This is a genomic window from Buchananella sp. 14KM1171 (genome assembly GCF_041380365.1).
In the GTDB taxonomy this organism is placed as follows: domain Bacteria; phylum Actinomycetota; class Actinomycetes; order Actinomycetales; family Actinomycetaceae; genus Buchananella; species Buchananella felis.
The window spans coordinates 576714-807399 of sequence record NZ_CP159981.1 but is presented as its reverse complement, the minus strand read 5'-3'; the positions used below and the strand labels follow the sequence as shown (position 1 = coordinate 807399).

Annotated in this window: 158 protein-coding genes, 3 rRNA genes, 1 other RNA gene and 1 riboswitch (2 of these 163 only partly in view); of the genes, 106 read left to right on the top strand and 56 right to left on the bottom strand. The window is 68.0% G+C overall.

What is annotated here, in order from left to right:
• The 4 genes from ABYF38_RS03140 to ABYF38_RS03125 all read left to right on the top strand — a co-directional run.
• Nucleotides 1-664, top strand: partial view of a class II fumarate hydratase gene (locus ABYF38_RS03140; RefSeq protein ID WP_371152684.1) — the final stretch only. The gene continues 725 nt to the left of window position 1, outside the view; the window shows 664 of its 1389 coding nt (coding positions 726-1389); its start codon lies beyond the left edge, outside the window; the stop codon is at nucleotides 662-664.
• A gap of 361 nt (nucleotides 665-1025) precedes the next feature.
• Nucleotides 1026-3083 (top strand): phosphate acetyltransferase, encoded by a 2058-nt coding sequence (pta, locus tag ABYF38_RS03135; RefSeq protein ID WP_371152683.1) that lies wholly within the window; start codon nucleotides 1026-1028, stop codon nucleotides 3081-3083.
• A gap of 57 nt (nucleotides 3084-3140) precedes the next feature.
• Nucleotides 3141-4325, top strand: coding sequence for an acetate/propionate family kinase (locus tag ABYF38_RS03130; protein ID WP_371152682.1), 1185 nt, complete (start codon nucleotides 3141-3143; stop codon nucleotides 4323-4325).
• 566 nt (nucleotides 4326-4891) lie between these two features.
• Nucleotides 4892-6586 (top strand): Cys-Gln thioester bond-forming surface protein, encoded by a 1695-nt coding sequence (locus ABYF38_RS03125; protein WP_371152680.1) that lies wholly within the window; start codon nucleotides 4892-4894, stop codon nucleotides 6584-6586.
• A 330-nt stretch (nucleotides 6587-6916) separates the two neighbouring features.
• Here ABYF38_RS03125 and ABYF38_RS03120 read toward each other — a convergent pair whose 3' ends face one another.
• Both ABYF38_RS03120 and ABYF38_RS03115 read right to left on the bottom strand, forming a co-directional pair.
• Nucleotides 6917-8653 carry an ABC transporter ATP-binding protein gene (locus ABYF38_RS03120; RefSeq protein ID WP_371152679.1) on the bottom strand — a complete coding sequence of 579 codons (1737 nt, stop codon included), beginning with the start codon at nucleotides 8651-8653 and terminating at the stop codon, nucleotides 6917-6919.
• Nucleotides 8650-10881 carry an ABC transporter transmembrane domain-containing protein gene (locus ABYF38_RS03115; RefSeq protein ID WP_371152677.1) on the bottom strand — a complete coding sequence of 744 codons (2232 nt, stop codon included), beginning with the start codon at nucleotides 10879-10881 and terminating at the stop codon, nucleotides 8650-8652. The genes ABYF38_RS03120 and ABYF38_RS03115 overlap by 4 nt, the downstream gene beginning before the upstream one ends.
• Before the next feature lie 550 nt (nucleotides 10882-11431).
• Here ABYF38_RS03115 and guaA point away from each other — a divergent pair.
• The 4 genes from guaA (at nucleotide 11432) to ABYF38_RS03095 (ending at nucleotide 15285) form a co-directional block, all read left to right on the top strand.
• Complete coding sequence (gene guaA / locus ABYF38_RS03110) at nucleotides 11432-13021, top strand: glutamine-hydrolyzing GMP synthase (RefSeq protein ID WP_371152676.1); 1590 nt, start codon at nucleotides 11432-11434, stop codon at nucleotides 13019-13021.
• A 165-nt stretch (nucleotides 13022-13186) separates the two neighbouring features.
• Complete coding sequence (locus tag ABYF38_RS03105) at nucleotides 13187-13486, top strand: WXG100 family type VII secretion target (protein ID WP_371152675.1); 300 nt, start codon at nucleotides 13187-13189, stop codon at nucleotides 13484-13486.
• Nucleotides 13487-13575: 89 nt separating this feature from the next.
• A complete protein-coding gene (locus ABYF38_RS03100; RefSeq protein WP_371152674.1) occupies nucleotides 13576-13932 on the top strand; it encodes a hypothetical protein in 357 nt (118 codons plus the stop codon).
• A 798-nt stretch (nucleotides 13933-14730) separates the two neighbouring features.
• On the top strand, nucleotides 14731-15285 hold the full coding sequence (locus ABYF38_RS03095; protein WP_371152673.1) for a hypothetical protein: 555 nt from the start codon (nucleotides 14731-14733) through the stop codon (nucleotides 15283-15285).
• 3 nt (nucleotides 15286-15288) lie between these two features.
• Here the strand turns inward: ABYF38_RS03095 and ABYF38_RS03090 are convergent, their stop codons facing one another.
• From ABYF38_RS03090 to ABYF38_RS03080, 3 genes are read right to left on the bottom strand one after another with little or no spacing between them, the layout of a single operon-like run.
• Entirely contained in the window at nucleotides 15289-16506 is a 1218-nt protein-coding gene (locus tag ABYF38_RS03090) for an ABC transporter permease (protein ID WP_371152672.1), read from the bottom strand.
• Nucleotides 16493-17638 carry an ABC transporter permease gene (locus tag ABYF38_RS03085; protein WP_371152670.1) on the bottom strand — a complete coding sequence of 382 codons (1146 nt, stop codon included), beginning with the start codon at nucleotides 17636-17638 and terminating at the stop codon, nucleotides 16493-16495. The genes ABYF38_RS03090 and ABYF38_RS03085 overlap by 14 nt, the downstream gene beginning before the upstream one ends.
• A gap of 2 nt (nucleotides 17639-17640) precedes the next feature.
• Nucleotides 17641-18603, bottom strand: coding sequence for an ABC transporter ATP-binding protein (locus ABYF38_RS03080; RefSeq protein WP_371152669.1), 963 nt, complete (start codon nucleotides 18601-18603; stop codon nucleotides 17641-17643).
• A gap of 168 nt (nucleotides 18604-18771) precedes the next feature.
• Between ABYF38_RS03080 and ABYF38_RS03075 the strand changes: the two genes are divergently transcribed.
• The 3 genes from ABYF38_RS03075 (at nucleotide 18772) to ABYF38_RS03065 (ending at nucleotide 21433) form a co-directional block, all read left to right on the top strand.
• Complete coding sequence (locus ABYF38_RS03075; protein ID WP_371152668.1) at nucleotides 18772-20070, top strand: sensor histidine kinase; 1299 nt, start codon at nucleotides 18772-18774, stop codon at nucleotides 20068-20070.
• Nucleotides 20061-20771: a response regulator gene (locus ABYF38_RS03070; RefSeq protein ID WP_371152667.1), complete on the top strand. Its 711-nt coding sequence runs from the start codon at nucleotides 20061-20063 to the stop codon at nucleotides 20769-20771. Before ABYF38_RS03075 ends, ABYF38_RS03070 begins: the two co-directional genes overlap by 10 nt.
• 113 nt (nucleotides 20772-20884) lie before the next feature.
• Nucleotides 20885-21433, top strand: coding sequence for an NAD(P)H-dependent oxidoreductase (locus ABYF38_RS03065; protein WP_371152666.1), 549 nt, complete (start codon nucleotides 20885-20887; stop codon nucleotides 21431-21433).
• Between the two features lie 144 nt (nucleotides 21434-21577).
• Here ABYF38_RS03065 and ABYF38_RS03060 read toward each other — a convergent pair whose 3' ends face one another.
• Both ABYF38_RS03060 and ABYF38_RS03055 read right to left on the bottom strand, forming a co-directional pair.
• Nucleotides 21578-21970, bottom strand: coding sequence for a type II toxin-antitoxin system VapC family toxin (locus ABYF38_RS03060; protein ID WP_371152665.1), 393 nt, complete (start codon nucleotides 21968-21970; stop codon nucleotides 21578-21580).
• Nucleotides 21967-22296 carry a type II toxin-antitoxin system Phd/YefM family antitoxin gene (locus ABYF38_RS03055; RefSeq protein ID WP_371152664.1) on the bottom strand — a complete coding sequence of 110 codons (330 nt, stop codon included), beginning with the start codon at nucleotides 22294-22296 and terminating at the stop codon, nucleotides 21967-21969. Before ABYF38_RS03055 ends, ABYF38_RS03060 begins: the two co-directional genes overlap by 4 nt.
• A gap of 216 nt (nucleotides 22297-22512) precedes the next feature.
• Here ABYF38_RS03055 and ABYF38_RS03050 point away from each other — a divergent pair, with 216 nt between their 5' ends.
• Nucleotides 22513-23493, top strand: a complete 981-nt coding sequence (locus ABYF38_RS03050; RefSeq protein ID WP_371152663.1) for a ketopantoate reductase family protein — start codon at nucleotides 22513-22515, stop codon at nucleotides 23491-23493.
• A 238-nt stretch (nucleotides 23494-23731) separates the two neighbouring features.
• Here the strand turns inward: ABYF38_RS03050 and ABYF38_RS03045 are convergent, their stop codons facing one another.
• Complete coding sequence (locus ABYF38_RS03045; RefSeq protein ID WP_371152662.1) at nucleotides 23732-24268, bottom strand: hypothetical protein; 537 nt, start codon at nucleotides 24266-24268, stop codon at nucleotides 23732-23734.
• Nucleotides 24262-25110, bottom strand: a complete 849-nt coding sequence (locus ABYF38_RS03040) for a glycohydrolase toxin TNT-related protein (protein ID WP_371152661.1) — start codon at nucleotides 25108-25110, stop codon at nucleotides 24262-24264. Before ABYF38_RS03040 ends, ABYF38_RS03045 begins: the two co-directional genes overlap by 7 nt.
• Nucleotides 25111-25373: 263 nt before the next feature.
• On the opposite strand from ABYF38_RS03040, the gene ABYF38_RS03035 reads away from it, so the two are divergent.
• From ABYF38_RS03035 to ABYF38_RS03025, 3 genes are all read left to right on the top strand, one after another.
• Nucleotides 25374-28211, top strand: a complete 2838-nt coding sequence (locus ABYF38_RS03035) for an ATP-dependent helicase (RefSeq protein WP_371152660.1) — start codon at nucleotides 25374-25376, stop codon at nucleotides 28209-28211.
• A gap of 186 nt (nucleotides 28212-28397) precedes the next feature.
• Nucleotides 28398-29027 carry a hypothetical protein gene (locus ABYF38_RS03030; protein ID WP_371152659.1) on the top strand — a complete coding sequence of 210 codons (630 nt, stop codon included), beginning with the start codon at nucleotides 28398-28400 and terminating at the stop codon, nucleotides 29025-29027.
• Nucleotides 29028-29032: 5 nt separating this feature from the next.
• Nucleotides 29033-29659 carry a hypothetical protein gene (locus tag ABYF38_RS03025; RefSeq protein ID WP_371152658.1) on the top strand — a complete coding sequence of 209 codons (627 nt, stop codon included), beginning with the start codon at nucleotides 29033-29035 and terminating at the stop codon, nucleotides 29657-29659.
• A 69-nt stretch (nucleotides 29660-29728) separates the two neighbouring features.
• Here the strand turns inward: ABYF38_RS03025 and ABYF38_RS03020 are convergent, their stop codons facing one another.
• From ABYF38_RS03020 to ABYF38_RS02985, 8 genes are all read right to left on the bottom strand, one after another.
• Nucleotides 29729-31150, bottom strand: coding sequence for a L,D-transpeptidase family protein (locus tag ABYF38_RS03020; protein ID WP_371152657.1), 1422 nt, complete (start codon nucleotides 31148-31150; stop codon nucleotides 29729-29731).
• A 116-nt stretch (nucleotides 31151-31266) separates the two neighbouring features.
• Nucleotides 31267-33030 (bottom strand): ABC transporter ATP-binding protein, encoded by a 1764-nt coding sequence (locus tag ABYF38_RS03015; RefSeq protein ID WP_371152656.1) that lies wholly within the window; start codon nucleotides 33028-33030, stop codon nucleotides 31267-31269.
• Nucleotides 33027-35012, bottom strand: a complete 1986-nt coding sequence (locus ABYF38_RS03010; protein ID WP_371152655.1) for an ABC transporter ATP-binding protein — start codon at nucleotides 35010-35012, stop codon at nucleotides 33027-33029. Before ABYF38_RS03010 ends, ABYF38_RS03015 begins: the two co-directional genes overlap by 4 nt.
• Before the next feature lie 7 nt (nucleotides 35013-35019).
• A complete protein-coding gene (locus ABYF38_RS03005) occupies nucleotides 35020-35883 on the bottom strand; it encodes an energy-coupling factor transporter transmembrane component T (RefSeq protein WP_371152654.1) in 864 nt (287 codons plus the stop codon).
• Nucleotides 35880-37766 (bottom strand): ABC transporter ATP-binding protein, encoded by a 1887-nt coding sequence (locus ABYF38_RS03000; protein WP_371152653.1) that lies wholly within the window; start codon nucleotides 37764-37766, stop codon nucleotides 35880-35882. The genes ABYF38_RS03005 and ABYF38_RS03000 overlap by 4 nt, the downstream gene beginning before the upstream one ends.
• Nucleotides 37763-38383 (bottom strand): ECF transporter S component, encoded by a 621-nt coding sequence (locus tag ABYF38_RS02995; RefSeq protein WP_371152652.1) that lies wholly within the window; start codon nucleotides 38381-38383, stop codon nucleotides 37763-37765. The genes ABYF38_RS03000 and ABYF38_RS02995 overlap by 4 nt, the downstream gene beginning before the upstream one ends.
• A 382-nt stretch (nucleotides 38384-38765) precedes the next feature.
• Nucleotides 38766-39245: a GNAT family N-acetyltransferase gene (locus tag ABYF38_RS02990; RefSeq protein ID WP_371152651.1), complete on the bottom strand. Its 480-nt coding sequence runs from the start codon at nucleotides 39243-39245 to the stop codon at nucleotides 38766-38768.
• Between the two features lie 163 nt (nucleotides 39246-39408).
• Nucleotides 39409-41808, bottom strand: a complete 2400-nt coding sequence (locus tag ABYF38_RS02985) for a 6-phosphofructokinase (RefSeq protein ID WP_371152650.1) — start codon at nucleotides 41806-41808, stop codon at nucleotides 39409-39411.
• Nucleotides 41809-42125: 317 nt separating this feature from the next.
• On the opposite strand from ABYF38_RS02985, the gene sucC reads away from it, so the two are divergent.
• The 9 genes from sucC (at nucleotide 42126) to ABYF38_RS02940 (ending at nucleotide 61817) form a co-directional block, all read left to right on the top strand.
• Complete coding sequence (sucC, locus tag ABYF38_RS02980) at nucleotides 42126-43286, top strand: ADP-forming succinate--CoA ligase subunit beta (protein ID WP_371152649.1); 1161 nt, start codon at nucleotides 42126-42128, stop codon at nucleotides 43284-43286.
• Nucleotides 43287-43297: 11 nt separating this feature from the next.
• Nucleotides 43298-44218 (top strand): succinate--CoA ligase subunit alpha, encoded by a 921-nt coding sequence (sucD, locus tag ABYF38_RS02975; RefSeq protein WP_371152647.1) that lies wholly within the window; start codon nucleotides 43298-43300, stop codon nucleotides 44216-44218.
• A gap of 132 nt (nucleotides 44219-44350) precedes the next feature.
• The gene (locus ABYF38_RS02970) at nucleotides 44351-46720 is read left to right on the top strand and encodes a DUF6350 family protein (RefSeq protein WP_371152646.1); all 2370 of its coding nucleotides are present in this window, start codon (nucleotides 44351-44353) and stop codon (nucleotides 46718-46720) included.
• The gene (gene purN, locus ABYF38_RS02965) at nucleotides 46717-47355 is read left to right on the top strand and encodes a phosphoribosylglycinamide formyltransferase (RefSeq protein WP_371152645.1); all 639 of its coding nucleotides are present in this window, start codon (nucleotides 46717-46719) and stop codon (nucleotides 47353-47355) included. The genes ABYF38_RS02970 and purN overlap by 4 nt, the downstream gene beginning before the upstream one ends.
• 241 nt (nucleotides 47356-47596) lie before the next feature.
• Nucleotides 47597-49306 carry a bifunctional phosphoribosylaminoimidazolecarboxamide formyltransferase/IMP cyclohydrolase gene (purH, locus tag ABYF38_RS02960; RefSeq protein ID WP_371152644.1) on the top strand — a complete coding sequence of 570 codons (1710 nt, stop codon included), beginning with the start codon at nucleotides 47597-47599 and terminating at the stop codon, nucleotides 49304-49306.
• A 1-nt stretch (nucleotide 49307) separates the two neighbouring features.
• Nucleotides 49308-49604, top strand: coding sequence for a DUF3017 domain-containing protein (locus ABYF38_RS02955; RefSeq protein WP_371152643.1), 297 nt, complete (start codon nucleotides 49308-49310; stop codon nucleotides 49602-49604).
• Nucleotides 49605-49709: 105 nt separating this feature from the next.
• Nucleotides 49710-50702 (top strand): malate dehydrogenase, encoded by a 993-nt coding sequence (locus ABYF38_RS02950; RefSeq protein WP_371152642.1) that lies wholly within the window; start codon nucleotides 49710-49712, stop codon nucleotides 50700-50702.
• A 306-nt stretch (nucleotides 50703-51008) separates the two neighbouring features.
• A complete protein-coding gene (locus ABYF38_RS02945) occupies nucleotides 51009-55337 on the top strand; it encodes a family 20 glycosylhydrolase (RefSeq protein ID WP_371152641.1) in 4329 nt (1442 codons plus the stop codon).
• 243 nt (nucleotides 55338-55580) lie between these two features.
• The gene (locus ABYF38_RS02940; protein WP_371152640.1) at nucleotides 55581-61817 is read left to right on the top strand and encodes a beta-galactosidase; all 6237 of its coding nucleotides are present in this window, start codon (nucleotides 55581-55583) and stop codon (nucleotides 61815-61817) included.
• Nucleotides 61818-61958: 141 nt separating this feature from the next.
• Here ABYF38_RS02940 and ABYF38_RS02935 read toward each other — a convergent pair whose 3' ends face one another.
• The gene (locus ABYF38_RS02935; protein ID WP_371152639.1) at nucleotides 61959-62435 is read right to left on the bottom strand and encodes a GNAT family N-acetyltransferase; all 477 of its coding nucleotides are present in this window, start codon (nucleotides 62433-62435) and stop codon (nucleotides 61959-61961) included.
• A 67-nt stretch (nucleotides 62436-62502) separates the two neighbouring features.
• Here ABYF38_RS02935 and purU point away from each other — a divergent pair, with 67 nt between their 5' ends.
• Nucleotides 62503-63354: a formyltetrahydrofolate deformylase gene (purU, locus tag ABYF38_RS02930; RefSeq protein ID WP_371152638.1), complete on the top strand. Its 852-nt coding sequence runs from the start codon at nucleotides 62503-62505 to the stop codon at nucleotides 63352-63354.
• 240 nt (nucleotides 63355-63594) lie between these two features.
• Here the strand turns inward: purU and ABYF38_RS02925 are convergent, their stop codons facing one another.
• From ABYF38_RS02925 to ABYF38_RS02915, 3 genes are all read right to left on the bottom strand, one after another.
• A complete protein-coding gene (locus ABYF38_RS02925; protein ID WP_371152984.1) occupies nucleotides 63595-64443 on the bottom strand; it encodes a carbohydrate ABC transporter permease in 849 nt (282 codons plus the stop codon).
• Between the two features lie 53 nt (nucleotides 64444-64496).
• Nucleotides 64497-65462 carry a carbohydrate ABC transporter permease gene (locus tag ABYF38_RS02920; RefSeq protein WP_371152637.1) on the bottom strand — a complete coding sequence of 322 codons (966 nt, stop codon included), beginning with the start codon at nucleotides 65460-65462 and terminating at the stop codon, nucleotides 64497-64499.
• 109 nt (nucleotides 65463-65571) lie between these two features.
• Nucleotides 65572-66882 (bottom strand): ABC transporter substrate-binding protein, encoded by a 1311-nt coding sequence (locus ABYF38_RS02915; protein ID WP_371152636.1) that lies wholly within the window; start codon nucleotides 66880-66882, stop codon nucleotides 65572-65574.
• A gap of 223 nt (nucleotides 66883-67105) precedes the next feature.
• Nucleotides 67106-67191: riboswitch (ZMP/ZTP riboswitch) on the top strand.
• Between the two features lie 46 nt (nucleotides 67192-67237).
• Here ABYF38_RS02915 and glyA point away from each other — a divergent pair.
• The 3 genes from glyA to ABYF38_RS02900 all read left to right on the top strand — a co-directional run bounded on the left by glyA (nucleotide 67238) and on the right by ABYF38_RS02900 (nucleotide 70321).
• Entirely contained in the window at nucleotides 67238-68524 is a 1287-nt protein-coding gene (gene glyA / locus ABYF38_RS02910) for a serine hydroxymethyltransferase (RefSeq protein WP_371152634.1), read from the top strand.
• Nucleotides 68524-69438 (top strand): bifunctional methylenetetrahydrofolate dehydrogenase/methenyltetrahydrofolate cyclohydrolase, encoded by a 915-nt coding sequence (locus tag ABYF38_RS02905; protein WP_371152633.1) that lies wholly within the window; start codon nucleotides 68524-68526, stop codon nucleotides 69436-69438. The genes glyA and ABYF38_RS02905 overlap by 1 nt, the downstream gene beginning before the upstream one ends.
• Nucleotides 69439-69511: 73 nt before the next feature.
• Nucleotides 69512-70321, top strand: a complete 810-nt coding sequence (locus ABYF38_RS02900) for an exodeoxyribonuclease III (protein ID WP_371152632.1) — start codon at nucleotides 69512-69514, stop codon at nucleotides 70319-70321.
• A gap of 668 nt (nucleotides 70322-70989) precedes the next feature.
• Here the strand turns inward: ABYF38_RS02900 and ABYF38_RS02895 are convergent.
• The 5 genes from ABYF38_RS02895 to ABYF38_RS02875 all read right to left on the bottom strand — a co-directional run bounded on the left by ABYF38_RS02895 (nucleotide 70990) and on the right by ABYF38_RS02875 (nucleotide 76587).
• Nucleotides 70990-72315: an ABC transporter permease gene (locus ABYF38_RS02895; RefSeq protein ID WP_371152631.1), complete on the bottom strand. Its 1326-nt coding sequence runs from the start codon at nucleotides 72313-72315 to the stop codon at nucleotides 70990-70992.
• Nucleotides 72312-73370 carry an ABC transporter ATP-binding protein gene (locus tag ABYF38_RS02890; protein ID WP_371152630.1) on the bottom strand — a complete coding sequence of 353 codons (1059 nt, stop codon included), beginning with the start codon at nucleotides 73368-73370 and terminating at the stop codon, nucleotides 72312-72314. Before ABYF38_RS02890 ends, ABYF38_RS02895 begins: the two co-directional genes overlap by 4 nt.
• A 1-nt stretch (nucleotide 73371) precedes the next feature.
• The gene (locus ABYF38_RS02885; RefSeq protein ID WP_371152629.1) at nucleotides 73372-74688 is read right to left on the bottom strand and encodes a hypothetical protein; all 1317 of its coding nucleotides are present in this window, start codon (nucleotides 74686-74688) and stop codon (nucleotides 73372-73374) included.
• A 56-nt stretch (nucleotides 74689-74744) separates the two neighbouring features.
• Nucleotides 74745-75764: a YihY/virulence factor BrkB family protein gene (locus tag ABYF38_RS02880; protein ID WP_371152628.1), complete on the bottom strand. Its 1020-nt coding sequence runs from the start codon at nucleotides 75762-75764 to the stop codon at nucleotides 74745-74747.
• Between the two features lie 136 nt (nucleotides 75765-75900).
• Nucleotides 75901-76587, bottom strand: coding sequence for a 2'-5' RNA ligase family protein (locus ABYF38_RS02875; protein ID WP_371152626.1), 687 nt, complete (start codon nucleotides 76585-76587; stop codon nucleotides 75901-75903).
• A gap of 193 nt (nucleotides 76588-76780) precedes the next feature.
• Here ABYF38_RS02875 and galT point away from each other — a divergent pair, with 193 nt between their 5' ends.
• From galT to deoC, 11 genes are all read left to right on the top strand, one after another.
• Nucleotides 76781-77971, top strand: coding sequence for a galactose-1-phosphate uridylyltransferase (gene galT, locus ABYF38_RS02870; protein WP_371152625.1), 1191 nt, complete (start codon nucleotides 76781-76783; stop codon nucleotides 77969-77971).
• The gene (gene galK / locus ABYF38_RS02865) at nucleotides 77971-79200 is read left to right on the top strand and encodes a galactokinase (RefSeq protein ID WP_371152624.1); all 1230 of its coding nucleotides are present in this window, start codon (nucleotides 77971-77973) and stop codon (nucleotides 79198-79200) included. The genes galT and galK overlap by 1 nt, the downstream gene beginning before the upstream one ends.
• A gap of 9 nt (nucleotides 79201-79209) precedes the next feature.
• The gene (locus ABYF38_RS02860) at nucleotides 79210-80478 is read left to right on the top strand and encodes a mannose-1-phosphate guanylyltransferase (protein WP_371152623.1); all 1269 of its coding nucleotides are present in this window, start codon (nucleotides 79210-79212) and stop codon (nucleotides 80476-80478) included.
• A gap of 179 nt (nucleotides 80479-80657) precedes the next feature.
• On the top strand, nucleotides 80658-81788 hold the full coding sequence (locus ABYF38_RS02855; RefSeq protein ID WP_371152622.1) for a BMP family lipoprotein: 1131 nt from the start codon (nucleotides 80658-80660) through the stop codon (nucleotides 81786-81788).
• Between the two features lie 164 nt (nucleotides 81789-81952).
• Nucleotides 81953-83521 (top strand): ABC transporter ATP-binding protein, encoded by a 1569-nt coding sequence (locus ABYF38_RS02850; RefSeq protein WP_371152621.1) that lies wholly within the window; start codon nucleotides 81953-81955, stop codon nucleotides 83519-83521.
• Entirely contained in the window at nucleotides 83518-84885 is a 1368-nt protein-coding gene (locus ABYF38_RS02845; protein WP_371152620.1) for an ABC transporter permease, read from the top strand. Before ABYF38_RS02850 ends, ABYF38_RS02845 begins: the two co-directional genes overlap by 4 nt.
• Entirely contained in the window at nucleotides 84882-86165 is a 1284-nt protein-coding gene (locus tag ABYF38_RS02840; RefSeq protein WP_371152619.1) for an ABC transporter permease, read from the top strand. The genes ABYF38_RS02845 and ABYF38_RS02840 overlap by 4 nt, the downstream gene beginning before the upstream one ends.
• The gene (locus tag ABYF38_RS02835) at nucleotides 86162-86656 is read left to right on the top strand and encodes a cytidine deaminase (protein WP_371152618.1); all 495 of its coding nucleotides are present in this window, start codon (nucleotides 86162-86164) and stop codon (nucleotides 86654-86656) included. Before ABYF38_RS02840 ends, ABYF38_RS02835 begins: the two co-directional genes overlap by 4 nt.
• Nucleotides 86649-88058, top strand: a complete 1410-nt coding sequence (locus ABYF38_RS02830; protein WP_371152617.1) for a thymidine phosphorylase — start codon at nucleotides 86649-86651, stop codon at nucleotides 88056-88058. The genes ABYF38_RS02835 and ABYF38_RS02830 overlap by 8 nt, the downstream gene beginning before the upstream one ends.
• Nucleotides 88055-88615, top strand: coding sequence for a hypothetical protein (locus ABYF38_RS02825; protein WP_371152616.1), 561 nt, complete (start codon nucleotides 88055-88057; stop codon nucleotides 88613-88615). Before ABYF38_RS02830 ends, ABYF38_RS02825 begins: the two co-directional genes overlap by 4 nt.
• A gap of 103 nt (nucleotides 88616-88718) precedes the next feature.
• The gene (deoC, locus tag ABYF38_RS02820) at nucleotides 88719-89375 is read left to right on the top strand and encodes a deoxyribose-phosphate aldolase (protein ID WP_371152615.1); all 657 of its coding nucleotides are present in this window, start codon (nucleotides 88719-88721) and stop codon (nucleotides 89373-89375) included.
• 131 nt (nucleotides 89376-89506) lie between these two features.
• On the opposite strand, the gene ABYF38_RS02815 is transcribed toward deoC, so the two are convergent.
• On the bottom strand, nucleotides 89507-91270 hold the full coding sequence (locus ABYF38_RS02815) for a phospho-sugar mutase (RefSeq protein ID WP_371152614.1): 1764 nt from the start codon (nucleotides 91268-91270) through the stop codon (nucleotides 89507-89509).
• A 148-nt stretch (nucleotides 91271-91418) separates the two neighbouring features.
• Between ABYF38_RS02815 and ABYF38_RS02810 the strand changes: the two genes are divergently transcribed.
• Nucleotides 91419-92960 carry an NAD(P)H-quinone dehydrogenase gene (locus tag ABYF38_RS02810; RefSeq protein WP_371152613.1) on the top strand — a complete coding sequence of 514 codons (1542 nt, stop codon included), beginning with the start codon at nucleotides 91419-91421 and terminating at the stop codon, nucleotides 92958-92960.
• A gap of 138 nt (nucleotides 92961-93098) precedes the next feature.
• Here ABYF38_RS02810 and ABYF38_RS02805 read toward each other — a convergent pair whose 3' ends face one another.
• The 3 genes from ABYF38_RS02805 to ABYF38_RS02795 all read right to left on the bottom strand — a co-directional run bounded on the left by ABYF38_RS02805 (nucleotide 93099) and on the right by ABYF38_RS02795 (nucleotide 96090).
• Nucleotides 93099-93632: an Imm61 family immunity protein gene (locus ABYF38_RS02805; RefSeq protein WP_371152612.1), complete on the bottom strand. Its 534-nt coding sequence runs from the start codon at nucleotides 93630-93632 to the stop codon at nucleotides 93099-93101.
• Entirely contained in the window at nucleotides 93626-95086 is a 1461-nt protein-coding gene (locus ABYF38_RS02800; RefSeq protein WP_371152611.1) for a glycohydrolase toxin TNT-related protein, read from the bottom strand. Before ABYF38_RS02800 ends, ABYF38_RS02805 begins: the two co-directional genes overlap by 7 nt.
• A 242-nt stretch (nucleotides 95087-95328) precedes the next feature.
• Nucleotides 95329-96090, bottom strand: coding sequence for a TIGR00730 family Rossman fold protein (locus tag ABYF38_RS02795; protein WP_371152610.1), 762 nt, complete (start codon nucleotides 96088-96090; stop codon nucleotides 95329-95331).
• A 135-nt stretch (nucleotides 96091-96225) separates the two neighbouring features.
• On the opposite strand from ABYF38_RS02795, the gene ABYF38_RS02790 reads away from it, so the two are divergent.
• The gene (locus ABYF38_RS02790) at nucleotides 96226-96390 is read left to right on the top strand and encodes a DUF3117 domain-containing protein (RefSeq protein ID WP_371152609.1); all 165 of its coding nucleotides are present in this window, start codon (nucleotides 96226-96228) and stop codon (nucleotides 96388-96390) included.
• 64 nt (nucleotides 96391-96454) lie between these two features.
• On the opposite strand, the gene ABYF38_RS02785 is transcribed toward ABYF38_RS02790, so the two are convergent.
• Nucleotides 96455-97081 (bottom strand): O-methyltransferase, encoded by a 627-nt coding sequence (locus ABYF38_RS02785; protein WP_371152608.1) that lies wholly within the window; start codon nucleotides 97079-97081, stop codon nucleotides 96455-96457.
• A gap of 17 nt (nucleotides 97082-97098) precedes the next feature.
• Complete coding sequence (locus ABYF38_RS02780) at nucleotides 97099-98232, bottom strand: Mrp/NBP35 family ATP-binding protein (protein WP_371152607.1); 1134 nt, start codon at nucleotides 98230-98232, stop codon at nucleotides 97099-97101.
• A 754-nt stretch (nucleotides 98233-98986) separates the two neighbouring features.
• On the opposite strand from ABYF38_RS02780, the gene ABYF38_RS02775 reads away from it, so the two are divergent.
• The 3 genes from ABYF38_RS02775 to ABYF38_RS02765 are packed head-to-tail and all read left to right on the top strand — an operon-like array spanning nucleotide 98987 to nucleotide 102965.
• Complete coding sequence (locus tag ABYF38_RS02775; protein ID WP_371152606.1) at nucleotides 98987-99793, top strand: hypothetical protein; 807 nt, start codon at nucleotides 98987-98989, stop codon at nucleotides 99791-99793.
• Nucleotides 99793-101052 (top strand): peptidoglycan-binding domain-containing protein, encoded by a 1260-nt coding sequence (locus ABYF38_RS02770; RefSeq protein ID WP_371152605.1) that lies wholly within the window; start codon nucleotides 99793-99795, stop codon nucleotides 101050-101052. Before ABYF38_RS02775 ends, ABYF38_RS02770 begins: the two co-directional genes overlap by 1 nt.
• Nucleotides 101049-102965, top strand: coding sequence for an ATP-binding cassette domain-containing protein (locus ABYF38_RS02765; protein ID WP_371152604.1), 1917 nt, complete (start codon nucleotides 101049-101051; stop codon nucleotides 102963-102965). The genes ABYF38_RS02770 and ABYF38_RS02765 overlap by 4 nt, the downstream gene beginning before the upstream one ends.
• Nucleotides 102966-103034: 69 nt before the next feature.
• On the opposite strand, the gene ABYF38_RS02760 is transcribed toward ABYF38_RS02765, so the two are convergent.
• From ABYF38_RS02760 to ABYF38_RS02750, 3 genes are all read right to left on the bottom strand, one after another.
• Nucleotides 103035-103772 (bottom strand): hypothetical protein, encoded by a 738-nt coding sequence (locus tag ABYF38_RS02760; protein ID WP_371152603.1) that lies wholly within the window; start codon nucleotides 103770-103772, stop codon nucleotides 103035-103037.
• A gap of 744 nt (nucleotides 103773-104516) precedes the next feature.
• Nucleotides 104517-105140 carry a DUF1003 domain-containing protein gene (locus ABYF38_RS02755; RefSeq protein ID WP_371152602.1) on the bottom strand — a complete coding sequence of 208 codons (624 nt, stop codon included), beginning with the start codon at nucleotides 105138-105140 and terminating at the stop codon, nucleotides 104517-104519.
• Nucleotides 105133-106419: a magnesium transporter MgtE N-terminal domain-containing protein gene (locus tag ABYF38_RS02750; protein WP_371152983.1), complete on the bottom strand. Its 1287-nt coding sequence runs from the start codon at nucleotides 106417-106419 to the stop codon at nucleotides 105133-105135. Before ABYF38_RS02750 ends, ABYF38_RS02755 begins: the two co-directional genes overlap by 8 nt.
• Before the next feature lie 75 nt (nucleotides 106420-106494).
• Between ABYF38_RS02750 and ABYF38_RS02745 the strand changes: the two genes are divergently transcribed.
• Nucleotides 106495-107310 (top strand): general stress protein, encoded by an 816-nt coding sequence (locus ABYF38_RS02745; protein WP_371152600.1) that lies wholly within the window; start codon nucleotides 106495-106497, stop codon nucleotides 107308-107310.
• Nucleotides 107311-107365: 55 nt separating this feature from the next.
• Here the strand turns inward: ABYF38_RS02745 and ABYF38_RS02740 are convergent, their stop codons facing one another.
• Nucleotides 107366-108919 carry an aminopeptidase P family protein gene (locus tag ABYF38_RS02740; protein ID WP_371152598.1) on the bottom strand — a complete coding sequence of 518 codons (1554 nt, stop codon included), beginning with the start codon at nucleotides 108917-108919 and terminating at the stop codon, nucleotides 107366-107368.
• A 150-nt stretch (nucleotides 108920-109069) separates the two neighbouring features.
• Between ABYF38_RS02740 and ABYF38_RS02735 the strand changes: the two genes are divergently transcribed.
• Together ABYF38_RS02735 and ABYF38_RS02730 are read left to right on the top strand one after the other, a co-directional pair.
• A complete protein-coding gene (locus ABYF38_RS02735; RefSeq protein WP_371152597.1) occupies nucleotides 109070-109927 on the top strand; it encodes a PHP domain-containing protein in 858 nt (285 codons plus the stop codon).
• Complete coding sequence (locus ABYF38_RS02730) at nucleotides 109909-110568, top strand: MarC family protein (RefSeq protein ID WP_371152596.1); 660 nt, start codon at nucleotides 109909-109911, stop codon at nucleotides 110566-110568. The genes ABYF38_RS02735 and ABYF38_RS02730 overlap by 19 nt, the downstream gene beginning before the upstream one ends.
• A gap of 29 nt (nucleotides 110569-110597) precedes the next feature.
• Here ABYF38_RS02730 and ABYF38_RS02725 read toward each other — a convergent pair whose 3' ends face one another.
• The 3 genes from ABYF38_RS02725 to ABYF38_RS02715 all read right to left on the bottom strand — a co-directional run bounded on the left by ABYF38_RS02725 (nucleotide 110598) and on the right by ABYF38_RS02715 (nucleotide 114980).
• The gene (locus ABYF38_RS02725) at nucleotides 110598-112874 is read right to left on the bottom strand and encodes an ATP-binding protein (protein ID WP_371152594.1); all 2277 of its coding nucleotides are present in this window, start codon (nucleotides 112872-112874) and stop codon (nucleotides 110598-110600) included.
• A 47-nt stretch (nucleotides 112875-112921) separates the two neighbouring features.
• Nucleotides 112922-114535 (bottom strand): DEAD/DEAH box helicase, encoded by a 1614-nt coding sequence (locus ABYF38_RS02720; RefSeq protein WP_371152592.1) that lies wholly within the window; start codon nucleotides 114533-114535, stop codon nucleotides 112922-112924.
• A 220-nt stretch (nucleotides 114536-114755) separates the two neighbouring features.
• On the bottom strand, nucleotides 114756-114980 hold the full coding sequence (locus ABYF38_RS02715) for a DUF3107 domain-containing protein (protein ID WP_371152591.1): 225 nt from the start codon (nucleotides 114978-114980) through the stop codon (nucleotides 114756-114758).
• Between the two features lie 85 nt (nucleotides 114981-115065).
• On the opposite strand from ABYF38_RS02715, the gene ABYF38_RS02710 reads away from it, so the two are divergent.
• Together ABYF38_RS02710 and ABYF38_RS02705 are read left to right on the top strand one after the other, a co-directional pair.
• On the top strand, nucleotides 115066-118536 hold the full coding sequence (locus ABYF38_RS02710) for a UrvD/REP family ATP-dependent DNA helicase (RefSeq protein ID WP_371152590.1): 3471 nt from the start codon (nucleotides 115066-115068) through the stop codon (nucleotides 118534-118536).
• Nucleotides 118533-122198 (top strand): ATP-dependent helicase, encoded by a 3666-nt coding sequence (locus ABYF38_RS02705; protein ID WP_371152589.1) that lies wholly within the window; start codon nucleotides 118533-118535, stop codon nucleotides 122196-122198. The genes ABYF38_RS02710 and ABYF38_RS02705 overlap by 4 nt, the downstream gene beginning before the upstream one ends.
• 97 nt (nucleotides 122199-122295) lie before the next feature.
• On the opposite strand, the gene ABYF38_RS02700 is transcribed toward ABYF38_RS02705, so the two are convergent.
• Nucleotides 122296-123462: a phosphotransferase gene (locus tag ABYF38_RS02700; RefSeq protein ID WP_371152588.1), complete on the bottom strand. Its 1167-nt coding sequence runs from the start codon at nucleotides 123460-123462 to the stop codon at nucleotides 122296-122298.
• 219 nt (nucleotides 123463-123681) lie between these two features.
• Between ABYF38_RS02700 and ABYF38_RS02695 the strand changes: the two genes are divergently transcribed.
• The 8 genes from ABYF38_RS02695 to ABYF38_RS02660 all read left to right on the top strand — a co-directional run bounded on the left by ABYF38_RS02695 (nucleotide 123682) and on the right by ABYF38_RS02660 (nucleotide 137564).
• The gene (locus ABYF38_RS02695; RefSeq protein WP_371152587.1) at nucleotides 123682-125001 is read left to right on the top strand and encodes a CpaF family protein; all 1320 of its coding nucleotides are present in this window, start codon (nucleotides 123682-123684) and stop codon (nucleotides 124999-125001) included.
• Nucleotides 125001-125852: a type II secretion system F family protein gene (locus ABYF38_RS02690; RefSeq protein WP_371152982.1), complete on the top strand. Its 852-nt coding sequence runs from the start codon at nucleotides 125001-125003 to the stop codon at nucleotides 125850-125852. The genes ABYF38_RS02695 and ABYF38_RS02690 overlap by 1 nt, the downstream gene beginning before the upstream one ends.
• Before the next feature lie 11 nt (nucleotides 125853-125863).
• The gene (locus ABYF38_RS02685) at nucleotides 125864-126787 is read left to right on the top strand and encodes a type II secretion system F family protein (protein ID WP_371152586.1); all 924 of its coding nucleotides are present in this window, start codon (nucleotides 125864-125866) and stop codon (nucleotides 126785-126787) included.
• Nucleotides 126788-126829: 42 nt separating this feature from the next.
• Nucleotides 126830-127015: a hypothetical protein gene (locus tag ABYF38_RS02680; RefSeq protein WP_371152585.1), complete on the top strand. Its 186-nt coding sequence runs from the start codon at nucleotides 126830-126832 to the stop codon at nucleotides 127013-127015.
• Entirely contained in the window at nucleotides 127012-127437 is a 426-nt protein-coding gene (locus tag ABYF38_RS02675; protein ID WP_371152583.1) for a TadE/TadG family type IV pilus assembly protein, read from the top strand. The genes ABYF38_RS02680 and ABYF38_RS02675 overlap by 4 nt, the downstream gene beginning before the upstream one ends.
• Nucleotides 127430-127942 carry a hypothetical protein gene (locus ABYF38_RS02670; protein WP_371152582.1) on the top strand — a complete coding sequence of 171 codons (513 nt, stop codon included), beginning with the start codon at nucleotides 127430-127432 and terminating at the stop codon, nucleotides 127940-127942. The genes ABYF38_RS02675 and ABYF38_RS02670 overlap by 8 nt, the downstream gene beginning before the upstream one ends.
• Nucleotides 127939-128442, top strand: coding sequence for a hypothetical protein (locus ABYF38_RS02665; protein WP_371152581.1), 504 nt, complete (start codon nucleotides 127939-127941; stop codon nucleotides 128440-128442). The genes ABYF38_RS02670 and ABYF38_RS02665 overlap by 4 nt, the downstream gene beginning before the upstream one ends.
• 98 nt (nucleotides 128443-128540) lie before the next feature.
• Nucleotides 128541-137564, top strand: a complete 9024-nt coding sequence (locus ABYF38_RS02660; protein ID WP_371152580.1) for a putative Ig domain-containing protein — start codon at nucleotides 128541-128543, stop codon at nucleotides 137562-137564.
• A gap of 106 nt (nucleotides 137565-137670) precedes the next feature.
• On the opposite strand, the gene ABYF38_RS02655 is transcribed toward ABYF38_RS02660, so the two are convergent.
• The gene (locus tag ABYF38_RS02655; protein ID WP_371152579.1) at nucleotides 137671-138000 is read right to left on the bottom strand and encodes a CBU_0592 family membrane protein; all 330 of its coding nucleotides are present in this window, start codon (nucleotides 137998-138000) and stop codon (nucleotides 137671-137673) included.
• A gap of 72 nt (nucleotides 138001-138072) precedes the next feature.
• Here ABYF38_RS02655 and ABYF38_RS02650 point away from each other — a divergent pair, with 72 nt between their 5' ends.
• From ABYF38_RS02650 to ABYF38_RS02535, 24 genes are all read left to right on the top strand, one after another.
• On the top strand, nucleotides 138073-138996 hold the full coding sequence (locus tag ABYF38_RS02650; RefSeq protein WP_371152578.1) for a LysR family transcriptional regulator: 924 nt from the start codon (nucleotides 138073-138075) through the stop codon (nucleotides 138994-138996).
• A 226-nt stretch (nucleotides 138997-139222) separates the two neighbouring features.
• Nucleotides 139223-140458, top strand: coding sequence for a multidrug effflux MFS transporter (locus ABYF38_RS02645; RefSeq protein ID WP_371152577.1), 1236 nt, complete (start codon nucleotides 139223-139225; stop codon nucleotides 140456-140458).
• A 10-nt stretch (nucleotides 140459-140468) separates the two neighbouring features.
• Nucleotides 140469-141584: a peptide chain release factor 2 gene (gene prfB, locus ABYF38_RS02640; protein WP_371152576.1), complete on the top strand. Its 1116-nt coding sequence runs from the start codon at nucleotides 140469-140471 to the stop codon at nucleotides 141582-141584.
• Between the two features lie 98 nt (nucleotides 141585-141682).
• Complete coding sequence (gene ftsE / locus ABYF38_RS02635; RefSeq protein WP_371152575.1) at nucleotides 141683-142372, top strand: cell division ATP-binding protein FtsE; 690 nt, start codon at nucleotides 141683-141685, stop codon at nucleotides 142370-142372.
• A gap of 11 nt (nucleotides 142373-142383) precedes the next feature.
• Nucleotides 142384-143298: a permease-like cell division protein FtsX gene (ftsX, locus tag ABYF38_RS02630; protein ID WP_371152574.1), complete on the top strand. Its 915-nt coding sequence runs from the start codon at nucleotides 142384-142386 to the stop codon at nucleotides 143296-143298.
• Between the two features lie 3 nt (nucleotides 143299-143301).
• Nucleotides 143302-144645, top strand: coding sequence for a peptidoglycan DD-metalloendopeptidase family protein (locus ABYF38_RS02625; RefSeq protein WP_371152573.1), 1344 nt, complete (start codon nucleotides 143302-143304; stop codon nucleotides 144643-144645).
• 135 nt (nucleotides 144646-144780) lie between these two features.
• The gene (gene smpB / locus ABYF38_RS02620) at nucleotides 144781-145317 is read left to right on the top strand and encodes an SsrA-binding protein SmpB (protein WP_371152572.1); all 537 of its coding nucleotides are present in this window, start codon (nucleotides 144781-144783) and stop codon (nucleotides 145315-145317) included.
• Nucleotides 145318-145506: 189 nt separating this feature from the next.
• Nucleotides 145507-145876, top strand: a transfer-messenger RNA (tmRNA) gene (ssrA, locus tag ABYF38_RS02615).
• Between the two features lie 926 nt (nucleotides 145877-146802).
• The gene (locus ABYF38_RS02610) at nucleotides 146803-147102 is read left to right on the top strand and encodes a helix-turn-helix domain-containing protein (RefSeq protein ID WP_371152570.1); all 300 of its coding nucleotides are present in this window, start codon (nucleotides 146803-146805) and stop codon (nucleotides 147100-147102) included.
• The gene (locus ABYF38_RS02605; protein WP_371152569.1) at nucleotides 147062-148312 is read left to right on the top strand and encodes a type II toxin-antitoxin system HipA family toxin; all 1251 of its coding nucleotides are present in this window, start codon (nucleotides 147062-147064) and stop codon (nucleotides 148310-148312) included. The genes ABYF38_RS02610 and ABYF38_RS02605 overlap by 41 nt, the downstream gene beginning before the upstream one ends.
• Nucleotides 148313-148887: 575 nt before the next feature.
• Nucleotides 148888-149145, top strand: coding sequence for a hypothetical protein (locus ABYF38_RS02600; protein WP_371152568.1), 258 nt, complete (start codon nucleotides 148888-148890; stop codon nucleotides 149143-149145).
• A 161-nt stretch (nucleotides 149146-149306) separates the two neighbouring features.
• Nucleotides 149307-150584 (top strand): ATP-binding protein, encoded by a 1278-nt coding sequence (locus ABYF38_RS02595; protein ID WP_371152567.1) that lies wholly within the window; start codon nucleotides 149307-149309, stop codon nucleotides 150582-150584.
• Between the two features lie 312 nt (nucleotides 150585-150896).
• Nucleotides 150897-151313, top strand: a complete 417-nt coding sequence (locus ABYF38_RS02590; protein WP_371152565.1) for an SRPBCC family protein — start codon at nucleotides 150897-150899, stop codon at nucleotides 151311-151313.
• A gap of 521 nt (nucleotides 151314-151834) precedes the next feature.
• Nucleotides 151835-152158, top strand: a complete 324-nt coding sequence (locus ABYF38_RS02585; protein ID WP_371152564.1) for a TfoX/Sxy family protein — start codon at nucleotides 151835-151837, stop codon at nucleotides 152156-152158.
• A 253-nt stretch (nucleotides 152159-152411) separates the two neighbouring features.
• Nucleotides 152412-153044, top strand: a complete 633-nt coding sequence (locus ABYF38_RS02580) for a GyrI-like domain-containing protein (RefSeq protein ID WP_371152563.1) — start codon at nucleotides 152412-152414, stop codon at nucleotides 153042-153044.
• A 148-nt stretch (nucleotides 153045-153192) separates the two neighbouring features.
• The gene (locus ABYF38_RS02575; RefSeq protein ID WP_371152562.1) at nucleotides 153193-153495 is read left to right on the top strand and encodes a hypothetical protein; all 303 of its coding nucleotides are present in this window, start codon (nucleotides 153193-153195) and stop codon (nucleotides 153493-153495) included.
• A gap of 103 nt (nucleotides 153496-153598) precedes the next feature.
• On the top strand, nucleotides 153599-154186 hold the full coding sequence (locus tag ABYF38_RS02570; RefSeq protein ID WP_371152561.1) for a GNAT family N-acetyltransferase: 588 nt from the start codon (nucleotides 153599-153601) through the stop codon (nucleotides 154184-154186).
• 336 nt (nucleotides 154187-154522) lie between these two features.
• Nucleotides 154523-155254, top strand: coding sequence for an NADPH-dependent FMN reductase (locus tag ABYF38_RS02565; protein ID WP_371152560.1), 732 nt, complete (start codon nucleotides 154523-154525; stop codon nucleotides 155252-155254).
• Between the two features lie 250 nt (nucleotides 155255-155504).
• Nucleotides 155505-155786, top strand: a complete 282-nt coding sequence (locus tag ABYF38_RS02560; RefSeq protein ID WP_371152559.1) for an HU family DNA-binding protein — start codon at nucleotides 155505-155507, stop codon at nucleotides 155784-155786.
• Nucleotides 155787-156209: 423 nt separating this feature from the next.
• Nucleotides 156210-156953 carry an ABC transporter ATP-binding protein gene (locus ABYF38_RS02555; RefSeq protein ID WP_371152981.1) on the top strand — a complete coding sequence of 248 codons (744 nt, stop codon included), beginning with the start codon at nucleotides 156210-156212 and terminating at the stop codon, nucleotides 156951-156953.
• The gene (locus ABYF38_RS02550; protein ID WP_371152558.1) at nucleotides 156929-158674 is read left to right on the top strand and encodes a hypothetical protein; all 1746 of its coding nucleotides are present in this window, start codon (nucleotides 156929-156931) and stop codon (nucleotides 158672-158674) included. The genes ABYF38_RS02555 and ABYF38_RS02550 overlap by 25 nt, the downstream gene beginning before the upstream one ends.
• A 117-nt stretch (nucleotides 158675-158791) precedes the next feature.
• Nucleotides 158792-159568: a glucosamine-6-phosphate deaminase gene (gene nagB / locus ABYF38_RS02545; protein ID WP_371152557.1), complete on the top strand. Its 777-nt coding sequence runs from the start codon at nucleotides 158792-158794 to the stop codon at nucleotides 159566-159568.
• 165 nt (nucleotides 159569-159733) lie between these two features.
• Nucleotides 159734-160048, top strand: coding sequence for a DUF3039 domain-containing protein (locus ABYF38_RS02540; protein ID WP_371152556.1), 315 nt, complete (start codon nucleotides 159734-159736; stop codon nucleotides 160046-160048).
• A 269-nt stretch (nucleotides 160049-160317) separates the two neighbouring features.
• A complete protein-coding gene (locus ABYF38_RS02535; protein WP_371152980.1) occupies nucleotides 160318-162084 on the top strand; it encodes a DEAD/DEAH box helicase in 1767 nt (588 codons plus the stop codon).
• 94 nt (nucleotides 162085-162178) lie between these two features.
• Here the strand turns inward: ABYF38_RS02535 and ABYF38_RS02530 are convergent, their stop codons facing one another.
• The gene (locus ABYF38_RS02530; protein WP_371152555.1) at nucleotides 162179-162397 is read right to left on the bottom strand and encodes a helix-turn-helix domain-containing protein; all 219 of its coding nucleotides are present in this window, start codon (nucleotides 162395-162397) and stop codon (nucleotides 162179-162181) included.
• A 113-nt stretch (nucleotides 162398-162510) separates the two neighbouring features.
• Here ABYF38_RS02530 and ABYF38_RS02525 point away from each other — a divergent pair, with 113 nt between their 5' ends.
• Both ABYF38_RS02525 and ABYF38_RS02520 read left to right on the top strand, forming a co-directional pair.
• Complete coding sequence (locus ABYF38_RS02525; RefSeq protein ID WP_371152554.1) at nucleotides 162511-163149, top strand: hypothetical protein; 639 nt, start codon at nucleotides 162511-162513, stop codon at nucleotides 163147-163149.
• A gap of 5 nt (nucleotides 163150-163154) precedes the next feature.
• Nucleotides 163155-164732 carry an AAA family ATPase gene (locus tag ABYF38_RS02520; protein WP_371152553.1) on the top strand — a complete coding sequence of 526 codons (1578 nt, stop codon included), beginning with the start codon at nucleotides 163155-163157 and terminating at the stop codon, nucleotides 164730-164732.
• Here the strand turns inward: ABYF38_RS02520 and ABYF38_RS02515 are convergent.
• The 4 genes from ABYF38_RS02515 to ABYF38_RS02500 form a co-directional block, all read right to left on the bottom strand.
• Nucleotides 164711-165322, bottom strand: coding sequence for a dihydrofolate reductase (locus ABYF38_RS02515; protein ID WP_371152552.1), 612 nt, complete (start codon nucleotides 165320-165322; stop codon nucleotides 164711-164713). The two genes, ABYF38_RS02520 and ABYF38_RS02515, sit on opposite strands and share 22 nt — an antisense overlap.
• On the bottom strand, nucleotides 165319-166131 hold the full coding sequence (locus ABYF38_RS02510; protein ID WP_371152551.1) for a thymidylate synthase: 813 nt from the start codon (nucleotides 166129-166131) through the stop codon (nucleotides 165319-165321). Before ABYF38_RS02510 ends, ABYF38_RS02515 begins: the two co-directional genes overlap by 4 nt.
• Nucleotides 166128-166547 carry an OsmC family protein gene (locus ABYF38_RS02505; RefSeq protein WP_371152550.1) on the bottom strand — a complete coding sequence of 140 codons (420 nt, stop codon included), beginning with the start codon at nucleotides 166545-166547 and terminating at the stop codon, nucleotides 166128-166130. Before ABYF38_RS02505 ends, ABYF38_RS02510 begins: the two co-directional genes overlap by 4 nt.
• 61 nt (nucleotides 166548-166608) lie before the next feature.
• Nucleotides 166609-167163, bottom strand: a complete 555-nt coding sequence (locus tag ABYF38_RS02500) for a DUF2505 domain-containing protein (RefSeq protein ID WP_371152548.1) — start codon at nucleotides 167161-167163, stop codon at nucleotides 166609-166611.
• Between the two features lie 42 nt (nucleotides 167164-167205).
• Here ABYF38_RS02500 and ABYF38_RS02495 point away from each other — a divergent pair, with 42 nt between their 5' ends.
• Entirely contained in the window at nucleotides 167206-168687 is a 1482-nt protein-coding gene (locus tag ABYF38_RS02495) for a sensor histidine kinase (protein ID WP_371152547.1), read from the top strand.
• A gap of 1174 nt (nucleotides 168688-169861) precedes the next feature.
• Here the strand turns inward: ABYF38_RS02495 and ABYF38_RS02490 are convergent.
• Nucleotides 169862-170110 carry a WhiB family transcriptional regulator gene (locus tag ABYF38_RS02490; RefSeq protein ID WP_371152546.1) on the bottom strand — a complete coding sequence of 83 codons (249 nt, stop codon included), beginning with the start codon at nucleotides 170108-170110 and terminating at the stop codon, nucleotides 169862-169864.
• A 165-nt stretch (nucleotides 170111-170275) separates the two neighbouring features.
• Here ABYF38_RS02490 and ABYF38_RS02485 point away from each other — a divergent pair, with 165 nt between their 5' ends.
• Nucleotides 170276-170653 (top strand): hypothetical protein, encoded by a 378-nt coding sequence (locus tag ABYF38_RS02485; RefSeq protein ID WP_371152545.1) that lies wholly within the window; start codon nucleotides 170276-170278, stop codon nucleotides 170651-170653.
• On the opposite strand, the gene ABYF38_RS02480 is transcribed toward ABYF38_RS02485, so the two are convergent.
• From ABYF38_RS02480 to ABYF38_RS02460, 5 genes are all read right to left on the bottom strand, one after another.
• Nucleotides 170594-174559 (bottom strand): FtsK/SpoIIIE domain-containing protein, encoded by a 3966-nt coding sequence (locus ABYF38_RS02480; protein ID WP_371152544.1) that lies wholly within the window; start codon nucleotides 174557-174559, stop codon nucleotides 170594-170596. The genes ABYF38_RS02485 and ABYF38_RS02480 overlap by 60 nt on opposite strands.
• A 106-nt stretch (nucleotides 174560-174665) precedes the next feature.
• Nucleotides 174666-177719, bottom strand: coding sequence for an FtsX-like permease family protein (locus ABYF38_RS02475; RefSeq protein WP_371152543.1), 3054 nt, complete (start codon nucleotides 177717-177719; stop codon nucleotides 174666-174668).
• Nucleotides 177719-178450: an ABC transporter ATP-binding protein gene (locus ABYF38_RS02470; protein WP_371152542.1), complete on the bottom strand. Its 732-nt coding sequence runs from the start codon at nucleotides 178448-178450 to the stop codon at nucleotides 177719-177721. The genes ABYF38_RS02475 and ABYF38_RS02470 overlap by 1 nt, the downstream gene beginning before the upstream one ends.
• An 80-nt stretch (nucleotides 178451-178530) precedes the next feature.
• Entirely contained in the window at nucleotides 178531-179193 is a 663-nt protein-coding gene (locus ABYF38_RS02465) for a response regulator (protein ID WP_371152541.1), read from the bottom strand.
• Nucleotides 179194-179195: 2 nt separating this feature from the next.
• The gene (locus ABYF38_RS02460) at nucleotides 179196-180629 is read right to left on the bottom strand and encodes a sensor histidine kinase (RefSeq protein ID WP_371152540.1); all 1434 of its coding nucleotides are present in this window, start codon (nucleotides 180627-180629) and stop codon (nucleotides 179196-179198) included.
• A gap of 286 nt (nucleotides 180630-180915) precedes the next feature.
• Here ABYF38_RS02460 and ligA point away from each other — a divergent pair, with 286 nt between their 5' ends.
• From ligA to ABYF38_RS02445, 3 genes are all read left to right on the top strand, one after another.
• Nucleotides 180916-183330, top strand: coding sequence for an NAD-dependent DNA ligase LigA (gene ligA / locus ABYF38_RS02455; protein WP_371152539.1), 2415 nt, complete (start codon nucleotides 180916-180918; stop codon nucleotides 183328-183330).
• 300 nt (nucleotides 183331-183630) lie between these two features.
• Nucleotides 183631-184317: a hypothetical protein gene (locus tag ABYF38_RS02450; RefSeq protein WP_371152538.1), complete on the top strand. Its 687-nt coding sequence runs from the start codon at nucleotides 183631-183633 to the stop codon at nucleotides 184315-184317.
• A gap of 290 nt (nucleotides 184318-184607) precedes the next feature.
• Complete coding sequence (locus ABYF38_RS02445) at nucleotides 184608-185354, top strand: hypothetical protein (protein ID WP_371152537.1); 747 nt, start codon at nucleotides 184608-184610, stop codon at nucleotides 185352-185354.
• A gap of 489 nt (nucleotides 185355-185843) precedes the next feature.
• Here the strand turns inward: ABYF38_RS02445 and ABYF38_RS02440 are convergent, their stop codons facing one another.
• Complete coding sequence (locus ABYF38_RS02440; RefSeq protein ID WP_371152536.1) at nucleotides 185844-187130, bottom strand: phospholipase D-like domain-containing protein; 1287 nt, start codon at nucleotides 187128-187130, stop codon at nucleotides 185844-185846.
• A gap of 45 nt (nucleotides 187131-187175) precedes the next feature.
• On the opposite strand from ABYF38_RS02440, the gene gatC reads away from it, so the two are divergent.
• The 10 genes from gatC (at nucleotide 187176) to ABYF38_RS02390 (ending at nucleotide 207368) form a co-directional block, all read left to right on the top strand.
• Entirely contained in the window at nucleotides 187176-187475 is a 300-nt protein-coding gene (gatC, locus tag ABYF38_RS02435; RefSeq protein ID WP_371152535.1) for an Asp-tRNA(Asn)/Glu-tRNA(Gln) amidotransferase subunit GatC, read from the top strand.
• Between the two features lie 38 nt (nucleotides 187476-187513).
• A complete protein-coding gene (gene gatA / locus ABYF38_RS02430) occupies nucleotides 187514-188974 on the top strand; it encodes an Asp-tRNA(Asn)/Glu-tRNA(Gln) amidotransferase subunit GatA (protein WP_371152979.1) in 1461 nt (486 codons plus the stop codon).
• Between the two features lies 1 nt (nucleotide 188975).
• Entirely contained in the window at nucleotides 188976-190472 is a 1497-nt protein-coding gene (gene gatB, locus ABYF38_RS02425) for an Asp-tRNA(Asn)/Glu-tRNA(Gln) amidotransferase subunit GatB (RefSeq protein ID WP_371152534.1), read from the top strand.
• A 210-nt stretch (nucleotides 190473-190682) separates the two neighbouring features.
• Nucleotides 190683-192068, top strand: coding sequence for an NAD-dependent malic enzyme (locus ABYF38_RS02420; RefSeq protein WP_371152533.1), 1386 nt, complete (start codon nucleotides 190683-190685; stop codon nucleotides 192066-192068).
• A gap of 472 nt (nucleotides 192069-192540) precedes the next feature.
• Nucleotides 192541-194082, top strand: a 16S ribosomal RNA gene (locus tag ABYF38_RS02415).
• Between the two features lie 425 nt (nucleotides 194083-194507).
• Nucleotides 194508-197618, top strand: a 23S ribosomal RNA gene (locus tag ABYF38_RS02410).
• A gap of 91 nt (nucleotides 197619-197709) precedes the next feature.
• Nucleotides 197710-197826: ribosomal RNA gene (gene rrf / locus ABYF38_RS02405) — 5S ribosomal RNA — on the top strand.
• The 16S, 23S and 5S rRNA genes sit together here, the layout of an rRNA operon.
• A gap of 1248 nt (nucleotides 197827-199074) precedes the next feature.
• Nucleotides 199075-200775, top strand: a complete 1701-nt coding sequence (ilvD, locus tag ABYF38_RS02400; RefSeq protein WP_371152531.1) for a dihydroxy-acid dehydratase — start codon at nucleotides 199075-199077, stop codon at nucleotides 200773-200775.
• A 231-nt stretch (nucleotides 200776-201006) separates the two neighbouring features.
• Nucleotides 201007-202599 carry an aspartate:alanine exchanger family transporter gene (locus ABYF38_RS02395; protein WP_371152530.1) on the top strand — a complete coding sequence of 531 codons (1593 nt, stop codon included), beginning with the start codon at nucleotides 201007-201009 and terminating at the stop codon, nucleotides 202597-202599.
• A 581-nt stretch (nucleotides 202600-203180) separates the two neighbouring features.
• Nucleotides 203181-207368, top strand: coding sequence for a DUF5979 domain-containing protein (locus ABYF38_RS02390; protein ID WP_371152529.1), 4188 nt, complete (start codon nucleotides 203181-203183; stop codon nucleotides 207366-207368).
• Nucleotides 207369-207380: 12 nt separating this feature from the next.
• Here ABYF38_RS02390 and ABYF38_RS02385 read toward each other — a convergent pair whose 3' ends face one another.
• Nucleotides 207381-208982, bottom strand: coding sequence for an IS1634 family transposase (locus ABYF38_RS02385; protein ID WP_420492504.1), 1602 nt, complete (start codon nucleotides 208980-208982; stop codon nucleotides 207381-207383).
• Here ABYF38_RS02385 and ABYF38_RS02380 point away from each other — a divergent pair.
• The 7 genes from ABYF38_RS02380 to ABYF38_RS02350 all read left to right on the top strand — a co-directional run bounded on the left by ABYF38_RS02380 (nucleotide 208969) and on the right by ABYF38_RS02350 (nucleotide 225390).
• Complete coding sequence (locus ABYF38_RS02380) at nucleotides 208969-217770, top strand: DUF5979 domain-containing protein (protein WP_371152528.1); 8802 nt, start codon at nucleotides 208969-208971, stop codon at nucleotides 217768-217770. The two genes, ABYF38_RS02385 and ABYF38_RS02380, sit on opposite strands and share 14 nt — an antisense overlap.
• An 810-nt stretch (nucleotides 217771-218580) precedes the next feature.
• Nucleotides 218581-220410 (top strand): acetolactate synthase large subunit, encoded by a 1830-nt coding sequence (locus ABYF38_RS02375; protein WP_371152527.1) that lies wholly within the window; start codon nucleotides 218581-218583, stop codon nucleotides 220408-220410.
• Nucleotides 220407-220928, top strand: a complete 522-nt coding sequence (ilvN, locus tag ABYF38_RS02370) for an acetolactate synthase small subunit (RefSeq protein ID WP_371152526.1) — start codon at nucleotides 220407-220409, stop codon at nucleotides 220926-220928. The genes ABYF38_RS02375 and ilvN overlap by 4 nt, the downstream gene beginning before the upstream one ends.
• Before the next feature lies 1 nt (nucleotide 220929).
• The gene (gene ilvC / locus ABYF38_RS02365; protein WP_371152978.1) at nucleotides 220930-221952 is read left to right on the top strand and encodes a ketol-acid reductoisomerase; all 1023 of its coding nucleotides are present in this window, start codon (nucleotides 220930-220932) and stop codon (nucleotides 221950-221952) included.
• Nucleotides 221953-222132: 180 nt separating this feature from the next.
• Nucleotides 222133-223152, top strand: a complete 1020-nt coding sequence (locus tag ABYF38_RS02360; RefSeq protein ID WP_371152525.1) for a 3-isopropylmalate dehydrogenase — start codon at nucleotides 222133-222135, stop codon at nucleotides 223150-223152.
• 46 nt (nucleotides 223153-223198) lie between these two features.
• The gene (locus ABYF38_RS02355) at nucleotides 223199-224338 is read left to right on the top strand and encodes a branched-chain amino acid aminotransferase (protein WP_371152524.1); all 1140 of its coding nucleotides are present in this window, start codon (nucleotides 223199-223201) and stop codon (nucleotides 224336-224338) included.
• Nucleotides 224338-225390 carry a hypothetical protein gene (locus ABYF38_RS02350; protein WP_371152523.1) on the top strand — a complete coding sequence of 351 codons (1053 nt, stop codon included), beginning with the start codon at nucleotides 224338-224340 and terminating at the stop codon, nucleotides 225388-225390. Before ABYF38_RS02355 ends, ABYF38_RS02350 begins: the two co-directional genes overlap by 1 nt.
• A gap of 112 nt (nucleotides 225391-225502) precedes the next feature.
• Here the strand turns inward: ABYF38_RS02350 and ABYF38_RS02345 are convergent, their stop codons facing one another.
• The gene (locus ABYF38_RS02345; RefSeq protein WP_371152522.1) at nucleotides 225503-228286 is read right to left on the bottom strand and encodes a DEAD/DEAH box helicase; all 2784 of its coding nucleotides are present in this window, start codon (nucleotides 228284-228286) and stop codon (nucleotides 225503-225505) included.
• Between the two features lie 128 nt (nucleotides 228287-228414).
• Between ABYF38_RS02345 and ABYF38_RS02340 the strand changes: the two genes are divergently transcribed.
• Nucleotides 228415-229869, top strand: a complete 1455-nt coding sequence (locus ABYF38_RS02340; RefSeq protein WP_371152521.1) for an alanine/glycine:cation symporter family protein — start codon at nucleotides 228415-228417, stop codon at nucleotides 229867-229869.
• 93 nt (nucleotides 229870-229962) lie between these two features.
• On the opposite strand, the gene ABYF38_RS02335 is transcribed toward ABYF38_RS02340, so the two are convergent.
• A protein-coding gene (locus ABYF38_RS02335) for a heparan-alpha-glucosaminide N-acetyltransferase domain-containing protein (RefSeq protein ID WP_371152520.1) crosses the window boundary here: on the bottom strand, nucleotides 229963-230686 show its 3' portion. The gene runs 893 nt beyond the window's last position; the window shows 724 of its 1617 coding nt (coding positions 894-1617); the start codon falls outside the window, past its right edge; the stop codon is at nucleotides 229963-229965.

Below are 230686 nucleotides of genomic sequence, written 5' to 3'. Positions count from 1 at the left end.
GTTGATTGCCGAGCACACTGGGCTGCCGCTGCGTGAGGCCGACAACCACTTCGAGGCCCAGGCCGCCCAGGACTCCCTGGTGGAGTTCTCCGGCGCCATGCGCACCGTGGCCGTCTCCCTGGTGAAGATCGCCAACGATCTGCGCTGGATGGGCTCCGGCCCGCGCACCGGCCTGGGCGAGGTCAACCTGCCCGACCTGCAGCCGGGCTCCTCGATCATGCCGGGCAAGGTCAACCCGGTACTGCCGGAGGCCACCGTCATGGTCGCCGCCCAGGTGATCGGCAACGACGCCGCGATCGCTTTCGCTGGCGCGCAGGGCAACTTTGACCTGCTGGTCATGCTGCCCGTCATGGCCCAGAACCTGCTGCAGTCCGCCACGATCCTGGGCAATGTCTCTCGCGTGCTCGCCGAGCGCTGCGTGGACGGCATCACCGCCAACGAGGAGCGCTGCCTGCGCCTGGCGCAGTCCTCCCCGTCCATCGTCACCCCGCTCAACCGCCTGATCGGTTACGAGGCCGCCGCCAAGATCGCCAAGCATTCCGTCAAGGCGGACCTGACGGTGCGCGAGGCCGTGATCGACCTGGGCTTCGTGGAGCGCGGCGAGGTCACCCTGGAGCAGCTGGACGCCGCCCTGGACGTGCGCTCCATGACCGGCGACTACTGAGCCCCGCCCTTAACGGAACAGGGCCCCCGCCCGCGCGTCCCCAACGCGCTCCGGTAGGGGCCCTGCCTTGCGCCCGGTCAGGGCCGCGCGGGCGGGGTGGGCGCGCCCGCGCGGCGGCGGGCGGAACGTCGTCCAACGTCGGTGGGGGCGGTGGGCGGAACGTCGTCCAACCAGGCGGCGACCAAGGGGCGGTCACAAAAACCTCAGCAGAAAGCAAAGAAGCGGTGGGAGCGGGTTTGCTGTCCGTGAATCGCGCCACCGAAGTGCGCCCGGAGCGGAGCCAGGGTCCCAAACGCCGGGCGCGGGTGGGACAATCGCCCGGTAGGCAAAGACGCCCGGTAGGCGAAGAAAGGACTTAGTAGTGGCCAGGAGTATCTACATCACCTCACCAGAGGGCAGCACCGGCAAGTCGACCGTGGCGCTAGGACTGGTGACACTCCTGGCCCGCGAGGTCGCCAAGGTGGGCATCTTCCGGCCCGTCGTGAAGTCCATCGAGGCCGACGAAACCACCGACCTGCTCATCCGCCAGACCGGCGGCACCCTCGAATACGACCAGTGCGTCGGCGTCACCTACGACGAGCTACGCGCCGACCCCGAGGGCGCGCTGGCCCGCATCATCGACCGCTTCCGCGACCTGGAGCGCCAGTGCGACGTCGTGGTCGTGGACGGCTCCGACTACACCGACGTCCCCGGCGGCGACGAGCACTCCTTCAACGCGCGCGTCGCAGCCAACCTGGGCGCCCCCGTGGTGCTGGTCCTCACTGCCCACGAGCGCACCGCCGAGCAGGTGGCCGCCTCCGCCGAACTCTCCATCGCCGAGATCGCCCAGGAGCACGCCTTCACCGCCGCCATCATCGTCAACCGCACCGCCGAGGGACAGGCGGACGACGTTCGCGCCGCCCTGGCCGGACTGGGGACCTTCGTGGTCACCCTGCCAGACCTGCCGCTGCTGAGCGCCCCCACGATGCACGACGTCCTGACCGCCCTGGACGGAGAGCTGATCTACGGCGACGAGGAGCTGCTTTCCCGCGAGGCCACCTCCGTGCTGATCTGTGGCATGACCACCGAGAACGTGCTGCGCCACCTCCAGGACGGTCAGGTAGCGGTGTTGGCTGGCGACCGCTCCTCCCTAGTGCCGGCGCTGTTCATGGCCCACCAGGCAGACAACTTCCCCTCCCTGGCCGGCCTGGTTCTCAACGGCGGCATGCTGCCGGAGGAGCAGATGTCCAAGCTGATTCGTGGCTTTGGTTCCAATCTGCCCGTGATCGCCACCGCCCGGGACACCTACCAGACCGCAGACAAGCTCATGCGCCTGCACGGCCCGATCTCTCGCGGCTCGCAGCGCAAGATCGACCTTGCGGTGGCTACGGTGGAAGAAAACATCTCCCTGGACAAGATCGTTGCCGCCCTGGACATTCCTCACCGCGAGGTCATCACCCCGCTCATGTTCCAGGCCCGCCTAGTGGACCAGGCCCGCGCCGACCGTAAGCGCATCGTGCTGCCGGAACCGGACGACGACCGCGTTTTGCGCGCCGCCTCCGCCCTACTGGCCCGCAAGGTTGCCGACCTGATCCTGCTGGGAGACGAAGCCACCGTGCGCGCCCGCGCCGCCGAACTGGGCCTAGACATCAGCTCCGCCACCGTGGTCTCCCCGCAGGACGAGGCCTACCTGGGGCGCTACGCCGAGGAGTTTGCCCGCCTGCGCGCCAAGAAGGGGGTCACCCTGGAGCAGGCCCGGGAGAAGGTGCAGGACGTCAGCTACTTCGGCACCATGATGGTGCACATGGGCGATGCCGACGGCATGGTGAGCGGTGCGGCCCACACCACCGCTCACACCATCGTTCCGTCCTTCCAGATCATCAAGACCCGACCGGGCACCTCCATCGTGTCCTCCGTGTTCCTGATGCTCATGGAGGACCGCGTGCTGGTTTACGGTGACTGCGCCGTCAACCCAGAGCCCACCCCGGAGCAGCTGGCCGACATCGCCATCTCCTCGGCGCAGACTGCCGCCCTGTTCGGGGTGGAGCCGCGCGTGGCGATGCTGTCATACTCCACCGGCACCTCCGGCTCCGGCGCCGACGTGGACAAGGTCCGCGAGGCCACACGGATCGTGCGCGAGCGCGCCCCCGAGCTGAGCGTGGAGGGCCCGATCCAATACGACGCCGCCGTGGACTCCGCAGTGGCCAAGGTGAAGCTGCCGGACTCTGAGGTGGCCGGCCGCGCCACCGTGTTCATCTTCCCCGACCTCAACACCGGCAACATCGGTTACAAGGCCGTCCAGCGGTCCTCCGGCGCCGTGGCCGTGGGCCCGGTGCTGCAGGGCCTGAACAAGCCCGTCAACGACCTATCGCGCGGTGCACTGGTGGAAGACATCATCAACACCGTCGTGATCACCGCCGTTCAGGCGCAGCGCAACTAGTAAATCCAGGCGGCGCGGGCAGCGTCGTACCCCAACCGCAATTCGCAAAGGAAAGCAATGACCGAGCGCACCGTACTGGTGATTAACACCGGCTCCTCCTCCATCAAGTACCAGCTGGTAGACCCGGATGCCGGGGTGGCGCTGGCCTCCGGCCTGGTGGAGCGCATTGGCGAGTCCATCAGCCGGATCATCCACAAGCACGGAGAGGACACCATCGAGATCGAGGAGCGCGTGCCGGACCACGGCGTGGGCTTGTCTGAGGTCCTGCGGCTGTTCTCCACCGAGGGGCCGAACCTGCAGGAGGCCGGCATCGTGGCTGTGGGCCACCGCGTGGTGCAGGGTGGCAAGCACTTCTCCGGTCCGGCGCTGGTGACCGATGAGGTGGTGGCCAAGATCGAGGAGCTGATCCCGCTGGGGCCGCTGCACAACCCCGGCCACCTGAAGGGCATCGAGGTGGCGCGCTCTTTGATGGCCGACGTTCCGCACGTCGCCGTCTTTGACACGGCCTTCTTCCAGTCCCTGCCGGACGCTTCTGCCCGTTACGCCCTCAACAAGGAGGTGGCGGAGAAGTACGAGATTCGCCGCTACGGCGCCCACGGCACCTCCCACCAGTTCGTCTCCAGCGCCGTGTCTGAGCTGCTGGGCCGTGATGACCTGAAGCAGGTTGTGCTGCACATGGGCAACGGCGCCTCCGCCTCCGCCGTGGTGGCGGGCCACGCCGTGGACACCTCGATGGGTTTGACCCCGCTGGAGGGCCTAGTGATGGGTGGGCGCACCGGCGACATCGACCCGGCCGCCGTGTTCCACCTCTACCGCGTGGCGGGCATGAGCATCGACGAGATCGACCACCTGTTCAACCGCTCCTCTGGCATGAAGGGCATGACTGGGGAGAACGACATGCGTCAGGTGTGGCGCATGGTTGATGAAGGCGATGCCAATGCCCGCAGTGCCATGGACGTCTACATCCACCGCCTGCTGAAGTACATCGGCGGCTACACCGCCGTAATGGGAGGCCTGGACGCGCTTAGCTTTACAGCTGGTTTCGGTGAGAATGACGCTCGCATCCGCGCCGAGGTCTGCGAGCGCTTGGCCTTCATGGGTATCGAGATCGACGAGGCCGCCAACCAGGACCACGGCAGGGGGGCTCGCGTCATCTCCACGCCGTCCTCCAAGGTGACCGTGCTGGCGGTGCCCACCAACGAGGAGCTGGCCATCGCTCGCCAGGCCTTGACGCTGCTGTAACGCGGCGCGACTCAAGCCTCGGGGGCTGCTCTGTGGAGCGGCCCCCGAGGCCTTCTCTATTGGTGGCGGGCGCTGGTGGGGGCTGCGCGGCGGTGGTCCGCTGGGGGCTGTGGGCTGCAATCGGAGGCTTTGGGGTTCGGCTTAACGTCGCGTTGTTGTAGCTCGACGTTTTGCTCCTCGACTCGACGTTTTGGTCTTCGACTCGACGTTCCGGGCCCGGTTAACGTCGAAATTGGGCCCCCTTCGTCGAGTTGAAGCTGCTTTCGTCGAGATTGGATTAGCGGGGCCGGGCCCCGTAGAGCTGCGTTCAGGCAGCACGGAGGAGCACCGGCCCCGCATGGCGGCATGGCGGGCGAGCCCGGGCACCAAGCCGCCGCCTCGCGGTTGTTCCGGACCTACTCATTGGAAAGACGCGGGAAAGTCGACCACCCATGTCGATGCAGACCTGTATCGAGTGGGGGCGGCAAATCGTGTGGAAAACAGTTTTCCCCAGGTTTAGTTGGGTGTGTTTGCGGGCGTCTTGACAAAGTAAAAGAGTTGGGGGTGGCTCACAGAAAGGTTGCGTAATGCTGTCCTCCCCAAACGTGCTAACGCCAGAACAAACCTCACGCTTTAGCGGCCCCGCCCCGGGGCGTCACGGCGACCAGCGTCCCAAGCCGCCGTGGTTCAAGCGGGCCGGCGCGAAGTGGGGAGGAAGCCTCACCGCCGTGTTGGCGGCCCTCCTGCTGGTCCTGGCATACCTTCCGGGTTCCTCTGGTTCCGCCAACGCGGCGCAAAACTACACCGTCACCAACGGGATCGAGGGAGTGAAGATCAACTTCCCCAACAATGGCCTGGTGCAGGCCGGTCTCATTAGCCTGGCCGGCCCCGACGGCGAGGTCCTCAAGGCGTACTGCGTGGACGTCACCGCCTGGCTCGGCACCACCTACGAGGTGGCCATTGACGGCAGCCAGGTGATGAACCAGTACGGTCCGCAGGTCCGCACGATCCTGGAGCGTTCCTACCCCCACCTGAGCCCGAGCCAGGTGGCCGGCCTGTACGGCGTGGCACTGCCTGCGGCGAGCCCGGAGCAGCTGGCCGCCCTGACCGCCACCGCTACCCAGGTGGCCATCTGGAACTTCGCCCACGGCTTCCGTTACGGGGGAGTGGACTCCTCGCTGCCCGCGGATCAGGAGCAGTACGTCAGCACCCTCTCCGCGTTGCTGATCGACGACGCGCTGAACAACCCCACGACGCCGCCGGCCAGCGCCCGCGTGTACGGGCCGCAGACTGCGGAGCCCATCCGGGTCGGTGACTACTGGGTGGTCGGCCCGTTCCACGTGGCCCAGTCCGAGGGCGCGCAGGAGGCGGATGCGGCCGCTGCCCTCCTGGCGGACGACACCAACGGCGTCCACGTCACCGCATCGGGCCTGGCAATCTTCTCCACCCAGCCCGGCCAGGACGAGGTAATCACCCCCGAGACGGAGTCCCCCGTTCTCGGCGACCTGCAAGGCCCGGACGTGCCCGGTTCGATCATCCCCGCCGGTGGGTCCGAGCCGAACCACCTGCCCAAGATCGACGCGGCTGTGAACTACCGTGCCCCGTTCTACGTGGCCGTTGCCCCCGGTGTGGCCGGACGGCCCGCGTCCGTGAACGTCGGCGTGAATGCCGCGCCGTTCTCCGTGGATGCCTCCATCGGCACCGTGCTGGTGCAGGCGGGCCACCAGAGCCTGGTCGTGGCCGACTTCGCCCCGCAGACCGGCCAGCCCTCGCTGCTGAACATCAACTGGGCTGGCCCGGGGGAGACCCCGCCGCCTTTCTGCGAGGAGCCGACCCCGACCCCGACTCCCACGCCCACTCCGACTCCGACGCCGACTCCGACGCCGACTCCGACGCCGACTCCGACGCCGACTCCGACGCCGACTCCGACGCCGACTCCCACGCCGACCCCGACGCCGACTCCCACGCCGACCCCGACGCCGACCCCGACCCCGACGCCAACTCTGACTCCGACTCCCACGCCGACGCCGCCTGGACCGAACGTGCAGCCGAGCCCGACTCCGACGCCTACGCCGACTCCCACGCCGACTCCCACGCCGACCCCGACTCCCACGCCGACCCCGTCTACTAGCGTGCCGCCGTCGGTGCCCCCGACCGTTCCGCCGCCGCCGGCTCCGCCGGCGCTGGCCAAGACCGGTGGTGCGGTGTCTCAGACGCTGCTGGCCGCTGGCCTGGTAGCCACCGCTGGTGCCTGGCTGGTTATCCGCCGCCGCTCCGCCTAACGCGCGGACCTAAGAACTTCACTGGCTGCCCCGCACCGGGTGCACGAGGATAAGGGAAGGGTGCATTTGGTGCAGAAGCCAGCGGAACACCGCGTTCACGCGGTGGCCGCAGCGGAAGTGGGCAGCCAGTGGAGACCTGGGGAGCTTTTCTCTCCCGTTTAGCTCCCCAGGTCTGGGAAGGAAAAACGGCGGCGCCGCAGGCGCCGCCGCCTAGGCCCCGGTCCGCACCCCGAAAGGGTGCAGACCGGGGCCGACTGGTGTCTCGGGAACCTACCGCCCAGGGCCTATGGGACCCCACGACGGCCCTGGGCGGCGACCAGCCCGATTGCGTTACTCGTGCTGCCAGGACGCCCACAGGGAGGCGTACTCGCCCCCTGCGGCCACGAGCTCGTCGTGGGAGCCCAGCTCCGCGATCCGCCCGTCGATCACCACCGCCACGCGATCGGCGTCGTGCGCCGTGTGCAGGCGGTGGGCGATCGCCACCACGGTCCGGCCCGTCAGGACCGCGTTCAGGGACGCCTCCAGCGAGCGGGCCGCGCGCGGGTCGAGCAGGCTGGTGGCCTCGTCCAGGATCAGCGTGTGCGGGTCCAGCAGCAACAAGCGGGCCAGGGCGATCTCCTGCGCCTTGGCGGGGTCCAGCTCCTTGGCGCCGGAGCCCACCTTGGTGAACATGCCGTCCTCCAGGGCGCTGACCCACTCCCAGGAACCGACCACGCGCAGGGCGCGCTCGATCTCCTCATCGGTCGCGTCGGCCTTCGCCAGACGCAGGTTGTCTGCGATCGTGCCCACGAAAACGTGGTGCTCCTGGGTGACCAGGGCGACGTTCTTGCGCAGCTCGGCCTCGGTGAGGTCGGTGAGCTCCACCCCACCGACCCGCACGGAACCGGTGGTGGGGCCGTGGATGCCGGCCAGCATGCGGCCCAGCGTGGACTTCCCGGAGCCGGAGGGCCCCACCACCGCCAGACGCTCGCCGGGGCGCAGGTCGAGGCTGACCCCGTGCAGCACCGGGCGGCCCGGCACGTACTCGTAGGTGACGTCCCTGATACTCAGCTCAGAGCCGGTGGGCTTCTGGCCGGTCGGGGTGCGGTCGGCGGGCACGTCCTCCACGCCGTAGATGCGGGAGAGGGATGCGGTGGAGGTCTGAATCTCGTCGATCCAGAACGACAGCTCCCCGAGGGGGCTGCGCAGCTGGTTGGCGTACATCGCCACGGTGGTGATCGCACCGATGGTGGTCACGCCCTGATCCAGCAGGAACGCCCCCCACAGCACCACGGCCGCGACCGGGACGTAGAGCCAAAAGCTGACGGAGGTGATGATCCCGATGCGCAGGTAGGAGGTGTAGACCTCCAGGCGCCACATCTCGGTGATGGAGCGGTCGGTCAGGTCGCGGCGCACCCCGGCGATGCCAAGGGCGTCGATGGTGTCGGCGTGCTCCACGCTTTCGGTAACCACCCCGGCCATGCGGGAGTAGGCGGCCGACGTGGCACGGTAGGCCACCACGGCGCGGCGCAGATACCAGCGCATCACTACCCAAATGGCGGGCAGTCCCACCAGCATCGCCAGGGAGAGCAGCGGGCTGATCAGGATGGTGGCGGCGAAGGTGAAGATCACGGTCACGGCGATCACCAGCACGCGCGGCAGTCCGAAGCGCACCACCCACTGGATTCGTCCTACGTCGTTGGTGGCGCGGCCAAGCAGGTCGCCCGTGCCGGCCTTCTCCACCTCAGACAACGGCAGGTGCGCCACGGCGTGGAGCAGGCGTTCGCGGACGGTAGCGAAGACGCTTTCGCCCATGATCATGGCCATCCGGCTGGCGAAGAATGCCAGCAGTGCCTGCAGGGTGACGGCGCCGGCCGCTGCGAGGGCGGCGCTGTCCACGAACGCGCCATCGCCGCCGGCACTTACGTGGTCCACCAGCCTGCCGAGCAGGAACGGGGTGGCCAGGCCCGCCAGCGCCACCGAGATCTGTAGCGCGGTGACCAGGGTCAGGCTGCCCCGGTACTGGGTAAGGAGCGCGGAGACGTTCTTGCGCACACGCTTGCTGCTTGCAACGGGTAGCTGGCTCATCGCTCTTCTCCCTTCTTCAGTCCGGCCTGGTCAGGTGTGGCGCTGCCCTCCGGGGCGTCGCCCGCGCTTCTGGAGACCACGTCGCGGTAGGCCAGGCCGTCGGCCTCCCCGCGCCGGGCCGCAGCTAGCAGTTCGCGGTGGGTGGATACCACCGGAGTGGCCGACGTTCCCGCCGGCGCCCGCTCCACCCCGGCCTGCGAAACCTCGGCCGGCTCAGAGTCGGCTTGTCCGTTCTCCGCGGCGGCGGCCAGCGCGGTGGCGGGCAGGAAGATCACCTGCTCGGCCTGCTCCAGCACCAGGGGAGAGGCGGAGATCACCACGGTGGTGCGCCCGGCACGCTCGGAGCGCAGGGCGGCGGCGATGCGCATCTCGGTGTGCGCGTCCACGGCGGAAGTGGGCTCCACCAGGATCAGCACCGGGGCGTTGGTGGCCAGGGTGCGGGCCAGGGCTACGCGCTGGCGTTGACCACCGGAAAGGGAGCGTCCCTTCTCGGTGATCGTGCCGCCCAGGCCGCGCGGCAGGGAGGAGCGCACGTCGTGCGCGTCGGCGGCGGCCAGGGCGTCGTCCAACGCCGCGTCCACCGGCAGGTGCTCGGGCTGGACGCGGTCGCGCGAGACCTCGCCGCTGTGCTCGGCCTCCCGCTCCACCTCCACCAACTCCGCAGTCTGGTAGGGGGCGACGTCGGCGAAGCTGGCGTCCAGGTTGGAGCGCAGCGAGCCGGCAAAGAGCTGCGCGGTGGCGTGCGAGTGCACGATCGCCGCACGCACTGCCGGCAGCGAAAGCTCACGCAGGTCGGTGCCGTTCAGCGTCACCGGCCCCTGGGAGTCATCCAGGCGGGCCAGGCGCGCGGCCAGCGCGGCGCTCGCGGACGGATCGGGGCTCACCACCACGGTCAGCTTGCCGGGCTGGATGCGCACCCCGGTGCGGTGATCCACCAGCTCGCCGCCGATGCCCGCCAAGTGGTGTGTCACCGCGCCCATCCCATTGGGGTTGGCCGTTCCCGCTGCGTGAGGTCCCGCAGCCGGCGCAGGCGCAGGTTCGCCCGTCCCGGCAGCGTGTGCCGTGCCGGTGGATCCATCGCGCACGGCGTCGTCGCCCGGGCCAGCCAAGGGGGCGGCTGACTGCGCGGGCGCGGCGGGCGGAACGTCGTCCATCTGGGCGCCCAGCGCGGCGGTCGGGGCAACGGACATCGCGCTGCGCTCCGCCAGGTTGCCCGCCAGCGGCTCGACCGCCATGATCGCGGCCACGCGCTTAGCGGCCACCCAGCCGCGCGTGGCGGACCGGACGAACTGAGAGGTCTGCTGCAGCGGGAAGGCAAGGTAGACCGTGAAGCCAACGAACGTGATCAGCTGCCCCACCGTCAGCTGCCCTGCCACCGCCAAGTGGGCGGCCCGCCAGATCACCAGCGCCGTGAACAGGCCCGGCAGCAGCGTCTGCAACGAAACCAGCAGGGAGAACGGGGCGGCCACCTTCACGCCAGCCTGGCGCACCTTCTGCGACTGGGCGCGGTAGCCGGCAGAGAACATCTCCTCGCCGCCAATACCGCGCAGGATCCGCAAACCAGCCACCGTGTCAGTGGCCAGCGTGGTCAGGTCACCGTCGGCCTTGCGCTGCAACTCCTGGCGGCTCTGCAGCGGCTTGGAGAGCAGCGCCAACACCGCCATCTGCGTGGGCAGCCCAATCGCCACCAGCAGAGCCAGCTGCGGCGAATCGCGGAACATCAACACCGTCACCAGCACGGCCACCGCGTTGACACCGATCAGGTTCGGGATGGCGCTGACGAAATCGGCCAGCCGGTTGACGTCGGAGGAGACCGTGGTGGTGACCTCGCCAGCCGTCTGCTCGCGGGCCGTGGCCGGGCCCACGTTGGCCACGTGGTGACCCACCGAACGGGAGGCGAGCAGCGAGGTGCGGATCCAGGTAATCACCCAGAAGAACTCCTCCAGGCCACCACCAAACACCGCTGCGGCGAAGATCAACACCAGCAGGCCGCCCACCCACGCGAACGTGGGGCCGGCAAAACCGTAGGCCGCCGCCGCGTCAATCGACTTACCCAACGCCACCGAGGTCAACGCCGAGGCCGAATGCGAAAGCAGCGCGAAGAACAAGATGGCCAGGATGGTCGGCCAGCTCTGCCGGATCGCGTGCCACACCACCCCGCGCGGCGTGGATGGCCACCGCTGAGCCGGTCCGGTGGGCGGCTGGTAGCGCTTCTCGATCCACCTCAAACCGGGGTTGAACCCCAGCGATGGAGCGGCCGGACCGACACGGGCGGCCCGCTCGGACCGGGCGGCGCGGGCCGCCCCGGCAGCAGCCGCAAGCGGTTCCGCCGGCGGGCGGGGGCCGGCCGAACCTGGCGACCCGGCCGGACTGGGTGGCGCGGCGGGACTAGGAGGCGCTGCGGCTGCAGCGTCGTCCACTAGGGAATCCCGCTCAGCGGGAAGGGATGAGTCAGTCAATTCAAATGTCGATTCTGTGTGAAAGCTGAACCGGGGGACCAAACGGCGCTCACAGAAAACCCCGACCAAAAGCGGGAAAAGTGAAGAAACAACTGCGAGCGCCGGGGCGTAACACACCCGGCGAAAAGGTCGGAAAATGACTGGGCCCTAGGGCCGCATCTCAGTTATCTCGCAGCATCATGGGCGCTAGCCTACACCCGGACTCTGCTTCACCGCCCACCGAGATCGGGCCCCGAGTCCCCAAGAAACGCGGAAAGCACCGCCAATCGGGGGCTACGTCACGGCCGGGGCCAGGGCGCGCGCCGCTAGACTGAGCCGCGTGACCAATCCTGTTTCCCCCGCTCCCGGTGCCGAGCGACCCGTTCTAGTTGTCGACTTCGGCGCCCAGTACGCCCAGCTCATCGCGCGCCGCGTGCGCGAGGCGAGCGTCTACTCAGAGATCGTCCCCCACACCATGCCCGTGGCGGACATGCTGGCCAAGGATCCGGCCGCGATCATCCTGTCCGGCGGGCCGTCATCCGTGTACGAGGACGGGGCTCCGTCCATCGACGCCGCAGTTTTCGAGGCCGCCGTTCCAGTACTAGGCATCTGCTACGGCTTCCAGACCATGGCGCACGCCCTCGGTGGCACCGTCGGGCGCACCGGTACGCGCGAGTACGGCCACACCGACGCCGAGGTCTCCGAGGGATCCTGCCTGTTCTCCGGCACCCCCGCCGAGCAGGTTGTGTGGATGAGCCACGGCGACGCCGTCCAGGCCGCCCCGGCGGGCTTCACCGTCACCGCCTCCACCAGCCAGACCCCGGTGGCCGCGTTCGAAAACCGCGAGCGGCGCCTGTTCGGCCTCCAGTGGCACCCCGAGGTGGGCCACTCCAAGTTCGGCCAGGACGCCCTGAAGAACTTCCTCTACGAGGGCGCTGGCCTGGAGCCGCAGTGGACCCCCGGCAACATCATCGAGGAACAGGTGGCCGCCATCCGGGCCCAGGTGGGCGACGCCCAGGTGATCTGCGCCCTCTCCGGTGGCGTGGACTCCTCCGTGGCCGCCGCGCTGGTGCACGAGGCAGTGGGCGACCAGCTCACCTGCTTCTTCATCGACCACGGCCTGCTGCGCGCCGGCGAGCGCGAGCAGGTGGAAGGCGACTACGCCCGCTCCATGGGCATCAAGGTGGTCACCGTCGACGAGTCCGAGCGCTTCCTCACCGCGCTGGCGGGCGTGAAGGACCCCGAGACCAAGCGCAAGATCATCGGCCGCGAGTTCATCCGCTCCTTCGAGGCAGCCCAGCGCCGCCTGATCGAGGAGATCGGCGCCGAGGGCGGCGAGGTGAAGTTCCTGGTGCAGGGCACCCTCTACCCGGACGTGGTGGAGTCCGGCGGCGGTGAGGGCGCCGCGAACATCAAGAGCCACCACAACGTGGGCGGCCTGCCGGAGGACATGACCTTCGAGCTGGTCGAGCCGCTGCGCACCCTGTTCAAGGACGAGGTGCGCGCCGTGGGCCGCGAACTAGGCCTGCCCGACTACCTGGTCAACCGTCAGCCCTTCCCCGGCCCCGGCCTGGGCATCCGCATCGTCGGCGAGGTGACGCGGGAGAACCTGGCCACGCTGCGCGCCGCCGACCTGATTGTGCGCGAGGAGCTCACTGCCGCCGGCCTGGACCTGGAGATCTGGCAGTGCCCCGTGGTGCTGCTGGCCGACGTTCGCTCCGTCGGCGTGCAGGGAGACGGCCGCACCTACGGCCACCCGATCGTGCTGCGCCCCGTCTCCAGCGAGGATGCCATGACCGCCGACTGGACGCGCCTGCCCTACGACGTGCTGGCCCGCATCTCCAACCGGATCACCAACTCCGTTGCCGAGGTCAACCGGGTGGTGCTCGACTGCACCTCCAAGCCGCCGGGGACCATCGAGTGGGAGTGACCCGCAGCTAGGCGGGGAGAGGAGTGGGTGAGCGTCCCGACGGGCGCTCACCCACTCGTTTGTCCGGGGTTGGTGTGTGGAACTGGTTGTGGGTTGGGGCTGGTGTGGTTAGGGTTTTTGCGTTGGTGAGCGTGGGTGCTCTAGTACACGGAAGGGTGCAAGGTAATGGCTAACGCGTACGGCTACACGCCAGAAGAGATGCGTCGCATCGGCAGCCAGCTGGTCTCCATCAAGGCAGAGATCGACGGCAAGGTGCAAGAAGCCCTGGCCGCTGTTAACGGCCTGATCGGTTCTGGTTTCACCACCCAGGCAGCTTCTGGCGCCTACTCCGAGCAGTTCGAAAAGCTCTCTACCGGTTTGAGGCAGGTCAACGAGAGCATGGAGCCCTTGGGTAACTTCCTGACCCAGTACGCCAACGCGGTGGTGGACATGGACACCCAGATGAGCTCTTCCCTGCGGGGCTGACCCCGTTATGGCTCTAGCGGCCCCGGTGGGTGCGCGCGTGTTATTCGTGCCCACCGGGGCCGGCCTAGTACGAGGCAACAAGAAGGGGGATGGTTTTGCAGTCCATCAGGGTTGATGTTGGCGCACTAGGCACGATCGGGGCCTCGGCCAAGACGATCGCTTCGGAGTTTGAAAGCGCCAACACGAACTCCAACACCATTGCCGCCGCGGTGGGGCACGGGGCTTTGAGTGAGACGGTGCGGGGTTTTGCCCATGACTGGGACGACAAGCGCCAAAAGTTCATCGACGCCCTCAAAGCCTTCTCCGACGCCTCCCTGGCCGTGGCCCATGGGTGGATCAAGTTCGACCAAGACGGCGCCAACACCCTAAACGGCCAAACCCCCACCGGTGGCGGTGGTGGGGCTGGTGCCACTGGCGGTACGCGCCAAACAGCCACAATCGCCTAAAACCCTCACCGGCCTGGCGTCGTGAGCGGCCAGATGTAACAGGCCCAGTCACGGGCCCGCGCCGGTGGCGCCCTGCTCGGGGTACTCGTTCTTCAATTGGTCCGAGGCGCGCACGGGTCCGCTCTGGCGCCCTGGTCGGGCGTCCGGCCTGGTTTGTGTTAGACCGATCGCACCGGTGGGCAGGGTGGGAACTGTCCCTCCCGGGCGCTTGGGGTGGTGTTGCGCAAACGGTTGAGGGGTTAGTCGACCTGTTGAGCTTTTACCGCAGCTCTTGCGGGTTTGGTGCACCGATTGAGGGGTTACCCCCTCGGGTAGCCCATCGAGAGGTTCACTAAGCCCACGACCGGTAGGCCAACCCTACGAGAGGTGCATTAAGCCCTCGATCGCTCGCGCACGCCAGCACATCCGGCAAGCACCGGCGCCCATCCCAGTCCCCCAAGCTCGCAAATGCTGCAACGGGGTACATACGACCGACCGGTGCCACGCCCCCGATCGGTCACACGTACCCCGAACTCACTCTTGTACGCTCGGGGGCAACCCGTCGCCCTCGCGGCAGCTCGGCCCCCCTCGGCACCACCATCCCTAAGCGCCACCACGTGGGCCAGACCGAACGGTGAACCGCGCACCACCGCCCGTCCCCCAAGCTCGCAAATGCTGCAACGGGGTACATACGACCGACCGGTGCCACGCCCCCGATCGGTCACACGTACCCCGAACTCACTCTTGTACGCTCGGGGGCAACCCGTCGCCCTCGCGGCAGCTCGGCCCCCCTCGGCACCACCATCCCGAAGTGCCACCATGTGGGCCAGGCCGAACGGTGAACCGCGCGCCACCGCCCCGGACGCCACCGCCCCGGACGGCACCGGGACCCAGGCAGCTGCCGGCGGCGGCAGAAATGGAGAGGCCATGAAGGTTATCGAGTTCGGCAGGTCCAACGACGGCGAGTGGCTCAGCTACGTCTTCCAGACCACGTGGCCGTACGGCTGGGAGTTTGTGCTGGAGGCCTGCCAGGTGCTGATTGACCGGGACTTGGTGCGGGCCGACCGTCTTTTCTACGGTCGAATGGATGAGCGCGGCCCCGACCACTCGGCAGAGCTGGAGGCCGTCAACGGGCAGATTCGCGCGACGGGCGCCGCGCAGGAGTCTGCCTTCCTCATCCTGGGCGGGTACAGCCGGCTCATGCAGTGCCCCCTCAGCCTCCAGTTCAACAACCAGACCGACGTGCTGATGCTGACCACTTACGTGGAGGAGATCCCAGAGGAGGTGCGGGAAAGACCGGATGCCTTCACCACCTACGTGTCTTCTATCGAGCTGAACGCCTACATCTCCATGACCCGCAAGGGGTTGATCTAGGGCTCACAGCTCGACGCGGGCGCGCGAGCGTCCCACCGCCAACCCCACGGAAGCGATGGCGACCGCGAAGAGCATGGCGATGCCGACGTACCCGTACAGGGGGGCCAGGGCTGAGGCGGTGGCGGTGGTTGAGTTGGTCGCTTCTGTCACCGCCAGGGTGGCCCAGTAGGTGGGGGTGAAGTGAGCCAGCACCACGACGCTTTGGGGCAGCATCTCCATGGCTAGCCAGGCGCCGGAGGTGAAGGAGAGGATCAGGCCGAACAGGTTTCCAAACAGGTTGGCGCCGTTTTCGCTGGCCCCGGCCTGCCCCACCAGGTAGCCGACGGCCACGCCCACCATCGTGGTGGCGAACATGCTCGCCGCGATCACCCCTACTTGTGGGAGGGCTTGGGCGCTCAAGCTGCGGCCGAACACCGCTAGCCCGAGCCCGAGCAGCCACAGCCACGCCACCAGTCCGATGAGGAAGCAGGCGCCCAGTAGTCCGGCCCCGCGTGAGAGGGAGGTGCTGGGGGAGGCCAGCAGCCGCGACCGCATGGCCGCCCGGTTCATGGTGAGCATTATGGTTGCCGCCATCACGACGGTGAAGGTGAACAGCGGGTAGGTGGAGAACCGCGCGTAGGTCTCAAAGGTGAGTGGGATGGAGTCGGTGCGGCCGGGCAGGAGCGTGGTGCTCGCCTGGGCGGCGCTGCTTTGGGCAGCCAGTTCCATCGCCTGTTCGGGCCCGCTTGCCACCGTGGCCAGGTAGCCGCGCGTCTGATTCAGGAAGGTCTCCACCCTGGCGCGGCTCAGGCCCGCCGCTGCGGAGTACGGGGCCTGGTAAATCTCTAGCGGGGTGGCCGACGTCGCCTGCGCGGCCGCCTCGGTGAGGGAGGCGCCCTTTTGCGGCACCGAGGCAAGGAAGTCTGCCCCGAATCCGTGCGGTACCACGATCAGGAGGTCTAGGCGGTCCTTGGCCATGGCGTCTTGCCATTCCTGGCGGGAGTCGGCCAGTGTCACCGGGGTGGCCACGGTGGCTACGAACCGGGCCAGGCCATGGGAGAGCTGGGAGGAGTCGCGGTCCACCACCGCGACGCGGGCCCCGACCTGCTTGAGCTGGTCGGAGTCGTGGCCGGCCAGCGGCGCGGCGGTGAGGACGCCCATCAGGCTGAGCAGGAACAGGTAGGCCAGCACGTAGCCCCAGCGGCGCTGTGCCACCAGCAGCGCGGTCCTAAATGTTGACATGGCTCATCCTCCGCATCCGAATCACGGCCACAGTCATGAAAACCGTGGTCATTGCCGCCAGCGCTGCACACCCGTACGCGAACGGGGCTAGGGAGTCGTAGTAGAGCAGCGAGTAGAAGGTGTGGCTGGACTGCCACAGCGGGTTGAGTTGGGCCAGCCACGGCAGGTTGACCTCCACCCAGTCGGCCAGGCGCATGGAGCCGTCTCCGTACAGGCCGGTGAACAGCGAGAGTAGGGAGACCAGGCCGGAGACCATCCCGGACTCGAGCTTGCGCACCGTGCCCAGCGCGGCCCCGGCGCCGCACGCCATCAGCGAGGTCAGGGAGATGGCAACCACCGCCAGGAGCGGGTGGGCCCCGAAGTTAACCCCCACTACGCCCACCATGTAGGCGTAGGTGATGAGCTGGCTGGCCAGGATCACCAGCCAGGAGGCCCCTAGCACGCCTGCGGCCACCCGCCAGCGCGGAACCCCGGCCAGGGTGCGGCGGGCGCCCAACGGACCGGCCGTCGCGCTCGCGGCCCGCACCGCGATCATCGACAGGCTGGTGCCCATGCCCGCGCTCATGGCGAGCAGGGCGAAGTAGTAGCGCGCCATGGGGCTGGCCTCGGTCTGGGTGAGCTGGGCGGCCTTGGTCAGTGCCGCTCGCGCCTGGAGCACACCGAGGTCCTGGGGCGTGCCACCGTGGGAGAGCACTAGCTGCGTCTGTTGCGCGCCCTGCGCGTAGGAGTCCAGCACGGAGCGCAGCGCCAGCGAAGTGCTGTGCGCGTTTCCCGCCCTGGACAGCAGCAGGCGCGGGGAGCCCTGCTCGACCACCAGGTAGCCCAGCACCTGCCCGGATTCGGCGGCCTGGCGTGCCTGCTCCGGGGTGTCAAAGCGTGTCACCTGCGCAAAGTGGAAGCTGGAGGACGGAGCGGCCAGCCCTGAGACCACGGCGTCCAGGCCGGGGGCGGCCGCGTAGGCAGCGTCGTCCACCACGCCAATCGGCATGGGCTCCAGCGCGTCCTTGGACTCCAGCTTGCCGAACATCAGCATGAACATGGTGGAAAGCACCAGGGGGAAAACCAGCGACCACGCCATCACGCCACGGTCGCGCAGCAGGTGGCGCAGCTGGTGGGAGAACACGGCGCCCATGATCACGCCTCGTCCCTCAGGGCCCGCCCGGTGATTTCCAGGAAGACCTCGTTCAGGCTGGGCGGGGCGGAGGTGACCCGGCCGTAGCCAACGCCGGCGGCGTCCAGGGCGTGCAGTACGTCGGCCAGGTTGCGTGCGCCCTGCGCGCATTCCACCATCAGCTCGGAGCCGGTCAGCTCCGCGCCGCGCACCCGCTCCAGGCGGCGCACGGCCTCCACGGCGGCCTCGGTGGGGTTAAGCAGCTCCAACGCGATCCGCTCGCCGGTGCCGATCAGGGCCTTCAGTTCGCTGGCGGTCCCGGTGGACACCTGCCGGCCGCGGTCCATGATGACGATGCGGCTGCACAGCTCCTCGACCTCCTCCATGTAGTGGGAGGTGTAGATGATCGTGGCGCCGTCCCGGTTGAGTTCCTTGATGCCCGCCAGGATCGAGTTGCGGCTTTGCGGGTCTACAGCGACGGTGGGTTCGTCCAGGATGATCAGGTTCGGGTTGTGGGCGATCCCGCAGGCGATGTTCAGGCGGCGGCGCAGGCCCCCGGAGAGCTTGCGCGGCCGGTAGCGGGTGAACTTCTCCAGCCCCACGAACTCGATGGCTCGCTCCACCAGCTCGCGGCGGCGGGCGCGGGCGGGGACGTACAGGGAGCAGAAGGCGTCCACGTTCTCCCACACGCTCAGCTCCTCGAATACCGCGATGTCCTGCGGGACCACGCCGATGCGGCTCTTGAGGTGGTAGGCGGTGGCCGTCATTTCCTCGCCGAACACCCGGATGCTGCCCTGATGGTAGGTGAGCAGCTGCAGGATGCAGTTCAGTGTGGTGGTCTTGCCTGAGCCGTTCGGGCCGAGCAGGCCAAGTACCTCGCCTTGGGCGATGGTCAGGTTTAGCCCGTCCACTGCCACCAGGTCCCCGTAGCGCTTGACCAGGCCCGTCACTTCAACGGCTGGTGGGGTAGCTGTTTGGCTTTCCACGGTGGTTCCTTTCCTGCCTGGATCACGAGATCACATTGCAATGCTGCCGCCGCCCGGCGGAGGGCGGAAGTGTGCGCTGTCAGCATTTGCCCCGCCCCGGCATGACTTTTGTCAGGGCCCGCGTGCTCGAAGCCCGCCCCTGGCCGCGATGGCGAATAATCGGAGACCGTGAGGGTTTTGGCGGACAAGGCTGCGGCGCTGATGGCGGGCGTGGCGTTGATTCTGCTGTCGACGCCCGGCGGGAACGGCCCCGCCCGCACGATCTGGCTGCTCGCCGCCGTGGCGCTGAGCGGGATGGCCCACTCTCTTCCCGCCCGCGCCGCCGCCTGGGCCCCCGGCGCGCTGCTGCTGGCGGCCGTCTTCACCCCGAGCGCCCTGCCCTCCCTCCCGCTGGTGGGGTACGACGTTGCCCGGGCCGCCTTGCTGCCTCCCGCCGCCGTCTCGGGGCGGGTGGCGGACTTCGCCCAGGCCGCCCCCTGGCTGCGCCGCGCCGCCCTGCTGGGGCCGGTGGCGGTGCTGGCCAAGTGGTTCCTGGCGGGCATGTGCGCGCCCGGAGCGGCTTCCTGGCCGGCCTGGCTGGCCGCCGTGGCGGCTGCCTGGGCGCTCGCGGTCAGTCTTGCCTGGCGCACGGCGGAGGCCGAGCGGGCGGCGGCGCAGGCCTACCAGGTGCGCGACTTGCTGCACGCCAAACTGCTTTCGCTGCGCCAAACCAACGCCCGCCTGCAGGAGGCCCAGGAGTTTGAGACCCGGGCCGGCGTGCTGGCCGAGCGCACCCGCATAGCCCGGGACATGCACGACGGGGTGGGGCACAGCCTGACCGGCCTGCTGTTTCGGGTGAAGGCCCTGGAGGTGATCCACCGGGAGCAGCCCGAGCTGGTGGGGCAGTTGGCGGAGCTAGGCGGTGGGCTGGATCAGGCTTTGAGCGCGATGCGGGCCAGCGTGCACGCGCTGGCCGACGACGCCGAGGACCTGCCCACCTCCCTGAACCTGTTGGCCAGCAGGTGCGGGATCGCCCACGTGAGCGTGGACTGCGGCGTGGAAAAGGGCATGCCGGCGCGCGTTTCGCGTTGCTTCGTGGCCGTCACCCGCGAGGCGTTGACCAACGCGCTGCGTCACGGGCGGGCCACCAGCGCGGTGGTGCGGGTGAGCGAACTCCCCGGGTTTTGGCGCCTGCAAGTCAGCAACGACGGCACGCTGCCGGGGGCGGGAACGCTGGCTGCCCTCACCGGCGCACTGGGGCAACCGGGCCGGCGCGCACTGGCCGCCAGCGGCGGCGCGGCCGGCGCGAACGACGTTGGCCTCGCGGCAGAGAGGGCGGCGGCGTTCGAGTTGGCGGAACTGAACGCCGGCATGGGGCTGCGCAGCATGCGCGACCGCGTGGAGTCCCTGGGCGGAAACCTGCGCATCGAGGTTGGTCGGCGTTTTAGCGTGGTGGCGATGATCCCGAAGGAGGAAGCGTGCGAGTAGCGATCGCCGACGACGACGCCCTGGTGGCCCAGTCCCTGGCCACCATCCTGGGGGCGGAGACGGACATCGAGGTGGTGGGGGTGGCCGGCAGCGGGCCGCAGGCCGTGGCCCTCTACCAGAGCCAATCCCCAGACGTTTTGCTGCTTGACATCCGCATGCCCGGCGGGGACGGCCTGAGCGCCGCAGAGCAGATCCTGGCCGGGTGTGAATCGGCCCGAATCGTCTTCCTGACCACCTTCAGCGACGACGAGTACATAGTGCGCGCCCTGCGCATGGGGGCGCGCGGCTACCTCATCAAGCAGGACATCGCCCAGATCGCCCCCGCGCTGCGCAGCGTCATGGCGGGCATGAGCGTGCTGGAGGGGCGGGTACTAGAGCGCACGGCGATCCTGGGGGCGGGCGGCGGGGCGTCGTCCACTTGGGGTGGCGAAGAGAGCCAAGACGGCGGCCGGGCGGGCCAGGGACCGGCGGGACGGGACGGGCCGGCGGGGGAGAAGGGCCGCCCGGAGGAATTCGCCGCCCTCACCGAGCGCGAATTCGAGGTGGTGGAGGCGGTCAGCGCCGGGTGGGACAACACGCAGATCGCGGCCCACCTGTTCCTCAGCGAGGGGACGGTGCGCAACCACATCAGCACGATCCTGGCCAAACTGGGGCTGCGCAACCGCACCCAGATCGCCGTCCAGTACTACCGGGCGCGCTGACCGGGCGATCAGAGCGGCGGCGCCACAGGCGGCCTGCGGCGGCCCTGCGAGTGCGGCGACCCGGGGGCAGGCGTAAAGTCGACACGTTTCGTGCCCGCTCGAAGGAGAAGCCCATGCGCACCCTGGTACTGCTGTTCCACCCCGACCTGGCCGCCTCGAAGGCCAACGCCCGCCTGGCCGCCGCGGCGCAGAGCGTGGAGGGAGTCACGGTTCGTGACATCTACGCCCTCTACCCGGACGGCAAGTTCGACGTGGAGGCCGAGCAGGCCGAGCTGGCGCAGGCCGACCGCGTGGTGTGGCAGTTCCCGATCCACTGGTACTCCGCCCCCGGGCGCTTCCAGGAGTGGCTGGACACCGTCTTCGCCTTCGGCTGGTCCCACGGCCCGGGCGGCAAGGCCCTGGCGGGCAAGGAGCTGATGGTCGCCGTCACCACCGGCATGGCCGCCCGCATGTACGACCCCGAGGGCGCCGCCGCCTACCCGATCACCGACCTGCTGCGCCCCTTCCAGGCCACCGCCATCAAGGTGGGCATGCGCTACCTGGCGCCCTTCACGGTGCACGGGATGGCCAAGGGGGACGACGCTGCCCTCGAGGCCGCCGCCGCTGACTACGCCGCCGCGCTGACCGACGCCGAGCGCCCCGAGCTGGACCGCGTGGGCTGAAACCCGCACAAACGCGCATGGCTGCCGCCTCCTCTTGGGGAAAGGAGGCAGCCATGCGCCTACTTGTCTACGGCGCCTACCTGATTAGCCGATGGGGCGGAGTCAAAGGAGCACGGGCGTCGGCGCGACAGAGAGGTTTAGCGCCTAGTGGGCGGCGGGTGCGATCACATTGAGCCCAACAGTGCGGGCTGCCTGAGTGAGGCGGTGGTCGTAAGTGAGCATGGCATCTGCGTTGAGACGGACGGCTGCTTCCAGGTGTAGGGCATCTAAGGTGCGCAGATACGGCATGGGAAGCAGTCCGGCGCTGCGGTAGACGGCTCGGTCCAGGGCGGCGAGCGAAATCCCCTCCAATAGGGCGGTGACATCAGCCTGGTTTAGGCCCTCTCTGACGGCTAGTCTGCGCAGCTCAGTTTCTAGTAAGTCGCAGGAGACCAGTGTTGCTTCGGTCTGGTCTAGCCACCGCAACAGCTCTTCGCTCTCCGGCTGTTCAATCAGCAGGGCGCCAAGAGCGGAGGTGTCCACGTAGATGATGCTCAAAGCCTGTCCTCGCGGAGGGAATCGAGTAGTTCGGCCAGCTCGCCGGGTGTCCGCTTGCGTGTGATGCCTAACTCCGCCCAGCCCGCCTTCCGGCTGGCTGGGCGCGTGATGGTAAGTGCGGCTTCCGGGGCGTCCAGCGGGACAAGTCGCCCAACGGGAATGCCCTTGTTGGTCAGCACAAAGGACTCTCCCGCGCTGACCGCGCGCAGAACCTGCCCGGATTCATTGCGTAGCTCCCGCTGGGAGAGCCGCCGTATTGGAGGCGCGGCGAAATTGCCGGCTGCAAGTGTAGCCGTGGTCGAAACAGTGGGAACGGCGCTAGTCACACCACCAGCGTAGCACCAGTGCTACGCGCTGTGTTGGGTGGGCGAGGCTGCCTTCACAGTCGCCGCGTGAACCACTGCGGCGCTGGGGTGGGCTCTGCCCGCCGCGCTGGCCGACGCCACGCTGACCGACGCCGAGCGCCCCGAGCTGGACCGCGTGGGCTGAAACCCGCACAAACGCGCACAGATCGCGCCTACGCTTAGGGAAAGGAGGCAGCCATGCGCGTACTTGTCTACGGCGCCGGCGTTATCGGCGCGCTACTGGCTCACGAATTGAAGCGCTGCGGTCAGGACGTCACCGTCCTGGCCCGAGGGGCTTGGCGGGAGACGCTGGCCGAGCGCGGCATGATCATCCACCACCACCTCCAGGTCCACATCACCGGGGATCGGCTGCGGATGATCGGGGAGCTGGACCCGCAGGACCGTTACGACCTGATCTTCGTGGCCGTCCAGGGGCAGCAGCGGCCAGACGTGCTGCCCGCGCTGGCCGCCAACGTCAGCGAGCGGGTGGTGCTGGTGGGAAACGACCTGCAGGCGGCTAAGACGCAGGAGACCCTGCTGGCCGGGGACCCGCGCAAGCAGGTGGCCTTCGCCTTCCAGCCCACGGGCGGCTACCGCGACGGCGAGCGCGTGATCGCCATGCACGCCGGCATCGCCCTATACGTTGGGGCCCTGCGCGGGCGCCTGGACCAGGACTTCCTGCAGGCCATCAAGACCGCCCTGACCGGGCACCGCTGCCGCGTCATTCCCACCCCGAACATGGAGGCGTGGCTGCAGGCGCACGCCGCGATCGTGCTGCCGGCCGCCTACCTGTGCTACGTGTTGGACTACGACCTGCGCCGCTCCACCAGCCGGCAGCGCGCCCAGGTGGTCGCCGCCATCCGCGAGGCGTTGGACGCGTTGGCGGCGTTGGGAGTGCCAGTGCCACCGGGCACGGCCGCCTGGTTGCGCGGGCTGGTTCGGCTGCGCCTAGTGCGCACGGCCGCCTGGCTGGTGGCCAAGACCTCCATCGGGGAACTGGCCGCCGCCGACCACTGCCGCACCGCGAGTGCGGAGATGGTGCACCTGGACGCCCAGTTCGACCGGATCCTGGCCGGCTACAACGGCACCATGCCGGCCTGGCGGGACCTGCGTGCCGTGGCGCTGCCGATCATGGAACAGGCGACCAAGCAGAAGGCGGCGATGGCGCCGGAAAGCTGATCGAAGTCAGGCGGGCGTCGGAGAAGAGGGGCTTTAGGCGAATGCGTTGAGCGCGACCAGCTGCCGCCCCAGGAGCTGCCACGCCTCATGGAACCTTGAAGCGTCGCGCCGCCGCCCTGTCGCAGCGCGCAGAGAGCGAAAGACGCCCTTCAATAGCCTTCAAGGCTCGTAATTCCGAGTTGTGCAGCGTGCGGGGCAGGCGCGGTTCCATGATGACGTGTTTGGACTCCGCCGTCTCTCATTGCTGAGGGCGCTTGTAGATGAAGTGCGAGAACAGTGGCGCGCCACCTGGATCCATGTACGAGGCGAAGAGTTCCTCAACAGGAACAGTGACTATGTGAGATAATCTAGTTGCCTTTAGGGGAGTGTCCATGAATTCGAATATCCGCATCGGATATGCCGCGCCGGTGCTTAAGTTGCGAATTGTCGAGTAGTGCTGTGTCAGCATGTAAGATTGAAACCCTGGCTTTACAGTGCGTGCCATGCGATAATAATCAAGCCTGGGTATACCATTGGCCGACCTGTGTGCGTCACATAATGCTGCAACTATGTTTCGTTCCGCGAGCATCAAGTCGGTTGTATAGAATTTGAACGAGGCCGCTTCATCGCGCTCGTAGGTTCCGTGCCAGTATTCGCCATCCTGCCATTTCACCACGTGGGTCACGCTCGCCGGAGTCCAGATCTCGTAATGGTCGTCGTAATCGCGAATAGTGCCGCATAGCTGCGTGCCTGTTGTGATTTCTATAAACTTGTCCGAGAGTGAATAATTTACCACTGGATCGCCCCCATCTCTAATAGTTCTGACATGGAAATCTCTTCGTGGTTAAGAATAAACTGTGCTTGTATTGCGCCTCCGTGGTGTCCAAGATTTGGTGCGACTTGAGATATCTTAACTTCGAGGCCTGGGATTTCGTTTGGCAATGTGAGCTGGTTGTATTCAAGGTCTTTGCTTCCTTCGCGAAGTGCGCGAGACTCGAAGCTGTAGACCTTGCCGTCTTTGACGGGTGAAAACCATAGCCCGGTGTCATCGCCGACCCTGTCGATGACGTCGCCATATTCCTTCACGTAATCAGACATGGACAATGTTCTCTCGGTGCCTTCGATTGCGGCCGGGCCGTAGATCTCTTTACCGTTGGGGGCGTGGATACTTGCCCATTCTTCCGGGCTTTTTATCTTCCTGCCCCAGCGTCTGCCATATGGAGCCTTGGAAGTAAGTAGGTCTCGGCCCTTGGCTCCTGGTTGGAGTGTCTTGCCCTTGACGTAGAGGTTCTTCCTGTTGGCGGCGATGCGTAAGCGCTGCCCACACTTCAGCAACGCGTCGCGCGCACCGGGTGGGATGGTGCTTTCGGCAAAGGATAAGAACGCGCCCTTCAGTCCACCAGCAGCGTTGAGTGCCCCACCAAAGTTCTTCAGGGCCTTGAGTGAGGAGACTGCGCCGCGTAGTCCGCCTAGGCCGATGCAGCCTAGGGCGGCGAAGCCCACGGACCATAGGGCTTCGCCCCAAGTCTTTTCGCCGCCGATGGCTAGGCCGATGTTCGCTACGGCTTCTACGATGCCCGCGATTGCGGCGATGACTGCTAGTGCTGGTCCTAGTACGGGGATCCAGCACAGGGCCATGGCCAGGATTCCAACGAACTGGGCGCTTGCCTGAGCTAGGTCTGCGATCCAGCCCAGGATTATGGCTCCTTGCCTTCCTATCAGCCATCCGCGCGCTCTGGGGCGCCACGCTTAAGGGGGTGAACCCCAAATAGCGTGCTGGAGGCCGTAACCGCTGACCTGCTCGTCGGCCCTGCCAGGATGCGGAAAGATGCAGCTCCAGGCCCACACGGGCTCGCAGCGATGATTGGGAGCGCTCCGGCGGGGCGCTAGCCTTCTTGCCTATGGGTACTTTCGCTGAGCCGCACGGCAACGACACCTCGGGTGCCTTCGCCCTGCCCGCGCTGCCGCTATTCGCCGAGGACTGGGACGACGCCCCACCCGCCGCCCCCGTGGGCGACCCGCTGGGAGCGGCGGCCGCCCTCACGCCGCTTGCGGCGACGCTGGATGACGACGACTGGCCCGAGGTGGCCGGCGTGCCCGGGCGGGAGCTCCGGGCGGCGGGATTCGGCGTGGCGGCGGGCGGAACGTCGGCCAACAACGGCGTGGACCTGACCGTCGGCCTGAACCCGCCGCAGCGGGAGGCGGTGCTGCACGGAGGCAGCCCGCTGCTCATCATCGCCGGCGCGGGCTCGGGCAAGACCCGGGTACTCACCCACCGCATCGCCCACCTCATCGCCTCGGGGCGGGCGCGCGCCAGCGAGATCCTGGCCATCACCTTCACCAACAAGGCCGCTGCGGAAATGCGGGAACGCACCGCCGCCCTGGTGGGGCCCTCCGCGCGGCACATGTGGGTATTCACCTTCCACTCCGCCTGCGTGCGCATCCTGCGGCGCGAGTACAAGGCCGCCGGGCTGAAGTCCACGTTCTCCATCTACGACGCCCAGGACTCCCAGCGGCTGGTGGGGCAGATCGTCAAGCAGCTGGGCCTGGACCCCAAGCGCTTTGCCCCCAAGGCCTTCGCGCGGCGGATCAGCGACCTGAAAAACGAGCTGATCGGCCCGGAGGAGTTCGCCCAAACGGCGGCGGCCAACAACCCCTTCGAAGAGCACCTGGCGCGCGTCTACGCCGCCTACGCCACCCGCCTGCGGGAGGCCCAGGCGCTGGACTTCGACGACATCATCATGCGTACCGTCCGCCTCTTCCAGCAGCACCCCGCTATCGCGGAGAACTACCGCAGGCGCTTTCGGCACGTGCTGGTGGACGAGTACCAGGACACCAACCACGCCCAATACGTCCTCATCCGTGAGCTGGTGGGTGGCCAGGAGGCGGACGCGGGGGACGGGGCCCTGCCGCCCAGCGAACTGACCGTGGTGGGCGACTCCGACCAGTCCATCTATGCCTTCCGGGGCGCCACCATCCGCAACATCGAGGAGTTCGAGCAGGACTACTCGAGCGCCCGCACGATCCTGCTGGAGCAGAACTACCGCTCCACCAACAACATCCTGGGGGCCGCCAACGCGGTGATCGCCCGCAATACCGGCCGCCGCCCGAAGAAGCTGTGGACCGACAGCGGGGCGGGGGCGAAGATCGTCTACTACGCGGCCGACAGCGACTACGACGAGGCCCGCTTCGTGATCGACGAGATCGACGCGCTGCGCGCCTCCGACGGGATCGGCTACGGGGACGTGGCCGTCTTCTACCGCACCAACGCCCAGTCGCGGGCCCTGGAGGACGTGCTGGTGCGCTCCGGCATCCCCTACCGGGTGGTGGGCGGCACTCGCTTCTACGAGCGCCGCGAGATCAAGGACGCCGTGGCCTACCTGCGCGTGCTGGTCAACCCGGACGACTCGGTGAACCTGCGGCGCATCCTGAACGTGCCGCGCCGCGGGCTCGGGGACAAGGCAGAGTCCGCGCTGGTGGTGCACGCCGAGGCCCACGGGGTGAGCTTTGGGCAGGCCCTTGCCCACGCCGTCGGGCGGGCGGAGGTCAGCGCGGTGCTGGCCGGGGGCGGCGAGGTGCTGGCTGACCAGCCGAGCAGCGGGGTGCTGGCTGACCAGCCGAGCAGCGGGGTGCTGGCCGACCAGCCGGGCAGCGGGGTGAGCGTCGGCCGGGAGGCGCCGTACGTGGAGAGCCTGGCCACGCGTGCCCGCACCCAGCTGGCGGCCTTCGACGCCCTGCTGGAGGAGCTGCGGGAACTGGCGCGCGGGGCAGCAGTGGCGGACGTGGTGGACGCCGTGCTGGACAAGACCGGCTACCTGGCCGAGCTGCGCGAGTCCAAGGACCCGCAGGACCTCTCCCGCGTGGATAACCTGGCCGAACTCCACGCCGTGGCGCGCTCGTACGACGAGAGCGAGCCAGACGGCTCCCTGTTCGACTTCCTGGAACGCATCTCCCTGGTGGCGGACTCCGACCAGCTGCCCGACGAGGGCGACGGCGAGGTCACCTTGATGACCGTCCACACCGCCAAGGGCCTGGAGTTCCCGGTGGTCTTCGTTACCGGAATGGAGGACGGCACCTTCCCCCACCAGCGGTCCCTGAGCGCGGAGGCCGACCTGGCCGAGGAACGCCGCCTGGCCTACGTGGCCCTCACCCGCGCCCGCCAGCGCCTCTACCTGACGCGCGCGGCGGTGCGCAACGCCTTCGGTGGCTCTAGCGCCCTGCCCGCCTCCCGCTTCTTGGACGACGTGCCCGCCGACCTGCTCGACGTGCGGCGGGAGGCCGCAGCGGTGGAAACCTACCGCTCCAGCTACGACTCGTGGGGCAGTGGCTCCGGCTACGGCTCTGGCTACGGCGGCGGGCGCGGCGGTTACGGCGCTGGCGGCGGGTATGGCTCTGGCGGTGGTAGGCGCTCTGGTGGGTATTCGCGACGCGGCAGCTACGACGACGACTTCGGCACCCCGATCGGCGGCGGGCACGCCCGCAGCGGCGGCCCCGTGGGCCCGCTCGGAGTGGGCGTGGCCGCAGCGAAGGCCGCCGGGGCGACGGACGACACCGGCGAGATCGTGGACGCCGAGGGCGCGCCGCTGCGCGTGGGCGACCGCGTCTCCCACGACTCCTTCGGGATGGGCACGATCCTGTCCATCGAAGGCACCGGGCGCAGTGCCATCGCCAAGGTGGACTTCGGGGCGGGCTCCATCAAGCGCCTGCTCCTGCGCCTGAAGGTACTCACCAAGCTCTAAGCCCGCCCCGGTGCGGGGGAGGGCGGCATCGGTGAGGAGACCGGTGTGAGGCCGACGTTGGCCACAATTCGGTCTCAAATTGTGAGGTGGCAACGCCTGCTGTGGTCGGGTGGGGCCCTGTCGGTTAGGTTGAGAGTGAGCGCTTTCCCTCCAAAGCGCCGAATGGCAATTGGAAGGACGACGATCATGAAGACCAAGCGATCAATCGCGTGGATAGTCGGCAGCGCGCTAGCGGCCCTCACCCTAGCTGGCTGCTCCGGCACCACCCAGCCCGGTGCCACCGGCAGCGCCCCGCCCGTCACCGGGCCCCGCCCAGTGGCCAGCCAGAGCGTGCCGGCAGCACAGCCCTTCGAGACCCCGTTCAAGACCCCCACCACGGCCGAGTCCCCGGCCCCGAGCGTGGTGGATGTGAACGGGGAACCGGTGGAGTACTACACCGGCCTGCAGGTGGGGCAGTTCTACGGCCCCCACGCGGAGACCTCATGGACCAAACCCCCGCTCACGCCGCCCACCGAGATCCTCTACGACGAGAGCGTGATGCAGTGGGACTATCTGGAAGTGGTCAGCGAACACGAGCTGCGCGTCCACGGCTTGAGCGGCACCAGGGGCTGCTACGGCAACCGGCTGGCCGTGGAGGAGGGCGACGGAGTGCTGCGCCTGGCTCTCGTTGATGGCTACCTGAGAGACGAGCCCACCCACGCGTGCACTGCCGAGGGCGTCGGCGTGGTGATGTCGGTAAAGACCGAACAGGACCTCACCAAGATCGTGGTGGTGGAGGCCGCTGCAGACGACGTATTCCTGCGAAAAGGGGTGTGAGACAAATGAAGAAGACCAAGAAGTGGGTGGGCGCGGGCTGCGCCTACCTCGTAGCCCTGGGGCTGGCGGCCTGCACCTCGCAGCCGGGGCAGGAACCCGAGGCGGAGAGCTCCCCGCCCACGATCGGGCAGCGCCCGGTGGCGAGCCAGAGCGTGCCGGCAGCACACCCCTTCGAGACCCCGTTCAAGACCCCCACCACGGCGGAGTCCCCGGCCCCGAGCGTGGTGGATGTGAACGGGGAGCCCGTGGAGTACTACACCGGCCTGCAGGTGGGGCAGTTCTACGGCCCCCACAGCGATGAGGCGTGGCGCGACTCCCCGCTCACGCCGCCCACGGAGGTGCTCTACAACGAGAGCGTGCGCCAGTGGTACGCCCTGGAGGTGGTGGGAGAACACGAGCTGCGCGTCCACGGCGTGAGCGGCACCAGGGGCTGCTACGGCAACCGGCTGGCCGTGGAGGAGGGCGACGGGGTGCTGCGCCTGGCTCTCATCGAGGGCCACCTGAGAGACGAGCCCACCCAGGCGTGCACGGACGAGGCCGTGGGCGTGGTGATGTCCGTCCGCACCGAGCAGAACCTCACCAAGCTTGTGGTCGTGGAGGCCGCGCCGGCTGAGGTCAACCTGCGGCCGTAGGCGCTGCAAAACAAGCGTTGGGGGCGCCAGGCATTCTGCCTGGCGCCCCCAACCTCGCTTTGGTAATGCTCAGTAGTGCGAGACCACCGGGGTGCCCAGCTCGGTCCACGAGTGCACCCACTGCGCCTCCGGCACAGGCAGGTTCACGCAACCGTGCGAGCCGCCCACGGAGCCGCGCCCGAACTCATCCACCCACGGCGCGCCGTGGATCGCGTAGGAACCGTGGAAGTAGACCACCCACGGCACGTCCTTGGCGCAGTAGGGCCAGTCCGGGGTGCAGCCCATGTCCTGCTTGTTGTACTTCAAGTAGACGTGGTAGGTACCGGTGACCGTCTCGTTACCGGGCGCGCCGTGGTTGATGGCGATCGGGCCGTGCGCCACGGACTGCCCCTCGTAGGCGGTCAGCGTGTTGCGGGTCAGGTCCACGTCCACCCACTTCTCGCCCGCGGCGGCGGGGTAGGCGTAGTTCTCGTAGCCGGCCAGGGCCGGGCGGGTCTCGGTGGGAGGAGCCACCTCGTCGTAGTCGAAGTCGCCCTCGTAGTCGCGCCCGGCGGTCAGGGCCGCAGTGAGCTCCTTGGCGACGGCCTCAGCGTTGTTGACCGCGAAGCCCTTCTTGCCCGGCTTGGCCTCCACCAGGACGCGGCCGGAGCCGTCCACGTTGCTGATCCCCGGGGTGGGCTCAACGTTGGTGGTCTTGGCCAGCTCGTTCACCCACGCGCCCACCTTGGCAGGGTCCAGCGTGGGTGCGCTCTGCTGGCCGGCAGCGTCCTTGAAGGAGACCCACTTGACCTTGTCCTCCAGGGAGGGACTGAAGTCGTCGATGCCGTCAGTGATGGAGACCTTCAGCGCCACCATGTCGTTGGCCGCCTGCGCGGCAGCCTCCGCGTTAGCCGTGGTAAAGCTCGGCTCCACCTGGGAAACGGGCAGATCAACGGACTGCTTGGACAGCGTGTTGATGGCCGAATCGACGGTGGCCGCCAGGGCGGTCAGGTCCACCTGGGTGCCCACCTCGCCCGGCACGGCCACGAACGACGTGCCCTCCAGCTTCACCTCGGCATCCTTCACCACGGGCCCGGCCGCGCGGGCCAGGTTCGCCGAATACGCATCCAGCACCCCCTGGTCCCGGGTGGCGCGCGGAACAACGTTGTTGCTGGAGAACAGGGCGGTGAAACGGTCGATCACCGAGTCAGACGGCGCCAGCGCGGCGTCCGCAGTGGCGCGTGCGTCCACGCTCACGCCCAGGTCGGCCAGGCTGGCCACGGACGCCTGCCCGTTGACCACGCTCGTCACCTCGGTCTGACCGGCCATGCGCTCCACCAACGCCACGATCTCGCCGCGTCCCATGCCCGCGACAGGCTGACCTGCCACGGTGGTGTTGGGAAGCGCCCGATCGGCGTAGTAGAGGGCGTAGCCGGTGGCGGCGCCCGTTGCCAGGAGAGCCAGGCCCGCCGCGGAGCCAATGACCCACTTCAACTTCGTGTTCTTGCTCATCGCTCCCCAATGCTAGTGAGCGCCCCAGGCTATTTCCCGTTCTGTGATCTATTCGCGGCGTGTGAGGCTGCGTACGTTTCAAGCCATTCCCGCCTTTACTGGGCGGCGCTCCGGGACTAGCTCTCGCCGCCCGGCACGCCGCCGCCGTGGGGGAGACGCCACCTGGACACCGCGCTCTGGTCGTCCCAGAACTGCCGGTAGGTGCCGCCCGCCGCGTAGAGCTCGTCGTGCGTCCCCACCGCCTCCACCGTCCCGTCGGCGATCACCGCGATCCGATCCGCGCTGCGGATCGTGGACAGGCGGTGGGCGATCACAAGCACCGTCCGGCCCCGCGAGAGGTCCTCCAGCGCCGCCGTCACGGCGGCCTCGTTCACGCCGTCCAGCGCGCTCGTCACCTCGTCCAGCAGCAGGATCGGCGCGTCCTTCAGGAAGGCGCGGGCCAGGGCCACCCGCTGGCGCTCACCACCGGAGAGGGACTTACCTCCCTCACCCACGCGGGTCTGCCAGCCCTGCGGTAGCCGCTCCACCACCTCGGTCAGGCCGGCGCGCTCGGCGGCCCGGTGCACGTCCTCGAGGCTGGCGTCGTGGCGGCCGATGCGCACGTTCTCCTCGATCGTCGTGTCGAACAGGTAGACGTCCTGGAACACCATCGAGGTAAGCTCCATCAGCTGGTCGGTGGGAACGTCGCGCACGTCCACCCCGTCCACCAGCACGCTGCCCGCCTCCACATCCCAGAAGCGGGCCACCAGGCGGGCCAGCGTGGACTTGCCGGACCCGGAGGGTCCCACCACGGCCGTGACCGTGCCCGCAGGCAGGCTCAGGTTCACGTCCCGCAACACCGGCTTGCCCGCCTGGTAACCGAAGGTCACGTCGCGTACTTCCACCTGCACAGAGCGCGGCGCCACCTGCCAGGCCGGAGACTGCGCCTCCGGCAGCGTCGGCGCATCCGTGATGGAACAGATGTGGTCCAACGCCACCTGGTCCTCGTTGATGGGGTCGATGAACAGGGCCAGCATGCCCACCGGCTCCACGAAACGGGCAGCCATCAGCGAAAGAGCCACGAACACCTCCGGCTCCAGCTGGCCCCCGAGCAGCAGGTGGATGGCAACGCCCAGGGCGAGCAGCAACGCCCCCTGCACCCCGGCGTGGAACAGTGAACCGGGCGGAATCTTGGCGTCCCCGGCCCGGTCGGTGGCCACGTGATCGGCGGCCAGGGAATCCTCCAGGTGTCCCCACCCCTCCTGGCACTGGCCGGTGGCCCGTAGCACCGGCTGCAGCTGGGAGAACTCGATCAGGCGAGAGGACAAGGTGTGCATCGCCTTCTCCTTGGCCTCGTGCTCCGCCCGCGTGGCTCGCGCCAGCCAGCGCAAGGAAATCCACGCCACCGGCAGTGCCAACGCCATCGCCGCCCCGATCCGCCAGTCGAAGAACACCGTGGCACCCAGGATTGCCACCGCGCTCGCGGTCATGGAAGTCACCTGCGGCAACACCATGGAGGGCAGGTGGGAGAGCTGGCTCAGGCTCGTGGTGGTGGCGGTAGTGACGCGGCCCGCCGTGCTGGCGTCGAACCAGCCCAGCGGCAGGACGCGGATGCGCTCGCCCACCTTGCGCACCAGGGTGCCGCACACGTCGTAAGAGGACACGGCGAACGCCCGGATGAACGCCCACGAACTGAAGCCCAGCGAGATCAGGGCGCAGGCCACGATCACGCCCAGCCACCACCACGCGGGCGCGGAGAAGTCCCCGCGCAGCACGTGCCGCAGGAACGGCACCAGGAAGGCCAGGCTGATCCCCTGGAAGAAGCCCGCCACCGCGTGCGCCCACAGCATCAACCGGAAACCGGCCGGGTCTTCCAGAAGGGAAAGAAGTCGCTTAATCACTGCTGTGCCTCCCACATCTGCTGGTAGGTGCCGCCCGCGCTCGCGAGCTCGGCGTGGGTGCCCTGCTCAACCAGGCGCCCGCCGTCCAACACCAGGATCTGATCGACGTCCCGGATGGTGGATAGCCGGTGGGCGATCACCACCACGGTGCGGCCCTGGGCCAGCCGGGCCAGGGCCTCCTGGATCAGGCGCTCCGAGTGCGGGTCGGCCTGAGCGGTGGCCTCGTCCAAGAGGATCACGGGGGAATCGGCCAGGAAGATCCGCGCCAGGGCGATGCGCTGGCGCTCCCCGCCCGAAAGATGACCGCCCTCGTCCCCGAGCACCGTGTTGTATCCATCTGCCAGCTCGCAGATGCGGTCGTGGATCAGGGCCATGCGGGCCGCCTGCTCGATCTCCGCCCGGCTCGCACCGGGCCGGGCCAGGGCGATGTTCGCCTCCACGGTGTCGTGCAGGATCCCGCCCTCCTGCAGCACCACCCCCATGGTGGAAAGCAGGTCGGTGGTGGCGGCGTCGCGCACGTCCACGCCACCCACCTTCACCGCCCCGTCGCTCACGTCCCAGAAGCGGGCAAGGAGGCGCACCAGCGTCGACTTGCCGGACCCGGACGGGCCCACCACGGCGGTCACGCTCCCGGCGGGCAGGTGGGCGGTAACGTCGTCCAGCGCAAGCACGCCATCGGCCTCGTAGCGGAAGCAGACGTGCTCGAAGTCCAGGGCCACGCCGTCGCGGGTGCGCGCGATGGCCTGGGGGGAGGTGGGCTCGGGCAGCTGGGGCAGCTGGAGCAGGGCGTGGATGCGCTCGGCGGAGTCGCGGCCCTGCCACAGCATGTGGGCCACCATCACCATGTTGTTCAACCCGGTGGTCAGGCTGATTCCCACGAGCGCGAAGGGCAGGATGGTGACGGGTTCGATCAGCCCGCCGCGGGCCAGGAAGAAGCCGGCCACGGCGACGGGCAGCAGGAGGGCGGCGGGGGCCAGGAACGCGGAGAAGACGGCGGTGGCGGTGCCCAGGCTCTTCATGTACTCGTAGGCGAGCCCGGTGTAGCGGTCTACGGCGGCCTCGAAGCGCGAGTATTCGGCCTGGGTGCGGCCGAAGGCCTTGACGGTGGCGATGCCGTCGCTGAGTTCCACGGTGGCGGCCGTCAGGTTCTTCTCCGCGTCCATGTACTCCTCCGCCAGGGTGGAGCGGCTGGCCCGGCTGAGCAGGAAGTAGCCCAGTACGACCAGCGCCTCCCAGATCAGCAGGATGACGGCGAACAGCCAGGAGCGGGTGAACAGGAAGGCGAGCCCCAGCAGCGGGGTGCCGATGCCCAGGCCCAGGTCGGGGCCGAAGTGGGCGATGATCGTGTGGATGCGGGTGACGTCCTCGGTGACGAGGGTGCGCATCCGCCCGGAGGATTCCTCGTTGTGCCACCCGAGGGGCAGGCGGGCCAGGTGGCGCAGGATGCGCGAGCGCAGCTGGTGCCGGTAGGCGCTTTCTACCCTGTGCACGAAGCCGGTGGCGCCGCCGTGGAGCAGGTGGGACAGGATGAAGCCGGCTGCGGTGAGCGCCAGGGCAGTCCACGCCACGGTGGGGGTGGCGGTACCGGCCACGGCCCGCTCCGCCAGGTAGGTCAGCGCCACGACGGGCACCAGCCCGAACGCTGCGGCGAGGAAGCCGAGCGCCATGGACAGGCCCATCTGCTTGCGCACTGGCTCCAGCAGATCCTGGAGGGCGCCCTTCGGTTTGCCGTCCGGCTTCCCGTCGCCGTGGCCGGCTGCCTGGTCGCCTTGGTCGCCGTGGCCGGCTGCCTGGTCGCCTTGGTCGCCGTGGCCGGCTGCCTGCTCACCTGTTTTGTACGACGCTCCGCCGGCCGCCCCGCCGGGCGCGGTGGGCTGCGCAAGCTCCGCCGCCCCGCCAGCCGGCGTGGGCCTTTCTACCTGCGTCACCTCCGCGTCCGCCGCCGCGCCGGGCGCCGTGGGCACTGTTGGTTCGGTTGCCATGGGTCTCCTATCGGGAGAGCTCGGGGAATAGGGTGAAGCCGTGGTTCCAGGCCAGGCGGATGGCCACCGCCCCGGCCGCCCAGAGCAGGACGACCAGCAGCGTGTCCCGGATTCGCCAGACCGGGGTGTAGAACTCGGTGCGCCTGGGATGGGCCCCGAAGGAGCGGGCGTCCATGGACATGGAGACCCGCTCGGCGTGGCGGACGGCCGCCGCCACGAGCGCCGGGGCGGAGCCGAACCAGCGGGCCAGGGGTCCAAGCACGGGCACGTCCAGCTTGGAGCCGCGCAGCAGGTGGGCCTGCCTGATCGCGCGGTGCTGGCTGCGCAGCACCTTGACGAAGCTGAGGGCCGCCAGGGCGGCGCCGGCGATGCGCAGCGGCACGCGCAGGTGGTTGACGCTGGCGATGACGATCTGGCTGGGGGCGGCCAGCAGGCCGGTGGTGATGACCAGGTAGATCACTGCGGCTAGGCGCAGCCCCAGTTGGGCGCCCGTGTGGAGTTGCCCCTCGGTCAGGTGCAGGAAGCCGAGGTCCACCGGGGTGGTTTTGCCGGCCGTGGGGTCCACGGCGACGGCCAGGCCCAGGGTGAGCACGGCGCAGGCCGCTGCGACGATCGGCACGATCACCGCCGCCCGCTTGGGCTGCACGGCGAGCGCGGCCAGTGCGGCCAACGCGGCGATGACGGCCGGGATGCGCAGGTTCAGGCTGGAGGCTGACACCACGGTCAGTGGCATGATCGCCACGAACGGCGAGAGCGGGTTGAAGTCGAGGCGACCGGCCAGTGCGGGCGGCCGTTCGGGTGGCGGCGGGAGCTGCAGCGGCAGCGTTGGGGCCGCCGCAGTCCGGTTCGGAAGCGTCACCTGCGCGTTCACTTGCATCCCTCCCGCGCCGGCACGCGTCCCTGTTCGGGCTCGGCCGCTTGCGCCCGCGCGCGCTCGTGCGCGGGGGAGCCCGCCCGCGCCGGCACGTCGCGCCAGGTCAGCCAGGCGCTATCGCCGCCGTGCTCGCCCCCAAGCAGCCCGCCAGCTCGCAGCGCGGCCCCCACCCGGGTCAGCTCCGTCGCAGGCAGCCCGGCGGACGCCAGCGTGGCGGTGTCGGTGAGGACCTGGCGGGTTTGACCGGTTGCGGCCACCCGCCCGTCGCGCAGTAGCAGGACGCGGTCTGAGTGTTGGGCCACCAGTTCCAGGTCGTGGCTGGCCAGCACCACGGCGGTGCCCTGGTTCGCCAGCGTGCGCATGTGCGCCATGAGGCGTTCGGCGTTGCGGGCGTCCTGCCCGAAGGTGGGCTCGTCCAGGTAGAGCACCTTGCGGGGCAGGGCCAGCGCGGCCGCGACCGACAGCCTGCGCTTCTCCCCGCCGGAGAGCGTGAACGGGTGGACTTCCGCGAGCTCGACCAGCCCGAACTCCGCCATGAGCGCTGCCACGCGCTCCTCGATCTCCGCCTCCGGGCGGCGGGCCAGGCGCAGGCTGTGGGCGAGCTCGGCGCGCACCGTGTGGCGCACGAACTGGTGCTCCGGGTTCTGGGTGACCAGGGTGGCCAGGGGGTGGACGCGCGGGCGGCGGATCGGCCTGCCCTCGAACGCGAAGGACTCCGCCTGGAAGCGCTGCAGTCCCACCAGCGCGCGCAGCAGCGTGGACTTGCCGGAGCCGTTGACCCCGAGCACCGCCAGGATTTCGCCGGGGTAGGCGGCAAAGTCCACGTCTGCCAGCACGGCCGCGCCGCCCAACGTGACCGACAGGCCGCGCGCCTCCACCGTCGCCACCCCCGGCGTGGACGACGTTGCGCCCACCTTCGGCTCGACGCCGCCAGCCGCTGGTGCGGCCAGTTGTGGGGTGGACGACGTTGCGCGGGCCGTCACCTTCGCCCCTGCCTGCAGCGGGGCGGCCCCGCCCGTACTGCCCTCCTCGAGGGGCGGCTGCTGGGCGGAGGGTGGGGCGGCGACGTCGGCCAATGTGAGCGGCAGGGGGGTAATGCCAAGGCGCAGGCCGACGCGGGTGGCGGTGGGCAGGCGAATCCCGGCCTCCTCCAGCAGGGCGGCGTGGGCGCCAAAGACCTGGGCCGGGGTGCCGGTGGCCAGCACCTGTCCGTTCTTGGCCAGGGCGATCACCTGGTCCACGGCTCCGATCAGGTGGTCCAGGTTGTGCTCCACGATCAGGATCGCGGTACCCGCCTCCTTCAGGGCCGGCAGGTGGGCGTAGAACTGCTGGGCGGCGGCGGGGTCAAGGTTCGCGGTGGGCTCGTCCAGCACCAGCAGCTGGGGCCGCTGCGCCAGGGCGGCGGCAAGCAAGACCCGCTGACGCTGCCCGCCGGAGAGCAGCCACGGGTCCGTGGTGGCCAGGTGGGTCAGGTCCAGGGCGTCGAGCGCCGCCTTGGCCCGTTCGACGATCTCCTCACGCGGTAGCCGCACGTTTTGCAGGGCGTAGCAGACCTCGCCCCACACGCTGTCGGTGACGATCTGGGTATCCGGGTCCTGCATCACCATGGCGGTGCGGGCCGCCAGCTCCGAGAGCGGGGCGTCAGCCACCTCGGCGCCGGCCACCAGCACGGAGCCCCGGTAGTCGGAGGGAACCGAGTGGGGAACCAGGCCGTTGAGCGTCAACGTGAGGGTGGACTTGCCGCAGCCGCTGGGGCCCACCAGGAGCGTGGTGCGTCCCGGCTGCAACTCCAGGCTCTGGGGGTGGCGCGGCACCCACTCCTTGCGGGCGTGATAGCGCACCTGCAGGCTGGCCGCCTCCACCAGGGCAGGGGAGCTCACTTGGCGATCCCGACCCCGGTCCGGGCCAGCGCCCGCCTAAGGCCAAAGCAGGCGGCCAAGCCGATGTAGGTGGAGGTCATCGCGGCCGCGACGGCGGCAGTGGCCTGGAGCGGGGTCATTGCCACGCCCATGGCGGTGGTGTAGGCCGTGGAGTTCAGGCCGCCGAAGATGGTGGCGCCGATGGCGTAGACCCACCAGTTCCACTTGCGGTAGAGGAGAACGAGGAAGGGGAACTCGACGAAGGCCGCGCCGACCAGGTTGCCCGGCAGGGCGCCAAAGCCGAGCGGGGTGGCAAAGGAAGAGATGATGCCCATGATCAGGCCGCCCACCATGAACGCGCCCGGCTTGCGCACGATCACCCCGGGCAGGGCGTAGGCGATGAACCAGGCGCCCATGAGGGAGCACAGCACGATGACGTTCTTGGGGCTGGTGGCTGCCGAGTGTCCCACCAGGGACAGGGGCACCACCAGCAGCGAGCCCACCACGCCGAGTGCGGCGACCGTCATCAGGTTGCGGGTGCCAAGCACGGAGTCTCGCAGGCCGCCCTGCTTCGAGGTGCGCACCACGGGCTCGTGCGCCGCGTCCTGGACGGTCTTTGCTGATGTTTCCGTGCTCATGGTCCCTCCACCCATCAATGACATAGGTCAGGCTTGCCTAACGAAGGGATACCTTAGTGATAGATGGCATTGAGGGGAAGCGCGGCCAGGTTCGCGGGCGCGCGGGTCTGCGGCGCTGCGGGTCTGCGGCGCCGAGGGTCGTAGGTTCGTAGGTTTGGGCACCGCAGGTCTGCGGGTCAGGGAGGCCGGGGCTAGGCTTTGGGTTACTGCGCGAATCGTCGAGGGCTTGGTGCACCAGTTGAGGGCTTGGTGCACCAGTTGAGGGCTTGGTGCACCTCCCGAGGGGTTACCCGACCGGGTAACCCCTCAATCGGTCGTATAACCCCTCAATCGGTCGGGTAAGCCCTCAATCGGTCGCGTATCCCCTCAATCGGTCGCGAGGTCAGAGGGGGAGCGAGTAGGTGCCCTCCGCAGGAGCATCGGGGACTGGCTTGAACCCAAAGGCGGTGTACAGGAGAACGGAGGGATTGCCGTCCTCCACAGAGAGGCTGATTTCCCGTATCCCCCGCGAGCGTGCCTCGTCGATAAGGGCCTGCAGCATCTGCCTGCCGATGCCCTTGCGGCGGTAGCCGGTCCACACCGTGATGCCGAGCTCGGGAATGCCGTCCGCCACGTAGCCATACCCGGGGTCGGAGGAGTCCAGGAAGAGCAGCCAGGCAACTCCAACGCAGTTGCCGCCCTGCTCCGCAACGACGCCAAAGTCGCCCCGTTCCGGCGCCAGCTGGACGTAGTGGGAGAGCCCGGGGTAGCCATCGAGATCGGCGAAGGTGAATCGTTCGCCGGGCCAGTTGATGTTGAAAACACACGCGGTGCGCAGGAGTTCGCGGTCCGCGGTGGTGAGGGGGCGCAGCGTCACGGCCATGGAGGCAACGATATAGCGGTCCAGGGCGGGGCAGGGGGCGGTGGGGCGACGTCGTCGCCCGCCGGGTGCAAGACGTTGCGGTCCTAAGCGGGCCGGGGCGGCGAGATCGCTCTCGCCGCCCCGTTCACCCGGTCCGTGAAACCCGCAGTTTCACGTCCTGCAGCTAATCCTGGTCGTTGACCGTGCGTTCGGCGTCCGCGCGCAGCACCTCCACCCGGGCCACTGAAGCGTCGGAGAGCCGGTCGCTCACCACCGCAGAGACGGTGCGCAGGTTCATCCACCACTGCTCCTTGGGGCGGCGCATGTCCAGGTCCACCACCCGGTCCATCTCCTCGATCTCCGCCGTGGACATCTTGGAGCCCACTAGGCCCACGTAGCGGACCTCCCCGCGCCCGGAGCGCAGCTGCTCCACCACGTCCTTGAGGGCGTAGTAGCTCAGGCGCGTGGCCAGCAGGCGGTCGAAGGGGGTGGGGTTGCCGCCCTGCTGGATGTGGCCCAGCACGTTCTGGCGCACGTCGTAGAGCCCCTTGCCTTCCTCAGCGAACAGGCGGGCCAGGAAGTCGGTGGTGTACAGCTCGCTGGCCTGCTCGTTGCGGATGGCCAGGAACAGGCGCCTGCCCTCCTTGAAGGAGGTGATCATCGCGTCGGTGTCCCGCTTCAGGTCCGCCAGCGTGATGCCCTCCTCTTGCAGGTAGACCTTCTCGGCGCCCGTGGCCAGGCCGGACATGTAGGCCAGGTAGCCGCAGCGCCTACCCATGGTCTCCACCACGAAGCAGCGCTTGGAGGCGGAGGCGGACTGGCGGATCATGTCCAGGGCCTCCACGGCCTTGTTCAGGGCCGTGTCGGCGCCGATGCACAGCTCGGAACCGGGCAGGTTGTTGTCGATGGAGGCCGGCACCACCACGATCGGCAGCCTGAAGGCCGGGTAGCGGGACTGCTCCTTAGAGATCAGGCGCGCGCTCAGGTAGGCGTTGAAACCGCCGATCAGGACGATCGCGTCGATCTGGTGCTGCTCGATGGCGCGTCCCAGGGAGTAGAGGTGCTCCTCGGGCGGCACGGGCCGGCGGGTGCCCAGCTCGGCACCGCCGTCGCCCACCCAGGCGTCCACCTCGCCCCAGCCGAGCTCGGAGATGCGCCCGTCGATCAGGCCCTTGAAGGAGCCGCGCACGCCCAGCATCTTCATGCCCCGGTGCAGGCCCAAGCGGGTGACGGCGCGGGCCGCGGAGTTCATGCCGGGGGCCAGGCCGCCCACGTGCAGGATCGCCACGCGCGGGGCGCGCTCTGTGCCGTCGGGGCCGGTGACGGTGACCGGGTCGGCGGGCCAGGCGTGGTCGGCGAACACGGCGGCATCCTGCGGCGTGCCCGGCGGGGTGGCCAGGGCGCTGAAGATCTTGACCATCTCGCCGAAGGAGCGGCCGCGGGCCGCGATCGCCTGGTCGTAGCGGCCCTCGTCCACCATGCCCTTGACGGCCCGGGTGGCGCCCACCGTGGCGGTCAACGGCAACAGGGCGATTCGGTTGCGGCGCACGCCCAGCACCTGGGTGGCGTGGCCGTCGCTGTCCTGGATCACCTCCTGCGCGGCGGCGTAGCCGAGCAGGGTGGACATCCAGCGGTCGTAGGCGGAGGGGGCACCACCGCGCTGCACGTGGCCCAGGATGGTGATGCGCGCGGACTCGCCCATGCGCTCCTTGATGGCCGTCTGGACCTGTTGGGAGGTGATCGGGTTGCCGCTGCGGTCCTTGGCGCCCTCGGCCACGATGATGAGGGAGTCGCGCCGCCCCTGGGCGCGGCCGTTGCGCAGCAGCTCCACCATGTGGTCCTCCCACCCGTCTGCGGGCGGGTTTTCGGGAATGAGCACGTAGTCGCAGCCGCCGGCCACGGCCGCCATCAGGGCCAGGTAGCCGCAGTGGCGGCCCATCACCTCGATGATGAAGGTGCGCTGGTGGGAGGCGGCGGTGGCGGAGATGTCGTCGATGGCGTCCACGATGCGGTGCAGCGCGGAGTCGGCGCCGATGGTCATGTCGGTGCCCACCATGTCGTTGTCGATGGAGCCCACCAGGCCGGCGATGGTCAGCTCGGGGTGGGCGTCGCGCACCTCGGGGGTGATCTCCCCGGCCTCCACCAGCTCCTCCAGCAGGGAGGGCCAGGCGCGGCGGAACTCCTCGGTGCCGGTGAGGGAGCCGTCGCCACCGATCACGACCAGGCGGTCGATGCCGTGCTCCAGGAAGTTCTTGGCCGCCGCCCGCATGCCCCAGCGCTCGCGGAAGTCGGCGCAGCGGGCGGTGCCGATGATGGTGCCGCCCTTGTGGAGGATGGAGCCGACGGATTCCCATTCGAGCTTCTGGATGCCGTCGCCGCCATCCACGGCTCCCTGCCAGCCTTCCCTGACCGCGTAGGGCTGGGCGCCCATGCGCAGCGCTGTGCGCACCACGGCGCGTACGGCGGCGTTCATGCCTTGGGCGTCGCCGCCGGAGGTGAGGATGCCGATGCGGGGCTGGGCGGGACTTGCCTCCCCGCCTGCGGGGGCGGCGTTCGGGGTGATGGGGGTGGATTCAGTGGTCATGGCGCACCTTTCCTTTCCTGCTGGCCCCATTTTGCCTGGCTTGTGCGACGGGCGTCACCTTGTTCGGGTGGCCCGGTGGGGGCAATTCACGGCCAGCGCAACGGGCGGCCCGCCTGCGGGGTGCTTTTTGGGGCCGACGTCCCGCCCGCGCCCCTTTGGGGTCTCGGCCGCCACGCGGGGCGGTGAAGCGTTGGGGGAGGCGGGCGGCAACGTCGTCCACGGGGCGAAGCTTTTGGGGCAAAAATGTTGCCCGCTAGGACTTGTGTCCCGGTAGCATGGTGGTCGCGCTCACAGGCGCACCGTGAGAAAGGCTCAGCGTGGATCTTTTCGAATACCAAGCCCGTGAACTGTTCGCCAAGCACCAGGTCCCGGTCCTGCCGGCGGTGGTGGTCACCGAACCGGAGCAGGCGCTAGAGGCGGTGGCGTCGCTGCCGCAGGGGCTGCTAGTGGTCAAGGCCCAGGTCAAGACGGGCGGACGCGGCAAGGCCGGCGGCGTGAAGCTGGCCCACAGCCCGCAGGAGGCGCTGGAGCACACCCGCGCCATCCACGGCATGGACATCAAGGGGCACAAGGTGCACCGCGTCATGATCGCGGCGGCGGCTGACATCGCGGAGGAGTACTACTTCTCCCTGCTGCTGGACCGCTCCAACCGCCAGTACCTGGCCATGTGTTCGCGTGAGGGCGGCATGGAGATCGAGACGCTGGCGGCGCAGCGCCCGGAGGCGCTGGCCAAGCTGGGGATCGACCCACTGGAGGGTTTCACCGAGCAGAAGGCGGCGGAGCTGCTGGCGGCTGCGGGCTTCAGCGGCGAGGAGGCGGAGGCGATCGTGCCGGTGCTGCTGCGGCTGGGGGAGGTGTTCGAGGCGGAGGACGCCACCCTGGTGGAGGTCAACCCGCTGGTGAAGACCCCGAGCGGGGAGATCATCGCCCTGGACGGCAAGGTGACGTTGGACGACAACGCCGCCTTCCGCCACCCCGAGCACGCCGAGCTGGTGGTCAAGGAGGACGCCGACCCGCTGGAGCTGCGCGCCAAGGAGGCCGGGCTCAACTACGTGCGCCTGGAGGGCGAGGTGGGGATCATCGGCAACGGCGCCGGCCTGGTCATGTCCACCTTGGACGTGGTGGCCTACGCCGGGCAGGAGCACGGGGTGCGCCCGGCGAACTTCCTGGACATCGGGGGCGGCGCGTCGGCTGAGGTGATGGCGGCGGGCCTGGAGATCATCCTGGGCGACCCGCAGGTGCGCAGCGTGTTTGTCAACGTCTTCGGTGGCATCACGGCCTGCGACGCGGTGGCGCAGGGCATCGTGCGCGCGCTGGAGCTGCTGGGGGAGGCGGCCACCAAGCCGCTGGTGGTGCGCCTGGACGGGAACAACGTGGAGGCCGGTCGGGCGATCCTGGCGCAGGCCAACCACCCGCTGGTGTCGGTAGTAGAGACGATGGACGGGGCCGCCGCGCTGGCCGCCGCCAAGGCTAAGTAAGGGGCAGCGCGATGGCGATTTTCCTGGACAAGAACTCCCGCGTGATCGTGCAGGGCATGACCGGCAGCGAGGGCCAGAAGCACACCCGCCGCATGCTCAGCGCCGGCACGGCCGTGGTGGCGGGCGTCAACCCGCGCAAGGCGGGCACTAGCGTGACTTTCGAGGTCGCCCCCCTGGGTTTTGGGGCGCACGACGTTACCGCCGGCGCCGTCGAGGTGCCGGTCTACGGCACGGTGGCCGCCGCGAAGGAGGCGACCGGAGCCAACGTGTCTGTGGTCTTCGTGCCGCCGGCCTTCGCCAAGGCGGCGGTGCTGGAGGCCGTGGAGGCGGGGGTGGAACTGATCGTGGTGATCACCGAGGGCATCCCGGTGCGCGACTCCACCGAGTTCGTGGCCGCCGCGCGGGCGGCCGGGGTGCGCCTGATCGGGCCGAACTGCCCGGGCATCATCAGCCCCGGCCAGTCCAACGTGGGCATCACCCCGCCCGACATCACCGGGCCGGGGCGGCTGGGCCTGGTGTCCAAGTCCGGCACCCTGACCTACCAGCTCATGCACGAGCTGCGCGACATCGGCTTCACCACCTGCATCGGCATCGGCGGCGACCCGGTGGTGGGCACCACGCACATCGACGCGCTGGCGGCGTTCCAGGCGGACCCGGACACGGACGCGATCGTGATGATCGGTGAGATCGGTGGCGACGCGGAGGAGCGGGCCGCGGCCTACATCGCCGAGCACGTCACCAAGCCCGTGGTGGCCTACGTTGCGGGCTTCACCGCCCCGGAGGGCAAGACGATGGGGCACGCGGGGGCGATCGTGACCGGCTCGTCCGGCACTGCGGAGGCCAAGAAGGTGGCCCTGGAGGCCGTGGGCGTGCAGGTGGGGCGCACCCCCTCCCAGACCGCCCTGCTGGCCCGCCAGGCGCTCGGGCTGTAGTGGCGGGCGGGTCCTCGCGGGGGCCGAACGCGGGTGGGGCGGCTGATTTCAGCCACCCCACCCGCTACCTTTGTGCCCGCTCCTCGGCGTGGAGGGGACGGGCGGGCCGGGTCATGCGGCACCATGGATAACGTGCCTGACTCTCAGCGTTCTTCAGACCCCGCAGTTCCCGCCGGTACCGACCGGGACCAGGCGGCCCACCCGAAGCGGGAACTCAGCGCCGACGAGATGGAGACCCCCGTCCTGGGCGCCCTGCCCGTGGAGGCGCTAGAGGCCATGGGGGCCTGCGGCGAGCCGTCCCTGGGCGCGCAGCCCCTAGAGAAGGACGGCCCGAGCAGCGGCGAGCGGGACGGGGCCGAAGCGGGCGACGCCGCGCCGGGAGCGAACGAGCGCGGGGAGGACGAAGGCGGTCAGGCCGAACGCGGTCGGGCCGAAGGTGTGCAGGGCCAGCAGATCGAAGCTGAGGAAGGCGCCGGTCGGGACGGGACCGGGCGGGAAGCCGCCGGCACCGCCGACGAGCCTGCCCGGTCGGGCGCAGCGCGAGCGCCCCAGGCGGGGCAGCCGGACGCGGCGGCCGACGAGGGCGCGGCGGTCGGCGAGGGCGCTGCAGCTGCGCAGGACACCGCCTCCGCCGAGGCGCCGGAGCTTCCCGAGCGAGCCGAGCTGCCCGAGGCGACCGAGGAGTTCGGCAGCGCCGGGGTGGGAGAGCAGGATGCCGCGCCGGTAGTAGAGGAGACGTCCACCCAGGAACCCGAGGCGAGTCAGGACGCCACCGCCCCCGACGAAGGCGGGGGCGAGCCCGCCGCCGAGGCCGGCGCGGACGCAGAGCGCGGCGGGGCCGCGCCGCTGCACGCGGTGGCCGGCAAGAAGAAGGCGCGCAAGGCGGCGTCGGACAGGAAAAAGACCGAGCGCGTCTACCTGCCGGCCTCGATCAGCCGATCCATCCTGGCCGGCATAGAGGCCGCAGTGCTGCCGTGGGCGCTGGTGGTGGCGATCGCCATCGGCATCTTCGCCAGCCAGCGTGAGCGAAGCGCCTTCGCGGCCCTGAACTGGACCGACGCGCTGGACGAGGGCACACGCTGGTGGGCCGCCGGATTCGGCGCCACCGTGCACGGGCTGACCCTGCCGGTCCCGCTGGGCCTGACCGCGCTGTTCGCGGCGATCGCCTACCTGGCGATCAGGCGGGCGCACGTGGCAACGCTGCCCACGCTGGGCGCGGCGGTGGCGGCGAACATCGGGTCCGTCGCCACCCTGACGGCCCTGGCGGCGGGCATGGCCGCGCGCCTGCAGGCGATCCGGGGCGCCGTGGCGGTGGCCGCCCTGGTGGCCCTGCTCTGCCTGCTGCGAGACAGCGAGCTGCGAAACAACCTGCGCCAGCGCGGCGCCAAGCGCCGGCAGGCGCGGCCCGCTGCGCGCGCCGGCGGCCGGGACGGCGCCGCCCGCCTCCGCCAGGTGGGGGCCAGCCTGCTGCGGCAACTGGCCCACCTGCTGACCGGCGCGAGCGCGGTGCTGGCGGCCCTCTGGGCGGCGGGAACCCTGGTGATGGTGGTGAGCGCGGCGGTGCGTTGGCGTTCCATCTGGGCCATGGGAGCCGAGGTGCAGCTGGGCGCGGTCGGCTGGCTGGCCGTGGGCGCGGTGTTCCTGTTCTGGCTGCCCACCCTCGGCCTGTGGGGCGTGGCCTGGCTGTTCGGCTCCGGTTTCCGCCTGGACCAGACCTCCCTGTACTCACTGGAGGGATTCATCCCCTCGGTGCAGCCCGCCATGCCCTTCCTCTCGGGCGTGCCGGTGGTGAGCCCGGGCTGGGCGCTGCTGCTCGCCCCCGGCGCGCTGCTCGCGGCGCTGGGCTGGTGGATGGCGCGGCGCAAGCCCATTACCTGGCGCAGCGGCGGCTGGGCGCTGGTGCTGCAACTGCTGCACGGTGCAGCCATCGCGGCGGTGGCCACCGTCGGTGTTAGCCTCCTGTTTGTCCTGGCCCGGGGCGCCCTCGGGACGGCCCCGGTCTTCGCATCCGCCGGTCCCGTCCCGGCCGGGCAGGCTGCCGGCATCTCCGTTTTCCTGCTGCTCGCGTTCGTGCCTGCCTACGCCGTCTCCCACCCGCAGGTTTGGCCGCTGGTGCGGCTGGCCCTGGTGGGCTCGGCCCGGGAGGCGGCCAACGTCGGGGCCAAGGCCATGGGGCACGCCCGCTCGGTCGGCAAGGTGACGGCCACCGTGGCCATGCAGGCGGCGCGGGACCTGTCGCGTTCCGACAAGACGGGCGCCGGGGCCGGCATGCCTGCGGCCGACAAGGCCGGGGCCGCCCCCGCTCCCGGGGCCGACAAGGCCGGGGCCGCCCCCGCCCCCGGGCGTCCGGGTAGCCCCACCGCGCCGGCGGGGACCGGGCGGGCCGGCGCACCGGGTAAGGTCAGTGCCGCTCGCGCACCCCTCCGCTCGCCCGGCCGGGCCTCCGGCCCGGTCCGCCCCAAGAACCCCGGTCGCCCCCGTCCTAGCCAGGAGAAGGAATGACGAACAACCTGCGCCCCACCGGCGGACCGCTGCGCATCGCCCTGCTGGCCTCCGGCGGCGGCTCCAACGCGCGCGACCTGATCGCCGCCGCAGCCACCGACCCGAACATGGAGGTGGTGGGCCTGGCCACGGATCGAGCCGGAGTGGGCGCCCTGGAGATCGCCGCGACCGCCGGCGTGCCCACCGCCGTGGTGCGGCTGGGGGACTACCCGCAGCGCGCCGACTGGGACGCCGCCCTCACCGAGGCGGTGGCCGAATGGGAGCCGGACCTGGTGGTGAGCGTCGGCTTCCTCAAGCTGCTGGGGCGGGCATTCCTGGCCCGCTTCGGCGGGGCCACCCTCAACACGCACAACTCGCTCCTGCCGGCCTTCCCCGGGGTGAGCGGGCCGGCCGACGCCCTTGCCTACGGCGTGAAGCTGGCCGGCGCCACCCTGTTCGTGGTGGACGAGGGCGTGGACACCGGCCGGATCCTGGCCCAGGTGGCCGTGCCGGTGCTGCCCGGAGACGACGTCGACCGCCTCACCGAACGGATCAAGGTGGCCGAGCGCGCCCAGCTGGTGCGCTGCGTGGCGGCCATCGCGGCCAGCGGGAGCCTGGACGAGTCCACCTGGCCCGCCGCGCACGAGCGGCACTAGCCGGGCGCGGGGCGGCGGCGTCGCCCAACCGGTCGGCCACGCAACGGCCGCCTGAGCCGGGCGCGGGGCGGCAGCGTCGTCCACCCGGCCGGGCCAATCCGCGCGGTGCCGTAACAGGGTGCGGCTAGTAGACTGGCGGCGGCTACAACTGGCGCAGGTAGGGCACTACCGGGGAGTGGCCAAGAGACTGCCGCAAGGGCGTCGCCCGCCTGGGCGCCCGGCTCTACACGCAAGGAGAGTCATGGAAGTTACTGCCCCCACCCGCCAACTGGACGTGCTGCCGCTGCGCCGCGCCCTCATCTCCGTCTACGACAAGACCGGCCTGGTAGAGCTGGGCCAGGCGCTGGCCGCCGCCGGGGTGGAGATCGTCTCCACCGGCTCCACCGCCGCCACGCTGGCCGGCGCCGGCGTTCCCGTCACGCCCGTGGAGCAGGTCACCGGCTTCCCCGAGTGCCTGGAGGGCCGCGTCAAGACCCTGCACCCGGCCGTCCACGCCGGCATCCTGGCCGACCGCCGCAAGGACGACCACGTCACCCAGCTCGCCGACCTCGGCATCGCGGCCTTCGACCTGGTGGTGGTAAACCTCTACCCCTTCACCCAGACCGTGGCCAGCGGCGCCGGCTACGACGCCTGCGTGGAGCAGATCGACATCGGCGGGCCCACCATGGTGCGCGCCGCCGCCAAGAACCACCCGTCCGTGGCGATCGTGGTGGACCCGGCCCGCTACGAGGAGGTGGCCGCTGCCGCCGCCGGCGAGGGCTTCACCTTCCTGCAGCGACGCGAGCTGGCCCTGGAGGCCTTCACCCACACCGCTACTTACGACGCCGCCGTCTCCGCCTACCTGGCCCAGCAGCTGGAGGAGGAGCTAGGCGAGGGCGTGGACGACGCTGCCGAGGCGGCCGGCGAGCTGGAGGAGCTGGTTCGCGTCATCACCGAGGACGGGGGAGAGGCCCGCGCTCTGCGCTACGGCGAGAACCCGCACCAGGCCGCGTGGGTGATCGTCGACGAGGACGGCACCGCAGGGGTCGGCGTGGCCGGTGCCAAGCAGCTCCAGGGCAAGGAGATGAGCTTCAACAACTACACCGACACCGACGCCGCGGTGCGGGCCGCCTACGACCACGAGCGCCCCTGCGTGGCGATCATCAAGCACGCCAACCCGTGCGGCCTGGCCGTGGGGGAGACCATCGAGGAGGCCTACGTCAAGGCCCACGCCTGCGACCCGGTCTCCGCGTTCGGCGGCGTTATCGCCACCAACCGGGTGGTCACCGCCCAGATGGCGCAGCAGGTGGTGGGCGTGTTCACCGAGGTGATCGCCGCCCCCGGCTTCGAGCCCGCCGCCCTGGAGGTGCTGTCCGCCAAGAAGAACCTGCGCCTGCTCGAGGTGGGCAACCCGGTGCGCGGCGGCGTGGAGGTCAAGCCGATCTCCGGTGGCCTGCTAGCCCAGGCCGTGGACGTGATCGACGCCGAGGGCGACGCGCCCGCCAACTGGACCCTGGCCGCAGGCGAGGCCGCCGACGCGGCCACGCTGGCGGACCTGGAGTTCGCGTGGCGCTCCGTGCGCGCGGTGCGCTCCAACGCGATCCTGCTGGCCAAGGACGGTGCCACCGTCGGGATCGGCATGGGCCAGGTCAACCGCGTGGACTCCTGCCGCCTGGCGGTGGAGCGCGCCAACACCCTGGGGGCCCGCACCACCGGGGACGCCGCCGCGGAGGCCGGCGTGGGGGGCGCGCGCGGCCAGGCCGACGCGGCCGCCCCGGAGCGGGCGCGCGGCGCCGTGGCCGCCTCCGACGCCTTCTTCCCCTTCGCCGACGGCCTGCAGATCCTCATCGACGCCGGCGTCACCGCCGTGGTGCAGCCCGGCGGCTCCGTGCGCGACGAGGAAGTGATCGACGCGGCCCGCGCCGCCGGCATCACGCTCTACCTGACCGGCACCCGCCACTTCGCGCACTGACATGGCAGGCCGCGGCGCGCACGAACGCAAGCCACCGGCGCTGGCGGGCCCCCTGGCCCTCGGCCTGGTGGTGGGCGTGGCGTGCGTGGCCGCGGCCGCCCTGCTCTCCGGCGCCCTGGCGGCGCTGCGGCTGCTGGCCGTGATCCTGGTCGGGGTGGCTGTGGCCCGCCTGGCCCCCGGCCACTCGCCGTGGCTCTCGGCGCGCCAGCGCCCCTGGCTGGACGCCATCGTGCTGTTCGGGGCCGCCCTGTCCATCTGGGTGCTCTCCAGCCTGAGCGCCTCCACCGGCGTCCTGTAAAGAAAAGCCGGGGCAATTGGTCCCTGATCTGGCCGGGCAAAGGCTTTAGGCTATGTTGTGGCCCGGCAGTGGAGCCGGGAAAACCTCATCGAAGGAGTTGCCAACATGGCAGAGGCTCGCAAGCCCGTTAACGTCACCGTCACTGGCGCAGCTGGCCAGATCGGTTACGCGCTGCTGTTCCGCATCGCCTCCGGCGCGCTGCTGGGCCCGGACACCCCGGTTCGCCTGCGCCTGCTGGAGATCACCCCCGCGCTGAAGGCCGCCGAGGGCACCGCCATGGAGCTCTTCGACGCCGCCTTCCCGCTGCTGGACGGCATCGACATCACCGACGACGCCAACGTGGCCTTCGACGGCGCCAACATCGGCCTGCTGGTGGGCGCCCGCCCCCGCACCAAGGGCATGGAGCGCGGCGACCTGCTCGAGGCCAACGGTGGCATCTTCGGCCCGCAGGGCAAGGCCATCAACGACCACGCCGCCGACGACATCCGCGTGCTGGTGGTCGGCAACCCGGCCAACACCAACGCCCTCATCGCGGCCTCCCACGCCCCCGACGTGCCGGCCTCCCGCTTCACCGCGATGACCCGCCTGGACCACAACCGCGCGCTGTCCCAGCTGGCCGCCAAGACCGGCGCCTCCGTCGCGGACATCGACAAGGTCACCATCTGGGGTAACCACTCCGCCACCCAGTACCCGGACATCACCAAGACCACCATCAAGGGTGAGCTGGTCTCCGACCTGCTGGCCGACCGCGCCTGGGTGGAGGACGACTTCATCCCGACCGTCGCCAAGCGCGGCGCCGCCATCATCGAGGCCCGTGGCGCCTCCTCCGCCGCCTCCGCCGCCTCCGCCGCCATCGACCACGTGCACGACTGGGTGCTGGGCAACACCGGCTCCTGGACCTCCGCCGCGATCGTCTCCGACGGCTCCTACGGCGTGCCCGAGGGCCTGGTCTCCTCCTTCCCCGTCGTCTCCAAGAACGGCGAGTGGGAGATCGTCCAGGGCCTGGAGATCGACGAGTTCTCCCGCGCCCGCATCGACGCCTCCGTGGCCGAGCTGGCCGAGGAGCGCGAGGCCGTTCGGGCTCTCGGCCTGATCTGAGGCTGAATAACCAACCCACGGGTGGGGTGCGGGCCAAAAGGCCCGCACCCCACCCGTATTTGTCTGTGAAATAGGCCACGCCGCAATTCGTTTCCTGATGCACTAGGCGGGAGAAACGTCGTCCATTTCCGGGCCGGGAGTAGACCGATAGACGGGGCAGTGCGACAATACTCGACAGTGTTTCGCCAACGCCGGCGTCACTCACGACTGGAGAATTGGTAAGCAATGACGCATACAAGCCGACGGTCGCGGATAGCAGCCCTCGCGGCTCTTTCGCTCGCCTTAACAGGAATCACAAGCGCTTTTGTGGGGGGCACCGCCCTGGCCGCGGAAGCGAAGAACCTAGCCCTCCCCGCCAACGGGGGCACGATCACGGCATCTGGAACCGAGGTCAGTGACGGTCGCTGGACCGTTGCCATGGGCGCCGATGGAGACAAGACCACCCGCTGGTCCTCCAACGCCGCCGACAATGCCTGGATCCAGGCTCAGCTGGCCAACCCGACGCGCGTTGACCACGTCAACATCTACTGGGAGCGCGCCTGCTCTCCCACCTTCCGCATCGACGTCTCCAACGACGGGACGGCCTGGACCCACGCCACCGACACGCTGCAGGCAGACTGCCCGACCACGACGGTTGCGAACGACACGCCCCAGAAGATCACCTTCAAGACGGACGTCGCCAGCCAGACGTGGAAGTACGTGCGCATGCAGGGTATGGGCCGCGTGCCCTTCGGAGGAATCAAGTACGGCATGAGCCTGTTTGAGTTCGAGGTGTGGGACGGCCCCGAGCCCGCCCCCGTGGTGCCGGGCATCGACAAGCCCGCCCTCATCCCGCTGCCCGTGAACGTCGCGTGGGGCGAGGGCGAAGGATTCGCCCTTTCCCACGACACCAAGATCGTCGCCCAGGGCGAGAAGGCCCGTGAGGTCGCCGACCTGCTGGCCGCCGAGCTGCGCGCCTCCACCGGCGCCGACCTCGAGGTGGCGGACTCCGCCACCGGCACCGGCCACATCACCCTGAAGGTGGCGGCCGACGCCAACACCGGCGGGCTGACCGGCGACGAGGCCTACGGCCTGACCGTCGCCAAGGCCGGCGTGACCATCGAGGCCCGCAACCGCCACGGCCTGTGGAACGGCACCCGTACCCTCAAGCAGCTCTTCCCGGCCGCGGTCTACTCCCGCACCCTGGTCTACACCGACTGGGTTGCCCCGGCCGTGACCATCACCGACGCCCCGCGCTTCGCCTACCGCTCCGCGATGCTGGACCCGGCGCGCTCCTTCGTGACCCCCGCTGAGGTCAAGAAGGTCATCGACTCCATGGCCGACGTGAAGATGAGCTACCTGCACCTGCACCTGGCCGACGACCAGGGCTGGCGCATCGAGATCACCAACGAGGGCCGCGTCGAGGGCGACACCATCGACTACACCCTGCTGACCAAGGTCTCCGGCCGCACCGCCATGGCCGGCCACCGCTTCGACAACGGCAGCATCATCAACTACCAGGACGAGATCGGCCGCACCGGCTTCTACACCCAGGCCGAGTACCGCGACCTGGTCAAGTACGCCAAGGACCGCGGCATCACCATCGTTCCCGAGATCGACGCCCCCGGTCACATGCAGGCCGCCCTGCACGCCATCCCGCAGCTGAACACCGAGGGCTCGTCCTTCAACGGTGGCGGGACCGTGACCGACGCCCAGCACAGCACCGGGGACGTCGGTAACTCCTACCTGGACCCGAACAGCGAGCACACCTGGCGCTTCCTCACCCACGTCTTCACGCAGCTCGCCGCCATGACCGACGGGCCGATCATGCACATGGGCGGTGACGAGCCGCACAAGATGGCCCAGCGTTTCGGTCACCCCGTCTACGCCGCCACGGTTCTGCGCATCGTCAACATCGTCAAGTCCACCGGCAAGAAGGCCATGGGTTGGAACGAGATCGCCGAGGCCGACCTGGGTGACGGCGACGTCGTGCAGTACTGGTACGGCTCCACCACCCACACCACCAAGGCCGTGCAGGCCGGTGCCAAGGTGGTCGTCTCCAAGTCCAACGCCGCCTACCTGGACATGAAGTACACCCCGGAGACCCCGATCGGCCTGACCTGGTCCGGCACCGGTGACTTCGACAAGTACTACAACTGGGACCCGGCCGTGACCGTCCCGGGCGTGGGCGAGGCCGGTGTTATCGGCGTGGAGGGCCCGATGTGGTCCGAGACCTTCCGCGGCGGCCGCAACGTCGAGTTCATGCTCATGCCGCGCGCTACCTCCCACGCCGAGATCGGCTGGACCCCGCAGGCCAAGCGTGACCTGCCCGGCTTCCGCGCCCGCATGGCCGCGCACATGCAGCGCCTGACCTACGGCGACCAGAACTACTACGACGGCCCCAAGGCCGCGTGGCAGTACTCCGCCGCCGGTGTGCCGACCGTCGCCAAGCCCGGCGAGGGCCGCACCCTCACCGTCGGTGTGGTTGCCGCCCCCGGCACCGTGCTGGACAACAACGGCATCCGCAAGGCCAACTCCTCTGACCCCGGCGGCGCCACCGTCGCCGCCGTGAACGGCAAGCTGACCTACACGATCAACTTCGGCGACAACACCCCGGAGGTGGCCGCCACGGTCACCACCAAGATGCCGCGTAACGTCACCTTTGGTTCCGGCCTCTACGAGCTGTCCGCCGAGCACACCTACGCCACTGCGGGCACCTACCTGGTCACCATCAAGGGCTCCGACGGCTCCACCGTCCAGTCCGCCGTGAAGGTTGCCGCAGACGTGCAGGTCCCGGTCGTCAAGGCCCCGATCGTGCGCTGTGGTGCCGAAGTGGTGATGGAGCTCGACGCTACCGAGGTCAAGCCGGACGCTTGGCCGCGCGTTACCGCCAGTGGCTTCATGAGCGATTCCCTGGTCACCGTCAAGATCGGCGACAAGGTCATCGGCAAGCTGATGACCAACGAGGATGGCGACCTGAGCCGCACCTTCCCGATCGAGCTGAACACCTACGGCGGTAACCACACCATCACCCTGGAGCAGGTGGACTCCACCGGCGCCAAGTGCACCGCGAGCGCCCCGCTGAAGGTCATCTCCGACCGCCTCCCGCTGGAGAACCCGATCGACCTGACCAAGCTGCCTGCGTCCGCGATCACCGCTGACTCTGAGGAGAACAGCGCCTCCGAGGTCGCCCTGGCCCGCTACGCCGTTGACGGCAACGCCGCCACCTTCTGGCACTCCCGCTGGAGCGGCGGCAACGTCCCCGGCCACCCGCACTGGATCGCCCTGGACCTGGGCAAGACCTACGACCTGACCGGTGTGTCGCTGCGCGCTCGCGCGGGCAACGCCAACGGCCGGATCAAGGACTTCAAGTTCCAGGTGTCCACCAACGGGCGTGACTGGGTTGACCACGTCTCCCTGCAGGGCCCGAACAACGCTGGCGAGAACATCTTCCAGTGTGTCTCCACGGCGCAGAACTGCACCACGTTCCCGAAGGTTGCCGCCCGCTACGTGCGCGTCCTGGCCACCAACTCCTGGAACAACGACCAGTTCACCACCCTCGGCGAGCTGCGCCTGGGCGGTGTGGAGAAGGCGACCGAGCCGACCGCGACCCCGGCTCCGTCTGCGACCCCGGCGCCGACTAACCCGGCTCCGTCCTCGACTCCGGCGCCGTCCTCGACCCCGGCTCCGTCCTCGACCCCGGCGCCGTCTGCGACCCCGGCTCCGTCCTCGACCCCGGCGCCGTCTACTCCGAGCGTTCCCGGCAACGTCGAGCGCATCGCCGGCGCCGACCGCGTCTCGACCGCGCTGGAGATGTACAAGGCCGGCGAGTTCGAGTCCACCGACGTGGTGCTGGCCTCCGCCCTCGGCTTCGCCGACGGCCTGGCCGCCACCCCGCTGGCGGACGCCCTGAACGCCCCGGTCCTGCTGACCAACCCGGGCAAGCTGGACCCGGCGGTTCTCGCCGAGCTCAAGGCCAACGGTGTCAAGCGCGTCGTGGTCGTCGGTGGCGTCAACTCGGTCAAGCCCTCCGTGGTCGCCGAGCTGAAGGCCGCTGGCATCGACACCCTGCGCCTGGCCGGTTCCTCCCGCTTCGACACCGCTGCGGCCGTCACCGGCCACATCAGCGAGCTGAAGGGCGGCCTGGACAAGCTGTTCCTGGTGGACGGCAACGAGTTCGCCGACGCCCTGGCGGTGGGTGCGGTCGCGTTCCGCAACGGTGGTGCCCTGCTGCTCACCGACGGTGCCACCCTGCCCAAGGCCACGGTGACCTACCTGAGCAACTCCTCCGCTGAGGTCGTTGCCGTCGGTGGCAAGGCCGCTACCGCGGTCAAGCGTTCCACCGTGGTGGGCCCGGTGTTCCAGCAGGTCATCGGCGGAGACCGTTACGAGACCGCCACCAAGGTGGCGCAGATGTTCGGTGCGAACGCCAAGCTCATCGGTGTGGCTTCCGGAGCCGTCTACGCCGACTCCCTGGCTGCCGGCGCCTACGTCGCGCAGAAGGACGGCGTGCTGGTGCTGACCCTGCGCAGCGCCCTGCCGAAGTCCACCTCCGCCTACATCGGCTCGGTGGACGGAGCCAAGGTTGTGATCGCTGGCGGTACCGCCTCGGTCACCCAGTCCGTGCAGCGCGCACTGGAGGCCCTGGTGAAGTGATGCCTTGAGGCATATCACCAAGAACTCCCTTGGTGTGAGCGGGTGTGATCCGGCTATCATTAGTCGAGTCACACCCGCTCACTTTTGTCTGGGCGGAATCGTGTAATCGCAGCGCGCAGTGAAGCGGGCAAAGAGAGGGTTGCAATGAAGCGATCTGTAACAGGGCACAGTGTGCCACCAGCCAGGTTGTCCTGGCGGAAGACATTTGCGGCAGTGGCAGCATCATCGCTGTTGGTGTCTGGCATGGCCTCGGTTGCGCAGGCCGCCGTGCCGATGCCGGCGGCGGAGGTGCCGGAAACCGCAGATTCCCAGGCTGGGGACAAGATCACGTTCCCGGGCAACGACGGCAAGAGCCACCGGGTCACGTGGGACAAGCAGTCCTTCTACGTGGACGGCGAGCGCCTGCACGTCTGGTCCGGCGAACTCCACCACTGGCGTCTGCCGTCGCCGGAGCACTGGCGTGACGTGTTCCAGAAGCTGCGTGCTTCCGGATTCAACGCCGTCTCGCTGTACTTCTTCCACGGCCTGCACCAGTCCGAGGAGAACGGCCCCTACGACTTCACCGGTATCAAGGACATCGACAAGCTCCTCACCATCGCGGAGGAGGAGGGCCTGTACGTCATCGTGCGTCCTGGCCCGTACGTCAACGCCGAGATCTCCATGGGTGGTCTGCCGGCCTACATGTCCAACTACACGCAGTCCTCGCTGCGTTCGGTGGAGAACCTGGACAAGGCCAAGGAATGGCTGGGCGAGTTCAACAAGATCGCCAAGCGCCACCAGATCACCGACGGTGGAGGCTCGATCATCCTCTACCAGGCGGAGAACGAGCTGTACTCCGACGTTGCCTGGCGCGGTAACTTCCTGCGCGAGCTGACCCGCTTCATCAAGTCCGACGGCATCACTGTCCCGGTGTTCCACAACGACTGGGGCATGGGTGGCCGGTTCGCCGACGTCGCCAACTACGGCACGGACTTCTACGCCTTCGACTGGTACCCCGCTGGCTTCAACTGTGGTAACCCGCGCGGTGGCTTCGCGGATCGGGAGAACGACTTCCGCCGCATGGCCCCCAACAGTCCGATGTTCATCACCGAGGCCCAGGGTGGTGCCTTCACCCCGTGGGGCGCGGCCTTCAACACCGACCAGTGTGCCGTCTACACCGACGGGGGCTTCACCCGCGAGTACGGTGTGGTCAACCTCGGTAACGGCGTGACCGCGTTCAACTACTACATGATCATCGGTGGCACCAACTGGGGCTGGACCGGCTCGCCGTCCTCCGGCTTCACCTCCTACGACTACGGCGCCGCCCTGAACGAGGACCGCATCATCACCCCGAAGCTGGGCGTCCAGAAAGAGCTGGGCTACTGGCAGAACGCCGTGCCGCAGTACGCCTCCATGGACCCGGTCACGGCCCCGCGCGTGGCAGTTGAGAGCGGCCGGTCCGTCAAGGCCTACGAGCGCGTCGCGACCGACAAGAGCTCGTCCGCCACCGGTGAGGGCACCCACCTGCTGGCCTTCCGCCACGCACAGGCCAACACCGAGCAGACCACCAGCTTCACCACCAAGCTGCACCTGTCCGCCGGCCAGGCGCAGGACACCGGCACCGTGATCCCGGCCAACGACTCTAGGGTCGCTTACACCGGCACCGTCACCGATGCCGCCGGCGGGGTCAAGGTGCTCTCCTCGAACGGCGCCACCGCGACCCTGCAGTTCACCGGTTCCGGCATCGAGGTCACGGCCAACCCGGCGGTCGGCGGCGGCTCCGCCACCGTCACCATCGACAGCGTGGCCGCAGGCAACCTCAACACGAACGTCCCGACGCTGCAGAACGCCGAGCCGGTGACGGTGAGGAAGTCCTTCGGCGCCTCCGGGACCCACACCGTGGTGGTGCGCTCCACCGGCACGGCCCCGGTCAACCTGGCCTCCTTCCGCGTGTTCGGCGCCGACGCCCCCGCCCCGACGCAGACGGTCAAGGAGACCATCAACGACAACAGTAACCGCATCACCTACTCGAACAACTGGGAGCACGCGAACAACCTGACCTGGACTCAGGGCGACATCGACAAGGACGAGCACTTCTCCAAGACCGTCGGCGCCTACTACGAGTTCACCTTCACCGGAACGGGTATCGAGATCATCGCGCCGTTCTCCGTGAACCACGGTTACGCCGACGTGTTCATTGACGAGGTCAAGGTGGGCCGCACGGAAGAGGAGGTCACCACCGAGGCCTCGGCCCAGCAGGTGGTCTTCTCCAAGAAGGACCTGGAGAACAAGGAGCACAAGCTCAAGGTTGTGGTGACCGGTGAGCGCTTCGCCGGTTCGTCTGACCACTACGTCTCCGTGGACGCCCTGCGCGTCTACGAGGGCGAGCCGTCCGCGCCGGCGCCGACTCCCGCTGACGCGATCGCGTGGGACCGCATCCCGCAGAAGGCCGGCACCTTCCTCACCCTGAACGGACGCGACGCCGTGCTCGTGACCGCTGACTTGAAGCTGGGCGAGCACAAGCTCTACTACTCCACCTCCCAGCTGTTCGTGAACCAGGACATGGGCGACCAGCAGCTGCTGGTGCTGGTGGGCAAGGACGGGCAGGCCGGTGAGGTGGTGCTCGCATACGACGCCGAGCCGACCGTGTCCGGCACCGTGGACAAGGACTGGAACGCCACCCGCAAGGAGCTGCGCCTGAATTTCAACCACGGCACCGCGCCGCAGGAGTTCAAGGTGACCGCCGCCAACGGCAAGCCGCTGGTCATCCGCGTCATTGACCGCGAGACCGCCGCCGACGCCTGGCTGCTGCACGGTGTCTCCGGCACCACCAACAAGCCGATCTACCTGGAGGGTGCCTACCTAGCCCGCTCGGTGAAGTTCGACGGCGCGAACGCCGCCATCTGGGGTTCGGCGGACAAGGCCCAGGACATGCACGTGGTGCTTCCCCAGGGCGTTACCGCAGCGACCTGGAACGGCGAGCCGCTGCAGGTGGCGAACGGAGTGGCCACCGGCCGCGCCGCCGCCCCGGTGGAGTTCACCGCCCCCACGCTGCAGTGGGTGAAGGCTGAGGAGACCCCGGAGGCCGCTGCGGACTTCGACGACGCCTCCTGGCGCGCGGTGGACAAGACGACCACCGTCAACCGCTGGCAGACCCCCGGCGCCAACTCCCGCAAGGTGATGAGCTCCAACGCCTACCACCAGTTCGAGGGTGACGTCTGGTACCGGGGTAAGTACACCCCCAACAACGCCACCGGCACGATCACGGTGAACGCCAACGGCTCCACCGGCCAGCCCGGCCACGGCCGCGCCCCGGCCTTCGCCCTGGTGTGGGTCAACGGCCAGTACGCCGGTTCGGTGAACGCCGACGGCCGCGACCGCCAGGTGCGCATCCCGGACGGTGCGGTCACCGCCGGCGAGGAGGCCACCATCTCCATCCTGGTCCACAACATGGGCCAGAACCTGGACTGGTCTGACGACGGCCTGTCCCGCCAGAGCCGTGGTCTTGCCGACGTCGCCGTCTCCAACGGCACCTCCTCTGCGGTGACCTGGAAGATCCAGGGCGCCCAGCACACCGTCCCGGTTGACGTGGCCCGCGGCCTGTACAACGTTGGTGGTCTGTACGGTGAGCGCGCCGGTTGGTACCTGCCCGGTTACCCGACCAGCGACTGGAAGCCCGCCGCAACGATGAACGCGAGCAAGCCGGGTGTTGCCTGGTACCGCTCCAGCTTCGACCTCGACGTTCCGGCCGGCCAGGACGTTGCCTTCCGCCTCGAGGTGCAGTCGCGCCGCTTCCAGGGCATGAACCGCAACGACAAGTCCCAGGTGCTCCTGTTCGTCAACGGCTGGAACACGGGCGTCTACGTGGGCGACATCGGCCCGCAGACCTCGTTCACGATTCCGTCCGGTTTCTTGAACATGAAGGGCAAGAACGAGATCGCTGTGGCCGTCACCGCCAAGGAGACCGGCCACGGCCCGGACAACGTGGTGCTGCGCGCCGTCGGTAACACCACCGGTGCTATCGCGTTCACCCAGAACGACGCCCCGGCCGTGGGTGCGTTCGCCGTCACCGCCACCCCGTCCAAGACCGACCCGAAGCGCCAGGAGGCTGTGCGCCTGACCGTCGGTAAGACGATCCCGCAGCTGGCTGCCGGCACGGTTGCCGCCATCCGCGTGGACTGGGGCGACGGCATGGTGGAGACCATCACCGGTGACAGCTACCGTCACGTCTACACCACGGCGGGCGCGAAGGCGATCCGCGTGGATCTGGTCGACAACGTCAGCGGTCAGGTGCTGGCCACCGCCAACACGACAGTGACCGTCTCCAACGAGATCTCTGACACCCCGGCCCTGCAGGAGGTGCGCGCGCTCGCCCCGACCAAGACCGACCTGTGTGGTACCGACTCCGACTCGATCACCATCCCGGAGGTCACCGGTGTGGAGTACCGCATCGACGGCACCAAGGTCACCGGCACGGTTGCCACCAACGGCTTCAACAAGACCGTTACCGCCGTGGCGACCGCCGGTTACGAGCTGATCGGCACCGCGTCTTGGGAGTTCACCTTCCCGCTGACCAACTGCGTGGCGGTGACCCCCGAGCCGGTCGAGCCGATCGACCTGTGCGGTCACGGCGCCGATGGTTACCTGCTGCCCGAGGTCGCCGGCCTGACCTACAAGGTGGCCGGCAGCGCGGTGGAGCCGGGCTACTACCCGGCCAACGGCCCTGTCACGGTGACCCTGGAGGCCAAGCACGGCTTCAAGCTTTCCGCCGGTGCCCAGACTTCGCTGGCGCTGAACTTCACCGACGCCGCGTGCCCGGCCACCAAGCAGGCCCTGGCGCAGTCCGGCATGACCGCCACCGCTGACTCCCAGCAGCCGCAGACCGGCCGCGAGGGTCCGGTCCGCTTCCTGCTGGACGGCGACCCGGCCACCTTCTGGCACACGCCGTGGGGCGCTGGCACCACCGAGCACCCGCACTGGGTGAAGATCAAGGTGTCCGACGCTCCCGTCAGCCTGGCCGAGTTCACTTGGCAGCAGCGTCCCAACGGCAACAACGGTGCCGTGAAGGACTACGCGGTGTTCGTTTCCACCACCGGTGACGCGGACGACGACTTCTCCTTCGTGAAGGCCGGTCAGCTCGCCCCGGGCACTGCGGTGCAGACCGTGGACATGGGTGGCGCGCAGGCCAAGTACGTCATGATCGTGGCGTTCAACGCCTGGACCGGTCCGTGGACCACGGGTGCCGAGTTCACCGCGAAGAAGTACGAGGGCGCGGTTCCCCCGCCGCCGACGCAGCAGCCGTCTCAGTCGAGTACTCCGACGCAACAGCCGTCTCAGTCCAGTACTCCGACGCAACAGCCGTCTCAGTCCAGTACTCCGACGCAGCAGCCGTCTCAGTCCAGTACTCCGACGCAGCAGCCGTCTCAGTCGAGTACTCCGACGCAGCAGCCGTCTCAGTCCAGTACTCCGACGCAGCAGCCGTCTCAGTCCAGTACTCCGACGCAGCAGCCGTCTCAGTCCAGTACTCCGACGCAGCAGCCGTCTCAGTCGAGCACTCCGACGCAGCAGCCGTCCGAGACGCCCAGCCAGCCGTCCGGTAAGCCGACCGTGACGCGCCTGGGCGGCATGGACCGATATCAGACGGCGGTCGAGGTGCTCAAGGCCAGCGGCGACAAGGCCGAGACCGTGGTCCTCGTCTCCGGCGAGGTCTACGCCGACGCCCTGGCCGCCGGTTCGCTGGCGGGCGCCCTGGAGGCCCCGCTGCTGCTGACCGGCAAGGCCAGCCTGCCCAAGGCCGTCAAGGACGGCCTGGTTCAGGCCGGCACCCGCAACGCCTACGTGCTGGGTGGCGAGGCTTCTGTCTCCCGCCGCGTGGTTAGCCAGCTGGAGGCAGAGGGCATTCGCGTGACGCGCATCGCCGGTGCTGACCGCTTCGAGACGGCCCGCAACGTGGCCCGTACCGCCCAGACCGAACTGATGGTGCGCGGCCACGCCGTCACCTCCGTCCTGGTCGCGGACGGCACGGACTTCGCCGACGGCCTGGCCGCCGGTGCGGCCGCCGCCTCGACGCACAACCTGCTGCTTCTCTCCAACGGCAAGGCACTGCCGAAGTCCTCGGCAGACTTCCTGCGGATCGAGGCGGCCACGCTCAAGGTCTACGGTGTTGGCGGCAAGGCCTCCAACTCCCTCGCCAACGCGGGCGTGCGCGCGGTCCCGGTGGTGGGCGCCAACCGCGCCGACACGGCGGCCAAGCTGGCCTCGGCGGTCAACCCGAAGGCTGAGCACGTGCTGCTGGTCAACGGCACCAGCCCGTGGGATGCCCTCACGGCCGGCGGTCTGGCGGGCAACCGCAATGCGGTGCTGCTCCTGACCAATGCCACCGAGCTGCCCAAGGAGACCGCGGAGACCCTGAAGAACAAGAACGTCTCCGTCACCATCCTGGGCCTGGAGCGCTCGGTGAGCGCCCGGGTGCACAACCAGGTGCGTCTGCTGCTGAAGTAACAGCTGCAGCGTTCCGACCCGAAGGGGCGGGGCAAGGCCGCAAGGTCTTGCCCCGCCCCTGCCCGTGTGCGCGGGCGCAAAAGAGCGGCTGGGCGGCCCCCGCCAACGCGAAGGCCGCCCAGCCGCTACAGCGAAACGCCGTCAGTCAGTCTTCTCGGAGCCCGCCTCCAGGTGGGGCTGGATGCGGGCGATGAACGCGCGGGCCAGGCTGCCCAGGCTGCCCCGGTCGCTGACCAGCTCGCCGGCGGCCACGGCGCCGCTGCCGGTCTCGATGGCAACCTCGGAGACGCCGGAGGAGACGTGGGGGACAATCGAGAGCAGCAGCTGCTGCCCGATGCCCTCGCCGCGCCGGTCCGGCGCGACGGCGAAGCGAGACAGGGTGGCGCGCGCGCCGTCGACCTCCACCTTGATGGTGCCAATGAGTCGGCCGGCGTCGCGGGCGCCGATCACCACCACGCCGGGGCGGGTGAAGTCCGCCTGGACGTCGGCCAGGCTCTCCATGAGCTCGGGGATGTAGGGGTCCCCGGTGTGCTGGGCTTGGGAGACGTAGGCTGCCCGGCGGAGGGTGAGCACCTCGCCGGCGTCGCTGACGGTGAGGGGAGCTGTCTGCATGTCCATGGGGAATATCTTTCCAGATGGCGGGGCACGGTGTCCTTGCCTGCCCGGGCGAGGATAGGCTTTTGCCATGACCGTTTCCCACCCCACCCTTGTTCTCACGCTCTCTTGCCCCGATGGCCCCGGCATCGTTCACGCCGTCACGGGCCTGATCGCCGGCTACGGCGGCAACATCGTGCAGTCGCAGCAGTTCGGCGACCCGGACACGGGCCGTTTCTTCATGCGCGTGGAGATCGAGAACACCTCCCGGGAGGCCATTGACGCCGGCATGCTGGGCCTGGTGGAGCGCTTCGGCATGGACTACAAGCTGGTGGCCCAGGGCCAGCCGGTTCGTACGATCCTCATGGTGTCCAAGGAGGGGCACTGCCTGACCGACCTGTTGTTCCGGCACCGCTCGCAGGGCCTGGACATCGACCCGGTGGCGGTGATCGGCAACCACACCGACCTGGCCCCGATCGCCGAGTTCTACGGCGTGCCCTTCCACCACATCCCGGTGAGCAAGGAGACGAAGGCCGCCGCCGAGGACCAGCTGCTTGCCCTGGTGAAGGAACTGGACGCGCAGCTGGTGGTGCTGGCCCGCTACATGCAGGTGCTGTCCGACCGCGTCTGCGAGGAGCTGGCCGGCAACGTCATCAACATCCACCACTCCTTCCTGCCGTCCTTCAAGGGCGCCCGCCCCTACGCGCAGGCCCACGACCGGGGCGTGAAGATCATCGGCGCCACCGCCCACTACGTCACCGCCGACCTCGACGAGGGCCCGATCATCGAGCAGGACGTCGCCCGCGTGACCCACGCCGACTCTGTGGCCGAGCTCGTTTCCATCGGCCAGGACGTCGAGCGCCGGGTGCTGGCCCAGGCCGTGAAGTGGCACTGCGAGTCCCGCGTGCTGCTCAACGGCAACCGCACCGTGGTCTTCGCCTAGCCGCCCGTTTGTCAGCCGCCCCGCCGGGTTTTACGCCCGGTGGGGCGGCCTTTTCGTGGCCGACGTCGGCCGCCCGCCGCCCCCGCGACCTCGCCGCGTACCTGACGCCCGCACGCCCCGCGCCGCCCAGCCGTGCCGCGCTCTTTCGTCCGCCACCGGGGCGCGGGCAAACGAAGCGGCCGACGTCCCTCGCAGCGAGCAGGAGGAACGTCGGCCGCTCAAAGACCGGCGGGGGAGGGGCTAGCCCTTCACCGAACCGGACATCAGACCACCCACGAAGTACTTGCCCAACAGGATGTAGACAATCAACGTCGGCAGAGAGGTGATGACCGCGCCAGCCATGGACGCACCGTAGTCCGCCAGGATGGAGGCGCGCGCCAAGTTGTTCAACGCCAGGGTGACCGGGCCGTTGCTGGACGAGCTGAAGAACAACGCGAAGAGGAAGTCGTTCCACGCGCTCGTGAACTGCCAGATCAGCACCACCACGAAGGACGGGATGGAGATCGGCAGCACCACACTGAAGTAGGTGCGCAGCATGCCGGCGCCGTCCACGCGAGCCGCCTCAATCAGCTCGGTCGGAACCGACTCGTAGTAGTTGCGGAAGATCAGCGTGGTGATCGGAATACCGTAAACCACGTGCAGCACGATCAGGGTGGGAATGCCCTGAATGGCGGACGGGTCGGGCAGGTTGGCCGCCAGGTCCAGAATCATCTGGAGCAGCGGGATCATCACGGCCTGGTACGGGATGAACATGCCGAACAGGATCAGCGTGAACACCACGTTCGCACCCGGGAAACGCCACTTGGAGAGCACGAAACCGTTCATCGAGCCCAGCATCGCCGAGATCAGCGAGGACGGGATCACCAGCATGAACGTGCGCAACAGCGGCTCGGCCAGGGAGTCCCAGGCCTTGGACCAGTTGCCGAACTCCCACGACTGCGGCAGGAACCACGTGCGGGACGGGTCGGCGTCACCAAGCCCCTTGAAGGACGTGATGATCAGGACATAGACCGGGATGAGGACCACGGCCAGGGAGAAGATGAGCAGGGCGTAGCGGATCGACTTAGAAACCACGGACTCCTGGTCCATGCTCTTCTTCTTCGCGATCTTGGCGAGCTTGGCCTGCTTGGTGGTCGCGGCGCTCATCGGTTCTCCTTGCTGCTCTTAGCGTCGTGGATCAGGTAGGGCACCACCAGGATCGCCACGATCGCCAGCAGGATCACACCCACGGCGGCGGCGTTGGCCCGGTCACCTGCGGTCAGGAAGTTGTACATGTCGATCGCAGGAACCTTGGTGGAGTAGTTGCGCTGGTCCGTGATGGACATGATCAAGTCGAAGGACTTCAGCGACATGTGCCCGATGATCACGACCGCAGACAGGGCCACGGGCGCCAGCTGCGGGAAGATGATGCGGCGGTAGAGCTGCCACTCCGAGGCGCCGTCCACGCGGGCGGCCTCACGCAGCTCGTCCGGGATGCCACGGAAACCGGCCAGGAACAAGGCCATCACGTAACCCGCCAGCTGCCAGATGGCGGGAATGGCGATGGCCAAAATGCCCCAGGTCAGGTTCCGGGTCCACCCGTTCTCCAGGAAGCCCAACCCGACCATTTGGAACAGACGGTTCAGGCCCGTGGCCTTCTCACCCGTGGCGGTGTTGAGCAGCCAGCGCCACACCACACCGGAGGCCACGAAGGAAACGGCCATCGGGAACAGGAAGATGGAACGGAAAATGGACTCACCGCGCAGCGGCTTGTCCAGCAGCCATGCCCACAGGAAGCCGAGCACCAGGGTGCCGACCAGGAACACGACGGTGAAAAGCATCAGGTTGATCAGCGAGTGCTGGAAGTCGTCGTCCTTGAACAGGGCAACGAAGTTGTCCAGGCCAACCGTCTTCCACGGCTTGACACCGTTCGCCTGAGCAACCGTGTGCTTGTCGGTCATGGAGGTGAAGATGTTGGTGCCGATCATGCCGTACACGAACACGCCCACCAGGAACAGGGAGGGGGAGATCAGGAGCAGGCCCGGTCCCCACTGGCGAATGTGAGTCCAAGTGAGCTTGGACTTCTTCACCTGTCGCGTCGCAGTCTTGGACGCATTTTCCTTACTCATTGGAAGAACCTTCCGTAAGCGGCGCTGGGGCGATCAAACGATCGCCCCAGCGCAGTCTCGAGATAGCAAGGGGCCGGGGGGCGGAGGTAACCGCCCCCCGGGATCCACATTACTTCTTCAGGCCCTTGGTGGCCTCGACAAGCTCGGCCTGGAAACCGGCAACGTCGGTGGCGCCCTCGGTGAACTTCTTCATCGCGTCGGAGATCGCGGAGGAGACGGTCACGGAGGCGGCGGCGCCGTGAGCCACGGAGGAGACGATGGTGTCGCTACCGAAGGACTTCATGGCGTTCTGCTGGTACTCGGAGAACATCGCGATCTGGTCAGCAGACAGGTCGGAGCGAGCCGGGATGGAGCCCTTGACGGTGTTGAACGCGACCTGGCCCTCGGGCGAGGAGATGGTCTTCATCCAAGCCTTGGCGCCAGCAACGTTCTTGGCGTCCACCGGCAGGGTGAAGGAGTCAGCCAGGAAGTCGAAGATGCCGTCGGTGCCCGGAACCGGGAAGTAGATGTAGTCGGTGCCGGCCTTCTTGCCAGCCTCGTCGTAGGCGGACAGGGCCCAGTCACCCATCACGTTGTAGGCGGCGGTGCCGTCGATGACGGGCTGCAGGGCCGGCTGCCAGTCCTCGTTGTGGAGGGAGGCGTCGGACAGGGACATGATCTTCTCGAAGTGCTGCAGAGCCTTGGTCACGTCAGCGGAGGCCCAGTCGGTGGTGCCGTCCCACAGGCCGTTGTAGCCCTCAACGCCCAGGTCGGCGATCAGGATGGTCTCCAGCAGGTGCAGCTGGGTCCAGGCCATACCAACCGTGATCGGGGTCTTGCCGGCGGCCTTGATCTTCTCCATGTCGGCGATCCAGGCGTCCAGGTCAGCCGGAGCCTTGGCCGGGTCCAGGCCAGCGGCGGTCAGCACGGCCGGGTTGGCCCACACAACGTTGGCGCGGTGCACGTTGGAGGGGATGGAGTAGATCTTGCCGTCAACGGTCAGGCGGTCCAGCAGGGTGGCCGGGAAGGCCTCGCGCAGACCGAACTCGTCGTACAGGTTGGAGACGTCGGCGATCTGGCCGGCCTCGATGTAGTCGTTCAGCTCGGCACCGGCGTGGGCCTGGAAGGTGTCGGGAGCGTTGTGCGCAGCGAGGTCAGCGGCGAGCTTCTGCTTGGCCTGAGAGCCACCACCACCGGCAACAGCGGCGTTCTTGAACTCGATGTCCGGGAACTGGGTGTTGAGCACACCGACCAGGGCGTCCAGGCCGAGCTTCTCGGAACCGGCCTCCCACCAGGTCATGACGTTGACCTCGGTCGCGGCGGTCTCGTCAACCTTGGCCACGTCCTCCTTGGGAGCAGCGTCCTTGGAACCGCCACCGGAGCAGGCGGCGAGGGTCATGCTGACGGCAGCAATGGTGGCAACTGCAGCGAGCTTGCGCATTGTTGAGTCTCCTTGAAACGTCGTTGTTTCTCCCGGTGATACCCCGAGAGGGAGTTACCGGTTGCCCGGTAGAACGTGCTTTAGTGTGCCCTACTTCTCCTTGGAGTCAATGGCGGTTGTCGTTTTCTGAGCTGAGTGTGGCCAAATCGTGATCTGAGCCTCTCTCGTTTGACGCCCGTGCACGCCGGTCCGGGCGCGGTTTGGGGCGGTTTCTGCGATAGGCTGGCGGCGTCGTGACTGGCGAAGGTGGGTTACCACCGGGGAGCGACACCTGAAGTAGCGTTTCGGTCGCCCGCCTGGGCCGCTGCGCGTTCAGTAGCCGCCCTTTTGGGCGCCGCCCGCAGGAGGATTCTCAGTGAGCAACAACGAACTCAACGCCCCCCTAGCAGAGCTTGACCCGGACATCGCCGCAGTCTTGACGGGCGAGCTGTCCCGTCAGCGCGGCACGCTGGAGATGATCGCCAGTGAGAACTTTGTTCCCCGCGCGGTGCTGGAGTGCCAGGGCAGCGTGCTGACCAACAAGTACGCGGAGGGCTACCCGGGCCGCCGCTACTACGGCGGCTGCGAGGAGGTGGACCGCGCCGAGTCGCTGGCGATCGAGCGCGCCAAGTCCCTGTTCGGCGCCGAGTACGCCAACGTCCAACCCCACTCCGGTGCCCAGGCGAACGCGGCCGTGCTGCACGCCCTGATCCGCCCGGGTGACCCGATTCTGGGCCTGTCCCTGGCCCACGGCGGCCACCTCACCCACGGCATGAAGATCAACTTCTCCGGCCGTTTGTACGACGTTCACGCCTACGGGGTGGAAGAGGACACGCACCTGATCGACATGGACAAGGTGCGCGAGCAGGCCCTGGCGGTGCGCCCCAAGGTGATCATCGCCGGCTGGTCCGCCTACCCGCGCCACCTGGACTTCGAGGCCTTCCGCTCCATCGCCGACGAGGTGGGCGCCTACCTGTGGACCGACATGGCCCACTTCGCGGGCCTGGTGGCCGCCGGCCTGCACCCCAACCCGGTGCCGCTGTCTGACGTCACCTCCTCTACGGTCCACAAGACCATAGGCGGCCCGCGCTCCGGCCTGATCCTGTCCCGCGACGCGGAGAAGTTCGGCAAGATGTTGGACTCTGCGGTGTTCCCGGGCCAGCAGGGCGGCCCGCTCATGCACGCCGTGGCGGCGAAGGCGGTCGCCTTCAAGATCGCTGCCGGCGAGGGCTTCAAGGACCGCCAGCGCCGCACCCTGGAGGGCGCCCAGCTGATCGCCCAGCGCCTGGTGGCCGACGACGTCAAGGCGGCCGGCATCACGGTCCTGACCGGTGGCACCGACGTGCACCTGGTGCTGGTTGACCTGCGCAACTCCGTGCTGGACGGCCAGCAGGCCGAGGACCTGCTGCACTCCGTGGGCATCACCGTCAACCGCAACGCGGTGCCGTTCGACCCGCGCCCGCCGCGCGTCACCTCCGGCCTGCGCATCGGTGCCCCGGCCCTGGCCACCCGCGGCTTCGGCGCCGCCGAGTTCACCGAGGTGGCTGACATCATCGCCACCGCCCTGGTGGCCGGCGCCTCCGGTGGCGACGTCGACGTGGCCGGTCTGCGCAAGCGCGTGGACGCCCTCACCGAGGCCTTCCCGCTGTACCCGGGGCTGTGATGGTGGCTCAGCTTCCCCACGAGTACTTCCCGGCCGGCGCCCTGCGGCTGGACGGCAAGGCCCTGGCGGGCATCGTCAAGGCGGAACTGGCCCAGCGCGTGGCGGTGCTGCGCGAGCGCGGCATCCAGCCTGGTCTGGGCACGGTCCTGGTGGGCCAGGACCCGGGCTCGGTGGCCTACGTGGCGGGCAAGCACCGCGACTGCGCGGAGGTGGGCATCGCCTCGATTCGCGAGGACCTGCCGGCGGACGCCACCCAGGCGGACGTTGAGGCGGCGATCGACCGCCTCAACGCCGACCCGGCCTGCACCGGCTACATCGTTCAGCTGCCGCTGCCCAAGGGCATCGACACGAACGCCGTGCTGGAGCGGATCGACCCGGCCAAGGACGCCGACGGCCTGCACCCGACCAACCTGGGGCGCCTGGTTTTGCGTGTGAACGAGCCGGTCACCTCCCCGCTGCCGTGCACCCCGCGCGCGGTGCTGGAGATCCTGGACCGCTACGACATCTCGCTGCGTGGCAAGGACGTGGTGGTGATCGGGCGCGGCACGACGGTGGGTCGCTCGATCGGCCTGCTGCTCACCCGCCGCGACTGCAACGCCACCCCGGTGCTCACCCACACGGGTACCGCCGACCTGGCGGCGCACGTGCGCGGCGCTGACGTGATCGTGGCTGCCGCCGGAGTGGCGGGCATCGTCACCCCGGAGATGGTCAAGCCCGGCGCGGTGGTGCTGGACGTGGGTGTCTCCCGCGTGGAGGACCCGGTCACGGGCAAGGCCAAGCTGAGCGGTGACGTGGCCCCCGGCGTGGACGCCGTGGCCAGCGCGCTCTCGCCCAACCCGGGCGGGGTGGGGCCCATGACCCGGGCGATGCTCCTGGCGAACGTGGTGGATGCCGCCGAGCGCGCCGCCAACTGATTGAACGCGGCCGGGGGCGGGGTGGTTTACCCCGCCCCCGGCACCCATTTTTGGAAGAACGGAAAGTAGACGGATGAAGATCACCACGGTGAACGTTAACGGGGTGCGCGCCGCGTACCGTCGCGGCATGGAGCAGTGGCTGGCCGCTTCCGCCCCGGACGTCCTGTTGCTGCAGGAGGTGCGCGCCCCGCAGGGCACGGCCGCTCAGCACCTGGGGGAGGGCTGGCATGTGGCGGAGTCCGTCTGCCAGATCAAGGGCCGCGCCGGCGTGGCCGTGGCAAGCCGGGTAGTGCCCCTGGCGGTGCGCGACGGCGCCTACCCCGACGAGCTTCCCGTTGACACCGGCCGCTGGCTGGAGGTGGATTTGCCGCTCCCCGGGCGCGACGTTCCGCTCACCGTTGTCAGCGCCTACCTGCACTCCGGGGAGGCCGGGACGGAGAAGATGGACGCGAAGTACCACCACCTGGATCGGGTCACCGAGCGGCTGGCCCAGCTGGTCGCCGACGTCGAGGCCGGTCGGCGCGAACTGCTGGTGGCCGGCGACTTCAACGTGGCCATGACCCCGCTGGACATCAAGAACTGGAAGCCCAACCACAACAAGACTGCGGGCGTGTTGGACCAGGAGATCGCCTACCTGGAGCGCTGGCTGTCCACCGGGCTGGTGGACGCGGTGCGTCAGCTGCACGGGCCCGAGCAAGGCCCCTATACCTGGTGGTCCTGGCGCGGGCGGGCCTTCGACAACAACGCCGGGTGGCGCATCGACTACCACTTCGTCAGCCCGGGCCTAGCGCAGGCCGCCACGGACTACGCGGTGGAGCGCGCGCAGACCAACGCCGAGCGCTTTTCTGACCACGCCCCCATGTCCGTCACCTACGCGCTCTAGCGGCCCGGGCGGCGGGTCTCCCATCTCGACGTTTGTGGCTTCATCTCGACGTTTGGGGGTGAATCTAGACGTTTTCCTGGTCTGGAACGTCGAGTTGGGGTCGCGAACGTCTAGTTGAGGGCGCGAACGTCGAGTTGAGGTGTCGAACGTCTAGTTGGGGTTTGGTGGGTGGGGGTGGTTGCGTGGGCATGGTGTCTTGAATTTCGACGTTTGTGGCTTCATCTCGACGTTTGGGGGTGAATCTAGACGTTTTCCCGGTCTGGAACGTCGAGTTGGGGTGCCGAACGTCGAGTTGGGGTGCCGAACGTCGAGTTGAGGTGTCGAACGTCTAGTTGGGGTTTGGTGGGTGGGGGTGGTTGCGTGGGCATGGTGTCTCGAATCTCGACGTTTGGGGGTGAATCTAGACGTTTTCCCGGTCTGGAACGTCGAGTTGGGGTGCCGAACGTCTAGTTGAGGGCGCGAACGTCGAGTTGAGGTGTCGAACGTCGAGTTGAGGTGTCGAACGTCTAGTTGGGGTGCCGAACGTCGAGTTGGGGACGCGAACGTCTAGTTGGGATAGCCCAAGTGCCCGCCCCTACCGCGCGGAGTTGTCTAGCTGCGGTCGGGCATGAAAGTGGCCGACGCTCCTCCCGGCCAGGAGGAACGTCGGCCACCACTATTGCCGACCGCTAGTAGCGGATCGCGTCAATCGGCTTGACCCGCACCGCGATCAGCGCCGGAATGATGCCCGCCAGAGCACCAATCGCGGTCGCACTGAGCAAGCCCACCATGGCGGCGTCCAGCGGGAAGGGCGGGACGTCCTGCACGTAGACCTCGAACCGGTCATAGGGAATGTGCGGGGCGGCGAGCACCGCCATCGTCACCCCCACCAGGCCCGCCACGAACGTGGCCACCACCGACTCCAGGAAGATCGCGATGAACACGCGAGTGCTAGTGGCACCCAAAGAGCGGCGGATTCCGATCTCGTGGATGCGGGCCCGCACGGTGACCACCGAGATGTTGATCAGCGACAGACCGCCGAGCACCAGGATCACCACGCCGATCGCGCCGACCACCTTGGTCAGGCCCTCCTTGGTGTTGAAGACACCGGAGGAGTCCATCGCGTAGGCCTGGGTCGAATCCTTGCCGAACTTGCCGTTCAGCGTCGCCTTGATCTGCGCCTGCGCCTGCGGCACCGTGGACGGGTCCACCCACACCTCGAAGCCGTACTGGCCGCCAGGCTCCTTGTTCGGCATGGCCTCATAAGACTGGCGCAGCATGAAAAGGCCCGGCATCTCGAAGTCGCGCTGCGGCAGGATACCCACCACCACCGCGCGCACGCGGTTGGTCTTGCCGAGGGACAGGGTGACCGGGCCGTCCTTCTTCAACGCCCCCAGCGCCTCGGCCAGACCGTGCGTGATCACCACGCGCGGAGCGAGCTTTTGGACGTCCGAAGCGTCGAACCAGCGGCCCTGATCCGTGACCAACCGGTGCATCTCAGCGTAGGGCTGGTCCACCACCTTCAGCTCCACCGGGAGCAGCCCGTCCTCGATCAGGACGTGGGAGTAGTTCTGCATCACTGCAGAGGCGTAGCGGATGTCGTAGCGCTTGACCAGCGCGTCCCACTCGGTCAGCAACTTCTGCGTGAACTTGCTGGCCTGCTCGCCATCGCCATCGCCATCGTCTCGCTGCCCGGGCATCGGCTCCATGAAGACGCCACCACCACCGTAGCCGTAGAAGAAACCGTCCGGTTCCAGGGCGGGATCGAACTCCGCCCCCGGGTCAGTCTGAGCGGAGGGGTCCTTCTCGGTGACGCTGATGTTGATGGTGCCCGGGCGGCCGGAGTAGTACTCCAGCTCCTCCACCTGGGCCTGTACCACCACGCGCCCGAAGGCGATGACGCTGGCCATCACGGCCACCGCCACGGCCACGTTCATCAGCGAGATGAACACGCGCACCTTGGAGAGGCGAACCTGGGTCCAGGCCTCATTCAGAGAACCAATCAGGGAGATCATCGCGCCTCCTCCTCGGTGCGTGCCGCAGCGCGGCGGTCGGCGGCGTAGGGGCTGGCGACGGGGGACGCCGCAGTGGCAACCGGGTCTGTCGTGGCGACAGTGGTAACAGTGGCAACCGGGTCTGCCGGGGAAACCGCACCGGCCGTGGCGGCCGTGTCGGCCGCCGGGGCAACCGCGCCGACCGTGTCGGCCGCATCGGCCGTGGCCCGGGCGTCGGTCGGGCCGCTCGCTGCAGCTGCTGCGTTGGCCGCAGCGTTGGTCGCGGCGGTCACCTCCGGCGCGGCCGAAGCGGGCCGGGCCCCGACGGAGGCCATCGGCACCTGGGAGAGCGAGGCCGCCACGGCGGCGCGCGCCTCTGAGTGCCCGTCGCTGATCTCCAGCGGGGTGAGTACGCCGTCGCCCAGACGGAAGGCCCGCCTGGCGCGGGCGGCGATGGCCGGGTCGTGGGTGATGACGATCAGCGCGGCGCCGCACTCGCGCGCCTCGCGCTCCAGGGTCTCCATGACGTGCTGGCCGGTCTCCACGTCCAGGGCGCCGGTGGGCTCGTCGGCCAGCAGCACCCGGGGGCGGCGCACCAGCGCGCGCGCCAGGGCGACGCGCTGCTGCTCGCCACCGGAGAGCTGGTCTAGCCGGGAGTCCAGGCGCTCGCCCAGCCCCATGTGCACCAGCAGGTCGCGGGCGCGGGACTCGCGGGTGAAGTAGCTGGCGTCGTTGGCGTAGAGCAGCGGGGCCGCCACGTTCTCCACCACGCCCAGTCCGGGCAGGAGGTTGAAGGACTGGAAGACGAAGCCGAAGTGCTTGCCGCGCGTGCGGGCCCGCTTGCCGTCTCCCCAGTTGCTGGTGTCCTGCCCGTCGAAGCGGTAGACGCCTGCGGTGGGCTTGTCCAGCAGCCCCAGGAGGTTGAGCAGCGTGGACTTTCCGGTGCCGGAGCGGCCCACGATGGCGATGTGATCACCCGCCTCGACCTGCAGGTTGATGTCCGTGAGGATGTCCAGGCGCTCACCCGTGGGGATGGTGAATGAGCGCGCCATGCCCTCGATTTCTAGCAGGGCCATGTCAGTTGCCGCCCACCGGCTTCTCTTCGGACGAGCCGGTCAGCTCCTTGGTGAGCCCGATCTCGTCCTTGATGACCTTGCCGTCCTTGTCGAACTCGGTCACCTTCCCGTCCGGGCTGGTGATGGTGGAGCTGCCGTCCTTGCGGAAGATGACGGTGTTGCCGTCGGGGTCGGTGAACTTCTCGGAGCCGTCCTCCAGGATCTCGATGTCTGGCTCGATGGCGCCCTGGTCCTTGCCGCCATCGCCCTCGCCGCCCTCAGGGGCGTCCTGCTGCTCCATCTGCTCCATGAACGGGTCGTGGATGTACTTGCTGGGGTCCAGCTCCTCCTCGGTGCCGGGCACGAATTCCAGCACCTCGTCGCCTGCGGCGAGGCCGGACTTGATCTCCACCAGGAAGCCGTCGGTCAGGCCCAGCTCCACCTCGGTGGGCTTGGCGCGCCCGTCGGGACCCATCTTCCACACGGTGCCGCGCTGGTAGTCGCCCTTGACGGCGGTGGTGGGGATGGTGATGACGCCGTCGGCGTCGCCGGTGTGGATAGCGACCTTGGCGCTCAGGCCGGGGTAGAGCGTGATGTCGCCCGGCACGGGGCAGGTGAGCTTGGCGCTGGAGGAGGTGGTGCCGCCCGCGCCGCCGGGGGCCTCCTGGCCGGGCTGCTGCTGGCCGCCCCCGGCGGGGGCGCTCTGCTCGGAGTTGACCAGCTTGATGTTGTGGCACTCGAAGGGGCCGGGGCCGGGGGTGACGGTGACTGTGGCGGAGTCCGGCACGGCGGTCAGGGAGTAACGCTGGGCCGGGCTGAGCGCAGCCTCGATGGAGAGAGTGCCGGGGGAGATGGAGGCGACCGCCGTGCCCACCGCCACTTCCTGGTTCTGCAGCACGCTGTACTTCACCTTGCCGTTGGCGTTGGCGTAGATGGTGCGGTAGACGGTGTAGGTGGTCGTGGTGGGAGCGCCGGGCACCTGCTGCCCGTTCTCGTCCGTGGTCGGGGTGCCCTCTTCGGTCTCGGTCACCTCAGCGGTGAGCGTGATGATGGGGGCGCCGGTCTCCACCAGCGAGCCCTCGGGGGCCTCAAACTTGGCCACGGTGCCGGTCACTGTGGACTTCACCTCCGCGGCGGGGTCTGAGACCACGGAGCCGTTGACCGTGAACTCGTTGGAGATGGAGCCCAGCGTGGCCACGACGGTGGAGGGCTTGAAGTCAACCCACGGCTTGGCGGCCGTCTCAGCGGCGGGGGTGGAGAAGAATGCGATCTTCACTAGCGCGCCCGCGATGACTATCCACACGACGAGCTTGGCGATCGGCAAGATTAGGCGTTTCATTTGAACCTCCCGGTTAGACCACCGGCCAGTCTAGAAGCGCCCGCCTAAGCAACCAATCACACCTCGGGCTTAGTTTCGCCTTCCTTGTTCGTCCGTTGGGATGAGCCGGTGGACATCCACGCGCAGGCGAACAGGTAGACGAGCGCGGCGAAGTTGATCCACAGCAGCATGGTTGCCAGCGCCTTGAAGGAGACCAGGAGCGGGTTGTTGGAGGAGGTGCGCAGGAACGTCGTGCCCGCTAGGCGCAGCGCGGTCAGGCCCACCACTCCGAAGGCGAGGCCGCCAAGTAGGGGGCGGCGGGGCACCTTGATGTCGGCCACCAGGCGTACCAGCACCCACAGGAGCAGGGCGTCGACGGCGGCGGCCACGAGGAGGGTGACCAGCTGGATCATGAGGCCCGCCACCGGGCCGTGCCAGTGCAGGAAGTCCAAGATCTTCTCGCTGAAGACCACGGCGAGGGTGGAGCCGACGGCGGTGAGTAGGGTGCCCACGCCCAGCGAGACGTAGCCCAGCAGGTCCCGCAGGCGCGCCACCAGCATGTTGCTGGGCGGCTGGTCTAGCTGGAACATGGCCCAGGTGGCGGTGCGCAGCGCGCTCATCACACCGAGGGCGGCCACCAGCAGCAGGGCGGCGGCGACCACGGAGGTGAGGTTCCAGCCCGTGTCCAGGATGAGCGAGGAGGGGGAGAGCAGCCCCTTCTTGCCGCCCTCGTCTAGTAGGCCGGGCAGGCTCTGGTTGATGGCGGCGATGGTGGAGGCGCGCAGGCGCTCGTCGCTGCCCAGGCTGGCCATGAAGAAGGTCCACCCCAGGGTGAGGGCCGCACCGAGCGAGAAGAGTGCGGTGTAGGTGATGCCGCCGCTGAGTAGGGTGGCGTGCCCGCCGTTGAAACGATCCAGTGCGCGGCCCAGGTGGGTGGACTGGTACCACTCGAGTAGGGCCGTGGCGCGCTCGGCCCAGGTGGGTTGCCTCAGCGCCGCGCGAAACCGCCCCCACAGCGTCTTGTCTGCTGGCACGGGACGGCGGGACTTGCGCCCGGCGGCCTGGGCAGAGGCGGGGGTTTCGTTGCGAATCGTCATGGCCCCCAAGCTACGGGAATCGCTCGGGGCGGGCAGGGCGGGCCCCCCATTCTGGGTCACGAATCACGCGGGAGCAGAGGGGAAATGGGCCGCGCCTCGCGCCTGGCCGGCCGCAGCGGGGTGGCCGACGTCGCTCCTAGCCGTGCAAGGAAAAGACCGCCATTTGTTGCGCCGAGGGCAGGAGGGCCGGCCGCCCGGTGCCTGCTGCCCCGCCCGCCGCTTGGTCGGGGTGGGTGGCCGACGTTCCGCCCGCCGCCCGCCCTGTGTGCGCGCCCGGCCTGTCCGGCCGGGGGGCCGACGTTCCGCCCGCCTGCCCGTCGACCGCGGCCCGCCCCTTCTTTAGCCGGTAGAGCCCAAACTCGCGGGCCTCGAAGTGGACCGCCGCGCTCGCGGCCCGGGCCAGGAAGCGTTCGAGCTGGTCGGGTTCGTGGGCCATCGCCAGGGTCACGTGCGGCACGAACGGGAAGCGGGAGGGCACGTCCAGCAGGCCGGTGCGCAGCGCGGCCTCCAGGGAGGTGAGGCGGGCGGCGGCAGCGTCGTCCACCCGCAGGTAGGCGACCGGGGAGACGGGCAGGAAGGTGGCCGCCCCGCTCAGGAACACGGGGAAGGGGGCGGTGGCGGCGGCGACGTCGGCCAGGTGGCGGCGCAGCAGGGGCAGGGCGTTCTCAGGCAGCGCAAATGGGCCAACCAGGGTGATGTGCGGGGAGAACGCCTGCCGCTGGGCGGGGCAGCGCAGCGGGTCAACCAGCGCGGCGGCCGGTGCGGGCAGCTCGATCGCCACCCCGAAGATCCCCTCGCCTTCGGCAGGAGTGGGTAGCCACATGATTCCCACTCCTTTACGCGTCGGCGGTGACGGTTTGGCGGGAGCGTAACACGCGCGCGGGCGGGCGCAGGTGGGGCCAAAGGGCCTGTGGATCGGCGGGCGGGTGGCGCGGCGCAAAGGGGGCGAGCCGGGTTCAGTTTTGGGCCCCAAGCTGAGCTAAATTTGTCCGGTAACCAGCGAAGGGAACTGTTCAATGACGACGGCTGCTGTGAGGCGTACCGCTACCAAGCTCGCGGATGGACGCGACTTCTTCTACTTTGACGACAACCCGGAGTACGTGAGCGGCGCCAAGACCCGCCGTCTCGACGACCCGCGCCCCCTGGGGGACCGATTCGTTGACGCCACCGGCGCCCCCGTGGCCGCCCCGCAGATGCGCCGCGACCCGCTCACGGGCGACTGGATCCCGATGGCCACCCACCGCATGAACCGCACCTTCCTGCCGCCGGCGGACGCCAACCCGCTGGCCCCGGCCCGTCCCGGCGCCTCCTACAGCGACGGCGAGATCCCGGACACCGACTACGACGTGGTGGTGTTCGAGAACCGTTTCCCGTCCCTCATGGCCACCCCCACCACGCCGCTGGGCAGCGAGCCGGAGCCCATCGAGGGCGAGGAGCTGTTCCTGGCCGCCCCGGCCGCCGGGCGCTGCGAGGTCATCTGCTTCTCCCCGACCCTGGAGCAGAACCTGGCGGGCGTGGGCGTTCAGCGCATGCGCACGGTGATCGAGGCGTGGGCCGACCGCACCCGCGAGCTTTCCGCCCTGCCGGGCATCAAGCAGGTGTTCTGCTTCGAGAACCACGGCGCCGACATCGGCGTGACCCTGCACCACCCGCACGGCCAGATCTACGCCTACCCCTACATCACCCCCAAGACCCGCTCCATGCTGGACCAGGCGGTGCCTTACCGCGAGCGCACCGGCCGCAACCTGCACGCCGACGTGCTGGAGGCCGAGTTGCGCAGTGGCCGGCGCATCATCGCGCAGAGTGAGCACTGGGTGCTGTACGTGCCGGTGGCTTCCCGCTGGCCGCTGGAGATGCACCTGGCCCCCAAGCGCACGGTGGCGGACCTGGCGCAGCTGACGGACGACGAGAAGGCCGACCTGGCCCCGCTGTACCTGAAGATGCTGCAGGCCGGTAACCGCTTCTTTGTGGACCCCGACGGTTCGCCGATCGAGGTCAACTACATCGCCGGCTGGCACCAGGCACCGGTGGGCGAGGGCCGCGAGGACCTGCGCCTGCACCTGCAGTACTTCTCCTTCCTGCGCTCGCCGGGCAAGCTGAAGTACCTGGCCGGCTCCGAGAGCTCCATGTGGGCGTGGGTGAGCGACACGGCCCCGGAGAAGATCGCAGACCGTCTGCGTGAGGTTTACAAGGATGAGGTGGAGTGATGAGTGAGCTGACCTGGCTGAAGGCGTTGAGCGACGCCGAGGGGGCGGAGGCTGCCTCTGCCCTGTTCACCGAGACGTTCGGTGGGCAGCCGGCGGGCGTGTGGGCCGCGCCGGGCCGCGTGAACGTGATCGGCGAGCACGTGGACTACAACGGCGGCATCTGCCTGCCGATCGCGCTGCCGCACCGGGCTTTCGTGGCCGTGGCGCCGCGCGAGGACCGCGTGGTGCGGCTGATCTCGCCGCAGGACGAGGGCGTGTTCGTGGAGCACGACCTGGACGCCGTGGGCCCCGTGGGTAGCGAGGGCGAGGTAAAGGGCTGGACCGCCTACCTGGTGGGCGTGGCCTGGGCGCTGGAGCAGGCCGGTTTTGGCCCGCTGCCGGGCTTCGACGTTGCCCTGACCTCGTGCGTGCCGCTGGGGGCGGGCCTGTCCTCCTCTGCGGCGCTGGAGTGCGCGATGGCGGTGGCGCTGGACGACCTGGCCGGCCTGGGGCTGGCGGGCAGCGACGAGGGCCGCGCCAAGCTGGTGGAGGTCTGCCGGGCGGCGGAGAACAAGGTGGCCGGCGCCAACACCGGCGGCCTGGATCAGTCCGCCTCCCTGCGCTGCACCGCCGGGCATGCCCTGGAGCTGGACGCGCGGGACAACACGGTGGCGCAGGTGCCCTTCGACCTGGCCGCAGACGGGCTGGCGCTGCTGGTGATCGACACGCGCGCCCCGCACCAGTTGGTGGACGGCCAGTACGCGCAGCGCCGCGCCACCTGCGAGGAGGCGGCCCGGAAGCTGGGCGTGGAGCTGCTGGTGGACGTGCGTGAGGTGCAGGACGCGATGGCGGCCCTGGAGGACGAGGTTTCCCGCAAGCGGGTGCGCCACGTGGTCACGGAGATCGGTCGGACCCGCGAGTTCATTGACACCCTGGCCAAGGGGGCGCTGGAGGGTGAGCGCCTGGCCTTGGTCGGCGACCTGATGAACCGCTCCCACGACTCGCTGCGGGACGACTACGAGGTGACCTGCCCGGAGCTGGACCTGGCGGTGGACACGGCGCGCGCCCACGGCGCCTTCGGTGCCCGCATGACCGGCGGCGGCTTTGGTGGCTCCTGCATCGCCCTGGTGGAGGCCGGCCGCGTGGAGGAGGTGGCTGCGGCGGTGCGCCAGGCGGCCCTGGACGCGGGACTGGCCGAGCCGGCCTTCATCCTGTCCGTGCCGAGTGCTCCGGCCGAGCGGGTGCGGTAAGGGGTTGCCATGACGCAGCGCGCTGAACTGGCGTTTCACGCGATCATCCCGGCCGGGGGCGCGGGCACGCGCCTGTGGCCGCTGTCCAGGCGCAGCCACCCGAAGTTCCTGCTGGACCTGACCGGGGCGGGGCGCACGATGCTGCAGCAGACGGTGGACCGCCTGGAGGCGCTGAGTACCTCGATCACGGTGGTGACGGGGCAGGTGCACCAGGACGCGGTGCGCGCCCAGCTGGGGCAGGGCGTGGAGGTGGTGGCCGAGCCCTCGCCGCGCGACTCGATGGCGGCGATCGGACTGGCCGCCGCGATCGTGCAGCAGCGCCACGGTGCCGTGGTGGTGGGCTCGTTCGCGGCCGACCACGTGATCGCGGATGTGCCGGCCTTCCAGGCGGCGGTGCGCGAGGCCTGCGTGGGCGCGGCGGCCGGGCAGATCGTCACGATCGGCCTGACCCCGGCATTCGCGTCCACCGGTTTCGGCTACATCAAGGTGGGGCAGCGCGCGCACCTGGAGGGGGCGCCGCACCTGTGCGCGGTGTCCTCGTTCACGGAGAAGCCGGGCCAGGAGCTGGCCCAGCGGTACGTGGATAGCGGCGAGTACTGCTGGAACGCAGGCATGTTCGCGGCCCGCACCGACGTGCTGCTGGGGGCGCTGGGGCGCGAGCTGCCGGAGCTGGCGGCCGGGCTGGAGCGCATCGCGGCGGCGTGGGATACCCCGCAGCGTCAGGAGGCGCTGGAGCAGAACTGGCCGCTGCTGACCAAGATCGCCATCGACCACGCCATCGCCGAGCCGTGCGCGGCGCGCGGGGAGGTGGCGTGCGTGCCGGCCGAGTTCGGTTGGTCCGATCTGGGCGGCTACGCCGCGTTGGCCGACGTTCTGCCCGCCACCCTGTGGGGGACGCCGGTGAGCGCAGGGGCCGAGGAGACCGAGGCGGGTACCGAGGGTGCCGAAGGCGCGGGTGCCGGTGCTGCGGGCGCAGGCGCGGGCGGTGCCGGTGCTGCGGGCGCAGGCGCGGGCGCAGGCGGCGCCGGTGACGAGCTGGCCGCGCTGCGGGAACTGGGCCTGAGCCCGGCCCACGTGCTGGGCGGGGCGCAGGTGCTGGCCGTGGACTCCCCGGGCAGCATGGTCACGGGCGAGGAGGGCCTGGTGGCGATCCTGGGGGTGCCGGGGGCCGTGGTGGTCCGCACGCCCGGGGCGCTGCTGGTCACCACCAGGGAGCGCGAGCAGGACGTCAAGCGCGTGGTCGCGGCGGTGGCTGCGCTCAGCGCGCAGCAGCTCTGATCCAGCGCGAGGGGGTGTGGGCGCCGGCGATGGCCGGCGCCCACACCCATGCCCGGCTTGGTCACGAACTGGTTGCTGTTGGCCGTGAGGGTCCCGGCGCGCTGACCCCCGGCGCTAGGATCGGGGGCAGACCGGACGTCTTTGGACGCGCTTTTCGCGTCACAACCGAGAGGAAGAATGTGAAGAACTCCGTGAAGTTCGGCGCTATTGCCGCCGTTGCTGCCCTGACCCTGGCCGGCTGTGGAGCCGCCCCGGAGAAGGCCGACTCCGACGCCTCCAAGGCCCCCGAGGCCGTGGCGAGCGAGTCCACCGAGGCCGAGAGCACCACCGCCGTTGACCCGGCCGACTTCAAGGCCTGCATGGTCTCCGACGAGGGCGGTTTTGACGACCAGTCCTTCAACCAGACCGCTCACGCCGGCCTCGAGCGCGCCGGCAAGGAGCTGGGCATCCAGACCAACGAGGTCGAGTCCGCCTCTGAGGCCGACTTCAACACCAACGTCGAGTCCCTGATCCACGACGACTGCGACTACATCATCGGTGTGGGCTTCAAGCTGGCCGAGACCCTGTCCGCCGCTGCCGCCAGCCACCCGGACGTGAAGTTCGCGCTGGTGGACTCCACCTTCGCCGAGGGCACCACCAACGGCAAGGCGCTGGTGTTCAACACCGCTGAGGCCGCCTTCCTGGCCGGCTACGCCGCCGCTGGTTCCACCAAGACCGGCACCGTTGCCACCTTCGGTGGTATGCCGATCCCGTCCGTGCAGATCTTCATGGACGGCTTTGTGCAGGGCGTTGACCGCTACAACACCGACCACGGCACGGCCGTGAAGGTGCTGGGCTGGGACTACGCCGCCCAGACCGGTTCCTTTGTCGGTAACTTCAGCGACGCCCCGGCCGGCAAGACCCTGACCGAGGGCTTCATCGCCCAGGGCGCTGACATCATCATGCCGGTGGCCGGCCCGGTTGGTGCGGGCACCATCACCGCCGCCAAGGAGGCCGCCGCCAAGGGTGTGAAGGTCATCTGGGTTGACACCGACGGCGTGGTCTCCGTGCCGGACTCCTCCTCCGTCGTGTTCACCTCCGTGGTCAAGGCCATGGACGTGGCCGTGTTCGACGGCATCAAGGAGGCCGTGGAGGGCAAGTTCACCGCCGACCCGTACGTGGGCACCCTGGCCAACCAGGGCGTTGACCTGGCGCCGTTCCACGACTTCGACGCCCAGGTCTCTGCCGACCTGAAGGCCGAGCTGGAGTCCCTGCGCACCGACATCGCTTCCGGCAACCTGGTCGTCGAGACCAAGAACGCTCCGAAGTGATCTAGGTAGATCCCGGGGTGGGGCAGCGGAGCAATCCGCTGCCCCACCCTTTTTCTTCCCCTCACCGAGTTGGCGCAAGAGGGCGCGAGGGGAGAAGCTATAGCGATAAGCTCTTGTGACCGTTGGGCAGGTCACGCCCACGCCCCTAGATCAAAGGAGACCAAGTGGAGCTGGAACTGAAGGGGATCACGAAGGTGTTCGGTTCCCTCGTGGCCAACGACTCCATTGACCTGATTGTGCGGGGAGGCCAGATTCACGCCCTGCTGGGTGAGAACGGAGCCGGGAAGTCCACGCTCATGAACGTGCTGTACGGGCTCTACCAGCCCGACGGCGGCGAGATCAGGATCGACGGCAAGCCGGTGCATTTTTCCGGCCCGGGTGACGCCGTGGCCGCAGGGATCGGCATGGTGCACCAGCACTTCATGCTGGTGCCGGTGTTCACGGTGGCGGAGTCCGTGGCCCTGGGGTACGAGCCCACGAAGCCCGGCGGCGTGCTGGACCTGCCGGCGGCGCGCGCCAAGGTGCGGGAGATCAGCGAACGCTTCGGTTTCGACATCGACCCGGACGCGCTGATCGAGGACCTGCCGGTGGGTGCCCAGCAGCGGGTGGAGATCATCAAGGCCCTGTCCCGGGACGCCTCCGTGCTGATCCTGGACGAGCCGACCGCCGTGCTCACGCCCCAGGAGACCGATGAGCTGATGGCGATCATGCGCCAGCTGCGAGACGCGGGCACCGCGATCGTGTTCATCACCCACAAGCTGCGCGAGGTGCGCGCGGTGGCGGACGAGATCACGGTGATCCGGCGCGGTGCCGTGGTGGGTACGGCCACCCCGACCTCCACGGAGAAGGAGCTGGCCTCCTTGATGGTGGGCCGCGCGGTGAACATGGTGGTGGAGAAGGAACCGGCCCAGGAGGGCCAGGTTGCCCTGCGCATCGAGGACCTGACGATCCTGAACCAGTCCGGCTCGCCGGCCGTGGAGCACGTGGACCTGGAGGTGCGCGCCGGGGAGATCCTGGGCATCGCGGGCGTGCAGGGCAACGGCCAGACCGAGCTGGCCCAGTGCCTGCTGGGCCTGGAGCGCCCGGCCGCCGGCAGGATCGAGCTGGGCGGGAAGAACCTGGCGGCGCTCAAGATTAAGGAGCGGCTGCAGCACGGGGTGGGCTACGTGCCGGAGGACCGCTCCACGGATGGTGCGGTGGCGGAGTTCTCCATCGCGGAGAACCTGATCCTGGACGTGTATGACACGAAGGCGTTCGCCTCCGCCGGCTCGATCTCCCCGACTAAGGTGCGTGCGAACGCGCAGAAGCTGGTCAAGGAGTTCGACGTGCGCTTGAGCGACGTGGACGACCCGATCCGCACCCTGTCCGGCGGTAACGCCCAGAAGGTGGTGCTGGCGCGCGAGCTGTCCCGCCCACTGCAGCTGCTGGTGATCTCCCAGCCCACGCGCGGCCTGGACGTGGGCTCGATCGAGTTCGTGCACAAGCGGATCGTGGCGGAGCGGGACACCGGGACCGCGGTGCTGCTGGTGTCCACCGAATTGGATGAGATCTACGCCCTGGCCGACCGGATCGCGGTGATGTATCGCGGCCGCGTGGTGGGCGTGGTGGGTCCGGACACGCCGCGTGACGTGCTGGGCCTGATGATGGCCGGCGCCTCCCTGGAGGAGGCCCGCGCAGCCGCAGCCGAGGCGGGCGAGGCCGGCGGCCGTTCTAGCGAGGAGGTAAGCGCGTGAGCGAGAAGCACGTGGACGACGCTGCGGTGGGACGAGCACCAGACGCGGCCGAGCGCGGCGAGGCCGTTGAAGAGAGAAAGCCGCAGGCCGGGGCGGCCAGCGGGGCGCAGCCGGCGGCGGGAGCGCAGGCTGCGGCGCAGCCGGATGCGCCGGCGGCCGGGCGCGGCAACGTGGCCAAGCAGGTGGACACCCAGGTGGGGGTGCTGCGCCAGATCATGTCCTCAACCACCCTGGTGACGGTGCTGGCGGTCCTGACCGCCTTCCTGGTCTCCGGCGTGCTGATCGCGGCGGTGGATAAGGACGTGCAGACCACGGCCGGCTACCTCCTGGCCCGCCCCTCAGACTTCTTCGCGGCGGTGTGGGATTCGCTCTCCAGCGCGTACTCGGCGCTGGCACGCGGCGCGCTCTTTGACTGGAACAAGGCGACCTTTGCGCAGGGCATCCGCCCGCTGACGGAGTCCCTGACCAACGCGGTGCCGCTGATCCTGGCCGGCCTGGGCCTGGCGGTGGGCTTCCGCTCCGGCCTGTTCAACATCGGCGCGCAGGGCCAGCTGATCCTGGGTGCCATCTTCGCCACCTGGGTGGCGCTGCACGTGCAGCTGCCCTACGGCCTGCACCTGCTGCTGGCCGCCGCCGCCGCGGTGGTGGGCGGCGCCCTGTGGGCCGCGATCGCGGGCGTGCTGAAGGCGCGCACCGGGGCCAACGAGGTGATCGTGACGATCATGCTCAACTCGATCGCGGGCTTCCTGGTGCTCTACCTGCTGAAGTTTGAGACGTTCATCGGGGCGGGTAACACCAACCCGAAGTCGCTGCCGGTGCCGGCCACGGCGCAGTACCCGCTGCTGGCGGGGTCCAGCTACCGCATCCACGTGGGCTTCCTGGTGGCCATCGTGGCAGCGATCTTCGTCTGGTGGCTGCTGGAGCGCTCCACGTGGGGCTTTGAGTTCCGCGCCACCGGTCTGAACCCGCACGCCGCCCGCACGGCGGGCATCTCGGTGGAGCGCGTCACGGTGCTGGCGATGCTGGTCTCCGGCGGCCTGGCCGGCCTGGCGGGCACCGCCCCGGTGTTGGCGACCGAGAAGGTGCTCACCAACGGCGTGGCCGGCAGCTTCGGTTTCGACGCGATCACGGTGGCGCTGCTGGGCCGCTCCCGCCCCCTGGGCACGGTGCTGGCGGGCCTGCTGTTCGGCGCGCTGCGCGCCGGCGGCGTGCTGATGCAGACCTCCACGCGCATCCCCATCGACATCGTGCTGGTGGTGCAGTCCGTGATCGTGCTGCTGATCGCCGCCCCGCCGTTGGTGCGGGCGATCTTTAGGCTGCCGGCCCCGGTGGCTTCCCGTCGTCGCAAGGAGGTGGCCGCGTGAGCCAGGTAAGCAAGGCAAAGGCGACCGGCGCGGAGACGGCGGCGCTGGAGGTGCTGCGCCCCGCGCAGTGGCGCAACCCCATTCTTTACGGCGTGCTGGCCCTGGTGGTCGGCTACCTGTGCCTGGGGGTGAGCGGGCAGACCAGCTTCAACCTGGCAGAGCCCACGGACTTCCTGAAGCTGCCCGTTTTGCGGGTGCCGGCCTTCGCCACGATGTTGACCCTGTTCGTGGTGGCGGCGGCGGGCGCCGCGGCGGCGTTCTACTTCGAGTCCAAGCGCCTGCGCACCCCGCTGCTGGTCCCCGTGCTGGTGGGGCTGGCCTTCGTGTTGGGCTTCCTGACCTGGGTGGGGGCGGGCAAGAGCGCGCTCATCCCGATGGTGGGTGTGCTGGCGGGCTCGCTGTCCCTGGCCGTCCCGCTCATCTTCGGTTCCATGAGCGGCATCCTGTGCGAGCGCTCCGGCACGATCAACATTGCGATTGAGGGCCAGCTGCTTACGGGCGCGTTCCTGGCGGCCGTGGTCTCCTCCGCCTCCAAGACCCCGTGGGCCGGCCTGCTGGCGGCCCCGCTGGGTGGCCTGCTGCTGGCCCTGCTGCTGGCGCTGTTCGCGATCAAGTACCGGGTGGACCAGATCATCGTGGGCGTGGTGCTCAACGTGCTGGCCGCCGGCCTGACGGGATTCCTGTTCTCCACGGTGCTCTCTGCGGACCGCGCGTTCTGGAACAGCCCGCAGCCGCTGCAGCGCGTGGCGATCCCGGTGCTGCACAAGATCCCGGTGATCGGACCGGTCCTGTTCAACCAGACTGTGCTGGTCTACATCATGTTCGTGATCATCGCGGCGCTGCAGTTCATGCTGTTCCGCTCCCGCTGGGGCCTGCGCATGCGGGCCTGCGGCGAGCACCCGAAGGCGGCGGACACGGTGGGCATCAAGGTCAACCGGACGCGTTTCAACAACGTGCTGCTGGGTGGCGCCCTGGCGGGCCTGGGCGGCGCTTTCTTCACGATCGGCTCCGGTCTGGCCTTCACCAAGGACATTTCCGCAGGCAACGGCTTCATCGCCCTGGCCGCGATGATCCTGGGCAAGTGGAACCCGCGCGGCGCCGTGGCGGCCGCGCTGCTGTTCGGCTTCTCCAAGTCCGTGGCCTACATGCTCTCCACGATCGGCGCCGGGGTGCCCAGCGAGATCCTGCTGATGGTGCCCTACGTGATCACGATCCTGGCGGTGGCCGGCTTCGTCGGCAAGGTGCGCGCACCGGCGGCGGAGGGCGTGGCCTACCCGTGATCGACTTCGACACCCTGCTGGAGCACGCCCGCGCCGCGATGGCCACGGCCTACGCCCCCTACTCCCGGTTCAAGGTGGGAGCGGCGGCGCTGGTGGACGACGGCCGGATCGTGACCGGCTGCAACGTGGAAAACGCGGCGCTGGGCGTGACCCTGTGCGCCGAGTGCGGGATGGTCAGCGAGCTGATCCGGGGCGGCGGGGGCAAGCTGGTGCGCTTTGCCTGCGTGGGCCCGGACGGTCAGCCGGTCACGCCGTGCGGGCGCTGCCGCCAGCTGCTGTTCGAGCACGCCGCCCCCGGCCTGGAGCTGCTCACCCCGCGCGGGGTGGAGCGGATGGAGGACGTGCTGCCTGGCGCGTTTGGGCCGGCCCAGCTGGAGGCCGAGTCGCTTCGCCTGGCGCAGCTGGAGGAGCGCGTGCGCGGCCTAGAGGAACGCGCGGCGGCCGGCCAGCGGGACGAATCGGTAGGGCAGGAGGAAGAAGGAAATGACTGAAGCATTTGACGCGGTGGACGTGATCGCCCGCAAGCGCGACGGGGGACGGCTCAGCGACGCACAGATCGCGTGGGTGATCGACGCCTACACGCGCGGGGTGGTGGCCGACGAGCAGATGGCCGCCCTGGCGATGGCGATCTACCTGCGCGGCATGGAGAAGGAGGAGATCGCGCGCTGGACGCAGGCGATGATCGACTCCGGTGAGCGCATGGACTTCTCCGGCCTGGGCAAGCCCACGGCGGACAAGCACTCCACCGGCGGCGTGGGGGACAAGATCACGCTGCCGCTGGCGCCGCTGGTGGCCGTCTTCGGGGTGGCGGTGCCGCAGCTGAGCGGGCGCGGCCTGGGCCACACCGGTGGCACCCTGGACAAGCTGGAGTCGATCCCCGGCTGGCGTGCCGCCCTCAGCAACGAGGAAATCTTTGACCTCCTGGGCCAGGACGGCCCGGGGGCCGTGATCTGCGCCGCCGGCAGCGGCCTGGCGCCGGCCGACCGCAAGCTCTACGCGCTGCGAGACATCACCGGCACGGTCAGCTGCATCCCGCTGATCGCCTCCTCCATCATGTCCAAGAAGATCGCGGAGGGCACCGGCTCCCTGGTGTTGGACGTCAAGGTGGGCAGCGGCGCCTTCATGAAGGAACTGGACAAGGCCCGCGAGCTGGCGCGCGTCATGGTGGAGCTGGGCAACGGCGCGGGCGTGAAGACCACGGCCCTGCTCACCGACATGTCCACCCCCCTGGGCTACACGGTCGGCAACGCGCTGGAGGTGCGCGAGTCCGTGGAGGTGCTGGCCGGTGGCGGCCCGGCCGACGTGGTGGAGCTGACCGTGGCCCTGGCCCGCGAGATGTGCGACGCTGCCGGCCTGCCCGACGCCGACGTGGAGGCCGCCCTAAAGGACGGCCGGGCCATGGACAAGTGGCGCCAGATGATCGCCGCCCAGGGCGGCGACGTGGACGCCCCCCTGCCGGTGGCCAAGCACCAAGAGGTGGTCTACGCCCCCGCCAGCGGAGTGCTCACCCAGCTCGACGCGCTGGCCGTGGGCGTGTCCGCGTGGCGCCTGGGCGCCGGGCGGGCCCGCAAGGAGGACGCCGTCCAGGCCGGGGCGGGCATCGAGCTGCACGCCAAGCAAGGCCAGTACGTCCAGGCCGGGCAGCCGCTGCTCACCCTGCACACCGACACCCCCGAGCGCTTGGAGCGCGCCCTGGCCGCCCTGGAGGGCGGCTGGCGCGTGGAGGAGACCGCCCCCACATGCGGCGCCGGGGCGGCTGCGGCAGCCGGCGCGGCCGGTGCGGCCGGGGTCGAAGCGGGCGTGGTTGGGCACGCAGCCGCCACGGCAGGCGGCCGCGCCGCCGAGACCACTGGCGGACACGCCTCGGTGATCCTGGAGAAGATCACCGCGTGAAGCTGCTTCGCTCCGGGCTGATGCGGCAGGTGGATCAAACCACCTGCGGCTCCGCCGTCCTCGTGGCGCTGCGCGCCGCCGGGGAGGGCAGGCTGGACCAGGCCCTGGCCCAGCCCAACGAGCTAGAACAGCTCGGCATGCACGCCGCCACCAGCTATCGCGGACTCGGGCCCCTCACCTGGCCCCAGCGCTTCGGGACACCCCCGTGGGCCGCGGCGCGCGAAGCGCGCTTCCCCGGGGCGCGCTACGTGGTGCGGTGGTTGACGCCGGTGGTGAGCGCGCCCCGGGCGGCCAGCGTGCTGGCCGCGGCCCACCACGCCACCCAGCTGGGTTTCCCGGTGCCGCTGTACTGCGGGGGAGCCCCGGGGTTGAGCGTTGAGGGGCTGCCGCGTCACGTGGTGTTGGCGCTCCCGGGTGGGGGCGGGCAGTGGCGTATCTACGACCCGGCGGTGGGGAGCGTGTTCGAGTTGGGGGAGCGGGAGCTGTTGACCAGCCCGGGTGAGAGCCTGGGGGGTTGGAGCCACCTGTGGGCGGCGCTGCTGCCGGTCCCGGTGTAGATGGCGCCGCTCCCGGTGCCGGTGGGGCCAGGTGGTTGGCCTGTCCGGTGGAGAGCGGCAGAGGTAGGAAAGTCATCCCCTGTGGGGGAGGTAAAGGAGAAAGATGAACCGCGCAGAGGTTGCTGAGCTGATCGACCACACCCTGCTCAAGCCGGAGGCGAGCGTCCAGGCGGTGGACGCCCTGGTGGCGGAGGCCCGCGAGCTGGGCTGCTACTCGGTGTGCGTGAGCCCGAACAAGCTGCCCTTGGACCGGCAGGCGTTGGGGGCGGTGAAGGTGGCGACGGTGTGTGGCTTCCCGTCGGGCGCCCACGACTCGCGGGTGAAGGCGCTGGAGGCGCAGCTTGCGTGCGAGGCGGGCGTGGACGAGGTGGACATGGTTATTGACGTCTCGCGCGCCGTGGCGGGCGACTACGACTACGTGCGCCAGGACATCGCGGCGGTGCGGGCGGCGTGCCCGGCACCGGTGGTGTTGAAGGTGATCATCGAGTCTGCGGCCCTGAGCGATGAGGCGATTGTGGAGTGCTGCAAGGCGGCGGAGGCTGCCGGCGCGGACTTCGTGAAGACTTCCACGGGCTTCCACCCGGCCGGCGGAGCGTCGGTGCACGCGGTGGAGCTGATGGCCGCCACGGTGGGGGGCCGCCTGGGGGTGAAGGCTTCCGGTGGTATCCGCACGGCCGAGGCGGCGCAGGCGATGATCGCTGCGGGCGCCACCCGGCTGGGGTTGAGCGCGTCTGCGGCGATCCTGGCGGAGCTGGACTGACCCGGACGCTGGGCGCGGGCGGCCACTGACCGGGCCGCCCGCGCACCTGAGGGGCGGCAGGTGAACCTGCCGCCCCTCAGTCAACCGGCGCCTAGAGTCCCAGCCGGGTGCCAAGGACGCCCGGCGCCGAGTCAGATGCCCAGCACCGCGCGCATCTCTTCCTTCAACCGCGCCAGGCGGGCCGCCGCGGCCTCCTTGGCCGGGGCCAGGGAGTCCTGGCCGTCCACGTCCTGGATCACCTCCAGGTAGCACTTCAGCTTGGGCTCGGTGCCGGAGGGGCGCACGATCACGCGGTCGTCGGCTGCGGTGAGTAGCACCATGCCGTTGGTGGGCGGCAGGTCGAAGCGCGCCCACCCGTCGGCCAGGTCAACCACCTCGACCACGGGGGAGCCGGCCAGCTGGGCCGGCGGGTTGGCGCGCAGGTTGGCCATGCCGGTGCGGATCAGGGCCAGGTCATCGACGCGGATGGAGAGGGGAGCGGTGGCGTGCAGGCCGTGGCGCAGCGCCAGTCCGTCTAGCAGCGCGCGCAGGTCGCTGCCGGCGGCCTTCTGGGAGGCGGCGAGCGCGGCCAGGCTGACGCAGGCGGACACGCCGTCCTTGTCGCGCACCTGGGCGGGGTCCACGCAGTAGCCCAGCGCCTCCTCGTAGCCAAAAGCCAGCCCGGGCACGCGGGAGATCCACTTGAAACCGGTCAGGGTGGTGGCGTGGCCCAGCCCGTGGGACGCGGCGATCTTGCCCAGCAGGCGGGAGCTGACCACGGAGCAGGCCAGCACGCTGCGCTCGGGCGCGGCGCCCACCTCGCCACCGGCGGCCGTGGCCTTGGCGACGTCGCCGGCCCCCAGGGACCGGGCGGCGCTGACCAGGCGGGCGGTCTGCTCACCCAACAGGCAACCTACCTCGTCGCCGGTGAGCTGCTCCCAGCCGCCGCCGGGCAGCGGCACGGCAGCGCTGCAGCGGTCCGCGTCCGGGTCGTTGGCCAGGATCAGGTCTGCCCCCACGCGCTCGGCCAGTGCGAACGCCAGGTCCAGGGCGCCCGGCTCCTCCGGGTTCGGGAAGGCGACGGTCGGGAAGTCGGGGTCCGGCTGGGCCTGCTCGGCCACCTCGTGCACGTCCGTGAAACCGGCCGCCGCCAGGGCCTGGCGGGCGGTCCACGAGCCCACCCCGTGCATGGAGGTCAGCACGATCCTCAGGTTGCCGGCCTGAGAGGGGCCCACCTTGGTGGTGGGAAGTGCGGCCACGCGGCTCAGGTAGCGCGCCACTACAGCGTCGTCCACCTCCTGCCAACCGGACTGCGCACGCGGCACGTCCACCGCAGCGGGGGCGGCCTCGATCTGCGCCGCGATCAGGGCGTCGTAGGGGGGCACGATCTGGGCGCCCTGCCCGGCGTCGGTGACGGCGCGCCCACCCAGGTAGACCTTGTAGCCGTTGTCCTGAGGCGGGTTGTGGGAGGCGGTGACCATCACGCCGGCGTCCGCGTCCAGGGCGGCGGTGGCGAACGCCAACACGGGGGTGGGCAGTACGCGCGGCATCAGCCAGGCCCGCCCGCCGGCCGCAGTGACCACCGCGGCGGTGTCGCGGGCGAAATCGCTGGAGCCGTGGCGGGCGTCGTACCCGATCACCACCACGGGCTCCTCACCCACCGCCTCGCGCAGGTAGGCCATCAGACCGGCGGCGGCGCGAATGACCACGGCCCGGTTCATGCGGTTGGGCCCGCCCCCGATCGCCCCGCGCAGGCCGGCCGTGCCGAACTGCAAGGTGCCGTCGAAGCGGCTGGCCAGGTCGGAAAGCGCGGCGGCGTCCCCGCCCTCTGCGGCGCTCAACAGTTCGGTGAGCTCCGCCTGCGTGGCGGGATCGACGTCCGCAGCGATCCAGTCCTTAACAACCTGAAAGTCCATCACTACCCCTCTTTTTGAAGCTCTGGCGATTCTAGGGCCGACGCGCCGCGTGGCGGGCAGGATCGGGCGCGCCCCGCTCCACCCTCTAGGGTGCCCTCTTTCGTTCAAACGCGCATCGCCGAGCGCGCCCTGGCGGCACAATGCGTGCATGAGCAACGTCGCCCCCGCCCCGGATTCTCCCCGCCCCTCCTCCACCCGACGTGGCTCGCGCGTCGTGATCGTGGGCGGTGGGCCCGGCGGCTACGAGGCCGCTTTGACCGCCGCCCGCCTGGGGGCCAGCGTCACCCTGATCGAGGAACGCGGCCTGGGAGGCGCGGCAGTCTTGACCGACGTGGTTCCCTCCAAGACCCTCATCGCCACCGCCGAGTGGCTCACCATCGCAGAACGCGCCGCCCACCTGGGCCTGCGGTTTGCGCACGCCGCTACTCCCGCCGCGCCCGGGATGGACGACGTTGCCGCGCGCGCCGCCGCGCCCAACGAGGCCGGCAAAGCGCAGGCCGGGTCGGCCCAACCGGTGGCGAATGTGGACCTGCGCGCGCTGAATGAGCGGGTGCGGGCGCTGGCGCTGGAGCAGTCTGCGGACATCGAGGCTACGCTGCAGCGAGCCGGGGTGCGGGTGCTGCACGGGCGCGGCGCGCTGCTGCCAGCGACGGGGGAGGGCGGGCTGCGCACGGTGCGCGCCACCCTGCCCGACGGCGGCTACCTGGACTGCGAGGCCGAGTTCGTGCTGCTGGCCGTGGGGGCCAGGCCCCGCGAGCTGCCCGCCGGGCGGCCCGACGGCAAGCGCATCCTGACCTGGGCGCAGCTCTACAACCTGGAGGAGATGCCCGAGCACCTGGTGGTGATCGGTTCCGGCGTGACCGGCGTGGAACTGGCCAGCGCCTACCAACTACTGGGGGCCCGCGTGACGCTGGTGAGCTCCCGGCCCGGCGTGCTGCCGGGGCAGGAACCGGAGGCCGCCGCGCTGATCGAGCAGGAGCTGCGCGAGCGCGGGATGCAGGTGGTCACCTCCGCCCGGGCGGTGGCGGTGGAACTGACCGAGGACGGGGAGGGCGTGGCCGTGCGGCTCGAGGATGGGCGGGTGCTGCCCGGCTCCCACTGCCTGGTGGCCGTGGGAGCCGTACCCAACACCTCCCGGCTGGGCCTGGAGAACGCCGGGGTGGAGCTGAGCCCGTCCGGGCACATCCAGGTGGATCGGGTATCGCGCACCACCGCCTTTCGCGTCTACGCCGCCGGGGACTGCACCGGGGTGCTGCCCTTGGCGTCGGTGGCGGCCATGCAGGGGCGCATCGCCATGTGGCACGCGCTGGGTGACGCGGTCGCCCCGCTGGACACCGGGGACGTTGCCGCCACCGTGTTCACCGCCCCGGAGATCGCCACCGTGGGCGTGCAGCCCCAGCAGGTCCACGAACAGGGGCTGGACTGCTTCATCTCCCGGCTGCCGCTGCCGCGCAATCCGCGTGCCAAGATGCTCGGCATCCAGACCGGCTTCCTGAAGCTGGTCATCTCTCGCCGCGATGGCCTGGTTGTGGGCGGGGTGATCGTGGGGCCGCGCGCCAGCGAACTGATCCTGCCCGTGGCACTCGCGGTAAAGCAGCACCTGACGGCCGCCGACTTGGCGGGCATGATCAACGTCTACCCGTCCCTGTCCGGCTCGATAGTGGAGGCCGCCCGCGTGGTGGAGGACTGATTTGGCAGTTGGGGCCCTGCCGGATTACCTGACCCATCGTGTATTAGAAATGCTGTGTTGCCAGTAAGTGTTCGCGTAGCTGGGATGAGATCTTCTCGCCTGTAATGAGCCGGTGGTCGTGCGCTTGAAATTGTGCGCTTAATAGTAGTGTGAGTCGCGGGCCAGGAATTCGTTGAAGAGCGGGCGGCCGTAGCGGTCCAGATAAGAGCTTATGACGTCTTCTATGGATTCGTTGACAATGTATGAGAAGGCGTTCAAATCGCCGAGGCTGACGGATGTTCTAATCTTGGCGGGAACGATTTCGCCATCTGGTGATATGAGCGACGAGTAATCGGCGTCGATTTGGCGGTAGTCGTATCCAGTTTTCCTGTTTCGTCTCATGTTGATTGAGTCGAATGGGGAGAGGTTGTGCCTAAATCTATGCCGTGCCCCTATGAGTGAAACTAGGTACTTTTCTGCTAGGTCCAGATTAGGTGTGAATAGTGTGTAGTCGGGGTCGCTACTTCTTTCAATCGTGCCGACCTGGTACTCGCCTTCATGCAATGTTATGCGCGTGGAGACGCCGAACCTGTGGGAAATTCCGTATCCGCTCTCATATTCCACAATGGTGGTGTCTGGAGTGAGTGATTGCAAAAAACGGAGGAAGGTGTTAGTCAGTGCGAATGTCACCATACTGTGCTCCTTGATTTGTCTAGGAGTTCTGCGAAGGATACCTCTCTTCCTTTCGAGATGAACTGAATCTGTAGGGCGCCGCCAGGTTGGCCGAAGCCTGGTGTGGCGACTGAAACTTCGATAGTCCAATCCTTGGGGGCCTCTACGAGGCGTATCTGATTGTATTCGTATTCCAGATGGTAGCGCGGTACGGCGCGCGCCTCAAAGCTAAATACTCTTCCCTTCTCTACTGGGGAAAACCATTTGCCGGTACCTCCTCCGATCCGGTCGATCGTGTCTCCGTAGCGTCTGATGTACTCGTCTACGTTGAATGAGCGCTTGCTGCCTTCTATGAAGCATGGGTTTGGCCAGGCAACATCGTTCAAGTCGGGGCCCGTTCTATAGAGTAGTTCCCACTCTTGCGAGTTCTTGATCCGTCTGCCGAACCGGCGTCCGTAGGGGGATTTTGATGCTAGGAGGTCTCGGCCCTTGGTTCCTGGTTGGAGGGTCTTGCCTTTGACGTAGAGGTTCTTCCTGTTGGCGGCGATGCGTAAGCGCTGCCCGAACTTCAGCAATGCGTCGCGCGCACCGGGTGGGATGGTGCTTTTGGCGAAGGTTAAGAACGCGCCCTTCAGTCCACCAGCAGTTTTGAGTGCCCCACCAAAGTTCTTCAGGGCCTTGAGTGAGGAGACTGCGCCGCGTAGTCCGCCTAGACCGATGCAGCCTAGGGCGGCGAAGCCCACGGAGAGGAGGGCTTCGCCCCAGCTCTTCTCACCGCCGATGGCTAGGCCGATGTTCGCTACGGCTTCTACGATGCCCGCGATTGCGGCGATGACTGCTAGTGCTGGGCCTAGTACGGGGATCCAGCACAGGGCCATGGCCAGGATCCCAGCGAACTGGGCGATTGCCTGAGCTAGGTCTGCGATCCAGCCCAGGATCTTGGCGCCGTAGTCCTCCCACCGGCCATCATTGAGCCCATCGGTGGTGGTTGCCCGCTGGATGGCGTCAATAGCTGTCTGGGCGGCTTGGTCACGCTCCTGGACGGCGTTTTGGGCCACCTGGACTTGGTTATCAATCCGCTCCTGTGCGGCCGCCGCCTCCTGTCCAGCACTATTAGCTAGCCGCGTGTAACGCACCTGCTGGTCATGCCCATAGCCGCTGTCGTCGTCGGTATTCGCGTAGTCGTCGGCCAGGTCTTGGTAGTAGTGCTGGTTGTCGCGGGCCTCATCGCGTTCCCACGTGGCCTGCCTGGCCGCATACAAAGCATTCAGCGTGTCGGTCTGTACCCGGTCCAGCGCCGCCGAATACGTCTCCAGTGCGTCCCCGGCCGCGCGATAACGCCCCTCTGCTCTACCAATCCCGTCCACCAGGGTGTCACGCTGCTCCAGCAGCGCCGTGACACTCTCAGCCCGCGAACTCGCCCCCGCCTCCAGCGCCCGCAGGCTGTCGGCGCAACGCTTGATCGCATCAGCCACACCCCGATACCGGGTAGCGCCATCACGCACCACCACCGGATCCCCCGAAGTCGGATCACCACCCAACCCCAGAGCACTCCAATCAGAGGGACGTGTACCCAACGAGAACCTCCAGTGGCTGACGTGCAGCCTCCCCGGTCGGCATATTCCGTCTAGAGGCCTTCGGCGAATCTATCGCAATGTGCGGGTGGGGGCCATGTGCACTGGTCACGCTGGGGATTGTGAGTGCCTGAGAGACCCCGCTAGGCGTTCGCGTCCCCGTTTGCCAGGTCGTGCACGCGGGAGACCACGAAGTCCACCGCCTCCTCGGGGGTGTCCACCAGTCGGATCAGGTCCAGGTCTGAGGCGGAGATGGTGCCGCGCCCCACCATCGTCTCCCGGATCCAGTCCAGCAGGCCGCCCCAGTAGCTGGAGTCGATCAACGCCAGGGGGAAGGAGCGCACCTTGTGGGTCTGCACCAGGGTGAGCGCCTCGAAGAGCTCGTCCAGGGTGCCAAACCCGCCCGGCAGGCACACGAAGCCCTGGGCGTATTTCACGAACATGGTCTTGCGGGCAAAGAAGTAGCGGAAGTTGATGCCCAGGTTGACGTAGTCGTTCAGACCCTGCTCGAAGGGAAGTTCGATTCCCAGGCCCACGGAGGTGCCACCGGCCTGGGCGGCGCCCTTGTTGCCGGCCTCCATGACGCCCGGCCCGCCGCCGGTAATCACCGCAAAGCCGCGCTCCACCAGCAGGGCGGCGGTTCGCTCGCCCATCTGATACTCGGGCGTGCCCGGGCCGGTGCGGGCCGAACCGAAGATGGAGATCGCCGGGCCCAGCTCCGCCAGCGCCCCGAAGCCTTCCACGAACTCGGCCTGGATCCGCATCACCCGCCACGGGTCCTTGTGGAGCCAATCGGTGTCGTCCGCAGAGGCAAGGAGGCGAGCATCCGTGGTCTCACTGGGAATGTGCGGGCCGCGCAGCAGCGTTGGGCCCTTGTGGTAGGTGGTCTTCTTGGACAACATCATGGTGCTACCTCCCTGTTCGGGGCCATCCTACGGGCGTTATCCGCAACGGGCCGCTGGTAAGCGGCGCTTTGGGGAATCACCAACTAGAATGGCTACAGCGTTTATTCAGCGCCGTAGCAAACGCAAGGAGAACCCATGGCAGCGATGAAGCCGCGCACCGGTGATGGTCCGCTTGAGGTAACCAAGGAAGGACGCAGCATCGTCATGCGTGTTCCGCTGGAAGGCGGAGGCCGCCTGGTGGTAGAGCTCTCCGCTGACGAGGCCAAGGAGCTGGCCACCTGCCTGCAGGGCGTCAACTGAGCTTCACCAAGAGACTGGGAGGGGCGGCCGCCGGCCGCCCCTCCCAGTCTTTTCGCCCGTGCAGCTAGCGCCGCACGGCCGCCAACAGGCCGTCGCCCACCGGCAGCAGGGTGGTCAGGAAGTCCTGGTCGTCCCGCAGGTGGCGCCCCAGCTCGCGGGCGGCCACGGTGGTCGCGTCGCGGCGCGCCGGGTCGGCCACCGCATCCCCGGCAAGGGCGTGCACAAAACACACCAGGCCGCCGGGGCGCAGCAGGCGCCTGGCGTGCTCCAGGTGCTCGGCGTGGTCACCCACGGAGGCGTCGATCACCACCGCGTCGTAGGCACGCGAGGCCATGCGCGGCAGCACGTCCAGCGGCTGCCCGCAGATCAGGCGCAGTCGCGTGGCCGGGTAGCCGGCGGTGGCCAGGACCTTCTTGGCGGCCTTGTGGAACTCCGCCTCCGGGTCGATGGAGGTGAGCACACCGTCGGCGGGCATGCCCGCCAGCAGCCACAGGGAACCCACGCCCGTGCCGGTGCCGATTTCTAGCACCGCCTTGGCGCCCCCGGCAGCCACCAGCAGGCGCAGGGCCGCGCCGGTGCCGGGGGAGATGGTCGGGGCGCCCAGCTCGTGGGCGCTCACGCGGCCCGCAGCGATCGCCTCGTCCTCCGTGACGAATTCTTCCGTGTAGGTCCACGACTGGGACTTATCCACTTTCGGCTGCCTTTCTACTAACGCAGCGGGGTAACGCCAAGCGGGCGGCCGGACAGTCCCCGCGCCCGCTTGCCCAGCGTTGCGGCCACGTCTCGCAGGGCGGCGGCGGCAGCGTCGTCGGCGTCCTGACCGGCCAGGGGGTCACCCAGGTCACCGGAGCGGCGCAAATCAACGGACAAAGGAATCTGCGCCAGCAGCGGCACTTCGTAGCCAAGCTGCTCGCTCAGGTGCTCGGAGACGGCCTGGCCGCCGCCGGCCCCGAAGATCTCCAGGCGCGTGCCGTCCTCCTGCTCCAGGTAGCTCATGTTCTCCACCACGCCCACCACGCGCTGGCGGGTCTGGGCGGCGATGGAGCCGGCGCGCTCGGCCACCTCGGCGGCCGCGAGCTGCGGGGTGGTCACCACCAGGATCTCCGCGTTGGGCAGGTACTGGGCGATAGAGATGGCCACGTCGCCGGTCCCCGGGGGCAGGTCCAGCAGCAGCACGTCCAGGTCACCCCAGTGCACGTCGCCCAGGAACTGCCCGATCGCGCGGTGCAGCATGGGGCCGCGCCACACCACCGGCTGGCCGTCCGGCACGAACATACCGATCGAGATGACCTTCACGTCCTTCGCCACCGGCGGGATGATCGCGGTGTCAACCTTGGTGGGCGGGTGGCCCACGCCCAGCATGCGCGGGATGGAAAACCCGTAGATGTCAGCGTCCACCACGCCCACCTTCAATCCCTGCTTGGCCATCGCGGCCGCCAGGTTGGAGGTGACGGTGGACTTGCCCACCCCGCCCTTGCCGGAGGTGACCGCGTAGATGCGCGTCAGGTTGCCCGGCTTGGTGAACGGGATCTCCGGCTCTGGTGCTCCGCCGGTCAGTTTGGAGCGCAGTTCGCTTTTCTGTTCGTCGTTCATGACGCCCATGCGCACGTCGACGGCCTCGATGCCCTCCACCGCGCCGACCGCAGCGGCGACGTCCTTGCTGATCTTGTCCCGCAACGGGCAGCCGGCGGTGGTCAGCAGGATGTGGACAGTCGCGATGCCCGCGCCGTCCACCTCCACGTTGTCCACCATGCCCAGTTCCGTGATTGGCCTGCGGATCTCGGGGTCGATGACCGTGGCCAGGGCGGCGTGGATTGCCTCCAGGAGGGCGTTTTCACTCATGGACAGCGATTTTACCCGGGCGGGTGGCCGACGTCGCCGCCAGCCGCCCGGCGCAAATCCCGCCCGCGCGAGCAGTGGCGCCACTGGGGCGGGGTGCGCGCGAGCAGTGGTGCCATCGGGGGCGCGCGAGCAGTGGCCCTGCCGGGGCGGGTTGTGAGGGAATAGCGCGCCGGACTCCAGCGACGTGCGTCGGTGCCGGACTCCAGTGACGCGCGCAGGTGCCGGGCTCAGGTGCGCGCACAGGACCCACGATGGGCTAAACCGGTCGACCTAGACCTTGTGCATTCGACCTAGACCTTAGAGCACTACGCATGGTCTAGGTCGAATGCACAAGGTCTAGGCCGTTCAAAACTGAAACACTGCGGGGCGCGGGCGCGCCGGTGGGGGCGGGTGGTTGCCTGGGCGGGGTTTAGTGGCTAAGCTGGCGCTAATGCAGCTAATGCGTTAGCAAAGGGCCGGCGGTTCACGCCCCTCCAAGTTGCCAGTTTCTGGTCCTTTCACGCCTGAGTAGTTTTGGTGGTGAAACGTGACTAAACGGCACGTGCGTTTTGTTTACGGTGCAGTCGGGGCCTGCCTGGCCCTGGCGGCCTGCGCTCCGATTGGTGGGCAGGATGAGTCCGGGCAGGCGCCGCCCGCACCGGTAGTGACACCGACGTCTGCACCATCAGTCATAGTCGCTTCGGCTCAGGCGGCTGAGGCTAACAGTGGTGGTACTGGTGCTGGTGGAGGAAGCGGGGGTGCTGTCGCAGGGGATGTGCAAAAGGACATCTCCACCCGGGCGCTGCCGTTAGACCGCTGGCTCTACCCGAGTAACCACGCAATGTCCCTGGAGATCTGGGAACGCATGGTGGTCAAGTGCATGTGGAGTAACGGAATCACAGAGCGAAAAGTGAATCGTGATTCCTCTGCGCCTTTCCCAGAAGATGCACCTACAGGCAAGCTGGCCGATCGGCTCTTCAACGTGAGAATCGCCCAGAAGTACGGTTATCGCCCCGCCCCCAATCCACAGAATCCCTGGACCGAGGAACAGCAGCGGGCAGGGGATGGCTTTGCAGGCAATTCCTCACTTCGGGATGAGTGGAAAAAGTGCATGGAACCAGCTAGCGAAGAATTTCTAGCCCGATATGGGGAATCACAGCTTGATGTCTCAAACCGGCTTTCCGGGATAGCTGACCTAAACCGTGTCGGGGTGAATCGGGACAGTATGCAGGCTGTGGCTGCGGCGCAGCGCTGGCGTGAGTGCATGGCGCCGCTGGGTATTCCTGATCTGCCCGAGCAGCCATTCGATAAAACTAGATACCACATTCCGGAAACGCTTCAGCAGCGCTTTGATTGGTATGCCGGTGGCCAGCCTGGTGCGGAGGAGATCGAGTACGCGGTGCACGATGCGCAGTGCCGTGTATCTTCTGGCTGGGACCAAACCCTTTATGAGGACGAGTGGGCCCAGCAGGAAGCGTTTGTCAACGCCCACCGCGCTGAACTGGACGCGGCAGCTCAGCAATCAGAACAGGATGCCATTAAGCTGCGTGCCTTGTTGGCAGAGGTGCAGGCAGAGAAGTAGTGAGGAGCAGTTTGAAGCGCTGGGTTTTGCCCCTGGGGGCGGTAGCGGTGGCGGTGTTGCTGGTGGTGGCCACGTGGATGCTGGCTACCCGCTTTCAATCGCCTGCGCAACGAGAGGCCAACGCGCAGGCCCCACTGGCCCAACCAGTCGTGGTGCCGGTCGCCAAGGGGGACTTGAAGGAACAGCTCACTGCACGCGCGGAGGTCACGGGAGCGGCCCAAAAGAAGCTCACCATCCCCATTCCCGCTGGCGCGGCTGTCATTACCGCTCAGGGAACGGGCGCTGGCCAGCAACTTCAAGCCGGTTCCGTTGTCACCTGGGTAAACGACCGTCCACTCATCGCGCTTCCGGGGGCTTTCCCGTTCTACCGCGACATGGCGGAGGGGGATGAGGGTGAGGACGTCCGCCAGCTGCAGCGCGCCTTGCAGGCCTTGGGCTACGACATCAGCGCGGAGGGAGAGTTTGGCCCCTACACCGCTGCCTGCGTGAAGGACATGTACCAGCAGCGCGGATCTGCCGCCGTGACCCGACCGGTGGCAGAGGCTCCCGCGCCCGCCCCTCAACCGGGCGTGGGAAATCCACCGTCAGGAGGGGAGAAGGCCAGTACCCATCCCGAGGGCGGGCAGGGGGAAACCACAGCTCCCCAAGTGGCTGCCCCGCCTGCGCCTGCGAGCACGAAGACGGAAGTGGTGGTGCGTGCCAGCGAACTGTTGGTGCTGCCGGAGCTACCACTCCAGGTCAGCGAGGCAATCGCCACCGGAACAACCTTGACTGCGGAGAACGCCTTCTTCATCGTCGGTGGTAGCGACGTTCATCTCAAGGTACAAATGCCTGCCGGCCAGGCCGCTCGCTTGAAAGTGGGAATGACGGGAAGCGCCGCAGTTGGCGAGCAGCAGCTGGCGGTGAAGATTGCTTCGATAAAGGAACAGGAGGCGGACGAGCAGTCCGCCGAGCAGGGGCCACCCGGTTCCAGCAACACCGTAGTGGAACTCGCCCCGCTCTCCGGGGCCGTGCCGGCAGAGTGGGCGCAGGGAGACCCGCCTCTGGTCACCATCGACTTCTTCGAGCCGCTTAAAGGCGCCCTGCTGGTGCCGCAACGCGCCATCGCGGTAGACGTGGCCGGGGGAACCTGGGTGCTCAAGCAGGTCCAGGGCGCCTTTGAGCAGACTGCCATTAGGGAGATCAGGTGCGTGGCGGGCCTGTGCGCGGTCGAGGGCGGCATCGCCCCCGGTGACAAGGTGCGGGTGGACTTCGAGTGACCCACCTAGAACTGCGCGGAGTCGGCCGCACATTTGCGGGCGAAGCCCCCGTGGTTGCGCTTGCCGATGTGGATTTGGTGATCGAGCAGGGTGACTACGTGGCCATAGAGGGCCCCTCGGGCTCCGGCAAGTCCACCCTACTCAACCAGATCGCTTTGCTGGACGTGCCCACGCAAGGCACCTATTTGGTGGACGACGTTGCCACCACAACCCTGCCTGATCACGTGCGCGCCCGGTTGCGCAGCCGGAACTTCGGCTTCATCTTCCAGTCTTTTCACCTGTTGCCCGGGCGAAGCGTACTGGCCAATGTTGCCCTTGGGAGCCTGTATCGCGGTATAGGCGCCAAGGAGCGGGAGTCGGCAGCGTTAGAGGCACTGGAGTTCGTTGGGCTATCCCACAAGAGCGCTCAGCGCGTAGACACCCTCTCCGGTGGTGAGCGTCAGCGCGTGGCGATCGCGCGCGCCATCGTTTCCGGGGCACCCGTGCTGGTTGCTGACGAGCCCACCGGAAACCTGGACCGCAAGAGCGGCCAGGTGGTGATCGAGACACTGGAGAGGCTAAACGCCACCGGGACCACGCTGATCGTGGTCACCCATGACCCGGCTTTGGCCGCCCGCGCCAAGCGGAGGGTACACGTCCTCGACGGACACGTCTCCGAGCAGCCCGCGTCTGCGCACGCGCTTGCGCCCGGTTCACCGCCAGTTGGTGAGGCAGCACAGACCGCCCCCGCGAGCGGGAAAGACTCGCAGGTTCGTCTGCTAGACGCGCTCATGGACGCCTGGCAGGGGTTGTGGTCCAAGGCCTCACGCACGTGGGGGTTGGTGGCGGCCGTGGCAATGGGAGTTGCGCTGGCCATCACCACAAACGGGCTCGCCCTGAGCGCCCGCTACCAGGTCTCGGATATATTCGACGCTGCCCAGAACAAGCGTGTGTCGATGCAGGCGGGACCATTCGACTACGAAGGCGCTCACTTTGACTGGGCGGGATCTGTGGATTCTTTGCACCGGCTGCGGGAACTGGCTGGAGTCACCTCCGCCATGACGTGGGTGGCGCGGGGAGGAGTAAGCGCCTCCACGCGGCCCGGTGTTCCTTCTCAGGCTGAACCCCCGTTGGTGGGTGTCACGGATGGGTCGCTGCCTGGTGACATCGTGACGGTGAGGGGTTTGAAACCGGGGCAGCAGCTTGGCCCCGGCGAGGTGGTGGTGGGTGCCAACCTGGCCAAGAGCATCCAGATGGGCCCGCTCCAGGCCTCGCCCGCACTCTGGGTAGACGGGACAGCCTGGCGAGTCGTGGGTGTCCTAGAGGACGCGGGATTGAACGTGCAGTTGCTTGAATCGGTGCTGATGCTGGAGTCTGAAGCTGCGACCATCGAAAAAGCCGATTCCGCTAACGCGGAGTTGCGGGTGCAGCCCGGCTCTGCCGCCTCGGTGGGCAGACAGGCTCCCGCAGCGTGGATTCCCACCGCCAAGAACGGCATAGCGGTGATGGTTCCCCCCGATCCGCGTAGCCTGCGCGGGGAGATCGAATCGAACCTCTCGGTAATGCTCTGGACCCTGACCGGGGTTGCGCTGCTAGCCGCAGTGCTTTCCCTTACCAACGCGATGACCAATGCCGTCTTCCAACGGATCGGGGAGTTCGGGTTACGCCGGGCTATCGGTGCGCGCCGCAGTCACATCCGTGCCCTGGTCATGGCCGAGTCCGTAGTGATCGGTGTGCTGGGCGGGGCAATCGGAGCCTACGTCTCCATCGTGGCGATCCTGGGAGTAACAATTGCACGCGGCTGGCAGCCGGTGCTGGACCCCAACTCGGTTGGTTTGGGTGTGCTGGGCGGGATCGTGGTGGGCTTCCTGGGGGGATTGCTGGCCACCTTCCGAGCATCGCGTATCCAGCCATCGGATGCCCTGCGGGCTTGACGTCCTCGATGCGCCCGCCTGCGCGGGCATCACGAGCCAGGCGACACCCAAACCACGTCCGGGGAGCGGCTACTTTTCCGCCTGGACCTCTGCCAGTAAGACGCGCAGCTTAATGGCATCCTGTTCCGATTGTTGAGCTGCCGCGTCCAGCTCGGCGCGGTGGGCGTTGACAAACGCTTCCTGCTTAGCCCACTCGTCCTCATAAAGGGTCTGGTCCCAGCCAGAAGAGACACGGCACTGCGCATCGTGCACCGCAAACTCAATCTCCTCCGCACCAGGCTGACCACCCGGATACCAATCAAAGCGCTGCTGAAGCGTCTCCGGAATGTGGTATCTAGTTTTAGCGAATGGCTGCTCGGGCAGATCAGGAATGCCCAGCGGCGCCATGCACTCACGCCACCGCTGCGCCGCAGCCACAGCCTCAGGACTATTCTCATCCGGCCCCATCCGATTCAGCTCTCCCCAGGCGGGAAAGTTATTTGAGGTATCGAATGGAGGCCCGCCAAATCGCTTTTCGAACTCCTGGTTGGCAGTTGGCATGCACTGATCCCACGCTTTGCGAACCTCCGGCTGGCCCACCAGGCCATCCCCGGCCCGGAGCTGCTCCTCCGTCCACGGATTTTGCGGGTCAGGGGCAGGACGATAACCATACTTCCTAGCAATGGATTCATTAAAAAGGCGATCTGCATAGATTCCACCAGGAGTATCCTCAGCGAAAGGAGCAGACGAGTTCCAGCGCGCAACATATGAAACGCCCCGAGCGTTAATGCACTTGGTCAGCATGCGCTCCCAGATTTCAGCGGCCATCACCTCATTGTGAGGGTACCGCCAGCGGTCTAACGGCAACGCCCAGGTAGAGATGTCCTTTTGCACATCCCCTGCGGCAGCACCCCCGCTTCCTCCACCAGCACCAGTACCACCACTGCTAGCCTCAGCCGCTTCACCCGAAGCGACCATGACTGATGGCGCAGACGTCGGTGTCACTACCGGCGCGGGCGGCGCCTGCCCGGACTCCTCCTTAGCACCAATCGGAGCGCAGGCCGCCAGGGCCAGGCAGGCCCCGACTGCACCGTAAACAAAACGCACCTGCCGTTTAGTCACGTTTCACCACCAAAACTACTCAGGCGTGAAAGGACCAGAAACTGGCAACTTGGAGGGGCGAAAACCGCCGGCCCTTTGCTAACGCATTAGCTGCATTAGCGCCAGCTTAGCCACTAAACCCCGCCCAGGCGACAACCCGCCCCCTCCGGCGCGTCCGCGCCGGTGCGGGCACAGGACCCACGATGGGCTGAACCGGTCGACCTAGACCTTATGCACTCGACCTAGACCTTAGAGCGCTACGCATGGTCTAGGTCGAGTGCATAAGGTCTAGGCCGTTCAAAACTGAAACACTGCGGGGTGCGGACGCGCCGGTTACCGACTCCAACGCCGCGCCCCCGCTCCGCTCAGGCGTGCGCGCCACCCGTCTCCGCTCAGGCGTGCACACCCGGCCCCGCTCCGCTCAGGCGTGCGCGCCACCCGTCTCCGCTCAGGCGTGCGCAGGTGCCTGGCTCAGGCGTTCACGCCTCCCGACGCCGCACCGCCCGCCGCCTCGGACTCTCCCGCTTGCCCTGCCGGCTCACCCTGCCCGGTCGGCTGGGCTAGACGGGCGCGCTCGGCCTCCAGGGCGGCCTCCGCCTTCTCCCGGGCCCGCTCCTCGGCGCGTGTTTCGATGATGTCCTCCAGCAGGTCGCGCAGCTCGCCGCGTACAAAGTCGCGGGTAGCCACGTCCTGCATGGCCATGCGCAGGGAGGCAATCTCCCGGGTCAGGTACTCGGTATCCGCCTGAGTGCGCTCGGCGCGCTGGCGGTCCTGCTCCGCGATCACGCGGTCGCGGTTGTCCTGGCGGTACTGGGCCAACAGGATCAGGGGAGCGGAGTAGGAGGCCTGCATGGACAGCATCAGCGTCAGGGCGGTGAAGCCCAGGTCCGCGCTGTCAAACCGCAGGTGCTGGGGCGCCCACGTGTTCCACGCCATCCAGGACAAGCAAAACACCGTCAGGTAGATCAGGAACTTCGGGGTACCGCTGAACTTGGCGATCGCCTCAGCACCGCGCCCGATCCCCTCGCTCTCCAGATCGATTCGGGGCAGGCGCAGCTTGCGGCGCGGCTTGGGGGTATCGAGTCGCTCAGCCATTCTCAGCCTGCCTCGTCATCGCCTCGTCGGTCTGCTCCTCGTCGGCCTCGCGCCAGTCGTCGGGCAGCAGGTGGTCCAAAACGTCGTCCACGGAGACCGCGCCAAGCAGGCGCTGGTCCCCGTCCACCACCGGCAGCGCGGTGAGGTTGTAGGTGGCCATCAGACGCGTCACGGTGCCGATGGCAACGTCGGGCGCCACCGCGTCGATGTCCGTATCCAGAATCGAGCCGAGCGCCAAGTGTGGTGCCTCGCGCAGCGCGCGCTGCAGGTGCACCACGCCCAGGAAACGGCCGGTGGGCGTCTCCAGCGGTGGGCGCACCACCATCACCATCGCCGCCAACGCCGGCGGGATGTCCTGGCGCCGCACGGAGGCCAGCATGTGTGCCACCGTGGACTCCGGCGGCAGGATCACCGGCTCGGTGGTCATCAAACCACCGGCCGTGTGCTCGCCGTACTCCAGCAGGCGGCGCACGTCCTCCGCCTCGGCCGGCTCCATCAGCTCCAGCAGCTCCTCGGCCATCTGGTCGGGCAGCTCGCCCACCAGGTCGGCGGCGTCGTCGGGCTGCATCACGTCCAGCACGTCGGCGGCGCGGGAGGCCTTCAGGTGGGTCAGGATGGCCACGCCCTCCTCGTCGCCCAGCTCCTCCAGGACGTCGGCCAGTCGCTCGTCGCTCAGCTGCGTGGCCACCTCCAAGCGGCGGGCCTCGGGCAGTTCGCGCAGCTCGTCGGCCAGGTCGGCCGCCTTCATGCCCTCGAATTGGCTCAGCAGCGCGGCGGCGGACTGCGGATGGGCAGACTGCGTGGTCAGCCCAGTCACTGCGGTCACCGGAACGGTCAGCGTCTCGCCGCGCCGAAAGCCCAGGGTGGAGGTGGAGGTGCGCTGCACGTAGAGCGTGGTGACCTCCCAGTCGCGGCCGCGCACCTTCTCTATCGCCAAGTCCTGGATCTCCGCGGTGCCGGAGCCGTCCTTCAGCGTCACCGTGCGGTCCATCAGCTGCCCCATCGCCAGGACCTCGATGGAGCGCTGGGAGAAGCGGCGCATGTTGAGCAGCCCGGTGGTCACCACGGCGCCCGGCTGGATCGCCGTGATGCGCGTGAAGGGCAGGAAAACGCGGCGCTTGCCGGTCACCTCGATGACCATGCCGACCGCGCGCAGCGTGGTGGCGCGTTGCAGCAGCACCAGGTCGTGAACACGCCCCACGGGATCGCCAATAGGGTCGAATACCGTGGTGCCGATGAGACGGGCAATGAAAACCCGCCCGCTGACCTTGGAAGCCATATCAATGCGCACGCCCATAGCCTAAAGGGCGCGCTGCGGATCGCGCTGCATGCGCAGGTAATGCACGATGGAGACATGGCACGCATGAACAACCCGTACCTGCCCACCCTGCCCAGCGGCACCGTGGTGGCCTCATACAAGAAGTACGAGGACGCCCAGGCCGCCGTGGACCTGCTGGCCGACTCCGGCTTCCCGGTGCAGACCACCGCGATCGTGGGCAGCGACCTCAGCATGGTCGAGCGCATCACCGGGCGCCTCACCCTGGGGCGCGTGGCGTTGTCCTCCGCCCTGAACGGGATCTGGTTGGGCGTGTTCATGGGGGCGTTTTACGGCATCTTCAACCCGGGCACGGCGCTGTCCACGATCATGCCGGTGGGCGTGATGATGGGTCTGCTGTTCGGCCTGCTCACGGGCGTGATTCCCTACCTGCTTTCCGGCGGCAAGCGTGACTTCACCTCAGCCAAGCAGGTGGTGGCCGCCCGCTACGACGTGCTGGCCTCCGAGCAGGTTGCCCGTGCCCGCGAGTTGCTGGCCCGCACACGCGGTTTCATGGCGCCAGCCGGCGGTTTGCTGGCGATGCCCGCGCAGTCGCCCGCCGCCTTTGGTGGGGATGCCGTGGTGTCCGACGCTGCCGTGGCGGCCCCCGCGCCCAGCGCGCCCAGCGAGCCGCTTGCCCCCACCCCGTTCGGGTCGCGGCCCGACGAGCAGCCGCGCTTTGGGGTGCGCGTTGACCCGGCCACGGGGCAGCCGATCGTGCCGGGTGCTAAGCCGGCGGCCGAGCAGGCGGCGGGCGGGGCCGCGCAGGTTACCGCGCAGCCCCAGCCCGACCAACCGGCCCAGCCCCCGGCGCCTCGCGGGGAGGAATTCGATCCCTTCCTGCCCCGCAAGTAGGCAGGAGCCAGGGGCGCTAGGAGCTAGGCGCCTGCGGCTCGCTAGGCGGAGGGCGCTAGGCGCCCGCGCCCGCCAGGCGCTGCACCCAGGCCTCCACGTCCTCCACCGTGCGCGGAATGTCCGCGCTCAGCCGCACCGGCTGGCCCGGGCCGTCCATGAAGATGTCGTCCTCGATGCGCACCGCGATGCCGCGCAGCTCCTCCGGCACCGCCAGGTCGTCGGCGCGGAAGTACAAGCCCGGCTCGATCGTGAAGCACATGCCCGGGGCCAGCTCCGCCTCCAGGTACATCTCCCGGCGCGCCAGCGCGCAGTCGTGCACGTCGATCCCCAGGTGGTGAGAGGTGCCGTGCGCCATCCAGCGGCGGTGCTGCTGGCCCTCCGGGGAGAGGGACTCCTCCGGGGTGCAGGGCAGCAGGCCCCACTCGTACAGACGGGCCGCCAGCACCTCCATCGCGGCGGCGTGCAGGTCCTTGAACTTAGCCCCGGGCTGCTTGGCCCGCTCAAAGGAGGCGTCGGCGGCGTCCAGCACCGCCTGGTAGATGCGGCGCTGCGGCTCGCTGAACTTGCCGTTGACCGGGATCGTGCGGGTCACGTCCGCCGTGTAGAGGGAATCCACCTCCACGCCGGCGTCGATCAGCACCAGGTCGCCCTGCCTGACCTGGCCGTCGTTGGAGATCCAGTGCAACGTGTTGGCGTGGTTACCGGCCGCCGCGATCGTGTCGTAGCCGCAGCCGTTGCCGTCCTCGCGGGCGCGGGCCCCAAAGGCCCCCTCGATCACGCGCTCTCCGCGCGGGTGGGCGATCGCGCGCGGCAGCTGACGCAGCACGTCGTCAAAACCACGGGCGGTGGCGTCCACCGCCAACTGCATCTGCTCGCGCTCCCAGGAGTCCTTGATCAGGCGCAGCTCGGACAGCTCGCGCGCCAGGCGCGCGTCCAGCTCCGCGCTCTGGGCACCGATCTCGATGCCGCCTGCCTGGCGGGCGGTGTTCACCAGCGCGTTGATCGCCTCGTCGGTCTCCGCCACCACGGCCAACTGCACCGCCCCGGCGTCCTTAGCCAGCGCGTCCGGCAGCGTGTTGATGTGCGCGCACTCGATCCCCGTCAGGGTGGCCACCTCCTCCAGGGACGGGCGCACCCCCACCCACAGCTCGCCGTAACGGGAGTCCGCGTAGAACTCCTCGCTGGAGCGCGAGGCGCGCGGGTGGAAGTAGAGCTTGGCGGTGTGCGTGGCCGCCCCGCCGTCGGCCTGCCCAGCGGGAGCATCGGCGGCAACGTCGGCCACCGGGTCCAGCACCAAGACGGCGTCCGGCATGAAGTCCTGGCCGGTGCCCGTCAGGTGGGAGAAAGCGGAATGCGGGCGGAAGCGGTAATCGCAGTCGTTGTTACGCACCTTCAGCGGGCCGGCCGGAATCACCAGGCGCACCCCCGGCAGGAGGCGGCCGATCGCCTCGCGGCGCGCGGCCGCAAAGGGGGCGGACTCGTTGGCGGCGCTCGGGCCGGCCGGGCGCGGCCCCCACTGCGAACCAATGAAGTCACGGAACGCCTGGTTGGACGGGCGCTGCGAACGAGCGTCGCCCGGCTTTTCTTCGATACGAGACTCTTCACTCATGCCCCCTATGGTCCCACGTCCCGCCCGCGCGGGGCGCCAGCGGCGGGGCCCAACCGCCAACGCGGATGCCCGCCGCGCCCGCTCCTGTGCGAGTACCCGCCGCTCCGCCGCGCCCGCTCCGGCACGAGCGGGCGCCGCTAGGCTGGGAAGGTGAGAATCGACCCCCACGCCCACACCAACCGCTCCGACGGGACGGACACCCCCGCCGGGCTGATGCGCGCCGCGGCCGCAGCGGGCCTGGACGTGGTGGGGATCGCGGACCACGACACCACCGCCGGGTGGGAGGAGGCCGCCGCCCACGTGGACGCCACCGGGGTGGCCCTGCTGCGCGGCACGGAGGTCTCATGCACCTTCGACGGCATCCCCGTCCACCTGCTCGCCTACCTGCAAGACCCCGCTGACCCGGCGCTCACCGAGGTATTCGCCGCCACCCGCGACTCGCGCCACCTGCGCGCCCGCAAGATGGTGGACCTCATCGCCCCCGACTACCCCCTCACCTGGCAGCAGGTCCAGGCGCAGGTGGGCCCAGGCGCCTCCGTGGGCCGCCCCCACATCGCCGACGCCCTGGTGGCGGCGGGTTATTTTCCTCACCGCGACGCCTGCTTCGAGCGCGTGCTCCACCCGCACGGCCCCTACTACGTGCGCCATTTCTCGCCCCACCCGGTGGAGGCGGTGGAGCTGGTGCGCGCCGCCGGGGGAGTGCCGGTCATGGCCCACCCCCGCGCCCAAGCCAGAGGGCGTATAGTGCCCTCTGACGTCATCAAAGACATGGCGCGCGCCGGCCTGTTCGGGCTGGAGGCGCACCACAGAGACCACACGCCCCTAGCCCGGCGGCAGGTGGAGGAGATGGCCGCAGAGCTGGGCCTGGAAATCACGGGAGCCAGTGACTATCACGGCACCGGTAAGCCGAACCGGCTGGGTGAGAACCTGACGGATGAGGCCGTGCTGGCCCGACTCGAAGAGCAAGGAAAGCTGGAGGTAATACGCCCGTGCTGGAGCAGTACGTAGACGTCACCCTCTTCCTGACGACGTTCGCCACCCTGTTCGTCATCCAGGACCCCGCCGGCACCCTGCCGGTGTTCATCGCCCTGACCGCCAAGCGCCCCGCCAAGGAACGCCACCGCGCCGCGCGGGTCGCGGCCATCACCTCCTTCATGGTGATCACGGTCTTCGTGCTCTTTGGCCGCTACATCCTCACCTTCCTCGGGATCACCGTCCCGGCGCTGCAGCTCTCCGGTGGCCTGGTGCTGCTCTTGATCGCCCTGGACCTGCTGGCCGGCAAGACCGGCGAGCAGGAGGACTCCGGCGACAGCGCCGTTAACGTCGCCCTGGTGCCGCTGGGCACGCCGCTGCTGGCCGGCCCCGGTGCCATCGTGGCCTCCATGGTGGCGATCGAGCAGTCCGGCAGCCGCACCGCCGGCTGGCTGGCCGTGGGCGCCGCCATCATCCTGGTGCACATCCTGATCTACCTGGCCCTGCGCTTTGCGGGCGTGGTGCACCGCATCCTGGGCGTGGCCGGCACGCTGCTGATCACCCGCATCGCCGGCCTGCTGCTGGCCGCCATCGCCGTGCAGATGGTGGCCGCCGCGATCTTCGGCTTCCTGGAGGCCCGCGAGATCCTGGCGCCGCTGGACCCGCGCATCTCCTGACTAACCCTTCCCTTGGGCGGCCAGGGCACCTAGCGCTCCAGCGTTAGGACGCCCTGGCCGTCGCTTGTCACCACCACCAGTTGGTTGCGGCTGACCGGCGGCACGCGCACCACCACGGTCTTGCGCGCGCCCTGCGGGGTGACCGTCATGGCCGACGCTGCCGCCCCGGCCGGCCCCCACTGCGCGGCCTGCGCCTGACCGGCCCGCTCTGCCTCGATCTGCGCGGCCAGCTCCTGCAGCGCCGGGACCACTACCTCCTCGATGCGGTCGCATTCGGCCCCGGAGAGCTTGCCGGCTGAGTCGTCCAGCAGCACCACTTCGGCGCCGGCGGCCCGCAGTCGCCGCGCGGCCCCGGGCACGCGCGAGCCCTTGAAGCAGGCCCCGCGCAGCTCGTCGCGCAGCTCGGCCTCCAGCAAGGCTGCCTCCATGCGCACATCCGGCAGCTCGCCCTGGCCCGCCTCGATGCGGGTGAGCAGGGGAGAGATCCGCCTAGAGATGGCCTCCCGGGTTTTCTGTAGCTTTTCTTGACTGCGCCGCTCGATCTCCAGCCACATCTCCAGTTCGTTGTGCTGCCTGATGCGCGCGTCGATCTGGTGGGCCGTGTGCTCGGTGACCGCGGCCAGCAGCGTCCAGATCGCCAGCTGGGAGATGTGCCCCACCTCGAAGTTCGCGTATCGGGCCCAACTGGCCCCGCTCGTGTGGGTACCCCAGGCCAACGCCAGGGAATTGATCGCCATCGCCATCCACGCCACCCGCCTGTGTCCCCACAGCACCAGGAGGCACAGCATCAGGGTCACGGCGTTGGAGGCCCAGTGGTCCCAGTCGGGGGAGTTGGGCAGCGCCACCATGGTCAGGCTCTGCAGCACGTCGGTGGCCACCAGGAGCGCGGCGAAGTAGCGGGCCTCCTGCCGTCCCATCGGTCCCTCGCGCCTGCGTGCGGCCACGGCCACCGCGCCCGCCAGCAGGGTCAGACACAGGTGAGAGATGGCGGGGACGGAGAAGCCGTCCCAGTAGATGAACAGACAGAAGGCGCTGTGGGCAAGCACCACCAGGCCGCCAATCAGCAGCTCGCGGCGGCCCAGCGCGCCCCACAGTGGCATGTCCACCTTCCCGATCGGGGCGGGCACCTCCAGGCTCACGCGGGTGCCGCGTCCGGGGGCGGCGGTCAGCTTGACCTCGATGGCCACGTCCCGGGCGCGGCGCAGGATGGAGTTGTTCAGGCCGTGCCGGTGGGAAGCCTGGGCGGGGTCGAAGCCGATGCCGTCGTCCCACACCACCACGCGCATGCCCTTGGAGTCGGCCTCCAGGCTCACGTGCCGGCGCACGGGGCGCCCCGGCGTGCCGGCGTGCTCCACCGAGTTGCGAATAGCCTGCTGGGCGGCGGCGATGAATGCCTGCGCCACCCCAAAGGTCAGCTCCTGCTGGGTGCGCACGGAACTCGTCAGGTTGATCGGCACGTCGTGCTGCCCGATCTCAGCCTGCAGCGCGGCCAGCACCTGGGAGACGGTGTAGATCGAGTGGCGCTGCTCGCTACGCTCGAGTTGGGAGCGGGCGCGGGTGGCCAGGGGCGCCGCCTCGTTTGCGCCCAGCTGTCCTTTACCCACCAGAGAGAGCACGGACAGGATCTCGTCGTGCACAAAGTCCTCGCCCTTCCGCTTGGCCACGGTCTCAGCCTGCGCGGCCGCCAGCTTTCGGGTGGTGCGAGACAACGCTGCGGCCGCCGCGTCCAACCGGCGCGCCCGGTAAACCACCCAGGCCAGCAGGTAAGAGGTCAGCAGCCCGAACAGGATCATCATCAGCGTGCTCTGCCACGGCTGCAGGCCGTAGGCGTCCTGACGGGCGTAAGTGGCCACCAGGATGATGGGTGCGGCGGCAGGCAGCCAGTAGAGGCTGCGCGGCTCCATACAGGCCGCAGTGAGCATCACCAGCGGCGCGAAGGTACTAGAGAAGAACTCGGGCAGCAGGGTGACCGAGGGGTCCCAGCCCGCCAGGAGCTGCACGGCCAACAGCGTGCCCAGCCCGGCCCACGCGTAGATCGCCGCCCGGCCCAGCTTGCGCCAGTGCGAATCCAGCCTGCGGGTTTTGTCCAGCCTGCCGGAGCGGCGAAACAGCGTGGCGGAAATGGCGAGCACCCCCGCCACCACGGGGAGCGACTTAAAGAGGCCGATCACCAGCCACGTCCCCCAGCCCAGCCAGGACGGGTCGGGCACGGAGAAGCGGGGCTGCCCGTTATCTAGCAGGCCCAGCAGTAGCGCCAGCAGGCTGGCCACCAGCATGTAGGAGCGCCGAATGGCGTTCTCGTTCATGCCCGCCCACTCGGGCGGCCCGGCAGCCTGCCCCACCGCGCTACCTGCTAACTGGCGGAGCTACCTGCGCCAGCACCGCCCGAGCCGCGGTGGCGCCTGCGGGCACGCCGCTGCCCACCGGCCTGACCACCACCGGCCTGACCGTTACTGGCCGCGCTGGCGGAGGCGCCGGCGGAACGTCGGCCACCACCACTGCCACGCGGGGCGCCACCGTCACGACCGCCACTGCGGCCACCACGGCCCCCGGCGGAGCGGCCGCCCTTCTTCCCGGTCTCGCCCAGGTCCTCGATCTCCTCCGCCGCCAGGCCGGCGCGGGTGCGCTGCGTGCGCGGCAGACGGCCCGTGGTCCCCTCCGGGATCCGCAGGTCGGAGTACAGGTGGGCGCTGGTGTGGTAGGTCTCCACCGGCTCGGGGAAGCCCAGGTTGAGCGCCTTGTCGATCAGGCGCCAGCGCGGCACGTCGTCCCAGTCCACGAACGTCACCGCGGTGCCGTCGTTACCGGCGCGGCCCGTGCGGCCGATGCGGTGCAGGTAGGTCTTCTCATCCTCCGGGCACTGGTAGTTGATCACGTGCGTCACGTCGTCCACGTCGATACCGCGCGCGGCCACGTCCGTGGCCACCAGCACGTCAACCTTGCCGGAGCGGAAGGCGCGCAGGGCCTGCTCACGCGCGCCCTGCCCCAGGTCGCCGTGCAAGGCGGCGGCAGCGAAACCGCGCTCCGTGAGCTCATCGGTGACGCGGGCGGCGGTGCGCTTGGTGCGCGCAAAGATGATGGCCAGGCCGCGCTCCTCGGCCTGCAGGATCCGGGAGAGCACCTCCACCTTGTTCAGGGCGTGGGCGCGGTAGACCACCTGGGTGACCGTCTTGACGGTGGCCCCCTGGTCGGTGGGGTCCTGGGCGCGGATGTGCGTGGGGCGCGTCATGTAGCGGCGCGCCAGGGCCACCACAGCGCCCGGCATCGTGGCGCTGAACAGCATCATGTGCTTCGTGGCCGGCATCGTGGCCAGCAGGCGCTCCACGTCCGGCAGGAAGCCCAGGTCCAGCATCTCGTCGGCCTCGTCCAGCACCACGGTCTTGATCTGGGACAGGTCCAGGTGGCGGCGCTGGTAGAGGTCGATCAGGCGGCCCGGCGTGCCCACGATCACCTCCACGCCCCGCTCCAGGTCAGCGATCTGCGGCTCGAACGCGCGGCCACCGTAGATGCAGGCGATGCGCAGGCTGCGCTTGCGGGCGGCGGTGGAAAGGTCGTCCGCCACCTGCTTGGCCAGCTCGCGGGTCGGAACGATCACGGCGGCCTGCGGCACGCCCTGGTAGCGGTAGTCATCCCAGCCGTCTTCGCCCGGGCCCACCGCGTTCTGCAGCAGCGGGATACCAAAACCCAGGGTCTTGCCGGTGCCGGTCTTGGCCTGACCAATGATGTCTCGCCGCCCCAGCGCCACCGGCAGGGTGAGTGCCTGGATCGGGAAGGGGTGCGTAATGCCCACGCCGGCCAGGGCCTCCACGATCGGGGCAGAGACGCCGTAGTCCGCGAAGGACTTGCTGGCCGCCTCCTCCGCAGCGGACTCGATGTCAGCCTTCACCTCCAGGACGGGGGCGGGGCCCTCCACCTTGGACAGGTCGACGATGCCGGACTTCTCGGTTGCGCCAGGGTTCTCGGTCACGGTTCCTCAATTCGCTTCAATTCGCAGCGGGGAAGCCGATCGCGCAAAAAGCCGGCGCGCACACGCGGGCAGAAAGGTCAGCAAAAAATGCGACCGGGCATCCACAAATATCCGGGCCAGCCTATCGCACCCGCCCCGAAATCCACGGATGGGGGCGCAAACGCGGCGGGCGGAGGGCGGCCGGCGCTGCAGCGTCGTCCATCCCCCGCCCGCGTCGCAATCAGGCGATGCCGAAACCGACCTTGCGGGTGCCGGGCTCGCCGATCTCCACGTAGGCGATGGAGTCGCCGTCCACTACGACGCTGCCGCCGTGGACGTCCTGCAGCTCCAGCAGCTCGCCGTCGCGGATGGCGGCGCGGGCCAGGGAGCGCACCTCCTCCGGGGTGGCGTTGGTGCGCAGGTTCACGGTGGTCGCTACGTGCTTAATGCCAATTACGACGTTCACATTGGCCTCCTTCACTCGGTGCTAGGGCTGATGTTAGCCGGGACGGTGAGACGAAATGTTGGCAGGTGGTGGTTGCATTAGGGGTATGACCCCGCTGGAGCTTGAACTTCTGCCCGCCCCCGCCCGCCCGCTGCCCGCCCCGGATCCCGTGCAGGCGCGCGTGGCGGCGCACGTGCTGGCGGGGGGAGCGGCGGTGGTGCCAGGCGCGCCCGGCACCGGCAAGAGCACGCTGGCGCTCATGGTGGCCGGGCAAGTGGCCGGCGCCGGGCGGCAAGTGGTGGTGCTGGCCGCCTCCAGGCAGCGGGCGGCGGCGCTGCGGGACCTGCTGGCCCAGCAGCAGTGGCCCGCGCAGCTGCTGGCGCGCATCGAGGTGCGCACGCCCCCGGCGCTGGCGCTCGGCTACGTGCGCCGCTGGGCGGTGGAGCGGGACGTGCCGCTGCCCGCGCCCGTGCTGCTGACCGGCGCGGCGGCCGATGCGCGCCTGGAGCGGCTCTTGGCGGCCGACGACGCGACGGGCGGTGCCTGGCCGGAGCACGTGCCGGAGGCGACGCGCCGGATGCGACAGTTCCGCGCGGAGCTGCGCAACCTGTTCGACGCGGTGGGGAGCGTCGGGTGGGGCGCGGCGCAGCTGGAGGAACAGGGGCGGGCGCGCGGGGATGACGCCTGGGTGGCGTGCGCGCGCATCCTGGCGGGATACGAGTCGCAGCAGCGCCTGGACGCTGAGCCGGAGCGGGTAATCGAGATCGACCACCTGCGCGTGTGCGTGCAGGCCGCCCGCCTGCTCGCCCGCTGGGAGGTGGACGCCCCCGCCCACGGCGTGAGCGCCACGCGCCCGGCCCCGGACCTGGTGGTGGTGGACGACGCCCAGGACCTCACGGTCGCCGCCACCCACCTGGTGGACGCGCTGGAGGCCGGCGGGGCGCGCCTGGTGCTGCTGGGGGACCCCGACGCGGCGGTGGAGACCTTCCGAGGCGGCGACCCGCTGTGGTTTGCGCAGCGGGTGCGCGCCGCGCGGAATGGGAGGGGACAGGGGGACGACGCCCCGCCCGGCGCCCCCCTGATGGCGGTGCTCCCGACCCGGCACCGGGCCGGGGGAGCGGTGGCCCTGGCGTTGCGCGCGCTCAGCTCCCTGGTGCCGCCGCTGGGGGAGATAACCAGGCGCGCCGCCTCCCACCGCTCCGACTCCCCGTGGGGAGAGGTCAGGGCCGTGGAGGCGCGCGGCGTGGACGAGGCCGCAGCGGTGGCCGACCTGCTGCGCTCCGAGCACGTGCGGGCCGGGGTGGCGTGGGACCAGATGGCGGTCCTGGTGCGCTCCGGCGGCAAGGAAGAAGAGCTTTCCCAGGAGCTGGCCGCGCTGGGGGTGCCGGTGGCCCCGCCGCGCGAGCGCCTGCCGCTGAGCGACAACCCCGTGGTGCGCTCGATGCTGGACGTGTGCCAGTGGGCCGTTTCCGGGCAGGAACTGGAGGAAGCTGCGGCCTGGCGGCTGGTGCGCGGCCCCCTGGTGGGGTTGGACGGGCTGGCTGAGCGCCAGCTGCGCCGGCTGTTGGCGGCCGGGCGGGGCGAGGTTGGTCCGGGCGAGGTTGGTCCGGGTGGTGCCGCTCTGGCTGCGGCGAGCGCGGGGACGGGCCCGGCGGCGGGAGCAACGGAGGCGGACCCGGTGGCGGCCGCGCTGGCGGCGCAGGAGCGTCAGCCGCTGGGGCTGGCACGGCTCTTGCAAGCAGAGCAGGCGGACTGCGGCGGACTGTCCGGGATCGAGCGGGCCCGGCGCATCGTGCGGGCCGCGCGCGCGGCGGCCGGCCCGGGCGCGCGGCCGGGGCAGCTGCTGTGGGCGGTGTGGGAGGCCGCCGACCAGGGCAGTGCCTGGCAGGCGAAGGTGATCGCCGCAGCGGGCAAGGACGTGCCCGAACGCCTTAGCGTGGCTGCGCTGGAACGCAACCTGGACTCGGTGGTGGAGCTGGCCCGCCGGGCCGACCTGTGGGAGCAGGCCAACCCGGGCGGCCGCTTTGCTGCCTTCCTGGCCTCAGTGGAGGCGGGCGTGGTCCGCAGCGACTCGATCGCGGCGAGCGCCCAGCGCCCGCCCGTGGTGGAGGTGCTCACCCCGGCCGGCGCGGCCGGGAGGCAGTGGCACACCGTGGTGATCGCGGGCCTGGACGAGGGCCGCTGGCCCAACACGACGCTGCGAGACTCCTTCCTGGGGGCCGGGGTTGTGCGGGCGCTGGCGCGCGCGCAGCGACTGGGGGAGGAGTGGGTGGACGACCCGCTGGTGGCGGTGCAGGAGGTCGTGGCCGACGAGGCCCGGCTGCTCATCAGCGCCGCCGGCCGGGCCGGCAGCCACCTGTTCCTGCTCTCAGACCCCGAGGTGGGCCAATCTCGGTTCCTCCCGCTGCTGGAGGCCACGCTGGAGGCCGCAGCCCAGCCGGGCGGGATCGACGTCGCGGGTAAGGCGAGCGGGGCCGCTGGTGCAGGCCACCCGCGCGGGGCCGAGGGCCGCGAGCCGGGAGAGAGCGGGGCACCGGATAGTGGCACGCCGGGGAGCGGTGAGGTCTGGGCGGCGCTGCCCCGTCAGTCCACGCTGCCCGCATACGTGGCCACCCTGCGCAGGCTCCTGCTAGACGAGGCCGCTGCGGGACGTCGGCCAGATCCCACCGACCCGCGCGTGCGCCTGCTGGCGGTGCTGGCCCAGGTGGGGGTGGCCGGGGCTGACCCGTCCCAGTGGCGGGCCCTGGCGGCGCTCACCCCGGGCGAGAAACTGGTGCCCGATGGGCAAAAGGCCCGCATCTCACCCTCCGGCGTCGACTACGCCCTCAAGTGCCCCGCCCGGTGGGCACTGCAGCGCTTCGGCGGGCAGTCGCTGGACACCGAGCGCATGGAGCTGGGCACGCTGGTGCACGCCTTCGCCGAGGCCTACCCGTTGGCAGAGCAGGCCACAGAGCTGAGCGACGCGCTGGAGCGCTGGTGCGCCAGCCAGGCACAGGGCACCCTGCAGGAGCGCAGGTACATCGAGACGGTCAGGGCCATGGTGCAAGCCCTGGCCAGCTACACCCAAGCGATCGCCTGCCAGGGAATCGAGACCGAGGTGAAGCTGAGCGTGGAGGAGCCCACCCGGGTGATCAGCGGGCGGATCGACCGCCTGGAGCTGGTCGCCCAATCGGACGGCTCGAAGCTGGCCAGGATCGTGGACTTCAAGACCGGTAGCCCGGACACCGATCACACGGTGATGGGAGACAACGGCAGGCGGCAGAGCAAGCTGCTGGCCGGTCACCCCCAGCTCGGTATCTACCAGTACCTGCTGGAGCGAGGCGAGCTGCGCGAGCGCGGCGTGGCAGGCGCCCAGACCGGCCGCCTGGTCAACCTGAAGAAGGTCACCCGGGGCGAGCCGCTGGTCCAGGAACAAGCAGAGTTGCGCGGGGACCACGCCTGGGTGGAGGCCATCTTGGACCAGGCGGAGGCGATGCAGCGCGGCCAGTCCTTCGCGGCCCTGCCCGGTACGCATTGCAACTCCTGCCCGGTGCAGACCTCCTGCCCGGCCCAACGAAAGGGAAAGCGCACGCGATGAGCACTATCACGCCGGCGCAGATCGCCCAAGCCATCGACACCCACCCGCCCACCCCGGAGCAGGAGGCCGTCATCACCGCCCCCATGGGCAGCCCCCTGCTGGTGGTGGCCGGTGCCGGCTCTGGCAAGACGGAGACCATGGCCTTCCGGGTGCTCTACCTGCTCGCCAACGGGCTGGTGCGCCCCGAGCGGGTGCTGGGCCTGACCTTCACCAGGAAGGCCGCCGGGGAGCTGCGCGAGCGCATGACCAACCGGCTAGGCCAGCTGGTCCAAAGCGGCCTGCTCTCGGCGGAAGCCAAGGAGATGCTGGGACTGACGCCGAAGCTGGACCCCGATGCCGCTGCTCCGCTCGACACGCTGGCCCCGACCGTTGAGGCCGCTGCGGCTGGCGCGCCCGCCGGCAAGCCACAAATGGCCCCGGTGGACGTGGCCACTTACGACTCCTTCGCGCAGCGGGTGGTGCGGGAATTCGGCCTCAGCCTGGGCATCCCGGGTGACTCGACGCTGGTGGCCAACGCCACCGAGATCGAACTCGCCTTCGAGATCGTCAACAACTGGCCGGAGGACATAGACGCCAACGCGCTGAGTAGCAGGGCCCTGGCGGTGGTGGCGCTCTCCAACGAGATCGACAGCAACGGTCTGAGCCTGGAGGAGGTGCGCCAGGGGCTAGCGGACCTCGAGGAAGACTTCGATGTCTCCAGCGAAAAGAAGAAGACCAAGGTGGCGGACATCTTGAAGGCGCGGCAGCTGATCGCCAGGCGCGATGCTCTGCTGGACCTCGTGGAGCAGTTCAGGCAAGCCAAGGCCAAGGCCGGGTTGGTCAGCTTCTCCCAGCTCTCCGCCGCCGCGCTGCGCATCGTGACCGAGCTGGAGCACGCCCGCGCCCAGATCAGCTCCCGGTACGACCTGGTGCTGTTGGACGAGTTCCAGGACACCTCCGCCACCCAGGTGCGCACCTTCGCCCAGCTCTTTGCCGGCAGGGGAGTGACCGCAGTGGGAGACCCGAACCAGGCCATCTACGGCTGGCGCGGGGCCTCCACCGGCACCCTGGAACAGTTCGTGGTCCAATTCGGCGTCGACCTCACCTTGGAGGACGGGCGCCCGCGCGGCGTGCGCACGCTCTCCACCGCCTGGCGAAACGGGCTGTCCATCCTGGCCGCCGCCAACCGGGTGGCCCAACCCCTCAACGACGCCGCCCAGTCCAATAACTCCGGTCAGAGTGACGATTCTGGTCAGCAGGGCGTCAAGGCGAGCGCCGCTGCCGCCGTGCGGTTGAGAGAGCTCACCCCCAGCCCTGCGGCGGAGCAAGGCGAGGTGCTGGTGGCCCGCGCCGGCCACGAGGACGACGAGCCGGCGCTGGTGGCGAGCCTCATCGCGAAGCACTGGAAGAAGGACCGCACCATGGCGGTGCTCTCCCGCGCCCGCGCGCCCCTGGGCCCCATCCGCGACGAGCTGGAAAAGCTAGGCATCCCCGCCCAGATCGCGGGCGAGGACGGGCTGATCAACACCCAGGACGTGGCCGACGTTCGGGCGGCCCTGCAGCTGGTGGCGGACCCGCTCCACGGGCCGGCCGCGGTGCGCCTGCTCAGCGCGGCCCGGCTCAGCGCCCAGGACATGGACGCCGTGCAGCAGATCGGGCGGGCGCTGGCCGAGGTCCAGGGCGGTGAGCCGCTACCCGTCAGCCTGGCGGAGGCCATCGAGTACGTGCGCGCCCCGGGCGCGACCGGCGCGGCCGGCGCGGCTGACGCGGCCGGTGGGGCTGGTGCCCGCGCGCAGTCCGCTCTGGGCCGACTCAGCGACCATGCCAGGGCCGTGGTCGCTGACCTGGGCGAGCGCCTAGCCAGGCTGCGGGAACTGACCCACCTGGCCCTGCCGGAGCTGGTGCGCGCCGCCTTCGGCGTGCTGGGGCTGGAGACGGACATCGCGGCGCGCCCCCAGCAGGCCCGCGAGCGCGCCCGGGGTATCCAACGCACCTTCATCGCCACGGCCCACGACTACTCGGTGGCCTCCCCGCGCACCAGCCTGGGTGGATTCCTCACCTGGTTGGAGCAGGTGGACCAGGCGGACTCCGGCCTTAGGATCGAGGCGCCCCCGGCCCAGCCCGGCGTGGTGCAGATCCTGACCATGCACGCCTCCAAGGGGCTCGAGTGGGACGTGGTGGCCGTCTGCGGCCTGGCCGCCGACCGCTTCCCCAAGGCCGAGTTGCAGTGCAAGAAGGGACGCTGGACCAGCCAGGTCGACTGCCTGCCCTACCCCCTGCGGCCGGACAGCGACTACCTGCCCAAGCTGTCCCTCAGCCAGGGCATGGACGCTGACATCGCTGCAGAGCTCTTTGCCCAGTACACCGAGGAGGAGATCACCCAGGCGTGGGCCGAGGAGCGCCGCATCGCCTACGTGGCCTTCACCCGAGCGCGCCACCTGCTCATCCTGACCAGCTACGCGGCCGCCGGGGAGGGTAAGGGCTACGAACCCTCGCCGTTCCTGGCTGGGATCCTCCCCACCGAACTGGAGCGGCAGGCGCAAGGGGAGACGCTGCAAAACATCGACGTTCCGACCGACTCGGGCAGCGGTGCAGAGGTGGGCCAGGGCATCGCCCGCGTGGCTGTGTGGGAGGACTCGGCCGGTTTCGCTCCCCGCTGCCGGCCCGTCCCCGCCACCCCAGAGCAGGGCTCCGGTGGCGCGCTGGCCCCGGACAGCGGGGCGGACTCTGGCGGCGGGTCGGGCTCCGATGGCGCGCCGGCCCCGGACAGCGGGGCGGGCGGGGCGGACGCCCCGGTGCTGGGGCCCGGCGACCCGCTCTGGCTGGGCCAGGCACTGCCTCACGACCTGGCCGGCCGGGTGCTGTGGCCGGATCACCTGTACGTAGACACTGAACTGGAGGCCAACCAGTTGCTGGCCCAGGCGGTGCGCCAAGCGCAGCGCGGTACCCGCCCGGCCCAGGTGCTGCGGGAGCTGGCCGACGATCCACACGTGGGCCCAGGCGCCCAGGACGTGGCCGTGCTCCTAGAGCAGGCCCGGGCGGGCGAGCGCACCACCGTGCGCTTGCCCGCCCGCCTGGCCGCCACCGCCACGGCCAGCCTTTTGGAGGACCCGCAGGCATTCGCGCGCCAACTGCGCCGGCCCCTGCCGCGCCCACCGCACACGGCGGCCAACGTTGGCACCGCCTTCCACCAGCTCATCGAGCAGGAACTGAAAAAGGCAAACCTGTTGGACCTGGACGACGCCCCACCGCCCGCAGCGCTAGACCAAGCCGCCCAGAAGCGAGTCGACGCCTGGCTGGAGTGGGCGATGGCACAGCCGATCGTGCAGGAAAACCAGGTGGTCTGCGTGGAAGAAGAAATCCAGCTTCCCGTGGGGCCAGTCCAGCTGGTCGGCCGCATCGACGCCGTGTTCAAGCACACCACCCCGGACGGGGAGCGCTACCTGGTGGTCGACTGGAAGACCGGGCGGGTGCCCAAGGACCCGCAGGACAGGCTGCGCAAGGCATACCAGCTGGCCGTCTACCGCGACGCCTACGCGGCGACCAACTCCCTGGACCCGCAGCAGGTGGAGGCCATCTTCGTGTACGTCTCGGCCCAGCAGTGCATCCGGCTCCAGGACCTCGCCCCGGGCGCCACCACCGAGCACCTGGCCAGCCAGATCAAGGAAAGCCTCTCCCGGTAGGAGCCAAGCCTGCCCCTGTCATCACCCCTCACGTCGCCTGCACACACCGGCACGTTAGGAGGCGGAGGCAGGCAACGTGATACGAGACCGCCCCGTGTCAGGAAGCCGCGCCGTCCGGGCGGGAACCGCCCGGCCACTCCTCGGAGCCGTCCCACTCCTGCCCGTCCCAGTCGGCGTCGTCCTGCCAATCCTCGGCGGGGCCGGCGGCAGCGTCGTCCCTACCGAAAATGATGCCGGTAAAGGTCGGTTCCTCATCGGCGGGGCCGGCGGCAACGTCGTCCACAAAATCCCCATCCAGCGCAGCACCCTCGGCAGAATCCTCGTCAGCCAGGAACGACATCTGGGCAGGCGCTACGGCAGGCGGGGGAGAGACCTCGTCGGCGAACTCCTGCAGCATGTCCTGAGCCTCTGCCATCAGGTCGCCGTCCCCGGAGTGCAGGCCCTGCATCAGCCAGCGCGCCAGCTCCAACTCGCTCAACAGGCCCGCGCGCTCAGCCAGGTTCGACGGCAGGCCGGTGGGCAGCCCGGAGGCGTAGGCCACCAAGAAGGCGTCCTCCACCGAATCGGCCACCCCGGCGGTAAACGGGCGCACGTCCTCAGCCGGGTCACCGATGTGCAGACCACCAAACTCGTCCAGGGCCACGATGCGCGAATCGACCTGCCTGAACGCGGCGGGGCTGAGCGCGCCATGCACCACGGACGGGCTGAACTGCCACAGGGCAACGTTCTCCAGGGCCTTCTCCCACCGCTCCAGCAGCACCGACGGGATCCGGCCGGTCTGCGCCGCAGCGTCGAGCTCGGCCAGGCGGCGCTCGCGCATCTGCAGGGAGGAATAGCTAGGCACATTCGAAGCCACCCACGCCGGGTCCAGCGCGTGAATCGCCGCCACGGCCCGGCCCAGCTTGCGAGCCCACTCCACCGTGCCCGCCTCGAACTCCTCCACGGTCTCGCCCGGGGTCTGCGAAAACACGGCGGTCAGCGTGTCGTAGCCGGTGTGAGTGCCCAGCAAAGACGGCACTGCATACGGCAAGGCCGTGGAGGGCAGCGAGGAAAACAGATCCACCTCGCTGCAGCGCCGGGCCAGGTCCGTCGCCCCCACCGAGGTCCAGGAGGTATAGACAGTCAGGTCGCCCCGGTCCGTCTCGATACCGGTGAACGAAACGTCCTCGTCGGAGTACTGAGGCTCCACGAGCGCGTGCACAACCAAACCGGGCACGGCCGCCACGGCGCGCGCCGCCACAGACATCAGCTTCAGGGCATCCACCCCTCCACCGTAAACGGCCCGGCAGCCGCGCCGCAGAACACGCGCCGAAACAGGGCAATCTTGGCAAGGAAAACGCGCCCCGAATACCGGTGAGTGGGCCGGCCAGGCCGAAATGCGGCGGCGATTCCCACAGAAACGTGCGCACGCGTTTCCCAAGCACCAAGGCGCGCACTATCTTGTTCTTTGGCTGTGAGTCCGTGCACATCGAGAGGGGGCCAGGTGGAGCCCACTGCCGTGCTGGAGACGCGACTGCGAGAGGAGATCCGCGCTCGCGGCATCGACCCGCTACACGAGCCGCGCGCCCTGGAGCGCCTGGTGGACGAGATCCTGGAGCAATACACCCAGGAGGTGGACCGAGGCGTGCGCCCGCCGCTGGCAGACATGGAGGCGATGGCCCGCCACCTCATCGACAGGACCGCCGGGCTCGGGCCCCTGCAGCGATTCCTGGACGACCCTGAGGTGGAGGAAGTCTGGCTCAACAGCCCCTCCAAAGTGTTCATCGCGCGCGGAGGCAGGTCAGAGCTCACCAATGTGGTGCTCACCGATACCGACGTGCGGGATCTGGTGGAGCGGATGCTGCGGGTCTCTGGGCGGCGCCTGGACCTCTCCAACCCCTTCGTGGACGCCACCCTGGCCGGGGGCGAGCGCCTCCACGTGGTCATCCCGCCGATCACGCAGAAGCACTGGTCCATCAACATCCGCAAGTACGTGGTCAAGGCGCGTCGCACCGCAGACCTGGTGCCGCTGGGCTCGCTCACGCCCGCCGCCGCGCGCTTCCTGGACGCCTGCGTGGTGGCCGGGCTCAACATCCTGGTCTCCGGGGCCACCCAGGCCGGCAAGACCACGATGGTGCGGGCCCTGGCCGGTGCCATCCCGCCCTCGGCGCGCGTCATCACGGTAGAGGAAGTCTTCGAGCTGGCCCTGGCCAACCGCGACGTGGTGGCCCTGCAATCTAGGCAGGCCAACTACGAGGGCGCCGGGGAGGTGGACCTGCGCCGTCTGGTGAAAGAGGCGCTGCGCATGCGCCCGGACCGCATCATCATCGGAGAGGTCCGCGAGGCGGAGTCATTCGACATGCTGATCGGCCTGAACGCCGGCGTACCAGGCGCCTGCACCATCCACGCCAACAGCGCCCGCGAGGCCATCACCAAGATGTGCACGCTGCCGCTCCTGGCGGGAGAGAACGTCTCAGCCGCCTTCGTGGTTCCCACCGTGGCCAGCGCGATCGACATCGTGGTTCACCTTGACCTCAACGCCAGCGGCAAGCGCGAGGTGCGGGAGATCGTGGGGGTGTCGGGCCGCACCGAGAACGGCGTGGTGGAGACGGCAGAACTATTCATCCGCCGCGACGGCGAGCTGGTGCGCGGCAACGGCTTCCCGCCGGCGCTGCACAAGTTCGAGCGCGCCGGCATAGACCCGGCCTTCCTGCTGGCCGATGCCGAGTCTCCCGACCTGTCCGGGGAACACGCCACCGCCCCCATCAACGTGGTATCCCCGGTGGTCTCCCGGCGCGAGCGCAGGGGGCAGGCTTGGGCGTAGTGATCGGCCTGCTGGGCGGAGTTGGCCTGCTGCTCATCTTCTGGTGGGTGGTGGAGCCGGAGCAGCCCAAGCGCACCAGCACCTCGGCGTTGGGGCGCAAGGTCCAAGACGTCATGATCCAGGCCGGGCTGCCGCAGGTGCGGCTGGGGCACGCGGTGGCCCTGAGCGCGCTGGCCGGGCTGATCGGCCTGCTGGCCGGGTGGATCCTCACCGCCGCCCTGCCCATCGGCGTGGCCTTTGGGGCGCTGGCCAGCCTGCTGCCCGGCATCGTGATCAGCGGGCGGGCACGCAAGCGGCGCGAGGAGCTGCGCTCCCTGTGGCCGGACGTGGTTGACGACCTGCTCAGCTCGGTGCGCGCAGGAAACGGCCTGCCGGAGACGCTGCTGGAGCAGGCGGAGCGCGCCCCGGCGGTGCTGCGCCCCGCGTTCGCCCAGTACTCGGCGCACTACCGCGCCACCGGCAAGTTCGACGCCTCCCTGGACGTGCTCAAGGAGGCCGTGGCAGACCCGGTGGCTGACCGGATCGTGGAGGCCCTGCGCCTGGCCCGCTCGGTGGGTGGCGCGGACCTGGGCAACCTGTTGCGGGCGGTGGCGCAGATGCTGCGAGACGACATGCGCACGCGTGGCGAGCTGCAGGCGCGCCAGTCCTGGACCGTCAACGGCGCCCGCGTGGCCGCCGTGGCCCCCTGGGCGGTGCTGCTGTTGCTCTCCTCCCGCCCCGAGGCCACCGAGGCGTTTCGCACCTCGGAGGGCGCGATGGTGCTGCTGGGCGGGGCTGTTGCCACCGTGCTCGCCTACTTCCTGATGAACCGCCTGGGCCGCCTGCCGGAGGAAGAGCGGGTGCTGCGATGAGCCTGGCGGGTTTGAGCTGGCAGTGGTCCTGGCTGGGCGCCGGCCTGGGGGCGATGTTCGCGGTCGGGGTGGGGCTGCTGGGCCTGTTCTGGTCGTCGCGGCGCCCTACCCTGGAGCAGCGCGTGGCCCCGTACGTGGGCGGTCCCACCCGGCCGGTGGTGGCCTCCGGGCCGTGGGGGAGCGCGGTGCGCGCGCTGGGTTCGCCGGTGCTGGATCGCAGCGCCAGCCTGATGGAGCACCTGGGCTCCACGCGCCAGTCCGTGAACGCGCGCCTGCGCCAGTTGGGTGGCAAGCGCAGCGTGGACCAGTTCCGTATCGAGCAGGTGATCTGGGCATCCGTTGCCCTGCTGGTGGGCACGCTCGTGGCCCTGGGCGCGGTGTTGTGGTCCGGGTTTTCGTGGGTGGCCGCAGCGATTGCGGTGGTGTTGGCCGGTCTTGGTGGCGCGCTGGCCCGCGACGCCTGGCTCACCCGAGAGGCCAAGGCCCGCCTGGAGCAGATCGGCGCCGAGCTGCCCGACTTCGCCGAGCTGGTGGCCCTGGCCGTGGCTGCGGGCGAGTCGCTGCCGGGGGCCCTCAACCGGGTGGCGATGGTGGGCAGCGGCCCCCTGGCGGAGGAGTTGCGTGACGTGGTGAGTCAGGCCCGCGCGGGCGTGCCTCTGGCCACGACCATGCGCGAATTCTCTGACCGCATCAACCTGCCGTCCCTAACGAGGTTCATCGAGACGGCCCTGGTGGCGATGGAACGCGGCACCCCGCTGGCGGAGGTTTTACGGGCCCAGGCGCAGGACTCCCGCGAGGAATCAAGGCGAGCCTTAATGGAATCCGGTGGAAAGAGGGAAATCGCGATGATGGTCCCTGTTGTCTTCCTGATTTTGCCTGTTACGGTAATTTTTGTTCTGTTCCCGGGCCTATCGGTGATGAGCCTGGGGCTCTAGGAAGGATTCGCAATGCGTCATCTAGCTCGAGCACATATCGCCATGCGCAACCTGGTTGGTCGCGTCGCCAACTGGGTGTCGCAGGAGCGCGGGGACGTGCCAGGCTGGGTTCTCATCACGCTGATGACCGCCGGCCTGGTGGTGCTGATCTGGGCTGCGGCCGGCCCGAAGCTGGTGGCGCTGTTCCAGAACGCTGTCGACTCCGTCACCGGTCCCGCCGGGCCGTGACCAACGTGAGCCTGCGCGGCCTCCGAGTGGGGGGTAGCCGCAGGCGCGAGGAGGCGGACCGGGAGGCGGGTAACGCGCCGGCCGGTTTCGCGCTCGTGTCCGGGCTGGTGGTGGCGGCGATTTTGGCGCTGCTGCAGCTCGGCTTTGCCCTGCACGTTCGTAACCTGGCCACCGACGCCGCCGGCGAGGGGGCCAGGCGGGCGGCGCTTTTTGGCGCCTCCGAGGCCGACGGCGTGGCCCGCACGACCGACCTGCTGCAGCAGTCCGGGATCAACGGTCGGGTGACCCCGGGCGTTGGCAACTATGCCGGGCGGGACGTGGTGACGATGACCGTGACCACCTCGCTGCCGATCCTGGGGCCGTGGGGCCCCTCGGGGTCGCTGGTGGTAGTGGGCCGGGCGGTGAAGGAGATCGGTGACTAGCCAGCCGCGCGGCGTGTTTTTGGCGGATGAGGGGCCGGGCGGCCAGACGAGGCGCTGCGGCCGGTGGGTCGACGTCGTCCGTACCCGCCTGCGTGAGGGCGGCGAGCGTGGCGAGGCGATCATCGAATTCATTGCGGTGACGATGGTGGTGGTCGCCCTCCTGGCCCAGTTGATCGTCGCACTGGCGCGCATGGAGGCCGCCGCCTTTGCTACGGAGGCCGCCGCCCGTGAGGTCACGCGCCTGGCGGTGGGCGGGGCCGACGCTGCCCAGGCGGTCGCCCCCTTTGCCGTCGAGCTCGCTTTTGCCGACCAGGGATTGGACCCGAGCCGCGCCGAACTGGCTCTGCGGTGCCTGGAGCGGTGCGGACAGCTGGGGGAGCGGGTGCAGGTGCAGGTGCGCTACCGGTTGGACCTGCCGGGTATCGGCGCCTTCCTGCCGCCGCGTGCCGACGTACCATTCGAGGCCACCTACGAGGTCACGCTCGGTGAGCTGGTGGCGCCGTGAGCCGTTGGATGTGCCGCCCCGACGCGGGTCGCGAGCACGGCGGACTGGGGTCTGCCGCGAGTGGTGAGCACGGTCGGATTGGGTTGCTGTCGGTCGCCCTGGCCGGCCTGGTGCTGGTGCTGGTGTTGGGGACGACGGTGCTCACCAACCTGCACCTGGAACGCAAGCGTCTGCTCACCCTGGCGGACCTGACCGCCGGGCATGCCGCCACCGTGGGAATCTGCCCAGATAGCCACACCATTCCCAGTGGGGCCAGCCCGCGCCTCTGCCTGGACCCCACCAAGGTGGAGGCTGCGGCCAAGAACTACCTGACCGTCAACGCCGCCGGGTATATGGGCGAACGGGCAGTGGAACTTGTAGATGTCCAAGTAGTGAACGATTCGGTTGTTGTGACTCTCCGAACGGAAGTTGGGTTGCGTTGGGTTGGGGGCGATTTATCCGCCCTACCCGCCAAAGTGACCATTTCGGTTCGGTCAGCCGCTGGATCGAGCGCAAAGTAGCAACTAGATTGGGCCCGCCGGCCCGCCGGCTTACATTCCTGCGACGAAGCACGGAGACGAAGTCGATGAAGACACTGTTATCCCGAACCTTGACGGCGGTGACAGCAACGGCAGCCATAGTGCTTGCCCCCGCAGTGACGGGCGCTGCTACCGCGTATGCCAATGGAACAGGTGGGCCAGCCCCCACCTTCTATGACACCTGCCGAGGCCCGGCACAGCTGAAGATTCCCGCGCAGGGCAGCTTCACAAAGGACAGCCAGGCGATCGCTGCCGGGCTGCACGACGTGGCCGAGGGCGTCACGGTGAACATTTCCGACGGCTCCCGCAACTGGTCCTTCACCAACGACGCCGGGGACTGCCCCAGTGCCGCGACGGTCACCCCGAGTGGCCTCGAGGAGCAGACCGGAACGATCCTCGACGGAATCAGTCTTCACGACTACTCCAGCCACGTCACCCCCGGCTCCGGAGGCAGTGACCGTGGTAATTCCGCTCACATGTTTGATGGGAGGGTCGCGACTTTCTGGCACACGCCCTATAGCGGCCTGACCGACCGTGACCGCCGCCTGCCGCACTGGATCACTGCGGACCTGGGAGCAGTAAAGCAGGTCGACTTCATCGAGGTCACGGCCCGTCAAACTACGGTTGGCCACCCCAAGCAGGTGACGATCTTTTCTTCCGACGACGGGCAACAGTTCGAGGCAATTGCCGATGCGGTGCTGCCCGACGGAAGCCGTACGGAGCAGAAGGTAGCCACAATCGAGATTCCGCAAACAAACACGCGGTACCTCGGAATGGTGGTGCACAGCACGTACTCAAACAGGAACCACGTGAACGTTGCGGAGATGCGTTTCGGAGCCAAGGTCACCACTACCGTGACTCCGGGTATTCCGAAGTTCAGCAACCTGGCCGGCAGCAATTCTGTCCACATTCCCAACACTCCCGGCGTCGTATACAGCATCGGCAGCGAGGTGAAGGCACCCGGCCTGCACACTGTCACCGGTAACCCTGTCGTCACCGCAGCGGCCAAGCCCAACCGTCAGCTGGCTGCTGGAGCACCGGCCAGCTGGACTCCTCAGTTCACCAATGCAACTACCTGCACGGTGGGCCAGACCCAGCAGGGAACCGGAGCCAAGCTCAACCTGAGCGCGACCGTGCGGGACTGGGACACCGAGTCCTTCGGTGGTCGCGGTGGCGAGACCGACTCCAAGGCCATCTACGCCCTGGACGGTAACTACAACACCCTGTGGCACACCCCGTGGAGCAGAGACGGTGGTGTCACGAGCGCCGAAATGAACATGCCCCACGCCCTGGAGATAGACCTGGGCGAGGGACACGAGGCCGTTCGCGCGATTAACTACGTTCACCGCGGAGTCCAGCCCGCCAACCGAGATGGCTACAACGGCCAGATGAAGACCGTGGAGCTGCTGTCCTCCACTGACGGACAGAACTTCAACTCCATCGCCTGCTACTCGGTGCCGGACGTGCGCAACGTGGCACACCCCGCCAAGGTGATGCTGAACCTGCCGCAGAACCTCACCGACCGTTACCTGCGTCTGCACATCACCGAGGCGTGGGTGGGAAGCACCGCCCCCGCCACCGGAACCAACTACGTCACCATCAACGAGCTGGAGTTCTTTGGCGAGAACCAGGCACCTGCAATCGTTGCCGACGGCGTCTCTGTGGGCGCCGGCGGTGACGTGAACATCCCTGTGACCGTCACTGACCCCGAACAGCACACTGTCACGGTGACCCTGCAGGGTGCCCCGGAGGGTCTGCAGTACGCCGACGGTGCCATCACCGGTCGCGCACCGGTGGAAGCGCGCGCTTACACGTTCACCATCGTGGCGCGCGACCAGCACGGTAAGGAGACCACCAAGCAGATCACGCTCACGGTCACCGCTAACCGCGCCCCGACCGTGACGCTCGCCCCCACCTCCGTGACCGGTCAAGTAGGCGAGGAAGTATCCGTGACCGTCACCACCGCCGACGAGGACGGGCACACCGTCACCGTCGAGCTGGAGGGCGCGCCCACCTGGCTGACTTACTCGGACACCACCAAGAAGATCACCGGTACCGCAGAGGCCGGCACCCACACCGTGCGGGTGAAGGCCACCGACGCCCTGGGCACCTCCACCACCGTTGACCTGCCCGTCACCATCACCCCGCCCCCGACCCCGGTGGCACCGGCGGCCCCCGTCTTCGCCGACCTGGCCGGTGCGGGCGGCAAGGTGACCATCCCGGCCGTCGAGGGCCTGCAGTACAAGATCGGCGGGAGCAACGTCCAGGCCGGTGAGAACACCGTCCAGGACGGGGAGGCCGTGGTCACCGTGGAAGCCAAGCAGGGCTTCGTGCTCTCGCCCGGCACCGCCCAGTGGAGCCACACCTTCGTCAGCACCGCCTGCGTGGCCGGTAGCATTAACGGCGGCCGCGGCGAGGCCTACACCTCTGGCACCGTGGTCGCATTCGACACCGAGTCCATCAACGGCATCGGCGGCGAGCAACGTGGAAACGCCAGCAACGTGGTGGACGGCGACCCTGCCACCTACTGGCACACCCCCTGGAAGGCGCACAACAGCCTGCCGGCCTCCGCCAGGCAGTTCCCGCACTTCGTGACCGTGGACCTGGGCCAGGCCCGCAACCTGGGTGCCGTGGAGCTGACCCACCGGGTGAAGGACTCCAACGCCACGATCGGTTACGCCGGCCAGCCCAAGCAGGTCGAGCTGCTTACCTCCACCGACGGTGCCGTGTTCTCCAGCGCCGGCTGCTTTACGCTGCCGGACGTCAAGACCTCCGATAACCCGGTGGTCACGATGACCCTGGCCAACGCGGTGAACGCCAAGTACGTCCGCGTGCAGGTCTCCAGCGCCCACGCCTCTGACTCCTACACGCTCATCAACGAGCTGAAGTTCTTTGGCCCCAACCGCGCCCCGGAGCTCACGGTGGACGGCACCTCCGTGCGTGCCGGTGGCGACGTGAACATCCCGGTGGTCACCAGCGACCCCGAGCAGCACACCGTCACCGTGACCCTGCAGGACGCCCCGCAGGGCCTGCAGTACGCCAACGGCGCCATCACCGGTAAGGCCCCGCTCGAGGCCCGCGAGTACCCCTTCACCGTGGTCGCGCGCGACCAGCACGGCAAGGAGACCTCCAAGCAGATCACCCTGACCGTCACCCCGAACGCTGTGCCGACTCTGTCTTTGGCTGTGGAGTCTGTGACTGTGGTTGAGGGGCAGCCGGTGTCTGTGTTGGCCACGGTTGGTGACACTGATGGTGATGAGGTGACCTTGTCGCTGGAGGACAACCCGACGTGGTTGAGGCTGAACGACAAGACCGTTACTGGTACGCCTACTGTGGCTTTGTCTTCCCCGGTTGTGGTCAAGGTCAAGGCCTCTGATGGCCGTGGCGGCGAGGCGGTCAAGGCGCTGACGATCACGGTCAACGCAAACCGGGCTCCGGTTGTTGCGGCGGAGAGTGCTTCGGTTCGTTTTGGTTCCGAGGTTAACGTTCCGGTTCAGGTGACCGATGCTGATGGCCACACCTTCGAGGTGGTTGTTGAGGGGCTGCCGGCTGGTTTGACCTACGGGGCGAACAAGATTTCTGGTACGGCTCCGGCTAATGCTGGTCAGCACGAGGTGACCATTCGGGCTACCGACCAGTACGGCAAGGTGGGCACCAAGCAGATCACGCTGACCGTGGTCGGCAACGCCGCCCCGACCGTGACGCTGACCCCGGCCGAGGTCGAGGTCTTCCAGGGCGGCGCGGTGCAGGTTCGCGCTGTTGCAGCCGACACCGATGGCACTGTTGCCGCTGGCGCGCAGCTGGCTGACGGTTCCCCCGACTGGCTGAGCATCGCAGGTGAGCAGATCACTGGTACGGTCCCGGCCGAGACCCAGGCCGGCCCGATCCAGGTCACGGTGAAGGCCGTTGACAACGACGGCGCTACCGGCACCGCCACCCTGACCATCACGGTCAAGGAGAACCACGCCCCGGTGATCGAGGCCGCTGACCTCTCCGCCCGCCAGGGCGCAGCCGTGAACATCCCGGTCGTCGTTACCGACCAGGACCAGCACAACGTGACCGTCACCCTGGTGGGGGCACCCTCCGGCTTCGAGTACGCTGACCGTGCCATCACCGGTACCGTCCCGGCCGGTCAGCCCACCGTCCAGTTCACGATCCGTGCCGAGGACGAGCTGGGCAAGGTGACCACCAAGGAGCTCACCATCACGGTGGTTGCTAACGTCAACCCGACCGTGACCCTTGCCCCGGCCGCAGTGGATGCGTTCCAGGGTGCGGTGGTTGAGTCCACTATCACCTCCGCTGACAGCGACGGCAACGTGGTGGGCGACCCGGTGCTTCTCACCGGTGCCCCCAACTGGCTGAGCATCGCTGGTGGCATGGTCACCGGTACTGTTCCGGCCGACCAGGCCGCCGGCCCGGTCACCGTGACCGTCCAGGTCACCGACAACGACGGCGCCACCGGCACCGCAGAGCTGACCATCACGGTCAAGGAGAACCACGCCCCGGTGATCGAGGCACAGGACGCCTCGGCCCGCCTGGGCGGACAGCTCGACATCCCGGTGACCGTCACCGACGCGGACTCCCACACGTTCGACGTGACCGTGACCGGTGCTGAGGGCCTGACCTGGGCAAACAACGCCGTGACCGGCCCTGTGCCGGCCGAGGCGCGCGCCTACCAGCTCACCATCACGGCGCGTGACGAGCTGGGCAAGGTGACCACCAAGCTGATCACCCTCACCGTCGCCGCCAACGCGAACCCGACCGTGACTGTCACCCCGAGCACCCTGGAGGTATTCCAGGGCGCCAAGGTGGAGGCGACCATCGCCGCCAACGACACCGACGGTCAGATCGACGGCGAGCCCATGCTGGTCGAGGGCGCGCCCACCTGGTTGAACATCGATGGTGACAAGGTCACCGGTACCGTCCCGGCTGGCGAGCCCGCAGGTCAGGTGGAGGTGACCGTCCAGGTCACCGACAACGACGGCGGCATTGGTACGGCCGTCCTGACCATCACGGTCAAGGAGAACCACGCCCCGTCCTTCGGGCAGCTCACCGGCCTGAACCCGATCCGCGAGGGCGACTCGCTGGACGTCACGGTCCCGGTCCTGGACGTTGACAACCACACCGTGAAGGTCACCCTCAAGACGGGCGCGCCGGACTGGTTGAGCATCAACGAGCAGGGCCACCTGGTCGGCACCGCCCCCGTCGGCAGCGCCGGCACCATCCCGGTCTCCCTCATCGCCACCGACGAGCTCGGCCTGGCCGCAGAGAAGCAGATTAACGTCGAGGTCCGCGCCAACGCTGTGCCGACTCTGTCTTTGGCTGTGGAGTCTGTGACTGTGGTTGAGGGGCAGCCGGTGTCTGTGTTGGCCACGGTTGGTGACACTGATGGTGATGAGGTGACCTTGTCGCTGGAGGACAACCCGACGTGGTTGAGCCTGAACGACAAGACCGTTACTGGTACGCCTACTGCGGCTTTGTCTTCCCCGGTTGTGGTCAAGGTCAAGGCCTCTGATGGCCGTGGCGGCGAGGCGGTCAAGACGCTGACGATCACGGTCAACGCAAACCAGGCTCCGGTTGTTGCGGCGGAGAGTGCTTCGGTTCGTTTTGGTTCCGAGGTTAACGTTCCGGTTCAGGTGACCGATGCTGATGGCCACACCTTCGATGTGGTTGTTGAGGGGCTGCCGGCTGGTTTGACCTACGGGGCGAACAAGATTTCTGGTACGGCTCCGGCTAATGCTGGTCAGCACGAGGTGACCATTCGGGCTACCGACCAGTACGGCAAGGTGGGCACCAAGCAGATCACGCTGACCGTGGTCGGCAACGCCGCCCCGACCGTGACGCTGACCCCGGCCGAGGTCGAGGTCTTCCAGGGCGGCGCGGTGCAGGTTCGCGCTGTTGCAGCCGACACCGATGGCACTGTTGCCGCTGGCGCGCAGCTGGCTGACGGTTCCCCCGACTGGCTGAGCATCGCAGGTGAGCAGATCACTGGTACGGTCCCGGCCGAGACCCAGGCCGGCCCGATCCAGGTCACGGTGAAGGCCGTTGACAACGACGGCGCTACCGGCACCGCCACCCTGACCATCACGGTCAAGGAGAACCACGCCCCGACCGTCACGCTGGAGCCCACCGCGGTCAACGCCAACGTGGGTGCGCAGGTCTCCGTCACCGTCACCACCGGTGACGAGGACGGCCACGCCGTCACCGTCGAGCTGCAGGACGCGCCGTCCTGGCTGACCTACTCGGCCGCTACCAAGAAGATCACCGGTACGGCAGTGCTCGGCACCCACACGGTGCGCGTGAAGGCCACCGACGCGCTGGGCAAGGTCACCACCGTTGACCTGCCCGTCACCATCACCACCGCATCCGTGCCCGCCACCGCCCAGGCCCCCGTGTTCGTGGACCTGGCCGGTGAGGGCGGCAAGGTGATCATCCCGGCCGTCGAGGGCGTCCAGTACAAGATCGGCGGCCAGAACGTGGAGGCCGGCGAAAACACTGTGGCCGACGGCAACGTCGTCGTCACCGTGGTCGCCAAGGACGGCTTCACCCTGGCCGAAGGTACCAGCGAGTGGACCTACGCCTTCGTCGGCACCGCCTGCGTGGCAGGTGGCGTCAACGGCGGTCGCGGCGAGCTCTACACCTCCGGCAGCGTGGTGGACTTCGACACGCAGTCCATCAACGGCATCGGCGGTGAGAGCGCCGGCTACGCCCGCCACGTGGTGGACGGCAACACCGCCACCTTCTGGCACACGCCGTGGCGTGCACACAACACGCTGCCGGCCTCCAGCCTGCGCTTCCCGCACCACGTCACGATCGACCTCGGCCAGGCCCGTAACCTGGGCGCAGTCGAGCTGACGCACCGCGTCAAGACCGACGAGGCGCGCGTGGGTTACGCCGGCCAGCCGAAGAACGTGGAGCTGCTGACCTCCGTGGACGGGGCCGCCTTCACCAGCGCCGGCTGCTTCACGCTGCCGGACGTCAAGACCTCCGACAACCCGGTGGTCACGATGACCCTGCCCAACGCGGTCAACGCCAAGTTCGTGCGCGTCCAGATCACTGGCGCCCACTACTCCAGCGGCTTCACCCTGATCAACGAGCTGAAGTTCTTTGGCCCCAACCGGGCCCCGGTCTTCGGCGACATCGCTGCCGAGGTGAACGCCACCGTTGGCGGCGCCGTTGACCTGGCCCTGCCCGTCACCGACGCGGACAACGACACCGTGACGCTGACCCTGGCTGAGGGCGCTCCCGCCTGGCTGCGCATCAACGAGGGCAAGCTGACCGGTACCGCCCCGGCGGACGCCGTCGGTGACCACGCGGTGACAATCACCGCCACGGACGCCCACGGCGCCACCGCCACGAAGCAGGTGACGGTGAAGGTGGCCCAGGCCCCCAACACCGCCCCGACCGTGACGCTCTCCACCAACACCGTGAACGTCATGGACGCGCACAAGGTGCCGGACGTCACCGTCACCACGGCCGACCCCGACCAGGGCGACCAGGTGACGCTGACGCTGGAGAACGCCCCGGCATGGCTGAAGCTGACCGGCAACAAGATCTCGGGTGACGTGCCCGCCGGCACGAACGGCAACTTCGTTGTCACCGTCAAGGGCACCGACAAGGCCGGCGCCACGGGTACCGCGACCCTCACGGTGCGCGTGACCCTGGAGCCGAACACGCCGCCCACGATCAGCGTCAACCCGGCCAAGGTTGAGATTCGCGAGAAGGGCAAGGTGGAGGTGGCCATCACGGCCGCAGACGCCGACGCCCGCGACACCGTCACCCTCAGCATGCAGGGCGCTCCGGCGTGGCTGAAGCTGCAGGGCACCAAGCTGGTCGGCACGGCCCCGGCGGGCGGCGGCAACCACACTGTCACCGTCAAGGCCACCGACACTCGCGGCGCGCACGCCACCGCCCAGGTGCAGATCAGTGTGGACGCCAACGACGCCCCGGTCCTCACTGTGACGCCGGCCTCGGCCACGGTCGTTGAGGGCAAGGACGTCTCCTTTACCGTCTCCGCCACCGACGCTGAGAACGACGCCGTCACCTTCGCCCTGCAGGGTGCGCCTTCCTGGCTGTCCCTGAAGGACGGCAAGGTGAGCGGCACCGCTCCGGAGCTGAGCGCCGGTGAGCTGCGCTTCACCGTCGTGGCCACCGATGCCCTGGGTGCTCGCACCACCAAGGACGTCAACCTGACCGTGAAGGAAGCCAAGAAGCTGGACCGCTACTCCGGCGCTGACCGTGTCGCCACCTCCGTGGACGTGTGGCAGCGCGGCGGCTTCACCTCCAAGACTGTGCTGCTGGCCAACGCGACCAACTTCGCTGACGCCGTGGCCGCCGGTCCGCTGGCTGGTGCGCTGAAGGCCCCGGTTGTCCTCACGGGCGGCAAGGTGCTCGAGCCCAAGACGGTTCAGGCGCTGAAGGCGGCCAGCATCACCAAGGTGATCCTGGTTGGTGGCGAGAACTCGGTCTCCGCTCAGGTGGAGCGCTCCCTGCGCAACCAGGGCATCGCGGTGCAGCGCCTGGGTGGAACCAGCCGCTTCGCCACCGCGATCAGCCTGGCGACCGAGGTGGGCAAGCTGACCGCCACCCGTTCCGTCATGGTGGTGGACGGCACCAACTTCGCCGACGGTCTGACCGCCGGCGCGGTGGCCCCGCAGGCCGGTGCCGTGGTGGTCTACTCCAACGGCAAGAACATGCCGGGCGAGACCCGCGTGTTCCTCCAGCGGATGCAGGACAAGGAGATCTACGGTGTGGGTGGCGCTGCGGTCACCGCGCTGAACTCCTCCGGTTGGACCACCGGTGTCAGCGCGACCGCCGTGACGGGCGCGGACCGCTACGCCACCGCCCTGGCCGTGGCCAAGACGTTCGCCCCGAACACCCGCGAGTTCGTGGTTGCTAGCGGTGCGAGCTTCGCCGACGCCCTGCCCGCCGGGGCCCTGGCGGCTCACCGTGGCGGCGTGCTGCTGCTGACCAGCTCGAGCCTGATACCGCCGGCCATGGAGCAGTACCTGCGCAAGCAGGACATGCGCCGCGTGGCCATCGTGGGTGGCACCTCGTCGGTGTCGGTCGCGGTGGAGCGCACCCTGCGCGCCCTGCTCGGCTAGGGGCGCAAGGCGCTAAACCCGGGGGCTCGGTTCGTCTAGGCGAACCGGGCCCCCGGGCCTTTTGCTGCCGGGAGTTAGTTGTTTGTGGGAGTGAGTTGTTTGTGGGCTAGGCGCGGGCGCCGGAGTCCTGGGGGAGCGCGGCGGCGGTGACCTTGCGGGTGGCGCGGGCGAGCTTGGCGCGCAGGTAGGCGCGCTTGGTGGTGAACACCAGGTGGAGCCCGATGCCGATGAAGACGGCGTTGGCGACCATGGAGGGCCAGGCGCCGGTGACGGTGCAGGCGGCGGCCAGCAGGAAGGCCCCGGAGATGTTGAGGGCGTGGTAGCGCAGCGAGTCCGGCGCGATCCGCTTGGAGGCGACCAGGAAGTAGGCGCCCATGGTGGCGGCTGCTCCCACCCAGCCCAGGGCGGCGATCACGGAGGTGACTGCTTGGCTCATGGCGGCACCTTGCCCCCACCCCGGCAGTTAGTGCAAGTTAACAACTATACATTGATGGTTTAGAGTTGCTGGATGGCTATTGATCCGAGGCGCCTTTCCGTTCTCCTGGCCGTGCAGCGCGCGGGCGGGGTGGTGTTGGCCGCCGACCTCCTGGGAATCACCGCGTCGGCAATCTCACAGCAGATCGCCCGCCTGGAGAGCGAGGTGGGCCAGCGCGTGCTGGACCGCAATCCCGGCGGGGCGGTGCTCACGCCCGCCGGGCAGACCCTGGCCCGGGCCGCCGAGCGCATCGAGGCGGAACTCGAGGCCGCCCACCTGGAGCTGCTGCGCCACGAGGGCCAGGTGGTCGGCACGGTGGTGGTCGGTGCCTTCCAGTCCGCGATCCGCGCCCTGCTACTGCCGCTGCTCGCCCAACTGCCCACGGCCCTGCCTGGCGTAAAGATGGTGATCCGGGAGGTGTGGGAGGACCAGGGGCGCAAGGACCTGCGGCGCGGTGCCCTGGACCTGCTGATCCTGGAGCGCGACTCGCTGGCGCCCCCGCCCACCCCCTCCGGCGCGGTGGACGTGCCGCTCATGGACGAGCCCTGGTACGTGGTCAGTCCGCGCGTGGTCGGCGAACCCACCTCCCTGGCCGACCTGGCCGACCATCGCTGGCTGGCGGCCGGCACAGGCACGGCGGCCGGGCGGGCCATGCAGCGCCTGCAGGCGTCCCTGGAGATGAGCGTGGCGCACACCCACGGTTTCTTCGATTACGACGTCGCCCTGGCGATGGTGAGCGCGGGCCTGGGCAGCGCCCTCCTGCCGGGCCTGGCCCTGCCCGCGCAGCTGCCGCCCTCCGTGCTGGCCACCCACCTGCCCGGCCTGGGGGTACGTCGCCTGGCCGCCCGCTACCGCTCCACCGCCGGAGGTTTGACCCCGGCCCAGTCCGCGCTGCTGGAGCTACTTATCGCCCGCGCCGCTTCCTTAAGTGGCGGCCGCGCGGAGGACGCGCAGTAGGAGGATGGACGACGTTCCGCCGGCCCGCTGCAGGCAGCGGCCGCCCACCGCTGGGCCGCTACGTCCGGGCGGCGGGAGGGACGTCGGCCAGCGGCGGTGAGGCGCGCGGGGGCGTCGCTAAACCGGGCGGCGGGAGGAACGTCGGCCAGCAGAAAAACCCGGAGGGTGGCGGGTACTACGCCACGTCCGCCGCGCGCACAACCCGGCGCGGGGGCACAATTGCTTGGTGACAAGTAGCCCACCCTCCCCGTCCCACTCGCCGAGCTCCACCGCCCGACCCGGCTGGAAGTTCGTCACCTTCGTGGGCGTCCTGACGGCACTGGGCGCGATCACAACGGACATCTACCTGCCCAGCCTGCCCGAGGTCGCCGCAGACCTGCACACCACCGAGGCGCTGGCCGGCTCCACCATCTCCATCGTCCTCATGGGGGCCGCAGTGGGCACTCTGCTGGTCGGCGCGCTGAGCGACCGGCTCGGCAGGCGACGCGCCGCCCTGATGGGAATCAGCCTCCACGTGCTCGCCTCGATCGGCGCCGGATTCGCCGGCTCCATCGAGATGCTGCTGGCGCTGCGCTTCCTGCAGGGATTCGGCAACGCCACCGCCAACGTCTCCGCCATGGCCATCGTGCGCGACCGCTTCACCGGCGCCGCCGCCGCAGCCGTGCTGAGCCGCCTCATGCTGGTAATCGGCGTGGTGCCGCTGCTGGCGCCCTCGCTCGGCGCCATCATCGCCGCCGCCGGGGGCTGGCGCCTGGTCTTCTTCTTCATCGCAGCCTACGGCGCGCTCCTGCTGGTCGCGGTCGGCTTCGTGCTGCCCGAAACCCTGGCGCCCGAGCACCGCTCCCGCAACGTGAAGGAAACCTGGGACGGGTACCGCATCCTGCTGCGCGACTCCCAATTCAGGCTGCTCGCGCTGCTGCCCGGCCTGTCCTTCGGCGCCATGCTGGCCTACGTGGTGGCCTCCACCTTCGTGGTCCAGGTGGAACTCGGACTGGACAAGGCCCAGTTCTCCATCTTCTTCGCCGCCATGGGCACCGGCATGATCCTCTTCGCCCAGTTCAACGCCTACCTGGTGCGGCGCGTGGACTCCCTCAACCTGCTGCGCGGCGGCACCACCTTCGCCTTCGCCTCCAGCCTCGTGCTGCTCACCGTGGTGCTCAGCGGCAACCGCAACCTGTGGGTGCTGGGGGCGTGCATCTGGCTAGTGCTGGCCGGCTTCGCCTTCATCGGCCCCAACGCCACCACGCTCGCGCTGGCCAACCACGGCGAGCGCGCCGGGCGCGGCGCGGCCCTCATCCACTCCCTGCAGGCGCTCGTGGCCGCCCCGATCTCGGCCTCCGTGGGCTTCCTGGGCGGAGACAGCCGGGCCATGGCCCTGGTAATGGCCGCCTCCTTCGGGCTGGCGCTCGCGGTGGTCCTGCTGGGGGTGCGGCGTTGCCCGCCCCGCGCCGTCCTGCCGTAAGGTTAGGGCCGTGGCTATCGACTTTCCTGCTGAAATCGCGCAACTGCGCCGCACCCACGCCTCCATCAGTGCCGTGGTTGACCCCGACGCCCTGCGCGCCCAAATCGCCGAGCTCTCCGAGAAGGCGGCCGCCCCCGACCTGTGGGACGACGCCGCAGCGGCGCAGGCCGTCACCTCCAAGCTCTCCCACGCCCAGAGCGAGCTGGAGCGCCTGAACAACCTGGCCGCCCAGATCGACGACGTCGAGGCGATGGTGGAGCTGGCAGAGGAAGCCGGGGGAGACGCCGACGTCCTGGCCGAGGCCGAGTCGATGCTCGGCGTCGTCTCCAAGGCCCTGGAGGAGCTGGAGGTCCGCACGCTCCTGAGCGGCGAGTACGACGAGCGCAACGCCGTGGTCACCATCCGCGCCGGCGCCGGCGGCGTGGACGCCGCCGACTTCGCCGAGATGCTGCTGCGCATGTACCTGCGCTGGTGCGAGCGCCACGACTACCCGGTCAAGGTGCTCGACACCTCCTACGCCGAAGAAGCCGGCCTGAAGTCCGTCACCTTCGAGGTCACCGCCCCCTACGCCTACGGCACCCTTTCCGTGGAGGGCGGCACGCACCGCCTGGTGCGCATCAGCCCCTTCGACAATCAGGGCCGCCGCCAGACCTCCTTCGCGGCAGTCGAGGTGATCCCGCTGATCGAGTCCACCGACCACATCGAGATCCCCGAGTCCGAGCTGAAGGTAGACGTGTTCCGCTCCTCCGGTCCGGGCGGCCAGTCAGTCAACACCACGGACTCCGCGGTCCGCATGACGCACATCCCCACCGGCATCGTCGTCTCCATGCAGGACGAAAAGTCCCAGATCCAAAACCGGGCGGCGGCGCTGCGAGTGCTGCAGTCCCGCCTGCTGCTGCTGCGCAAGGCAGAAGAGGACGCCAAGAAGAAGGAACTCGCCGGCGAGATCAAGGCCTCCTGGGGAGACCAGATGCGCTCCTACGTGCTCCACCCCTACCAGATGGTCAAGGACCTGCGCACAGAGCACGAAGTTGGAAACACCTCCGGCGTCTTCGACGGCGACATCGACGGCTTCATCGAGGCCGGCATCCGCTGGCGCAAGAACCAGGAAACCGAGCAGGAGTAATTGATCCCACCCGGCCAAAGGGCCGCGTTGCGCGTGTTGAAACTGCGGTGAACCGCAAGCCTGCCTACAGTGGCCACAGCCAGGCAGGAGGGGATCCCGTGATCCGTTTTGAGAACGTAACCAAGGTCTATAAACCGGGGGCCGCCCCGGCGCTCAACGGCGTGAACATCGAAATCGAGCGCGGGGACTTCGTCTTCCTGGTCGGTGCCTCCGGCTCCGGCAAGTCCACCTTCATGCGCCTAGTGCTGCGCGACGAACTGGCCAGCGCGGGCAAGGTATACGTGCAGGGCAAGGACGTGGCCAGCTTGTCCGTTTGGCGGCTACCCCATCTGCGCCGCACCGTGGGCACCGTGTTCCAGGACTTCAAGCTGCTGGAGAAGAAGAGCGTCTTCGACAACGTCGCCATCGCCCTGCAGGTGGTGGGCGCGCCCCGCCACGAGGTGCTGACGCGCGTGCCCGAGGTGCTGGAAACCGTGGGCCTGGAGGGCAAACAAAACCGCCTGCCCCACGAGCTCTCCGGTGGTGAACAGCAGCGCGTGGCCATCGCGCGCGCCATCATCAACCGTCCCGCCGTGCTGCTGGCCGACGAGCCCACCGGCAACCTGGACCACGCCACCTCCGTTGGCATCATGCGCCTGCTGGACAAGATCAACCGCGCCAACACCACCGTGGTGATGGCAACCCACGACGGCAAGATGGTGGACCAGTTCCGCAAGCGCGTCATCGAGTTGGAGCAGGGCAAGGTTGTGCGCGACCAGGCCCGCGGCGTCTTCGGCTCGAAGCACTAGGAGGAACCGATATGCGACTGCGCGTAATCATCGCCCACACCTTCCAGGGCCTGTGGGCCAACAAGGCCATGGCCGTTGGCCTCATGCTGGTCACCCTGGTCTCCTCGCTCTTCGCCGGCGCCGCCCTGCTGCTCAACCTGCAGACCGGCTACATGCGCGACTCCTGGTTCGACAAGGTGGAGATCACCGCGTTCATGTGCGCCCCGGGCGATCAGGCCGACACCTGCACCCACGGCGAGGCCACCCAGGAACAGATCGACGCCGTGGCCGCCTTCCTGGCCTCCGACGCGATGAAGCCCTACGTGGCGAACGTGGAATTCGAGGACAAGGACGAGGCCTTCGCGAACTTCCAGCGCATGTTCAAGGGCACCGACCTGGCCCAGTTCGGCGACAAGGAGGCCCTGCCCGTCAGCTTCCGCATCTCCCTGATCGACCCGCGCGAATACCGCGTGGTGGCAGAGGAGCTGGTGGGGCGCGACGGCGTGTTCCAGGTGCGCGACCAAAAGGCCGTGGTTGACCCCCTCCTCAACGTGCTCTCCCGCGCCCAGGGCGTCTCCATCGCCCTGGCCGCCGCGATGGGCCTGGCCGCCGCCATCCTGATCGCCACCACCATCAAGCTTTCCTCAATCTCCCGCCAAAAGGACGTCGAAATCCTGCGCCTAGTGGGCGCCTCGCGCTGGTTTATCCAAGTGCCATTCCTGCTGGAGGTGGCGTTCTCTGTGCTGATCGGTGCCGCCGTCTCGGTAGGGACGCTCTGGGTGACGGTGCGGTTCTACGTCAACTCCTGGCTGGGCGGGTCCTTCACCACCATGCGTTTTGTAGACGCACGCGACGTGGCCATGATGGCCCCGTGGCTGCTGGGCGGGGCGCTGCTGCTGGCCGTTGGGGTGTCCATGATCTCCCTCAACCGTGAAGTGAAGGCCTGAGCCATGCGCTCGTGGGGAACTAGGCGGTGGGCGGCACTAATCGCGGTGCTGGTCCTGGCGCTCGGTGCCCTCTTCACTGTCACATGGCCGGCAGTCTCTGACGAACGTGACGACCTCGCCGCTGCTCAGGACCAGGCGGACAAGGACCGCGCGGCCCTGCGCAACTCCTTGAGCGGAATCGACGCAGAGATAGCCGATGCGATTGTGCGCCTCAGCGACCTCAACGCCCAACTGCCGGTCCTGCGCAAGGAACTAGAGGACGCCCAAAACGCGGCCGAGGCCGCCCGGCGCGACCACGCGCAGCTCACCGACCGCCTCACCCAAGCGAGGGCAGAGAAGGACTCCATCACCCAAGAGATCGCGGCGGGCCAGGAACGCATCGAGCAGGACCGTGCCGTGCTGGCCGACCTGGCCAAGCGTGCCTACCGAGGAGAGCTGAGCACCAGCCCACTCGAGATCGCCCTGACTGCCACCACCCCGCAGGAATTCGCTGACAAAGCCGTGGCCGCGGACGTGATCACCCGCTCCCGGCTGCGCAGCGTGGACGCGATGTCCGCCGAGGTCACCCAGAACGAGAGCCGTGAAAGCCGCCAAGAACTGGTGAGCGGCCAGGTGGAAGACCTAGAACAACAGGCGGCGGCCGCCCTGGCCGACGCCGAGGACAAGGAGGCCGTGGCCGCCCAGAAGCTGCAGGAGGTGGAAACGGCACAGTCCGAACAGGCCGCCCTGACCACTCAGCTCAACGGGCAAAAATCCACCATCGAAGCCCAACTGGCAGAGATGGATCAGGCGTACGACCAGCGTGCAGCTCGAATCGCCCAGCTAGACGCGGAAGAAGCCGCAGCTGCAGCAGCCGCTGCGGCGGCGCAGAACAACGCCGCCCCGTCCGGCTCCGGCGGCGGGGGATCGGGCGGCGGGTCCGGGGGCTCCGGCGGTTACGGCGGGGGCGGGCTGTTCCGCTACCCGGTGGACGGCAACCCGGAGGTGACCTCCGGCTACGGCTGGCGCATCCACCCCATCCTGGGCTACCCGAAGTTCCACGACGGCGTGGACCTGGGCTCTCCATGCGGCCAGCCCGTGTACGCCATCGAGGCCGGAGTCACCTTCGACGTTTACTACGACGCCGGTGGCGGCAACATGGTTTACATCCACCACGGCAATATCGGCGGCAACAACTACAACTCCGGCTACCTGCACCTGGAGTCCTCCACCGTTGGGGGCGGCCAGTATGTCAACCGGGGTGACCTGATCGGTTACGTCGGCACCACCGGCCGCTCCAGCGGTTGTCACCTCCACTTTGAGATCTGGCGCAACGGGGCAACCACCGACCCGCTCGGTTACTACTAGGCGGCCCTCAAGGTCGGTTCGGAGCGGGAAGCTCTGTTTGGGAGCCGCATCTCACGGCCGGGAGAACCGGTTGACGAGGCGGTTTGAAGCCATAGCTGGGCAGGCTGCCCGTTTCGCGGGCAGGCACCTGCCTATATGCTGGGAGGTCGATTTAGGAGAAGAGACGTGAACAGCAAGAAGATGACGGCCGCCGAGCGCGCCAAGGCGGAGGCCGTGGCCAAGAAGGTGATCGCGCGCAACAAGAAGGCCACCCACGAGTACCACATCGAGGACCGCTACGAGGCGGGCCTGAGCCTGACCGGCACCGAGGTGAAGGCGCTGCGCGCCGGTCGCGCCTCCCTGGTGGACGGCTGGGTGGAGATCGACCGGGGAGAGGCCTGGCTGCAGGGCGCCCACATCTCCGAATACGCCCAGGGCACGTGGACCAACCACGCCCCGCGCCGCAAGCGCAAGCTGCTGCTGCACAAGGACGAGATCCGCAAGCTCGGCCAGGCCGTGCAGGCCAAGGGCTACACGGTGGTGCCACTAGAGCTCTACTTCATTGGCGGCCGCGCGAAGGTGGAGATCGCCCTGGCGCGCGGTAAGCAGGACTGGGACAAGCGCCAGGCGCTGCGGGAGAAGCAGGATGAGCGCGAGGCCCGGCGCGCGATGGCGCAGTTCCGCAAGCGCTGAGGGCCGGCGGCGTCACAAGCGGGGTGACCGGCGGAGCGTCGTCCATGGTGGCGCGGCCGCGCGACCGGCATTCCAGCCGGGCGGCTGGCGGAGCGTCGTCCATGACGGGACTGCCAGGGGCTGGTCTGGACGGGCGGCGGGAGGCCAGCTAGAATTGAGTGCCCGGTTCCGGCCGGGAAAAACTACATAGGGGCTGATCGGTTTCGACGACGGTTGTCGTACCAGGGGAAGCGGGTAGAGGATGCACGGTCATCTCTTCAACGCTCCGTGTAAACCAATAGGTGCCGATAACACTCGCACCGACTTCGCCCTCGCCGCCTGAGCGAGCCTCGAAGTCCGTCAGTCCGGGCGTGCTCCCGTCCCGGATCCTGGCGTCGTCTAGGGAGCCACTGCTGCTCGCCCTCGTTACTGGGGCGGGCGGGACTTTTAGGTAACTGAGCCCGTCGGTGTCCTTGTTCGCGTGAGACACCGGGGCTGAGAAACTCGCTAGCGAACTGCACCCGGAGAAGTCCTGGGCGCGCACCGTCGGACCGGGGTTCGATTCCCCGCAGCTCCACCAACAACGCAGGCGAGCGGAGAGCATTCATGCTCTCCGCTCGTTTGTTTGTGTGTACCGCCCCGGGCGAGCTCGCTCGCGCCGGGGAGAGGACACACAAACAAACCGGGGTAGCGCGTGCGCGCTATCCCGAGCCTAGGCAGTTGGTTGAAAGGCGACCGTCAGGGCGCCTGAACACAAGCTGCGCTCACCCGAGGCAATTGCAGCTTGTTGAAAGTCGTCCCGTAGGGGCGGCTGAACACCAGCGGGGCTTCCGGCGCTATCCCGAGAGCATCCCCGCCCCCCAAGCTCGCAAATGCTGCATTGGGGTACATCCGACCGCTTGGTGCCGCGTCCCCGATCGGTCGGATGTACCCCGACCGCACGCTTGTACGCTCGGTGCCATTCCGAGCGTCGTAGCGGATCCTGGCGCCGAGTTCCCGTTTCCTGGGACCCGGCTCGGGCGCGGCTGGTCAATCCCCGGGCGTTATCCTCGGGTCTAACTCCGATCCCGAGCCCATCCTCGCGCCCCCAAGCTCGCATTTGCTGCATTGGGGTACATACGACCGCTTGGTGCCGCGCCCCCGATCGGTCGGATGTACCCCGACCGCACGCTTGTACGCTCGGTGCCATCCAACGCGGCTGCGCCTCCCGCGTGAGCTCCTTGCGGGGCGTACTGGTCAAGCCGCAGCTCGGGCAAGAAGGCCACCTTTGATCGCGGCTGTTCCCCCTGCGGCTAGCGCAGCCAGCAGAAGCATCTCACCTGTGATTACAAGTCCGGCACGTGCCCATTGAGCTCCGCTAGTCCCATATGGCCCGGGCTACTGATGTGGTATTGGCCGTCTTGTCGCTGATGGATGAGGGGCGATACGTGTGGCGGGGGCACCGAGTCCTTTGACGTCGATATTGAAGTCGCCTACGATGACTTCAATATCAACGTCAAGCCTCGTGTGGTTAACAACAGCGAGATGGGGGGCTGGATGCAGTACCAGGGCAAGGTCACGGGGCCGGAGTCGCTTGGGCGCATGTTGCAGCAGGCTCGTTTGGTGGCTGGGCTGACGCAGCGCGAGCTGGCAAACCAGCTGGGTACTACTCAGAAGTACGTCTGGGAGCTGGAGGCTGGCAAGCCGTCTATCATCATGGACCGTTTGTTTGCGGCCATGCAGGCAACCGGCATGGAGCTGACTGCTACCATCAACGTCCCCTCTGATGTGGGAGCTGTTCAAGGCGAGGTTGACCATCGTGGGTGACCTCGTCGTTGAGCTTTATGGTCAGCGGATCGGTGTGCTGCGCGGAGACTGGCGCACCTTCGACTTGGTTCCTGATCCTGCTGCTGCCACCCGCTTCGGGCTTGATTCGACGGTGATGTCCCTGTCCGTTCCCCTGCAGGTTCGGTCGACTCGTTCGCGGGCATCCATCCGTCGCAACTTCTTCGCTGAGCTGCTGCCCGAGGGGCGGATGCGAACGCGACTGGCGCAGATCAGCGGTGTGCAGGAGCACGACGTTATTGGCCTGCTCCGCCAGTTCGGGCGCGACGTGGCAGGAGCTTTGCAGATCTGGGACCCGCAGGTGCCCGGCGAGCCCAAGAGTCCTCGGTATGAGCCCGTGGATCAAGGCGGTGTGGCTCGCATGCTGGCAGCAGTATCGGAGGAGCCGCTAGGGAACAAACCCATCGGAGGAAAGACGTCGCTGGCCGGCGTCCAGGACAAGATCGTCTTGGCTCGCAGGAATGATGGCGGGTGGAGTCGAGTGGTCGACGGGGCGCCGTCAACCCATATTCTAAAGCCCTTCCACGCCCGCTATCCGACGCTCATCTACGACGAGGAATATGGAGCCAGGCTGGCGCGAGCCGTTGGATTGACTAGTTACGCCACATGGGTCGAGGAATTCGAGGGGATCCCGGCCGTGGTGATCGAACGTTACGACCGCGACCCGCTGGCCCCTCAAGGTCGTGTGCACCAGGAGGACGGCAACCAGGTGCTGGGGGCTTCCGGCGTGCAGAAGTACCAGCGAGAGGGTGGGGTGGTTTCCCTGGAGCGTCTGGCTCGAGCCTTTCGCGGTGCGGGTGGCACCCAGATGGTGGAGACCCTATACAGACAGCTTGTGGTGGCGGTTGCCGTCGGGAACCTTGATATGCATGCCAAGAACGTGTCAGTCCTTCATCCGCCGGACGGCACCTGTCGGCTGGCTCCCGCCTACGATATGGTCCCTCAGGCTCACCTGCCCACCGATGGGGAACTGGCGTTGGCGGTGAACGGCGTGTACCGGCATGAGTCGGTGACGGGCTCTGACCTGATAGCTGAGGGTGAGCGGTGGGGGATCCCCAACGCGGCTGTGCTTGTCGAGGTGGTGCTCGCCGCACTGTCCGAGGCGATCAACGCCGAAGTTCCATTGTCGGGAGCTCGCCCTGGCCTGGTGGAGGATATCGGCGGCTTCATAGATCGACTTCGCCAGGGATGATCCGGAACAGGGGGGGCGCCCTCAAGGGCGTCGTGCCTCGATAGCGGACTCTGCGCGGGTGTCGCACTCTAGGCCACCGCTTTTTCACGCCGCTTTCGAAACGGCAACTCGACTCTCGCAGAACGAGGAGTCGCCCGCCGGCCCGTACCGTCGCCCAGTCTGAGATGCACGGTGCCGGATGTGCAGTGCAGGATTCGGGTTGGCCAGAGCGGGCGGGCGCCAGAGCCGTCGTGTGCCTGCAGGCCTGCGCGTCGCCGTCCAACGCGGGCGTCTTATCCCGGCCTCCGCAACCCCTTATCCGAAAGCTGAGGGATCAAACTGGCGAAAGTTACTGGATCGAATCTCCGCAAGTTGCTGGACGAGTGGTAGCTTGCTCCCCAGCTTTGGAACGAGGTCCGGTTCCAGGTGGACAATCGTTCCCCGGGAAAGGGTCAGTTCATTCTGACGGGAAGCTCCACTCCGGACGACGATCCTCGTCGCCATTCCGGGCCTGGGCGTTTTGTGCGTTTGAGGATGCGCCCGCTTTCGGTCTTTGAGCTGGAGCGCTCCTCGGGGCAGTTTCTTTTGCGTCTCTCATGTCTGGCCAGGAAGTTGCGGGCGTGGGCGCGGCTTTGCCGGTTCCGGAGCTTGCGAGCGTGATTGCGGTTGGTGGCTGGCCGGGTTCGCTGGAACTAGCCGATGAAGCCGCTCAGGTCGTCAACCAGGGGTACGTGGATCAGATCGTTGAAACTGATCTGCCCCGTTTGATCGGGCGCCGGCGCGACCCGGTGAAGCTAAGGAATCTGCTCTCTGCATTGGCGCGCAGCGTCGGCAATCAGGGCTTCGTCCCATAGTTGGCGCAGGAGGCAGGCGGGGCGGGGTGAGCCTCGGTGCACTCCACTGGTGGTCCATCCGTTCCCGAGAGATGAGCGGGACCCACGCAGAACGGCAACTCGACCCTCGTAGAACGGCAAGTCAACTGTCGTAGAACGGCAACTCGTACTAACATGGCGGTGTGGAAAATGGCTTGATCAAGCGGAATCTGCTTCCTGTGGCGCAGGAAGTGATCGAGCATGCTCCCGTCGTGGTCATCAGTGGTGCGAGACAGGTTGGAAAGAGCACCTTGATGCAGATGCTGCTCGAGCACCAGCAACACAGACTGGTGAATCTGGACAGTATGGTTGCTCGCGAATCTGCGATTTCTGATCCGGAAGGTTTCGTCGATCAGTTCCCTGAGGGTGTGCTCGCTATCGATGAGGCCCAGCGGGCACCGGACCTGCTCCTTTCGATCAAGCTGTCCGTAGACCGCAAGCGGAGCGCGGGGAGGTTCATCCTCACAGGCTCGGCGAATCTGCTCACCGCCAGCGGAAGCCAGGAGAGCTTGGCTGGACGAGCGCAGACGATTCGGTTGCATGGCCTGAGCCAGGGCGAGCTCAGAGGGCGAGTGGAGGACTTCGCTGCGTTCGCTTGGGCATTGCCCGCTCTGGGGCCCTCGCTCCACGCAGAGGAGTTGTCCCGTGCCGAATACCTAGAGTTGGCAATGTCGAGCTGCTATCCCGAGTTGCAGGGCATGCAGCCGCGAGCTGGGCGACGTTGGATTGACGCCTACCTAGAGAGGGTACTTTCCAAGGACGTCGGCGACGTCAGTGGGATTCGCTTCCATGACAGGCTGCGACCGTTGATGAGTTTGATTGCTGCCGAGAACGCCTCGGAGTTCGTCAATCAGAGGTATGGCCAGGCGCTGGACCTGCCTGCTCGCAGTGTCCCGTCGTACGTTCAGGCGTTGGAAGACGTGTTCCTGATCCATCGGATTCCTGCCTGGGGGCACAACCTTTCCAAACGGGCGGTGGCAAAGCCGAAGGTTTATGTAGCCGACCCGGGTGTTGCTGCCCATCTGGCGGGCGTAGACCTGCGTGGCCTTGAGCATGACATTTCGAGTTCACTCACCGGAGGGCTTGTCGAGGCATTCGTTGTAGGGGAACTGCTTAAGCAGCGGGGCTGGTCAGAGGTGGACTTCACGGTGAACCACTGGCGCGACAGTGGCAACGGGGACCACGAGGTTGACATCGTTCTAGAAAACCGTGCTCGTGAGATCGTCGGCGTAGAAGTTAAAGCACAGGCCACTCTTGGCGCAAAGCACTTCAAGGGACTCAAACAGTTGCGCGGTCTTGCCGGCAAGCGCTTCATCGCCGGGATCGTGCTCTACACAGGTAGCGAGGTCATGCCTTTCGGGGAGCGCTTGTGGGCGATGCCTATTAACGCCCTGTGGGAGGCAAGTTTCGCCCGACAATAGGCTGCTCCTGGCGGTCCGCCACGATTAAAGGAGACGACGCCCCGCCTGGCGTCCCTCCCCGCCGCGCGCCTTGCCGGCCAGCGCAGCCCTACTGCGCCCCCAATAGAATGCGTCCGTGTCTGTTGAGTTCGCCCCGATCATTCGTCGCACCAAGCCGGAGGTGCTTGTCCCTGCTCGGGAGCTGGGCACCTTGAAGGTCGCGATTGGCTTCGGGGTCGACGTGGACTAGGTGCTCATTGTGGTTGCTGCCGTCCTTTGCCATAACAACTATCACCTCTGGTACGAGAATGGTGTCGAACCTTGGCGGAGAGAATGGGTGAAGTAATCGTCGTCTGGGAGGAAGAGCTTCCCTATACTCCGAAGCAGGTTTGGCAGGTGGTTACCGACCTGAAGCGTTGGCAATGGCGCAGTGATCTATCAGAATGCAAGGTTGTTGACGAACAGCGATTTATCGAGACCCCCAAGAAGGGGAAGGTCATACGGTTTTGTGCCACACGCCTCGAAGAACTTCGAATCTGGGAGTTTCAAATGGATTCGCCAACTCTGACTGGTGTGTGGCGTGGAACCTTTGAATCAAAGGGAAAAGGCGGCTGTCATGTCACCTCCGTAGAAACCGTGAAGTTTCGCCGCAGGCTATTTCCGAGGTGGGTTGCTAAACGATTCCTAGTGACCTATCAAGCCCGCTATTTCCGCGATCTCCGAGCTGAGCTTCAATCACGCTATGGCTGACTGCCGGTGCCGGTGCCGGTGCCGGTGCCGGTGTTGGGGCGCGAAGAACTCTTCATGCGCGAACGGCGGGCAGCGGAGAGTCTGGCTCGTCATCCACCTTTTTGTCGTCCTGTGGTGTCAGCGCGGCAAGGGAGTCGCGGAGATAGGTTCGCGGGAAAGCAGCGCCCGGCGGTCGGAAATTGCGCAGAATCAAGCAGAAAACACGCTCCCGCAAAATGCGCGATGTGCGAGTGCTTGTGTCTTCCTTGTAAGTCGCCCCGTAGGGGCGGCTGAACACCAACGGGGCTTGCGGCGCTATCCCGAGCCCATCCTCGCGCCCCCAAGCTCGCAAATGCTGCAACGGGGTACGTGCGACCGCTTGGTGCCGCGCCCCCGATCGGTCGGATGTACCCCGACCGTACGCTTGTGCGCTCGGTGCCACTCCGGCCCGCCCGGTTTTCCTACGGGAGTCCCCGCTCGAAGCGCACAATGGTCCCTAAACGGTGTCGCTCCTTCAAGGCGGCCGACGAGGGAGGCCCAAAGTGTCGTCTACCAAGGAATACCTGGACTACGTGCTGGACCTGCTCAGGGGTCTGGACGGCGTCGCTCACCGCAGGATGATGGGGGAGTACGTCATCTACCTGCGCGGGAAGGTGGTCGGTGGCATCTACGACGACCGCTTTATGCTCAAGCCCACGAAAACCGCCCTGGAGTTGCTGCCGGATGCGCGAATGGAGCTGCCCTACGAGGGCGGAAAGCCGATGATCTTGGTGGACGTCGAGGATTCAGCCGTGGTGGCCAGGCTGGTGGCCGCAGTGCACGACGATCTTCCCTCCCCCAAGAAGACCGCGCGCCCGCGCGCATGAGTAAGCGCGCGCGGTAGCGCACCTCGCGCCGCTCCATTCCGCGCACTGCCCCGCCCGGTCCGCGCACCGCCCCGCCAGGTCCGCTAGCACCCGCCCCACCCGGTCCGCGCGCCGCTCCCACCGGCCGCGCTAGCACGCCCTCCCGCTCCCGTTAGCGCTCCCTCCCGCTCCCGCTCCCGGGCCAACGGTCGATTCCCCGCCCCCGCCCCCTCGACACCCGATAGGCTGCGCACATAGGAGAGAGGGGGGAGCCGTGGCCTTCGATTTCAAGCAGGAATTCCCGGAGCTCTATTCGCCCAAGACCACGCCCGGCGTCGTCACCGTGCCGCCCATGAACTTCGCGGCGGTGCGCGGGCACGGCGCCCCGATGGACCCGAGCGGACGCTTTCAGTTGGCGATCGAGCTGCTCTACCACGTGGTTTTCGCGATCAAGATGTCGAGGCAGGGCCCGCGCCAGATTGATTGGTTCTTCGACTTCGTGGTCCCTCCGCTGGAGGGGTTTTGGTGGCAGGACGGCGTGGCGGAGCTGGACCTGACCCGCAAGGACGCCCTCAAGTGGATCCTGGCGATCCGCCTGCCGGACTTTGTCACCGACGCGGACTTCGACTGGGCGGTCCGGGAGGCCGCGAGCAAGAAGGACCGGGACTTCTCCACCGTGGAGTTCTTCCGCTACGACGAGGGCCTGTGTGTCCAGTGCATGCACACCGGCGCCTTCGACGACGAGCCCGCCACGGTCGCCGCCATGCGCGCCTTCGCGCTCGAGCAGGGTTTCGCGCTTGACTACTCGCCCACCCGCCTGCACCACGAGATTTACCTGAGCGACGCCAGGAGCGCGGGGCCCGATCGCCTCAGGACCGTGCTACGCCTGCCGATCCGCCACAATTAGGGACGACGCCCCGCCCGCCGCCCCGAGCGGTGGGTCGCCCGGCTAGGCGCCTGTTGCGAGGGACGACGCCCCGCCCGCCGCCCCCAGCAGCGCGCCCGCCCGCAATACGCCAATGTTCGAGCCCCTGCCGCAGGAAGGAGTCGCCCCGATGGCCTGGCTTCCGGTCCGCGCGATGCTGAATCGGGCCGACGCGCTCGCGGCCGCCACCGCCTGGTTCGAGGTGGCGGCCCGGCACAAGCTGCGCTTTGATCCGGCGCTGCTGGAGCGCCTGTCTTCGGCCCGGGGGACGCGCGAGTACGTGCGCGCCTGGAAGGCGCTGCGCTTCACGGTGCACGGGATCCCGGCTCGGGGCCTGGACTCTTACGCCTTCGAGCGCGGCGCGCACCCGGACCCGTACGAGGGCGCGGGGGAGTTCTTCGCCGCCTACGATCGCGCCTACCGCTACTTTTAGAGGCGCACGGCCACCGTCCGCCCACCACCGTCCGCCCACCGCCGCCCGCCCGCCCATCAGCGTCCGCCCACCGCCGGCGGCAAGCCCAGAAGGGAAGACCCACATGGAGAGTGTCGAGATCCGCGACGGCCAGTCCGCTCGCGCCTACGGGAGCGCCCTGATGCAGGCGGGCCACGTGCGACTGGTGCCCAGCACGGAGGAGCACTTCGTGACCTTGGCGCAGTGGTGGCAGCGCCCGGATTGGGCGGTGTTGCAGCAGGACGTGGTTAAGCCGCGCCCGCTGTCCGCGATCGTGGAGCAGTTTCGGCAGTGGAGCTCGAATGCCACTACCTCGAGCGTCGGCTTTTCGGTGATGGTGGGCGACACCCTGGTGGGGCACGTGACCATGTGGGGGATCGGGCCGGTGACGCGCACGGGCACGTTTGCGATCATCATTGGCCCGGAGCACGTGGGGCTGGGCTACGGCTCGGCGGCCACGCGCCTGATGCTGGCCTACGGGTTTGAGGAGCTGGGTCTGCACAAGATCGAGCTGACCGCCTGGGCCTACAACGATGCCGCCCTGCGCGCCTACGAGCGCTGCGGCTTTGTGCGCGAGGGCGTGCGCCGTGAGGCGGTTTTCCACGCGGGCGCCTACCACGACCAGGTGCAGATGGGCATTCTGGAGCGCGAGTACTGGGCGGCCAAGAGCTAGGTCGGCGGTGCGGGTGGGGTGTGGGTGGCCGACGTCGTCCCCATGGCCGCCCTGAATGTGCGGCCGCAGCGTGGGGGCGTGGGTGGCCGACGTCGTCCCCATGGCCGCTCTGAATGTGCGGCCGCAGCGTGGAGGGGTGGGTGGCCGACGTCGTCCTACTGGCCGCCCGGAGTGTGCGGCCGCAGTGAGGGTGGGCGATCCCACGGGCCCCGGTCGGTTGCGGGTCGCGAACGCGGCAAGGCGGGCAGCGTAGGCTAGGCGCAGTTCGTCGGTCGGATCCGAGTGGCCGGGCAGTGCGGCCCGCCAGGGAGTCGGCCCACCAGGGAAAGGACCCCCATGATTAGGCTTGGGATCATAAACGCGGCGGCGTCGGCGCGCAGGCACGGCGACCCGATCGCGGACTGGATCGAGGCGGTGGCCAGGCGCTGCGGCGCCTTCCAGGTGGAGCGGATCAACCTGAAGGAGGTTAACCTCCCGCTGTTCGACGAGCCGGAGCTGCCCCGCCTGCGCCGCTACGTCAACCCGCACACCGTGGAGTGGTCCAAGCGGATCGACGCGCTGGACGCCTTCATCGTGGTCATGCCGGAGTACAACCGTGGCTACCCGGCGATCTTGAAGAACGCCATCGACTACCTGGCACGGGAGTGGGCGTTCAAGCCGGTCAGTGTTGTCTCCTACGGCGCCACCATGTCCGGGGGCGTGCGGGCGGCCGAGTCCCTCACGCCGGTGCTGGTGGCCATGCAGATGATGGTGGTGCGCGAGCAGGTGATGATTCCCTTCGCTCCCACCCATCTGCACGACGGCGTTTTTGTCCCCACCGAGGGCATGCAGGAGGGCGCGGAGGCGATGTGCGAGGCGCTGGTGCGCGCCGACGCCGCCATGCACCTGCTGCGCACGGACCTGGACGAGGTGGGCGACCAGCAGGGCGTTGCTCCCTTCGGGGCTGACGAGGTGGTGACCGGGCGGGACCCGAACCAGCCGCGCGACGACCGGGAGGCGTGGCGTCGCGCCGGCGGGGTGGGCCCGGAGCTGGGCACGTCCACGGAGATCTTCCGCCCCGAGCGGTGAGGCAAGGGTGCCCTGTCTTTTCGCTGGCAGGGTGCGGAAAAGTCCGAGCGCCAGGGACGCAATACCCACATCGTTCTGACGTCTGAGGTGTGCGGTGTCAGAATGAGGGCTTGGGGGTGTTACTTTTCCCGCTTAGATGCCGGAAATTCCCCTCAAATCGTGGTCTCCACGCGCTTCATTGCGTAGTGTCAAGCCACAACGGGCCGCGACGCTTCGCGGTAATTACCGAACCACAGACGAGAGGATTGACATGTCCGTCAACCGCACTGAGCTGATTGCCGCCATCGCCGAGCGCACCGACCTGACCAAGGCCCAGGCTGACGCCGCCATCGCCGCCTTCCAGGAGGTCGTCATCGAGTCCCTGTCCAAGGGCGAGCCGGTCAAGATCACCGGTCTGCTGTCCATCGAGCGCGTGGCCCGCGCCGCCCGCACCGGCCGCAACCCGCGCACCGGCGAGGAGATCAAGATCCCCGCTGGCTTCGGCGTGAAGGTCTCCGCTGGCTCCACCCTGAAGAAGGCCATCGCCAAGTGACCTCTCCCCGCAAGGGGAGCATCTGCAGGGGCGCGACACTGAGGTAGCGCTGAAGCAGGAAGAGCAGGTGGGCACCGGGTTCAACCCGGTGCCCACCTGCTCTATTCGTCCGCGGGGAGGACCGGGCCGCCGCTGGCGTTTCCGCCCCTGGAAGGAAGCGCGGCTAGCGCGGCTAACCATATGGTTTTGAGCATGAGTTCTGGTATCCCTCAGCCCTCCAACCAGCCCCCAGTCGCCCCGCAAGGAGCGCCCGCCCAGGCGATGGCGGCACAAGGTGGCGCTCAGTTCGCCCCGCAGTTCGCCCCGCAGTTCGCCCCGCAGGCCGCTCCAGGTTCCCCGCAGCTGCCGCCCCCGGTGGCCATCCCCGCCCAGGCGGTGCCCCCGAGCCAGCTGCCCCCGGTGGACCCGCAGGCTGCGCTGAGCATGCGGGGCCTGGTGAAGATCTTTGGTCAGAACGTCGCCGTGGCGGGCCTGAGCCTGGACATCCCCGCCGGCTCCTTCTACGGCGTAGTTGGCCCCAACGGCGCCGGCAAGACCACCACCCTGAACATGGCCACCGGGCTGCTGCAGCCCGACGGTGGCGTGGTGACCGTGCACGGCGTGGACGTGTGGGGCCGCCCCGAGGAGGCCAAGCGCAAGCTGGGCGTGCTGCCCGACGGCATGCGCCTGTTCGACCGCCTGAGCGGCCGCGACCTGATCACCTACGTGGGGCGCTTGCGCGGCATGCCCCCTCACCTCATCGCTGAGCGCACCGAGCAGCTGCTGCGCGTACTCGGGCTGGAAGAGGCCGCAGGCAAGCAGGTGGGCGACTACAGCGCCGGCATGACCAAGAAGGTCTCCCTGGCCTGCGCCCTGGTGCACTCGCCCGACGTGCTGGTGCTCGACGAGCCCTTCGAGGCGGTAGACCCCGTCTCCGCCGCCGGCATTCGCACCATGCTGCAGCACTTCACCGCCCAGGGCGGCACCGTCGTGCTCTCCAGCCACGTCATGGCCACCGTGGAGGCGCTGTGCACCCACGTGGCAATCGTCCACCGCGGCCAGATCATGGCCGCCGGTACCACGGCCGACGTTGCCGCCGGCATGTCCCTAGATGACCGCTTCGCCTCCTTGGTGGGCGGAAACGGCAAGCAGGAGGAGCTGACGTGGTTGCGACCCTCGTCAAACTGAGGTTCCGCCTGCTGGCAGGCATGCTCTCCCAGAGCACCATGCGCCTGGTCCTGGCGATCCTGGGCGGGCTGTACGGGCTGTTCTGGCTCGTATTAATGTTCATGGCGGCGTTCTTCGTCGGCGATGAGTCCGTCCACGTTGCCCACACCGCGCTGACGTTGGTGGGCGGGGCGATCGTGCTCGGCTGGGCCACCGTCCCGCTGCTGGCCTCGGGCGTGGACAACACGCTTGACCCGCGTAACTTTGCCCCCTACACCTCCGCCACCCCCAGGTTCGCCCTGGGGCTCCTGCTGGCCGGCGGCATGGGCATCCCCGGCCTGATCACCGCTCTGATCCTGGGCCTGCCCATCCTGACCTGGGCCCGGGCCGCTCAGCCGGAGGCGATCGTCCTGGCGGCAGTCATTTGGCCACTGGCGACGCTGACCAGCTGGCTGCTGGCCCGCGTCAGCACGACCTTCTTCGCCGGGGCCGGGCGCTCCCGCAAGGGACGCGACCGCAACACGATGGTGCTAATGGTCCTGCTGGTCCCGCTCATGGGCATCGGCTTCGTGCTGCCCGGGCTGATGGAGAACATCTCTGGCGGGCTGCTGATCAAGGTCGCCACAGTCCTGGCCTGGACCCCGTTCGGGGCCGGCTTGGCCGCTCCCGGCTCCCTGGCCACGGGCGCCATAGGCGCGGCCGTGGCCCAGGTGGCCATCGCTGCGGTCACCACCGCGCTGCTGTGGTGGGCCTGGCTGCGCCTGCTGCCCTCCGCCATGCTCGGTGCCCCGCTCGGGCGTGCACAGGCGGACCTCGCCGCAGTCCAGCGCCACCTGGACACCCCGGTGGACCAGGCGCCCGCCACGCCGCAGGCCGGTCAGAACGCTGCGGTGGGTGGGGCGTCGTCCAGCACGGCCAAGCGGAGCTGGGCGCTAGCCGACGCGCTGGCCAAGCTGCCCGGCATCGACCCCGTCACCGCCGTCATCGCCGAACGCTCCCTGCGCTACAAGTACCGCGACCCGCGCTGGCTCTCCCTGCCGGTCCTGATGGTCGGATTCAGCGCCCTCATGATCGCGGCCGCCCCCGTGATCATCGAGAGCGGATCGAAGTCCTTTGGGGACGGCGGGGGAGTGGGCCTCGCCTTCAGCTCGTTGCCCACCTTCCTGACCTTCTTCATCGCGTTCGTGCTGCAGTCCGTGCATGCAGACATCGCCTACGACTCCACCGCCTACTGGAGCCACATCTCTGCGGGAGTCAGCCCGCGCGCGGAGATCCGGGGCCGCTTCCTGGCCTCCGTCATCGGCTACCTGCCGCTGGTCCTGGTCATCTCCCTGCTGGGGGCGTGGCGGCTGGGCCTCGGGGTGGACGGAGCCGCATTCGTGGGCGGAAACGTCGGGATCTCGCTGGCCATGATGGGCATGGCATACGGCGTGGCCGGCCACTTCATCTACCCCGTCCCGCCGCCCGGGGCCTCGCCCTTCAACAACGCCGGCATGGGCGCGGGCGGCCTGACCCTGGTGGTGCAACTGGTGGTCTTTGCCCTGATGGGCGTCTTGTCCATCCCCATCGTGATCGCCTCCCTGTTCACCCCAGACACACTGGTGGGGCAGAGCCTGCTGGGCGCCGGGACCGTGGTCTACGGGATCCTGGTGGCGCTGGCCGGCGCGGCCATCGGCACCGCCGGCCTGGCCAAGAACCAGGTCGCCTTCCTGACCAAGATGCGCTCCTGGCCCAAGCACTAGGCGGCGCCGCGCAGGCCCGACCGGGGACAGGAGCGGGACCCTGGTCGGGCCGAATCGGGCCCGCAATGGCCTAAAGTTGACCGGGGCGGCCACGGAGGCCGCAAGGAGGAGTACGCCATGGACGTCGTAATTGTTCCCGACGATGCAACGATCGGTGCGCTGGCCGCCGACCAGTACCAGAAGCTGCTGGAGGCCAAGCCCAACGCAGTGATCGGCCTGGCCACGGGCTCTAGCCCGCTGTCCACCTACGCGGAGCTGATCAAGCGCTACCAGGCCGGCCAGATCTCCTTCGCCCAGGCCACCGCGTTCATGCTGGACGAGTACGTGGGAATCGACCCGGACCACCCGGAGCGCTACCGCAACGTGATCCACAACGAGATCGCCTCCAAGGTGGACCTGCGCCCGGAGGCCGTGCACGGCCCGGACGGCAACGCCGAGGACCTGGAGGCGGCCTGCGCAGACTACGAGGCCAAGATCGCGGCCGCCGGCGGCGTGGACCTGCAGATCCTGGGCATCGGCTCCGACGGCCACATCGCCTTCAACGAGCCCGGCGGCTCCCTGGCCTCCCGCACCCACCTGGGTGTGCTGACCGCCCAGACCCGCCAGGACAACGCCCGCTTCTTCGACGGCGACCTGGACAAGGTGCCCACCCACTGCCTCACCCAAGGCCTGGCCACCATCATGAGCGCCAAGAAGCTCGTGCTGGTCGCCCAGGGTGCCGGCAAGGCGGAGGCGATCCGTCAGCTGGTCGAGGGCGGCGTGAGCGCCAAGTGGCCGGCCACGATCATGCAGCACCACCCCGACGCCCTGGTCATCGTGGACGAGGCCGCCGGCTCCAAGCTGGAGCTGGCCGACTACTACCGCGAGGTCGCCAAGGCCTCCGGGCTGGTCTGATCCAGGCCGCTTAGCGCCGTCCCCCAGCGCGCGGGGACTAAGCAGGCCGGTGTTGTGCCCCCGCTAGGGAATCTCCCCAGCGGGGGCACACCCGTTCCCGGCGCGGGAAGAATCTCACGCCCGCCCGCCGCGCCGCCGCTTCCAGCGCGGCATAGACTGGTGGGCATGCGAACTCCTGTGCTAGCAACCGAGACCGAGGGCGAGACCTCTGTAGGCGTGCTCGAGCGCGAGGAGACGGCCACCCAGCCGGAGTCCTCAGACGGCGACGGCGACCGCTTTGCCCACTACGTCCGCAAGGACAAGGTGGCCGCCTCCGCGATCAGCGGCGCCCCCGTAGTCGCCCTGTGCGGCAAGGTGTGGGTGCCCGGTCGCGACCCCAAGAACTACCCGGTCTGCCCCACCTGCAAGCAGATCATGCAGGAGCTCACCGGTGGCGGTGGGGGAGCGCGCTGGCCCTTCAACTGGGGCGGCAAGCGCTAGTGAGCACCGCCCCCGCCGGGGCCGAGGACCAGCTCGCTTTGTTCGGGCCGGGGTCCGCGCTGCCCGCAACCGCCCCGCCAACAGCCCAACCCGCCTGGCCGCGCCCCACCACCTCCCCGGGCGAGGAAACGCACCCGTCCGCTGATCGGGGCGGCGCGGCGGCAACGTCGGCCACCTCCAGCAGCAACGCGGCGGGCGCCACCCCAGGCGGGGCGCCGGCACGCACGCCCGCCTCCCGCAGCGGCGCCCCCAACCCGGCCAGCGCCTCGGTGCACGCCGCCTCCCAACTCTCCCCGTCCTTCCCGGCGCGCGCCGCGTGGGGAACGGCCGGCTCCCTGCGCGCCTGGCAGGCCGCCGCCCTAGAGAAGTACCTGGCCGCCGACCCGCAGGACTTCCTGGCCGTGGCCACCCCGGGCGCGGGCAAGACCACCTTCGCGCTGCGCGTGGCTGTGGAACAACTGGCGCGCGGCACCGTCAAGCGCGTCGTGGTGGTCTGCCCCACCGAGCACCTGAAGGTGCAGTGGGCCGACGCCGCCGCCCGCGTGGGCATCCGCCTGGACCCCGCCTTCGCCAACGCGCAAGAGGAAGAGGGCAGCCACTACCACGGCGTGGCCGTCACCTACGCCCAGGTGGCCTCCAACCCCGCCGTCCACCGCCGCCGCACCGCCTCCGCCCCCACCATGGTGATCCTGGACGAGATCCACCACGGCGGCGACGCCCGCTCCTGGGGAGACGGCATCGGCGAGGCCTTCGGCAAGGCCACCCGCCGCCTGTCCCTGACCGGCACCCCCTTCCGTTCGGACGAGTCCAAGATCCCCTTCGTGCGCTACGTCGAGGACGAGCACGGCGTGCTGCGCTCGCGGGCGGACCACTCCTACGGCTACGGCGACGCGCTGCGCGACGGCGTGGTGCGCCCAGTGCTCTTCCTGGCCTACTCCGGCACGATGGCCTGGCGCACCCGCGCCGGGGAGGAATACGCCGCCCGCCTGGGCGAACCCCTCACCAAGGACCTCACCAAGCAGGCCTGGCGCACCGCCCTGGACCCCAGCGGCGAGTGGATCACCGCCGTGCTGGAGGCCGCAGACAAGCGCCTGACCGAGGTGCGCCGCTCCGTGCCCGACGCCGGCGCCCTGGTGATCGCCACCGACCAGAAGGCCGCGCGCGCCTACGCCGCCCTGCTGCGCCAGATCAGCGGTGAGGCGCCCACCGTGGTGCTCTCAGACGACTCCGGCGCCTCCGAGCAGATCGACAAGTACTCCGCCTCCCGCAGCCGCTGGCTAGTGGCAGTGCGCATGGTCAGCGAGGGCGTGGACATCCCGCGCCTCGCGGTGGGCGTGTACGCCACCAACACCGCCACCCCCCTGTTCTTCGCGCAGGCCGTGGGCCGGTTCGTGCGCGCCCGCCGGCGCGGCGAGACCGCCTCCATCTTCCTGCCCTCCGTGGCGCCGCTGCTGGAGCTGGCCGGCGAGCTAGAGGTGGAACGCGACCACGCGCTCGGCAAGCCCGCCGGGAGCGCGGAAGAGGGCGACTTCCACCCCGAGGAGGCGCTGATCGCCCAGGCCAACCGGGTGGAAAACGCCAGCGACGACCTGTTCGGCCAGTTCGAGGCCCTGGACGCCGACGCCTCCTTTGACCGCGTGCTCTTTGCCGGCGGCGAGTTCGGCACCGAGGCGGCCGTGGGATCGGTGGCCGAGCAGTCCTACCTGGAGCTGCCTGGCTTCATGGAGATGGACGAGTTCACCTCCGCGCTGCGCGACCGCCAGGCCTCCCAGCTGGCCCAGCAGGAGCGCGAGCGCGCCGCCGCGGCGCTGCGCGACTCCAACGCCGGGGTGAGCGACCACCGCCAGCGCGCCCAGCGCCGCAAGGAGCTGCAGCGCCTGGTCAGCGCGTGGGCGCAACGCTCCGGGGAGCCGCACGCCAACGTGCACGCCGACCTGCGCCGCCGCTGCGGCGGGCCGGAGGTGGCCAAGGCGACCACCGAGCAGATCGAGGCGCGAATAGAGCAGCTGCGCCGGTGGTTCGTGGGCAAGAAGTAGCGCCCCGCCCCGGCAGGAGTGGGCAAGAAGTAGCGCCCCGCCCCGGGACGAACCCGGCCGCGAGGCGCCGCTTTCTCATAGGCGGGCGTTTTGCCTAGCCCACCCGGAAGCCCTCTGCGGCGATGCGCTCCTTGTTTGCCGCGTAGGCGCGTTCGATGTAGGCGTCGAGCTCGGAGTCCTCGATGCGCCAAACGTTCTTGCCACCCACCTGGATGCCAAGGAGTTCCCCGCTGTGGAGCATGGCGCGTACTGCGGAGACGGAAACCCCCAGCTGCTCGGCTACGTCAGCTACCGTGAAGAACCTGCGTGTCATGCCCCAATCATGTCATTTCGTGCCAGTTGGTGCACACACGCGCAAGGCAATGTGGATAAACACGACACTGTGGATTGGCCCCGTTTTGCCCGCAAAGAGGGCAATATGTGTGGGTGCGGAACAAAGCTAACCCGGCCCGCTTGCGGCGCTCCCGTCTGACCGACCCCCGCCTGATCATCGGGATCCTCCTGGTGTGCGCGTCCGTGGCGCTCGGGGCGGTGGTGGTGGGTAAGGCCACCAGCAAGACCTCCTTCCTGATGCTCACCCAGACCGTGGAGCAGGGCAAGGTGATCACGCAGGACATGGTCAGGTCCGTCCCGGTCAACCTGGGCGAGGCCGAGGACAGCTACGTGCGCACCCTCGAGGAGGGCACCATCGCCAGCCGTTCCATCAAGGCCGGTGAGCTCCTTTCCGTCAACGCGATCGCGGCCGCAGGGGAGTTGCAGCTGCGCCGCGTCATGGTGCCGGTGCGCGGCGAGCTGCCCCAGACCGCAGTGGTGGGTAGCCAGGTGGAGCTGTGGAAGCTGCCCGATACGGGCACCTCGAGCCTGCGCGAGCGGCAGACGGAGCCGGAGAAGGTGGCCGACGGCCTAGTGATCGCCCGCCTGCCGGAGGCCAGCGGCGGGCTGGGGCGCCTGCCCTCGGCAAACAGTGTGGAACTGGTGGTGCCCGAGGCAAGCCTGCAGACCGTGCTGGCCGCGATCTCCGCCCCCGGCGGCCTGACCCTGGTCCCGACCGGGGTGGGAGAGTAGGCGCCGTGACTGAGAGCTTCGGGGTGCTCCTGTGCCTGGAGGGTGCGCTGGAGGAGGAACTGGTCCGCAAGCTAGCTAGCGGACCCATCTACGTCGAGCGCCGCTGCGCCGACGTGGTGGAGCTGCTGGCCTGCTCGTCGGCCGGCCTGGGCGAGCTCGCCCTGATCAGTCTGGAGATGGAGAATGTGGACCGCGCCACCGTCACCGCCCTGCACCGGGCCGGCGTGAAGGTGGTGCTGGCCTGCGCGCCGGGGGATGAGGCCCGGGCCGCAGACCTAGCCGATGCCTTCGTGCCGCTCGATGCGAGCGCCGGCGCCTGCGTGGAGGTGTTGGAACACCTGGTCAGGGGGGACGACGTTGCCCCGCTGGCCGCCCTCCTCACCGCGCCGGTACCTGCCGGACCGGAGGGGCTGCTGGACTCCACCGACCCGATGGACCCCGGCCCGGGCGGGCCGGCGCAGGGCGAGCGGGGCCAGCGGGGCCAGGCGCCCCTGAGCGGGCCCGGGCAGGCCGTGCCCGCAGCGCAGGGTGGCACGCTGGCCGCCCTCCCGCAGTCAGACGCCACGGCAACGGCCGTGCTGCCCTCCCCGCTGGAGGCGGCCGCCCCGGCCGCGAGCGCGGAGGCGCTGGCGGCGCCGGTGGCGAGTGCCCCGGTGCCGGGTACGGCCCCCGCCTTCGGGGCCAGTCCCTTTGGTGCCCCCGGGCAGGCCGCCTTGGACACCGGTTACCTGGAGACCGAAGGGGGCGGCGGCAGCGACCTGATCGCAGTGTGGTCCGGTCCCGGCTCCCCCGGACGCACCGTGCTGGCGGTGGAGGTGGCCGCCGAGTGCGCCGCCCAGGGCTGGAACACGCTGCTGGTGGACGCCGACACCCTGGGGCCCTGCCTGAGCCAGTCCCTGGGCTTCTTGGAGGAAACGAGCGCCCTGGCGGTGGCCTGCCGCTACGCCGCCCACGGGCGCCTGGACGCCAAGACCCTCACGGAGCTGGCCGCCAACGTCTCCACCCGCCTGGACCTGCTGGCGGGGCTGACCCGGGCCGATCGGTGGCGCGAGCTGCCCTCCTCTGCGCTGGAGGAGGTGTGGCAGGCCGCCCGCGAGGCCTACGACGTCGTAGTGGTAGACCTCAGTGGGGCGCTGCTGGACCCGGGCGCCACCAACTCCTACGGGCCGGTGCGCGACGACGCCACCATCAGCGCCCTAGAGGCGGCGTCCGCGGTGCTCCTGGTGGGGGCCGCTGACCCGGTCTCGATGCGCCGCCTAGTGGGCGCCTCCGGGGAATTGGAGGAACTGCACCTGACCAGCGGGCGAGTGGTGCTGGCCGTCAACCGGGCCCCGGCGCAGCGGCGCGCGGTGGATGAGGCCCTGGCGGTGGCCGCGCGCTACACCGGCCGATCCGTGATCGTGCCCGTGCCGCGCGCCGACGACCAGCTGGCCACCGCCCTGCTGCACGGCAGGCCGGCCCGTTCCCCCAAGACAGAGTTCTCCGGCGCGGTCGCCAAGCTCACCGCCCTGCTCCTGGAGGAGCGGGTGCGGGAAAAGAAGCGCCTAGCTCACCGCAAGGCTCAGCAGGAGCGGGCGAAGTAGTTCACCCGCCAGCGCAGCCCGTCGCTCTCGGTGCGCCAGTCCTGATCGGAGACCGCCAGCCTCTCCCAGCCCTGCTCCAGGGACGGCGCGTAGACCAGGTGCGGCGAGTGCGCCACCTCTAGGTCCAGCTGGGAGACCACGCAGAGCTGCACGCGCTCCAGGCAGGCCCGGTAGATCTGGCCGCCACCGGAGACCCACAGGCGGCCGCCACGGGCGGCCGCCCTCTGCTGCGCCACCTCCCAGCCCTCCTCCAGGCTCGTGACCACCGTGAGCGTCGCATCCAGGCCGCGCTCCGCCACCCGCTGATCGAAATGGGCCCGGTCCACCTGGCTGCTGCGAGAAACCACCACCATGTCCCTGCCGGCCAACACGCCCGGCAGGCTCTCAAACGTCAACCGTCCCAGCAGCAGCGCCCCGCCCCACGTGGTGCGCTTGAAGTGGGCGAAGTCGCCCGGCACGTTCCACGCCATGTTGGGGCCGTCCCCGATCACGCCGTTCACGTCCTGCGCCCAGATCGCTCCAGGGCCGGCGATGTCAGCAATCGGGTCGGAGGTAACGTCGTCCATCGGCTCAAATCCCTCCACGCTCACACCGCCACCGGTGCCTTGATCGGGGCGTGGTGCTCATAGCCCACCACCTCCACGTCCTCAAACCGGTAGGAATCGATGCTCTGCGCGCGGTGCAGCCGCAGCTGCGGGAAGGCGAAGGGGCGGCGGGAAATCTGCTCCCGCACCTGGTCGAAGTGGTTGCGGTAGACGTGGCAGTCCCCGCCAGTCCACACCAGCTCTCCCACCTCCAGGTCCGCCTGCTGCGCCAGCATGTGCGTCAGCAGCGCGTAGGAAGCGATGTTGAACGGCACCCCCAGGAAAAGGTCCGCGCTGCGCTGATAGACCTGCAGGGACAGGCGGCCCTTGGCCACGTAAACCTGGAAAAAGGCGTGGCACGGCGCCAACGCCATCTTGCTCAACTCGCCCACGTTCCAGGCACTCACCAGCAGGCGGCGCGAATCGGGATCGCGGCGCAAGGTCTCCAACAGCGTGGCGATCTGGTCCACGGTGGCGCCGTCGCGCGTGGGCCATGACCGCCACTGCACCCCGTAAATCGGGCCCAGCTCGCCGTCCTGCCCGGCCCACTCGTCCCAGATGTGAACGTCCTTCTCCCGCAGCGAGTTGTTGTTCGACTCCCCGCGCAGGAACCACAACAGCTCCTCCACCAGGCCGCGCAAAAACACCCGCTTGGTGGTGATGAGCGGGAAGGACTCAGACAGGTCGTAGCGCAGCTGGCGCGCGAACACGGAGCGGGTCCCCACCCCGGTGCGGTCCTCCTTCTCCACGCCGTGCTCAAGCACGTCAGCTAGGAGCGCCTCGTAGGCCCCCAAGCCGCTGCCGGTGCCGCTCATTGCGCGCTAGCCTCGTCAACTACAGCGAAGTTGTAGGTGGCGCCGTTGGCCAGGGTGTGGCCGATCGTGCAGTTGCGCTCGATCGCGCCCTCAACCCGCTCCATCAGGGTGGCGCGGGCCGCGTCGTCCAACGCGGACAAGTCAGTCAGGAACTCCATCTCAAAGTGGGAGTAACGGTTCTCGCCCTCCGGCTTGACCACGTCCACGCCCACGTGGGCGGAAAACGCCTCCCCCAGCGCGGCAGCCAGGCGCTTGTCCGCACTCAGCGTGTGGCACGTCGCCAACGCCAGTCGCAACAACTCCCCGGGGCTGAACATGCCCGGCTCGTCGCCGATCAGCACCTCTGCTCCGTTCGCGTTACGCCCCACGTAGGAACGGTTGCCGGTACGGGTTGCCCACAATGCGTTACTGCTCATTGCCCCATCTTCGCACGAGCACACCGGCCCAGGTAGCGGGCGTGAACCACGCCAAAGCGCACTAGAGCAGGGCGCGCACCACGGCAGCGTCGGCCAAACAAAGACCGCCCACGTGCTCGGTCGCCTTGCCCGCCAACATCCCGCCCAGCAGCGGCACGTTCACGGTGACGTCCCCGCTCAACCGGCGCTGGCAGCCGTCCGCAGTGGGGTAGAGGGAGGCCTGCGCGCTCACCACCACCTGCGGGTTGTCCAGGCGGACCTCCACCCTGCCCGTGCGAGAACCGTCCGGGGCCGGCGCCCCCCACTCCTCGGTGACGTGCGCCCGCAGGTCGCCGCTCAGGAACGCCTTCACCATTGAGGCCGCATCCCCCAACGCCTGCGGGTGAACCGTCATGGTGAACTCCAGCCGGCTGGCGCCGTTCGGGTAGGCGAGCACGCTGGTGCCCTCCAGCTGCCGCATCAAGTCCGGCAGCGCCCCCAGCTCACTAGGCCTCAGCCCGGTTGCCCACCTGGCCAGGGCATCCTGGCGGGCCCGCCACAGCTCCTGCGAGGACAGCAGCGCGCCCACCCGGGCGGCCGGGGCGGCAAAGGAATCGACGTGGGTGAACTGGGCCATGGGGCACCTCCGGGGTGAGAACCTGACAGCTAGGCTAATCGCGTGCCCCACCTCAATGACATCCTTGGCCCCGCGATCGGTGAACAACTGACCAGCGAGGACGCCGTCTGGCTGCACAAACTCGTCTCAGACTGGCAGGTGATCGCCGACCTCTCCAGCGCAGACCTGCTCATGTGGGTGCCGGTGCAGGCCGGGCGCTTCGTGGCCGCCGCGCACTGCCGCCCGGCCACCGGCGCCACCGTGCACATCGACGACGTGATCGGCCGCCACCTGCCCGGCACGCGGGCCGGTGCACTGCTAGAGGCGATGGAGACCGGCGCGATCGTCACCCCCCTGGACACGCGGTGGGCGGGCACCTACGCCATCTCCGAGCGACTGATCCCGGTGGTGCACAACGGGCGCACCATCGCCGTCCTGGCCCTCCAGTCCGCCTCCGGGGCCGCCAACGCCATGTCCCCCCTGCAGCGCTGGCAGATGGCCGCCGCCGAGATCCTGTGCAACATGGTTGCGGCCGGCACCTTCCCTGCGGAGGACAGCCCCGGCTCCAAGCGCGGCGGCCCGCGCGTGCCCGACGGCGCCGTCCACATCGACGCCGACGGCGTGGTGCTGCACGCCAGCCCCAACGCGATCTCCGCCTTCACCCGCCTAGGCCTGCCCGGCAACCTGGTAGGGGAGACCCTGGCAGAGAAGGTCACCGAGGCGCTCGAGGAGCACACCACCGTCGAGGAGACCCTGGCGGTGGTACTGATGGGACGCGCCTCCTGGCGCACCGAGGTCGAGGTGCACGGCACCCACCTGGCCATGCGGGCCATCCCGCTCTCCCGTAACAAGGAGCGCCTGGGCGCGATCATCCTGGTGCGCGACATCACCGAGATTCGCTACCGCGAACTGGAATTGATGACCAAGGACGCCACCATCCGGGAGATCCACCACCGCGTGAAGAACAACCTCCAGACGGTCTCCGCGCTGCTGCGCCTGCAGGCGCGCCGCTCCCAGTTCCCGGAGGTCAAGGAGGCCCTGGAGGAGGCCGAGCGGCGAGTCTCCATGATCGCCATGGTCCACGAGGCCCTGTCCCAGAGCGCCGACTCCTCCCTCAACTTCGACGAGGTGGCCGGCAAGGTGGTGCGCATGGCCAGCGCCGTCGCCTCCAGCCACAACTACGTGCGCGCCACGGTGGAAGGCACGTTCGGCGAGGTGGACTCCGACGTGGCATCCACCCTGGCCGTAGCGCTCTCAGAGCTCGTGTCCAACTCCGTGGAGCACGGCTTTGGCGAGGTGGACGGGGAAATCCTGGTCACCAGCGAGCGCAGCGGCGACGACCTGGTGATCCACGTGCTCGACAACGGGGTAGGGATCGCGGACGGTGCCGCCCTCAGCGGCCTGGGGACCCGGATCGTGAAGACCCTGGTGCGCGGGGAACTGCGCGGAACCATCGACTGGGGGGCCCGCCCCGGTGGAGGGACCGACGTGACCATCCGGGCCCACGCCCGCGGCGCCAACGTGAAGCGGGAGCGCTACGAGTAAAGGCCTGGCGCCGTTCTGCGCGCGCGGGGGAGCGCCGAGGTGGCGGTGTAGTGCCGTGTCGGCCGCCCGGCTTGGCCGGTAGAGGCCGCCCGGCTTGGCCGGTAGAGGCCGCCCGGTTTGGCCGGTAGAGGTCGCCCGGCTTGGCCGGTAGAGGTCGCCCGGCCCTTTCACCCGTGGTGGCCGACGTTCCGCCCGCCGTCGGGTATCCGTGCTGATCCCCGTGGTGGCTGCCTGTGGTGGCCGACGTTCCGCCCACCGTCGGGTATCCGTGCTGATCCCCGTGGTGGCCGCCTGTGGTGGCCGACGCTCCACCCACCGTCGGGTATCCGTGCTGATCCCCGTGGTGGCCGCCTGTGGTGGCCGACGTTCCGCCCACCGTCGGGTATCCGTGCTGATCCCCGTGGTGGCTGCTGCGGGTTGCCCCCGAGCTCACAAGCGTGCGGTCGGGGTACATGCGACCGCTCGGGGGCGTGGCACCGGTCGGTCGGATGTACCCCGTTGCAGCATTTGCGAGCTTGGGGGCCGGGGATGGGTGCTGTGGGCCTCGATGGGGCGCCGGTGCTCGCCGTAGGTGCCGGGTGTGCGCAAGCGATTGAGGGCTTAGTGCACCTCTCGTAGGGTTGGTGTACCTCTCGTGGGCTTAGTGAACCAGTCGTAGGCTTAGTGAACCAGTCGTAGGCTTACCCGGCCGGGTAACCCCTCAATCGGTGCACCAAAAGCTCAACAGCTGCACCAAGAGCTCAAAAGGTCGGGAAACCCTACAACCGTTTGCGCAATGCCGGCCGGGAGCGTCGGGCGTCGGGGCGGGCGTTGGGTGGAAGGGGAGCGGAACGTCGTGCCGGGGTGGTGGCCGGTGGTGGAGTGGTGCTCTGGATGCGGTGGGCGTTGGGCAGGGGCCTGCCACGGGAGGGGTGGCTTGCTCCCTCAAGCGCGCGAACGCGTGGCCGAGGGAGTGGCGGCGGGCGGTCGTGGCGGCCAGGGCAGACTGCGTCGACGCCGGTCGGTCGCATCGACGCCAAGCGGTCGCGTTGACTCGGGCCGAGCGCATTAGCCCCGAGCGCGGGCGGATGATGGTGCAGGTGACCGGGGTCTTGGGGCGGGGCTAGCGGCAGGGAGCACGCAAAGGGGGCGGGGTGCGCAAAAGCGCACCCCACCCCCTTGTGTTGCAGACGGGTCAGCTGGCCCTGCGGGCTCGCGCTGCGCGTCGCTTGATAGAGCGACGCTCGTCCTCACTCTTGCCGCCCCAGACACCGAAGTCCTGGCCGTTGCTCAGTGCCCAGTCGAGGCAGGTGCTCTGCACCTTGCACTGGGCGCACACGGACTTCGCAGCCTCGATCTGGGCGATCGCCGAACCGGTATTCCCCACCGGGAAGAACAGCTCGGGGTCCAGATCTAGGCAGGCGGCGCTACTACGCCAGTCCATTGCGGCTCCTTTAACTAAATCCAGGGCTTGTAACTTCCCCCAGAAATCAACGTCCCATAGCTTCACATGTTGCTAGGAGAGGGACAAGAGTTGACCGACTACTTCACAACACAACTAGCGGTGGTGATGGTCACAAGGCCGGCGTGGCCCATAGGATTGCTCCTTGTGACTGAAAACCCCACCTCCTTTCGTGGCCGGTTGGCGGCGATGCCGCGCGCTACCCTCACCGGCTGGTCCCTGGCCTGCACAGAGGTCTTTTGGGTCACGGGCCTGGCGGTGATCTTGCTGCTGAGTGGACAGACGGACGGGATGCTGGCAGCGGCGCTCTGGCTGCTCCTGGCGGTGGGGATCGCCTTCGGCGTGACTGGCTTGCCCAAGCAGGCCAGTCACGCCCGCCCGTTGCTGATCGTCTCCAGCCTGGTCATCCCGATCACCCTCATGTCCTCATACCCGCTCAGCGCGCTGACGATCGCGCTCAGTGCGCTAGCCCTGGGCGTGCTGGGGTCGATGCTCCACCCCGACACCGCTGAGTTCCTGGCATAGCCGCACCTCCTGCACGGAGCGGTAGACGACGATCGCCCCGTCCGGGTGGAGCGAGGACTGCCCCAAATCCACCGGTGCCAGCGCCCGCGCCGCGCGGCTGAGCCGGCCCACGAACACCAGTGCACCGCGCGCCTTTGCCTCAGCCAGCGGGCCACGCAGCGCCCCCAGCGCCTCCTCCGGGGAAGCCGCCACCACCGGGCAGTCCGCCTCCCCACCCGCCGGCTCGCCGGCTGCCGGACTCGTGGCGGGCCGCAGCTGCATGCGCAGCCCGGCCTCCACCTGATCCCGCAGCGCGCCGGGAGCACCGATCACCGCCACGTTGCTGGGCACCCAGACGGGCCCGGCCGGGCTCATGCCCACCCCCAGCCAGTCCAGTTGACCGCCCGGTCCGCCACGCCCTCGCGGCCCGCCCGTCCCACTCGGTCCGCCCGTGCTGCCCGGACCACGCCAGCCGCCCTGGTCGGCGGGCGCCGGGAGGGTGGTTGGTGCGGGAGCACCGGCCACGCCGGGCAGGGCACGTGCCGCGCCCGGCGCGGCCCCCACGGGCGGCGCAGGTGGCGCGGGCGGTGGGAGCTGCGCCAGCCTGCAGGGGCCCGGCAGCGCGGGGTTTTGGGCCGTCCATGCCGCAGCCCGTTGATGGAGTACACCCGGCGCCCCCAGATCGACCGACATCGCCACCTGATCGCGCTGGACCGCCGCCGCTGCCGCGCTAGGCACCCCCGGACGAACCGGCTGCGCTATCCGCTCGCGCGCGGCCTCCCTCTCGGCTGCCTGGCCACGCGCGATACCGGCGGCAGCCCCAGAGGGCAGCGTGACCTGGCAAGCCACCCACGCCTCCGCCAGCCACAAGCCCCGCCCCGGGGCACTCGGAGCCGGCGGAGGCGCAGCACCGGGGGTGGCGGGCCCCGGGCCGCCCTGGGCGGCCCGGGGCATGAGCTCTGCGGGAGCCCCGGCCAGCAGGAGCCGCCCAGGGGCCAGGCGGGCCAGGCCCCGAGTTTGCGAGCAGGCCAGGATGCACGCGCCGCCCAGCGAGTGGAAGCTACGCACCAGCGAATCGACCACGCTCGAGCCCGGGGCGTCCAGCTGATCGGCGTCGTCGATCACCAAAACGGCGCCCTCCAACGCGCCGGGAGCCAGGGACCCCCACCACGCCAGCAGCCGTTCGATGTGTCGGGAGTCGCGACCATCCACGGCCGCGAAACCAGGCAAATCCCACCACGGCTCCCACGCCGGATTGCCCGGGTGCGCCAGCACGCACACCCGCCCGCCTGCCGCCCAAGCGCTCGCGGCGAGCTGCGCGCACGCGATCGACTTGCCGCTCCCGGACCCTCCCGCCACCAGGACGCTTCGCACGGGGGCGGCAATCGGGGTCCAGGCCTGGGCGGCAACGTCGTCCACCACTAGGGCCGGGTAGGGACAGGCCGCGGTCGCCACGCGCTCCACTGGGATAGCGGCGGGAAGGGGCGGGGCCCACAGCGGCCGCGCGGGACTCCCACCCAGCTCGGCGCACGCCCGGGCGGATTGCTCGCGCCACGACTGCCGTCCAGTCCCAAGCGCGGGAGTGCGAATCTCCACCTCCGCGTCCGTTTGCACCAACGCGCCGCCGGGGGAGGGCAGCAGGCAGGCGCCGGCGTGGCCAAGCACGTCGCGCGAGTCCACCTCTGTGGATACCCGCAGGCAGATCCGCACCGACGTGTTCGCCGCGATCTCCGGGCTGATCGCTCCCGCAGGCCGCTGCGTGGCCAGCACCAGGTGCATCCCCAACGACCTGCCCTGCGCCGCCAGGCGCAGTAGCGTGGCCAGGAGGTGCGGGTGGGAGTCTCGCAGCACCCGGAATTCGTCCACCGCCACCACCAGCGCCGCCGGGCGCTGGCCGGGCGGCAGCTGGCCCACCTCTCGCCGCCCGAACTCTGTGAGCAGCCGTTCCCGGCGGGCCAGCTCCACCTGCAAAGCCTGCAAGGCGCGCTCGCCCGCCGCGCCGTCCAGATCCGTCAGGACCGCGACAGTGTGGGGCAGGACGCGCAGCGGGTTGAAGGTGGCGCCGCCCTTGTAGTCGAACAGGAGTAGGTTGAGATCGGCCGGCGAATTGCGCAGGGCCAGGCCGGTGAGGAAGAAGGTCAGCAGCTCCGACTTGCCCGACCCCGTCCGGCCGGCCACCAGGGCGTGCGGGCCGTCCCGCTCCAGGTCCAGGTAGACGGGACCGCCCTGGCCCACCCCGATGGGGGCGCGCAGGCTCGGGTGGGAGCGGGCGAAGGTGAGCTCCGCGCGGCCCAGCGGGCACAGGGAGAACGGGTCTGGTGCCGTTCCCCATGCCGGGAGCCGCTGCGGATGGGTACCCGCCGGCGGGACCAGCTCGCCCCGCCCCGGCCTGGCCGGGCCCGGTTGAGCGCGGTCGCGGCCGGTGAGAGCACGTTGGGTGCTGGCCCAGCCGGACTCAGCCCGGCCGGGCCAGGGCAACAGCACCCGCGCCGCCCAGAAGCGCTGGGCGCTGGAACGCCAGTTGGCGCCGGGCAGCGGGCCTGCGGGGGCGAGCAGTCTGCAGTGGGGAAGCTGGGCCTCGGTGGGCGCCCAGGCCAGGTAAAGCCGGGCGGGCCGGGACGAATCGCCCGCCGGGCCCCCTACGCCGGGCGCTGGGAAGGTGCCGGGCGCTGGGACGGTGCCGGGCGCTGGGAAGGTGCCGGCCTGCGTCTCGGTGACGGCGGTGCTTCCCCCGGCAGCGGGGGAGTGCCTGGCACTGACCCACTCCACCCGCCACCCCAGGCACAGGGCCTGGACAGAGAGCCAGAGAGCTAGGGCAAAGCCGTCCTCCCCCACGGTGCCGATCACCGTGCCCTCGCCCACCCGCGCCCAGGCTCTCCCCACCCGTGCACCTCCCGACCGAACGCCTCCCGGTCGGGCGCCTGCCGGCCGCGCGATCCGCCCGACGCTCCCCGCACCTCCCGCCGCGAATCCGGTGGCGTCCAGGCTCAGGCTGAGCTGCCGGGCCACCCCGGGTGCCGTCCTCGCGCTACCCGCCGCAGGGGCGGGGAACTGGGCGGCCAGGCGCGGCAGGACGGAGTAGAGCAGCCGGGCCGGGTCCGATCTCACTAGGCGGCGGGTGCGGTACTCGCGCACCCGCGCGGAGAGCCTGCGCCAAAGTGGCGCTCCCACCCAGCGCAGGAGCGCCCACGCCACCACGGCCGCGCCGATCACCAGCGCGGCCCGCCGCCACCCGCCGGTGCGCAGGAGCGGCCAGGCGAGCATGAACACCACCGGCATCGCCAGCCGCGCCACCCAGGTGCCGAGACCTGCCTTTCCCCGCGCGCCACCACCGGCATACCGTCCGTAGCCGCTCAGCCCCGAGTCCTGCCCGCCGCTTCCGCCTAGGGCGTGCTCGCGCTCGTCGTCCAGGGACCAGCCTGCAGCCCCGACTGTATCCGCCGCGCCCGGCACGCTTGTGCCCGCCCTGCTCCCCGCGCCCACCGCAGGCAAGGGAGCGCTCAGCGGCGAGGCGGTCAGGCCGGACAAGCTCGGCCCGTCGTGCCCGCCCGGCTGCCCGATTTGCCCTGTTTTGTCCGACGTTCCGCCCTCCGCCCCGCCGTGCCCGCCCGCTGCGTCTGGGACCGTGCTGCCGACGGTGAGCGGCCGCAGCGCCAGGGCGGTCTGCCCCAGCCTGACCACCTCGCCGGGGCGCCAGTGCCGCCAGCCCGCGCGCCCCGTCCGACCGGCCACCCCGGTGGCGGCGGGCCGGACCCCGGGCGCGTAGCGCCAGGTCACTCCGCCCCGACCCGCGCGGACCTCCAGGTGGAACCTGGACACCCGGGGATCGCTGAGGGAGTCCGGGCCCCTGCCGAGCCGACTGGTGCCGGTAGGCAGCAGGAACCTGGCCCCCAGGTCCGCGCCCTCAATCACGTCTATCGCCCACACCCCTTCAGTGTTGGTGGGCGCTCTCCTCGGGCAAAACCGGGGCGGCGCCGGGACGCGACTAGCGATTTCCACAGGGAGGGCCGCCGCCGGGCCGCCGCAGCCCTACCTAGCTGCTTTGCCTGGCCTGCTTGCCGAATGGGAGGGAGGCCGCCAGCACGGCGGCGCATACCCCGGCCGCCAGCGCTGCGGCCATCGTTATTCCAACCATGTCCCAGGGAACGTCGGGCACAAAGACCCGCGTGCGCGACAGCACGGTGTAGCTCCCCAGTAGGCCAAGCGGGATCCCGCCCAGGACGCCCACGCTCACGCCCACCCCGGCCAGAACCAGGCCCTCGATGGCGAGCATGAGGCGGACCTGGCGCCGGCTCATGCCAAGGGCGCGCAGGGTGGCGAGCTCGTCTCGCCTCTCCACCACGGACAACATCAGGGCGTTGGTAACGCCCACGAAGGCGATGACGACGGCGATGGACAGCAGCCCCACCAGCAGGGTCAGCACCCGGTCGATAAGTATGTGGTAGGCCTGCATCTTGGCCACCGGTCCCTCGATCTGGGGCATCTGGCCGTTGGTGCGTTCGGCGATCTTGGGGCCCACCTGCGGCAGCAGGTCCTGGGCACGGTCCTGGTCAACCTGAACCAGGATCCGGCTGTTTTGCAGCGGGGTGCGCTGGTTGGTCAGGGTGGGCAGCGAGGTGGATTCGCCCGCCCCCAGCGTGGCCGGCACGGGCGCAGCGTCGAGGCTGAATCGCTCCTGCGTGTGCAGGCTATCCACGTCCACGTTGATCACGGGCGTGTAGTAGACCGTGCGCACCACCAGCGTCGGGGCGCGGCCCCAGTCGAGGGACAGGATGTGGGCTCGCGTTGCCTGGAGCATTGCCGCGATCTCCCGGTTCAAGCTCGCCAGCTGTGCCTCGCTCGCTGCGGCTTCGGCGGCCAGCACCTCGAGCCCTGCCTCGGTCCCCGCCTCGACTCCTACCTCGAGCCCTGCCTCAGCCCCCGCCTCAAGGACAGATTCCTCCAGGAGGGGGGCCGTCGCGTCGGACTGGCCAGCGCCGTATTGGCCACCGCCGTACTGGTCACCGTCGGACTGGCCAGCGCCGGCGTGTCCCCCGTCGCCGGGACCGAGCTGGTCGGCAACGTACTCGAGGGCGGTGAGGTAGAAGGAGGGCCCGCTGACCGGGAAGTAGAGGTCGGCGGGGGAGACAAGCACCCCGTCGACGATCTTCGGCTCGCCTGGCGGCGCGGCCAGTGGGGCCACCATGATGGCCTCGCCGTCGCTGAGGCCCAGGGTCTCGGCGTGGTCGACGGAGAGCAGCAATTCCCCGGGCAGGGGGAGGGCCAGGTAGGCGTCGGAGGACACCTGGGCGATCTGCTCGGACCGCCCGACGCTCAGCGTCCCGTATCCCACCTGCTCGCCGTGCGTGAGGCGGAGCGCGATTGGTGCTTCGTGGGTGGCCGCCACGGCCTCCACGCCGGGCAGGTTGGCTATGGCGGCGAGGTCGGCGTCGTCCACCGCGTCAACGTGGTAGGCCTCGATGTCGAACGGGTTGGAAGCAGTGAATAGGTAGGTGAGGGAGCTGTGGGCGGTGCGCGCGCCGGTGGCCACGCTCACCGCCAGGGACACGCCCACCACGACTGCTCCGATGGTGGTGCCCGCACGGGCAGAGGAGCGGGTGATGCTGAGTAGCGCGATCCGCGTGCTGGCCCGCAGTCTGCTCCCCCCGGCGTGCTCCAGTAGGGGCTTGGCCGCCCGGATCGCCCACACGAGTGCGGGGTGGGAGGCGATGATCAGGCCCGCCATGAGGGGGACCGCCCCGCCGATTCCCATCAGGGAGAGCGTCACGAATCCCTCGCTGCCCAGGTTCAGGTAGCTGTTTGCCGCCTGCGCAACGATGAGCAGCATGCTCACCCCGGCTGCCACCAGGGCGCCGCCAAAGAGCAGGGTCTTGCTGGACGACGTTTCCTGGGACTGTGTGCGCATCGCGGCCAGCGGCGAGGTGCGGGAGGCCCGCCGCGCGGCGGGCAGTGCGGCCCCCACGGTGATGGCGATTCCAGCCAGGAGGGGAACCAGCACGGAGGTGGGGGTGACCAGCAGGCCGGGGGCCGATAGCCTGATCCGCTCGTGGCCCTGGGCCACCATGGCCGCCAGCTGCCCAATCAGGTGGCCAGCGGTGACGCCGATCGCGCTGGCGGTGCCGCCCAGCAGGAGGGCTTGGCGCAGCACCTGGTTGCGCAGCTGCCTGCGGGTGGCCCCCATGCAACGCTGGATGGCCAGCTCCCAGGTGCGGCGGGTGATCAGCACGTGGAAGGTGGTGGCCACCACCAGCCCGGCCACGGCGACGCCGAGGGCGGCGAAGCTGAGGGTGAGGGCGTCGGTGAATCTGTCCGTGCCGGTGTAGGCCAGCAGCCGGTTCTCCGCCCAGGACTGGGCGGTGTAGACCACCGTGTCCGCCCCGAGGCGTTCGCGCAGTCCCTGGGCCACGTTCTCGGGGTGGGAGCCGGAGACGGCGACGAGGATCGTGGCCCACTGGGAGATGGAGACGTCCTCGCTGGTGAACTGTTCGATGTGGGCAAAGTCCTGTGGGTTTACCAGCGCGGGGATCTGGTTGGTGGCGAACGAGGACGGCGGGGCCAGCGTGGTCCGGTAGGTCAGGTTCAGGTAGCGGGTCTGGCCCGAGAGGTCCTGCAAGTGCAGGCTCACCGGCTCACCCAGCTCCAGGTCCAGCTCTGCGGCCGTCACGGCGGTTAAACCGATCTCGCCCGGCAGGGGGCTGTGCCCGTGCTGGATGGCAACGGTCTCCAGCTCCGGGACCGGGGCGTTGGCCTGCAACTCCACGGAGGCGAGCGTCTCAACCAGCTCGTCCTGCCGCACCTGGGCGGGGGGCTGCTCGCCCGGCTTGCTCAGCGCACACCAGATGGTGTGGACCCGGTGGGCGGCGCTCACGCCCGGTTGGGTGGTGATGACCGAAAGGTCGGGGATTGGGTGGGCGGGCTCCACCACCACGGCGGCCTCGCCCAGGCCCGCCGTCATCACGTTGTTCAGGCTGCGCCCCACCTGGCCCATGCCGAGTAACAGGGTGGACAGGAAGGTGGTTGCCAGCGCGACCGCCAGCGCCGCCCCCCAGAGCGAGGAGAGCTGCCTGCGCAGCGGGGAGGGGCCCATTAGTTGTAGGCCCCCTGCCCAAGGGCCTCCAGGCCGGCCAGCACTGAGGTGGTGGTCGGGTTGACTATGCGGCCCACCAGGAGACCGTCGGCCAGCAGCAGCACCTCGTCGGCGTAGGCGGCGGCGGCCGGGTCGTGCGTCACCATCACCACGGTCTGCCCCAACTCACGCACCAGCGTGCGCAACAGCGCCAGCACCTCGCTGGAGGAACGCTGGTCCAGGGCGCCGGTGGGCTCGTCGGCAAACACCACCTCGGGCTGGTTGACGATGGCACGGGCGATAGCAACGCGCTGCGCCTGGCCGCCCGCCAGCTGCTCTGGCAGGTGCTCCAGCCGCTCGGCCAGGTTGAGCGTCGCCACCACCCGCTCCCACCAGGCCTCGGTGGGGGCGGTGCCCGCCAGGTCGCAGGGCAGGAGAATGTTTTGCCGCGCGGTCAGGTTGGGCAGCAGGTTGAACTGCTGAAACACGAACCCGACCCGGCGGCGGGCCATGGCCAGGGCGTCGTCGTCCATGTCGGTGAGGCGCTGCCCGCCCAGCTCCACCTCGCCGGAGGTGGGCTGCGCGATCCCGGCCAGGATCTGCAGCAGGGTGGACTTGCCGGAGCCCGAGGGGCCCATGATGCAGGTGAACTTGCCGGCCGGGATCTCCACGTCCACCCCGCGCAGGGCGTGCACGGGGACCGCAGAGTTGAATTGCTTGGTCAACCCCTTGCCAGAAACAGCCGATCGCATGCTTGCACCTCCTGACAAGACGCTAACTCTTGCGGGGCCGCCGCCCCATCCGACCAGGGTGGGACGCCCGCGTCGCGCAGTTACGCCCCAGGGTGCACCAGGCCCAGCTCGTAGGCCGCGACCACTGCCTGCACCCGGTCGCGGGCCCCCAGCTTGGCCAGCACCCGCCCCACGTGGGTCTTCACCGTCGCCTCGGCGACGAACAGGTCAGCGGCGATCTCGGAGTTGGACTTGCCCCGGGCCATCAGCACCAGCACCTCGCGCTCGCGGTCCGTCAGGCTGTCCAGCAGCGGGGAGGGCTCTTGGGGCGTGGGCAGGTGGTTGGCCACGTGAGCCAGCAGGCGGCGGGTGGAGGACGGCGCGATCACTGCATCGCCGGCGTGGACGGTGCGGATCGCCTCCAGCATGTCCTCCGGCGGGGCGTCCTTGAGGAGAAAACCGGAGGCCCCGGCACGCACGGCCGCCAGCACGTACTCGTCCAGGTCAAAGGTGGTCAGGATGATGATGCGCGGGCTGTCGCCGCGCTCGGTGATGAGCTGGGTGGCCTCCAGGCCGTCCATCTCCGGCATGCGCACGTCCATGAGGACCACGTCAACGGGGTGGTCCTTGAGGAGCCGCACTGCGGAGGCGCCGTTGCCCGCCTCGATCACCACCTCCATGTCCGGCTGGGAGGAGATCACCAGCGAGAATCCCGCCCGCACCAGCTGCTGGTCGTCCACGATCGCTACCCGGATGGGTTCCACTGCTAGTCCTCCCTTGGGGCCGGCTGGTCGGCTCGGTCTTGGGCAATGCTACCGAGCGGGTCGGGGGTCTTCCCCGCCCCTTCGGTCCCGCCCGCCGGTACGTCTGCCGCAGCCGGTGCTTCTGCCGCAGCCGGGGTTTTGGCCGTGGCGGCCCCTGCGGGGGGCGTTCCCGTGGGGACGGGCCGGGGCGGCAGCGTCGTCCCTGCACCGTCCGCTCCCTGGCCGGAAGTCAGCGCGGCGTGGGACAGGGGGATGTGGGCGCGCACGCGAAAACCGCCGCCGGGCTTGGCCCCCGCGTGCAGCGAACCACCAAAGGCCGCCACGCGCTCGCGCATGCCCACCAGGCCGTGTCCCTTGCCGTCGTTCTCCACACCGGCGCCGCGGCCGTCGTCGTCCACAGTCACCTCCAGGGCGGAGTCGGTCCAGTTGACCACCACGGTGGCACTGGCCGCCGGGCCGGCGTACTTCAACGAGTTAGTCAGCGCCTCCTGGACTAGGCGGTGCACGGTCAGGCCCAGCCCGGGGGCGAGCACCTGGGAGGTTCCCACGCGCACGATGGAGGTGGGCAGGCCCGCGTCCACCACGGTGGCCACCAGGCTGTCCAAGTCGTCTTCCATGGGCTGGGGCAGGCGCTGCAGGGCGTCCTCGTCCGGGCCGCGCAGCACTCCCAGGATCGCCCGCATGTCCTTTAGCGCGGCACGGGAGATCTCCGCGATGGTGGTCAGCGCGCGCTCTGCGGCCTGCGGGTTGGTGGCGGCGGCGTAACGTCCCCCGTCCGCCTGGGCGATCACCACGGAAAGGGAGTGGGCCACGATGTCGTGCATCTCCCGGGCGATGCGGGTGCGCTCGGTGGCACTGGCGGCGAGCGCGGCCTGCCCGGCGGCCTCCTGCACCAGGAGCTGCTCCTGCCTGGCCCGCTGGGCCGCTGCGGTCCCGACGCGTCGCCGCATGCCGAGCAGCACCGCAGTGGTCAGGATCAGGGCGTTGTAAAGGGCGAAGAAAAGGGCAGAAGCGTCAGACGTCCCGTAAGCCAACAGCAGGGTGGCCGCAGCGGCCAGGGCCCCGCTAAGGACGAATCCGGTCAGGGCCAGCGCGGTCCCTAAACGGTAGGCCGCCTGGTAGAGCACCAGGGGCAGCAGCACGGCCGCCGGCACGAACCAGTTTGTGGATACCAGCCCCAGCGCGGTCACCCCCAGCACGGCAGTCAGCGGCACGGCGGGCAGCTTGCGCACGAGCGCGCAAGAGAACGCCGCCAGCAAGGAGAGCACCACCATCGGTAGGTCGATGGGCATCTCCCAGGGGACGGAGACCAGCAGCCTCTGCTCGTAAGCGAGCAACGCCAGGGCGGTGGCGGTCAGCGCCGCGACGGCTATTGCCCCATCGCGCGATTCCAGTGGGAGCAGCGAGGGGCGGGAGGGAGCGGCCGGCTTGTGCACGGGCTCAGCCTAAAGGGGGCCGTGGCGCCGGGACATGCACCCTGGGGTGCAGTTGCTGGCTCGTTTTGTCAGACCACGGCCTGACCCGGCGGCGCCCCGACCCCGGCGTGCCCCGCCCCCGGCGGGTGTTCACCCCAGCGTGTCCCTGGGGTCGGCGCGGCAGGGCCGGGTGCGCGATGATTGGGGAGGCTCGCGGTTGGCGCTCAGCGCTAATCGCATGGGGGCCGCAGGCGAGGGGCCCCTTGGTGCCGCTCTCGCCGATGGGTTGAGTGGAGAGGCAGGGGAAGTGGACCACCTGGTTGACGCCGAGAAGCGGGCGGGCGAGCTGCGCCAGATGATCGCGCAGGCGCGCGGGGTCTACTACCGGCCCGAGGGGGACGCGGCCGAGCCGCTCTACTCCGACGCCCAGTACGACGCCGCCGTGCGCGAGCTGCGTGACCTGGAGGCGCGCTTTCCGCAGCTGATAAGCCCGGACTCGCCCACGCAGACCGTGGAGGAGCCGCTTGCCGACCGCGGCGAGGTGGCCGCCACTGAGAGCGGCGGCGGGGTGGGGGAGGCGGGCGGAGCGTCGGCCTTCGCCCCGGTGGTGCACGGGGAGAGGATGCTCTCGCTGGAGGACGTGTTCGACTTCGACGAGGTCGCCGCCTGGGGCGAGCGCGTCGGCGCCACCACGCTGACTGCGGAGCCCAAGATCGACGGCCTGGCCGTCTCCATCACCTACGAAAACGGCGTGCTGGTGCAGGCCGCCACGCGTGGGGATGGCCGCGTGGGGGAGGACGTCACGGCCCAGGCTCGCACCATCGCCAACCTGCCGGCCTCACTGGCGGGCGGTCCGCATCCGGCGCACGTGGAGGTGCGCGGCGAGGTCTACATCCCCGTGGCGGAGTTCGAGCAGTTCAACGCCGCGCGCGCCGCAGCCGGGGAAAAGACCTTCATGAACCCGCGCAACGCGGCGGCCGGTTCGCTGCGCCAGAAGGACGCGGCGCAGACCGCCAAGCGGCCGCTGCGATTCCTGGCCCACGGGGTGGGCGCCCTGCGCCTGGAGACGGCAGGGGACGACGCTGCCTTCGCGCCGCCCCCAACGCAGAGCGGTTGGTATGCGCTCCTGGCGGCCTGGGGGCTGCCCACCATCCCGGGCACGCGGGTGGTGAGCGGCAGCGCGGGTGCCCTGGACTACATCAGGGAGCTGGGGGAGGAGCGCGCCCTCCTGCCCTTCCTGATCGACGGGGTGGTGTTGAAGGTGGACGGCCTGGCCGAGCAGGAGGAGCTGGGCTTGACCTCGCGCACCCCGCGCTGGGCGGTGGCCTACAAGTACCCGCCCCAGGAGGTGCACACGCGGCTGCTGGACATCGCCGTGGACGTGGGGCGCACGGGGCGGGTGACCCCCTACGGGGTGATGGAACCGGTGCTGGTGGACGGTTCGATGGTTGCCCGCGCCACGCTGCACAACGGTTTCGAGGTGGCCCGCAAGGACGTGCGCATCGGTGACACGGTGGTGCTGCGCAAGGCCGGGGACGTGATCCCGGAGATCCTGGGCCCGGTGGAGCGGGCGCGCACGGGCCACGAGGTCGTCTTCGTGATGCCCACCAATTGCCCGGCCTGCGGGGCGGTGCTGGCGCCCACGAATGAGGGGGAGAAAGACCTGCGCTGCCCCAACGTGGCCCTGTGCCCGGCGCAGCTGCGCGGGCGGGTGGAGCACCTGGCCTCGCGCGGCGCCCTGGACGTGGAGGGCCTGGGGGAGGAGGGAGCGCGGGCCCTGACCAACCCGGACGCCAACCGACAGGACGCCGTAGACGCGCTGCTGCGCGGGGGAGCGCTCTGGATCGACCGCGAGGCCCACTATCTGCGCGCGCCAGAGGGCGTGGACCCGGCGGACTGGGACGTGGCCGAGCGCACCGCCGCCGCCCACGCCCTGCTCGACCGCCTGGCACCGGTGCAGGCTGCGCCCCTGACCAGCGAGGCGGGGATCTTCCACCTCACCCCGGAGGACCTACGCCAGGTGCGCATCTTCCGTCCCGCCGTCGGCAAGGGGGCCGGGGAGAACGACGTGGCCTGGGTGCGCGCCTTTTGGACCACCCCGTCCGCGCCGCGCAAGGACGGCAGCGTGGCCAAGCCCTCCGAGCTGTCCAAGTCCGCCGCCGCCCTGCTGGCCAACCTGGCGGCCGCCCGCACCAAGGAGCTGTGGCGCTTCCTGGTGGCCTTGTCCATCCGGCACGTGGGCCCGGTGGCGGCGCGCGCGCTCGCGGCCCGCTTTGGTTCCCTGGCGGCCATCGAGGAGTCGATTGCGCTCCACGACCTGGTCGAGCTGGCCGACGTCGAGGGCGTCGGGCCGATCATCGCGGCCTCCCTGCGGGACTGGCTGGCCACCGAGCGCGGCCAGCAGATCATCGCGGCCTGGCGCGAAGCCGGGGTGGAGTTGGCCGACGCTCCGCTCGCCGAGTCTGAAGAAGCGGCGCCCCAAACTCTGGCCGGGTTGACGATCGTCGCCACCGGGGCGCTGCAGGGCTACACGCGCGACTCAATCGGGGCCACGATCGCACTCCACGGCGGGAAGGCAGCGTCGTCCGTGTCTAAGAAGACCGACTACGTGCTGGCGGGCGAGAAGGCGGGCTCCAAGCTCACCAAGGCGCAGACGCTGGGGGTGCGGGTGATCGACGAGGACGAGTTCGAGGTGCTGCGCAGCGGGGGCACGCTGGACTAGCTGCCCAGGTTGGGCGTGGGCACCGGGCGAAGGTGCGCGGTACTGGGCTGCTGGTCGGGTGGGCGGCTGGGCGAAGGTGCGAGGTACTGGGCTGCTGGTCGGGTGGGCGGCTGGGCGGCGGTGCGCGGTAGGGCGGGGATTTGCTCACCTGTTGGACTGGCCGCGAAGGGCCGGAAAAATGCGCCTTAGCAGACGGTGACGCTTGTCATGGAGCGTGTGAATCTCGCAACCAGACCCCGGAAACGGCCTATTTTGTGCAAGTATTCGTTAGGCATCTACCTCGTTTGAAAGGGATCCGATATGTCTTTCCCCGCTCCCGGCCAGGGGCCGCAGCAGCCGATGGTTCCTCAGCAGCCGCAGGCTCCCGCCCCGGCTTTCAACTTCGGCGCCGTGATGGCTGACGCCAAGCAGCGCTGGCTCCTCCTCGCTGGTGCCGCCGGCGTATTCGTCGCGCTGGGCTCCTTCCTCCCCTGGGCGTCCGCGAAGGTTTTTGGTGAGACGATCAACGTCAACGGCGTCAGCGGCGAGGGCAAGTTCACCCTGATCCTGGGCTTGATGCTGGCCGTCTACGCCGGCCTGAAGGTCTTCAAGCCGGAGATCCTGAAGGAGCAGTGGGGCGCCCCGGCTTTCATCGCTGTCGCGGCTGTTTCTCTGCTGATCACCATCGCCTCCATGATGTCCATCAAGAGCGAGGACACCTTCGGTGTCATCTCCTACGGCTACGGTCTGTGGCTGACCTTCTTCGCCGCGATTGCCGCCGTGGCCTTCTCGGTCCTGAACTTCTTGGCCAACCGTGGCGCCGCTCCGGCCGCAGGCCCGGTGCCGCAGGTTCCCACCACCCCCTTCACCGCTCAGCAGCCGCAGGCCCCGGGCTACCCGATGCCGGGTCAGCCCGTACCCGGCCAGCCTATGCCGGGAGTCGCCCCGCAGCAGGGCTTCCCGCAGGCCCCGCAGCAGCCCCAGCCCCCGGTTAACCCGCAGGGCTGATCCCAACTAACCGCGCTTCCGAGTCCCCGCCCAGTAGGACGGAAAGAGCGGAAGTCGAAGTGAGGTGGGGGCGAGCAGAAGATGCTCGCCCCCACCTCGCTCATTTGCGCGCCAAGCGGCGAAAGCGCGTTCTGCCGGTCTTGTTGGCATGTGTGCAAGCGGCGAAAGCGAGTTCAGCCGGCCTTGGTGGCGCGTGTGCAAGCGGCGAAAGCGAGTTCAGCCGGTCTTGGTGGCATGAGCGCAAACGTGGGAGCATATTCGGGCTTTAACTGAATCGAAAGGTGCGTCGAATGACCTTCCCCGCTCCCGGCCAGGGTCCCCAGCAACCGCAGGCCCCGATGGTGCCGCAGCAGCCGCAGGCTGCCGCCGCTTCCTTTAACCTCTCCGCCGTGATGGCCGACCCGAGGTCCAAGTGGGTCTTCCTGACCGGCGCAGCGAGCGTCGTACTCGCCCTTGCGGCGTTTATGCCGTGGGCCAATGCCAGCTTCCTGGGCACCACCATTCAGGTGAGCGGTACCTCCGGTGATGGGATGCTGACCCTCATCCTTGGTACTGCCATGGCGGTGCTGGCGGGCCTGAAGACGTTCAAGCCGGAAGTCCTGAAGGGCTCGTGGGTCGGCTACACCCTGATCGGCCTCTCTGCGGTGTCCCTGCTGATCCCGGTGGTCTCCTTTTCCAACTTCGCTTCCAAGGACACTCGCGGGATGGTCTCGATCGGCTTCGGCCTGTGGCTCACCTTCCTGGCCGCAGCAGCTGCCGTGGCCTTCTCCATCCTGAACTTCCTGGCGACCCGTGGCGCGGCGGCGCAGGTTCCGGCGCGGGGCTTCGCCCAGCCTGCGGGCTACCCGCTGCCGGGGCAGCCGGTCGCGGGCGTTGCCCCGCAAGCCCAGGTGCCGGGTGTTGCCCCGCAGCAGGGCTTCCCGCAGGCTCCCGCTCAGAGCGTCCCGCAGGTTCCCGCGCAGGGTTTCCCGTCGGTGCCGGGCACCGTGCCGCAGGCTCCGCAGCAGCCCCAGCCCCCGGTGAACCCGCAGGGCTGATCCCCGGCGTGCGGAAGCGGTGGCGGGGTGAGTGTCAAACACTCACCCCGCCACTTCTTGCGTTTCTGGGCGGGCCGTTTCGAGCGGTCGTTTCTCGCCCGCCCTAACGGCCGGGGCTGCCGGGGCCTGGAGGAATCGGGAGAGGGCTGGTGCCTGAGCCACTTGTATGAGCGCTGCGCTGATGCCCGGGCGTCGTCGTGCTGCCCGGGTGGCGCGCTGCCCGGATGACGGCGAGCGTGAATCTCGACGTTCGCCCTTTCAACTCGACGTTTGGCCTTTCAACTCGACGATCCCGACCTGGTTTACGTCGAGATTCGGCACCAAACGTCGAGACGGGCCCCCGAACGTCGAGATTCGCCCCCAAACGTCTAGATTCGAGCACAGGAGCAGCGCCTTGCTCGGTGCCGAGCACCTCCGCCCGGCGGTTCCAACCCCGACACGCCGAGCCTGCACACACATTTCTGCAGCTAACCCGCGCTTCGGGTCGGCCTAGATCAGGGGCGCGAAAGGCCGCAGCAGCCGCTCGCCGACGCGGTGGATGAGCGGGCGGTTGTCCCATTCCTCCAGGGTGAGGCGGCGTGACTGGCTGAGGTCCCGCAGAAAGACCGCCTCCATGTTTTGCGCCTGGCCGTAGTCGAAGAACTCCAGGTTGACCTCGTAGTTGCCGCGCAGGCTGAGACGGTCGATGTTGGCGGTGCCGATGGTGGACCAGCGGCCGTCCACGGTGGCGGTCTTTGCGTGGATCATTGCGCCCCGGTAGAGCCACAGCTCCACGCCGGCCTCCAGGAGGCGGGAGTAGTGGGAGCGGGCCACCCAGTCGGCGACCACGTGGTTGGAGATCTCCGGCACCAGCACCTTCACGTCCACCCCGCGCCTGGCGGCCGCGATGAGGGCGTCCAGGATTTCCTGGTCGGGGATGAAGTAGGCCTGGGTGATCCAGACGCGGTCGGTGGCCCGCTCGCACGCGTCGATGTACAGGCCGCGGACGGGGAAGAGCCATTTAGTGGGGGTGTTCTGGGCGGCGCGGATGCGGGCGTTCCAGGATCGGGCTCCTGCGTCGGGCAGGGCGGGCAGCTTGCCGCGCCGGTGCTCGTTCCAGAAGTCAACGAAGGCGTTTTCGAGCTCCCAGGCCCCCTCGCCCTGCACGCGCACGTGGGTGTCGCGCCACTCGGCGTGGTACAGGCTGCCGATGTTGTAGCCGCCGGTGTAGCCGTCCACGCCGTCCACCACCAGGATTTTGCGGTGGTCGCGGCCAAAGTGGCGCAGGGAGAGGGAGAGCATTCCCCAGTTGAAGGTGGGGAAGCGCAGCACGTGCAGGTTGGCCATCTTGGGGAAGGCGAACAGGCGGGGGTCCACCACCCAGTTGCCGAAGGCGTCGTAGATGATCCGAACGTCAACGCCGCGCTTGGCGGCCTGGATGAGCTCGTGCTTGAACTGCTCGCCCCATTCGTCGCTCTTCCAGATGTAGGTCTCGAAGTAGATGTGGTGCTTGGCCGCGCGAATGGAGGCGAGCATGGCCTCGTACAAGGCCCGGGCATCGGTGTAGGTGGTGACGCAGTTGCCGGCCACGGAGGTGGCCTCGGGCGGGCCGGTGAGGAACGAATCAGCGGTGACCTTGCGGCGCTTTCGCAGGTGATCGTTGATCATCACGGTGGCAAGGGTGACCGCCTGGGCGGCGGCGATGCTGCCGATCCACCACTTGGCTGCGCGGGTGATGGTGCGCGGGCTGGGTGGGGTTAAGAGTTTGCGTGCAAGGCGGTAGCGCCACGATGTCATGGTGGTAACTCTATGCAATGGCTGGCTGACACTAGAATCGAGCCCATGACCACGTTCACCACCGGCGAGGTGCACCGCTTGGCGGGCCTCGCGCGCATTGCAATGACAGACCAGGAGGCGGCCAAGCTGGCCAGCGAGCTGGAGGTGATCGCCAACTCTGTGGCGCGAATCAACCAGTTTGTGGGGCCGGACGTGCCGGCCACGTCTCACCCGATTCCGCTGACGAACGTCATGCGTGAGGACGTCGTAGTGCCGACGCTGTCCCAGGAGGAGTCCTTGGCGATGGCGCCCGCCAGCGAGGATGGGCGTTTCTTGGTGCCGCAGATTCTGGGGGAGGACGCGTGAACGAGCTGATCAAGCACAGTGCGGCCAAGCAGGCCGCGATGCTGGCCGCCGGTGAGGTGAGCTCGGTTGAGCTGACCCAGGCGCACCTGGACCGTATCGCTGCGGTGGATGGGGAGGTGCACGCGTTCCTGAACGTGAGTGGGGAGGATGCCCTGGCGACGGCGGCGGACGTGGACGCTCGCCGCGCTGCGGGCGAGGAGCTGCACCCGTTGGCTGGTGTGCCGGTGGCGGTGAAGGACGTGGTGGTCACGAAGGGCCAGGTGACTACGGCGGCATCGAAGATGCTGGAGGGTTGGATTCCCCCGTACGACGCGACGCTGGTGAAGAAGCTGCGCGCTGCGGGCATGCCGATCTTGGGCAAGACGAACATGGACGAGTTCGCGATGGGCTCGTCCACGGAGCACTCCGCGTTCGGCCCCACTCGCAACCCGTGGGACCTGGAGCGCATTCCTGGCGGTAGTGGTGGTGGATCGGCCGCTGCGGTGGGCGCGTTTGAGGCGCCGCTGGCGGTGGGCACGGACACGGGTGGTTCGATCCGTCAGCCGGCGGCGGTGACGGGCACGGTGGGCGTGAAGCCCACGTATGGCTCGATTTCCCGCTATGGCCTCATTGCGATGGCTTCCTCGTTGGACCAGGCCGGTCCGTGCACGCGCACCGTGGAGGACGCCGCGTTGTTCCACGAGGTGATGGGCGGTCACGACCCGCTGGATTCCACCTCGCTGCCGATGCCGTGCACGGGTTACGTGGCGGCGGCGCGTGACACCTCCTCCTTGGAGGGCGTGCGCGTGGCGGTGGTCAAGCAGCTGACGGGCGAGGGCTACGAGGAGGGCGTGCGCGCCTCCTTCGAGGAGTCCCTGGACCTGCTGCGTGAGGCGGGTGCGCAGATCGTGGAGGTGGACTGCCCTTCGTTTGAGATCGCGCTGGACGCCTACTACCTGTTGATGCCGGCGGAGGTTTCTTCCAACCTGGCGAAGTTTGATGGCATGCGTTATGGCTTGCGTGTGGAGCCCGACAATGGTCCGGTGACGGCAGAGCGCGTGATGGCCGCTACGCGTGCGGCCGGTTTTGGTGACGAGGTTAAGCGCCGCATCATCTTGGGCACCTACGCGTTGAGCGCCGGCAACATTGACCACTATTACGGGGCGGCGCTGCGGGCTCGTACGTTGGTGCAGCGTGATTTCGCGAAGGCCTTTGAGCAGGCCGACGTTCTGGTCTCGCCTACGGCGCCGACGGTGGCGTTTAAGTTCGGCGCCAAGGTGGATGACCCGATGGCGATGTATTTGAACGACGTCGCCACTATCCCCGCCAACCTGGCCGGCGTGCCGGGCATGTCCTTGCCGTCGGGCCTGTCTGAGGGCCTGCCGGTTGGTTTCCAGATCCTGGCGCCGGCGTTTGAGGACGCCCGCCTGTACCGCGTCGGTGGCGTGCTGGAGCGCGCCCTGGAGTCCAAGTGGGGCGGCCCGCTGCTGGCCAGCGCCCCGGCCCTGAAGGAGAACTGAGATGACGGACCTGCTGGACTACGACGAGGTCACCGCCCGCTTCGACCCGGTGCTGGGCATCGAGGTGCACGTGGAGCTGGGGACGGCCACGAAGATGTTTGATGGCGCCCCGAACGCGTTTGGTGGCGAGCCGAACGAGTACGTCACTCCGGTGTCGCTGGGTCTGCCGGGCACTCTGCCGGTGGTGAACGCGACGGCGGTGCGTTACGCGGTGATGATCGGCCTGGCGCTGAACTGCAAGATCCGCGAGTCTTGCCGTTTTGCCCGGAAGAACTACTTCTACCCGGACGTGCCGAAGAACTTCCAGACCTCCCAGTACGACGAGCCGATCGCCTACGACGGCTACCTGGACGTGGAGCTGGAGGACGGCGCGGTGTTCCGCGTGGAGATCGAGCGGGCGCACATGGAGGAGGATGCCGGCAAGAACACCCACGTGGGTGGTTCGGCCGGTCGCATCCAGGGGGCGGACTACTCGCTGGTGGACTACAACCGCGCCGGCGTGCCGCTGGTGGAGATCGTGACTCGTCCCGTTGCCGGGGCGGGGGAGCGGGCCCCCGAGGTGGCGCGCGCGTACGTGCAGGCGTTGCGGGACATCTTCCGCGCGTTGGGCGTGAGCGAGGCCCGCATGGAGCGCGGCAACGTGCGTGCGGACATTAACGTCTCGCTACGCGAGGGAGTGGACGCGCCGCTGGGCACTCGCACGGAGACCAAGAACGTCAACTCCTTCCGCGCGATCGAGCGGGCGGTGCGTTTTGAGATGCAGCGCCAGGGCGCGATCCTGGCGGGTGGCGGCAAGGTGGTGCAGGAGACGCGCCACTGGCATGAGGATACGGGTACCACTTCTGCTGGCCGCGAGAAGTCTGACGCGGACGACTACCGCTACTTCCCCGAGCCGGACCTGGTGCCGGTGGTGTGCACGCCGGAGTGGGTGGAGGAGGTGCGCGCCTGCCTGCCGGAGATGCCGGCGGTGCGCCGCCGCCGCCTGCAGGAGGAGTGGGCTTGCACCGACCTGGAGATGCGCGACGTTCTGAACGCCGGCGCCCTGGACATCATCGAGGCGACCGTGGCGGCTGGTGCCGGCGCTGCGGCCGCCCGGAAGTGGTGGCTGGGTGAGCTCTCCCGCGAGGCCAAGGAGCGCGGCGTGGCGCTGGAGGAGTTACCGGTTGGTCCGGCCGACGTTGCAGAGCTGGCCGCCTTGGTGGACAAGGGCGAGTTGAATGACAAGCTGGCGCGCCAGGCGCTGGCCGGCATGCTCGCCGGCGAGGGCAGCGCCGCTGAGGTCGTGGCAAAGCGCGGCCTGGCGGTGGTGAGCGACGACGGCGCCCTGCGGACCGCAGTCGAGGAGGCGCTGGCCGCGCAGCCCGACGTGGCGGACAAGATCCGCTCCGGCAAGGTCGCGGCCGCCGGTGCGATCGTCGGCGCGGTCATGAGGGCCACCAAGGGGCAGGCCGACGCCGCCCGCGTGCGCGAGCTGATCATGGAGGTCTGCGGCGCCTGAGCCGTTCCGCACTAGGCGGGAGCGTCCAGTAACTGGACGCTCCCGCCTAGTGATTTTCGCCTGGCTGTGGGCGGTGACTGCTTGGGGGCGGGCGGGAAAACGTCGTCCACAAATGACACGCGCGAAATTGTGGGCCTTAGGTACTAGCCAATCGGGGGGTGGGCGCGCCAATATCGGGGCGAACATCACGTCTTCATGTGAGGAGCGAGCATGGCTCAGCCATCCCCCAGTTACACCGTTGTACTGCGACTGGAGGCCAACGCCTCGCAGGCCGACGCCAGCAAGATCGTTGACCTGGTGGCCGCCACGGGCGCCGTCATCACTGGCCTGGACGTCACCGACGCGGAGGGCGGGCGCATCTCCTACGACCTGACGTGCGACGCGCGCGACTCGGTGCACCGCCTGGAGATCGTCTCCATCCTGGAGGGCGTGGACGGGGTGGAGGTCACCTCGGTGGAGGACTCCACCTTCCTGGCCCACCTGGGCGGCAAGGTGGCCATCCACTCCAAGATTCCGTTGCGCAACCGCCGCGACCTGTCGCGCGCGTACACGCCTGGTGTGGCGCGCGTGTGCAAGGCCATCTACGACACTCCCTCGCGTGCCCGCGAGCTGACCATCAAGCGCAACACGGTCGCCGTGGTCACCGACGGCACCGCGGTGCTGGGCATGGGTGACATCGGGCCGGAGGCCTCCCTGCCGGTGATGGAGGGCAAGGCGCTGCTGTTCAAGGAGTTCGGTGGCGTGGACGCCTGGCCGGTGCCGCTGGCCACCAAGGACGTGGACGAGATCGTGGCGATCGTCAAGGCGATCGCGCCGGCCTACGGCGGCATCAACCTCGAGGACATCTCCGCGCCGCGCTGCTTCGAGATCGAGGAGCGCCTGCGCGCCGAGCTGGACATCCCGGTGTTCCACGACGACCAGCACGGCACGGCCATCGTGACCCTGGCGGCGCTGATCAACGCGCTGAAGGTGGTCGGCAAGCGCATCGAGGACGTTCGCATCGTTATCTCCGGTGTGGGCGCGGCCGGTTCCGCCATCGCCAAGCTGCTGATGGCGCAGGGCGCGCGCGACATCGTGGGCTACGGCCGCTCCGGGGCGCTGAGCGCGTCCGACACCGAGGGCATGAACCCGCACCGCAAGTGGCTGGCGGAGAACACCAACCCGCGCGGCGTGACCGGTTCCCTGGAGGAGGGCCTGAAGGACGCCGACGTGTTCATCGGTGTCTCCTCCGGCAACCTGTTCCCGGCCGAGCTGGTGGGCACCATGGCCAAGGACGCGATCGTGTTCGCGATGGCCAACCCGACCCCGGAGACCGACCCGATCGAGGCGGCCAAGTACGCGGCCGTGGTGGCGACGGGCCGCTCCGACTACCCGAACCAGATCAACAACGTGCTGGCCTTCCCAGGCCTGTTCCGGGGTCTGCTGGACGCGGGCGTCTCTGACATCACCATGGAGCTGCTGCGCGTGGCGGCCGTGGCGATCGCGGAGGTGCTGGACGACAGCGAGCTCAGCCCGGCCTACATCATCCCGGGTGTGTTCGACACCCGCGTGGCCAAGGCCGTGGCCGGGGCGGTGCGTCGCTCGGTCGAGGCCTGAGCCGGAAGGGCGAAGGCCCGGCGGTTGAAGCCTGGTGGGCGGGGTGGCAAGCCACCCCGCCCACCAATTTTCGTTGCGATTCCGGGGAAAATGGGGCGTGTGTTGCGTGCCACGTGGATCGGAGTTGACACGGCTGCGGAAACTGCGTAAATTATTCACTCGCTGCCGGGGAGCACGGCTTCCGGGAAGCGAGCAGTGAATCTGAGGCCTGCGGGCCACGGAGGAGCGATCAACAAGCCATCTTGTTGGGGTGCTGGTTCTGTTTGGGGCTGGTGTTCTGGTGGGTGTGGGTGTTGTTTGGGAACTCAATAGTGTGTGGTTTGTTTTTTGTTTAGTGTTTGTTTTTTGGGCTGACTGTTTTGGTTGGTCTGTTTTGTTTGCCTGGCCTTTTTGGTTGGGTGTTGTTTTTGTCAGGGTTTCTGGCAGGGGCTTTGGCTGGCTGGCTCGTTTGTGGGTTGGTTGGTTTTGGTTTTTGTTGGAGAGTTTGATCCTGGCTCAGGACGAACGCTGGCGGCGTGCTTAACACATGCAAGTCGAACGGGATCCAAGCGAGCTTGCTTGTTTGGTGAGAGTGGCGAACGGGTGAGTAACACGTGAGTAACCTGCCCCCTTCTTTGGGATAACGACCAGAAATGGTTGCTAATACTGAATATTCACGCATGATCGCATGGTTGTGTGTGGAAAGGTTTTTCTGGTGGGGGATGGGCTCGCGGCCTATCAGCTTGTTGGTGGGGTGATGGCCTACCAAGGCTTTGACGGGTAGCCGGCCTGAGAGGGTGACCGGTCACACTGGGACTGAGATACGGCCCAGACTCCTACGGGAGGCAGCAGTGGGGAATATTGCACAATGGGCGAAAGCCTGATGCAGCGACGCCGCGTGAGGGATGACGGCCTTCGGGTTGTAAACCTCTTTCAGTAAGGACGCAGGCCTAGGCTTTTGTTTGGGTTGACTTTACTTACAGAAGAAGCGCCGGCTAACTACGTGCCAGCAGCCGCGGTAATACGTAGGGCGCAAGCGTTGTCCGGAATTATTGGGCGTAAAGAGCTCGTAGGCGGTTTGTCGCGTCTGTCGTGAAAACCCACAGCTTAACTGTGGGCTTGCGGTGGGTACGGGCAGGCTTGAGTGCGGTAGGGGAGACTGGAATTCCTGGTGTAGCGGTGGAATGCGCAGATATCAGGAGGAACACCGGTGGCGAAGGCGGGTCTCTGGGCCGTTACTGACGCTGAGGAGCGAAAGCATGGGGAGCGAACAGGATTAGATACCCTGGTAGTCCATGCCGTAAACGTTGGGCACTAGGTGTGGGGGCTGTTTCCATGGTTCCTGCGCCGTAGCTAACGCATTAAGTGCCCCGCCTGGGGAGTACGGTCGCAAGGCTAAAACTCAAAGGAATTGACGGGGGCCCGCACAAGCGGCGGAGCATGCGGATTAATTCGATGCAACGCGAAGAACCTTACCAAGGCTTGACATACATCCAGAGTCTGCAGAGATGTGGGCGCATTTAGTTGGGGGTGTACAGGTGGTGCATGGTTGTCGTCAGCTCGTGTCGTGAGATGTTGGGTTAAGTCCCGCAACGAGCGCAACCCTTGTCTCATGTTGCCAGCACGTTATGGTGGGGACTCGTGAGAGACTGCCGGGGTTAACTCGGAGGAAGGTGGGGATGACGTCAAATCATCATGCCCCTTATGTCTTGGGCTTCACGCATGCTACAATGGCCAGTACAGAGGGTTGCGATATCGTAAGGTTGAGCGAATCCCTTAAAGCTGGTCTCAGTTCGGATTGGGGTCTGCAACTCGACCCCATGAAGTCGGAGTCGCTAGTAATCGCAGATCAGCAACGCTGCGGTGAATACGTTCTCGGGCCTTGTACACACCGCCCGTCACGTCACGAAAGTTGGTAACACCCGAAGCCCATGGCCTAACCGTTTGGGGGGAGTGGTCGAAGGTGGGACTGGCGATTGGGACGAAGTCGTAACAAGGTAGCCGTACCGGAAGGTGCGGCTGGATCACCTCCTTTCTAAGGAGCAACTTTTTCCACCTGCCGGGCTGGGACGCGTTTTTGTGTGTTGGTTTGGTGTTTGTGGGTTTCCTGGTTGTTTGTTTCAGGCGCGTGTTGTGTCTGGCTTCTGGGGGGCTTGGTGGGTTGCTTTTAGTGGAAAAGACACTAGACACACTTTCCTCGTGTCTGCTTGGTCCTTGGGGCTTTTGGGTTCCCGGGGCTGGGTTCGGGGTTGGTGTAGTGGAGAACAGGCCGCATGCTATTGGGTTTCCAGGCCACACTTGTGGTTTGGGTGTTTTGACTACTTGCTGCTGAGCAGGCCTTGGGTTTTTTTGGTTTGGTTTGGTGGTTTGTTGGTTGGTTGGTTTGTAACTGTATAGTGGGTGTGAGCATGATACGTAGTGTTGTGTTCATGGTTTATTGTTTTCTGTATTAGTGTTTTGTTTGTAGTTTCTAAGAGCATTCGGTGGATGCCTTGGCACTAGGAGCCGATGAAGGACGTGGTAGTCCGCGATAGGCCTCGGGGAGTTGACAAACGAGCTTTGATCCGAGGGTGTCCGAATGGGGAAACCTGGCCAGAGTCATGTCTGGTTACCCGCGCTTGAATATATAGGGCGTGTGGGGGGAACGCGGGGAAGTGAAACATCTCAGTACCCGCAGGAAAAGATATTCCGTGAGTAGTGGCGAGCGAAAGCGGATGATGGCTAAACCATGTTCGTGTGATACCCGGCAGGGGTTGCGGATGTGGGGTTGTGGGACGCGTGCGTGTCTGGTCTGCCGGCCAGTGGTTCCAAGCGTGGTTGTAGGTGAATGGTTTGGGAAAGCCAGCCGTAGACGGTGAGAGCCCGGTAACTGAAACGATCATTGCTTGTGTTCGGTGCGTGTTCCCGAGTAGGACGGGGCCCGTGAAATCCCGTGTGAATCTGGCAAGACCACTTGCTAAGCCTGAATACTACCTAGTGACCGATAGCGGATCAGTACCGTGAGGGAATGGTGAAAAGTACCCCGTGAGGGGAGTGAAATAGTACCTGAAACCGGATGCTTACAAACCGTAGGAGCCCTCTTTTGTTGGGGTGACTGCGTGCCTTTTGAAGAATGAGCCTGCGAGTTACTGGTATGTGGCGAGGTTAACCCGGGTGGGGAAGCCGTAGCGAAAGCGAGTCTGAATAGGGCGCTTGAGTCGCATGCCGTAGACCCGAAGCGGAGTGATCTACCCATGGTCAGGTTGAAGCACGTGTAAGAGCGTGTGGAGGACCGAACCCACTTCAGTTGAAAATGGAGGGGATGAACTGTGGGTAGGGGTGAAAGGCCAATCAAACTCCGTGATAGCTGGTTCTCCCCGAAATGCATTTAGGTGCAGCGTCGCGTGTTGCTTGCTGGAGGTAGAGCTACTGGATGGCTGATGGGCCCTACAAGGTTACTGAGGTCAACCAAACTCCGAATGCCAGTAATGTTAGCGCGGCAGTGAGACTGCGGGGGATAAGCTTCGTAGTCGAGAGGGAAACAGCCCAGATCACCGGCTAAGGCCCCTAAGCGTGTGCTCAGTGGGAAAGGATGTGGAGTTGCAGTGACAACCAGGAGGTTGGCTTAGAAGCAGCCACCCTTGAAAGAGTGCGTAATAGCTCACTGGTCAAGTGATTCCGCGCCGACAATGTAGCGGGGCTCAAGCACACCGCCGAAGCCGTGGCAACAACACAAAACCCACACACCACATAGTGGGTGTGCAGGGGTGTTGTTGGGTAGGGGAGCGTCCCACGTGGGGTGAAGCTCATCTGGAAGGATGGGTGGACTGCGTGGGAGTGAGAATGCAGGCATGAGTAGCGAAACTAGGGTGAGAATCCCTAGCGCCGATTGACCAAGGGTTCCAGGGCCAGGATCATCCGCCCTGGGTAAGTCGGGACCTAAGGCGAGGCCGACAGGCGTAGTCGATGGACAACCAGTTGATATTCTGGTACCGGCGAAGGACCGTCCATGGTGAGCCTGGTAGTACTAACCACCAACCCAAACCATCCACACCTTCGGGTGTGGGTGGGGCGGGCTCGTGGGACCGATACCAGTAGTAGCCAAGCGTATTAACAGGGGTGACGCAGAAAGGTAGCCACCGCGGGTCTTATGGCATGGCCCGTCTAAACACGCAGCCCGTTACCCAGGCAAATCCGGGTAACACCAGGGTGAGGTGTGATGGTGACCCACACTCGTGGGAAAGCAGGGTGATCCTATACTGCCAAGAAAAGCCTCGACGCGAGGGACTAGCCGCCCGTACCCCAAACCGACACAGGTGGTCAAGTAGAAAATACTAAGGCGACGAGATAATCATGGTTAAGGAACTCGGCAAAATGCCCCCGTAACTTCGGGAGAAGGGGGACCTGGAACGTGAAGCCCCTCGCGGGCTAGCGCGAAAGGTCGCAGAGAATAGGGAGAAGCGACTGTTTACCAAAAACACAGGTCCGTGCGAAGTTGCAAAACGATGTATACGGACTGACGCCTGCCCGGTGCTGGAAGGTTAAGAGGAAAGGTCAACCCTCGGGTGAAGCTTTGAATCCAAGCCCCAGTAAACGGCGGTGGTAACTATAACCATCCTAAGGTAGCGAAATTCCTTGTCGGGTAAGTTCCGACCTGCACGAATGGCGTAACGACTTCTCTACTGTCTCAACCATGAACTCGGCGAAATTGCACTACGAGTAAAGATGCTCGTTACGCGCAGCAGGACGGAAAGACCCCGGGACCTTTACTATAGCTTGGTATTGGTGCCCGCTTCAGCTTGTGTAGGATAGGTGGGAGACTATGAAACCAACACGCCAGTGTTGGCGGAGTCATTGTTGAAATACCACTCTGGTTGAAGCGGTCATCTAACCTCGGTCCGTAATCCGGACCAGGGACAGTGCCTGGTGGGTAGTTTAACTGGGGCGGTTGCCTCCCAAAAAGTAACGGAGGCGCTCAAAGGTTCCCTCAGTCTGGTCGGCAACCAGATGTCGAGTGTAAGTGCACAAGGGAGCTTGACTGTGAGACTGACAAGTCAAACAGGTACGAAAGTAGGAACTAGTGATCCGGCACCACCTTGTGGAAGGGGTGTCGCTCAACGGATAAAAGGTACCCCGGGGATAACAGGCTGATCTTGCCCAAGAGTTCATATCGACGGCATGGTTTGGCACCTCGATGTCGGCTCGTCGCATCCTGGGGCTGGAGTAGGTCCCAAGGGTTGGGCTGTTCGCCCATTAAAGCGGTACGCGAGCTGGGTTCAGAACGTCGTGAGACAGTTCGGTCCCTATCCGCTGCGCGCGTAGGAAACTTGAGAAGACCTGTCCCTAGTACGAGAGGACCGGGACGGACGAACCTCTAGTGTGCCAGTTGTACCGCCAGGTGCACCGCTGGTTAGCCACGTTCGGAAAGGATAACCGCTGAAAGCATCTAAGCGGGAAGCCTGCTTCAAGACCAGGTCTCCAAACACACAAGTGTTGAAGGTCCCCCGCAGACCACGGGGTAGATAGGCCAGACGTGGAAGCGTGGTAACACGTGAAGCTGACTGGTACTAATCGACCAAACAACTACAAACACACAAACAACACACGAAACAACAAACCCGAACACAACACCACACGCTCACACCCCCTATACGGTTACAAACCCACCAAGGGTTAAAACACGTGCGGCGGTCACAGCAGCAGGGAAACGCCCGGCCCCATACCGAACCCGGAAGCTAAGCCTGCCAGCGCCAATGGTACTGCACCCGCCAGGGTGTGGGAGAGTAGGACACCGCCGCCACCAACCACAACACAACGGCCCCCGTAGCGCGAACCAAACCGCAGCAACGGGGGCCGTCCCCACACCCACCCAAACCAGCCCAACACCACACCCGCACCAACCACGGCAACACACCCCCGGTGTTGAAACTAGACGAAACCCGGCCCTAACTAGACGTTCGATGCTCCATCTCGACGTTCGAAACCCCAACACGACGTTCGAAACCCCAACACGACGTTCGATGCCTCAACTCGACGAAAGACCAGCCCAAACGTCGAGCCGAAGACCCAAACGTCGAGACGAAGGGGCAAACGTCTAGTTGACTGGGGGACCTGCGCAGCGTCGGTGGGGCGTCATCAACCAAGCCAGCCAGGACCACCCCACCCGGAACGTGAAACTCGACGTTCGACACCCCAACTAGACGTTCGAAGCTTCAACTCGACGAAAACCCGGCCCAAACGTCGAGTTGACGGGCTGAACGTCGAGCTGAAAAGCCGAACGTCGAGCTGAAGAGCCGAACGTCTAGTTGACCGGGGGACCGGCGCAGCGCCGGTGGGAGGTCATCAACTAAGCCAGCCAGGGCCACTCCACCCGGAGCGTGAAACTCGACGGTCGAAACCCCAACTCGACGGTCGAAACCCCAACTCGACGTTCGATGCCGCAACTCGACGAAAACCCGGCCCAAGCGTCTAGCTGAAGGGCCAAACGTCGAGTCGAAGACCCAAACGTCGAGCTGAAGACGCAAACGTCGAGACGAAGGGGCAAACGTCTAGTTGACTTGGGGGACCCGCGCAGCGGCCGGGAGCGCGTCAGTGAATAACCCAGACAGGGGCCACTCCACCCGGAACGTGAAACTCGACGAATGTAGCTTCAACTAGACGTTCGAAACCCGAACTAGACGTTCGAAGCTTCAACTCGACGAAAACCAGGGCCAAACGTCGAGTCGACGGGCCAAACGTCTGGTTGAGGAGCCAAACGTCTGGTTGAGGAGCTCAACGTCGAGTTGAAGGGCTGAACGTCGAGTTGGCCGTAGGACCGGGGCACCAAGCTGGGAGCCCAACCCAAGCGGCCCAACCCGGCGGCCCAACCAACCCGAGCGGCCCGGCGCGTCGACGCCGAATATGTGACCCATGTCCGCCCGTAAATTGCCTCCCGGCACCACCCGCACACGGACTACGGCAGTTGCATGTTTGGCGCAGTTTGGCCCATGCGGGCCACGGGTTGAGCACCGCAACGTGGGGGAGAGGCTCGAGGCATAGAATCACGCGCATGGGTACCAACGAGATTGACATCAAGCCGCGCAGTCGGCAGGTGACCGATGGTCTGAAGGCCACGGCGTCGCGCGGAATGCTCCGCGCCGTCGGCATGGGGGACGCCGACTTCGTTAAGCCCCAGATCGGTGTCGCTTCATCCTGGAACGAGATCACGCCCTGCAACCTCTCCCTCCAGCGCCTGGCGCAGGCGGCGAAGGAAGGCGTGCACGCCGCCGGTGGTTACCCGTTGGAGTTCGGCACGATCTCCGTCTCCGACGGCATCTCCATGGGGCACGAGGGAATGCACTTCTCGCTCGTCTCCCGTGACGTGATCGCGGACTCCGTGGAAACCGTTATGCAGGCCGAGCGCCTGGACGGCTCGGTGCTGCTGGCCGGTTGTGACAAGTCGCTGCCGGGCATGCTCATGGCGGCGGCCCGCCTGAACCTGGCCTCAGTCTTCCTCTACGCCGGCTCGATCATGCCCGGCCACGTCAAGCTCTCCGACGGTACGGAGAAGGACGTCACCATCATCGACGCCTACGAGGCCGTGGGTGCCCACCAGCGTGGCCTGATGAGCCACGAGGACGTGATGGCTATCGAGCGTGCCATCTGCCCCGGCGAGGGCGCCTGCGGTGGCATGTACACCGCCAACACCATGGCATCCGTTGCGGAGGCGATCGGCATGTCGGTGCCCGGCTCGGCCGCGCCGCCGTCCGTGGACCGTCGACGGGACGCGGCGGCGCGGCGCTCCGGCGCTGCGGTAGTTGAGCTCCTGCGCAGGGGCATCACCGCCCGCGACATCATGACCAAGGAAGCCTTCGAGAACGCCATCGCCGTGGTGATGGCCTTCGGTGGCTCCACCAACGCCGTCCTGCACCTGCTCGCGATCGCGCGCGAAGCCGAGGTCGACCTCACCCTGGACGACTTCTCCCGAGTCGCTGCCCGGACCCCGCACCTGGGAGATCTCAAGCCGTTCGGCCAGTTTGTGATGAACGACGTTGACCGCGTAGGCGGAGTCCCCGTGCTGATGAAGACCCTGCTGGACGCCGGCCTGCTGCACGGAGACTGCCTCACCGTCACTGGTAAGACCGTGGCCGAAAACCTGGCAGACATCGCCCCGCCTGCCGCCGACGGCGAGATCCTGCGCCAGCTGGACAACCCGATCCACGCCACCGGCGGCATCACCATCCTCAAGGGCACCCTGGCCCCCGAGGGTGCCGTGGTGAAGTCCGCCGGCTTCGACACCGAGGTGTTCGAAGGCACCGCCCGCGTCTTCGAGCGCGAACAAGGCGCCCTGGACGCGCTCGCCGACGGCACCATCACCGACGGCGACGTCGTGGTGATCCGCTACGAAGGCCCCAAGGGCGGCCCCGGCATGCGCGAGATGCTGGCCATCACCGGCGCCATCAAGGGAGCCAACCTCGGCAAGACCGTCCTGCTGCTCACCGACGGGCGCTTTTCTGGCGGCACCACCGGCCTGTGCGTCGGCCACGTCGCCCCCGAGGCCGTGGACGGCGGCCCCATCGCCCTGGTGCGCGACGGAGACAAGATCCGCCTGGACGTGGCCAACGCCCGCCTGGACCTGCTGGTGGACGAGGCCGAACTGGCCGAGCGTGCCAAGACCTTCGAGCCGCTGCCCCCGCGCTACACCCGTGGCGTGCTCGGCAAGTACATCAAGCTGGTGCACTCCGCGTCCGAGGGCGCAGTGCTCTACTAAAGCGCACCCGCACACCGGGGAGGGGATGGTCGCAGACTCGCTGCGGCCATCCCCTCCCGCAGTGTGAAACGCGTAACGCGCAAATCCGGCAGAAAGCGACAAAAGGGCAAATAGGCGGCAAAACCGGGCGGCCGGGCGGCAACGTCGTCCATCCAAGCGGGACCAAGGCACCGGAAAGCCACCGTGGGCGGCCCGGATAATTGAGGGCGAAGACCTACACGAGGAATCCACATGGACACGTTTTTCTACGCGCTGCAGGAGAATGACGTCCTGCTGCTGTTCTTGCTACTTGGCGTTGGCATGGTATTCGGAAGCGTCAAGGTAAAGGGCATCAAGCTGGGCGCCGCCGCCGTGCTATTCACGGCAATGGCACTGACGGCGTGGGCGCTCACCTACGGCTACGAACTCCAGGTAGCGCACGACATCGGCATCCTGGGCCTGGCCCTGTTCGCGTTCGCGATCGGTATCAACGCCGGCCCTACCTTCTTCAACACCCTCAAGACGGCGGTCGGTCCGATCATCGCAATGGTAGTGGTGGTGGCGGCCGCCGGTGTGCTTGCCTGGGGCGTCGGTAACGCGCTCGGCATGTCCCCAGCCCTAATCGGTGGAACGTACGCCGGTGCAATCACTAACACCCCGGCGCTCTCTGCGGCCGGTCAGGCCAGTGGCGACACTGCCACCGCGACCGTCGGCTACTCCATCACTTACCTGTGGGGTGTGTTCGGCATGCTGATCGCCGCCGGCTTCGCCCTGTCCAAGGCCCGCCACGACAAGGACGCCCCCTCCCCGCTGGTCAACCGCACCATCCGCGTCGAGCGCGACGACAACCCCCGCGTGGGCGACCTATTTGATCGCGCCGGTGGTCAGGTCACCTTCTCCCGCCTCCGCCGCGGTGAGACTGGCCCAATCCTGCGTCCGAAGATGGAAGACACCCTTGACCGTGACGACCTGGTAACCGTGGTCGGCAACGAGAAGGCCGTGGCGGCCATCATCTCCCAGCTGGGACACTCCTCCACGCACTCCCTGATCTCTGACCGCTCCTACCTGGACTTCCGCCGCATCACGGTTTCCGACCCCAAGCTGGCGGGTCGCACCATCGCCTCTCTGGACCTGAGCGGCAAATTCGAGGCAACCATTTCTCGAGTCCGCCGCGGTGACATCGACATGATTGGCGCCCCCAACCTGGTGCTCCAGCAGGGCGACCGCGTCCGCGTCGTTGCCCCCACCGGCACGATGACCAAGATCTCCAAGTTCTTCGGAGACTCCGCGCACGGCCTATCCGACATCAACCCGGTGGCGCTCGGCCTGGGCATGGCCCTGGGCATCCTCATCGGTAACCTGCCGATACCCACCCCCGGTGGCGCCTCCTTCACCATCGGTTCGGCCGCCGGCACGCTGCTGGTGGGCCTCGTGCTGGGGCGCATCGGCCGCGTGGGCCGCGTGGTCACCTCCGTGCCCTACACCACCTGTATGGTCCTCGCCGAGCTCGGCCTCCTGGTCTTCCTGGCCTACGCCGGCACCAAGGCAGGCTCTCAGATCCTGAACGCCTTCACGTCCGGCGCCTGGACCAACATCCTGCTGCTCGGATTCCTCATCACCACGTTCGTGGCCGTGGGCCTGTACGTGACGATGCGCTTCATGTTCAAGATGGGTGGCACCCGCCTGGCCGGTGTACTGGGCGGTACCCAAACCCAGCCGGCAGTGCTGGCCTTTGCCAACAGCCGCACCCAGAACGACCCGCGCGTGGCCCTCGGCTACGCCATGGTCTACCCGGTGGCCATGGTCGCCAAGATCCTGGTAGCCCAGGTCCTCGGCATGCTGTAAGCCCAGCGGCTCACTCTGGCGGCCTGGAGAGCGCGTAAGCGCCCTCCAGGCCGCTTTCGTGTGTCCGAGCCGCTGGGGCCGTGTAGGAGCCTGGGAGCCGGGGCACGCGACTTAGCGAGAATGATGCACACCGGCGTGCAAAAGCCAATAGAAGAAGTAGTACAGGTTTTCATACAGGCCAAAACCTTAAACACGGGCGTCGGAATCCATACGTTTAGGGGAGGTATCCCCTCCGGTCCTTGGCGACCCCGGAATCGTGACGGAAGGACTCAAAGATGACTCCGCAGCGAAAGCCCCGCTTGGTTGAAAAACTGGCTGTTCTAGCCCTGCCCCTAGCTCTTGTACTGGCCGGACTAACCTCCGCCTCGGGGCTGGGCGCAGGAACGGCATGGGCAGCGCCCGACGGCGGGCTGCCGGGCGAGCAGCACTCCAAAGCCCTCACAGACCCGCAGCCGGTACCGGAGCCGTCGTCTACGGGTGGGCCGGTGCCGCTGCCTTCGAGCGAACCGGAGCCGTCGTCTACGGGTGGGACGGAGCCGCCGTCTACGGGTGGGCCGGTGCCGCCGTCATCGGGTGAGCCGGTGCCGGGAGGCGGCGAGGAACTCAATGAGCAGAACGCCGGCCGCTTTTCAATTCAGATAAATTTTGTTGATCCACCCGATGGACTTAGCCCGATAGCGTTCGGGTACACCTGCTACGTGCCGGAGCGCGATCAGATTCAGGGGACAATCTCCATTGAGAGGTTTAACGAGACGTTTCCCTCTCCGCTGATTCCGGCGGAAAGCACCTGCTATGTCAGGTCGCAGTCTGCGGATGAGATTAGATTGGAAGAGACGTATTGGGATTTTGGCGTACAAGTTGGCGGCTTACATCAGATACAGGTCTCTGCGCGTTTGAGGCCGACGGAGGGTGCGTTATTCATTTCGAGTGAGGTAAATGAGATTGAGGGACTCGACCTATCTCAGGTGGCATACAATTATGAGTGTGCCAAGGAAGGGGTAAACCCGTATATCAAGCGAGGTGTTGCGATAGTACCAACGAATGGACGGCCAATAAGCGTCGAAAATGCCATCCCGTTTGGAGCAAACTGCAAAGTGACTGAAGTAGCTGCTTCAACTGAGGTTGAGGGATTCTCCAGAACTGTGGGGGACGCTTCCGTCACTGTGCACATAGGTGAGTGGGCTGATAGCACTGCACGTTTCGACTATAGGTACATCCCAACAGGCAAGGGCGAGTTGATCATTCTATATCGTGAGTCCGGGAGGAAAGATGAAGCCAGTAGTGACGATATACTCATCGACATTAGTTGTGGAAGTGAGTATCGAAAGGTAAAGGTTGATCGACAAACCCATGAAGCCCAATCGGTAGGATGGTTTGAAGCGGGACAAACCTGCATCGTGGCTATAGATACAAATAGCCTAGCGGTCCCCAATCATTCGTTCGACGCTCCCGTACAGAAACAAGTCGAGATTGTTGACGGCCAGGCAGCGGAAATCGAAATAGAGACAACCTACATCCCAGATCCTGTGCCGGTGAGAATTGGTATTGAGATTGAGGGACTTCCGGCGGGTCAGGAAAATCGCCAGTTCAGAGTAAATTATTCCTGTGGAGACGTGTCAGGCAGTGTCGAGGTCCGGCCCGGGCAGGCTCCAGTCGAGTTGGAAGAGCTGTTTCATGTAGGTGGCAATTGTAGGGCGCAGTTTGCTCCAGAGTCCATAAGAATCCCTGGGTACTACTTTCATGGCAGTGAGCACGAGTTCTATGTGACATACGGTCGCGATCAGGTGTTAACGTTGCGGGGGCTGTATAAAAAGGGTGAAGGAGCGATACGGGTTCAATACTCGCAGAATCCGGATGTCTATTCAGGTTACTTGGATTATCGAGTTAGGTGCGATAAGTCGCTAGGTGACGGATCTGCCCCATATGACGTGGTGCACGGAGGGATGGCTTACCGCAATGGAGAGTCTGATACGATTGATGGCTTAGCTGCTGGCGCAGTATGCACCATTGAATTGCAGAGGCTGCATGATTCAAAATATCTAATGCTGATGCCGTCACCGGTAATCGTCACCGTTCCCAATGGTGAAGTCGTCGAGGTAAATCTTCATGCCGAGTGGATTTTGAAAACATGGGAGGAGCGATACCTTAAGGTCGTTCCAGAAAGTATCGGCTATGATAGTGATTGGCTTGGGGGATATTTTCGCTACAGTTGCCGTTTTGAAGGCGAGATGCCTGTCGAGGGTGAATTTCAACGGGTCGAGGGTGGATTCGAATCAGATCATTATTATCAAAGCAAATCGGGGATTCGAGTTGGTAGCGTTTGTCAGATCTCGCCCAGCCGGGATTTGTACGTCCCACGCGGTTACGAGCTAGTTCGAGCTGAGCCGTATACCTTGACCGTAGAGGAGGGTAGCGAAATCGCGATTGCGCGCCCCAAGGTAGAATACCGGCAGCGGGTTAGCACGGTGAATATTCTCTGGAGGGAGAGGAATCATAACTGGGCCTTGGTGGATCATCTTGAGCCTGTACTCAGCTACCGTTGTGGTGATGACGAGGGGCGGGTGAGAGTAAACTACGGTGGGTTTGAGTTGCCTCGGGAGTATCCGGTCGGTACAACCTGCTCAGTGAGCGCCGATTTCAGCACAGCGCAGCTTGAAGGGTATCGAGTAGTGGGGCCCGAGCCGAAGACTGTTACAGTAACCGAATTTGGGCAGATTTTAGATGTAACCCTTGAGGTTGAGTATGTGTCCGAGCCTGTCTTGGACCCAGCGCGAGTCGGCACTCTAAGTGTCTCTTTCGCGTTAACAGATTATAGTTATTCGCCGAACGGATTGCGTAGAGGTAGGTTCAATATAAATTGGTCCTGCGGCTCATATAGTGGGGTTTCCTTCGTTGAGGGCATAGAGAAGGTCGTCGAGGTCGATCGAGAATTTCCTATTGGTACGACATGTAGGGTTGAGATCGACCCAGAGAGCCCGGCATTTAAGGGCTATTCTGTAAAGGACGTCCGGGATGGCACTGTTCGGATAGGTGCAGGTCGAAACTACTACGCAGCGGAGCTGTTTCTTTCCCCAAAGTTCGGCAGATTCTCTGTTGTGTCAAGTGTTCGAGGAGCGGGAGTCGATTTTCTAAGGGGTATGCCCTTAACCTTTGACTACGCGTGTTTGTCCTTCGGTGGGGTAAAGGAGGAGGGGCGTGTTCATGCCAATGTTGGCCAAGCGACAGATCCTTTTCCAGTAAGGGAGGGGATTTGTTCGATTAAGCCCCAAGGATTCCCAAATAGTTCTAGTCTAAGCTGGGGCGTCAAATATAATGGCCAAGACCTCGCTGCGCCAGGGAAGATGTTCGAAGTGTCCGGCGCCGAGGTGAATCGTGTCGAAGTAATCTTCGAAAGCGTAGGCGAGTTCCCGTCAATGTCGATTGCGGCTGTGGGCGATGCCACCAGTCCTACAACCTATAAATGGTCCTGTGGACACCAGCGGGGCACGATGGATGTTCTTGGCAGTGGTATTCCAGTTACGGTTGCGGAAAGGATTCTTCACGGCAGTACCTGTGTAGTTTGGGTGGTTCCAGAGTCGGTGCCGGATGGTTGGCGTTTGGTCGGCGCGCCGTTCCAAATTAAACGGGTTGGATTGTCGGAAACGGAAACTTCGTTCTCGTTCGAGTATGAGCAGTTGCTCGGCGAACTGGAATTCTGGGCAGACTGGGCTGGCGGATGGCGTCCTGTCGATGAGCCAGGTGTAGTTGTTTCATACTCCTGTCTGTCCTCGTCAGGTGAGGAGACCCAGGGAGCCGTTAATATTGGTGAGAGCAATCCGGCGGCAAGCGTGTTGGTCGCCGGCGGGAGCTGTGATCTAACACTCTCCAGAAAGCCGTTCCCTGGCCAAACGTTTGAAGGCATGTTTGATTCTAGCTCTACGCTTTCGAAGCGCGTGGTGGTTCGCCCCGGTGAACGTACATACGTGCATGTAGTATATTCATACCGGGTTGAGTTAGGAGCATTGGCTGTTACTGTTAATGGCAACGGCGCGGATGTTGCATCTAATCTATTCCGATACAAATATGAGTGTAGCGACACGTACGGGTCTGGCAGCGTTGTAGGCGACGGAACAATGGGCGCATTGCACGAGGTGCCTATTGGTGCTAGATGCAGGGTCTGGATTGGAGATGACTCCGCATACGTTCCCTTCTACGATGTTTCGCTGCCGGAACCAAAGACGGTATCCATAGAATCCACTGAGCCTGTGGTGGTGCCGTTTGAGGTTGTCTACAAGCCCCGGCCGACTTCATTCTCTGTGAAGAAGACTGTTGAGAATGGTCCATGGGGTGCCGACCGGGCATACCACGACTTCCACTACATCTGTAGCAATGAAGGTGGTGTAATCGCAGAGGCAGATCTTTCGGTTGAGGCGAATGGTCAAGCGGTTACCGCCCCTGAGAGCATGCCAGCGGGGACGAGCTGCGTCATCAACGAGATTCTCCCGGTCGAGCCTCCGAACGGCTATACACTGACGTCGACGCCGCCTCAAACCATTCAGATCGTGGCGGGGCGCAACACCGAGGTGTCCTTTGTGGACCGTTACACGCGCACCGGTGGCTCGCTGCTTGTTACCAAGGCTGTGCAGGGAGACGCAGCCTACAAGGCGTATAACCAAGAGTTCGAGTTTTCATACGCCTGTAACGTGGGCCAAGACAACGCGGAGAACGGAACCTTCACTGTGCGTCACGCGACGCCAAAAGAGATTAGCGGGCTGCCCGAAGGATCCTGACTTTTGACACCGTTAGTGACCCATTTTGTTGGTGAGGCTGGCCAGGATGTTGGCGGCTTGGCCTTGGGGTTGGCTGGTGGCTGTGAGTTCGTGTCCGTTGATGTTGATGGTGACGTCAATGACGGGCCTGAGGGCCTGGATGATCTTCTTGATGGACAGGCCGGTTCGGGTCTGTAGGTGGCGGGCTATGGCCAGGGCAGCGGTTACCACGGTCAGGTGAGCCTGGATGGATTGGTGGGTGTGGTGGAAGACCGGGCGGGCGCGTAGATCGTGTTTGGACATGCGAAAGGACTGTTCCACCTTCCACAGATCGTGGTAGTCAGCCACAATTTCGGCCGCGCTCATGGCCTGGGCTGGGATGTTGGTGACATAGCCCTTAAGCCCGACTAGACGCCGCGCCCTGGCCAGGGCCTTTTCATCCAGGCCCCTTCCTTGGGAGCTAGTGGTGACGAACCTGGCTGAGCGCATAGCTTTTTCCCCAGCAACGATGGCTCTAGCCCGGTTCTCCTGGAGAGTAAGGGTCTTGTTGTCCCTGGCGGCACGCTTTGATGAGTAGACCCAGATCGCCCGCCACGAGCCCGGGTGTGTTTGTGGGTGCCAGACCGGTTCGGCCTTGAGGCGCTGATCGCGTTCTTGTTTGCCGGCGTGGCGTGGGGTGATGGTCTCAATGATCTGCCCATCAGTGAAGTAGTCCCCGTGCCAGAAGAAATGCGCTTGGAGGTCCAGGGGCGCTTTGGTCTGCCTGGCCCCGACAATGAAGCCGTAGCCAGCCTCGTTGAGGGCTTGCAAGTTAGCCCGAGAGAGCATGCCAGCATCAGCTACCACCACCAGGTTTTCCACCCCAGCGCGTTGCTTGAAGGCCTCGATGGTAGGGATGAGGGTATGGGTTTCGCACTTGTTGCCCTCCCAACAGGAGGCCTCTAGGGGAAAACCGTTGCGGTCTACCAGCAGGCCGACCAGGATCTGGGGATCGACGCGGCGTTCCTTGGAGTAACCGACCTTGCGTAGCGCGTCTTCTTCCTCGACTTCGAAGTACAAGGTAGTCACGTCGTACAACACCAAGGACACATCCCCATACGCCAGGCAATGCGCCAAAGCCGCGCGAGCCAAAGCGCAGCGGTAATCACGCTCCACACAACGGGCCAGGGCACGAAAGTGGGTGCGTGAGTCAAAGGATTCCAGCCCCAGGCTGGTCAACATTGCTGCTATAGCGCTCTTGCTGGTGGGTTCGATCAGCCGGGCCAGGACAATCTGTTTGAAGGCCTCATCGCCTACCGCTTGGTCAAAGCCAAGATCCCGCCAAGCATCGCAAAGGATCTGCCACAACAAGCCGCTACGGTGGCCAACCACGCGCGCTGCGCTACTGGCCGCCTGCCGGTAGTCCTCCAGGCCACCCGGCGCGGAGTCTGCCCACCCCGATGAAAGGTCCAGGTCTAGCTCGAGCTGGCCAGGATGGAGCTTTTCCCGTGCGATCTGGACCAAGGCAGCAAGCTCGCCAGGCGTACGAGCCGAACCAATGTGCTCAACAATCCTGTTACGCCGGCCTTCCTTGATCACGATCTGCACAGCCGTGGCCCCCGAGGCAGTACGCACTTGACGGATGAACGGGCTCACAAACCCTCATCATAGCCACCCCCTTAGTGACCCAAACCAACCCCCACACCCGCAGAAAATCAACGAAAACCCGACCCAAACCACCCAGCTCCATACCAAGTGTCAAAAGTCAGGTCTCCCGGTCGAGCCTCCAAACGGCTACACACTGACGTCGACGCCGCCTCAAACCATTCAGATCGTGGCGGGGCGCAACGCCGAGGTGTCCTTTGTGGACCGTTACACGCGCACCGGTGGCTCGCTGCTTGTTACCAAGGCTGTGCAGGGAGACGCAGCCTACAAGGCGTATAACCAAGAGTTCGAGTTTTCATACGCCTGTAACGTGGGCCAAGAGAACGCGCAGAACGGAACCTTCACTGTGCGTCACGCGACGCCAAAGGAGATTAGCGGGCTGCCCGAAGGATCGTGCGTCATCACCGAAACCAGCCCTGCACCTCAATACGTTGATATCACAACTACTGCAACACTTAACGACGCACTAGTTGAGGGACCTTCCTACTCGGTCTCGGTGCAAGCTGGGCAGTTGGCACGTCTCGACATAAGCTCTCACTACGCCGCGCAGTACGGGACGCTAGCAATTGCTAAGACCGTTCAAGGCGTGGACCCGGCAGACCGCACCTTCGAGGTGCGTTGGCAGTGCTACGGAGACGGGTACGGATTCGGATACGGAAGCGCACATGGGTACCAGTACGGAGTAGTTCAAGTAGACGGGCGCGGCACTCCCGTAGTGGTTGATCGTCGCATCCAGGCCGGGTCGAGGTGCGTCGCTTCTTCGACCAGTAGCGGTATCCCAGGGTACTCCATAGCCGGCACCTCAGAAGTAACGGTAAACATCGGAAAAGGCACCCAGAGTCTGGCGCACGTAATCGACGAGTACGAGCTTGACCGGGGCAGTCTTGAGGTCGATGTGCGCGTATTCAGCGCTGTGGAAGGGACAGAATCGCTCACCTTCGACTTCAGCTACTCCTGCAAGGGACAAGACGAATCCGTCACAACTGGTCAGTTCCAGGTAACAGGGCCACAAAATCATGTGGTACCGAACCTCCCAGTAGGTGAATGCACCGTCACCCAGCAGAACCCGACACTTGAAGGCTTCGACATCGAAACAACCTTCCGGTATCAGTCGAGCGCGCACCCGGGGCCATCGATAACGGTATGGATATCCAAGGATCAATCCGCCTACTTGGGATCAGTAAACGAGTTAGCAACGGAGTTTGTGCCTCTCTTAGTGAAGAACCGGGTAGAGGGCGTAGAAACCAACGGCTCGGAATTCCGGTTCGACTGGTCGTGTGACGGCCTGAGTAGACGGGGCAGCTTCTACCTTCCGGACAACGTTTCGGAGTACCGAATCCCCTTCAGGTTCCCAGTTGGTGCCAAGTGCACAGTGAAGCAGACAACTAGTCCCCATTACTCGGGCTTCAAACTGACGCCGCCTGCCGACGTAACTGTCACCTTGGAAGGAGGCGGTTCGCCCGCGAGTGCTTCCTTCGTCAGCCAGTATGCGCCCAGGCTGGGGGCATTCGAACTCTCCACAGTTGCGTCCGGAACCGATGCGGACATGCTTACGGGGAAACAGTTCACCTTTGCCTACACCTGCCAAGGACAGTCGGGAGTGAGCAAGGACGGCACGGTGAGTGTTGATGGCACCACACCCGTCCGGGTGGACGGCCTGCCGATCGGTACTTGTACGATCCGGGAGACCAGCGAGGCGATCACAAACGCGGATATTCACAGCACTTTTGCGATTCATGGGTCACCGGTGTACTCCTCAGAATGGACCTTTGGCATCGGCGAAGACGTGGTGGTACCGCTCAGCGTCAACAAGTCGGTCACCGCTCACGTGGGGTCCTTCTCAGTCGCTAAGGCGGTCAATGGTGTCGAAGTAGCTGACCGAGAGTTTGAGTTCGCCTACGACTGTGGGGGCGTGACCGGCAGCTTACGAGCACGGGCGAACGGCGTCGCCGTTCCGGCAGGGCTTGTATTCAGAGCCGCTACCTCCTGCACGGTTCGGGAGGAGACTGCCGGCGCCGTCATTGACGGGTACAACCTGTCGGCGCCGCCGCCGCAAACCTTCACGATCGTGAAGGACCAGACCACCGAGGTTAGGTTTACCAACCAGTACACGCTTCGCAGCGGGACGTTCTCCGTGGCCAAGAGCGTGACCGGCGCCCCCGACTCGGCGAGCCAGAAGGACTACACGTTCAACTACAACTGCGGCGGCGAGGAAGGCACCGTGGTCGCCAAGGGCGACGGTGTGGCAGTACCCGCCAACAAGCAGTTCCGGATGGGCACCAGCTGCGTAATCACCGAGGACCAGCAGACGGCGCAGATCCCCGGCTACCAGCTCACGCCGCCTGAGGCCCAAACGGTCGTGATCCAGGAAGACGCCACCGCCGCACTCGCGTTCACCAACGCCTATACGCGCAAGCTGGGCTCCTTCACGGTCACCAAGACCGTCACCGGCGCCCCCGAGACGCAAGTGGAGAAGGAATACTCCTTCAGCTACGACTGCGCCGGTGAAACGGGCACGTTAATCGCCAAGGGAGACGGTCTCGCGGTGGCCGCAGATAAGGACTTCCCGGTTGGGACGTCGTGCACCATCACCGAAAACACAGAGGCGGCGGCGATAGAGGGATACAACCTGAGTGCCACCGGCCCGCAAACCGTCGAAATTACCGATGCCGTGACGGTGAACGCGTCCTTCACCAACTCCTACGCGCAAAAGGTGGGCACCTTCAAAGTCGCCAAGACGCTCGAGGGCGCACCCGCCGCAGCGAGCAGCAAGGACTACACGTTCAACTACGACTGTGCCGGCACCACCGGCCGGGTCACCGCCAAGGGCGACGGCGTCGCGGTGGCCGCAGACAAGAACTACCCGGTGGGAACGTCGTGCACCATCACCGAAGACGCAGCGACGGCGGCGATCGAGGGCTACACGCTCACGCAGCCGCAGGCGCAGACCGTGCAAATCGTGGAGGCCGCCCCGGTGGTCGCCACCTTCCAAAACACATACGCGCGCAAGACGGGCTCCTTCACGGTGGCCGTCACCAGCAGCGGCGCCCCGGCAACCGCCGCTACCAAGGACTACCCCTTCAACTACGACTGCGCCGGCCAGACCGGCCAGGTCACCGCCAAGGGCGACGGGATCGCGGTGGCGGTGGAAAAGACGTTCCCGACCGGGACGTCGTGCACCATCACCCCGGATGCGCAGGCTGCCCAGATCGCGGGCTACAGCCTGCAGGCCGACCAGCCTCGCACCATCGAGATTAGGGAAGGGGAGCCGCAGCCAGTAACGTTCGCCCACGCCTACCAGCGGGAGCTGGGCAGCCTGTCCCTGACCAAGCAGGTCACCGGTACCGGCGCCGCGATGGCGGCGGGCAAGGAATTCACCATCCACTACCTGTGCCAGGGCCTGGACGGCACCGCGCCCAGCGGAAAGCTCAACCTGCGCGCTGGAGAGACGCAAACCATCCGGGAGATCCCCGTTGGCAGTTGCGCAATTCGCGAGGCGGCCGCCCCCATCCAGGACACCGACCTGACGGTGAACGCCACAGTGGACGACGTTGCCGCCGGCCAGCAGCCCTTCACCGCCCAGATCGCGCCGAACAAGACGACCAACGTGGCCGTCACCAACGAATACACCCAGCACCGGGGCTCCTTCTCTGTTGCGAAGACGGTTGATGGTGTTGAGGGCGCGGCTAGGGAGTTCCAGTTCCAGTACGTGTGTGGTGAGCAGGCCGGTGACCTCACTGTGAAGGGTGATGGTGTTGCGGTGGCTGTGGGGCAGGACTTCCCGGTTGGGACGTCGTGCGAGATTAGTGAGGATGTGGAGTCCGCTGAGATTGAGGGTTACAACTTGATGGTGCCTGAGCCGCAGCAGGTTGTGATCGGTAAGGATGTGGTTGCTCCACTGGTCTTTGCCAATAGCTATGTGCGCAAGACCGGCACGTTCGAGGTGGTCAAGACTGTGGCTGGTGGGCCGCAGGCGGCTGCTGATAAGGAGTACACGTTCAACTACGACTGTGGTGGTGTCACTGGTCAGGTCAAGGCCACGGGTGACGGTATCGCGGTTGCTGCGGACAAGGAGTTCCCGACCGGGACTACTTGTACGGTTAGCGAGGATGCTGCCAGTGCGCAGGTGGCGGGTTACACGTTGGTGGTGCCGCAGGCGCGGGTGGTTGAGATTGTGGAGAGTGAGCCGGTGGTGGCTGCTTTCCGTAATGAGTATTCGCGTGATTTGGGTTCGTTCTCGGTTGCCAAGGTTGTGGCTGGGGACGGGGCCGATTTGGCGGCGGGCAAGGAGTTTGCCTTCTCTTACAGTTGCACTGGTTTGGATGGGACTGTGACGAGTGGCAGCTTTGAGCTTGCTGCGGGTGGTGTGCGTGAGGTGTCCGACGTTGCGGTGGGACGTTGCACGCTGACTGAGGCCGATGCTGGTGTGGCTGGGGCTGATGTGGCTGGTGTGTTCACGGTGGCTGGGGCTGATAGCCCGGGCGCTAGTGTCCAGTTCGATGTGGTCAAGGGCGCCAAGAGCGAGGTTGCGGCAACAAGCACCTACACCGCCCACGTGGGCTCCTTCTCCATCACCAAAACCGTCAACGGCGTTGAGGTAGCGGATCGGGAGTTCGAGTTCTCCTACGACTGTGGGGGAGTGACCGGTAGCCTGCGGGCGCGGGCTAATGGCGTTGCCGTCCCGGCGGGACGCGACTTCCGAGTCGGGACTTCTTGCACCGTTAGGGAGGAGAGCGCTGGCGCGGTGATCGACGGGTACAACCTGTCGGCTCCTGCTCCGCAGACCTTCGCGATCGTGAAGGACCAAACCACCGAGTTGCGCTTCACCAATGCCTACACGTTGAAGGTGGGCTCCTTCCAGGTTGCTAAGACCGTGACGGGCGCCCCGGCTGCGGCGAGCGGCAAGGACTACACCTTCGCCTACGACTGCGCTGGCCAGACCGGCCAGGTTGTGGCCAAGGGCGACGGCAAGGCAGTGCCCGTGGGCGTCGACTTCCGGGCCGGGACCAGCTGCTCGGTGCGGGAGGTCGAATCCTCGGCAAACATCGACGGCTACGACCTGACAGTGCCGCCCGCCCAGACGGTGGCCATCGTTGAGGGACAAACCCCCACCGCTTCGTTCGAAAACGCCTACAAGCAGAAGGTCGGATCGTTCCAGGTCACCAAGGCGGTAACTGGCGCTCCCGAGGCGCAAGCGGAGAAGGAGTACTCCTTCAGCTACGACTGCGGCGGCGAAACGGGCACGTTGACCGCTAAGGGCGACGGCGTGGCGGTTGCGGCGGGCAAGGACTTCCCGGTTGGGACGTCGTGCACCATCTCCGAAAACGTAGAGGCGGCCGCGATCGAGGGCTACAACCTCAGCGCGACCGGCCCGCAAACCGTAGAAATCACCGACGGTGTCACAGCCAACGTGAGCTTCACCAATGCGTATGTGCGCAAGACCGGCACGTTCGAGGTGGTCAAGACTGTGGCTGGTGGGCCGCAGGCGGCTGCTGATAAGGAGTACACGTTCAACTACGACTGTGGTGGTGTCACTGGTCAGGTCAAGGCCACGGGTGACGGTATCGCGGTTGCTGCGGACAAGGAGTTCCCGACCGGGACTACTTGTACGGTTAGCGAGGATGCTGCCAGTGCGCAGGTGGCGGGTTACACGTTGGTGGTGCCGCAGGCGCGGGTGGTTGAGATTGTGGAGAGTGAGCCGGTGGTGGCTGCTTTCCGTAATGAGTATTCGCGTGATTTGGGTTCGTTCTCGGTTGCCAAGGTTGTGGCTGGGGACGGGGCCGATTTGGCGGCGGGCAAGGAGTTTGCCTTCTCTTACAGTTGCACTGGTTTGGATGGGACTGTGACGAGTGGCAGCTTTGAGCTTGCTGCGGGTGGTGTGCGTGAGGTGTCCGACGTTGCGGTGGGACGTTGCACGCTGACTGAGGCCGATGCTGGTGTGGCTGGGGCTGATGTGGCTGGTGTGTTCACGGTGGCTGGGGCTGATAGCCCGGGCGCTAGTGTCCAGTTCGATGTGGTCAAGGGCGCCAAGAGCGAGGTTGCGGCAACAAGCACCTACACCGCCCACGTGGGCTCCTTCTCCATCACCAAAACCGTCAACGGCCTGGACGCGGCCGGAAAGAACTACAAGTTCAACTGGGCTTGTGGCCCCGAGAAGGGCTCTATGACGGTCACGCCGGGCGCTCCGGCGGTGCCGGCGGGACGCAGCTTCCGCGTCGGCACCTCCTGCACCATCAGCGAGGACGCCCAGGCGGCGGCGGTCACGGGATACAACCTGGAGCTGCCGGCATCCCAGCAGATCGTCATCGCCAAGGACACCTCGACGGAACTGGCCTTCGTTAACCGCTACGAACGCAAGACCGGCACGTTCAAGGTGGCCAAGACTGTGGCCGGCGGGCCGGATAGCGCCACGGCCAAGGAATTCACCTTCAACTACAACTGCGGTGGAGACACCGGGCAGCTGAAGGCAAAGGGCGACGGCGTCGCAGCGGCCGCAGGGAAGAACTGGCCGGTCGGAACGTCGTGCACCATTACCGAACAAACGAGCACGGCCCAGATTGCTGGCTACACGCTCAACCCGCCACAGGCGCAGGTGATAAGCATCGTGGAGGGCACCCCGGTGATCGCCGCGTTCCAGAACACCTACACGCAGGACACGGGCTCGCTCGTCGTGGACGCGCGCGTCACCGGCACCGGCGCCGACCTCGCCAGCGCGGCCCAGATCGACGTCTCCTACTCCTGCACCAACGCGCAGGGCGAGAAGACCGACGGTGCCTTCAAGCTCGCCGCAGGCGGCTCCAAGCGGATCGCCGACGTGCCCACCGGCACCTGCAACATCAAGTGGCAGGCACCCGCCGTGGCAAATGCGGACCTGGCCACCCAGGTCAGCGTCACCTCTGGTGAGAGCGGATCCAGTCGGTTCGAGCTCGCCAAGGGGCAAGAACGCGTGGTCTCCATCGAGGCCCGCTACACGGCACACGTCGGCACGTTCGCAGTCGCGCACAAGGTGGCCGGAGCGCCGGCGCAAGCCACCAACAAGGACTACAAGTTCAACTGGGCCTGTGGTGACCAAACCGGAGTGCTAACCACCAAGGGAGATGGCGTGGCCGTGCCCGTGGACAAGAAGTTCCGGGTCGGCACCTCCTGCACCATTACGCAGGAGCTCGCCGGAACCGCAATTCCTGGGTACACATTCACTCCGGGAGCGAAGGTGGTTTTGATCGTCGGCAAGGACACCACGGCAGAGGCAGCCTTCCGGGGCACCTACACCAGAAACATGGGGTCCTTCTCGGTCGCCAAGACCGTCAGCGGCGCCAACGCGGCAGGGAAGGTCTACGAATTCGACTACAACTGTGGCGGTGACACCGGCAGTCTGGAAGTCCGCGCGGACGGAAAGGCCGTTTCGGTCGGCAAGGACTTCCCCACGGGCACCAGGTGTGAGATCAGCGAGGACGTTCAGTCAGCTGGGATTCCCGGCTACGACCTTGCTGCCCCTGCGGCCCAGTCCGTCACGATCACCAAGGGAGAGGCAGCCCGAGTCAGCTTCGTGAACAAGTACACGAAGAAGGCCCAGCCGACGCCGACCCCAACCGCGTCGGTCGAGCCGAGCGCGAGTACGAGCGCTTCGGCCAGTGCGTCGGCGTCTGCGAGTGCGAGTGCTTCGGCCAGTGCGAGTGTGTCTGCGTCTGCGAGCACGAGTGCGAGTGCATCTGCCAGCGCCAGCGCCAGCGCGTCGGCGTCGGTCGAGCCGAGCACGTCGGCAAGTGCGAGCACGTCGCCAAGTGCGAGCTCGAGCGCGAGTGCGAGTGTGAGCGCGAGTGCATCTGCCAGCGCCAGCGCGTCGGCCCAGCCTTCCGGCGGTCCTTCGATGCCGGCCCCGGGAACGGTGGTGCGGTTGGCCGGAGAGTCGAGGTACGGCACATCTGCGACAGTCATGGAGCAGGGGACCTGGGGCGAGGCAATTGTGTTGGCGTCCGGTACTAACGCGGCTGACGCGCTGGCGGCAACGCCACTTGCGGGCGCACTAGACGCACCTGTTTTGCTCACCGGCAGGAACGCGCTGGACGCTGAGACTCGACGCGTGCTGGTCGCTGCGAGGGCGGCTGGCGCTTCTAGGGTTCTCATCGCGGGTGGCACGGGTTCGATTAGCGTTGCGGTGGAGAACCAGCTCAAGGCCTTGGGCTTCGAAGTGGGCCGCCTGGCAGGCGAGGACCGATTCTCTACAGCGTCCAAGATTGCGCAAGAGACAGGCAGAGTGCTGGAGAGTAACGGCTCCGCTGTGGGAGCGGTCGTCTTCGTGGATGGTCATTCCTTCGCGGATGGGCTGACGGCCGGTCCCGCTGCTGCCGCAAAGAACGGAGTCATTCTCCTGACCAACGGCAAGCATCTACCTGCGGGTGCAGCAGCCCAGGCAGCCGGATTCAATGCACCGGTCTTCGGAGTGGGCGGAAACGCGGCGGTGGCCACGCGCGGTTTGAACGCAACGGGCGTAGTCGGGCGCGATAGGTTCGAAACGGCTGTTGCGGTGGCCAATGCCTTCCTCCCGGAGGCCAAGTACGCCGTGATTGCAAGTGGTCAGGACTTTGCCGATGCCCTCTCGGGTGGTGCCCTGGCCGCCAACAAGGGGGGCGTACTGCTCCTTACCAGGTCGGCTGTCGCTCCCACCGCTTTGCTCTCTCACCTACGTGCCGGTAAGTACACGAGTCTGCACGTAGCAGGTGGGCAGCGCTCGGTTTCTGAGCGGGTGCTCAGCCAGCTCAGGGCAGCGCTGGTCAGATAGCGGAACTCTCCCCAAGGACAGTGGGGTCGGCGTTTATAGAAACGCCGACCCCACTGCATCGCTTTTGGACTCGGCCGGGTGCCCCGGGTACTCCCGAACGAGGGTGTCGGCGATGGCGTTATGGCCGGCCCGGGTTGTATCCCTGGGGGCCGCCCGCACGGGCCACTCTCCTGGGTGCCGCCCGCACGGGCCACTCGGGTTTCTCCCCTGGGGCCCCGCCGGACCCGATTCGCAAAGCCGGGGCAAGGGCGCCGGTGGTTGCGCAAACGGTTGTGGGGTTGGTCGACCTATTGAGCTGTTGGTGCAGCCATTGCGGTCTTGGTGCACCGATTGAGGGGTTACCCGGTCGGGTAGGCCCTCGAGAGGTGCATCAACCGTACGACTGGTGCGCCAACCCTACGACTGGTGCACTATCCCTACGAGAGGTGCACTATCCCCTCAATCGCTTGCGCACTCCCGCACGGCGATGCGCACCCTTTCGCCAGGCAACGAGTTGGCTTCCCGCCGGACGTGATTAGTGCCAATCTCCTGCCCCTGGATACGCGCCCGGCCCTGGCCTAGGCTCGCTGTTAGGCGGGTTGTGTGGCGCCGGCATGGTGGCTTCCGACAACCCGCCAATCCGATCGTTCATTTTGTGGACCGTTATCCCAGGATGTGGACGCAGCGGGGGGTTGCGTGACTACTCGCCACCCAACGAGATAGTGTTTCCCCATGTTGTTCCCCGTATCGCTCTGACGCAGTCAACCTGCGTCGGCCGGCATGCGGGGCTTTGTATGTTTGCGGAGCCAAACCCGAGGGAGGGAGGAAAGCATGACGAGCAATGCGGAAGAGACCGCAGCGCCCGCCACCGCGGAATCGATGGAGGGCGGCAACGTCGTGCAGCCCCAGCGCATGAACGGGGCGCGGGCGGTAGTAGCCACCCTTGAGGCTCTAGGCGTCACCGACGTCTTCGGCATGCCGGGCGGGGCCATCCTCCCCATCTACGACGAGCTCTACTCCGCCAAGCTGCGCCACATCTTGGTGCGCCACGAGCAGGGGGCGGGCCACGCCGCAGAGGGCTACGCCCACGCCACCGGTAAGGTGGGCGTCTGCATGGCCACCTCTGGCCCCGGCGCCACCAACCTCATCACCGCGCTGGCCGACGCCAACATGGACTCCGTGCCCGTCCTGGCCATCACCGGCCAGGTGGGCCGCGCCGCGATGGGAACGGACGCGTTCCAGGAGGCTGACATCGTCGGCGCCACCATGCCGATGACCAAGCACTCCTACCTGGTCACGGAGGCAGCCGACATCCCGCGCGTCATCGCCGAGGCCTACCACCTGGCGGGCTCGGGTCGGCCCGGCCCGGTCCTGGTCGACATCCCCAAGAGCGTCCAGGTGGCGGAGATGGACTTCACCTGGCCGGTCCAGATGGACCTGCCCGGCTACCATCCGCCCACCACTCCGCGCGAATCTCGCGTTGCGGCCGCAGCGGAACTGATCGCCCGGGCGAAGCGGCCGGTGGCCTACGTCGGCGGTGGTGTTTCCCGCGCGGGTGCCAGCGAGGAACTGGCCGCGTTCATCGAGGCGACCGGCATGCCCGTCGTCACCACTCTGAACGCTCGCGGCGCCTTCCCCGACTCCCACCCCCTCCACTACGGCATGCCCGGCATGCACGGCACCGTGGCCGCGGTGGGCGCGCTGCAGCGGGCCGACCTGATCGTCGCCCTGGGCGCGCGCTTCGACGACCGCGTCACCGGCCTGCCCTCCTCCTTCGCCCCCAAGGCGCAGGTGGTGCACGTCGACATCGACGCCGCCGAGCTGCACAAGATCCGCAAGGCCGACGTCGCCATCGTGGCCGACGTCAAGCTCACGCTGCCCGCCCTGACCCGCGCCGCCACCCAGGCCTACGCCACCATGGGCCGCCCGGACCTGAGCGCGTGGGTCTACAAGCTCTCCGAGATGCGCTCCACCTACCCGCTGGGCTGGAGCGAGCCGGAGGACGGCCTGCTCTCCCCGCAGTATGTCATCTCCCAGATCGGCGAGCTGGCGGGTGAGAACGGCGTGTTCGTCACCGGCGTGGGCCAGCACCAGATGTGGTCCAGCCAGTTCATCAAGTACGAGCGCCCGCGCACCTACATCTCCTCCGGTGGCCTGGGCACCATGGGATTTGGCGTCCCGGCCGCGATGGGCGCCAAGGTGGCCCGCCCGGACGCGAACGTGTGGTGCATCGACGGGGACGGCTGCTTCCAGATGACCAACCAGGAGTTGGCCACCTGCTCCCTGAACGGCATCCCGATCAAGGTGGCGATCATCAACAACTCCTCCCTGGGCATGGTGCGCCAGTGGCAGACGCTCTTCTTCGAGCAGCGCTACTCCAACACCGACCTGCACACCGGGTACGAGGACGTGGTGATCCCCGACTTCGTGAAGCTGGCCGAGGCCCTGGGGTGCGAGGCCCGCCGCGTCCACACCAAGGAAGAGGTGGCAGAGGCGATCCAGTGGGCCAACTCCATCAACGACCGCCCTGTGGTGATTGACTTCCGCGTGGGCCGCGACGCCATGGTCTGGCCGATGGTCGCCGCCGGCGTGTCTAATGACGAGATCAAGTACGCGCGTGACATCGCGCCGGCTTGGGACGACGAGGAGGAAATGCTGTGACCGGCCTGAAGACCCTTTCCATCCTGGTTGAGAACAAGCCGGGCGTGCTCACCCGCATCTCGGCGCTCTTCGCGCGCCGCGCCTTCAACATCCACTCCCTGGCCGTGGGCCCCACCGAGGTTCCCACCATCTCCCGCGTGACCGCGCTGGTGGACCCGGACCCGGAGGCGCTCAAGCAGATCCGCAAGCAGCTGGACAAGCTGGTCAACGTGCTTGAGGTGCACCTGCTGGACGCCGAGAACTCGGTGCAGCGCGAGCTCATGCTGGTGAAGGTGGCCGCTAACGCCACCAACCGGACCTCAGTTTTGGAGATCGTGGACTTGTTCCGGGCCCACGTGGTGGACGTGCACACGGACTCGATCGTGGTCGAGACCCTGGGCTCGCGCTCCAAGATCGCAGCGCTCCTGGAGGCGCTGTCCCCCTACGGAATTACCGAAATTGCAAAGTCTGGCGCCGTTGCAATCACGCGCGGCCCCGCCTCTCTCACCCAACAGTTCAAGGAGAACAACCGTGGCTGAAATGTTCTACGACGCCGACGCCGACCTCGCCGTCATCCAGTCCAAGAAGGTAGCCATCATCGGCTACGGCTCCCAGGGCCACGCCCACGCGCTCAACCTGCGCGACTCCGGCGTGGACGTGGTGGTCGGTCTGCGCGAGGGCTCCAAGTCCCGCGAGCAGGCTGCCGAGGCCGGTTTGGCCGTGGCTACCGTTGCCGAGGCGGTCGCCTCCGCCGACGTGGTGATGATCCTGACCCCGGACCAGTTCCAGGCGGAGATCTACAAGCAGGACATCGAGCCGAACCTGAAGGACGGTGCCGCCCTGTTCTTTGCCCACGGCTTCAACATTCGCTTCGGCTACATCGCCCCGAAGGACACCGTGGACGTGTGCATGGTCGCCCCGAAGGGCCCGGGTCACACCGTTCGCCGCCAGTACGAGGAGGGCCGCGGCGTGCCCGCGATCGTGGCCGTGGAGCAGGACGCCACCGGCAACGCCTGGGCGCTGGCTCTCTCCTACGCCAAGGCGATGGGTAACCTGCGCGCCGGCGGCATCAAGACCACCTTCACCGAGGAGACCGAGACGGACCTGTTCGGCGAGCAGGCCGTCCTGTGCGGTGGTGTTTCCCAGCTGATCCAGTACGGTTTCGAGACCCTGGTCGAGGCCGGTTACCAGCCGGAGATCGCCTACTTCGAGGTGCTGCACGAGCTGAAGCTGATCGTCGACCTGATCAACGAGGGTGGCATCACCAAGCAGCGTTGGTCTTGCTCCGACACCGCCGAGTACGGCGACTACGTCTCCGGCCCGCGCGTTGTCACCCCGGACGTGAAGGAGCACATGAAGGACGTCCTGACCGACATCCAGACCGGCGTTTTCGCCAAGCGTTTCATGGACGACCAGGCCGCCGGCGCCCCCGAGTTCCTGGCCCTGCGCGCCGCTGGCGAGAAGCACCCGGTGGAGGAGACCGGCCGCAAGCTGCGTTCCCTCTTCTCCTGGTCCGCCTCTCAGCGCGACGCCGACTACGTGGACGGCTCTGCCGGCCGCTGATTTAGCACGGCGTTTCTTCGGACCGGCGGGTGGCCTTTTAGCCTCTCGCCGGTCCGGCCTTTTGTGGACGACGTTGCCGCCGTGCCGCTGCGAGAGCCCGGCCGCGCGGCACCCACCCCGCCTTCATCCGACATGCGAGACGGGCTAATCCGCTATCTGGACCGGGGCTAAGCTTTGCCCATGACGATCAAGCTCGCGCTCATTCCAGGTGATGGCATCGGCCAGGAGGTTGTTCCCCAGGCCCTGAACGTGCTGCGGGCCGCCCTGCCCGTGGAGGTGGAGGCAACCGAGTTCGATCTCGGTGCGCGCCGCTACCTGGCCACCGGCCAGGTGCTCACCGAGCAGGACCTGGCGGACATCGACTCCCACGACGCGATCCTGCTAGGCGCCATCGGCGACCCGCGCGTGCGCTCCGGCGTGCTTGAGCGCGAGCTGCTGTTGAAGATGCGCTTCGCCCTGGACCACGGCGTGAACCTGCGCCCGTCGCGCACCTACCCGGGCTCCGCCTCCATCCTTGCCGCCAACCCGCAGATCGACATGGTGGTGGTGCGCGAGGGCACGGAGGGCCTCTACTGCGGCAACGGCGGCGTGGTGCGCGCGGGCACCGATCAGGAGATCGCCACCGAGGTCAGCGTCAACACCGCCTTCGGGGTAAAGCGCGTGGTCCGCGACGCCTTCGAACGCGCTGCGGCCCGCCGCGGCAAGCTCACCCTGGTCCACAAGCACAACGTGCTGGTCAACGCCGGGCGCCTGTGGGCCCGCTGCGTGGAGGAGATCGGGCAGGAGTTCCCGCAGGTTGCCACCAGCTACCTCCACATCGACGCCGCCATGATCGCGTTGGCCGTGGACCCGGCGCAGTTTGACGTGGTGGTCACCGACAACCTGTTCGGCGACATCTTCACGGACCTCGCCGCTGCCGTCACCGGCGGCATCGGGCTGGCCGCCAGCGCCAACATCAACACTGAGCGCGTGCACCCCTCCATGTTCGAGCCGGTGCACGGCAGCGCCCCGGATATCGCGGGGCAGGGGATCGCCGACCCGATCGCGGCCATCCTCTCCGGCGCGATGCTTGCCGAGCACCTGGGCCACGCCGATTCCGCCCGCGCGATCGAGGCTGCCGTGACCGCCCACCTTTCCGAGCGCACCGGCCGCCTTTCCACGCAGGAAGTGGGGGCCGACGTTCTGGCGCGCCTGTCTTAGGGCGCGCCGGGTCTAGGCTAGGACTGCCAAAGCAGGAGGAACTGGAATGACGCTTACGCCGATCGAGCAGATCGCAGCTCAGGGCGGGCCCGCCGCCGACGAGGTTTCGGGCCGTTTCCCGGTCGTTGTCGGGGTGGAGACCAAGCCGGCCGCCGAGCGCGACCACCTCATGGCGGACCTGCGCTTCGGTGAGGTCTTCTCTGACCACATGGCCCGCGCGGTCTGGCGTGCGGACTCCGGCTGGGGCGAGCGGCGCCTGGAGGCATACGGCCCCAAGGCCATGGCCCCCGGCGCGAGCGTGCTCCACTACGGCCAGGAGGTATTCGAGGGCCTGAAGGCGTACCGGCACGCCGATGGGAGCGTGTGGACCTTCCGCCCCACCTGGAACGCCGCCCGCCTGAACGCCTCCGCGCGTCGCCTGGCCCTGCCGGAGCTTTCGGTGGAGGACTTCCTGGCCTCGCTGGTGGACCTGGTGCGCGCCGACGTGGAGTGGGTGCCCAGCGAGGAGGGCTCCACGCTCTACCTGCGGCCCTTCCTGTACGCCTCGGAGTCCTTCCTGGGGGTGCGGGCCGCCAGGACCGTCACCTACGACCTGATTGCCTCCCCGTGCGGTCCCTACTTCAAGGGCGGATTCCACCCCGTGTCCATCTGGGTGACAGACGAGTACCACCGGGCCGCAGTCGGCGGCACCGGGGCGGCCAAGACCAGCGGCAACTACGCCGCCTCGCTGCTGCCCCAGCTCGAGGCCGCCGAGCGCGGCTTTGACCAGGTCTGCTACCTGGACTCCACCAACACGCACCTGGAGGAACTGGGTGGCATGAACGTGTTCGTGGTGGCCCGAGACGGCGTGGTGCGCACCCCGGCCCTGACCGGCACGATCCTGGAGGGCTGCACCCGCAACTCCATCATCCAGCTGCTGCGCGACCGTGGCGTGGACGTGCGCGAGGAGCACATCGCCCTGGACTGGCTGGTGGAGGCCCTGCGCAGCGGCGAGGTCACCGAGATGTTCGCCTGCGGCACCGCCGCCGTGGTCACCGCCATCGGGCGCCTGGCCGGGCGCGGCTTCGACGAGCAAGTCGGTGCAGGCGAACCCGGTGCGGTCACCCAGTCCATCTACGACGAGCTCACCTCTATTCAGCTGGGCAAGCTGCCAGACAGGCACGGCTGGCTCTACAGGCTCGCCTAGTGGCTACCGTGCCAAGGAAACAGCGCGGCGCCGCAGCCCCCACCGGGAGGACTGCGGCGCTCGCGCTACTCTCCGCGCTGGCGCTCGCTTTCCTGGGCGGGTGCGCCATCGACGACACCGACGCCGCCAGGGCGTGGATGGAGCGCCACTACCCGGGCGCACGGCACCAGTTTCGTCCCGGCATGACCGGCCCAGAGCGCTTCCTGGCCAGCGTCGAGGCCCGCAACGCCGAGGAGGGCTACGCGGCGGCACTGGACATCTTGGCCAACGCCACGCGGCTGCCCACAGTGGTGTGCGTGTCCTGGCCCCAGGACGGGGGCTACTCCCGCCTGAACGTCACGGAGGCCACCTCAGCAGGGGAGTGGGAGCGGGCCCGGGCCGCCCTGCCCGCAGGCGCATCCGAACGGATCATCGCCACCACCGGCGACGGCTTCGACGCCTGCCAGCTGCCCCTCGGGGTCGCCTCCTACCGGGACGGCAAACGGGAGTACGGGCGCGTCTACACCGCCTACGTCACCACCAGCCCGGAGCTGGTGGCCGGGGACCCGCAGACCGAAGCCGAGGGCTGGGTCACCGAGCCCTTCCGCCACCTCGCGGACGCGCTGCCCGACGTCGCCCGAGTGGCCGACTTTCCGCTGATCCGGGAGCTGGGCGCCACGGACTACCGGGGCAGGTTCCTGCTCTTCGACTCCCCGGCAAAGGGCTGGGCGGCCCTCGACCGCCTGGGGGAGGGCTGGGAGGTCCACGCGGGCCAGGTGGGCCTGGGGGCGGAGCTGGCCACCGGGCAGGAGGCGGCCGAGCTGAGCCAGCTGCTGGGCGACTCGGTCCTGGTGTCTCGCCGGGAGGATGGAACCACGCTCACCGTGAAGGACGGCACCGACCTGCCGGCAGTCTTCACGCGGGTACGCGCCCTGCAACTCCCCGGTCCGATCGTGGTCAGCTTGGGCAGGCCCAACGACGGCGTGGACTTAGACGAGCCCACCGCTGAGGAGGCGGCAGATCCGCTCCTGGCCCCCATCTTGGCCGCCTGGAAGGAATCAGCGGGCTCCTAGTGCCGCCCCGGGCAGAGCCGAAACCGCTGCCCGCGCAACGCGCAGCGGCCGCGCTCACGGGGCGGCGGGTGGGACGTCGGCCACGAAGGAAATTGCCAGCCAGCTGTCCTAGTCAGCGCGGTCCAAAGTAAACCGCCTCCAGTGCGAGCGGCAGGCGAGTCTGAGGCCGGGCGGTTCCTGCTTTGTCGGTGCCGCCAGCGGCGAGAGAACCGGCGTCGTAGGCCTCCCGGGCGCGCTGATCGGTTTCTGCCAGGTCCACCAGCACCACCAGGCGCCAGTCGCGCTCGCCGGCCTCATCATCCAGCGTCTGGATTGCCAGCCAACGCCCCGGGCCCGCCAGTTGCTCCAGGCGCTCGCCACCCAGGTCTGCCAATCCGGCAGCTAGCAGCGCCTCAACGTCAACCCGCTCGACGATCTCAACGAAGTCCCCGCCGCGCGCCGCAGCGTCCGTGCCGATCCACTCGTGTTCCTCCCAATAGGCGCCCAGTGCCTGGTCCCACTGGTCAAAGCTCCACCCGGTGCCGCCCTCGTAACGGGACAAGCCCTCCACATCGTCGCGCGCCATGAACTCCACGCGCCTGAACATGGCGGTACGCACAGCTGCCCGCACGCGGGCGGGCACCCGCGATGGCCGCACAAAACCGTCCGCCTCCGCGCCAAACGGCAGCTCGGCCGGCGCCTGCTCGCCGCCCGGCAGCCGGTCGGTTTCACCATCGCCATCCTCGTCTAGCCCCAGCGCCACCCACTCGTCCAGTAGCGAGGTATCCACCGCCCGCACCAGCGAGCCCAGCCAGGCCACCATCGCATCCAACTCGGGCGTGCGCGCCTCCGGCGGCACCCCGCGCCGCAGCGCCCGGTAAGCGTCCGTCAAGTAGCGCAACACCACGCCCTCGCTGCGGGCCAAGTCGTAGCGGCTAATCAGATCCGCGAACGTCATGGCGTGCTCGATCATGTGGCGCACCACCGACTTCGGGGCCAGCTCATTGCCACCCACCCACGGGTGCGTGCGGCGATACATCTCAAAGGCAGGGGAAAGCAAAGCCGCCAGTGGGCGCGGCCAGGTGACGTCCTCCAACGCCTCCATGCGCGCGTCGTAATCCACCCCGTCCGCCTTCAAGGCGGCCACCACCCGGCCCTTCTCCTCGTTCTCCTGCGCCCACAACACCGGGCGCGGGTCCTCCAAAGTCGCCTCGAACACGCTGATCACGTCCAGGGCGTAGTCCGGGCTCTGCGGGTTGAGCAGGTCCAGGGCCGCCAGCGCGAACGGCGCCAGCGGGGCATCCAACGCGAAACGCTCCGGCAGGTCCGCCGCCAGGCGCAGGCGCGGCAGACCATCGGCCGCCGCCTGCGCACTCGAGACGTGCTGCACGATCTGCCCATCGCGCAGGGAGGCGTAGATCCGCACCGCTTGGCGCACCAGCTCGTTGCGGTCGCTGCGCGGCTCGTGGTTGTCCGTCAGCAGCTCCGCCAGCACCCGCACCGGGTCGGCGCCCCTGCGCTGCAACACGGACAGGATCATCGCCGCCGTGATCTGCAGCTGGGAACTCAACTTCTCCGGGGCGGCATCCCGCAGCCGCTCGAAGGTCTTGTCCGTCCAGTTGACGAATCCCTCTGGGGCCTTCTTGCGCACGATCTTGCGGCGCTTCTTCTCATCGTCCCCGGCCTTGGCCAGCGCCTTGGCGTTTTCGATGACGTGCTCGGGAGCCTGGACCACCACGTAACCCACCGTGTCGAAGCCGGCGCGCCCGGCCCGCCCGGCGATCTGGTGGAACTCCCGGGCGGTGAGGTGGCGGGAGGACTGCCCATCGAACTTCGTCAGGCCCGTGAAGACCACCGTGCGGATGGGCACGTTAATTCCCACCCCCAGCGTGTCCGTGCCGCAGATGACCGGCAGCAGGCCCTGCTGGGTCAGGCGCTCCACCAGGCGGCGGTAGCGCGGCAGCAGGCCCGCGTGGTGCACGCCGATCCCCAGGCGCAAGAGCTTGGACAACACCCGACCGAAGGCGGTGTTGAAGCGGTAGCCCTCCAGCTCGGCGGCGATCCTGGCCCGCTGCTCCTTGCTGGTGACCTGGATGGAGGTGAGCGCCTGGGCACGCTCCATCGCCTCCTTCTGGGAAAAGTGCACCACGTAGACGGGGGAGCGGCCCGTTCCCACCAGCCGCTCCAAAAGGTCCTGGATCGGCTCCAGCGAGTACTCGAACTCCAGCGGGACCGGCCGCTGTGCCCCCTCCACCAGCGCCACGGGCCGGCCCGTGCGCCGCTCCAGGTCCTGGCGCAGCCAGTCCACCTCACCCAGGGTGGCGCTCAGCAGCACGAACTGAGCCTGCGGCAGGCACAGCAGCGGCACCTGCCAGGCCCAGCCGCGCTGCGGGTCGGCGTAGAAGTGGAACTCGTCCATCACCACGGTGCCCACGTCCAGCTGCGGGCCCTCGCGCAGCGCCGCCAACGCCAAGATCTCTGCGGTGCAGCAGATGATCGGGGCGTCAGCGTTGATCGCAGTGTCGCCGGTCAGCATGCCCACGTTCGCCGCCCCGAACAGGTTGACCAGCTCGAAGAACTTCTCACTCACCAGCGCCTTCAGCGGGGCGGTGTAGTAGGTGCGGTCGTCGCGGGCCAGGCTGTAGAGGTGAGTAGAGGCCGCGATAAGCGACTTGCCGGAGCCAGTAGGTGTGGCTGCGATGACGTGGCTGCCCGCCAGCACCTCGAAGAACGCCTCCTCCTGGTGCGGGTAGAGCGGGCGACCGGTGGAGGCGGCCCAGCTCGCAAAGGCATCGGCCAACGCCTCTTCGCTTACCAGCATCCCGGTCGAGGGCGCCGGCTGGGCAGCGTCGTCCCCGCCGGCGGCCTCCGCCCGGTCGATCAGCTCATCCAACAATTCATTCAGTGCCGCAGCCATAAGACCATTTTCCCATTAGCGTTCACTAGCTGAACGTCCCATCCCAAAAGCGGGTAAAAGGGGAGAAAATCCCTTATCCCTCACGCCCTGGGCAGGCAGGCCGGGGCAAGGCCCTTCTAGGAGCAAGCATGGAAGCGGAAAACAGCGGCCTCACCGCAGTCCTGGGCGCCATCAACGACTACCTGTACGGCTATGTGCTGGTGGGACTACTGGTGCTGGTGGGCATCTTCTTCACCGTCCTGATGCGCGGCGGCCAGTTCACCTTAATGCCCGACGCTCTGCGCGCGCTGATGCGAAGCAGGCGCGCCTCCCACGGCATCTCCTCCTTCCAGGCCTTCGCGGTCGGCATCGCCTCCCGCGTCGGCATCGGCAACATCGCCGGCGTGGCCCTCGCGCTGGTCTACGGCGGCCCGGGCGCGCTGTTCTGGATGTGGATGGTGGCGCTGCTGGGCATGGCCACCTCCCTGGCGGAGTCCGCCCTGGCGCAGGTGTTCAAGGTGCGCCACCGCGACGGCTCCTACCGGGGCGGCCCGGCCTACTACATGGAGCACGGCCTGGGCTCGAAGGCACTAGGTGGCGTGTTCGCGTCCCTGTTCATCTTCGCCGTGGGCCTGTGCGTCACCATGGTGCAGGCCAACACGGTGGCAGAGATCTTCTCCGCCACCCACGGCGTGCCCATGTGGGCCACCGGCATCGGCCTGATGGTGCTGGTGGCGCCCGTGGTGATCGGCGGCGTGAAGTCCGTTGCCCGCGTCACCGAGTGGCTGGCCCCCGCCATGGCAGTGGTCTACATGATCGCCGTGGCCGTGATCGTGGCCCTCAACATCACCGCCGTCCCGGGCGTGTTCTCTGACATCTTCCGGGGCGCCTTCGGGCTGGACCCGGCCCTGGGCGGCATCGCCGGCGGCGTGCTCGCCACCGTCCTCAACGGCGCCCGCCGCGGCGTGTTCAGCAACGAGGCCGGTCTGGGCACGGCCGCCAACGCGGCCGGCACCGCCACCGTGGCCCACCCGGTCAGCCAGGGCCTTATCCAGTCCCTGGGTGTCTTCATCGACACGATCCTGGTGTGCACCACCACCGGCATCGCCATCCTGTTGGCGGGCCCGGAGATCTACGCCCCCGGCGTGGACCTGGCCTCCCGGGGCGCGGTGCTCACCCAGGAGGCGATCGGGGCCGGTCTGGGCGCCTGGACCGCCACCCCGATGGCGATCATCATCCTGATCTTCGCCTACTCCACGCTGCTGGGCATCTACTCCTACTCCCAGGTCAACATCGACTTCCTCTCCCGCAAGCGCGACCTGCACGTGGTCAACGGCGTGATCGTCACCGCCGCCGCCGGCCTGGGCACCGTGTTCAGCCTGAAGACCGTGTGGGCCATGAGCGACGTGGCCCTGGGCCTGCTCGGCATCCTCAACCTGCTCACCATCATCGTGCTCTCCCCCTGGGTGCTGGCCGTGGTGCGCAACTACCGCGCCCAGCGTGCCCGGGGAATCGAGGAGCCGGTGTTCGACGAGGCCGCCCGCGAGAGCCTGCCCCGCCTGCTGCCCACCGACGCCTGGGTGACCCACGCCGAGAAGGAATAGACCCACCCGGCCCCGCCAACCGGGGCGCGGAACTAGGAAGTCCCGGGACATCTACGGCGATGTCCCGGGACTTCCCCCGTTTTGGCAGCGCGGCTAGTCCCGGCCGCGGCTGCGCGGCAGCGAGGAGCCGCGATCGGCCCAGGAGGCCATGGCCTGCTCCAGCGGCCCGCGCTGGAAGAACCACGCCCAGACCAGCGCGAATACGCTCAGGCCGACCGCCTGCCAGATCAGGGGCGCGTTGGAGCTGTTGTAGCCAGTGCTGGTGAGCACCGCCGTGGTTACCACGTGGATGGTGTAGGCGGTCAGGGACATGGAGCCGACCGCGGCCAGCGGGGCCAGCGCGTACTTCAGGCGCCGCCCGATCGCCACACACCCGGCGATCACGGCCATGGCGAAACCACCGGAGGAAAGGGCCTCAAACGGGGAACCCGTGTGGGGGTCCATCGTGAAGACGTGGGAGACGTAGCGCTGCCAGAAGGAAGAATCCTCCCCGGGGGCAAACTCCTGCGGCCCCATCAGGCCGTCGTAGTAGCGCCAGTCCTCCTCGGTCCAGGTGGTGGTGATCCGGCCGAACTCCTCGCCGGTGCAGGGGTAGAGCTCGCCGTCCTCCATGCACATGAAGTCGCTGGGGGCGGTGATGTCGTTTCCGGTCACGCCCTCCTCGAGCCCGGGGGGCGGGGTGGTGGCGGCCGCCAGGCCCCGGATGTCCGGCCCGAGTGGCTCGGGCGAGGGCTGCGGCGGGATCGGGACGCTGATGCCCGGGTAGCTGCCGAAGGGGTCAACAATGCCGTTGTCGACGTCGATGCGCAGCAGCGGG

Bases quoted from the DNA above. Each gene is read 5' to 3' on its own strand.
- ABYF38_RS03130 (WP_371152682.1), top strand. From the start codon at position 3,141: ATGACCGAGCGCACCGTACTGGTGATTAACACCGGCTCCTCCTCCATC.
- ABYF38_RS03125 (WP_371152680.1), top strand. From the start codon at position 4,892: ATGCTGTCCTCCCCAAACGTGCTAACGCCAGAACAAACCTCACGCTTT.
- ABYF38_RS03120 (WP_371152679.1), bottom strand. From the start codon at position 8,653: ATGAGCCAGCTACCCGTTGCAAGCAGCAAGCGTGTGCGCAAGAACGTC.
- ABYF38_RS03105 (WP_371152675.1), top strand. From the start codon at position 13,187: ATGGCTAACGCGTACGGCTACACGCCAGAAGAGATGCGTCGCATCGGC.
- ABYF38_RS03100 (WP_371152674.1), top strand. From the start codon at position 13,576: ATGGTTTTGCAGTCCATCAGGGTTGATGTTGGCGCACTAGGCACGATC.
- ABYF38_RS03095 (WP_371152673.1), top strand. From the start codon at position 14,731: ATGTGGGCCAGGCCGAACGGTGAACCGCGCGCCACCGCCCCGGACGCC.
- ABYF38_RS03090 (WP_371152672.1), bottom strand. From the start codon at position 16,506: ATGTCAACATTTAGGACCGCGCTGCTGGTGGCACAGCGCCGCTGGGGC.
- ABYF38_RS03085 (WP_371152670.1), bottom strand. From the start codon at position 17,638: ATGGGCGCCGTGTTCTCCCACCAGCTGCGCCACCTGCTGCGCGACCGT.
- ABYF38_RS03065 (WP_371152666.1), top strand. From the start codon at position 20,885: ATGCGCACCCTGGTACTGCTGTTCCACCCCGACCTGGCCGCCTCGAAG.
- ABYF38_RS03050 (WP_371152663.1), top strand. From the start codon at position 22,513: ATGCGCGTACTTGTCTACGGCGCCGGCGTTATCGGCGCGCTACTGGCT.
- ABYF38_RS03040 (WP_371152661.1), bottom strand. From the start codon at position 25,110: ATGGCCCTGTGCTGGATCCCCGTACTAGGACCAGCACTAGCAGTCATC.
- ABYF38_RS03035 (WP_371152660.1), top strand. From the start codon at position 25,374: ATGGGTACTTTCGCTGAGCCGCACGGCAACGACACCTCGGGTGCCTTC.
- ABYF38_RS03030 (WP_371152659.1), top strand. From the start codon at position 28,398: ATGAAGACCAAGCGATCAATCGCGTGGATAGTCGGCAGCGCGCTAGCG.
- ABYF38_RS03025 (WP_371152658.1), top strand. From the start codon at position 29,033: ATGAAGAAGACCAAGAAGTGGGTGGGCGCGGGCTGCGCCTACCTCGTA.
- ABYF38_RS03020 (WP_371152657.1), bottom strand. From the start codon at position 31,150: ATGAGCAAGAACACGAAGTTGAAGTGGGTCATTGGCTCCGCGGCGGGC.
- ABYF38_RS03010 (WP_371152655.1), bottom strand. From the start codon at position 35,012: ATGGCAACCGAACCAACAGTGCCCACGGCGCCCGGCGCGGCGGCGGAC.
- ABYF38_RS02995 (WP_371152652.1), bottom strand. From the start codon at position 38,383: ATGAGCACGGAAACATCAGCAAAGACCGTCCAGGACGCGGCGCACGAG.
- ABYF38_RS02990 (WP_371152651.1), bottom strand. From the start codon at position 39,245: ATGGCCGTGACGCTGCGCCCCCTCACCACCGCGGACCGCGAACTCCTG.
- ABYF38_RS02985 (WP_371152650.1), bottom strand. From the start codon at position 41,808: ATGACCACTGAATCCACCCCCATCACCCCGAACGCCGCCCCCGCAGGC.
- sucD (WP_371152647.1), top strand. From the start codon at position 43,298: ATGGCGATTTTCCTGGACAAGAACTCCCGCGTGATCGTGCAGGGCATG.
- purN (WP_371152645.1), top strand. From the start codon at position 46,717: ATGACGAACAACCTGCGCCCCACCGGCGGACCGCTGCGCATCGCCCTG.
- purH (WP_371152644.1), top strand. From the start codon at position 47,597: ATGGAAGTTACTGCCCCCACCCGCCAACTGGACGTGCTGCCGCTGCGC.
- ABYF38_RS02955 (WP_371152643.1), top strand. From the start codon at position 49,308: ATGGCAGGCCGCGGCGCGCACGAACGCAAGCCACCGGCGCTGGCGGGC.
- ABYF38_RS02950 (WP_371152642.1), top strand. From the start codon at position 49,710: ATGGCAGAGGCTCGCAAGCCCGTTAACGTCACCGTCACTGGCGCAGCT.
- ABYF38_RS02940 (WP_371152640.1), top strand. From the start codon at position 55,581: ATGGCCTCGGTTGCGCAGGCCGCCGTGCCGATGCCGGCGGCGGAGGTG.
- ABYF38_RS02935 (WP_371152639.1), bottom strand. From the start codon at position 62,435: ATGGACATGCAGACAGCTCCCCTCACCGTCAGCGACGCCGGCGAGGTG.
- purU (WP_371152638.1), top strand. From the start codon at position 62,503: ATGACCGTTTCCCACCCCACCCTTGTTCTCACGCTCTCTTGCCCCGAT.
- ABYF38_RS02925 (WP_371152984.1), bottom strand. From the start codon at position 64,443: ATGGACCAGGAGTCCGTGGTTTCTAAGTCGATCCGCTACGCCCTGCTC.
- ABYF38_RS02920 (WP_371152637.1), bottom strand. From the start codon at position 65,462: ATGAGTAAGGAAAATGCGTCCAAGACTGCGACGCGACAGGTGAAGAAG.
- ABYF38_RS02915 (WP_371152636.1), bottom strand. From the start codon at position 66,882: ATGCGCAAGCTCGCTGCAGTTGCCACCATTGCTGCCGTCAGCATGACC.
- ABYF38_RS02905 (WP_371152633.1), top strand. From the start codon at position 68,524: ATGGTGGCTCAGCTTCCCCACGAGTACTTCCCGGCCGGCGCCCTGCGG.
- ABYF38_RS02900 (WP_371152632.1), top strand. From the start codon at position 69,512: ATGAAGATCACCACGGTGAACGTTAACGGGGTGCGCGCCGCGTACCGT.
- ABYF38_RS02895 (WP_371152631.1), bottom strand. From the start codon at position 72,315: ATGATCTCCCTGATTGGTTCTCTGAATGAGGCCTGGACCCAGGTTCGC.
- ABYF38_RS02890 (WP_371152630.1), bottom strand. From the start codon at position 73,370: ATGGCCCTGCTAGAAATCGAGGGCATGGCGCGCTCATTCACCATCCCC.
- ABYF38_RS02885 (WP_371152629.1), bottom strand. From the start codon at position 74,688: ATGAAACGCCTAATCTTGCCGATCGCCAAGCTCGTCGTGTGGATAGTC.
- ABYF38_RS02880 (WP_371152628.1), bottom strand. From the start codon at position 75,764: ATGACGATTCGCAACGAAACCCCCGCCTCTGCCCAGGCCGCCGGGCGC.
- ABYF38_RS02875 (WP_371152626.1), bottom strand. From the start codon at position 76,587: ATGTGGCTACCCACTCCTGCCGAAGGCGAGGGGATCTTCGGGGTGGCG.
- galT (WP_371152625.1), top strand. From the start codon at position 76,781: ATGACGACGGCTGCTGTGAGGCGTACCGCTACCAAGCTCGCGGATGGA.
- galK (WP_371152624.1), top strand. From the start codon at position 77,971: ATGAGTGAGCTGACCTGGCTGAAGGCGTTGAGCGACGCCGAGGGGGCG.
- ABYF38_RS02860 (WP_371152623.1), top strand. From the start codon at position 79,210: ATGACGCAGCGCGCTGAACTGGCGTTTCACGCGATCATCCCGGCCGGG.
- ABYF38_RS02830 (WP_371152617.1), top strand. From the start codon at position 86,649: ATGACTGAAGCATTTGACGCGGTGGACGTGATCGCCCGCAAGCGCGAC.
- deoC (WP_371152615.1), top strand. From the start codon at position 88,719: ATGAACCGCGCAGAGGTTGCTGAGCTGATCGACCACACCCTGCTCAAG.
- ABYF38_RS02815 (WP_371152614.1), bottom strand. From the start codon at position 91,270: ATGGACTTTCAGGTTGTTAAGGACTGGATCGCTGCGGACGTCGATCCC.
- ABYF38_RS02810 (WP_371152613.1), top strand. From the start codon at position 91,419: ATGAGCAACGTCGCCCCCGCCCCGGATTCTCCCCGCCCCTCCTCCACC.
- ABYF38_RS02805 (WP_371152612.1), bottom strand. From the start codon at position 93,632: ATGGTGACATTCGCACTGACTAACACCTTCCTCCGTTTTTTGCAATCA.
- ABYF38_RS02795 (WP_371152610.1), bottom strand. From the start codon at position 96,090: ATGATGTTGTCCAAGAAGACCACCTACCACAAGGGCCCAACGCTGCTG.
- ABYF38_RS02790 (WP_371152609.1), top strand. From the start codon at position 96,226: ATGGCAGCGATGAAGCCGCGCACCGGTGATGGTCCGCTTGAGGTAACC.
- ABYF38_RS02780 (WP_371152607.1), bottom strand. From the start codon at position 98,232: ATGAGTGAAAACGCCCTCCTGGAGGCAATCCACGCCGCCCTGGCCACG.
- ABYF38_RS02760 (WP_371152603.1), bottom strand. From the start codon at position 103,772: ATGGCCGCTGAAATCTGGGAGCGCATGCTGACCAAGTGCATTAACGCT.
- ABYF38_RS02755 (WP_371152602.1), bottom strand. From the start codon at position 105,140: ATGGCTGAGCGACTCGATACCCCCAAGCCGCGCCGCAAGCTGCGCCTG.
- ABYF38_RS02750 (WP_371152983.1), bottom strand. From the start codon at position 106,419: ATGGCTTCCAAGGTCAGCGGGCGGGTTTTCATTGCCCGTCTCATCGGC.
- ABYF38_RS02745 (WP_371152600.1), top strand. From the start codon at position 106,495: ATGGCACGCATGAACAACCCGTACCTGCCCACCCTGCCCAGCGGCACC.
- ABYF38_RS02740 (WP_371152598.1), bottom strand. From the start codon at position 108,919: ATGAGTGAAGAGTCTCGTATCGAAGAAAAGCCGGGCGACGCTCGTTCG.
- ABYF38_RS02725 (WP_371152594.1), bottom strand. From the start codon at position 112,874: ATGAACGAGAACGCCATTCGGCGCTCCTACATGCTGGTGGCCAGCCTG.
- ABYF38_RS02710 (WP_371152590.1), top strand. From the start codon at position 115,066: ATGACCCCGCTGGAGCTTGAACTTCTGCCCGCCCCCGCCCGCCCGCTG.
- ABYF38_RS02705 (WP_371152589.1), top strand. From the start codon at position 118,533: ATGAGCACTATCACGCCGGCGCAGATCGCCCAAGCCATCGACACCCAC.
- ABYF38_RS02680 (WP_371152585.1), top strand. From the start codon at position 126,830: ATGCGCAACCTGGTTGGTCGCGTCGCCAACTGGGTGTCGCAGGAGCGC.
- ABYF38_RS02655 (WP_371152579.1), bottom strand. From the start codon at position 138,000: ATGAGCCAAGCAGTCACCTCCGTGATCGCCGCCCTGGGCTGGGTGGGA.
- ABYF38_RS02650 (WP_371152578.1), top strand. From the start codon at position 138,073: ATGGCTATTGATCCGAGGCGCCTTTCCGTTCTCCTGGCCGTGCAGCGC.
- ftsX (WP_371152574.1), top strand. From the start codon at position 142,384: ATGCGACTGCGCGTAATCATCGCCCACACCTTCCAGGGCCTGTGGGCC.
- ABYF38_RS02625 (WP_371152573.1), top strand. From the start codon at position 143,302: ATGCGCTCGTGGGGAACTAGGCGGTGGGCGGCACTAATCGCGGTGCTG.
- smpB (WP_371152572.1), top strand. From the start codon at position 144,781: ATGCTGGGAGGTCGATTTAGGAGAAGAGACGTGAACAGCAAGAAGATG.
- ABYF38_RS02605 (WP_371152569.1), top strand. From the start codon at position 147,062: ATGTGGGAGCTGTTCAAGGCGAGGTTGACCATCGTGGGTGACCTCGTC.
- ABYF38_RS02600 (WP_371152568.1), top strand. From the start codon at position 148,888: ATGTCTGGCCAGGAAGTTGCGGGCGTGGGCGCGGCTTTGCCGGTTCCG.
- ABYF38_RS02590 (WP_371152565.1), top strand. From the start codon at position 150,897: ATGGGTGAAGTAATCGTCGTCTGGGAGGAAGAGCTTCCCTATACTCCG.
- ABYF38_RS02575 (WP_371152562.1), top strand. From the start codon at position 153,193: ATGGCCTGGCTTCCGGTCCGCGCGATGCTGAATCGGGCCGACGCGCTC.
- ABYF38_RS02570 (WP_371152561.1), top strand. From the start codon at position 153,599: ATGGAGAGTGTCGAGATCCGCGACGGCCAGTCCGCTCGCGCCTACGGG.
- ABYF38_RS02565 (WP_371152560.1), top strand. From the start codon at position 154,523: ATGATTAGGCTTGGGATCATAAACGCGGCGGCGTCGGCGCGCAGGCAC.
- ABYF38_RS02560 (WP_371152559.1), top strand. From the start codon at position 155,505: ATGTCCGTCAACCGCACTGAGCTGATTGCCGCCATCGCCGAGCGCACC.
- ABYF38_RS02555 (WP_371152981.1), top strand. From the start codon at position 156,210: ATGCGGGGCCTGGTGAAGATCTTTGGTCAGAACGTCGCCGTGGCGGGC.
- nagB (WP_371152557.1), top strand. From the start codon at position 158,792: ATGGACGTCGTAATTGTTCCCGACGATGCAACGATCGGTGCGCTGGCC.
- ABYF38_RS02540 (WP_371152556.1), top strand. From the start codon at position 159,734: ATGCGAACTCCTGTGCTAGCAACCGAGACCGAGGGCGAGACCTCTGTA.
- ABYF38_RS02530 (WP_371152555.1), bottom strand. From the start codon at position 162,397: ATGACACGCAGGTTCTTCACGGTAGCTGACGTAGCCGAGCAGCTGGGG.
- ABYF38_RS02510 (WP_371152551.1), bottom strand. From the start codon at position 166,131: ATGAGCGGCACCGGCAGCGGCTTGGGGGCCTACGAGGCGCTCCTAGCT.
- ABYF38_RS02505 (WP_371152550.1), bottom strand. From the start codon at position 166,547: ATGAGCAGTAACGCATTGTGGGCAACCCGTACCGGCAACCGTTCCTAC.
- ABYF38_RS02500 (WP_371152548.1), bottom strand. From the start codon at position 167,163: ATGGCCCAGTTCACCCACGTCGATTCCTTTGCCGCCCCGGCCGCCCGG.
- ABYF38_RS02490 (WP_371152546.1), bottom strand. From the start codon at position 170,110: ATGGACTGGCGTAGTAGCGCCGCCTGCCTAGATCTGGACCCCGAGCTG.
- ABYF38_RS02475 (WP_371152543.1), bottom strand. From the start codon at position 177,719: ATGGGCCCCTCCCCGCTGCGCAGGCAGCTCTCCTCGCTCTGGGGGGCG.
- ABYF38_RS02470 (WP_371152542.1), bottom strand. From the start codon at position 178,450: ATGCGATCGGCTGTTTCTGGCAAGGGGTTGACCAAGCAATTCAACTCT.
- ABYF38_RS02450 (WP_371152538.1), top strand. From the start codon at position 183,631: ATGTCTTTCCCCGCTCCCGGCCAGGGGCCGCAGCAGCCGATGGTTCCT.
- ABYF38_RS02445 (WP_371152537.1), top strand. From the start codon at position 184,608: ATGACCTTCCCCGCTCCCGGCCAGGGTCCCCAGCAACCGCAGGCCCCG.
- ABYF38_RS02440 (WP_371152536.1), bottom strand. From the start codon at position 187,130: ATGACATCGTGGCGCTACCGCCTTGCACGCAAACTCTTAACCCCACCC.
- gatC (WP_371152535.1), top strand. From the start codon at position 187,176: ATGACCACGTTCACCACCGGCGAGGTGCACCGCTTGGCGGGCCTCGCG.
- gatA (WP_371152979.1), top strand. From the start codon at position 187,514: ATGCTGGCCGCCGGTGAGGTGAGCTCGGTTGAGCTGACCCAGGCGCAC.
- gatB (WP_371152534.1), top strand. From the start codon at position 188,976: ATGACGGACCTGCTGGACTACGACGAGGTCACCGCCCGCTTCGACCCG.
- ABYF38_RS02420 (WP_371152533.1), top strand. From the start codon at position 190,683: ATGGCTCAGCCATCCCCCAGTTACACCGTTGTACTGCGACTGGAGGCC.
- ilvD (WP_371152531.1), top strand. From the start codon at position 199,075: ATGGGTACCAACGAGATTGACATCAAGCCGCGCAGTCGGCAGGTGACC.
- ABYF38_RS02395 (WP_371152530.1), top strand. From the start codon at position 201,007: ATGGACACGTTTTTCTACGCGCTGCAGGAGAATGACGTCCTGCTGCTG.
- ABYF38_RS02380 (WP_371152528.1), top strand. From the start codon at position 208,969: ATGAACGGGCTCACAAACCCTCATCATAGCCACCCCCTTAGTGACCCA.
- ABYF38_RS02375 (WP_371152527.1), top strand. From the start codon at position 218,581: ATGACGAGCAATGCGGAAGAGACCGCAGCGCCCGCCACCGCGGAATCG.
- ilvC (WP_371152978.1), top strand. From the start codon at position 220,930: ATGTTCTACGACGCCGACGCCGACCTCGCCGTCATCCAGTCCAAGAAG.
- ABYF38_RS02360 (WP_371152525.1), top strand. From the start codon at position 222,133: ATGACGATCAAGCTCGCGCTCATTCCAGGTGATGGCATCGGCCAGGAG.
- ABYF38_RS02355 (WP_371152524.1), top strand. From the start codon at position 223,199: ATGACGCTTACGCCGATCGAGCAGATCGCAGCTCAGGGCGGGCCCGCC.
- ABYF38_RS02345 (WP_371152522.1), bottom strand. From the start codon at position 228,286: ATGGCTGCGGCACTGAATGAATTGTTGGATGAGCTGATCGACCGGGCG.
- ABYF38_RS02340 (WP_371152521.1), top strand. From the start codon at position 228,415: ATGGAAGCGGAAAACAGCGGCCTCACCGCAGTCCTGGGCGCCATCAAC.